Below are 230,686 nucleotides of genomic sequence, written 5' to 3' on the forward strand. Positions count from 1 at the left end.
ATGACATCGACACCGGCCCGGCGAGGCAGGGTGATCGCTGCGACCGTGCCGCGGCGGATTTCGCTGGCGATAGCGAGAATGCCGTTCTGCGCTTCCATCAGGGATTTCGAAAGAGCGATGCCGAGCCCCGTGCCGCGTTTGGTCCGCGCGAAATGATCCTCGATCATCTCAAACGGCGCCCCCAGACGGTGGAGCTGTTCCTCGGTCATCCCGATGCCGGTATCGGCCACAAGGATTGTCACGCTCGTCAGATCGACAAGGGTCGTCACCGAGATCGAGCCGCCGCGCGGCGTGAATTTCTCCGCATTCGACAGAAGATTGATGAAGACCTGCTTGATCGCGCGGGCATCGGCCCAGACGCTCGGCACGTGATCGATCATGGCGGTCAGGTTGAGGCCGGATTCCCGAAGCTGCGGCTCGATGAAGCGCAGGCCTTCTTTCAGGGACCGTTCAAGATCCGTCTGGCCAAGCTTGAGTTCGAGCTTGCCGGCCTCGATCTTGGAAAGGTCGAGAATGTCATCAATCAGAGTCAGGAGATGGCTGCCGCTCGAATTGATGTCGCGGATATATTCGTCATATTTCTCGTGGCCGAGCGGGCCGTAGAGTTCTTCGCGCATCAGCTCGGAGAAGCCGATAATGGCATTGAGCGGCGTGCGCAGCTCATGGCTCATATTGGCGAGGAATTCCGATTTGGCGCGGTTGGCATTCTCGGCACGGAGCTTTTCATTCTCATAAGACCGCATGGCCTGGCGCAGGTCCTTGCGGGAGCGCTCGAGAATATCGACTGTCATCTGCAACTCGCGCTCATTGCGCGCGCGGCGCTCTTCCTCGACCCGCATATCGGTGATGTCGTGACCGATCGAGACCCAGCCTTCACCAATCGTACGCTGACGGATGAGTTTCAGGATGCGGTCACCAGGGAAGACCATCTCTGTCTCGGGCTCGACCATGCCGTCGCTCGGCGGCGCGAAATAGTCGTAGAGAAAATGCGGTTCGATGCCGATAACGCGCGCCAATTCCCGCACCGTCATGCCCTCTGAGATGTCGTCAGGATGGGCCTCGAACATCTGAACGAAGGTATCGTTCCACGCGACGAGCCGGCCAACAGAATCCCACAGAAGAAAACATTGCGGCAGCGCTTCGAGCGTCTCGCGGAGGCGCATGACAAGCTCATCCGTCCGGCGGCTTTCCATCCCCTCATTGGAGACCGGGATCATGATCCCTTCACGGCAATCGGTCGGCGGGAAGGAAGTGATCCACACCATTTGCCAGTCGCCGTCCGCCTTCATGAAGCGAACGACACCTTCAGTCCGGGTGCCATTGCCTAAAAACAGGCCGAGGAGGGCAGAGAGATCATCGGGGTGCGTAATCTCCCGCAGCTCAGCATAATCAGCCGGTTCATCAGAACGCGGATAACCTAGTGCGGCGAGGGTTGCGGCGGGGAAGATGACGCCTTTGGCGTCCGCGAGCCAGGTGCCGCAACCGGCACGTTCCGGGCCGAGAAGGCGATCAAGCAATTGCTGGCGGTTGCCTTCGGTTTGGGCCTGAAGGCGCCGTGCGCGCGCCGCCATGGCAAGGAACAGCCCGGCGAGAGTGAGGATCGACACCGACGCCACAAGATAAGGCATCAGGGCACGGAATACATTTTTCTTGTAAGGCGACAGGCTGACGATGCGCTGGTCACCGCGCAAGGGGCGGGCAGCCGCGATCCATGTTCTGCCGCGCGTATCCTTCAGCCGCCGGGCTTCACCGGTGGCCGGCACGGCGCGCAGCATCTCGTAATCGAACGACGCATTCGGCGCAGGCGCTGGGGCGACATATGATCCCTTGGGCAGATCGAGCAGATAGGTGCCGCCATCATCGCCTGCGCCAGCGGTCAGGAGATTGCGCACAGCCTGCGGTAGGGGAGTGGAAGGTCCGAAGGCAACGGGTGTTGCAGGCGACAGACGATCCGCCGTTGTTAAGGTGCGTACGGATAAATCGAGCGCCGCCTCGCGCGTCAGACGCTGCTGATCCTCGACCGCCGCATAGCCAAGCATGCCAATGCAGGCACCGGTCAAAAGGAGGGTAAGAGATGTCAGCCGACCGAGATTCGGTGCGGTGAGCGTTTGAAAACGCCTGATCCCTGCCTTTAACGGGAGGCCGAGCTGCATCGCTATTTCCTGCGGACTGTTAACACTTTTCGAATCATAGGGGCGTTTCTGCACCTATGTCACGTCCCGGTTTCGGGCTTTTTCAGTTATCTGCCGCAGGCGGAATGGTTAACGCAAAAGGTTAACGAAGGCCGTCTTCTGACAGGAGCCCCATCGCCGAATAAAGCTGGATCAGGGAGGAGTAGAAACCGTAGCGGGCATCGATCTCCTGCGACGCTGTGGTGAAGTACTCATCACTCGCCAGAACCAGATCGGTCAGGGTCTTTGTGCCGCGCAGATATTCCTTCTGGGTCGACTCAAACTGCACGCGGGCATGCGCGCGGGCCTCGTAGAATTCCTCGCCAGCAGTCTTGCGCGATGAGGCGCGCGCCATGGCGCCGCGGATCTGATCGTCGATCGCAAGGCGCTGAAGGTCTTCTTCTGCGCGGGCGGATCTCAGCTGGGCAACGGCTTGCGCCTTGCGGGCCTTGGTGCGGCCGCCATTCCAGAGCTCCTGATTGAGAGACAGGCCGACGCGGGCGTCTTCATCCTCAGTACGAGAGATAACGTCGCCGGCGATATCGGTCTCGACTTCCTGAAAGTGCTGATAAAACGCCGTCAGGTTCAGCGTCGGCAGATTGCTGCGCGAGGCTTCGTTGGCGCGGGCGCGGGCGGCCGCGGATTGCGAGCGGGCCCGGCGGAGGCGCGGAGAATTGGACATGGCCTCTTCGACAGCCTGTTCCGGGCTGAGGGCGAGGATACGCGGCGCTTCGGGTGCAACGAAGCCGCGGATCGATTGCTCATCAAGGCATTCAAGGCCGACTGTGTCTGTCAGGACTTCGAGCCGGGTGCGGGCGATAGCTTCGGCCTCGCGAGCACTGGCAAGCTGGGCGCGGGTGCTGGCCGCGCGAGAGCGCAGCTGGCTGGCATCGGTCAGTGTGATGACCCGACGCTCAAGGCGCTTCTCAGCGGATTCAGCCTCCTGCCGGAAAGCGGCCGCCTGCTCGGTCGCCAGCTCAAGCACGCTGCTGGCACGGGCATATTCGAGATAGGCGAGGGCCACAGCTTCGGCGATGCCGTTCTGCTGTTCGTCGATGCCGTAATTGGCCGCCTGAAAGCTGTGCTGGGAAGCCTGTTTTGCGTATTTGCGCTGGCCGAAGGAGTAGAGCTCCTGACGCAGCTCAATGCCGATCTGGTCATCACGGCGCCGGTCGAGAGGCGGCGTATCGCCAAAACCGGTCTGCCCGAAGAGGGAGACTTGCGGCAGGTTCCTTGAGTAAGTCGCGATGACATCAGCACCAGCGGCATCCCGCCGGGCGCGGGCGCCATCGATCCTTGGGTCAAAGTTCAGTGCCTCTTCGACCGCTGCTGCCATGGTCAGGCAGCCATCGCCGGTGAAGATCTCTGAGGTCTCGCGCGTGTTGATCGGCGGCAATTCCCCACCGACCTCTTGCGCAATGCCCTGTGAGCCGATCGTAAGAGCCGCAAGAATCGCGGTGCCGGCTTGGTAACGATGTCTCATGTTCGGCCTTAGTTCCTGTCAGCTCATCCGCGTGCCGCGCTGCATGGTCGAACGGATCGGCTCAAAGACGTAATCGAAAAAGCTACGTTTGCTCCCCGAGGCGATAAATGTATCGACCGGCATGCCCGGAATAATCTGGATTCGGCCGTTCGGATCAAGTGAAGACGCATCGAGCTGTACGCGAGTCTCGTAGAAGAAGGCGCCAGAGACTTCGTCCTGAATAAGGTCGGCGCTCACACCCAGGACCTTACCGTCCAGCCGTTGCACCTGAAATGACTTATAGGCGGTGAACTGGGCTTCAACGTCCTGACCGGGCTGAACCGCGTCACGGTCCGTCGGGGAGAGCCTAACGATGACGATCAGGTCATCCGTGTCCGGCACGATTTCCATGACGGTCTGGCCCGGGCTGACGACCCCACCAATGGTGGTCGCCGCAAGATTGAGCACAGTGCCGCTTTGTGGTGCACGAAGGACGGTACGGGCAAGGCGGTCATCCATTGCGAGCAGCCGTTCGCGGGAGGCAAGTGACGTGGCCTGAGCTTCAAGCAGTTCCCGGCCGACACGCTCCTGAAAGCGGGCTTTGGCTTCGCGGATCTGGTTGGTGACTTCCTCACTATTCCGGATCGCCTGGTTGCGCTCGCCTTTCAGCCCCGAAAGCTGGGCCTCAAGGTTTGAAACTTCACGCTCGAGACGGCTGACATTGCCGATGGTCTCGAGTTTTTCCTCAAGCAGCTCGCGGCGCAAAGCGAGATCTTCGCGGGCGGTTGTCAGGGCCCGTTCGGTGGCGTCGATCTCACCGGCAACGTCATTGCGACGTGTACGCAACGCTGTCCGGCGGCTTTCCAGAACGGAAAGCTCCGCATTCAGGGCAGCCCATTGCTGATTGAAGAGAGACTGCTGGCGCTCAATGATATCGACACGAGTAATGTCATCGATCGGAATATCGTTCAGCGGAGCGAAATCGACCGTCTTCTCTTCGGAGCGAAGAGCGGTGAGGCGGATCATGTTCGCCGAGCTGACCGCAAATTCCTGTGCGAGTTCGTCGCGAGCGGATTCAGATTGAAGGGGCGCCAGTTCCATGAGGACATCGCCCTCTTTGACCATCTGACCTTCCTTGACGTGGACAGCGCTGATCATGCCGCCTTCAAGGTGCTGGATTTCCTTGCGGTTATCCTGAACCACAATCTGGCCGGAGGCAGTGACGCCCTCGTCGAGCTTGGCAAATGTGCCCCAGATAACGAAGCCGCCGAAGCCGATGATGATGGCGAGAACGGAGAGCCGGATCGAGCGATCCGAGAATGCGGTAGCCGTATTCATGACTTGTCCTCCGTGACGCCGCGATCAAGCGTGATCTGGCCGACCTGACCGGCCGCAGGACGCGGCTTTTGGGCCGGCTGGGCGCCGGGCTGTCCGCGCCGGAGATCAGAGACCTTGCGCAGATAATCTTCGCGGTTGGAGACAGCGATTTTGCGATCCTTGATGATCATGACCTTGTCGGCCGCATTGATCAGGCGAAGGTCGTGTGTCGCGATAATGGCCGTCAACGGACGGTCACTCTGCGGCGCTCGTGCAAGGTCACCGAAGAACTTCATCAGCTCAGCGGCAAGATTGGCATCAAGGTGAGCCGTCGGCTCATCGAGCAGGAGCAGGGCGGGTTCTGCAAACATCGCCCGGGCGAGTCCGACAATCTGGCGTTGACCTGCGGAGAGGTGGACCCCGCCTTCGCCGATTGGCGTGTCATAGCCTTTGGGCAGGGTCAGGATCATGTCATGCGCACCGATCCTACGGGCGGCCGTGAAGACTTCTTCCGGGTCCGGATCGGTAAAGCGTGAGATGTTCTCAAAGACAGTGCCGGTGAGCAGTTCCACATGCTGCGGCAGGTAGCCGACATAACGGCCCCGGTCGCGCGCATCCCAGGTCGCGATGTCGCGGCCGCCGAGGCGGGCGGAGCCGTGATGAGCTGGCCAAGCGCCTGCGCAGGATTGCAGGAAGGAGGTCTTACCTGAGCCTGACGGCCCGAGAAGGGCGACGATGGTGCCCGGCTCAAAGTCGAGGCTCATCTGCGGCAGGAGAGGTTTGTCCGCCCCCGGAACGCCGACCGAGAACTCCTCAAATTTGAGGACAGGTTCCGGCCGCGGCATGGCGGTCACGGTATCGTGCTCAAGCGGGACGGAGCCTTCTGCAGAAGAGTCGATCCACTCCTTGAGCTCTTTCCAGCTGCGACCGGCCATGATGACTTGGCGCCAGATGGCAACCGTCTGGTCGATCGGCGCAAGGCCGCGACCCATGATGATCGAGCCCGCGATGATCGTGCCCGGCGTCACCTGACCGGAAACTGCGAGTGCGGCACCGGTGCCGAGAATGCCGACCTGAAGGATCTGACGCAGCGAGCGGGTTGAGGCTGACATGTAGGTCGACTTGGCCATCGACTCGACATTGCCGTCAGCCGCATCGCGGCGAAGTTTTTGCCAGTGGCCAACCGCCCGGTCGCTCATGCCCATCGAGACGATGGCAGCACGCTGACGAACAAGGTGCGAAAGGTGGTTCTGCGCGCGTTGATCGCGCTTGCCAGCTTCCTGAACGGACTCACGGCTCATCTTGTCGGTGACAACAGCCAGCACGAGAAGCATCCCAGCGCCGATTGTACCGAAGGCGCCGAGGACAGGGTGGATCAACCAGAGAATGCCAAGGAAGAAAACAACAAAGGGAATGTCGAACAGTGGGGCGAGGGCACCTTGCATCATCAGTGTCTGAAGACGGGACAGGTTACCGACGGCGTTCACCGTCTCTGTCGAGGTCGTGCTCGCAGAGGCAAGACCGCGGCGCAGGGTCAGGCCATCAAGCGCTTGACCCATATACTGGCCAGCCCGTGTCAGGGTCCGGCGGCGGCCGCCATCGGCAGCAATGTAAATGAGGAGCAGGAAGACAGCGATAATACTGAGGACGATCAGCGTCTCATAAGAGCCTGACGACATCACGCGGTCATAGACCTGCAGCATGTACATCGGGCTGATCAGGAACAGGAGGTTCGTGATCACTGAAAAGCCAAAGACCGTCCAGAAATAGCGCCGCATCTGCTTTTCAAGCTTCCGGCTGGGCTTTTCATCACCGGGAAGAGATTCGATGCCGCGCAGGTCATCACTCTCGGCGCCATTTGTCGGCGTCACAGCCGCAGGCGTTGTATCCGTCATCATAGGACGTTCTTCACTCATGTCCGCTCACTCTCCCCACCGATCAGCATGCTAGCCGATCGGGTTCAGTCAAAAAAGAGGCGGCGTAGCAATAACTTGCCAGTCTCGCGTGTGCGAAGTGGATGCGAAGGAGCTGCATCCAGTCTGCCCCCGAAAGTCTATGGCCGCGCAATCTCCGGAACGCAAATGTCGTGCCGGTTAATGTGCAGCGAATACAACGCGCTCCTTAAACCCAAGACCCCGTTTGGCCCCGAATTCGACCGAACCGCCGCGCCGAATGAGATCAAGCGAGGCAACTGTGGTGGCTTCATACTGGGGCGACAGGATCGTTGAAAGGCCGACATAGTCGACACGTCCTTCATCCCCGTTAAGCTCGAGCGTGAAATATCCATGGTGAAGCGGATCATGGAAACGGACGTCGCGGTTCTCCTTTCTGAGAAGGAGAGAATAGTCAAAAGCCGCCGTGCCGAGATATTTCGAGCCGCCCGGCGAGGTGACCGACGTGGTGCCGAGCTCAACACCCATCCGCGTGTCATCATCAGCGTAGAGGTCATTGCCCCAGGCTTCATGCGTGTCGCCCGTCAGGACGATCAGGTCGCGGGCGCCTGCTGAGCGGGCGACATTATAGAAGCGCTCGCGAGCGGCAGGGTATCCATCCCACGCATCAAGATTATAGGGCAGGCCAAGGGTCGAGAATTCGATGAAAGCGCGGACCTGATCCCATTCTTTCTCCAGCTCGACGATTTTCTCTTCGCTGACCCGGTCTTTGAGGTTCGGGGCAAAGACCCGCGCCATAATGATCTGGTTGGCGACGACCCGCCATGTCTGGCCGGCCGCAACGGAGCGTTTGAAGACCTTCTCGAAATAATCGAGCTGCACCCGGCCCATCATTTCGCGGGAGGGATTATTGAGCACTTCGCGTTTGAAACGCTCGATGTCCTCAGGCGTTTTCAGGCCGGGGACAATTTCGGAATATTCAAGCTGCTGGCCGCGCGCAAAAAGGCGCGTCTCGATTGCGGACAGCGAGAGGAAGCCGCCCCAGTCAAAATCGCGGAACAGGGCTTCGCGGCTCTTGCCGGGCTCGGGCTCGCGGACCGGCATCCATTCATAATAGGCAATCAGCGCCGCGGTCCGGCGGTCATCCCAAGTGCCTTCACTGTCAGGCTGGTGGTTCTGGGCGCCGCCTTCCCAGGAATTGTTCGACGTCTCATGGTCATCCCAGATCGGAATGATCGGATGCATGGCATGGGCTGCGCGAGAGCCGGGGTCGGCTTTATACTGAGCATGGCGTTTGCGGTAATCGTCGAGCGTGACGATCTCATGCAGGGGGGAGTGGTCACGCCCAAGCTCGCGGCCCGTGTCGCCGCCGTAAGCATCGGAGCTATATTCATAGATATAGTCGCCCAGATGGATCATCGCATCGATGTCGTCGCGGCGGGCCATGTGGTCGTAAGCATTGAAATAGCCGAACGGGTAGTTCGAGCAGGACATGACCGCGAATTTCACCGCCTCGGCATTCTCCGGCAATGTCCGTGTGCGGCCTGTCGGGGAAGTCTCGCCGGCGGCAAGGAAGCGGTAGAAATAGGTGCGGCCGGGCTCAAGCGCGTCGGGGACGACTTTCACCGTATGGTCGCGGGCAGGGGAGGCCTCTGTCGCGATGGTCCTGATGATCTGGCCGAAGGCGGGATCGGCGGCGATCTCGACGGTGACGGGAAGCGTGCCCTGATCCTCGGTCGTCACGCGGGTCCAGAGAACGACACTCTCCCGCGCCGGATCGCCTGAGGCGACCCCATGCCGGAAGGCTGCGCTGGTCGCCGGGGCGAGCCCCGTGAACATTTTGCCGCCCGTACTGGCGCAGGCAGAGAGCCCGCCTGCCAATGTGCCCATCAGGGCCTGACGCCGTGAAATCCGCATGAAACCGTCCTCCCGAAACTGCCTTCTTTTAAGCAGCCCTTTGTGTCGGTTTGGCAACAAAAGGGGCATCGGGACAGCCCTCTATGCGGTGCGGAATGGAAATCTTTTCGGCGATCTCTTTACATGGGCTGTCGTCATCTATATCTGGCCGCTTCGCCGCGACCCGATTAACGTCCGGAGGACGCCCCTCAGGGGGACGGCGCTTTTTGTTGAATGGTGGTCAGGGTGCCCTCGCGCAGTAGCCACTGTCCAAAAGGAGGCCCCATGAGGTGGACCAATTTCATAGTTCCCAACACGTAGTTCGTGCGCTTGCGCCGTCGAACCCGGTTCTGTGTCAACGCCCCCATGCCGCCACGCGCGCGGCCCGGTGGTTCGTGGACAATTTCCCGGGCAAGACTTTCTATGCCGTAAAAGCCAACCCTGACCGGGTGATGCTGAACGCTATCCGCGCCGGCGGTGTCGAGCATTTCGACGTTGCCAGCCTCGTTGAGGTGCGTGCGGTCCGCGCGCAGTTCCCGGATGCGACGCTTGCTTTCATGAACCCGGTCAAATCGTCCGAGGCGATCCGGGAGGCTTATTTCGAGCATGGCGTGCGGATCTATTCGCTCGACTGCGAGAGTGAGCTGACCAAGATCATGGCAGCGACCGACAATGCCCGCGACCTGACTCTTTGCGTCCGGCTGGGTGTCGACAACTCTAACGCCAAAGTCTCGCTCGGCCGGAAATTCGGTGCGCGCGGTCATGCGGCGCCGGAGCTGCTGCGCCATACCCGTCTGCTCGCGCACAAGCTTGGGCTCTGCTTCCATGTGGGCAGCCAGACGCTCGATCCGACAGCTTATGTCCGGGCGCTCGATATGGTCGAGCAGGTCGTGATCCAGTCAGGCGTGCTCGTTGATGTCGTCGATGTCGGCGGCGGCTTCCCTGCGCGCTATCCGGATATGGAACCCGAAGCCATGTCGCGCTTCGTTGAAGAGATCGAAGCCCGCTTCGAGACTTTCCTTTCGACGGACACGACCGAGCTGTGGTGCGAGCCGGGCCGGGCACTGGTCGCAGAAGCGACCAGCCTGATCGTCCGTGTGGAAAGCCAGCGCGACTTTGACCTCTATATCAATGATGGGGTCTACGGCACGCTTTATGATGCCGGCCACCTTGGCTGGCGGTTCCCGGCAAAAACGCTGGGCCGCGACGGCATGGCTGCGCCTTTCCGGTTTTATGGTCCGACCTGTGATGACGCGGACCACATGCCGGGCCCGTTCTTCCTGCCGGCTGAAACCAGCCCCGGCGACTTTATCGAGATTGGCATGCTGGGCGCCTATGGGCGCACAATGGCCGGTCATTTTAACGGATACGGATCGTACATCGAAGTGACATGTACGGACGATCCTTTTGGTACCATCTTTCTGCCGGCCGATACGGAGAGCCGGGTGGAGGTCTCCCAATGAGCCAGGTTCTGCAATTCCCAACCGAAGTCGCCAATGATGAACTTGGCCAGCCGCTTGATCATTTCATCGAGCGGGACGGTAAGAAATATGCGGGCACGCATCTGACCATCGACCTCTATGGCGCCGAAGGGCTGACCGACAAGGCGCGGATGGAAAAGGCGTTCAAGCAATGCGTTGAAGAATGCGGCGCAACGCTTCTGCACATGCATCTTCACACCTTCCTGCCGTCGGGCGGGCTGTCGGGCGTGGCTGTCCTCGCGGAGAGCCACATCTCGGTCCACACCTGGCCGGAAGCCAATTACGCGGCCTTTGACGTCTTCATGTGCGGCGATGCCAAGCCTGAGCGGGCAATCGGCATTCTGCAGAATGCCTTCAAAGCCGAGAATGTCAGTGTGGGAACGCATCTGCGCGGTGACCGCATTGAAGAAATGCTCAGCGATGAGGCGGCGTCCCTGTGAGCCGCTTCATTTTCGAAATCGACGGGCAGAAATGGTTCAAGGAGCAGGTGACCGATGAGATCGGTCACTCGCTTCGTATCGACAACATCCTTTTCGAAGGGGAAGTCGATCACCAGCACCTGATCGTTTTTGAAAATGAAGTCTTCGGACGGCTTTTCGCGCTTGAGGGCTTCATTCAGGTCTCAACGCGCGATGAGTTCATCTATCACGAGATGCTCGTCCATGTGCCGCTGTTCGCCCATGGCAACGCGAAACGCGTGCTCGTCATTGGCGGCGGTGATGGCGGCGCGATCCGCGAAGTCTTCCGTCATCAGACGGTCGAGCATTGCACCATGGTCGAGATCGAAGGCTCGGTTGTCGATTTCTCCAAAGAATGGTTCCCGACGATTTCGGACGGGGCGTTCGATGATCCGCGCCTCAACCTCGTGATCGCGGACGGCGCGAAATTCGTGAAGGACACGGACCAGAAGTTCGACGTCATCCTTGTCGATTCAACCGACCCTGTTGGCCCCGGCAAAGTCCTCTTCACCGAAGAGTTCTATCGCGACTGCCGCCCCTGCCTCACAGAGGAGGGCATCATGATTACGCAATGCGGTCTGCCCTTCTTGCAGCCGAATGAGCTGCGCACCGCTTATCTGAACCAGAAGGCCAGTTTTGAGGCCCCTACATTCTACTCGATTGCGGTCCCGGCCTATTCGGGGGGAATCATGACGCTCGGTTTTGCGCGGGCCGGAGGGGAAAATCCGGACCTTGAGACCCTCAGCGAACGTGTAAAATCCGCAAACATTCATCCTTTCAGATATTACTCTGCGGCGGCCCATCAGGGGGCATTTGCCCTGCCGGCCTATATTTCTCACATTCTAGACACTGGCGAATTTGGCTGAGGGATCAGGCGGTTGCCTTGTTTCAGCCTCGACTCGTGACGATTACGGATGTAGTTGCCCAATTACAACAGCTCTTGCGCTTGAAAGAGCTATACCCTGCGACAAAGTGATATGCATCGGCAGATGATGGGGAAAAGATAATGTCACAAGACACAGGATCAGACGACGTTCCTTCAGGGAAGACAGCGTCTTCTAAAGGACAGGCATGGAGCCTGATTGGTCCAGTTACCGCTGCTTTCGCACTTGTGGTCACCGCGGCAGCTGTTGCCGCGTACCGTTTCGGTGAAGGCATCGTCTATATCGGCGATCGCACGATCAGCGAGATGAATTTCGTAGAAGTCACCGGCGGTGCCGCTCTTGGCGTGCTGGGTGCGCTGGCAAGCGTTGGTGCAGCAGGCCTTGGCGCAGTTGTCGCGCTGGTCGCCACCATTGTGGCAACGGCGATGGGCGCCCTTGGGGTTGCTCTCGGCTCGCTGCTGGTCATCGGTTTCGTCAGCGGCCCGATCCTGCTGGTCGTGGTGATCGGTATCCTGATCAAGCGGCGCTACTGGCCGGATGTGATCTAAGCTTTAGGCGCATCCAACCTGACAGGAATTACGAACCCGCCTCATCGAGGCGGGTTTTTTGTGGCAGCTTCGCAAACTGTCCGGGCTGCCCGCTCTGTTTTGCGGCGGCTGCGGTCATCAGCTCTGACGGGTTCAGCATGGAGGCATTCCACAGCCCGATATAATCGAGCGCTTCCTTCGTCTTGTGGTCGCGGGAATAGGTGATCGCCCGTTTGCAGCCATGAACGGCCATCGGGGCTTTGGTCGCGATATCCCGGGCCATGTCTTGTGCGGCGCTGATCACATCCTCGTGTGTCTCATGGACATGATTGACGAGGCCGTAGCGCAAGGCTTCCTCGGCGCCCATCTCGCGGCCCGTATAGGCAAGCTCGCGCACCAGCCCTTCGGGCAGATGGTTGAGAAGGCGCGGGAAGGTGCCGACATCGGCCGTCATGCCGATATGGATCTCATAGACAGAGAAGGCTGCATCCTTCGTGGCCAGCCGGATGTCGCAGGCCGTGATCATGTCGACCCCGGCGCCAAGGCATTTGCCGTGAATGGCAGCAATCACCGGCACGCGCGCTTCTTCGAGGACGGTGAACGTCCTCTGCATACGGCCGACTTTCTCGATGAAGTCGAGCGGGGCGGCAGCGCCCAGTTTCGAGCGGTCGCCTGCGACCCCGGCAAAGGCGGAAAGGTCGATCCCGGCACAAAAGAGCGGACCGTTGGCGGCAATCACGATGGCGCGGATGTCGCCGGACTTATCAAGCTCCTCGATCGCGGCAGGGAAATCCTCCCAGAAGGGAAGGGCGAGGGCGTTGCGCTTCTCGGCGCGGTCAAGCGTGAGCGTGGCGACCGGGCCGTCCGTCTCAATCGTGAATTGCTGCGTCATGTTCTGCTTCTGCCTCGCGGTCCCATTGTTCGATCACCGCAGGGTAATCGTTCCGGTCCGAAGCGTCGATGCGACGGATCTGTTTGACCGTCCACTCATCCCGAGAAGGCAGCTCAAACATAGTGTCACCATCGATATCGGCCTCGATCTGCGTCACATAAAGCCGCTCGGCGCGGGGGAGGGCGAGGGCGTAGATGGCAGCCCCCCCGATGACGCAGATTTCTTCCGCCGCGCCGGCGAGCAGGATTGCTTCATCGAGGCTGTTTGCGAGCAGCACGCCTTCGGGCAGGTCGGGCCTGCCGCGCGAGATCACGATATTGAGCCGACCGGGCAAAGGCCGCCCAAGGCTGTCCCAGGTCGTCCGTCCCATGATGATGGGTTTGCCGGTCGTAATTTCCTTGAACCATTTAAGATCGTCCCGCATCCGCCAGGGAAGATCGCCTTCGCGCCCGATGACACCATTGCGGGCAATTGCCACGACGAGGCTGAGGATCGGCTCTGGAGAAATGGCCGGGATCACACGGCCACCGGGGCCTTGATGGCCGGGTGCGGATCATATCCCGTGACCTTGATGTCGTCATAGGTCCAGCCGAAAATGTCGGTGATCTCCGGGTTCAGCTCGAGCTGCGGCAGTGCGCGCGGGGTGCGTGAGAGCTGCTCTTTCGCCTGCTCGATATGATTGAGATAGAGATGCGCATCCCCAAAGGAATGGACGAAATCGCCGGGCTCCAGCCCGCAGGATTGCGCCATCATATGGGTGAGAAGCGCGTAGGACGCGATATTGAACGGCACGCCGAGGAAGATATCCGCCGACCGCTGATAAAGCTGGCAAGAAAGCTTGCCGTCCGCGACATAGAACTGAAAGAGGCAGTGGCAGGGGGCGAGTGCCATCTGGTCCAGCTGTCCGGGGTTCCATGCGGAGACAACTAGCCGCCGCGAATTGGGATTGGTGCGGATTTCATTCTGCACCCACGCGATCTGATCGACCGTGCCGCCATCCGGCTTTGGCCATGACCGCCATTGCTGTCCGTAGACAGGCCCGAGATCGCCATTCTCATCCGCCCACTCATCCCAGATCGAGACCTTGTTCTCGGTGAGATAGCCGATATTCGTATCGCCCTTCAGGAACCATAAAAGTTCGTGCACGATGGATCGGATATGGCACTTCTTGGTGGTGACCAGCGGGAACCCCTCTGAGAGGTCAAAGCGCATCTGATGGCCGAAGACGCCGCGCGTCCCCGTGCCGGTGCGGTCGCCGCGTTCCACCCCGTCGTGAAGCGCGCGGGCGAGAAGATCGAGATAGGCTTGCATGCCCCCAATGTGGCGAAGGCCAGCGCGATTCGAAAGGGGGCATTGCGCCAGATTGACTTCATTCCGGCCAAGGCAGCATGATCGGCCCGAGGGGACATGGGCCATGCGCGCGATATTCGTATTTCTGCTGATCAGCGCAGGCATTGTGGCGCTTGCCTTCAATGCCCCCGTCCGCGGATTTGCGGCGGCAACGGCGCTGATCACGCTGATCCTTTCCCTGCCGATGGACCTCAAGCGCCTTCGGATCGAGCGGCCCTTTTTCTATGGCGATGACGCGTTCGAGCTGGGGGCGATGGCGGCCTGGACGCTCGCTATCGGCAGCGGGATCGCGCGGGCGCTGGCTGTTGGCGCGGCGGCGCTTTTCACCTTCCCGGCTTTCCTCAGCGAGCCGCAGCTCAAAGTCGTCGGGCTGACCGTCGCCGATCTAGAGATGGAACGGATGAGCACGCTTTACGTCTTTCTGATCGTCCTCTTTCTGGCGGTTGTCTCAGGGATGCTGGTCAACCGGTTCACCCAAGGGCTCGGCTATCGCTGGTCGATGTTCCGCTTCATCTGGCTTTATTGCCTCCTCTTTTCCGTCGGCGCCTTTGCCGCACAAGCAATCTCGCCGGTCGAGCGGCCATCCGCTTTCGCGCTCGTCGATGTCATCCGCGATGCCGATGATGTGCGGAATGACGCGGTCTGTCCTGATCTTGAAGACGAGATGGCGGCGCTGGAGGCAAAAGAGATCAAGGGGCCGATTGACTGGCTTTTCGGGACGGGCGCGGATCGCCGCAAGAAAGAGCAGGCCCTGCGCCGGAACCATTGCGGCGTGACACTGGATGCGAGTTTCTCGAACATCATCTTGGCGGTCTCGACCATGGATGATTTCGTCGACGAGCTGACCCAAAGCGTCGTGGCCGGAACAACATCGACGATTGGGGCGGGGGAAGGGCCGGGACGGCTGTTCGCCGGGATATTCCTCTCCTCAAACCTCGTTCAGGGGTTTGTCATCGCCATCTATGCGAGCCTGATCCTGATGCTGGCCGCGCCTGTGCCGGGCCGTGAGCAGGATGGGGGACACGGTCCCTGGTATTGAGGGGACTAAACGGCTCCGCTCAGGGCCGGATGACAGGCTACGCTTTATCGTATAGCAATAATTTTTTCGGCGATAGAGGATCGGGCAGATGTCAAAATGGATGATTAGTGCGGGCGGTCTCGCGCTCGTTATGGCGCTTGCGGCCTGTGCTTCAGACGAGGGAGGCGCGCGGAGTGCAGACGCCGCCCAGTCGAGCGCGGCGGCGCCTGTCCTCAATGTCTCCTATGAGAAATTCGTCCTCGATAACGGACTGCAAGTGATCCTGCATCAGGACAGCTCCGATCCTGTCGTCGCCATCAATATCGCCGCCCATGTCGGCTCCTCCCGCGAACTGCCGGGCCGCACCGGCTTTGCGCATCTGTTCGAGCACCTCCTTTTCATGGACTCCGAGAATCTCGGCTATGGCGGGCTCGATGAGATGAACACCCGCATCGGCGGGACGACGGTCAACGGTTTTACGACCTCTGACATGACCCAGTATTACCAGGATGCCCCGGCCGACGGGCTCGAGAAGATCATCTGGGCCGAGGCCGAGAAGCTCGGCTTTTTCATCAAGACTGTCAGCGCCGATGTCCTCGCCAATGAAAAGCAGGTGGTGAAGAACGAGAAGCGGCAAAGTTATGACAACCAGCCTTACGGCTATATGTATCCGCTTTTCTCCGAACTTCTCTACCCGGAGGATCACCCCTATAGTTGGCCGGTCATCGGATCGCTTGAAGACCTTGATGCCGCAGCCCTCGAAGATGTCGTTGCCTTCTATAAGCGCTGGTATGTACCGAATAATGTGACGCTGACGATTGCCGGAGATATTGATCCCGCACAGGCGAAGATCTGGGTCGAGAAATACTTCGGTGATATTCCGCGCGGGGAAGATATCGCGCCCCTGCCGCCAAGAGCCGCGGAGCTCGAAGACACCGTCTCGCTCTATCACGAGGACCAGTTCGCGCGCGCGCCCCGGCTGGCGATGGCCTGGCCGTCGGTCGAGCAGTTCCATAAGGACGCATACGCGCTCGATATCCTCACCACCTATCTTGCCGAGGGCAAGAAGGCGCCGCTCAACATGGTGCTGATCGATGAGGAGAAACTCACCTCCGGTGTCACCATGTATAATTCGACCTCGGAGATTGCAGGGGAGCTCTATCTCATCGTCACGGCGCAGGAAGGCGGCGATCTTGATGAGCTGATGCCCGCGATTGAGGAAGGCTTCCGGCGCTTTGAGGAAAACGGGATCAGCGAAGACGATCTCAAGCGGATCAAGGCCGGTATCGAGGTCGAGTTCTATGGGAACCTGCAAAGCGTCGTCGGCAAGGCGATCAGCCTCAGCCAGTATAATCTGTTCACGGGCAATCCCGGTTTCGTCAGCACGGATATCGAACGCACGCTTGCCGTGACCGCCGATGATGTGATGCGGGTCTATGAGACCTATCTTAAGGACCGCAACTATGTCGCCCTGTCCTTCGTGCCGCAGGGCCAGCTTGACCTCGTGCTTGAGGGCGCGGGCAAAGCGGACATCAAGGAAGAGGTGATCGTTGAGGGGGAAGGCGCGCCGGTCGATTTCGATCCGACGGCCCGCACTTTCGAACCGACTCCGTCCGCCTTTGACCGATCGGTGGAGCCGCCCTTCGGTGAGCCCTATGATCTACCGAAACCTGAAATCTACAAGGCCAACCTGAAAAATGGCATTGCCGTCTATGGCATCACGACGAGCGAAGTGCCGGTCGTGCAATTCAGCCTACGGATTGATGCCGGGCAGGACCGTGCCGATATCGAGAAGGTCGGGGTGCCGGCCTTAACGGCGGATCTCCTCACGCGCGGGACGGCGAACAAAACCGTCGCGGAGCTTGAAGAGGCCCTTCAATTGCTCGGGGCAGAGATCAATATTTCGGCGGGCAGCACGGCGACCTTCATCAGCGGGACGACGTTGGCGCGGAATTTTGACGAGACGGTTGCTCTGCTTGAGGAAATGCTGCTCGAGCCGCGCTGGGACGAGGAAGAGTTCGATCTTCTCAAGCGCCGGGTGGCGCAGCAATTCGTCCTTGCCAAGGCCAATCCGAATGCGCTGGCCGGCCGGGTGTCACGCGAGCTTTTCTATGGGGAGGATCACATCTTCCACTATGACAGCTACGGCACCGAGGCGCAGCTTGAGACCATCACGATGGAGGACCTCAAGGACTTCCATGCGGCGGCCTACAAGCCGGGCCGTGCGGCTCTGCGGGTCGTGGGCGATGTTAAATTGGTAGACGTCAAAGCCGCTTTCGCGCCGCTTGCCGCGGACTGGAAAGGCGAGGCGCCTGAAACGGACGCTCCGGCCCAGCCGCAAGATGTGAGCGAGGCGGCTCTATATTTCTATGATGTGCCGGGCGCGAAGCAATCGGTCATCAGGGCGCAGCGGCCCTCCCTGAGCGCGGTTGATGCGGATTATCCACTGGCGCAGGCGATCAATTATTATCTCGGCGGCACCTTCACCTCCGATCTCAATAATGAGCTGCGGGTGAACAAGGGTTACACCTATGGGGCCCGCTCTTTCTTCTCCGGCACGGAGGATCGCGGGTTCTATACCGTCTCCACCAGTGTGCGGACGAATGTAACCCTCGAGTCGCTTGAGCTGATCCGGGATCTGCTCGCCAGCTATGGCGAGAGTTTCGATGAGGACCGGCTGCAGGAAATGAAAGAAGCGCTGCTGCGTCAGCAGGCGCTTCAGACCGAAACACTGGGCGAGAAGCTCGGCGTACTCTCCGAGATCAGCACTTATGGCTATCCGGAAGATTATCAGGCGCAGAACGCAGCCCGGCTAGAGGCGGTGGATCTTGCGGAATTCCGCCGTCTTGCGACCACCTATATTCTTCCGGGCGCGATGAATTATGTCGTGGTCGGAGATGCCGAAACCCAAGCCGGGCGCCTCGGCGACCTTGGCTTCGGTGAGCCGGTGATGGTCGATCCTGTCGAGTAGGACTATTCGTCAGACGGTGGTTGGCAGGTCTCAAGTGCGGGATCGACCAGCGCTTTCTGCCAGTTTTTCGCCGAGGTCAGTTGTGCTTTGGTGAACCCACGGGCCCCGCGGAAATCAGCGCCGTGAATATTAGCTCCGTGAAAGTTTGTATCGATTAGGTCGGCGCCTCTTAGGTCCGCGCCGCTTAGGTCCGCGCCTCTTAGGTCCGCGAATCTCAGGTCGGCGTGATTCAGGTTTGCATCTATTAGATCCGTGGCCATCATATCCGCGTGATGCAGGACTGCGTTTGTTAGAACCGCGAGACTCAGGTGCGCGGTACTTAGACCCGCGTGAGGCAAGACCGCGTCTATCAGGCTTGCTTCCATCAGATTCGCGGCCCCCAGCTGCGCTCCTTTCAAGTTCGAGCGTGTCAGGTCTGCCTCGGTTAGGGACGCCCCTGTAAAGTTTGCGTGGCTAAAATTTGAATCTCTCAGATCTGCGCCGTATAAGTTTAAGGCCTCCAGATTACCATTACTAAGGTTTATTCCATCCAGTCGAGCACTACTGGTGCCAGATCGATCACCAGTCAGATAAAGGCGATCGAGAAGTTGCCGCGATGTGTAATCAACCGCGTCATCCGGTAAAGGAGAAATCGGCTCCGCATCGTTATTTTTCTGCATCAAGACGAAACTGACCAAGCTTAAGGCCTGAAGCAGGGTGCCTTCCGCATGACGTTGCCGGGTTTCCGCTGCCCGCCAAGTCTCCTTATCGCCGATTTTGACCGGCATGCCCTCCTTCACGGTGACCCTCATGGCATGGGCTAGCGCTTCGCGGAGATTGTCGAGTTCATCAACGGAACGCAGCATCATCTCACCTTCGATGAAGCCAGCGATTTCTTCTGTCAGAGCCGCGTCGCCTGTCAGCGACAACCACTCCTGAAGTTTCTGACTGGTACGGATTTTTCTGAAAGTTGAGAGTGTATTGGGGTCCTTCAGGAAACGGGTGATGCATCTTGCGGCGAGGTATTCACCAAAAGTCTTATGGCTAAACTCAAAACCCTTGTTCTGCGCGGATGAGTTCCTGAAAAAGAAGCTCAGTGCCAGTGTCGAGAAGCCCTCCGTCGAAGGCTCAAGGCTGTTCGGGCCTGCCATTTCATTGAGAAATTTTTCCCAGATCGCTTCAGCATCCTGATTCTCGATTGCGCTTAAGAAGCCGTTGTAATCAGCAGACCGTGGATCACCGCTCCGCCACGCAGCGAGGGCAATAAATTCAAGAACCTGTTCAAATTCATCTTGATTATCGAAAGCTAAAATAGGCCCCTTCTTACCTTCCCGCTCGCGCCGTTCCCAGACTTCATCAATCAAACTCTGATAGACAACATTTCGGTTCGTAATTTCCTTATCAAAGCTTTCCTTGGCGAGGCCCGTAAGGGCGAGGAGATAGCAGAGCAGTGGTTCAAATGTCAGTGTGCCGAGGCTTTGATCGCTGAGAACCGGCGGCGTTCTTGAGCGGAGTTTTTCGTTCTTGAGAGCCGTGACATATCTTGACCAGAATAGGCTGCGCTGATCGCTGTTATCAACCGGCTCTGCTGCTTCGAATTCCTCCAGGTTTTCATATCCGCAGACATGGTAAATTTGTGTGCGCGGCATTTCTCTGGCGAGGTAGTGACCTAACGCAGCCTGGATGATGGGATCGCGGCCCGAGACGATTGCCCGCGCCCGGATCTCACCTCCATCGTTCATCAATTTCATGAGTTTGTTGAGGCTGACCCAGAAAGACTCAGCGACTTCTTTCGCGCCGCCGCTTTGAGGAAATACCAGTTCATCCAAGCCGTCGAAAATCAGGACAAACGGCCTGCTAGCACTCGCATCGGCTAATGGGTGCGACTCGAAATGCCGCTTTTCATCGCAAAATCGTGTTTCTATCCTTGCTCTCAAATCGTCGGTGTCTTCAATGTGCTGAAGATCGACAAAGATCGGGCGATAATTCGCGTTCTTCGCAAGTTTGGCAGCGTACATTTTCGCGAAGGAAGATTTTCCACAACCCGGACCGCCCGAAAGCACGGCAACAGCGTGATCCTTGGAACACTGCGTCGAGAGCCACTTGTCCAAATCGTGCGCCAAGCTGACCAAGTACTCTGGTAGTGCGTCTTTCTTGTCGACCTTGGCTCGTCGGGCTCTTGTATCGATGTAGAGATCACTCAGTGTGACGCCGGTTTCCTCTTGTCCCCAAATTGGCTCTTTTTCAACCATGTCAATCAGATGTTGGCGGTAGGCGAACCAATCGTCTTCCAACTTGGCGGCCTCGAAGCCGCTGGCCGCGCGTTCGCGCAAGTCACCAAACAAATCACCACCATCAGCCGTCAGAAAGTGGAGGGCAGTCGACATGACGCCATGCAATTGTCCGTAGGCATCGGATGGAATATTCTTCTCGCCGTCAATCGCCGCGAAAAACCCATCCCGCAAGAGATTATATAGAGGGGTATCAGCTGGCTTCTCAAAAAATTTCGGTGTCAGGAAGAAATCCTGCGTGCGAAGTTCTTCGACCGCAGTTTCCATGGACGCAATCGCCGCGTCATGTTTGTTTGTGTGTTCATCGCCGGGGAACACCTGATCTACGGCGTGCGAAAAGCAGAGTCCGACCAAGTACCAAGCTCGGCTCCCCGGCGGTTCCTCCAGAACAACTGTTTTGCGAAGTGATTTGATGAACGTCGCCAGGGCGCGCGGAGATGTCGCCCCGCTCATTGCTGTGATCGCGCCGACCGCACTCGCGTCTACGGATGAGTCGAACAATGCTCCCCAGTTGATTTCGATCGATTTCTGCGGCGGTAAAATCTGGATACCGACTGACATAGACGCTCCTTCAATTGAGCATTATGCCTATTTCTCCCGGTGATATAAGTGAACCCAAATCTACACCTTTACGGCGAAATTGAATTGTCACCTCAGGCAGCCTTGTCGGTGTCCTCTTTTTCGTCCTTGGGGTCTTTGACCTCTTTGACTTCTTTTGCGTCCTTGCCGTCTTCGGCGCGGTCGACCTTTTTGGACGGCCCCCGATAATTGGTGACGCCAACAGAGAGGGCATAACAGGCAAGGGCGACAGAAAGGGGGATGTGAACGTTTTCGCCGTCCCGCTCGCCCTTTTCATAATACTGGATCATCCGCCGTTTCAGCCCGAGGGCGTCCGCGGCGTCTTTCTGCGAGTATCCAAGTGACTTTCGCCACTTTTTGAAATCGTGAGGCTCCATCCGTTTTCCCACCGGTCGAGCTCCCCGCTATCGACTGTCCATGCCCGCTATATAAGGGATTTTTGTTGCAGACTCGTAACAGACAGGCGCGCGATGTGCGTATTTTTTCGACAGTTGTCGGTGCGTTACGGGCCGCGCGCTCTTCAAACCTTCACCCTTGGACGCTATATGTGTCCGTGATGCTTCGGTATCTATGGCGATAAATGGCGCTCGTAATAAGCGGCCCGGACCCGGGGGCGGTACCCGGCGGCTCCACCAGAGGCCTCACGACGATAAGTGGTGTGAGGATTGTGGCGGGGCCGAAATAGTATCGACGGACGTGTAAAGGTTCTGCTTTCGCTCGGATGGTCTCCGTTATTGGGCCACTTAGAATAGTTGCAAATGACAACTCTTCGGAAGGTTTCGCTCTCGCTGCGTAACGCAGTGCGAGAAAACCGCATTTAAGTCCCAGACCCATCCCGGTCTGGGCGGGGTCCCGGCGAACCTGGCAACAGAATCGCCGACTTTATCCCTCTCCAAAGCTTTCTCGCTGAGCTGCACTCGTATGCGGTGAAAGCTTGCGCGTTGGCGTCTCCTTTTTAGGGTGTCACCAAGGTGGGCTCACGGGGAGGGTGTCATGAAGTCAAAAAAACGAATTTGCGCGATCTTGCTTGCCGCGACGGCGTTCGGTGTGGCGCAGGCGCAGGAGGAGCCGGTCGAACCGGTTGAGCCGTCAGAATTCCCGCCGCTTTATGAAGATCTCGAGCGCGAGGAAATCGAGCGGAATATTCCGATCCCGGAGCGGATCGAAGAAGAGGATACAGGCTCTGAGAATGCCGAGGCAATGGAGCTTGAGCTTGATCTCTCACCCGATCCAGCACTGATGTCGTTCGCCGCCCTGCTGGAGGAGGGCAAGGCGGAAATCGTCCTTGAGGGGACAAAGACGCAAAGTGAGGCGATGCTACTGGCCGCAGAATACGGCATCGCGATGAGCCAGATGCCAGAGGCGTTGCAAATCCTCGGCACGCGGGCGCTTCTTTTTCAGAAATCAACAGGCCGGGTTCTGGCCGCCATCCGGCTGCCCGATGGGGTGCGCCGGAACAAGGAGAAGGTGAATCCTGAAATCCGCATGTTCGGCCGGGAGAATGGCCAGATCGCTATCGAGTATCGCGGGTGGCATACGGATAAATATGAATTCGAAAAATGCACCATCATCTTTGAATATCAGGTGAATGTCGTTGACCGGAACCTTGCGTCAAAGAAAACCTTCGGGCGCATCCAGCGGCCTTATGAATATATCAAGGTGCTCTCCCAGCCGGTTGACGGCACGAACGGACTATATGTCCTCGTGATCCCCACGGTTGAGGTGAACAAGAAAAAGATCGGCCAGCCTTTCACCGAAACGCATCTGGCGATTACGCAAAGCCGGAAAGGCGCCAATCCCGCAAAGACGATCGACATGCCTAAGGTCGAACGGTGGCTGGTCGTGGAGCATGAGCTTGTCCATGCCGAGCAGATCTATCGCGCCTATACGCAGACCGTCCGTAAGCTGGTGAGTGATAACAAGCTCTGTAATCCAACTAAACCGATCGCGCGGCACAGGGCGATCCTGCAGAAAACCTTCACCGCCAATTGGATAAAAATGACAGCATCCGGTCATGGCGGCAGTCATGAGCAGGGCACCTATCCGAACACGCCGGCTGAAACGGAAGCCCGTGAAGTGATGTGGCGGCTATGGGATGCGCGTAACCCGTGAGCGGGGGATGATCAGCTTGCGGAGGGGCTTTTAAAGGCTGCAAGCCTCTTCTCCAGCCTTGCACGCACGCCCGGCCATTCGTGCGGCAGCATCGAGAAAAAGACGCTGTCCCGCCGCTCGCCCGTCCACGTCATAACATGGCTGCGCAGGACGCCTTCGCGGGCGAGCCCCAGCTTGGTCATCGCACGCTGGGAGCGGAAATTCTTGGCGCCTGTTTTCAATTCGATCCGGGCCGCACCCGCTTCAATCGCGCGGGTGAAAAGGAGGAGCTTTGCGGCCGGGTTGATCGCCGTGCCGCGCGCGGCGGCGGTGTAATAGGTCCAGCCGACTTCGACGCGGTCCTGGGACGGCGCGATTGCAAGAAAAGAGCTGTGGCCGACGCAATCGGACGTCGCTTTGTCAAAGACCGCATGGCCGATCAGGCTGCCCGCGGCCTGGTCGGCAAGTCGCCGGTCGAACCAGCCATCAAAATGGGGGCCGTCCCCGCGCTCTGACATCAGCGCCCAGATTTCGGGGTCATCCGACGCCGCGCGAAGAATGTCGCGATGGCTTTCGGTCAACGGCTCCAGCCGGACAAAGTCATTTTCAAGAAGCTTCGGCGTCAGCTCCATGGAAATTACTCGGCGTTAGCAGTGCCGGCAGTCTCGTCGGTCAGGGTTTTGAGATATTCGATCAGCGCCTTGCGCTTTTCAGGATCGCTCTGGCCGCGATAGGCCATGCGCCCGCCGCGAACATATTTGGCCGGGTTCTCAAGATAGGGATCGAGCGTTTCCTCGGTCCAAACGATGCCCGAATTCTGCATGGCCTTCGAATAACGGAAATCCGCGTGCCGGGCGGCAGGCGAGCCGTAAACGCCATAAAGATTGGGGCCAATCCTGTGGCCCTTCGACGGATCTACCTGATGACAGATGCCGCATTCGCCAAAAAGGACGCGGCCTTCTGCGGCCTGCGCGCTCATCGACGGGGCGCTGGCGCCTCCTGCAGACATTACATTGGCGGACGGGGCCTCTGTCTCGCCGCCGCAAGCAGCAAGGATCAGGGCAAAAAGCGGTGTCAGCAGGACAAAACGCATGTTCATGCCCAGTCATCTGCCGCAAAATCGCTTGACCGTCGAGGCCGGAAGAGGCTCTTTCAGGACTTTGCTGCAGGCGCGAAAACGCCGCAAGGAGATGACACATGGTTGATCTCAAAGCCGCCGTCAGGGCGATCCCCGATTTTCCCAAACCCGGCATCGTCTTCCGGGATGTGACCACCCTGATGGGCGATCCGCTGGCCTTCAGCGAGACCATCGATCTGCTCTGCGATGCCTATAAGGCGCATGAGATCGATCAGATTGCCGGGATCGAGGCGCGCGGGTTCGTCTTTGGCGCCGCGCTCGCCCACCGGCTCGGCATCGGGTTCGTGCCGGTCCGCAAGAAGGGCAAGCTGCCGGGCGATACCTATTCGCAAACCTATGATCTTGAATATGGTCAGGACACGCTCGAAATGCACAAGGATGCACTGTCGCAGGGCCAGCGGGTGCTGATGATTGATGATCTGCTGGCAACCGGCGGGACGGCACTGGCCGCGCTTGATCTTGTCGAGAAGGCCGGCGGCAAGGTTGTCGGCGCGGCATTCGTTGTCGACCTCCCTGAGCTTGGCGGCAGGAAAAAGCTGGAAGCGCGGGGGCTTGATGTTCTGACGCTGATCGAATTCGAAGGACACTGAGCATGTTGCATTGGCTCACTGACACGCATTTCAAGGGGGATCCCAGTGACAGGCCGGGCCCCGTCAGCCCCGAAGTGGCGGCGGCGGCCCTCCTGATCGAGGCGGCACACAGGGACAGCAATTACACCGAGATCGAACGCGACCTTGCGACCAGCGCGATCATGAAAATGTTCCGCAAGGACAATGCGGAGGCCGTGGCGCTCCGGCGCGAAGCCGAGGCGGCGCAGGCGAGTGCGCCCTATATGATGCGGTATATGACGGCGGCGCGTGATCTTGATCCGGATACGAAAGAGAAATTCATTACCCAGCTTTGGTGCGTTATTGATTCGGACCGGGAAGAAACGGTAGCCGAAAGCATGCTGGTCAGCTCCGTGATCGATGTGCTGGGCATCTCGCGGGAGCGGGCAAGGAGCCTGCGCCCCGCACTGCCAAGAGGAGAGGGCTGATATGTCCGCGCAAACCAGATCCCGCCGCGTCACCTGCGCCGATATCATGAAGCGCAAGGGCGGTGAGCCGATTGTCTCCCTGACCGCCTATGATGCGCCCATGGCATCGATCCTTGATCCGCATTGCGATTTCCTGCTGGTCGGGGATTCGGTTGGCATGGTCGTGCACGGATTGCCAACGACCGTCGGGGTCACGCTCGACATGATGATCATGCACGGGCAGGCCGTGATGCGGGGCGCCAAGACGGCGCTGGTCGTCGTTGACCTCCCCTTTGGCTCATATGAAGCGGGGCCGCAGCAGGCATTTGAAAGCGCGTCGCGCGTGATGATGGAAACCGGCTGCGGCGCGGTGAAGATCGAGGCAGGTGTCTACACCGCCGATATCGTCCGCTTCCTGACCGATCGCGGGATTCCGGTCATGGCGCATGTGGGCCTGCGCCCGCAGGCGGTCAATGTGACCGGCGGGTTCAAGGCCAAGGGCCGCTCGAATGATGAAACCGATACTGTCCTTGCCGAGGCGGAGGCCGCCGAAAAGGCAGGCGCCTTTGCTATGGTCGTCGAAGGCGTCGATGAGGCGCTGGCAGGACAGGTCACAAACACGGTCAGTATCCCAACAATCGGGATCGGGGCGTCGGCCACCTGTGACGGGCAGATCCTCGTGACGCCCGACATGCTGGGGCTGTTCGACTGGACACCGAAATTTGTGCGGCGCTTCGGCAATGCCCGCGAGCGGATCGATGAGGCGATCGAAGCCTATGCCGCGGCTGTCCGTAACCGGACCTTCCCCGGTGAAGCGGAAGTCTATCGGGTGAAGAAGGACTGAAGCGGACTTACGAGTCCTTCCGCGCAAGCTCCCGATAGGCGTTGATGATGGCGCTTGCCGCGCGTTCGACATCGCCTTTCGTCGTCGAATGATCGGCAACCGAGCAGCGCATGATGCGCTGGCCCTGCCAGTCGGCGGCCTGGACCCACGCTTCGCCACTTTGGCGGACGGCAAGGGCGACATCATCGGGGGAAGCGCCTTCGAAAGAGAAGACCGCCTGATTGAAGACAACATCATTGAGGCAGGTGATACCGTCCTCCGCTGTCAGCAGTTCAGCCATCAATTTCGTGTTGGCACAGAGTTTTTCAATGGCGTCCGCAACGCCATGCCGCCCGAGCTTTCGGATCGTCGCGTAAATCGCCGTGCCCCGTGCCCGGCGGGAGAGTTCGGGGACGAAATGCGAGGGATCGCGCGCGCCTTCCTGCTGCGGCAGGTAGGAGGCGGCAAGCGACATGGTGCCGGCATGGGCGTCCCTGTCTCTGACAATCGCAAAAGCGCCGTCATAGGGCGTGTTGAGAAGCTTGTGCGCATCGACCGACCAGCTGTCGGCGAGCTCAACGCCGTTCGTCAGATGACGAAGTGCCGGGCTTGCCTGTGCCCAGAGGCCGAAGGCGCCATCGATATGAACCCAGGCGCCATGCTCCTTGGCGAGGGCGCAAATCTCAGGGAAGGGATCAAAGGCAGAGGTGTTGATATGGCCTGCCTGTGCGCAGATCAGGATCGGCCCTTCAAGCCCCGCCAGTATCTCAGCGAGGGCATCGGCGCGGATCGCGCCATCCTCCGTCAACGGTACGATATGCCGCCGCGCGGCACCGAACCCGGCCATGCGCAGGGCAAGGAGCATTGTGGGGTGCGCATCCCCTGTGACGACATGGATTTCGGGTGCACCGAAGAGGCCCTGCGCCTCGACATCCCAGCCCTCGCGACGGAGGAGGGCGTGACGCGCAGCGCAGGCGCCGACGAAATTCCCCATGGTCGCGCCGGTGACGATGCCGACGCTGGCCTCGCGCGGCAGATCCATGAGGTCGAGCGCCCATTCACCGGCGAGCCTGTCGACGGCGCAGCCGAAAGGCGCGGCAAGCGGCGTACCCGGCGCATCGTCCCAGGCAGATGAGAGCCAGTCGGCGGCCACCCCCGCCGGGTGAATGCCGCCCATGACAAAGCCGAAGAACCGCCCGCCTGCCTGACGGGGGATGCCGCCCTTCGCCGCCGCGATCAGCTCCGCGATCACGTCTTCGTCCGGGAGCCCCGTATCCGGCAGGTCGGTGACGAGCCGCGAGCGGGCCGTCGCCTGATCGATCTCGGCATCGGCAGGGCTGTCCCGCAGCTCTTCGAGAAAGCGTAAGCTCTCCTGATGGGCAAGATTGAGCGCCGCTTTGTAATCGTTCATGCGAAGGTCCCTCCGGGCCACATGATAGCCCAAAGCGGGCTAGAAATGCACAGCGGGATTTGCCTCAGGCGCTATAGGAAAACTATTCGGAGAACAGCTCCAGCGCGGCAGCGATCATCGCCTCGGTGCCGGCCCGCAGCGTGGGTTCGGGATCGGGCGCGAACTTTGCCGAGTGAAGCCCCGGCAGCTTCGTTGCGTCCCCGCCTGCGGCTTCCCACGCATCGGCCTTGACCGCGCCGAGGCGGAAGAGGGTCGCTTCGACCTCGCGATCATAGCGGTGATATTGCGAGAAATCCTCGCCGCCCATGACGGGGGTTACTTCATACATGCCGTCTGCGCCAAAGCGTTCCGTAAAGAGAGATTTGAGCCGGCTCGTCTGTTCGGGTGTGTTGTAGAGCGCGGGGGTATATTCGTCCTTCACCTCGACCTTGGGCAGTTGCTCCTTCGCAAGACCGGCGGAGAGGGCCTGTGCATAGGCGATGCGGCGAATGCCCTTGAGCAAGTGATCGCGGGTTTCGTCCGAATAGGAACGAACGGTCAATTGCAGCTTTGCCTCATTCGGGATGATGTTGTGCTTGGCCCCGGCATGAAAGCTGCCGACCGTGACGACGGCGGCCGTCTGGGGGTTGGTCTCCCGGCTGACAAGGGTCTGGAGGGCATCGACGATGCGGGCGGCAATGACGATGGGGTCAACCGTCGTATGCGGATAGGCGCCATGCCCGCCGCTGCCATAAACGGTGATGTCGACTGAATCGACATTGGCCATGACAAAGCCTTCGCCGACACCGATCGTCCCGGCCAGCGCATTGGCGGCATCATGCAGGGCGATGGCGTGATCGGGAGTGGGGAAGCGCTCATAAAGCCCATCGGCCAGCATGGCGCGGGCGCCTTGCCCGACTTCCTCGGCGGGCTGGGCGATCATCATCAGCGTGCCGGCCCATTCATCCTTGTGCCCGGCAAGATAGCGCGCGGTGCCGACCCATGTCGTCATGTGCACGTCATGCCCGCAGGCATGCATGACGCCGGTGGTGACGCCATTGGCTAGCGTGGCGGTCTTTTTACTGGCATAGGGGAGGCCGGTTTCCTCCGTCACCGGAAGGCCGTCCATATCCGCGCGGATCAGGACGACCGGTCCCTCACCATTTTTGAGCATCCCGACAACGCCCGTGCCGCCGACGCCTTCGGTCACCTCAAAGCCCAGCTCACGCAGCTCGGCGGCCATGCGGGCTGCGGTCTCGGTCTCTTCGTTCGAGAGCTCAGGGTTCGCGTGAAGATGCTTATAAAGCTCGATCAGGTCCGGCAGGTCGGCATCGACCGCGTCGGAGACCGGATCGGCAAAGGCGGGCGTTGCGATAAGAAGAAGGCCAGCGGCAAGGCTGTGGCGGATGGACATGGCAGAAGAACCCCAATTTTGTGCTTTGGGCGGCATTGAGCCCGCCACCGGGCGCCGCCGTCAAGTAAAGGGCTCATGGAGGGCATTCCCTTTGGCCCCGCGCGCCCCTAAAGGCGGTGAGCTATGACAGACGAAAACGACACGCTGCCCAAACAGTTCGATCACCAAGAGGCCGAGGCCCGGCTTTATGCCGCCTGGGAGGATGCCGGCTGCTTTAAGCCGTCCGGGACGGGGGAGCCTTATTGCGTCGTCATCCCGCCGCCCAATGTGACGGGCAGCCTGCATATGGGCCATGCGCTCAACAATACGCTGCAGGACATCCTGATCCGCTTTAACCGGATGCGCGGCAAGAATGTCTTGTGGCAGGTCGGGACCGACCATGCGGGGATTGCGACCCAGATGGTCGTCGAGCGCCAGATGATGGAGCGCCAGGAGCCGCACCGCCGGGAGATCGGGCGCGAGAAATTCGTCGAACGGGTCTGGGAGTGGAAGGCCGAAAGCGCCGGCGCCATCCAGAACCAGCTGCGGCGCCTAGGCGCGTCCTGTGACTGGAGCCGTGAGCGCTTCACCATGGATGAGGGGCTGTCGGCGGCCGTCCGGAAAGTCTTTGTACAGCTCTATAATGAAGGGCTGATCTATCGTGACAAGCGGCTGGTCAATTGGGACCCCAAACTCCTCACCGCGATTTCCGACCTTGAGGTCGAGACGCGCGAAGTGAAAGGCCATATGTGGCACTTTGCCTATCCGTTGACGGATGGATCGGGCGAGATTGTGGTGGCGACGACACGGCCCGAGACGATGCTCGGCGATACGGGCGTTGCCGTGCACCCGGACGATGAGCGCTACAAGCACCTGATCGGGAAGACCGTGACCCTGCCGATTGTCGGACGGGAAATTCCGATTGTCGCCGATGAACATGCCGACCCCGAACAGGGGACAGGCGCGGTGAAGATCACCCCGGCGCACGACTTCAATGACTTTGAGGTCGGCAAGCGGGCGGGCCTTGAGCAGATCATCATTCTTGATTTCGAAGGCCGCATTGTGACGGACCGGGAGGATATTCCCGAGGATCTTCGCGGGCTCGACCGGTTCAAGGCGCGCGAGCGCGTCGTTGAGCTGATGGAAGCGGGCGGCCACCTCAAGGGGATTGAGGACAAGGTCATCCAGCAGCCCTTTGGCGATCGCTCGAATGTCGTCATCGAACCCATGCTGACGGATCAGTGGTATGTCGATGCCGAGACCATGGCCGAGCCGGCCCTGAAAGCCGTGCAGGAGGGGAAGACCAAATTCATCCCCGAGAACTGGACCAAGACCTATTATCAGTGGCTGGAGAATATCCAGCCCTGGTGCATCTCCCGCCAGCTCTGGTGGGGGCACCAGATCCCGGTGTGGTATGGGTTACATCTCCAACCGATTCCCGACACTAACGGAAACCTGATTGAGCATCATCCCCGATTACATTCGGAGATTCCATTTTGTGCACTGACAGTCGAGGAGATCGTTCGTGAAGCTGAAGAGTACTATGGTCGCAATGTAGTGATCATTGAAGACTACAGCGAATTTCAAAATGCATGCGAGCGGTTCGTGCTTAATTATAATGCAGATCCTGGTCCGGCGCCACTCTATCAAGATCCAGACGTTCTCGATACGTGGTTTTCGTCCGCGCTCTGGCCATTCTCGACACTGGGGTGGCCGGACGAAACGCCGGAGCTGGAGAAATTCTATCCGACCGCGACACTGTCGACGGCATTCGACATCATCTTCTTCTGGGTCGCCCGGATGATGATGATGGGGATGCACTTCATGAAAGAAGTGCCGTTCAAGGATGTTTACATCCACGCCATCGTTCGTGACGAGCACGGACAGAAAATGTCCAAATCCAAGGGCAATGTCATCGACCCGCTCATCAAGATGGATGAGTATGGGACGGACTCACTCCGCTTCACGCTGGCCGCCATGGCGGCGCCCGGCCGGGATGTGAAACTCGCCGACCAGCGGATCGAGGGCTACCGGAATTTCCGCACCAAGCTGTGGAATGCCGCGCGCTTTGCCGAGATGAATGAATGCGCTGTCGCTGAGGGTTTTGATCCGGCAAAGGTTCAAACCCCGCTCGCGCAATGGATCCTGCACGAGGCGTCAGCGGCGGAGGCGGCGATCACGACGGCACTCGACAATTACCGGTTCGATGATGCGGCGAATGCGGTTTATCAGTTCACGTGGAATATCTATTGCGACTGGTTCCTCGAATTCGCAAAGCCTGTCTTCCATGGCGAGGATGAAGCCGCGAAAGCGGAGATCCGTTCGGTCGGGGCGTATGTGCTCGACCGCATCCTTGTCCTGCTCCACCCCTTCATGCCGTTTGTGACCGAAGAATTATGGGCGCAGACGGGCAAGCGCGATGGCTTCGTGATGCTGGCGGACTGGCAGGGGCCGGGGATCGAGAACCCGCAGGCCGCGGCTGACCTCAACGCCGTCATTGAGCTGATTTCGGAAATCCGGTCGCTCAAGGCCGAGATGAATATTCCGCCTTCGGTCAAAATGCCGCTGACGGCGCTCTCTGCGGATGACGTGACCAAAGCCCGCCTGACGGGCTTTACCGATCTTATCGAACGGCTCGCCCGGATCGAGGGGATCAGCTTTGCTGAGGAACCGCCCAAAGGCGCTGCGCAGCTGGTCGTTGGCGGCGTGTCATACGCGCTCGCCATTGCCGACTTCATTGATCTTGATGCGGAGAAAGCCCGCCTCACCAAGGAAATCGGTAAGACTGAAGGCGAGATCAAGAAGATCGACGGCAAGCTGTCGAATGAGAATTTCGTCTCTCGCGCCCCCAAAGAGGTCGTTGAGGAACAGCATGCCCGCCGTGAGGCCTTCACGGCGGATCTTGAAAAGCTGAAAGCCGCACTCAGCCGGCTGGAAGCGCTTTAAGCCATCGTCACCCCGGCTGACGCGAGGCAAGGCCGAGCGGAACGCCGGGGCCCATCTCTGATCCCCTCATCCCGTCTCGATTGGTCGGGTCGGTGATGGACCCCGGGGCTTCGCCCGGGGTGACGGGAAAATTATCCCCGCTTATTTCCCCGTCAGGCAGACGCCTTCGCGGCGCGGGTCGGCACCGCATTCAACCTTGCCGTGATCGAGCCTGAATCCGTGTAGGGACGAGCTGATTTCCCGGACATTCACGGTGAGGCCATAATCCTCCATCGCGGCGACGGTCTCGGCGGGGGCTGTGTCCTCGACAAAGACAAAGCCGACGCGGGTCGTCACATGGTAATGGCTGATCGCATCCTGCCACGGCATGTCATAGCCGAGAGCGAGGAGGAGGGTTTTCGTGACATGGCCGATGATATTGGCGCCCCCGGCTGAGCCGATCGCGGCAACGGGCTTTCCGTCCTTATCCAGAACGATTGTTGGCGTCATGGAGCTGCGCGGGCGCTTGCCCGGACCAACCGCGTTGACGACGACCATGCCGTCCTGCACCGGCTCGAAGGAGAAATCCGTCAGCTCATTGTTGAGGAACATGCCCCCCGACATGAACTTGCTGCCAAAGGCCGATTCAACCGTGCCCGTCATCGAGACGATATTGCCGTACCGGTCCATGGTCGAGAAATGCGTCGTACCCGGCACTTCGTCCGATGCATCGGCCTGACGGTCCTCGTTCAGTTTGCCACCGAAAGGCTCTCCGGCGGAGACTTCTGCTGCCGAGAAGGTGCCGATGAGCGCGGAACGCTCGCGAAGATAGGCAGGCTCGATAAGGGCTTCGGCGACTTCTTCGCTCGTGATTTCCGGCGTGCCCATGGCGGTCGGGTCGCCCAGATAATCCGCGCGGTCGGCATAGGCGAGGCGGCCTGCCTCCCCATACATCATCCACAGCTCAGGCCCCGGAGTTTCAGGCAGACCCTTGGCTTCCATCATGCCGAGGGTCTGGAGCATGGCGAGCGCGGAACTTGGCGGCGCCATGGTGCAGATCTCATAGCCCTTGAAGTCGCCGCAGACGGCCTCGCGGGCGACCGGCTCATATTCGAAGATGTCATCAAGCGCGATCAGCGGCTGGCCGGCGCGGGTGGCCACGGCATCGACAATGCCTTGCGCGATATCGCCGGAATAAAAGGCCCCGGCGCCATTATCCGCAATGGTACGGACGGTTTCGGCATAGGGTGCATTCTTGAAGACGGCGCCTTCGGCAAGCGTTGATCCGTCTTCTGAGAAATAAAGCGAATGGGCCATCTCGTCGGCGGCAAGGAAGCTTGCGCTATCTTTGAGAACCTTGGCCATGCGGGGGGAGACCTCGAACCCTTCGCTAGCAAGGCGGTAGGCGTCGGCATAGAGCTCTGACCATTCAAGCCGCCCATGCTCCCTGTGCGCCATGTCCATCATCGCCACGACACCGGGCACGCCGACGGCACGGCCCGAGCCGAGCGCCACGCGGTAGCTCATCCGGCTGCCGTCATCGTTCAGGAAGAGCTCGCGGCTGGCGGTGAAGGGGGCCGTCTCCCGGCCATCATAGGCGGTCACGGCGCCGGACTGCGCGTCATAATAGAGCATGAACGCGCCGCCCCCGAGGCCGGAGGATTGCGGCTCAACAAGGCCAAGGACCGCCTGCACGGCGATCGCGGCGTCTACCGCCGTGCCGCCTTCGCGCAAGATGCGGGCGCCGGCTTCGGTTGCGAGGGGGTGGGCCGAGGACACCGCCCATTTATGTGTGGCGTCGGTTTCATTGGCTTCCGGCTGGCCTTCATCTGAGCCGATCGGGGCTGCAGCGGGCGGATCTGCTGCATCTCCTGCCTCTGGGGTTTTCTCACCACCGCCACAGGCGGCTACAGCTAAGGCAAGGCAGGCAGGCAGAATGATGTTTTTCATGGATGTTCCCCAAGGGCAGATAAACCGGACCTTACGGCCTGCCGCCACTTGCAAACAACCCAATAGCCTCTCTGGTTCCCTTTAGCGGGCCTCTATCGGCAAATTGACCTTGATCTCGCCTGCCTTCTCAAAGGTCAGGGTGATCTCGGCGGTCTCGGATTCGGCAAGCGCGGCGTCAGGATTGATGAGCATCAGGTGGTATCCGCCCGGCTTGAGCTGGACCTTGGACTGGCTGGGCAGATCGAGGTTTTCGACCTTGCGCATCTTCATCATGCCGTCATCCATCGACATTTCGTGGATCTCGACGGTGGCCAGCGGAGAGGACGCCGTCAGCAGCACATCATCCGCATCGGCGATGATATCGAGATAGGCGGCAGTCGTGAGCGAGCCGGGCTTGGGCGCTTTGACATAGCCATTCTCGATCGTGATGCCGGTTTCCGATGTCATCTCAGCATGTGTTTCGGCCGCGGGGGCGTCATCTTTGCCGCAGGCCGTGAGGGCGAAAAGCAGCGATGCAGCCGCCGCCTTGGCAATCAGGTCAGTCCGGGCCATATGCGGTCTCCTTGAAAGACATCAAAAACGTCCCGCGCCGATAGCGCCGACCCCTCCGGGCGGCAAGGCGGCAAGAGCGCGCGGGGGCGACAGGAGGCCCGATGACCCCAGCTGAAATCACAAAACTCGAACGCTATTTGCGCAGCCGCTTCCATGATGACAGCCTCGCGCTGAAAAGCGTCGAAGGCGCGCCCGCCGCCGGGGTTTATATCGGCGAGGATTTCCAGGGCATTCTGACCCGTGACGAAGACGAGGGAGAGGTTTCCTATGACTTCGTGATGCGGCTCGAAAGCGAGGAAGAAACCCTGACCGCCTGGGAAATGATGCGCCTGCAGCAGGTGCTGGCCGAGAAACTCAAGGATCCGAAGATCCTGCTCAAGACCCGCGAGAAGACGCGGGACTCAGCTGAGGTGTACACGGATGATGAGTTCCTCGGTGTGATCTTCCTCGATATCGAAGATGAGGATGGCATGGCCAGCTTCAATATGGGCATTCTCGATATCGATCTTGATGACACAGAAGGCAGTGCCTGAGACGCCGCCGCTTGAGGCGCTAAAGGCGGAACTCTCCGCCTGCCGACATTGTGAGGTTGAGGGGATCATCCCCAGCGCCAATCCGGTGTATCAGATCCCGGCGGGCGCGCGTATCGGCGTTTTCGGTCAGGCGCCGGGCAATCTTGCGCATATCGAAGGTAAGCCCTTTTTTGATCCATCCGGTGTTCGCCTTCGTGAATGGCTGGGGATGACGGAAGAAGAGTTCTACGACTCTGGCCGTCTTGCGGTTGTCCCCATGGCGTTCTGTTTTCCCGGCTATGACGGGACAGGCAAGACGGGGAAGGGTGGGGATCTGCCGCCACCCAAGGTCTGTGCGGAGATATGGCGGGAACGGATCATGAGCGCGATCATCTCCCGGCTTGATGTCGTTCTCCTGATCGGGCGCTACGCCATGAACTGGCACCTGCCGGAGGAGAAAAAGCGCGGGGTTCGCGATATCGTCGCGGATTGGGAGGCGCGCTTTGCCGAGGCGGAGGAGACGGGTCGGCTGGTCCTGCCGCTACCGCATCCAAGCTGGCGCAATACCGCCTGGCTCAAGAAAAATCCGTGGTTTGAGGAATTTGTCGTACCGCGCCTGCAGGCAGCCGTGCGGGAAGCGATGATATAAAACTTAGCGTCCCGGCGCAGACCCAGTCGGCTCTTCATCCGGCAGGATGATCGAATTGCTGTTGTCGGGGCCAGGCGTGTCTTCATCATCCGCAGGTGTCTCTGCGTCGATGTCTTCTGCCGCTTCATCCGTCATGCTGTCTTCATCGGCCGGGATGGCCTCCGGATCACCGATCGGCATCACCGAGGCTTGCGGCTCTTCTTCAGGCGCGATCTCTTCAGCGACGCTCTCGGTCGAAGTGTCCGTTTCAGAGGTCGCGCCGGACCGTTTGGACCCTGTATAGAGGTAAAGGCCGATCGACACGACGAAGATGGCAATGATCAGTCTGATGGCCCCGGTCATGGCTTTTCCCCTCTGCAGCCGCAGCTATCATAGCCGAAGGAGGGGCGGTGCGCTACTCAGCCGCTTCGGCCTCGGTAAAGCCTTCGGACTGGCGCCGCCACAATTCGGCATAAAGGCCGCCTTTTTCCAGAAGCTCCGTATGCGTGCCGGACTCGACAACGCGGCCTGCCTCGAGAACGACGATGCGGTCGGCATCGACTACCGTGGAGAGACGGTGCGCAATGGTGATCGTCGTGCGGTTCTCTTCGACCTCGCGCAGCGCGCCGATAATGCCCTGCTCGGTTGCGGAATCGAGGGCGGAGGTCGCCTCATCAAGGATCAGGATCGGTGGATCCTTCAGGACCGTGCGGGCGATGGCGACGCGCTGTTTCTCTCCACCTGAGAGTTTGAGGCCGCGCTCGCCGACCATGGTGTCATAGCCGAGCGGCAGACCGGCAATGAAGTCATGGATCTGCGCGGTGCGCGCGGCAGCCTCGATCTCTGCCTGACTGGCGCCGGGCTTGCCGTAGGCGATGTTGAAGCCGATCGTGTCGTTGAACAGCACCGTATCCTGAGGAACCATGCCGATGACACGGCGCAGGCTCTTTTGCGTCACTTCATTTATCGGCTGACCGTCGATGAGGATGTGTCCCTGATCGGTGTCATAGAAGCGGTAGAGAAGACGTGCGATCGTGGACTTACCCGCCCCCGAGGGTCCGACAACGGCCACTTTCTCTCCCGGCGCGGCCTCGAAGCTGATCCCGTGGAGGATCTGGCGTTCGGGGTCGTAGCTGAAATGCACATCCTCGAAAGTGATGGCGCCGCCGGAAATGATCAGCTCGCGTGCGTTTGTGTCGTCCTCGACCTCCGGGCCGACCTTCAGCAGGGCGAACATGCGCTCCATGTCGACCAGGGCCTGTTTGATCTCGCGATAGGCAAAGCCGAGAATGTTCAGCGGTTGGTAGAGCTGCATCATGATCAGGCTGACGCCCGTCATCTCGCCAATGCCGTACCGGCCGGAGGCCACACCGCTCGCGGTGACCCAGAGGGCTGCAACGAGGCCAAAATTGATGACCAGTGACTGTCCGAAATTAAGGAGCGCCAGCGAGGTCTGTGATTTGACGGCGGCCTTCTGATAATCGCACAGCGCCTCGTCATAGCGGGCCGCTTCATACCCCTCATTGCCGAAATATTTGACCGTCTCGTAGTTCAGCAGCGCATCCACCGAACGGGTTGTCGCGAGCTGGTCCTTTTCGTTCATGGTGCGGCGGAATTTCAGCCGCCACTCGGTCGATGACACCGTGAACCAGAAATAGATGACGACCGTCACAACGACGATGATGACGAGCGACCATTCATAACGGATGCCGAATGCGGCGGAGACCAGCGCCAGCTGGATCAGGGTCGGGCCGATATTGAAGAGGAGGAAGCGGAAGAGAAAATCGATCGCCCGCACCCCGCGTTCAATCAGCCGCGAGAGCCCGCCCGTCCGCCGTTCAAGATGGAACCGCAAGGAGAGGGAATGAAGGTGCTTGAAGACCGAGACCGCGACTTCGCGCTGGGCGGTCTGCCCGACGACCGAGAAGAAATACTCCCTGAGCTGCGGCAACCCGGCCGCCAGCAGCCGGAGAACGCCATAGCCTATGACGAACCCGGCAACCGCTGCCGTCAGGCCCAGCATCTCATCCTGCTCTGCGAGCTGGTTGATGCCGCGCGCCAGCGCGAGAGGGGCGGCGACCATGATGATCTGGCCGATCAGGATGACGGCAAAGGCCGCGATGATCCGGCGTTTGAAGTCCGGGCGGTCCTTGCGCCACATATAAGGCATCAGGAACCGGACCGAGGCGATCTGCTCGGCGAGGCTCGATTCGGCTTGCTCGCCGTCTTTGGCAGTCACACTCAAGGGAGGCATGGGGGCTATTTAGGGATTGCTGGGGGCATTGGCGAGCCGCTTGATTTGCTGTCCTGCCGCCACTTTAGGATAGGCAAGCAGGATGAAATATTTACCGCGTCCTAACTGTAATTACTGAAGTATTACGGTGTCGTGGCCCAAACAATGCGCTTCAAAACTAATCGAACCGAAAGAAATTAGCGCTAGTTCTTCTCACATGCGAGGAGTGCTAGCTTTATGAAGGGTGCCGTGTTCACCGAGCTCTTCGACTATGTCGAGGATGCCCATGGTCCTGAATTTCTTCAGGAAACGATCGATGCTGCCGACCTGCCCACAAAGGGCGTCTACGCCACGACGGGGACTTATCCGACGTCTGAAATGGTGTCTCTGGTCAGTGTTCTCTCCAACAGTTCCGGCATCGCGGTGCCAGACCTCCTCCGAGTCTTCGGCGAGCATCTCTTCGGCCGATTTACCGTTTCCTATCCGGCGCTTTTCGAGGGCTGCGATGATGCATTCTCGTTCCTCGCGTCGGTTGAGAATGTCATCCACATGGAAGTGCGTAAGCTTTATCCTGATGCTGAGCTTCCGACATTTGAAACGGCAGTACACACGGATACGCATCTCCAGCTTATCTATCGGTCGAGACGGCACATGGGAGACCTCTGCGAAGGTCTGATCAGAGGATGCCTCGCGCATTTCGAGGAAGAGGCGGTCATCACACGCACGACTCTTGAAGAGAGCCCGGATTCAGTCATCAAGTTTGACATTGAGAAGCAGCCCAAATGACAGAAAATATCGATCTTTATAAGTCTATTGCCGCTCGGGAAAAGGCGAGCCGGAAAGAGGCCGAACGGCTGCTTGAAGAAAAAAGCCGTGAGCTGTTTTCGCAGCAGGAGGCTCTGGAAGTCTCCACAGCCCATCTGAAAAAGACAGCAACGCTTCTGTCAGAAATCATGCGCGTCGCGCCGGATGGTGTTTACATGATTTCGTCCTCACTGAAGCTCCATGACTGCAATGCTGCGGCCACGGAGCAGTTGAAGATGAGCCGCGGCGAGATGTGCGGGCATGAGGCGGAGGAGTATTTCCCCGGCATCACGAGGGTGCTTGCAGACGCAGGGGACGGCTATTTCTCACTGGAACAGTTCAGGGTTCGCTCGGCTGACGGCTCATCCTTCCCGGCAGAGGTTAGGGGCTATCATGGCCCGATCGGTTCAGAGCGGATCTATCTTCTCTTCGTTCACGATATTGCAAAACGTGTAGCTTCTGAAAAGAAGCGTACACGCATTGAACAACAGCTCGACGAAGCGCGGCGCCTGGAGGCAATCGGAGCGCTTTCGGCTGGCATTGCGCATGAGATCAATACGCCGATCCAATTCATTGGCGACAATCTCGCCTTCCTTCAGGATGCGCTGAAAAAAATTCACCTATCCTGGCGGAAATATGAAGAGCTTCGCTGCGCCGTGGCAGAGGACGGGGGGTACCAGGATCAAGTCAACGTCATCGATGAGCATAGCGCAGAAGTTCGGCTGGACGTTCTGGTCAAGGATATCTTCGAATGCCTTCAGGAAAGCCAGGAAGGGATTGCGCAGGTGCGCGACATTGTCCTGCTGATGAAAGAATTTTCGCACCCGGGATCTGGCGACAGTGATAATGTCGATATCAATCGGTTGATCCGTAACTCGCTTAATATCTCCAAGAGAAATATCGATTGCGGCATCATCGTCGAGCAGGATCTGTCTGAAAACCTTCCTGAGTTGAACTGCCGGCAGAGCCAATTGCAACAGGTGATCCTCAATCTCGTCCTGAATGCGGTCGATGCGATCAAGGACAAGCGAGAAGAGGGCGGAAAAATCCGTATCTCAACGAAACCTGTGGATGGCTTTGTGCAGATCCGTATCAGCGACAATGGCGGCGGCGTGCCGCAATCGCTGCGTCAGAAGATCTTCGATCCGTTCTTCACCACCAAGCCGGTCGGCAAGGGAACCGGGCAGGGGCTGGCGCTGGCGAAAGACGTTATTGTCAAAGGGCACAGTGGCCGCCTGACACTGGTTGATGAGCCGCCATTCGATACGACCTTCCTGATCGAGTTGCCAATGGCGCATGTCATGGAAGAAATCATTTCTGCGGAGGAACATGATGTCACAGCAGCGTAGCAAAGTTCTTCTTGTTGATGACGAACCCAGATTGCTGTCCGCCCTGCGCCGGCGGCTGGCGAGTGATTTTGATATTCTGACGGCAGAAAGCGGTCCGCTGGCACTCGATATTCTTGCGACGGATGAAGAGGTCGGCATTGTCGTTGCGGACATGCAGATGCCGGAGATGAATGGCATCGAGCTTCTGACGCGATTGCGTGAAGAGTATCCGCAGATCCGGCGGATCATGCTGACCGGTAACTCCGACCAGGAAACCGCGATTGCGGCCATCAATGAAGGCGCCGTCATGCGCTTTTTGCGCAAGCCTTGTGATGCGGATGAGCTTCGGAAGATCCTCAATCAGGGATTTGAAGAACTCAAATTCATGAGCCAGGGCAGTATTGAGGGTCAGAAAGAAGACACGACCGAGGCGGATCATGCCTCCACCCGCCGGGCGTTCATCAATCTGCTGAATGCGGAGCTTTCGACGCCCGTCAGCGATCTGGTTCGGGCGGTGACCGAGTTGTCCGATGCTGATGACGCCTTTGATCCCCTATCGACGCTGACGCGCGTGCGGGATCGCGGCGAATATATGCTGATGCTGGTCGGACGCCTGATCGAATTTGCCCGCCTGCCGCATCTCTCAGAAAAAGACGATACGTCGCCGCATTGTGAGATCGTCAGCATTGTCGCTGACGAAGTCGAGCAGCTTCGCGGACTGGCGAATGAGAAGAAAGTCACGCTCTCACTCGATGCCCGCCGCCGGAAGGCGGCAGCTCTTGCCAAGGGACAGGAAGTTCGCTTGGCACTCCGTGAGCTGATCGAAAATGCGATCAAGTTCTCGCATCGCGGGGAGCATGTGAGCGTCCTGCTTCATGTTGAACAGGATGAAGTGCGGATCATGGTTGCGGATTCGGGCAGGGGGCTGACGGAGTCGGTCGCGCATGTGGCGAACTCGCCGCTTTATGTCGACAAGGATGGCCACGCCAAGCTGCATGAAGGCATGGGCTTTGGGCTGGCACTCGTCTCGACGATCGCCAAGCTCAATCACGCGAAATTCCATATTGCCCCGCGCGAGGGCGGCGGGACTTCGGCCGCCATCGGCTTCCGTCGGCCGGTCACCACGCAGGCGACAAATCTGGGCTAAGCGTTCAGACGCTCAAATCTTCGCCAAGTCGCAAGCGATCAGCAACCTGAATGATGTCCTTGAGCTCTTCTGCAAAGCGCTCAAGGTCACGGCGCGCGGCGCCCGGCTGTAAGGTCAGGGAAGGCTCGAACCTGTTCTTCCGGCAGGGGATCATGGCGAGGAATTTGCCTTCATAAAAGGCGGCCTGCATCCGGCCATCCCCCAGATCTTTGGCGAGATGGTAGAGCCGTTCCATGAAGGTTGTGGTGAGGAGCATTCGTGAGGCGATCTGATCCTCGCTGTAAACTTCGAATTCCTTTTCAAACCGAGGGTCTTCAAGGCCGACCCGTTCGAGTTTGGTGAACGCATCGCCGAACCAGTTGCCGATTGCGCCCATGTCGCGCCGGATGATCATCCGGCCACTGAAATCCTTTTTGTGTTCGAAGACGGCAAAGAGGCCATCAAAGACGGTCACATCTCTCTTGTTCTTGCCCGAACCGCGTACATCGACCAGTTTTGCTTCCATCAGGGAAAAGCGGACACCGCCCCAGACGCCGGTGATGTAATCCTCGAACCGGCGCTTGTCGTGATGCGGAATAAGACTGGAGCGGCGAAGGAATTCCATCGGAATATTGCCGCGCGCGCGATACTGGAACTCCGGCCCGAAGCTCTGAACGAAGCGATTGAAGGCTTCATTCTTGATGCTGCTTTTATAGCGCCGACCGGGTGTCTGCGCGATCGCCAGCCCGATGACCGTGATGCCGATCGCCAGCATGAGCGCTTCGCCATAGTCGAGACCGTCGAAAAAGATGGCGCCGACCAGCAGCAGCGCCAGGGCGCCGCCCCCTGCGATGCCTGCGTAAAGGCGGTACTTGTTCATCAGGCTGACAGCTTCCACGCGGCGGGTCTCAAACTCACCGCCAATGGCTGCTGCGCGCTCGGCGATCAGCTCGTCGATGGCGCGGCTGTCTTCTGTCGTCGAATTTTCCGTCAAGACGGATCGCCTTATGCCGGGTTCAGATAATCATCCGCATTGATGGGCGCGCGGCTTGCCTCTGCGGCTTCGTAATACGGCATGGAACTGACGCCTGCCATATTGGCGATGACGCTGCCGGGGAAGATTTCGACTGAATTGTTCAGATCCGTGACGGCAGAGTTGTAGAAACGGCGGGCGGCGGTGATCTGCGCTTCGACTTCGCTCATGGTTTCCATGGCTTCTTCGATCGGCCCGTCACCCTTGAGATCAGGATAGTTTTCGATCTGTACCCGGAGCTGGCCCAGTTTCGAGCTGAGCTGCTCGGCAAAATTGAGGTGCTGTTTGACCTCTTCGCCATTGCCCCGGTCATAATCCTTGGTCACTTCCGAACGCAGAACGGTGATTTCGGTCAGGAGCTTTTCCTCGTGAGAGAGAAAACGCTGCGCGGCGCGCAGGAGGTTCGGGATCAGATCAGAGCGAAGTTGCAGATGGGCGTCGATAGAGCCCAAGGCTTCCTTCACCTTGTTCCGTCGTCCGATGATGCTGACATACCAGAAATAGGCGCCGGCTGCGATGATGACCAATACGGCGGGGACGATCAGTTCCATGGTTCTCTCCCGTGGCTCACAAGGTGGAGATTTGTCCTATCCCGCGCCGTCCTAATCAACAATGTACATGCGGGGGACAGCCTGCCCGCTGTTTATGGGGGTGCAACCACGAGTGAAGGCGATTCGAATAAATAACCAGAGGTTGTGCGTCATGAAAGCTTCCTCTACGTTGGCGTTCTGTGAGGAGCGGCATGAAGCGTCTTTATTCCTATCTGAAACGAGTGGTGCGGCTCTCCGTCCGGCAGGAGAAATGCGCGGCCTGTGAAGGGACGGGCAGGAACTTGCAGCTTTCCGCCCAGCTCATGCCGAACTCGGTGTGTACCAGATGCGAAGGCGATGGATGGGTCATGACAAGACGCCCGGAATATGGGCCATTGCCGGAGCCGAAAGCCGTTCGCCCCTTCAGGTCACCATCCTGACCTCGCAAGAGCACTCTTTGGTCTCGAACAAATAGCCTGACAAAGTAATGTGCGCTGACGGTTTGCGATGAAATGCGCCTGCACCGCGTAGGGGCATTGCATCTGCAGTCATGCGATGAGATTTGAAGAGGGGTTCTGGTAGCGCGGGGCGGAATTGAACCGCCGACCTCAGGGTTATGAATCCTGCGCTCTCACCAACTGAGCTACCGCGCCAGAAGGCGCGTCGTATGCCTTTCTCGTGCCCGGCTTGTCAATCATTTTGGCGCCTTAGATCAGATACAATTCGGGACGGATGAACCCCTTCGCTGACACGTGCCCGCGACACTCGCCTCCTAAATCGTTTTCATCGGCCGGACGCCCCGGCGACACGACCAAAGGATACCCGACATGATCAATTCACTGACCCTTCTGGCAAGCCTTGCAGCCCTTGGCGCCGGTGAGCCCGGCATGGCCAATAAAGGCCCGGTGACGCTTGAGACCCGGCTAGCTCAGGCTGGCGCCCAGTTCGAGAAAATGGACACCAATGGTGATGGTTTTCTGACCGAAGCAGACAAGCCCGAACGCCCGGACCATTTCGCCTCGCTTGATGCCGATGGCTCTGGCGCGATCGAGAAGGATGAGATGCTCGATCAGGCGCTCACCCGGTTTGATGAGCGTGACACCAATGCCAATGGCACGATCGATGAGGACGAAAAGCCCGACCGCAAGCGCCGCTTTGCACGCAAAGGCGGCGGGGAGCGCGGCGCCATGACCCGTGAAAAAGTCGAGGAAATGGTGTCAAAGCAGTTCGATCATCTTGATACGGACGGAAATGGCGCTGTCACTCAGGAAGAAATGGAGGCCGCTCGTGAGGCACGCAAAGGTATGAGAGAGGGCCGCCGGGGTGGCGAGCGCCGCGGTGGTCACCCGGATCTGAGCAAGATCGACACAAACGGTGATGGCAAGGTTTCAAAAGAGGAGCATCTTGCCGCAACCGAAGCGCGCTTTAAGAAATTGGATGCCAACGGCGACGGCACACTGACCGAAGAAGAGCGCCGTGCTGCCTATAAAGGCAAACGCGACCAGTAAGCTGGCTTTGGGATTGGGAAGAATTGAGCGGCCCCTCTTTGGAGGGGCCGTTTTTTTATTCCGTAGGCGCTGCTGCGGCGTCAGCCGGGCGATAAACGGCGTTGCCAAGCGCGCGGAAGATGTCCGCGATATCTGCGCGGGCTGATTTGGGCAGGTTCACTTCCTGCGCGATCGACTCCCCGCCATTGATCGAGGCGAGCATTCGCCATTGCTCTGACGGTTTTTCCAGAATGGCGCAGACGCGATCGGCGCGGGCGGCGGCGGCTGAATTCTTGCGTGCCGCATTGCGGATGAACCCGGCCGACAGGCCGTCTTCCTCGATCAGGACCGTCACGGCCTGACGCATGGCTTCTTCGTCGCCGGCATAGGGCGTAAGCCCGGCAAGGACGACGAACTCCTTGTCCGTCATTTCGCCCGACAGAACCCCTGTGCCGCAGGCGCAGGCGGATGTCCGGTCGATCCGGTCCTCAACCGCATTTGCGCACCAGGAGGTGAAGGTCGCGGTCGCCGCGGCCATGTCATCATCGCTGACCAGCTGGACGGAAGCGGCAAGGCCGACACTTGAGATCAAGGACAGGAACATGGGCGAATCTCCCCAGACAATTTCGCCTTAGCATTGTGGCATTCCTCTCGCGGAAGGGAAAGAGCGATCCCCTGTCTGAGCAGTATCGGGAAGGCGGGAAGAAGGGATGGCGACCCCGGTAGGATTCGAACCCACGACCGTCGGATTAGAAGTCCGGTGCTCTATCCAGCTGAGCTACGGGGCCACGCGCGGGGTGGCTCATACATGAGGCCGTGCGCAGGGTCCAAGGGATGTTGGGCTGCGTTCACAGAAAATCATGACCCGGGGCGGGGCAGAGTGAGGGCATCCGATTCTGTCATGGGGGCCCTGCCAGGCTGTTGTCGGGATGCAACAAGTCTCAGTAGTGTGATGGTCTGTGAGATATCCGGCAGATTTTAAATCATTGTATTAAAAGGAGATTTCAGCATTTTGCCTTGGTGTTTGTGCTCTTTGTGCCACAGCGGCGCGAGCAGGCGAGTTGAAAATTCCTCGCAGACCAGATATTGTCCATGACACCGGTATCAAAAATGACACCGGTTACTCAATAAGTAGGCGTGTCCAGATGCGCGCCAGGGAGGATGAAGATGACTGGGCAAGGGAAATTCGTGCGCCTACTTTTAGGTGCATCCGTTCTGACTATGGCGGGGGCTCTTCCGGCCACTGCACAAGATACGACCGACACACAGGCAGACGATGACGTCGTCGTCGTGACCGGCTTCCGCCAGTCACTGGCGGCCAGCCTTGATGTGAAGAAGGAAGAGACAGGTGTCGTCGACGCAATCGTCGCAGAAGACATCGCTGACTTCCCCGATTTGAACCTCGCAGAATCGCTGCAGCGCATTCCGGGTATCGCGATTGACCGTCAGGCTGGCGAAGGCCGCCGCGTCACGGTTCGTGGTCTTGGCGGTGACTTCACGCGTGTGCGGATCAACGGCATGGAAGCCTTGAGCACCACGGGTGGCTCTGACGCATCGGGCGGTACCAACCGTTCGCGTGCCTTTGACTTCAACACGTTTGCTGCTGAGCTTTTCAACCAGCTGGTCGTGCGCAAGACGCAGTCCGCTTCTGTTGAAGAAGGCTCGCTCGGCGCCAATGTCGAGCTGAAAACTGCACAGCCTTTTGATTACAGCACCGGCTGGACCGGCGCGGCTTCCGTACAAGGTCTTTATAACGACCTGATCGAAGAAACCTCGCCGCGTATGGCTGGTCTCGTTTCCTACACCAACCCGGACAAGACCTTTGGCTGGCTCGCTTCGATCGCCTACAGCGACCGGACGATCCGCGAAGAAGGTTTCTCGACCGTCCGCTTTGACGATCTGGGCACGTTCCGTTCGGTCAATGGCGAGGATTGCTCGGGCAACCCGACCGGCGGCGCTTGTGAAGAAGTGCGTAACTCCTATTACGCCCGGATCCCGCGCTATGGCCGTCTGGATTATGAGCAAGAGCGTCTCGGCCTGACCGGGTCGGTTCAGTTCGCGCCGTCCGACCAGACGACGATCTCGATCGACGGTCTTTATTCAGTCTTCGAAGGCTCGCGCGATGAGAACTTCATGGAAGTCTTCATCCGGTCGAACACGGACAATATCGACATCACCGATTATGTCGTCGATGGCGACGGTGTCCTGTCCTACTTCACTGGCGATGTTCAGGCTGACCTCTCCAACGGCATCATTCCGGTTCGCTCCGAGCGCCGGAAAGACAAGCTGAAAACCGAGTTCAACCAGCTGACCTTTAATGTGGAGCACGAGTTCAACGATGCATGGCGCGGCAATGTCTTCGCCGGTCATTCGAAGTCGGAATTCTCCATTCCTCAGCAGGCGACTGTTTTCTTCGATGCGGCAAGCCCGGTCGAAGGGTATATGCTCGACTTCCGCAACAACCTCGAAACGCCGCTGGTTGATTTCGGCAACTTCGATGTGACGTCACCGTCAAGCTATCTCTTCACCCAGTTCCGGAACCGTCCGCAGGGTGTCGATAACACCTTCGATACGTTCCAGGGCAATCTGTCATGGGATTACAGCGACAACGTCACGCTGCAAGCTGGTGTTTCCTGGAAGAAGTTCGAGTTCGCAACCGAAGAAGTTCGGGCTGAAGGCAGTGTCACGGATGTACCGGGCGTCTCTGCATTCATTCCGGTGACGGCTGATCTTGCTGATCAGATTTCCGGCTTCGGCAGCGGGCTTGATCTGCCTTCTGGTGTCGATACGTCCTGGCTGACGCCGGACTTTGATGCGGCTGCGGATCTTGTTGACCTCTTCAGCTTTGGCGGTGCGGTCCGTGAACAGGATACGCGCAGCGTCGAGGAAGAAGATACGGGTGCGTATGTTCAGGCTGTCTTCAACGGCATGTGGGGCGAAATGCCTGTCCGTGGTGACATCGGTGTTCGCTATGTCGAAACCGAGACGGCGGCAACCGGCTTCCTCAGCGGTGACCAAGTGACGGTCTCCCGGAAATATGATGACTGGCTGCCGGCTGTGAACCTCGTGTTCGAGCCGAAAGACGATTTCCTCATCCGTGGCGGTATCGCCAAGGTGATGGCACGTCCGTCGCTTGGCAACCTGACGCCGGGTGGTTCGATCGATACGTTCAACGGTCCGCCCTTTGGCATCAGCCAAGGCAACCCGGGTCTCGATCCGTTCCGGGCGACGACTTATGACGTGTCCTTCGAATATTACTTCGCTGAAGAATCCCTCTTCGCTGTGGGCCTCTTCTATAAGGACATCGACTCCTTCTTCACCAATGCTGATACGATCACGACGACTTTCAGCCAAACGGGTCTCCCGGATTCCGTGGCCGGTGCAACGTCACCGCTGGGTGAGCTGCTCGCCATGGGTCAGGACCCGGCCGTTGAGATCGATCAGGTCGTAAATGGTGACAGCGCGTCAGTGCAGGGGATGGAGATTGTCTATCAGCAACCCTTCACCTTCCTGCCTGTCGAAGGCTTCGGTTTTGTCGGGAACTACACCTTTGTGGACTCCGACGACATCATCGGCTTCTCGGAGAACTCATGGAACGCAACTCTCTATTATGAGAATGCACAGTTCCAGGCTCGCCTGACGGGTGCGTATCGGGATGAGTACCAGACGCGCCGGCCAAATGGCAGTGGACGGACTGAAGGACGGGAAGAGCGCGGTGTGGCTGACACATTCAACCTCGACTTTGCCAGCTCCTATGCGGTCAATGAATCGCTTGAGCTGACCTTCGAGGCGATCAACCTCACCGATGAGTTTGAGCACCAGACATTTGATACTCTGATGCTGCCGACACTTTACCACCACACGGGCCGGAACTTTATCTTCGGTGCACGTTACTCCTTCTAAGGAGTGAAACGCTTCCCTGTGCTTTTGGCCGGTCACCTCGGGATCGGCCAGGGCTAACCTGACGCGGCGCAGTTAAGTCTGTGCCGCGTCTTTTTTTATGTGAGCGAGATGATGCGGACACGGCGGGATTCCCTGAAGTTACTTGGTGCAACTCCTTTGGTGCTGGGAGGGTGCGCATCCTCCTTGCCAGAAGTCCTCGCGAACAAAGCGCGAGCGCCGATAAATGAAGGTCCCGATTGGGGGCAGACATTCGAAGGACAACGCCAGGCGGACAGGGGAGACGGAACATTCCTCAACCCGATCCTTGCAGGCGATCATCCAGATCCGTCGATCATCCGTGTGGGGGAGACTTATTATCTCACCTTTTCCAGCTTTGATGCCTATCCGGGATTGCTGATCTGGCAGTCAAAGGATCTCGTGAACTGGTCACCGCTTGGGCCTGCGCTGAAAGACTATATCGGATCGGTCTGGGCACCGGACCTCATCCATCATGACGGGCGTTTTTATATCTACATTCCGGCAAGAACGGCCGACTACAAATCAATTTATGTCATCACGGCTGATGATATAAACGGGCCGTGGTCCGAGCCTGTCGATCTTCATCTGCCGGATCACATCGATCCGGGACATATCGTCGGCGAGGACGGCAATCGCTATCTCTTTCTCTCCAATGGCGATCTCGTCCAGCTGGCCGATGATGGGCTTTCTACGGTTGGTGAAGTCAAGCATGTCTACGATCCTTGGCGGTACCCGGAGGATTGGGACGTCGAATGTTTCTGCCCTGAAGGGCCGAAAATGCTGCGGCGGGGTGAGTGGTTCTACATGCTGACAGCCGTTGGCGGCACGGCAGGCCCACCGACCGGGCATATGGTCATTGCTGCGCGGTCAAAATCCGTTTTCGGGCCGTGGGCGCATGCGCCGAATAATCCGCAGGTGCGCACAGCCTCGCGGGCGGAAGCCTGGTGGTCGCGGGGGCACGCAACCCTGATCGAAGGGCCGCAGGCAGATGATTGGTGGCTCATTTATCACGGCTATGAACGCGAATTCTGGACACTCGGGCGGCAATGCCTGCTCGAACCTGTCAAATGGCGGGACGATGGATGGTTTGAAGCATTGGGCGCTGATCTCTCAAAGCCGCTGCCCATGCCGAAAGGCGGAGAGGCGATCCAGCATGGCCTGCCGCTATCGGATGATTTCTCCGCGCCTGACCTTAAACCTCAATGGGCGTTTTATAATCCGGGGGCCGCTGAATATGACCGCTTGCAGATCGGCAGCGGGGAGTTGTCCCTTGCCGCAAAAGGGGCTGAGCCCCGTGACAGCTCGCCGCTCTGTTTTGTCACAGGCGATCGGCATTACTCCGTAGAAGTCGAGATCGAGCGTGACCCGTCCGCACGTGGCGGCCTGCTTCTTTTCTATAATGACGGGCTATATTGCGGGCTTGGATTTGATGAAGCGGGGCTCGTCATGCATCGCTATGGGCAGGAGCGTCGCCGGCAGGATATCGCGCCGGGCACAACGCGGCTTTTCCTGAAAGTGACGAACCGGGAGCATATCGTCACTTTCCATTTCAGTCTGGATGGCGAGACGTGGACGAAGTTCGATGTCCAGATGGAAGTCTCAGGCTATCATCATAATGTCGGTTATGACTTCCTCAGCCTGCGACCTGCCATCTATGCCGCCAAAGAGGGCGCCGTGCGGTTCCGCAATCTCGTTTATCGCGGGCAGTACGACCTCGTGTGAGGAGGGAGCGTTAGTGCTCCCATTCCTCTTCGAGGAATTCAGCCGCTTCACCATCCCACAGGACTTCGCGCTTGCCGCCATCGGCATCGAAGAATTCATAGACGATGCGGCCATCCGTCTGCGTGCTTTCAATCGTGCGCGTGACGGCAAAATCAGGCGCCATCTCTTTTAGCGCGGCGAGGACCGGTGCGGGCGCAGTCTTCGCATCGATGTCCCGCTGGATCTCGACAACTTCCCAGCCGTCATCGGTCTGCATGATGTCGAGTTCCCATTCATGACCGGCAGAATCTTCGCCTTCGAGGTCATAATAGACGACGCCATTGCGCGTTTCGCGCTCAGCTTCTGTGAAGGTGACATCGGGCCGGACGGATTTCGCCACGTCGATCACCGCTTCGGGGACGTCGCTCATCTCAACATCGGCCTTGTCCGGGTTGAGGGCGAAAAGGGAGAGGCTGGCAAGAAGGATAGACATGAGAATCACTCCGCTGCGTGCTGATGAATGCCGTTATCTTCGAAGGCGCATCGAATCGAAACGCCGGTCACAAAGCGGATCTCGGCATGTTGACCCGCATGAACCTGATGAACGCCTGTGACGGCGCCGGTGGAAATGAGCATGCCTTTCTTCAGCGGACGGCCACGAGCCGCCGCATTCGAAAGGGCATAGCGCAAGGATTCGATTGGGCCGCCCGGCATGCCGGCGGCGTTGGCTGCGCCAATCTTCTCGCCATCGACATAGGTTTCGCATTCCCAGTAATCGGGCGGCATATCGAGCAGTGTCCGGATTTCCGGCCCTTTGATGAGGCCGTAATTGTTCCCAAAATCCGTGATCGTCACGAGCGGCCCGTGATCATTGATCGCGGGGAAGGGGCTTGAGGCGATCTCGATGCCTGCACACACCCGCGCGGCTATGTCGCGGGCCTCGCTGAGGCTCCATTCTGTTTTGTCCGCAGGCGCGTCTTCGGCGATCTCGAGGATGAATTCGCCTTCGACGGCTGCAAATCCAGCGCCGTAAATGCCTGCCTGGACGACATCATCCGTACCCGGCTTGATCAGCTGCGAGAAGATCGGGCCGATAAGACGGTCCGCACCCAACTGGCCAGCAAATGGCTCGGGAATACGGCCAACTTTCCAGCCGGCGATCTCGTCGGGCCATTGATTGATCGCGGCATCCTGCGCGGCATAGGCGTCGGTCAGATCCGGCGGGAACGGGCCAGGATAGGTCGGCAGCGTTCCCGAAGATGCGCGCGCTTCAATAAATGCCTCGGCTGTCGCTTTGGGAGAGAATTCCTCCGGGGCCTTTGTCATTACGTTCTCCTTGCGCGGCTCTCCGCCGTGGACAGTAGCGGAAACCGGTGTCATTATCCAGTCAAACATGACAACACCGCAGGGATTTCCCAAGCGGTAAATGGGAGTGAAATCTAATGAAACTGCCTTTCGGCCGGTCTATTTCCTCATTTTTTCTGGCAAGTTCGATGCTCTTTCTGCCTGCGTGCAGCGAAGGTCACAGCACTCAGGCGGCTGACGCGGTTGAACTGGCTTTCCCCGGGGCGATGGGCTGGGCGGCTGACACTGTCGGGGGCCGTGGCGGTGAGATTCTCAAGGTCACCAATCTGAATTCAGACGGTCCGGGCTCGCTTCGCGCAGCGCTGTCGGCGGAAGGGCCGCGCATCGTTGTTTTTGAGGTTGGCGGCGTGATCGACCTTGAAGGCGATAATATCCGGATCAACCAGCCCAACCTGACGATTGCCGGTCAGACCGCGCCGTCACCTGGGATCACGATCATCAAGGGTGGGCTGATCATCTCAACCAATGATGTCATTGTCCGCCATCTGCGAATCCGGCCCGGCGATCTGGGTGAAGCGCCGCGCAGCGGACGCGATATCGACGCGATCACGACATCGAGCGCCTATAATGTCATCGTCGATCATAACTCCCTGACCTGGGCGACCGATGAAAACCTCTCCGCTTCCGGTCCGCGCTTTACAGGTGAGACCCCGGATGAATGGCGCGATGGCGCCTCCCACAGGATCAGTTTCACCAATAATATCATCGCCGAAGGCTTGGCGAACTCAACTCATGCGAAGGGGGAGCACTCCAAAGGCTCTCTTATTCATGACAATACGTCCGACATTCTGATCGCGCGTAATCTTTATGCGCATAATTATGAGCGCAGCCCGCTCTTCAAAGGCGGCGTTCGCGGCGCCATCGTCAACAATTTCATCTTCAACCCTGGCCAGCGGGCGATTCATTATAATCTGCAGGCGCTGGAATGGGGCGATGCGGAATATCAGACAGGCGAGATGGATGTTGTCGGCAACGTCCTTCGCGGGGGGCATGACACAATGCCCGGCCTTCCTCTCGTCATGATTGGCGGCAATGGATCGGCCAAACTCTATGCGGCGAAGAATATCGCGGTCGATCTTTACGGAAATCCGCTGCCGAAACTCGGTCGTTACACGACGGATAGCTCGGGGTTGATCGAGATCGCATCCCCCAATGGCGGCATTCCAAATCTTGAAGGGCTCGAGCCTGAAGAAGTTGAGCGTCATGTCTTGAGCCATGCTGGGGCCCGGCCATGGGACCGTGATGGCCACGATGTGCGGGTGCTCGCCGATGCTGCCGAAGGACGCGGCAAGATCATTGACAGTCAGGAAGAGGTCGGCGGTTATCCGGAAGTCGAGATGACGCGCAAACCCTTCGATCCGGCATTGTGGGATCTCAATACGATGGAGCCGCTCGATCCGGCGACGCTCGACGATGGGGAGTCGGCACGAGGTACTTGAACCATCGCAGGAATTTGGTGAGGAAGATCCGCTATGCGTAATGATGCGGCCATCACCGGATGTGCGGGGGCTTGATGCCAAATGGAACAGAAAAACCGGGTCTGACCCGCAGCGTAGAGGGCAAAGTCACGATTAATGACATTGCCCGTCTCGCCAATGTTTCAAAGAAGACGGTCTCTCGCGTCATCAACAATTCCCCGCTGGTGCGTGAAGATACTCGCCGGCGGGTTCAGGCTGTCATCAAACGGTCCGGCTTTACGCCCGATCCACGTGCGCGGGCACTTGCCTTTCGGCGATCATTCCTCGTCGGGATGATCTACGATAACCCCAGCCCCCAATATGTCGTGAACATGCAGCGCGGCATTCTCGATGCGCTTGAGGACACAGGGCATTTGCTGGTGCTGCAGCCTTGTGACCGTTCAAATCCTGATCTTCTCGATCAGATCCGGGCATTCGTCCGTGAGCAGAAACCCAAAGGCGTCATCCTGACCCCCTCCATCTCCGAAGATGAGGAAGTGGCAGAAATCCTGCGGCAGGAAGACTGCCCTTATGTGCGGATCGCGTCTGTTGCGGTCGATGACAGCGATAAGCTGGTGCGTACCCATGACCATGATGGCGGACGCGAAGCCGCACGCCATCTTGCAAGCCTTGGCCATACGCGGATCGCCCATGTTCATGGTCCTGAACTTTTCCGGTCGGCGCATGAGCGGCGCCGGGGTTTTGAAGAGGGGCTGGCGGAATTCGGGCTGACGCTTTTGCCCGAGCTGACGCGGGAAGGGGCCTACACCTTCGATACAGGTGTCGAATGCGCAAGGGAGCTTTTGTCGCTCGATAATCCGCCAACGGCCATTTTCCTCGGCAATGATGAAATGGCGGTAGGGGCCTATCACGCGGCAAGGGCGCAGGGCCTTCGTATTCCGGAAGATATTTCTGTCGTCGGCTATGATGATACGCCGATGGCTTCGCGTGTCTGGCCCTTGATGACGACAGTGAGGATTGCGATCCGCGATCTTGGCGGGGAGGCGACGCGCCTTCTACTTGGCGGGCGCGAATATGCCGATGCCAAGGGGGAGGTCGACTTCTCCCCGGAGCTTATCGTGCGCGCGTCAACGCGGTCTCTCAATGGGGCTGCTTAAAAGCAGCAAACTTCCCCGCCTTGTAAGTTTTGCTCTGTTGAAGCGCAGGGTCGGGGGTGTTATGACACCGGTTACCAAGCTGGTTCAAAACCACCACAAGAATGCCAACCAGGCTGCGGAACTCACGCAATAGACAGGAATATCCCATGAAGGTCGCGCTCATCATTGAAAACAGTCAGGCTGCCAAAAGCAGCATCGTTCACGAGGCGCTGACCTCTGTGGTGGAGCCGCTCGGCCACTCCGTCTTCCATTACGGCATGTATGGCCCGGAAGATGATGCGTCGCTGACCTATATCATGAACGGTCTTCTCGCGGGCATCCTGATCAATTCAAAAGCGGCCGATTTCGTCGTGACGGGATGCGGTACGGGCATGGGCTCCATGCTCGCCTGCAACACCATGCCGAATGTTGTTTGCGGCCTTGTGATTGACCCCACCGATGCTTTCCTCTTTGGGCAGATCAATGACGGCAATGCGATCTCCATGCCTTACGCCAAGGGGTTTGGTTGGGCTGCGGAGCTTAATCTGCAGGACTGCTACCGCAAGCTCTTCGAGGTCGAGCGCGGCGTCGGTTACCCCAAGGAGCGGGCTGCGATCATGGCCAAGAACCGCGGTATTTTCAGTGAAATGAAGGCTGCCGCGACGAAAGACATGCTGACGGTGTTGCAGTCTGTTGATCAGGATATCCTCAAAGCCGCCATCGCTGGCGAGCGGTTCGAGGAGTACTTCTTCTCCAATGCCAAGGATGAAGCGATCATGGACTATGTCAAAGGCGTGCTCTCAGCCTGATCAAGGCCTGACCTAAAACGACCGATAAAATAAATACCGGAGGAACCATCAGATGAGTTTCAATCCCTTCAACCTTGAGGGCAAGATTGCCGTCGTGACCGGTGCGAATACGGGGATCGGTCAGGGGCTCGCGGTCGGACTGGCAGAAGCCGGGGCCGATATCGTCGCCGTCGGACGATCGGCGCCGACCGAGACACAAAAGCTCGTCGAAGAGGCGGGGCGCCGGTTTGCTTTTGTAGAAGCTGATCTGGGGCAGGCGGACAAGGCGGGCAGTGTTGCTGAGGCGGCATCTGCGCCCTTCGGTACACCGTCCGTGCTCGTCAATAATGCCGGTACGATCATGCGCAATGATGCGCTCGATTTTACCGAAGAGGAATGGGACACGGTCATGGACGTGAACCTCAAAAGCCTCTTCTTCCTTTGTCAGGCCTTCGCCCGCAAATGGGTGGAGGCAGGCACCGGCGGCAAGATCATCAATATTGCCTCCATGCTGTCCTATCAGGGCGGTATCCGCGTTGCATCGTATACGGCGAGTAAAAGCGGCGTGATGGGTCTGACCCGTCTTCTCGCCAATGAATGGGCAACAAAAGGCATCAATGTGAATGCCATTGCGCCCGGCTATATTGCGACCAACAACACCGCGGCGCTTCGTGCGGATGAAAAGCGCAATTCGGAAATTCTCGGGCGCATTCCGGCGGGCCGCTGGGGGGCACCCAGCGATCTGGCCGGGGCGGCGGTTTTCCTCTCGTCGAGCGCATCTGACTATGTGCACGGAACAACTGTGCCCGTTGATGGCGGCTGGCTGGCCCGCTGATGACAAACGCAAAAGGGCAATCACGCCGTGATGTGATGGTCGGGGCCGGGGCAGTTTCTCTTCTCGGGCTTTCGGGTGGTTTGGCGCAAGCCGCAAGTCAGGATCCCGTGCTGCGCACGGCTCATGGTCCCGTCCGGGGGCTGAAGGATGGGCCGATCCATGTCTTCAAGGGCGTGCGCTATGGCGCGGACACAGGCCCGCGCCGGTTCCAGAAACCGGTGGCACCAGCTTCATGGAAAGAGGTGAGGGACGCCACGTCCTATGGCGCCGCTTCTCCTCAACGCGGGGATCGGCAGTGGGATGAGGACTGTCTATTCCTCAATGTCTGGACACCCGGTATCCGCGATGGCGCCAAGCGGCCCATCATGGTCTATTTTCATGGCGGCGCTTATAATTCCGGGTCCGGATCAGCTGAGCTTTATGACGGACGGCGCCTTGCGGAGACGCATGATGTCATCGTCATCACGGTCAATCACCGCCTCAATGCGTTCGGCTATCTCTATCTACCTTTCCTGACGGGCGGGCAGTTTGCCGATTCCGGCAATGCCGGCATGTGGGATCTCATCCTTGCGCTCAAATGGGTGAAGGCGAATGCCGCCGCCATGGGCGGGGATGCCTCGCGCGTCATGGTCTTTGGCCAGTCGGGCGGCGGCGCGAAAATCGCCACCCTGATGGCGGCGCCGGATGCAAAGGGACTGTTTCATTCAGGCGCGACGATGAGCGGCCAGCAGGTCACGGCCTCGGGTCCGCTCAACGCAACAGAACGGGCGCGGGCATTTCTGGCCGAAGCCGGGCTTGATCCGTCGGATACGGAAGGGTTGCTCAACGCCCCCGCCGAACGTCTCGTTGAGGCGCTGTCGGTTTCAGACCCCATCAATCCGGCACTGGGTCTTTACATGGGCCCGGTCCTCGATGGGCGGATGCTGACCCGCCACCCCTTCTGGCCGGATGCGCCGGCCCAGTCGGCTAATATCCCGATGATCCTTGGTAACACGAAAGATGAGACGCGAAATCTCATCGGCCGCCGGGAGCCGGACAGTTTCTCTCTGTCCTGGGAAGATGTCCCGGTGCGGCTTGCCCGGCATATGCGGGTCGATATCAATCCCGAGACGGTGGTTGCGACCTATCGGGAGGCTTACCCCGATTATTCGCCCTCAGACGTCTTTTTTGCGGCGACGACTGCGGGGCGGTCATGGCGCGGACAAGTTGACGAAGCGGATGTGCGCGGCTCGGCCGAGCATCCGACATGGGTCTACCAGATGGATTTGCCGTCACCCGATGATGGCGGCAAATGGGGCGCACCGCACACGATCGATATCGCCCATGCCTTTGGCAATCTTGATGCGCCGGGATCGATCACCGGCACGGGGCCTGCGGCTCGCCGGGTGTCAGATGAGCTGAGCACGGCGTTCGTCAATCTGGCGCGTAATGGCAATCCGAACCATGACGGTCTGCCCCAATGGGGCCAGTACCGGTTGTCCGAACGGGCGACCATGGTCTTCGGAGAGACGACGCGCCTCGTTGATGACCCGCGAAAGGTCGAGCGGGAGCTCTTTGCCCGCGTGCCGTTCATTCAGTGGGGCACCTGACCCGAAATTCTGGCTTCATAGGTGTAAGGCGGCAGAGCGGTGGAATCATCTTGCACATTTGATGACACCGGTTACCATACGGGAAATACTAAGAAAAACGGGCGTTCGGCCCGATGTTCAGGAGAGGAAAAGATGCCGGGGCATCATGGCGTCGCCCGAGGAGGCGGCATTTCGATCAATGCTGGCACAGCGTCATGACGGGCGGTTTCACGCTTGATCGCCGGATGCTGATGGTCGGTGGCGGTGCGGCATTGCTCGCCGCCTGCGAGGCGCGGCCGACAAATATTCTGCGCTCAAATGATACGCACCCATACGGTTATCCCACAGTCGAGGCGGTTGAAGAGTTGGGGCGCCAGCTTTCGCGCCTGACAGACGGACGCTTGAGTGTGAAGGTCTATGCGGGCGGTCAGCTCGGATCGGAGCGGGACACGCTTGAGATCACGACCTTTGGCGGTCTCGACATGAACCGCGTCAATCTCGCGCCGCTCAATTCCATCGAGAAGATGACCATCGTGCCGTCTTTGCCCTTCCTGTTCCGGTCGCAGGAACACCTACGGCAAGCGATGGACGGCGCGCCCGGCGAGGTGATCCTTAACTCCCTTGAACCGCACGGGCTGATCGGGCTTTGTTTTTATGACTCAGGGGCCCGGTCATTCTACAACACCAAACAGCCCATCAATTCGCCCGATGACATGAAGGGCATGAAGATACGGGTACAGAATTCCGATCTTTATGTGTCGATGATCCGGGCACTCGGCGCGGATGCCACGCCAATGTCACTTGGTGAGGTGTACCAATCATTGGTTCAGGGCGTCATCGATGGCGCAGAGAATAACTGGCCGTCCTATGACAGTGGCCGCCATTATGAGGCGGCGCCATATTACAGCCTGACGGGGCACGTCATGGCCCCGGAAATCCTTGTGATGTCGGTTGCGCGCTGGGAAGCGCTAAAGCCTTCAGACCGCGAAGCGGTACGGGAAGCGGCGCGGCTGTCGGTCCCCTATATGCGCGAGCGCTGGGACAAAAGGGTGTCAGCTTCGCGGGTGAAACTCCTCGCAGAAGGCGTTCAGGCCAATGAAATCCCGGATCTTGCGCCCTTCGTTGAGGCCATGCGCCCGGTCTGGAACCAGTTCCTGACGACCGAGGATCAGCGCCAGCTTGTCACGCAGATCGAGGAGATGGCCCCATGACGGACCGTAGCCTGATTGAAAGCCTGAGCGTGGTGACACGCCGCGGCGCGGATCTTCTGCTCGCCATCGGGGCGGCCGGGCTGATCCTGATGACAGCGATTGTCGGTTGGCAGGTCTTTGGCCGCTATGTGCTCAATTCGAGCCCTTCATGGTCGGAGCAGGCGGCCCTCACTTTGATGATCTGGTATGTCTCTTTTGGGGCTGCCGCCGGTGTGCGCGAGGGCTTTCACATCCGTATCGTCGCCTTTGAGGCCGCGCTCGGGCCGGTCCGTGCTCGCTATATGCGGATTTTCTCCGACACGGTCGTCGGTGTCTGCGGCCTTTGTATGCTGATCGGCGGGTCCATTCTGGTCTCAAAGACCTGGAGCCATGTCATCCCCTCGCTCGGCATCCCGCGCGGGCTTGCCTATCTCGGCCTGCCGATCGCCGGTGCCCTGATCATTTTATTCGCCCTTGAACGTGTTCTCGAGACCCTGGCCAAACGCCATCTCGAAGATGAGGAGGATCCAAGATGGAGCTGACCCTTCTGGTCCTCAGCCTGCTGGTCTTACTGGCCGCAGGCGTGCCTGTCGCCTTTTCGCTGCTTAGTGCCGCGCTCCTCACTTTCTGGGCGCTCGGCATCCCGATGGTCGCTGTGTTCCAGCGGGTCGCTGCGGGGATGAGCGTCTTTACACTGATGGCAATTCCTTTCTTCATCTTTGCCGGTGATCTCATGTACCGCTCGGGCATTGCGGGGCGCCTTGTGCAGCTTGCCGAAGCCACGCTTGGCCGCCCGCGCGGCGGGCTGGGGCTCGTGAACGTTGGCGCGTCGACCATGTTCGGCGCGGTCTCCGGGTCTGCCATCGCCAGTGCCTCGGCCATGGGCTCAACGCTCATGCCCCTGATGAAAGAGAAGGGCTATGACGGCGACTATGCCGTCAACGTCACCGTGACGGCGGCGGTTGTCGGCCTGCTGATCCCGCCATCGCACAACATGATCATCTATGCGGCCTCGACCGGAACGGGCGTCTCCATCGGCTCACTCTTCCTTGCCGGGATCGTTCCCGGCCTGATCACCGCGCTCATGCTGATGGTTGTGGCCTATCTGGTCGCGGTCAAGCGCGGCTATCCCAAAGGGCATTTCCCGGGATGGCGCGCCTTTGCAAGGGCAACTGTCTATGCCGTGCCCGGCCTTTTGTCGGCCGTCATCATCATGGGCGGGATTTTGAGCGGCATCTTCACGGCCACGGAATCATCCGCCATCGCCGTTATCTATACGATGCTGATTGCGGCCTTCGTTTACCGAAGCCTCGGGTTCAAGGGGATCTACCAGTCCGCGCTGCAATCGGTGAAGATCACGGCCATGGTTCTCCTCATCATCGGGGCGGCGACGGCGTTCGGCTATGCGCTCGCGATCCTCGAAGGCCCGCAAAAGCTCGCGGCCCTCATTACCTCGATCAGTAATGAGCCGATTATCATTTTCCTGATCGTCAATATTATCCTGTTGGTGCTGGGCACCTTCATGGACATGTCGCCCCTGATCGTGATCACAACGCCCATCCTTCTGCCCGTCGTGGCGGAGGCAGGGATGGACCCAGTTCATTTTGGGATCGTCATGATGCTGAATTTAGGCATCGGGCTCGTCACCCCGCCTGTGGGGTCGGTCCTGTTCGTCGGCTCGGCCGTGGGCAAGATCGCCGTCGAGCAGGCGGTGAAATCGATCTGGCCTTTCTATCTTGCGCTGATCTGTGCGCTCATCATCATCACCTATTTCCCGGCAGTGTCGTTGAGCCTGCCCAATGCCTTTGCGAATTAAGAGAGAGGCGGCAGAAAGATGGATCGTCGAGAGCTGCTGAAATCAGGTTTGCTGGGCGTGCCGGCACTGGGCGCGCTGACGGCTTGCGGGGGCAGCCAGCCTTCTTCTTCTTCTGATGATACGTCCCTCATCGTTGATGTTGATCGGCAGCCGGATGAAACGGTTGCCTTGTGGCCGGATGTCCCGCCGGGCGGTGTGCCCGCTGGGCTCGAAGAGCATTATGTTGAGCGGGAGAACAAGTTCGGTCTGCCGGACCGCGCAGCCCATGACGTCACCCGGCCTGCCTTGAGCATTTTCAAACCGGAAAACCCGACGGGCGAAGCGCTGCTCCTCATTCCCGGTGGCGGCTACCGCTATGTCGTTGTCGAGAAGGAAGGCTGGGAAGGCGCTAGATATTTCAACCGCCGGGGGATCACCTGTTACGTGATGACCTATCGGTTGCCGCATCAAGGTTGGGCCGCAGGTTCTGACGCGCCGCTGCAGGATGCCCAGCGCGCCATGCGGGTCATTCGTGCTCGTGCGCAGACGGACAATATCGATCCTGCCCGCGTGGCGGCGATGGGCTTTTCGGCGGGCGGGCATGTTGCGGGCTCGCTCGGCCTCAAATTCGATGCTGATGTTTATCAGCCAGTCGACGACGCGGATCGCTTGTCCGCACGGCCTGACCGGCTTGCCATGATCTATCCTGTGGTGACGATGCGGGCACCCGCCGCGCATGAAGGATCACGCATTCATCTGATTGGCGAGGCGCCGGCGGAGGAGCTCTATCGCGCTTACTCGCTTGATGAGCAGGCGAGGGGAGATGCGCCGCCAACTTTCTTCCTGCACAGCTCGGATGATCTTTCCGTGCCGGTCGCCAATTCGGTCGGGCTATATTCTGCGCTCAACGCGGCGGGTGTGCCCGCAGCGATGCATGTCTTCACCCACGGGGGGCATGGCTTTGGGGTGCGCGGGCTCGAGAACACACCGCAGGCCGTCTGGCCGCAGCTTGTCCTCGACTGGTGGCGAAAGGCGTGAGCCTGCTCAGTGCGTCCAGGGCAGACGGCGGCGATAGGCGAAATTGTCGGAATAGGCCTTGAGCACGCGCGGCGCTTCTTCGCGGTCCATCACCTGATAGGGAATCTTGTGTTCCTTGGCGTAGGCGATCGCTTCTTCTTTGGTGTCAAAGCGCATGCGGACTTCGCTGGCGAGCATGTCCGAGGAAGACGTCCAGCCCATCAGCGGGTCTGTCGTTCGGGGCGCGGCCCCTTCGAATTCGAGCGTCCACTGGGTGGTCTTTGCCTTGCCTGACTGCATGGCCGTCTTCGATGGACGGTAGATCCGGGCGAGCATATTCGACCTTTCTTCCTTCAATCTGACCGGCGGCATGGTCGGGGCGGCAGGATTCGAACCTGCGACCCTCTGTTCCCAAAACAGATGCGCTACCAGGCTGCGCTACGCCCCGACGGCACGTCCAGTCAGTTTTCCCGGCAAGCGCCGGGCCCTCCCACTATCGCCGTTGAGCTGAGGCGTCAAAAGGTATTCGTCTTATTCCTTGCCCCAGCCCGCAAAAAAGGCCGCTCCCCGGGGACAGCGGCCTTCATCAATGCATCAGGAGATGCGCGTCACCTTGGCGAGATCAATCGAGACTGAAGTCATAGGTGAAGCGAACGCCAATCGTCCGGGGTGCCGCGACATGCGTGGCAAAGGTGCGGACATTGGCGCCGGCGATCGTCTGGTTATAGAGCGAGTTGCCGATGACGCCGGTCTCGGCATATTCGTCGAACAGGTTGTTCACGAACAATGAGCCCTTCCAGCTGCCCGCGTCATAGACGACCGAGCCATTGGCGATGCCGTAGCTGTCGAGCGTCAAGCTGCCGCCCCTGCCGCCGGTTGTTGTCAGGATATCGTCCTGCCACGCATAGCCGAAATTGTAGGTCAGCGTGTTGTCGAGGAAGGGCTGCTCATAGCTTGCAAAGAAGGAGAACTGGTTCTCCGGCGAGCCTGGCAGTCTGTCGCCTTTCTCACCGTCAAAGAAGGCCGTGCCAAAACCCGGAGGCGTGATCGAGCGGACAAGATCCGGCACCGGCGCGGTCAGTTCGGTTTCCACATGGCTGAAGGAGCCACGCAGATTGAGGGCCGGGATCGGCCGCCATGCCGCGGAAATCTCCGCGCCACGAGACTCAGCGCCATCGGCATTGACCGTGATCGGAAGAGAGGCGTTGACCGTCGCCGAGGACACCTGTGGATCGGTCCATTCGATGTAATAGACCGCGCCGTTCAGGGTCAGCGTATTGTCGAGAAGCTGGGATTTGACGCCAATCTCATAGTTCGTGGTCTGGTCGGGGCCGAATTGAGTTTCATCCCGGTCAGAGATGTCATTCGCACCCGGACCAAAAGCCTGACCCGGTAGTAGGGCGCAGGCGCCCTGCATGACAGGGGCCATCGGGTCGAAATCGTCACAAGTGGCGATCCCGTTCGACGCGCCGATCCGGTAGCCTTCACTGACGGTCGCATAGACCAGCAGATCGCTGTTCACCTCGTAAGAAGCATTGAACTTGAACAAGGTGCCGTCATCAGACTGGTTCGGAGACGTATCAATATTCTTGATCTGATCAACTGTCAGCGCAACGAAGCCGGGGTCAAAGAGCGGGAAGTCGACCGCATCATAGGTCTCCAGCTCATAATCATAGGTCCGTCCGCCTGCGGTCAGTGTCAGCCGCTCGAAAAGCTCAAGCGAGACCTCGCCGAAGAACGCGGTTTCTTCGAGATAGGAGTGGAACTGCGAGAAATATTCGAGATCATCCGGGCGGTCGAACCCGGCGAAATCCGCATAGCCCGGCGTATATTCCGCAGAGAAATTAGCCGTTTCAAGCTCGTTATAGAACCCGCCGATGATCCAGCTGAACGGCCCATCATGCTTTGAAACAAGACGGACTTCCTGGTTGATCCGTTCTTCGAGGCCTTTCTCCCGCGTGAAGGCGGTGAAGGTCGGGAAGCTCTCATAGGAATATTCAAGCGTGATCAGAAGGTCCGTCTGGTCGCGCTGGCCGTCATCCTCAAATCGGCTGTAGCCGGTCGCAGAGGTCAGCTCGGCAAACCCAAGATCGGCGATCACTTCAAGAGCGATCAGCTCGTTCTGGATCTGGTTCGGTTCCTCGACGCGTTTTGCGGATTCATATTTCCCGGCCGGGACGGTCGAACGGGCGCTGGAGATCTGGCGGCCGCCAATATCCGTCCGCTGGAAATAGTAAGTGAGCGTCGCATCGATCGCGTCAATCGGCTGCCAGCGCGCAGCGATACGGCCCGAATAGGTCTCTTCGCTGTTCACGTCTTCCTGAGGCGAAAGGTTGGCCGCGACATCGGCCGGGTCAGAGAAATCCGGGTCCGGGTTGGAGACACCGGGTTCAAGCACGACAAACGGATAATCGATGAAGCCTGAATCATTGCGGAAGTCGAAAGAGCCCCGGATGGCAAAATTGTCTGCAACGACGGTGTTGAAGGTAAAACCAACATCCGTACTCAGATCGTCAGCTTCTTCATACTGATAAAGCTCCGACCGGACAGAGAGGGTGCTCGCCTCGAAATCGGGCTTTTTCGGAATGTAGCGGATCGCGCCGCCGAGTGTACCGGCACCGTAAAGCGTGCCCTGCGGCCCGAGCAAGACTTCGACACGCTCAAGGTCATTGAGTTTGAGGTCGATATAGACCGGGATTTCGCCAAGATAGGTCGCAACCGTGCCGCCACCATCATTATTGCCATCACCGGAGCCCAGCGCGTCGGCGTTCAGGCCGCGAACGATGATCGGGTTGCCCTGACGGCCGCCGCGATCGACGACATTGATGCCCGGCACATAGGCGAGGACGTCAGAGAGCTCGTCGAAACCCTGTTCTTCAATCTGCGCGCCGCCGATCGCGGCAATGTTGATCGGGACATCCTGCACAGTTTCCGCCCGACGGGTCGCCGTCACGACGATGACGTCATCATCGCCATCAGTCTGCGCATATGCCGTTGGTGCCGCCATGGCGACGGCGATGGCGCCAGCACTGACTGATTTCAGAAATAGGTTGGTCTTCATGTTCTGCCTCATCTTTTTGGACATAAATAACGACAGGACGGTCTTTGCTGTGCCCAAAAACTCTAATACCTGCTGCAACGCACAATAGCAGGACGGCTACACAAAGCTGTCACATTAGTGACACAGCTGGACGCTTCCTCCTCAATTGGCTGGGATAAGCGGATGATGACCGTAGACAATTTACATCAGCGCCAACTCGAGGAGGCCGCTCGCCTGCTTGAGGCGAAGGATTACCAGGCCGCGCATGCGGTCTGCATCGAGGTGCTGACAGCAGATCCTGCCAATAGTGAGGCCTATCACCTGCTCGGGATCCTGACGGCCGAGCATGGAAATCATCAAAAAGCCTGCGAGATATTCGACCGGGCGCTGGCAGAGGATTCGGCCAGAGCAGACACGCTGGCGCACAAGGCTCGCAGCCTGATCGCCCTTAATCACAAGGAAGAGGCGGTTCGGCATGCTGAGCTGGCCGCCGCCGCCGCGCCGGAAGACGCGCTGACGCTCGATACGATCGGGGTCGTCTTCAGCCGGGCGGGGCTGCACGACCGGGCTGTCAGCTTTTATGAGCGGGCTGTCTCATTGAGCGCGGACACGCCGAACCTTCATTATAATCTTGGCGCGGCGCTCCAGTTCATTGGCCGGATGGACGAGGCCAGAGCCGCCTATCGGCAGGCCGTCGCTCTTGATCCTGATGATGCGCGGGCGTTGACGGCAGCAGTACAGATCACCCGTCAGTCGAAGGAGGCAAATGACCTCGCGGCGCTTGAGGCGGCTTTTGCGCGGCTGAAAGAGGATGCCGACGCGGCGCTGCATCTGGGACACGCTCTTGCCAAAGCCCATGAGGATATGGGGGAGCCGGAGAAAGCGCTTCAGTGGCTGACACGCGGCAAGGCCCGCAAGAAACAATCGCTGGACTATGATCCGGCCACGGATCAGAAGTTGTTCGATGCGGCCTGCCGGACGGCTGGGTTCGCTTCAGTCCAAGGAGAGGAGAGCGCCGAGCCGATATTCATCACAGGTATGCCGCGGACTGGCACGACGCTGGTCGAACGCATTCTGTCGAGCCATTCTGAAGTTCAGTCGGCAGGGGAGCTGACCGATTTTGCTCTTTGCCTGAAACGGATGACGGGGACCCCATCGCCTTATGTACTTGATCCTGAAACGCTGAGCGCGGCCGAAGGCATTGATGCGGATGCATTGGGTGCGGCCTATATGCAAAGCGTTCAGTCGACGCAAAAGATCGGCGGGCGGTTCATCGACAAGATGCCGCTCAATATCTTCTTTGCCCCCCTAATCCTGAGGGCCTTGCCCAATGCCCGCGTTATCTGCCTGCGGCGTCATCCGGCGGATACGGTCCTCAGCAATTACCGGCAGCTTTTTGCGACCGGGTTTTCATATTACAATTACGCCTATGATCTGACGCATACGGCGCAATATTATGCAGGCTTTGATCGGATGGTCCGGCATTTTGCAGAGAACCTGCCTACGGACCGGTTCTGCGAAGTGCATTATGAGCAGGTTGTTGAGGATATCGATAGTGAGGCGCGGCGCTTGCTCGATTTCTGCGGCCTCGATTTTGAACCGGGCTGCATCGATTTTCACAAGAACGCCTCGCCTGTCGCGACGGCGAGTTCCGCGCAGGTTCGCCAGCCGCTTTACAGGACATCGCTCGACCGGTGGCGGCGCTACCTGCCCGGCATTGATGAGGCACTTAAAGTGCTGATCGATGAAGGCTGTCTGCCCGCCGACGCTCTGGAATAGCCAGAACATCGGCTCGCAAGATCACTCTTCTTCGTAATCGCCGGAGGCGCGGCGGATCGTCTGGCTGAAGAAGATCGAGTTCATCACCAGCTTCTGGCTCCCCAAGAAGGTCGCCCGGAAACTCGGATTGTCGGCAATCAGGATGACAGCGCCGCGGCCCTTGCGCTCGGCAATGACAGCGGGTGTGTCAGCGATTTCCTTGATGCGGCGCTCTGAGGTGTAGCCGGACAACAGCAGATCATCTTCGCCTTCATAGGCGGCGACAACCGCATAAGGATCATCTTCCGGCCATTCGAGCGTCAGCGTCGTGTTGCGCAGCACCGGCAGGTGACGATCTTCATAGCCATAGCCGATGGGGTGGCTCGGATCGATATCGGTCAGGAAGATGGCGCCGCCGATGATGTGCTCGGCTTCCTTCTCATCCATCTCACTATAGTTGAGGCGGAGAGGGGTCTCCTCTTCATCCTCGTCCTTCGCGTCATCATCTTCGGCTTCGACACCCAGAATATTCTCCTGTGCCCAGACGGCGGACTGACGCATGGCGATCAGTGTACCGCCTTCTTCGGAAACCCACTGCGAGACACGCTTCTCAGCCGAATCCGAGAGGCCGACATTGCCGCCGCCGACCATCAGAAGATGCGTATAGCGGGACCAGTCGAGCCCGCGCAGCTCACCCTTTCGGCGGATCGTCACGGGCATCTTCATGGTGTGATCAAGCAGATGCCAGATCTCGCCGGCATCATAAGGCGCGAGCCCGTCATCAACGAGGAGGAGGACAGACGGTTTTTCAATCGCCGAGAAGCTCCGTCCCCCAACGGCATCGGTTGCGACATCCGCCGCGCCGGAAGTGGCGGCGGTCACCGTGATGCCGTCCTCCCGGGCGATCTCTTCCATGATGGCATGGATTTCTTCGTCCGATTTTTCCTGACGGATCAACGGGACAAAGACGGCCCCGCGCTCGAACGCGACATCGCCTTCGGCGGTGCGAATATCAAAAGGCTCGGACGCAATGCGAACGAGGACGTCTTCGGAAAGTAGCCGATAGAGCGCACGCGGCGCGTAATATTCCGACCAGTCAAACACATAGCCATAGCGTGCCGGGGCAGGGGCTTTAACTTGTGGCACATCGGTAACGCTGGTGACTTCCTCTCCCAGCATCCCGGCATCAAACTCATCTTCATCGACAGGTCTTGAGACGAGGTCATAGGCATCAGTCAGCGTCCATCCGGACACGTCATAGAAAATGTTCTCTTCGAACTCTGTGACCCGGTCGAAAATGCCGAGAACCATCCGGTATTGGCGCTGGTCAAGCGGGACGATGTAGGCATCCCCTTCGCCCTGAGGTTTGCTCTCGTCCAGTTCGGCCGTGTCCGACAGATGGTGGACCGTAACGTCGTGCTGGCGGAGGACATCAAGGAAACGGTTCGTTTTGCCCAGATCACTGCCGGAGAAAAAGACATACGCTTTGGTGTCGTCGTTGGCAGCTTCTTCGAGAGCGGTTTCAAAGAAATCGTCCTGGAACGCCTTGATCTCGTCTTCCTGCTCGAGCGACCCCTTGATGGTTGAGAGCGTCGTGCGGAAATGGGTGCGGATATTGTCCGCATAGGTCCGTTCGCCGTTAGCGGTTTCGATTTTGCCGCCGCGTGCCGCACCGGCTTCGAAGAGGATGCCGAGCCCGCCATTGACCTGCGGATAGGTCGAGCCCTTGCCGATGTAGAAATTATCAAAGCCCTGTTCGGTGAAATAGAGGCGCTGCTCGCTATCCATGAAATCACGATGCCGGTCGGCAATGCGTTTCGTCAGGACACGTGCCTGATCTGGGATCAGCGGGTTCAGGCGCTTGGGCTCGCCGGGGTGGAAATAATAGGAGGCTTCTGACCCCATCTCGTGGAAGTCAGCAGACACATGCGGCTTCCATTCATGCCATTTGGAGACCCATGCACGGGATTCAGGCTGCGTCTGCAAGAGCCATTGGCGGTTGAGGTCGAACCAGTAATGGTTGGTCCGCGCTTCCGTCCACATATTATGCTGGATATGCGCAGGGTCGGTGACCGGCACGTCACCGGCATAGGTCTCAACATAATTGGCGCGGCGGGAATGCCCGTCAGGGTTCAGGATGCCAACGACCAGCAGGACGGACCGCTCAAGCGTTTCCTGGGTTTCGGCATCGCGGGCGGCAGCGAAATGATAAAGCGACGGGATCACGGCATCCATGCCGGAGGATTCTGCGCCGTGTACACCGTAATTGAGCCAGATCATCATCGGTGTATCACTGTCGGCGTCTTCATCCCCCCGCACACGGGCAAGATGCGCCTCACGGATGTCATCCAGATTTTCGTGATTTTCAGGGGAGGTGACCGTGAAGAACAGGATCGGCCGGCCTTCATGGGTGTAGCCGATGGTCTCAACGGCGATCCGGTCGGAGGCCTCGGCAAGCTCGCTCAGATATCCGACAAGCTGGTCATGCCGCACCGGCTTATCGCCCATCCCATGGCGCAGATAATCATCCGGCACGGGAATCGCCTCATCATAGCGCACGCCATCGGGCATGAACCATGAAATCGGTTCGGCGCTGGCGGTGGTGAAGAGGGTCAGGAGGGCGGAGGCGGTGAGCAGGATTTGACGCATAACATTCCCCAGTAAACGAGAAAGGTTATGACTTTGCGGAAGAGGCGGGTCAAACCCCCGTCAATCTTCCGTATACCCTAATAGGTTGTAAATCTAGCGCGTTGACACTGCTTGATAGATCGGGCGCTCCCCTGCGGAAAGAGCATCCCGGCTGGGGGCTGGCTCACCGAAGCGGTCTCGATAGACCCACATATTGGTGATGACGGTTTCGACAAAATGCCGCGCCTGCTGGTTCGGCACGCTCTCGATCATCAGGAGCGGGTCTTCGATGCCGGTGCGGGACTGCCAGCGGTTATAGCTGCCGGGTCCCCAATTATAGCTGAGCGCCATCTCGAAGAGGTCGCCTTCGCCGTTATTGTACCGGGTCAGGAGCTGTTCGACATAGGACTGGCCGAGCTGCATATTGTACTCAGGCTCATAGAGCTTGGACGATGAGTGCCCGGTCGCAAGCCCCGTATTATTCGACACATAGGACGCGGTGCGCGGCATCAGCTGCATCAGGCCGCGTGCGCCGACGCTGGAGGTCGCCTCTGTCATGAATTTCGATTCCTGACGGATCAGGCCGAAGAGGATCGCCCGGTCGATCGTGAAACCGCCTGTCGGTTCGTAATCAGGAACAGGGAACAGGCCCGAACGAAGATGCGCGAAATCTTCACGGTCGCCTTGGCCCTGAAGGGCAATCAGAAGCTCCGCACTCGGCAGGTCCGCCGCGCGGGCAAAGGCCAGAAGGCTTGCATCTTCCTCAGCGGACAGCTCGCCTTGCGCCCATTGCAGCTCATGCTCTGCGGCCGTTTTCTGGCCGACCTGCGCAAGGGCAAGGGCGCGGGTCAGGCGAGGGGTCTTCTCCGAAATACGTTCCAGATCCTCATCCGTCGGCGGATAGATCCGCCATTCTATATCAGGATCAAGGCCGAGCTGGCCAAGCGCAAGCTGGCCATACATGGTGAAAGGATAGCTTGAGGCGAGCCCGAGATATTCGGTCACATCCGCCGTGCGGCCTGTCGCAAGCGCAGCACGGGCAGCCCAGAAGGCCGCGCCTGCCCGCATCGTATCTTCCTGATAAGGAACATCAGCCTGCTTGGAGAAATGCGTATAGGCGGTTTCGTAATCGTCACGGCGCCACGCAATCAGGCCCTCGATCCAATGCGAGAGGACGGCGACTTCCGATGAGCGCTTCGTCGCGGCCTCGGCGATTTCCTGCGCCTTGCTCAGCTCGCCTTCATAATAATAGGCGGCGGCAACCCAGCCGCGTGCGCGGTCGGTCTGGGCGGCGGTCAGTTTATTGAACTGCTGCGGCGCCATCAGATAGTTGAGCGCCTGCGTCGCGCGGCCCTCGCGCGTCAGATAGCGAAGGCGGCTTTCGATCCGGCGGACGTCGCTGGGGAAATTCGAGGTGGCGTAATCCTCTTCAAGCTGCGGATGCAGGGGAAGAGGGGGCGGGGAGCGCCAAGGGCGGCCTGATGGGCGACGCGGGGCGGCCCCGGACTGGCGCTTGCGGGCGAGCCTGTAGACAGGCGCTGCATTGGGGTGATCGGCATAGGCTGCCAGCCAGCGGCGAAGCTCCGGATAAGAAGAGCGGTAGGCCGTCGGATGCATATAGCGCTGCTCAAGGACGTAACCGAGCAGCACCTTGTTCTCGAGTTTCGCGATCAGGGCATCGGCTGATTGCCAATCGCCTTTTTCCTGTGCCGTGAAGATCTTGCGATACCGGGTCTCGTCGGCATCGCTGAGCGGCTCCCAAGGCGAGGCCTTGGCCACGGAAATGCTGGCCAGCAGCAGAGCAAAAACTGATAGAACGCGTCGCATGGGGCGGGCTCCGAAACTCTCTCCAAGGCTCATATCAACACCCAGACGGTGAATGAACCGTTCAGGTGGCGCAAAGCCGATCTCTTATCTGCAAAAGGTCTGCCCATGCGAGCCGTTTTTGTGCCGGGCTCCTTAATAGATAGGCAGGGTGGAAGATCGGCATGACCGGCACTGTCCCGCCCTGAGCCAGCGGCCATTCCCGCCATGTCCCGCGGGAGCGCGTGATTCCGGGCGCCCCGGGGAAGAGCGACTGGGTCGAGACATTGCCGGTGAGGACGATCACCTTTGGCGCTGACAGCTCAATGAATTTTCGCAGGAAGGGCAGGCAGGTTGCCTTTTCGGCCTCGGTCGGGGCCCGGTTGCCCGGCGGGCGCCAGTAAACCGAATTGGTGATGCAGGTATCGCCGAGCTCATCCCCGCTGCTTCTGGAGTGCCCGATCGAGGCGAGCATCCGGTCCAGAAGCTGGCCGGCGCGGCCGACAAAGGGTTTGCCGATCCGGTCTTCCTCGCGGCCCGGCGCTTCGCCGATGATCAGGAGCGGGGCCTTGATAATCCCATCATAAACGACCGTGTTGCGGGCGCCGGCTTTAAGGGGGCAGCCCTCGAAGGCGGCGATGGCAGCGGCGAGGCCCTCAATGCTGTTCGCGCCATCGGCCGCTTCCTGCGCAAGGCCAACGGCTTCATCCGTAGACGGTGTATCCGCGATCGGCACCGGCTTCGGCGCTTCCTTTTCAGGGATAGGTCGCGCAGGAGCGGCGGCCTTGGGCCGGTCGAGACGGAACGGCGTCTTCGGCCATTCGGTGAAATCCGTCGGGGTGCTTGCTTCCGCTGTGTCGATGCCGCTCGCTTTATACCAGTCGAGCAGGGCACGGGCCTGGGCTTCGTTCATTTGGGTGGTCATGCATGCGCCTTAGCAGCAGGCGTCAGCGAGTCGCTGCCATAACGCATGGCGACATCACAGCGGCAATAGGCGCTGCCGAAAAGCGATTTCACGTCCGTCGAGTGAACGAAACCGAGCTTCTCATAGAGATGGATCGCGGCCTCACATTTTGAATTGGTGAGGAGGACGAGGTCGGTTGCACCGAGCTCCCTCGCGCGGGCGATTAGTGCCGCCAGCAGGGCTTCACCCGCCTTGTGGCCGCGCGCCTCTGCCGTCACGCCCATTTTGGTCAGCTCAAAGATGCCTTGGCTAAGCGGCCGTAATGCGCCCGCGCCTACAATCCGGTTGTCCGGCAGGGCGGCGAAAAGAATGTCGCCGCCGGGATTGATGAGTTTCCCCTCAGGATCATTCAGGACTTCGCGGTCGACATCCTCGAGCGTGAACATCTCCTCGATCCATTCAGCATTGATGCGCGCAAAATCGGACGCTCGTTCAGGCGCGTAAGGCAGGATCTCAAGAGCGGGCGGGGCCGCGGTCAGGGTGTCACTCATGATGTGAGTTTAGCCCTATCGGCGGTCGGCAATCCACTCAGCAATTCTGTCCATGACCTCAGGGGACATTGTCTCTTCGATCTCCCCATATTCGGTCATCGCGCCGGTCTCAGCGGATTGGAAGAGATGGTTCTTGCCCTCAAAGACAATGACCTCCGCGCCTTTTCTTTTCCTGAAAATCTCTTCGGCGATCGGGGCATGGACGTCTGCGAGAACCTGCACATCTTTTGAACCGAAAAGCGCGAGGACCGGCCCTTTATAGGCCCGGTAGTGCGGGGCTGGATCGGATCGAAGCAGGGACCAGAAATAGGGCGTGCAGAGCTGCATGATCTGGTCACGTTGTGCCGCTGGCACGCTAGCCGAATAAAGCTGGATGAGGGGGCAGGCCGCTTCCGGCGTTTCGGCATTTACGACCGCATCAACGAAGAGCTTTTGCTGGGCCATGGCTGCCTTGGCCGCGGCTTCGCTTCCACCTGTGGCAAGTGTGATGCTCTCTGCCTGTTCAATCAGGACATCGCCGATATTCGTGAAGGGGCCGGCCAGCGTCACGACGAATTTCGGTTTTGCGCCGTACTCACCGATGGCCAGCCCAGCGGAGACGCCGCCCTCGGAATGACCCAGATATCCGGCCTTGCGGACTTCGGGCCGCTTCTCGATGAGAGCGAGGGCTGCTGCAGCATCCCCGGCAAACTGATTGACGGTTGATGAGGCAAAGCTGCCTTCGCTCGATCCCATGCCGCGATCATCGTACCGGAAGCTGGCAATCCCGGCTTTGGCCAGATGATCGGCGAGCACAAGGAACGGTTTGTGATCGAAGGGCGGGAGGTATTCGTCCCGGTCCTGAGGACCTGACCCGTTGAGCAGCACGACCGTAAGGAATGGCCCTTTACCTTCGGGGATGACGAAGGTGCCCGACAGAAGAGGCCCGCCCTCGGACGAAAAGGTGATCTCTTCCTCCTGATAAGGACGATCATCCCCCGGTTCCTGCGGCCTGGGGATCCGCGCAGTTGGTTCTGCGTCCTTCACGAGGGTGAGGTCGAAACTGGCGCCATTCTGGACGAAACTGCCCGTCATCGCGGTGCCATCCTCGGATAGGTGGGCCGTATAAACCGCGCCGATGTCACCAAAGGTGAGTTTGATGGTGCCATCTTCTTCAAGGGCGATGTCGCTTGCCGTCATGCCAAAGGCGCCCTGATTGGGGCTGTCGAGAGACGCGGCATATTCGCCCGCCGCCTCGGTCACGTGAAGGACCAGCGGCAGGGAGACACCCGGTGCGACCTCGAGATTCCCGGCCCAGTCACCGATATAATCGTCCAGTCCTCGTGCCCATGCGCTGCTGAAAAACCCACTGAGAACAACAAGGAAGAAGAGTGCTCGGCGCATGATATCCCCACCATCATTTAGATATTTATCTAAATATAGGACATCACCACAATTCTGCCAAGGGGGCGTGCGGACATAGCACATTGTGCTTGCGCGCGAGGACGCATAATCCTCGCAGGATTTCAAAGCAAAGATATCGGGAGAACCGCCCATGTATGATGATATGCCCGTCGACCGTGAGAGCATGGAATTCGATGTGGTCATCGTCGGGGCCGGGCCGGCAGGGCTGTCGGCGGCGATCCGGCTGAAGCAGCTTGAGGCCGAAACGGGCCGCGAGATTTCGGTCGTTGTCGTTGAAAAAGGCTCGGAGGTCGGTGCACATATTCTTTCAGGCGCCGTGCTCGACCCGAAAGCGCTCGATGAATTGCTGCCCGATTGGCGCGAAGACGCTGACTGCCCGATCGATACGCCCGTCATCAAAGAGAAGTTCATGTATATGGGCCCGGCAGGCTCCATGCCGCTGCCGGTCTGCGCGATGCCCGACATGCTCAAAAACCATGGCTGTTATGCCGTCAGTATGGGGAATGTCTGCCGCTGGCTCGCCGAAAAGGCAGAGGCGATGGGCGTTGAGGTCTATCCGATGATGGCGGCCTCGCGGCTCATCCGGAATGACGATAATTCCGTCGCTGGCGTGATCGTTGGCGAAGCCGGCATTGGCCGGGATGGCGAGCACAAGGCATCCTATGAACCCGGTATGGAGCTGCGCGGACGCTATACCCTTCTGGCCGAAGGGGTGCGCGGCTCTCTATCCAAACAGGTAATTTCCGAATTCAGTCTTGATGAAGGCAAGGAGCCGCAGAAATACGGCATCGGGCTCAAGGAACTCTGGGTCGTGCCGGATGAGAAATTCCAGAAGGGCCTTGTCCAACATACATTCGGCTGGCCGCTGAATAACTCAACGGGCGGCGGCTCATGGATGTATCATTTCGGCGAGAATTTCGTCTCGGTCGGTTTCGTCGTCCACCTCAATTACAAGAACCCGTATCTTTCTCCGTATCAGGAGTTCCAGCGCTTCAAGACGCATCCTGAGATCGCGCCGATCCTCGAAGGCGGGGAGCGGGTGGCCTATGGCGCGCGGGCAATTACCGAGGGTGGGTTCCAGTCTGTGCCCGATCTGACATTCCCGGGCGGCGCGCTGATCGGCTGCTCTGCAGGCTTTGTGAATGTGCCGCGCATCAAGGGCAATCATAACGCGATGAAGACCGGCATGATGGCGGCGGAAGCTGCCTTTGCTGCCGTTGGTGAAGGGCGGCAGGCCGACAAGCTTGTCGAATATCAGCGGGCCTATGATCACTCATGGGTGCGTGCCGAGCTGCACAAGGTGCGGAACGCCAAGCCGCTCTGGTCCAAATACGGCACGATCTTCGGGGCGCTCGCTCTGACCGGACTCGATCTGTCGATCAGTACACGGCTCGGCGGGTTCTCTCTTTTCGGTACGCTCAAGCACGGCAAGACCGATGCGGAGAGCCTCGAGAAAGCGGCCAAGCACAAACCCATTCACTACCCGAAGCCGGATGGCGTCCTGACATTCGACAAACTGACCAATGTGTCTTTCTCCGCGACCAACCACGAAGAAGACCAGCCCATTCACCTGAAGCTCAAAGACCCCTCGATGATGACGCGGGTGCAGTTGCCGCAATATGCGGGGCCATCCCAGCGCTACTGCCCGGCCGGGGTCTACGAATATATTGAGGAAGGCGGGGAGACGAAGTTCCAGATCAACTCGCAGAACTGCGTCCACTGCAAGACTTGCGATATCAAGGATCCCGAACAGAATATCGTCTGGACCGTGCCTGAGGGCGGCGGCGGCCCGAACTATCCGAATATGTGACCTCCTTCCCAGAAGTCACCAAAACTTTAGTCGCCGTCTGAATCCCCTCTGGCTACAAGTGTGGTCAGAATAAAGGGGGAGAGCATGACTCTTGCGAACATTATACTCTGTGGCCTGCTTGCGGTGACATCCGTTCAGGCTGCCGAGGAGCCGCGCTGGACGCCAGAGCAGCAGGAAATCATTGATCTGGCCTCACGAGGCCCATTTGCCCTCAATGATGACTTCGATGCCTGGGCGGAGGGCTATCATCCGGACTGGAGCTATTGGCGGCTGGGCGCAGAGACAATCCGTCCGCGCGATGAGCATATGCAGGCCGTAGCTGACTATATGGCGACAGGGGTCAGGATTGTCGACTTTGAATTCACGCCGATCGATGTGGTGGTCCGAGGCGATACGGCCCTTCTGCGATACAACGCGATCGAGAGTATCGAAAATCCTGACGGGACGCGCCGGGATGTGCATTTTTCGGCCGCCGGTTTTTATGCGCGGGAGGAAGGCGAGTGGAAAGTCCTCGCCTCGAACCTCTATTATGTGCCTGACGGTGAAGCTGAGTAACCGCACTCACCTGTGATCCCCGTCACAGCTAACAGGGTTAGCCTGCGGTAACCCTGTCATCACCGGCGCGAGTGAGAGGCGCGCTGCCCGATGCTCCAAGGGGGTCTGACATGACCAATTTTTTTACGACGATATTCATCACCTGCTTTTTGTTTGCGCTGGCAACGCTGGCGCCCGCCGTATCCGAAGCGACATCGACGCTTGGCAAGGAAGTTGAGAGCCAGCTCTCCGCCGGGGTCATCTGTATGTCGAATGCTGGCAAAGGCGCCGGCTGCTGAGCCGTTGAGAACCAATTCCCGCATCATGCGTTCAACCAGAGACAGCTGGCGGCGTATGGTGTGGAGTTTTTATCATGGTACAGATTTTATTCAGTTATGCGTTCGTCATTCTGGTCGCGGTGATGATTGCGGTTCTGCCGTCCCTTGCTGAGGCGACAATGCAGCTGGCTGCGAACATTTTCGGCGTTTTAGCCTGACCCCCGGATTCCTGAGCCCATTGGCCAAATTAGCTTTTTTGCCCTAGTGGGCTCCGATGATCGTCATCGGACCGCATATCCTTACAAACCCGGTGCTGCTTGCGCCCATGTCGGGGATTTCCGACCTGCCGTTCCGGCGCGCGGTCGCGAAAGCCGGGGCGGGGATGGTTGTATCTGAAATGGTGGCCTCTGAGGATCTGGTCCGCTCGCGCGCGGATGTTGTCCTGCGCGCTGCAACCGATGAAGCGATCACGCCGAATGTCATTCAGCTTGCCGGTCGTGAGGCGCAATGGATGGAAGAGGGCGCGCGCATTGCCGAGGCGAATGGTGCCGACATTGTCGATATCAATATGGGGTGTCCGGCTCGAAAGGTGACGGGGCATCTCTCCGGCTCGGCGCTGATGCGAGATCTCGATCACGCCCTCACGCTGATCGAAGCTGTCATCCGGGGGACGACAAAGCCTGTGACCCTGAAGATGCGGCTGGGCTGGGACCATGACAGCCTCAATGCAGCAGAGTTGGGCGCGCGGGCCGAGGCGGCAGGCGTGAAGATGCTGACCGTTCATGGAAGGACCCGCCAGCAATTCTACAAGGGGACTGCAGACTGGGCCGCCGTGCGCGTGGTCAAAGAAGCGGTTTCGATCCCTGTGATCGTCAATGGTGATATCTGTGATGCCTCAACGGCCCGCGAAGCGCTCCGGCTCTCAGGTGCCGATGGCGTGATGGTCGGGCGCGCTGCCGAAGGGCGGCCCTGGTTGCCGGGGGCGCTGGCAAAAGCGCTCGATGAAGGCGGAGAGATGTCGATCCCGGATCTGGCATCTCAGGCCCGGCAGGTGCTGGACCTATATAAAGACACACTCACCCATTATGCCGAGGGCCATGGCCGGGGCGAAGAGGCCGGGGTGCGGCTGGCCGTGCGGACGGCCCGCAAGCATCTTTCGGGCTTTATCACTCATGCGCCTGCCGCGTGGGAAGCGGAAGAGCGATCGTCCCTGCGGAGCCAGCTTTGCCGTAGCGAAAACCCGGACGAGGTCATCGACATCCTGTCCCGCCTTGCCAGCGAAAATCAGGGCGATATTTCCACAAAAGCTGCGTGACACGTCCTGCGGGAGGATGTACTGTTGCGCTTTGGCAACGCTGTGGCGCGGGTGACACGCTCGTCATGGTGACATTCGGATCGGTCTGAAGAGGCAGGGTGAGCAAGAAAGCTCATACGGACGGCACGAAAGCACAGATTGGCGACCGCACCATGAAGAGCGGGACGCTCTTTTTGGCATTGGCCGCACTTGGCGCCGTCATCTTCGGGATCACAGCCTATGCGATGGTTCACTTCGTCGAGGGCGTGCCGCGTTCGATCACGGCTGTCTTCGCGCTGGTGGTCATGTTCTCGGTCGCGCTGTCGGTCGTGGTTGTCGCGAACCTCATCGATGTCTTCAAAGGGTCGAGGGCGGGCTTGCGCGGCGCAAAGCTGCACAAGCGGTTCGTCACCCTGCTGATCGTTGTCGGCGTTCTGCCGGCGATCATCGCCTTTGCGCTGACGGGGACCGTCCTCAAAGCGTTCTCGGATGAGTATTTCGTTGACCGGGTGACCGAGGCAAACCTCGTCGCGCGGGACTTCGCCAATGGCTATTTCACCTCCGAGTCCCGAAAGCTCGGGCCGGAAGTCGTCCAGATGGCGACCGATTTATCCTTACAGGCACAAACCGGCCTGACGCCGGAAGCGCAGCCCGTGGGCTTTCGCAAATATCTTCTCGGTCAGGCCATTTTGAGAAATCTCTCCGGCATCACCATTCTTGATCGCGACTATAATGTCGTCATGGAGGTGAGCCGCCTGCCGGGCGGGCACTACCGCCTGCCGCCTAAAGCCTATTTCGATGATGTCAGCACGCCGGGCGCCATTCCCTACAAGTTCGACGCCAATGACCGGAACACCTTCGATGCGTGGTATGCGCTCTATTATACCCCGCAGGGCTATTTCATCGTCGCCTATAAGGCTGAGAACCCGGCCATCGCAGAGCAGCTGCTTCAGGTCCGGCAATTCCGTGACCAGACGAACGAAGTTGAGACAAGGCTTGCCGAACTCAGCCGGACCTTCGCCATAGGCTATGGGCTGGTCATGGTTCTCCTGTTGCTCGGCGCGATGTGGATCGGGATCATTGTCGCCAATGCGATCATCGGGCCGGTGCGGCGTCTGGCGACGGCAGCAGGCGCGGTTTCCGAAGGCGATCTCACCAGCCGGGTGGAAATCCGCAAAGGCGATGGCGAGCTTGGGGAGTTGGGCGAAGCGTTTAATGAGATGACCCGCCAGCTGGCCGGGCAGCGCGATGATCTGATCGCGGCGCATGAGCAGTCAGATGCAAGGCGGCGTTTCATTGAGACGGTGATTTCCGGTGTGCCCGCGGGCGTCCTTAATGTCCGCAATGACGGTCGTGTGGCTCTTGCCAATCCGTCAGCGGAGCGCCTGCTTGGGGCCGCACCGGGCCGGGTCAATGGTGCAGATATCTCAGACGTCCTGCCCGAGCTTGATGGACTGATGGAGCAGGCAAAGGCGCTGACCGGTCAGGATGTGCGCGACCAGATCGAGTTATCAAGGGGCGGCACATCACGGATCATCAATGTGCGGATCAGTCCAGATGATCCTGAACAGCCTTCCGGCTTCCTGATCACCCTTGATGATATTACCGAGCTGATCTCGGCCCAACGGAACGCGGCATGGGGTGATGTGGCGCGCCGGATCGCCCATGAGATCAAGAACCCGCTGACACCCATCCAGCTCTCGGCAGAGCGCCTGAAGCGCCGTTACGGCAAGCAGCTTGGCGAGGACAGAGAGGTCTTCGATCTCTGTACGGAGACAATTATCCGGCATGTCGGCGATATCGGCCGCATGGTGAATGAGTTCTCCTCCTTTGCCCGGATGCCGGAACCTATTCTTGCGAATGTCGACCTGCGGGAAATCGCGCGGTCCTCGGCATTTTCTTTCTCTGTCGCGAACCCCAATATCGAATTCAAATTCGAGATCCCTGATGAGCCGGTTGTGGCCGTGTGCGATGGCCGGCTGGTGGGGCAGGCGGTCGTCAATCTTGTGAAGAACGCGGTCGAGGCGATCATTGAAGGCGATATCGGAGAGCCGGGCCAGATCATCATCGCGCTGGAGACGGACGGTACCGAAGTCCGCCTCGATGTCATCGATAATGGCAGGGGACTGCCCGAGAAAGACCGCTCCCGCCTGACCGAGCCCTATATGACCACAAGGGCGAAAGGGACGGGGCTTGGCCTCGCCATTGTCCGCAAGGCGGTTGAGGAACATGGCGGCAGCTTTGCGCTGATCGACCGGGCGAGTGACGGAAATCGCGGCGCCATTGCGAGAATCATTCTTCCCGCGCCTGCTGCTGAAGAGAGCAGCAAGGACGTAACTGAGACGCAGGCGGATGAAGCGCCTGTAAGTGAACAATCAGCTCAAATGGAGAGAGAAGCCTGATGGTTTCATCAGTTGATATTCTGGTCGTCGATGACGAACGTGATATCCGCGAAATGGTCGCGGGGATTCTCGAGGATGAGGGGTATAATCCGCGTACCGCTGCGGATAGTGACGCTGTCTTTGCGGCCGTCCGTGACCGGATCCCTTCTCTGGTCATTCTTGATATCTGGTTGCAGGGCTCAAAGCTTGATGGTCTCGCCATCCTCGATGAGCTTAAAGCCATGCATCCTGATTTGTCGGTCATCGTCATTTCAGGACACGGCACGATAGAGACGGCCATCGCAGCGATCCGTAAGGGCGCCTACGACTTCATCGAAAAGCCGTTCAATGCCGACAAGCTGATGATCACGGTCGCGCGCGCGCTGGAGCTTGCGCAGCTCCGCCGTGAGAATACCGACCTCCGGGAACGGTCAAGCGAGCTGACGTTGATCGGTGACAGTAATCTGATGTCGGGTCTTCGTGCGACGATCGACAAGGTCGCGGATGCTCGCTCTCGTGTGCTGATCGAAGGTCCAGTTGGCTCCGGCAAGGAAATGGTGGCGCGCGAGCTTCATAAACAGTCCTCGCGCGCGGAGCGGCCTTTCGTGGTCGTCAGTGCCGCGACGATCGAGCCTGACCGGATGGAAGAAGCCCTGTTCGGCATCGAGGGCGAAGATGGACGGCCACATGTCATCGGACTTCTCGAGAAGGCGCATGGCGGCACACTTCTTTTTGACGAAGTTGGCGACATGCCGCTTGAGACTCAGACCAAGATCCTCCGCGTTCTCGTCGATCAGCGTTTCATGCGGGTGAGCGGCGTTGCGCCTGTTGCCGTTGATGTGCGGATTGTGTCTTCGACGTCCCGTGATCTTCTGGCTGCTGCAGAAACAGGCGCGTTCCGTACGGATCTTTATCATCGTCTCGCCGTCGTCAAAATGACGACGCCATCACTGGCGGAGCGTCGTGAAGATATCGGCCTTCTGGCAGAGCATTTCCTGCGCCAGATCGCAGACACATCAGGTTTCTGCCGCCGGCAGCTGACAGAAGAGGCGCGGGCCGCTCTCCAGACCTATGCCTGGCCCGGCAATGTCCGGCAGCTCAGAAACGTGCTCGAGCGGACCCTGATCCTGTCGGGCCGCGATGAGCGCAAGGCCATCGCACTCGAGGAACTGCCCGAGGAAGTCGTCCGCTCAGGACCTGTCTTCCCCGTTGGAGATGGCCTCGAGCAGATCATCTCTCTTCCCTTGCGCGAGGCGCGGGAGCGGTTCGAGCGTGAATATCTGATGGCGCAGATCGCACGTTTTGCCGGGAACATCTCCCGCACGGCGGCCTTTATCGGCATGGAACGCTCGGCCCTTCACCGGAAGCTGAAAGCCCTCAAGGTCAATAGCGGCGGCAAGGAAGAATAGGGGAGGCGCAAAAGCCTCGGTTGCCCCGGACGGCTGCGCACCGCATATTAACGCTGGCGGGGCAAAAGGCAGCGACCATCGCCACTTCCTCTGGGGAAGCTGCTCAACGGATAATGAGTGCCCATGTCAGCGCCTGCACCGAAAATTCACAAGCCGGGATTTTTCGCGTCCGTCCGCAACAGCTTCCTGACGGGGGTCGTGATCGCGGCGCCGCTGCTGATCACCTTCGCAGTGATCTATTGGCTGATCACCGGGCCGCTCGCCCGGCTCGATGTTTTCGTTCAGAACAAGATCCCCCAGCGTTGGCTGCCGCCCTTCCTTGAGGAAGTCTCGATTGTCCCGGGCTTCGGGGTGCTCGTTGCCGTTATCTTCCTGATTTTGCTGGGGATCGTGGCCAAGAACTTCATCGGCCAGTTCTTCATCAATTTCGGTGAGCGCGTGCTCGACAGCGTGCCGGTCGTCCGCAACCTCTACGGCTTTTTCAAAAATGTCTTTGAAATGGCGCTGCAGCAGTCAGAGCAATCCTTCAAGGAAGTGGCGCTGATCGAATATCCGCGCCCCGGCTTGTGGACGATCTGTTTCGTTGTGACCTCGACCAAGGGGGAAGTCCGTCACGGGCTGAAAGACATCGGCGATGACATGACGAATGTCTTCGTGCCGACCACACCCAATCCCACTTCGGGATTTCTGCTCTTCGTGCCGCGCTCAAAACTGCGGCCATTGGAGATGAGCGTTGAGGATGGAGCGAAAATGATCTTCTCGGCCGGCCTTGTGGCGCCCCAATATGATCCAGATGCGCCGACGCCGTTGCCGTCCGACACCACAAACGGGCATTCGGGCAAGGGATTTCGCTTTCTGGGGCGTAAAAACTCGAACGGGAACCGGGAAGCCTGACCGCAACATGCCCGTCAGGCGGGTAAGTCACGCATTTAACTATAAAAATCCGGGGATTAACCAAAGAAAAGCGGCCCTTAACCGGGCATTCATCTTGCACATCAGGGGTTGCGTACGGTAACTTTCTGTAAACCTCTTGTGCGAGTAGAGACATGAAACGCGTTTTGAGTATCCTTATTGCCGCTGGCATGGCGCTGTTTGCGACGGCCCAAGCAGGCACTGTGTATAATTACACGATCACCGATTCCAATCAGAAGGCCGATGTCGGCCAGCTGGAATATCTCTCTGTGTCTTACGACACGGACGAGAAAATTTCCTTCAAGGCCAAGCTTGGCAAATCGCCTGCCGGCGTTGCGGCCAATGGCGGCTGGTTTGTGCTGAGCCCGGGTGCGAACCCGAAGGGCATCGGTAACGAACTCGCGATCTTCTACATGGATTTCGAAGGCGGCGACCTTTACGTCTACAAATATGACGGCCGTTCAGGCAGCAGCTCTTTCGGTCCGAACTCTTTCAAGCGCTATGGCTCCTACATCACCACTTACTATGACGTCCTGAACGTCACCGGTGATGCGGATGGCCTGACAATCGAAATCAACAACCTTTCGATTACTGAACTGGCGCCTGGCACCTTCGGCCCGAACTGGACCGGCGCTTCCTTTGGCGAGAAATTCGGCGCCTGGATCCACTTCACGGCTCTTGATGAGTTCCGCACACGTCGCGGCAAGATCAAGGCTTACGATCCGGGTCTGCAAAGCTGGTACGACATTGCCAATCGCAACACGACCGAAGTTTCCGAACCGATCGGTTTCGCAGCGGCTGGTCTTCTGCTCGCAGGTGGCCTCGTCGGGTGGCGCCGTCGCCAGCAGCGTGTTGCTGCCGCATAAAGATTATCCGGCTCTGAGACGTTTCACCGCGTCATCCTGGCCGTAGAGATAAAGGAGCAGCCGTCGCGCTGCTCCTTTTTTTGTTTCCAGATCCGGGTCTTCTTCGATGATCGTGCGAGCTGTTGCTGCCGCTTTCTCAAGGAGACGGCCGTCACGGCCCAGATCGGCGATGGTGAAATCAGGCAGGCCGGACTGAGCCGTCCCCAGCGCATCGCCGGGGCCGCGCAGCAGAAGATCCTCCTCCGCGATCCGGAACCCGTCTTCTGTCTCTCGCAGAATGTTGAGCCGCGCTTTCGCCGTCTCACCGAGCACGCCGCTCTCGCCTGTCGAATAGAGGAGGAGGCAGCTTGAGGGCTTCTCGCCCCGGCCAACCCGGCCGCGTAGCTGGTGGAGCTGGGCAAGCCCGAAACGCTCGGCATGCTCGATCACCATGACGGTGGCGTTCGGCGTATTGACCCCGACTTCGATGACAGTGGTCGCGACCAGCACGGCAATCTCGCCCCGCGAGAAGGCTTCGATGACGGCGTCTTTTTCCTCCGCCTTCATCTGTCCGTGTACCATGCCGACCCGATCCCCGAAGCGGTCGGTGAGCGCGGCAGTTCGCGACTCGACGGATGTCAGATCGAGCATTTCGGTATCGGCGACCAGCGGGCAGACCCAATAGACCTGATCGCCTTTCTCAAGTGCACGCCCGATGGCGGAGATGACGTCCTCTATACGCTCAAGGGGCAGGGCGCGGGTCGTCACGGGTTTCCGGCCCGGCGGCTTCTCCCGGATCTGGCTGACTTCCATATCGCCATAGGTCGTGAGGGCCAGCGTGCGCGGGATCGGCGTTGCCGTCATGACAAGGACATCGGCCCGGCGCCCCTTGTCCTGCAGCGACAGACGCTGGCTGACCCCGAAACGGTGCTGCTCATCAACGACGACAAGTCCGAGGTCGGAGAATTCGACATCCGAGGAGAAGAGGGCATGCGTACCGATGACCATCTGCACATAACCCTTGGCGATACCCGAACGGGTTGCGGCGCGGGCCGGTCCCTTGTCCCGGCCAAGCACGAGGGCCGTCGTCAAGCCAAGCTTGTCGCAATAGGGCGCAATCGTCTCGTAATGCTGCTGGGCCAGAATCTCTGTCGGGGCCATCAGGGCCGCCTGCGCGCCGGCTTCGACAGCCCGCAGCATGGCAAGGAGCGCGACCATGGTTTTGCCGGACCCGACATCGCCCTGAACGAGCCGCACCATCCGCGAGGGGGCGGACATGTCTTCTTCGATCTCGGTTAGGACTTTTTCCTGATCACCGGTCAGGGCAAAGGGCAGAGCCTTTCTGGCAGGCTTTGTCAGGGAGCCGTCTCCCATCAGGGACCGGCCCGCCATTTTCTGGCGGCGATGACGGATCAGACCGAGCGCCAGCTGGTTCGAGAGAAGCTCATCATAGGCCAGCCGCTGGCGGTGCGTGGCTTCATGGCTAAGCTCAAGAGAAGATATAGGATTATGCAGTGTCCGGATTGCCTCTTTCCATGCGGGCAACAGCGCGGCTTCTTCTTCAGAGAGCCATTCAGGCAGGTCCGGGACGCGGGTCAGGGCGTCGCCGATGGCTTTCCGGTAGACGGCTGCCGTCAGCCCGGCGGTCAGTGGATAAACGGCTTCGCCCGGCGGGATGCCGCCCTCATCAGCACTCGCGACATAATCCGGATGAGTGATCTGGCGTTCACTGTCATAGAGGTCGATTTTGCCGCTGATGAGACGTGTGCTGCCTTCCGGCAATGACCGCACAAGCCAGTCAGCCCGCGCATGGAAATAGACAAGCGTCAGGAAGCCTGTCTCATCCGAACAGATGATCTTGTAGGGCAGGGATTTCCGGTTGCCCGGCGGCGCCTGATGCTTGTCGATCCTGACTTCAACGGTCGCTACACGGCCCGGTTCGGCGTCTGCCAGTTTGGGGCGATAGGAGCGGTCGATAAACCCGACGGGCGGCTGGAGCAGCAGATCGATGATCCGCGGCCCGGCCAGTTTGGACATCAGCGCAGCAATTTTTGGCCCCACCCCGCGTAAGGAGGAGACATCAGCAAAAAGCGGATTGAGGATCGAGGGCCGCATGGAAGCGCTTTTAGCGCCGTCCGGGCCGCTTCGTCACCTCTATTGGCCCAGCCGCGCTGCGGCGCGCTGACGGGCGACAGCGGAATCTGAATCCTCAAGATAGATGAGGCCGATCAGTCGGCGGATGATCATTTCCTCATAAGGGGCCTTCTCTGCATCGGAGAGGGCGATGACCCACATGTCCTCGATCAGCTTCATCTTGCCGTCGCGGTCGAGATCCTGTTTCACGACCCGGCTGAAGCCATACATGTCGTTCGCGGCGGCCTGCGCCTCCTCGGCGCTGGTCCGCAGGGCGAGAGCTTCTTCCGGCGAGAGGGAAAACTGGGCTTTCAGCATCTCATCAATGAGGGAGCGCTCTTCATCCGTATACTCTTCGTCGGCGCGCGCGGCCTCAACGAGGAGCGCGGCGACGGCGCTTTTGAGATTGGCGTTCTCGTCTTCCACGACATCTTCAGAAGGGCGAAAACGGGCAAAGAGTTTATCCAGCATGAAAGTCCTTTGTTCTGTTGGGGGCGTCTTTTGCGACAGAATTTCACTGTGATCGATATAAAGCTTCTGCGCTTCTGCGGCAGGCCCGCGCCGTTCAGCAAGCCCGGTAATCTCCAGTATCCGGATGGATTTTTCTTTCGTGAAAGTGACCGTGTCGCCCGGACGGACAGAAAAGCCCGGCTTGCCGGTACGATCCGTCCTGCCATTGCGGGTAATGCGGACGCCCTTGCCTGAGATGACCTTGGCTGCGAGTGCCCGCGTCTTGAAAATGCGGGCACACCACAGCCATTTGTCGAGCCGCTGCGTGTCTTCCGGCATCGCCGTCACGCGGGCCATTCCTCAGAGCGAGACAGTGAACTCATCATTGCTGCGGGTCGTCCGCGTCCTCGCTGTCACTCTCGATCTTGGTGAGGTCTTCGATCACTTCAGCCGCACGGCTGCGCGCCTTGTTCACGGCCTGCTCCGTTTCATCCTGCGCCGCTTCGAGCCGCGTCGTTGCTGTCTGGGGATCATCATCATTGATCATCGCGTCGGACGAGGCGGTGACTTTGGTGGCGCTGGCCGGGACCGCTTTGGCTTCTTTGGCAGGCCCGGCGTCAACGGCGGCTTTCGCTTCCGCATCCGTTGCCATCAGATCATCGAATTGCGTGCCGGTCATGCGGTCGCCATCGATAAAGCGCCATGACCATGTGCCGTTATATTCGGCCAGCGGGTCGGCAGCGATGACCTCATCGCGGGAGAGGCCCTTCATCATCTCGGCACGGACGAGCGCGCGGGTCGCCTGAAGCATGGTGATCGTTGCCGCAACGTCATCGCGGCTGGAAAGGGGCCCATGTCCGGGGACGATGCGGGTGTCCTTGTCGGCCAGATCATGAATCGCCTCCAGCGCTGAAATGGCGCCGCCAACCGAGCCGCCTGAGCCGAGATCAACGTAAGGATAGCGCCCAGCAAACATCAGATCACCTGTATGGATGACATTGGACTTGGGCAGATAAAGGAAGGCATCTCCGTCCGTATGCGCATCTGCTGCATGCATCACGCGGAACTCATCACTGTTCCAGTAAAATGTCGTGTTCTCCGAGAAGGTGATGACCGGGAATGTGTCCGTGTCGATGGCGCGGGCTTCGGGCGTGTTGGCAAGCCGGCTGCGGACATTCTCATGCGCGATGATGGTCGCACCTTCTGAATAGAACGCCTTGTTGCCGCCCGTGTGGTCGCCGTGAAAATGAGTGTTCAGAACAAAGACGATGGGCCCGTCCGAAACTTCCTTAATGAGCTCAAGGTTCTGCTCGGCCACATTGGCGAATTGGCTGTCGACAACAAAAGTGCCGTCATCCCCGGTCGAGAACAGGATATTCCCGCCATTGCCGGTCAGCATATAGAGCCCACCGCCAAGATCGGCGCGCTCAGTTTCAGCCTGCTGCAGGCTCGCTGTGATGCTCGTGGGAGCAGGGTGGAGCATGAGCGTGGAGAGGCTGGCGGCAATGGCCGTGCAAATCGGGGACATGGGGACTCCTCATCCTGGACACTGTTATCGAGGTGGTCTCCTTATAAGAGATAGAAAGCGGACTGGCTCCCCCACCGGGCAGTGACAAAGATGTTAGTCTTCCTCGAAAATCTCTTCGATGGAGAGGCCGAAGAGCCGCGAGATCTTGAAGGCGAGCGGCAGGCTAGGGTCGTATTTTTCTTTCTCGATGGCGTTCACGGTCTGCCGGGAAACGCCCAGTTCTTCGGCCAGCACGGCCTGGCTCCAGCCCCGTTCGGCGCGCAGTTCCTTGATCCGGCTCTTCATCTGTAAGCGATGGCGAGCACGAAGCGCACGGCGCCGTAAACTCCGGCAGTGAACGGGGCGATGAAAATGAGCGGCAGATCGGGAAGCGGGGTGAGGAAGCTTGCCACGCCCCAAAGCGTGAGAAACCACATGGTGATCCCGCAACTGATCGCAAGAGACTGAACTTCAAGCGCGCGCATCAGCTCATCAAGCCGCCGCAAAATGATGACGTAAGATCCAAACCACGCTGTCAGAATAAGAGCCATCACGAGCAAGAAGGCAGCGATGACGGGGGCAGGCGTGGTTGGTTCAAGGAAACGATCCGCTCCCAGAATGCCTGACACGAACAGGAATGCAAAGACGCCTTCGATCAGTGATCGTTTCATCGGAGGAATGGGGGCGGGCTCGTTTTCGGCGGGCTGAGGCATGAGGTTTTCCGGCATATCTGGAGCTGCGGACATGCAATCCGTCGACAAAAATGTCAAGTGTGCTTGACAATCGGGTGATGGGGTGTTTTGTCAAGGAGACTTGACAATCAAAGCCCGGAGTTCTCATGCCCCGTCATTTCATCTTGATACTATTGTTGCTGGCATTTCTCATGTCGGCCTGTACCGCTTCGCAAAACTACAAGGACGCAGATCTTTATTCCGGCTTCACCCGGCTCGATCCAGACCGGCAGAAGCGAGTTGAGGACGCCTGGCTCATCGTCCGGGATGGGACGATTGTCGAAATGGGGCAGGGCACTCCTCCTCAAGGTGACTTTGCCGAGCGCTACGACATGAGCGGCCTATACGGCCTGCCGGGCCTGATCGATGGTCATGCGCACATCACGGCGGGGCCGCATAAGCTTGAGGTTGTCGATGGTGCGCCGCGCGTGACCATTGAGAGCGTTGATGCCATCACCGAGTTTCATGCAAAAATTGCGATCGGCTTTGGCGTGACGACGGTGCGCAATCCCGGCGGGGATCCTGTGGCAAATGCTGCTTATGACGAAAAGGTCGCCAGCGGTGAGTGGATCGGGCCACAGGCCCTTCATGCCGGCGCGGTCATTCAGCCGCCGCCCTTTACCGGCGCAGCCTTCGCTTATCCCAAGTCCCCGGAGGAATGGGATCGGGAAGCCGCCCGCCAGGCCGATCTCGGCATGACCTATTTCAAGCTTTATACATCGCTTACGGAGGAAGAGCTTGGCGAGGGAGTGCGTGCCGCGAAAGCTCATGGCCTGATCCCCATCGCTCATCTCGATGCTGTCAGCTGGACCAAGGCGGCTGATCTTGGTGTTGAGATAATGGAGCACGCTCTGCCGACCAGTCCGGATCTTATCGAACCAGACCAACGAGAAGCCTATCTTAAAGACGCCTCCTATGGGCTCAGCTCGAAACCCGCGTACGTCTGGTTTGAGATGGTGGATTATGACGGCCCGTTATTCACCGAGATGGTCCGTGCACTTAAAGATCACGGCGTTGCGCTTAATCTTACCCTCTCGGTGAATGAGCTCATCTACAATACGGACGATCTGTCCGGGGTGCTGCTGGAAGAGGATGCGAAATTCACTCACCCGGAATCGCTGACCGCAATGAAGCAATTCCTTGCAGGCGCAGCCTATGGCTGGACGCCGGAGGATTACGAGCGAGCCCGTACTGTCTGGCCGCGCGTTCATGAGTTCGTGCAGCGTCTTGAGACGGCTGGCATCCCGATGATGATCGGCACGGACAGTAATTCGGGCGGCGTCTACATGGCCCATGAAATGGCCCTGCATATCGATGCCGGGCTGGATGCCTGGACAGTTCTCGACATGGCGACCGGTGGCGCAGCCGATATCATGGGGCTGGGGGACAGCACCGGCAGGCTCGCGCCGGGATATGAAGCGGATATCGTTTTTCTCTCCGCGGACCCGCTCACTGACATGTCCGCCATTCGCAAAGTCGTCCACGTCGTGACGGATGGAATGTCGCATGATGCGGCGGCCGTGCGGGAAAGTGCCCTCAGCAGCCTTAACTAACCAATCAGAACTCTTGGATTGTGATCGACCGCGAGGGAATGTAGCGTCTTCGCTCGCGGAAGAAATACGGCAAGTCATGACCTGGAGCCCTGATAGCTGGCGCGCAAAGCCGGCAAAACATATCCCGGAGGATTATCCTGACCCGGAGGCCCTTGCGGCCGTTGAGACCGAGCTAGTCCGCTATCCGCCACTCGTTTTTGCGGGGGAGGCGCGCAGCCTCAAATCGCGGCTCGCGGATGTGGCGATGGGCAAGGCGTTCCTGCTTCAGGGCGGGGACTGCGCGGAGAGCTTCAAGGAATTCCATCCCGACAATATCCGCGACACGTTCCGCGTGCTGCTGCAAATGGCGGTGGCGCTGACCTATGGCGCAGCGATGCCGGTCGTGAAGGTTGGCCGTATCGCCGGGCAATTCGCCAAGCCGCGTTCGGCGCCGACCGAAACGCAGGACGGGGTGACCCTGCCGAGCTATCGCGGGGACAACATCAACGGCATGGCGTTCGAAGCGGATGCCCGCGCGCCGGACCCCCAGCGCCTGCTTCAGGCCTATGGCCAGTCCGCCGCAACGCTCAACCTGATCCGTGCGCTGGCAAAGGGCGGCTATGCCGACCTGCGCAATGTGCATCGCTGGACCCTCGAATTTGTCGAGGGCGCGTCGCAAGGCGAGCGCTATCGTCAGCTTGCGGACAAGATTTCTGATGCCATGGCCTTCATGGATGCCTGCGGGATTACCTCTGCAGGGGCCCGCGCCATGACGGAGGTTGAGTTCTTCACCAGCCACGAGGCGCTGCTGCTTGGCTATGAACAGGCGATGACGCGGAAGGATTCAACGACCGGCGACTGGTATGATACCTCCGCGCATCTGGTCTGGATCGGGGACCGCACGCGCCAGCCGGATGGCGCGCATATCGAATTCTGCAAGGGGATCAAAAACCCCATCGGCCTCAAATGCGGGCCGTCGCTTGATCCCGATGAACTGATAGAGCTGATCGATATTCTGAACCCGGAAAATGAGCCGGGCCGCATGGTGCTTATCTCCCGCTTTGGCGCGGGCAAGGTCGGCGACGGCCTGCCCAAACTCGTCCGCAAGGTGAAGGAAGAGGGGCGCCATGTCGTCTGGTCGTCCGATCCCATGCACGGCAATACGGTCAAGGCCTCGACCGGCTACAAGACGCGCGCCTTTGACGATATCGGCTCTGAGATCGCTCAGTTCTTTGACATCTGCCGTGCCGAGGGCGCCTATCCCGGCGGCGTGCATTTCGAGATGACGGGGCAGGACGTGACCGAATGCATCGGTGGCGGGCAGGACATTTCCGAAGAGGATCTCTCCGACCGCTATCACACGCATTGCGATCCCCGGCTCAACGCCAGCCAGGCGCTCGAACTTGCTTTCATCCTCGCCGAGAAACTGCGCGAGGACCGGTCGAATGGCGGCTAAGTTTCGATCGGGGAGTGATGTGAAAAAGCAGATCATCGTTGCCGGACTGATCGCGCTGTCGCTCGTTGGCTGTGCCACGCGAAAAGACAGTGAAGTCGGCAAGGGCGCAGAAGTCGCTGTCAAGGAAAGTCGCGACGGGCTCGGCGATGCCGTTCTGGCGCCTGCGGAGGATCTCAATATCCGCCGGGAGGAAATCCCGCAGATCCTGATCGACCTCACTGCCGTTTATGGTCCTATAAGTGCGGAGGGCTGTGAGCTGATCATCGAGGAAGTGACGGCTCTTTCCGCCGTGCTCGGACCGGATGAAGATGTGCTCAAGGCAAAGGCATCAAGATCTGAGAAGTTGGGAAAAGGGACGGCAGATATGGCACTCAACGCTGTTGAGGATGCCTCGACCGGTTTCATCCCCTTCCGCAGCCTTGTCCGCCGGGCGACTGGCGCCACCGCCTATGAGAAAAAGGTACGGGCTGCCTATCAGCGCGGGCTGTTGCGCCGGACATATCTCAAAGGTGTCGGCGCCGAGCGGGGATGCCCGCCGCCGGGGTCACCCATTCCCACACCGCCTGAGGAACCTACCAAGTAACGCGCGGTAACATGGCTTGATGTGCACTGCAGCACGGCTGGTTTAGAAGCGTATTCATGAGTACGAATTTGCGGGCCGGGGTCGCTGGGGCAGGCGTCTTTGGCGGCTATCATGCCAATAAATATGCCGAAGCGGCGGGGGCTGACCTTGCTGCCATCTATGATGTCGACCTGACGCGCGCTCAGGAAGGCGCATCGAAGCATGGTGCCGTCGGCACAGATGATTTCGATGAGTTTCTCAGCCTGATCGACGTTGTGACCATCGCAACGCCGGCCAGCACACATGGGGCGCTGGCCGAGAAGGCGCTGATGGCGGGCAAACATGTGCTTGTCGAAAAGCCGATTTCTCTCGACCTGGATGTCGCGGACCGGCTGATCGCCCTTTCACAGGAAAAGGGCTGCGTTCTTCAGGTCGGGCATCAGGAGCGCTACGTCGCGGATGCGTTCGGGCTTTTTGACCGCGGGGCGCCGACGGAAATCCGCTCGCGGCGTCTCAACAAATTTTCCGGGCGGGCCATGGATGTCTCGGTCGTCTTTGATCTGATGATCCATGACCTCGATCTCCTCGCGCTTCTCGCCGATACCGACACAGCCGAGATCACGCATCTTGATGTTCGGGCGGAGCATGGTGATCTTGCTGATTATGTCGATGTCGCTCTTCTGACGTCATCCGGGATCAGGGCGCAGTTGACGGCATCGCGCCTTGAAGAAAACCCAAATCGTGATCTGGGTCTTGTTTTTGGTGAGGGGGAGATCGTCCTCGATTTCCTCAAGCGCGAGACGACGAACACGACCTCAACCCCTTTGCCGGTTGATTTTGGCAGCGACGACAAGCCTAGGGCGCTGGCCGATCCGTTGGCGCATGGCACCGAGACTTTCCTCGAAGCCGTCCGTACCGGGAGCGAGCCGACAGTTGGGGGCCGGGCCGGGCGCCGGGCGCTTTCTCTTGCACTGATGATTGAAAATGCCGCAATGGCGGCTCTCAAGGACCAATAAGATGAACGCTGTCAACAATCTCGCGCTGGAACGTGAATCTCGTGTGGGAAACATCGCCTTTATCGACCTGAAGGCGCAGCAAAAGGTCATTCGCGACCGGGTGGAGAAGCGCCTGATCGCGGTGCTGGATCATGGCCGCTACATCGCCGGTCCTGAAATCGACGAGCTTGAGCAGACGCTCGCCCAGAAAACCGGCGCCAAACATTGTATCGCCTGCAGCTCCGGAACGGATGCCCTGATCATCCCGATGATGGGCATGCAGATGACACGGGCCGATGCGGTCTTTATTCCGGCCTTCACCTATAACGCGACGGCCAATGCCGTGCTGGTGGCGGGCGCAACGCCGGTCTTTGTCGATATCGATCCTTATACACTCAATATGTGTCCGAAGGATCTTGAGCGCCGGGTTGATGAAGCAAAGGCCGCAGGCCTCACGCCGCGCATGGTCCTTGCGGTTGATCTCTTCGGTGTGCCAGCGGATTACCCGGCCCTCGGCGCGATTGCCTCGGCACACAATATGCGCGTGATGGGCGATGGCGCACAGAGCTTTGGCGGCAAGCAATCTGGCAACTGGGTTGGCAACATCACGCCGATCACCGGTGTCAGCTTCTTCCCCGGCAAATCGCTCGGCGCCTATGGCGATGGCGGCGCGACCTTCACCAATGATGATGAGGTGGCGGAATGGTGCACCTCGATCCGCTGGCACGGCACCGATGAAGCACGCGCCAATTCCGTCCGGGTCGGTATCAATGGCCGTATGGCGACATTCCAGGCCGCCGTTCTGCTTGAGAAGAATGCGATCTTCTGGGACGAGCTTGAGGTTCGCAAGAAAGTGGCCCGCACCTATGACGCGCGGCTCGGCAATATCGCCGAGCTGCAGTCCATCCCGGACGGTACGGAGAGCGGCTACGGCTATTACACTCTTCAGATCGATGAACGCGATACTGTCCGTGAAAAGATGAACGAGATCGGTGTGCCGACGGCGATTTATTACAAGACCCCATTGCATCAGATGGAAGCGTTCACGGAATTTGCCCCCGAAAGCGGCCTGCCCAATGCGGAGAAGGCAACCTCACGGGTTCTCTCCCTGCCAATGCATCCCTATCTGACCGAAGAGCAGACGGATTTCGTCTGCGAAGCCCTGCTCGCGTCATATAAAGCAGCTTAGGAGACGCCGTGACTGACCGGCTCTGCATCGTCCTCGCACAGCTCAATCCGTCCGTTGGCGGCATTGATGAGAACATGGAGCGGATCCGGGCGGCGCGGGCCGAGGCAGCGGATGCGGATCTCATTGTCTTCCCGGAGCTGGTGATCTCCGGCTATCCGCCCGAGGATATGGTGCTGCGGCCGAGTTACGCGGCGGCCTGCCGTGCGGCCGTCTCGGAGCTTGCCAAAGAGACGGCATCAGGCCCTGCCATCATTATCGGCAGCCCGTGGCCCGATGCTCAAAGCCACGACAAGCGGCCCTTCAATGCGACCGTGCTCTGCGCAGACGGTAAGATCATCGCTGCGGCCCGCAAACGTGAGCTGCCCAATTACGGGGTCTTTGACGAGCCGCGCACTTTTCAGTCAGCGGAGAGTGTGACACCGCCGATCGACTTCAAGGGCGTTAAGATTGGCCTCATGACCTGCGAGGATATGTGGTATCCGGACACGGCCGATGAGTTAAAAGAACAGGGGGCGGAGCTTCTGATTGCCCCCCATGGCTCCCCGTTCCGGCGGACATGCCATGGCGAGCGCCTGTTTCAGGCAGAAGCGCGAGTTCGGGAAACCGGCCTGCCGCTGATTTTCGTCAATCAGGTCGGCGGTCAGGATGAACTCGTCTTCGATGGCGGAGCCTTCGTCATGCAGACAGATGAGACGACGCGCTGTGCGCCCCTGTTTGAGGAAGGCCTCTATCCGACCTTGTGGGAGAAGGAAGTAGGGGGCCTTGTCTGCATCGACGGGCCGTCTGCCGAATGGCCTGAAGAAGAGGCCCTGACCTATCCCGCGCTCGTCCTTGGGACGCGCGATTATATTCGCAAAAGCGGTTTTGAGCGGGTGGTGATCGGCCTGTCGGGCGGTATCGACTCGGCTCTGGTCGCTGCCATTGCGACCGATGCTTTGGGGCCGGAGAATGTCCGCTGCGTGATGATGCCCTCGCGCTATACAAGCGATCATTCGCTTGAAGATGCGAAGGCCTGCGCCGAAGCGCTCGGTGTGAGGTATAATATCGTGCCCATCGAAGAGGCCGTGACCGCGCTCACCTCCATGCTCGATCCGCTCTTCGGCGATCTGCCGCCCGATGAGACCGAGGAAAACCTTCAGTCGCGGATCAGGGGGACGACCCTGATGGCGATCACCAATAAGTTTGGCTCGCTGATGCTCTCAACGGGCAACAAGTCCGAAATGGCCGTCGGCTATGCAACCCTCTATGGCGACATGAACGGCGCCTATAATCCGATCAAGGATGTCTATAAAACGAAGGTCTTCTCGCTTGCGCGCTGGCGGAATGAGAACCTCGTTGCGCAAGGTCTGGGGCCTGCCGGCATGGTGATCCCTGAACGGATCATCACGAAACCGCCCTCCGCTGAGCTGCGCGAGGACCAGAAAGACGAGGATTCGCTGCCGCCTTATGAGGTGCTTGACGACATCCTTCATGGGTTGATCGAGGAAGAGCTTTCCTTTCCGCAGATCATCTCGCGCGGGCATGATGCTGCGACTGTCCAGCGGGTGCAGGGGCTGCTTTACCGCGCGGAGTTCAAACGGCGTCAGGCGCCGCCGGGGCCAAAGGTCACGTCGAAGAATTTCGGGCGGGACAGGCGCTATCCCATTCTCAATCGCTGGCGTGACCCGATTGAGTGAAACCCTTGAAGCGGATGGGCCGAATAGGGGAGTATAGTTCCCGAAAGGATTTCCCATGACCCGCCTTGCTTTTCTGGCCGCCATTTTCAGCTTTGCCCTCGCAGGCCCCGCTTTTGCAGCAAAGCCGCCCGTCTACACCGTTCCCGGCAGCGATCTTGCTGCAGGCGGCTATGACGTCGTCAGTTTCTTTGAAGGCGAGGCGATGCGCGGGTCAGCGGAATATACGACCCGCTATAATGGCGCTGTCTGGCAGTTTAATTCGGCTGAAAATCTCAAACGCTTCGAGAAAGACCCGGCTGCCTATGCGCCCCAATATGGCGGCTATTGCGCCTGGGCCGTCGCGCAGGGCTACCTTGCCAAAGGCGATCCGCGCTTTGCGACGGTCGTGGCCGGCAAGCTCTATTTCAATTTCAACGGCAATATTCAGGCAAAGTGGAGCAGAGATATTCCGGGCCAGATTGCAAACGCAAACGCCAATTGGCCCGGCATCCTAGACCGCTGATCAGGGTGAGACGCCGAACTGGCGCGGCACATAAAGCTCAGTGAGCGCTTGGCCAACCGTCACATTCTCCGCACCCGGACGTTGGCAGCCGGGGATCCCGACAGACGCCAGCGTCTGGTTGGGAGACACGGTGCCTTCCGCGACGAGCTTCTGAAGCGGGAAGATGCAGTCATCGAGAATGTTGACCAGCCCTTCAGGCTCGGTTTTGACCTCGCGCGGAGCTGCGCCCCGACCAGGTTGTGCGGCACTGGCAGTGCTCACGCCAAGCAGCCCAATTACGCAAGCAGCAGCAATCGCTTGCGAAAGACGATTCCGGATTACCATCTGATTTCTCTCCTGTGGCCCTACAGAACGAATGCGCCAACAGCGTCAATTGTTCCGCAGAAGGCCCCCCATACCCATTGGTTAACATAAAGTTGTAACAGTTCCTTGTCATTGCTGCAGTGCAGTTTCCAGCAAGCGCTTAATATCATGACGGAATTGTCATGTGAGGCGCACGGTATTGGAGAAATGAAGGGAGTTGAAACCCGTGGTCGGAGTGGCCGGATTCGAACCGACGACCCCTTCACCCCCAGTAAAGTGCGCTACCAGGCTGCGCTACACTCCGGACACACGGGATTTCGCAGGTGACGACAGGCGCCTTTCTGCGAGGCGCCGCGCTTAGCACCAGCGGGGCAGCGGGGGCAACTGGAACTGCGTGCTTAATTCGGGGTGGGGTGAAAAAGCGTCTCGCGCAATTGATGCAGGCTGGTCTTGAGGGAATGAGCCCGGGCGAGCAGCTCTTCGAGCTGTTGGCGGTCGACTTCCACAGGCACGCTTTTTTGTTGCTCCACCTCACCGGCAAGGGCGGTTCGCCCAAGCTCAGAAACATAAGAAGGCCCACGTTCCGAGAAGATTTTCTGGACGCCCTTGGTGGTGAAACCCTGCTCGTGGAGGAGGACTTTGACGCCGTTCAGAAGCTCAATGTCTTGCAGGCGGTAATAGCGTCGCCCGCCAGCGCGCCGCATTGGCCGGATCGCACCGAAGCTATCTTCCCAATGGCGAAGGACATGTTGAGGCAGGCAAAGTTCTTCCGCAGCCTCCGAGATCGTTCGAAAGGCGTCGCGGGCCTTTTTCATCCATTCGTGCCGGCGCTGCCGCGCAGACCCTCATTGATCTGGTCTTTGAGAACATGGGAGGCACGGAAGGTCAGGACACGGCGCGGCGTGATCGCAACTTCTTCGCCTGTCTTGGGATTGCGTCCGATTCGCTCATTTTTGGAGCGTACCTGGAAAGTGCCGAATGAGCTCAGCTTGACGGCTTCGCCGGTTTCGAGCCGGGCCGCGATCGTGTCGAGCACGCTTTCAACCAGTTCCCCGGATTCCTGACGTGACAGACCGACGGCACGATAGACTGCCTCAGTCAGATCAGCTCGCGTATGCGTTTTTCCCATGTGATCGCACCCCTGAGGAATCTTATCATAAGTTATGACGCCATTTCGACGATCCTGCAATCGCAACACCTGACAGCGATTTGTCCACCCCCTTATGGGGAGGGCAGAGCCAATTCCACTCACTTTTCCGACTTTTAGCAGTGATTGAGCGAAAAAGTTCACTTAGAGCTGGATGACGGCTGCGCCCCAGGTCAGGCCGCCGCCCATGCCCTCGATAATCACAAGATCACCGTCTTTTATGCGGCCATCTGCTTTTGCAACGCTCCATGCGAGAGGGATCGACGCTGCGGAGGTGTTGCCGTGTCGGGCGATCGTCGAGACGACTTTGCTCTCATCCAGACCGAGCTTTTTGACGACCCCGCCGATGATCCGCTGGTTGGCTTGGTGCGGCACGAACCAGTCAACTTCATCCATGGTGATGCTGGCGGCTTCGGCAGCTTCGACCATGGCATCGGAGATACGCCCGACGGCTTCCCGAAAGACCTTGTTCCCTTGCATCCGCAGATGACCGACCGTGCCGGTCATGGAAGGGCCACCATCGACGAAAAGCAGATCAGTCAGCGACCCGTCACAACGAAGGTGGCTGGCCAGAATGCCTTTGCCGCCCGCATCCTCGGTCGGAACAGCTTCGAGCACGAAGGCGCCGGCACCATCACCAAAGAGAACGCATGTCGTGCGGTCTTCCCAATCAAGGATGCGCGAGAAAGTCTCTGCACCGATGACCAGCGCGCGTTTGTGCTGACCGGAGGCAAGGAACTTCTCCGCCGTGGCCATCGCATAGACAAAGCCCGTGCAGACAGCCTGCAGATCGAAGGCGGCACCTGCACCTGCACCCAGCTTGCGCTGGATGATCGATGCGGTTGCGGGGAAGGTCATGTCCGGTGTCGCTGTCGCAACGATGATCAGGTCGATGTCTTCGGCCTTCATCCCGGCATCGGCGAGAGCGGCCTTGGCCGCCTCGGTGCCCAGATCTGACGTATACTGCCCTTCGGCGGCGATATGGCGTTGGCGAATGCCTGTGCGCTCAGTGATCCATTCGTCGGACGTATCGACGAACTTGGCCATATCCGCATTGGTTACGACCCGATCGGGAAGGGCGCCACCGCACCCCCGGACTATGGCTCTGAAGGGCAGTGTGTACTGTGTCATTCGGCTGCGGCCTCTGCGGGTTCTTCAAGCGGCAGGTGTTTCGCAACGGCGCGCGCTTCAACCTTGGCAACGGTTCGTCTGATTTCGTCCTGGAAAGGATGATTGGCGAGTGTCTCGGCCGTCTTGATCGCAGCCGCAACCCCTTCAGCATCAGAGCCGCCATGGCTCTTGATGACAAGGCCGTTCAAGCCAAGCAGCGGGGCGCCATTCGAATTGGACGGGTTCATTTTTGCCCGCATCTCTTCAAGAGAGGGTTTGACCAGCAGCGCGCCCATTTTGGAGACAATGTTCGATGTCAGTGCTTCTTTCAGCCAGCTGCCGATCAGCCGTGCTGTACCTTCTGCCGTCTTAAGAGAGACGTTGCCCGTAAAGCCGTCCGTGACCACCACATCTGCTTCGCCAAGGGAAATACCGTTCCCCTCAACAAAGCCCGTAAAGTTCATTTCGTGATCAGCTTCTTTCAGGATCGTCGCGGCCGTGCGGATCAGGTCATGCCCTTTGAGATCTTCTGAGCCGACATTCAGAAGGCTGACAGAAGGCTTCTCCTTTTCCGTCAGAGCACGGAAATAGGCCTCCCCCATAATGGCGAACTGGACGAGCTGCTTGGCCGTCGCTTCGACATTGGCGCCGACATCCAGAACGACGCAGCGACCGCGAAGGGTTGGCCAGATACAGCTGATGGCTGGGCGGTCGATGCCCTCGATCTTGCGAAGCTGAAGAACTCCCATCGCCATCAAGGCGCCGGTATTACCCGACGAGACAGCAGCATGGGCGTCGCCCGATTTCACGGACGCCATCGCTGACCACATGGAAGATTTCTTGCCGCGACGTAGAGCCTCAGTCGGCTTGTCATTCATCGTGATGACGTCGTCCGCGTGAGCGATGCTGATCGGCTTATCCGAAAGCCCCAGCCCGTTCAGCGTCGATGAGATTTCATCCTCACGGCCATGAAGGCTGATCTTTGCCTTGAGGCCAGAGGCATAGGCCCGGCCAACACCGTCGAGGACTTCCCCGACGCCTTTGTCAGCGCCCATGACGTCCAGGGCGATCCGGATATCCTGCCCGCTCGCTGTGTGTTCAGTCATAAACTCTTGTTTTCCTTCGCCCTGCCCGGGGCGGGCCGACCTCGTAAGCAAAGGGGCCGGTCATTCCCTCCTGTGGCGGAAGCGCGAGGCTCCCGTCAAGTTGGCAGGATTGGATCCTCGATCATCTTGGCGGAACGAAGCCAGAATTCCTCGTCAAATCCCGGAATTTCGAGATTGCCGATAAATTGCCGCGCGGCCGCGTCCCATGAGAATTTGAGGGCCCATTGCCGGCAGGCTTCAGGGTCCCGGTTCTCGAGGGCGGTCATGCACGCCTTTTTGAGGTCTTCATCCATGCAGCCGACGCTGAGGGGCGCGCCATCAAGGATCTCAAGGGGCCCACGGACAGGATAGGCCGCGACGGGCACGCCGCAGGCGAGGGCCTCGACGTTTACAAGGCCGAACGTGTCCGTCCGGGACGGGAAGACGAAGACATCCGAGGCTGTGTAGTATTTGGCCAGATCCTCGCCGAATTGTTTTCCCGCCCAGTGGACGTTCGGATATTTCTTGCGGAGTTCTTCTTCTTGCGGCCCGGCGCCGACCATGCATTTCGTACCGGGGAGGTCGAGATCGAGAAAATCCTCGAGCGTCTTTTCAACCGCGAAGCGCCCGACATAGGTGAAGATCGGCCGCGGCAGATCCTTCATCACATCGCTTTCGATGGGGTGGAACTGATCGGTATCCACGCCGCGTTCCCACAGGCGCATATTCTTGAAACCGCGCTCGCCGAGTTCCTCCATGAGGCCGGGAGTAGCGACCATCATCGCTTCGCCGTGATTGTGAAAATCCTTGAGCAGCGCATAGCCCCAGTCAATCGGCAGCTTGAAACGCTCATTGGTGTATTCAGCAAAACGCGTGTGGAATGAGGTGGTGTACGGATATTTCCGGCGGCGGCAGAACCGGCGGGCGGCACGGCCGATCGGTCCTTCGGTCGCAATGTGGATCGCGTCCGGTTTGAACTTGTTGATCATCGCCGCGACCTTGCGGTTCGGGAACAGGGAAAGCCGGATCTCCGGGTAAGTCGGCATGGGAAGGGAGTGGAAGTCCTGCGGCGTGATATAAAGGACTTCATTTCCGAATTTGGTCAGGATGCGGCCGAGCGTATCGAGCGTCGTCACCACCCCGTTCAGCTGAGGCTTCCAGGCATCCGTGGCGATGACGATTTTTAGCCCCTGTTCGGGGTTCGGCATCGGGAATTTCTGCTTGGCTTTGGTCAGATTGCGGACTTGGCCGCCAATCCGGCGAATGCCTCGGGAACGTTCGGGGGTGGGGGATTGTTCTTCGCTCATCAGCGACACATATGAGAGAGCAGAGAAGCGGGCAATCACGAAGGCCTGCTCGGCGGAGAAATGGACAGTTTTTACGTTTCCGCCCTAATTTATTTTGCAGCGCAATAAATGGCGCGCGATAATGGCGCCACAATCTCGCTCACCTGAGAAGATTCTGTTAAATCAAGGGAATTTGATAGCTAAAAAATCTCAAGGTGCTTCGCGCCTGCAAAAAAATGCTTGCACCATCTGTTTTCGTTGCCTATTGTTTGAGGGCAGCTTCGGCTGCGATGCCCTTTCTGGGCGTTTCCTCCCTATAACTTGGCCGCGGCCTCTGCCGCGGCCATTTTTTTTTACTCGGCCGCGATGTCGAGGGGGAGGGCAGCGTCGGAAATGACGCTCGCGATGGCACTGCCAAGGCGTTCTTTTAAAAGGCGGAATCGCGCGCCAATCCGCATCGTGCGGGCTTCATCCAGATAAAGTCCGCGATTGATCTCGATCTGAAGGACGTGAACGCCCTTGGCCGGCTTGCCGTAAGTCGAGGTGACGTAGCCGCCTGCATAGGGCGAGTTGCGCCGGACCGTCAGGCCAGCGCCATCAAGGGCTGCTTCCCAGGATGTGCACACCGCCCGGTCGCAAGAAGCGCCATAGCGATTCCCAAGGACCGCATCGGCCAGTTTCTGCCCTGACGCCCCCACCGAAGGCATGGAATGCCAGTCGATGACGATGGCCGTGCCGAAAAGATCGACACATTCATCGATCAGCCCCCTGAGGGCGGCGTGATAGGGCTCATAGCACATGCTCAGGCGGGATGAGCCTTCCTGTCCAGAGAGCCGGCGCGAATAGATCGCGCGCCCGGCCGCGGCATATTTGGGAATGACCCCGAAACCGGCAGCGACCCGGTTGGACCGGCTTTCCGCGCTGATCTTCGGCGGTGTCGTGAACATTGTCGTATCGATTTCATTCGCCGACCGGTTCACGTCCACGAAAGCGCGCGGGAAACGGGCCGTCAGGATCGGCACCCCGATTTCATCGGGGCTTGGCAGCAACGTATCGACATATGCGTCCTCCGACCGCCGCAGCTCCGTCAGATCCAGAATCGAGCTTGAAAGAAAACGCGAAGGGTAATGCCGGCCGGAATGCGGGGACGCAAAGATATAAGGCGCCTGCCAGACACTGGGACGTGTCAGCAGATGTCCCGGGAAGGACGCCTTGACGATTTTTGCAACCATTCTCGATTCCTTCCCCGAGGATTGAGCCGATTTAGCATGTTGTGCCGATGAGGTGAAATTGAACTGAACGGGCCCGAATGTCGCTGTAAGTTGGCCCGAAGATCGATTAAGGTGGCCTTAAGGCTGATCGGGGTAGACCTCCCGGGCAGTTTAATAGGGACTATGGGCATGGCGGCGATCTTGCTGGCTGAAGATGACGACAGCATGCGGGGCTTTCTCAAGAAGGCACTGGAGAAGGCAGGCCATGCCGTTGTGGACGCTTCACAAGGCGATGATGCCCTCAATGAGCTTCAGCTCCGCGAATTCGACCTTCTGCTGACGGATATCGTGATGCCGGTCATGGACGGGATCGAGCTGGCGCGCCGCGCGGCCGATATCGATCCTGAAATGAAGATCATGTTCATCACCGGTTTTGCCGCTGTTGCGCTCAACCCGGCGAACAAGGCGCCTAAAGAGGCGAAGGTTCTCTCCAAGCCGTTCCACCTGCGTGACCTTGTCGATGAAGTCGACCGGATGCTCGCCGCGGCGTAATAAATTCCGTTTGGAAACTAAAAATCTCCAGGCGCGACCTGCGCGCAGACGATCCCGTGCCGCCGCCACATGGCAACAACCTTGTTCCGGTCATCGAAAACTAGGTCGGGCAGCGCCGGCTCTTCGAGCAGCCAGCTTTCCTTCAGGACATCGTCAGGGGTGCTGTCGCCATCTGCCCGCATTTTCAGTGTCACGTCGGGCAGGCCTGCGGCGGCGAGCCAGATTTCTGTCTCATGGCGCACCTCATCTGACCGCCCGGACCAGATTTCGATGCGGTGCCCTGCGGCATAGAGCGCCTTGACCGTCTCGATCACGGGCACAATCGGTGAATCCTCCGTGCAGGCACGAAAGAAGGCGGACCAGTTCTTTGGCCGCGTCGTGACGTGATGACGGCGGTGCTCGATATCAGCCAGAGTGCCGTCGAGGTCGCAGATGATGAACATGGGGCTACCCGTTAATCGACCCGGACAAGATCGAGGTCGTGGAAGTCATAGGAGAAATCCGTGATGTCAGAGACGGCTTCCATCGCCATGCGGGTGATCTTGCCGTCTTCTTCCGTGAACGTCACGAAGGCATCGGCTTTCAGCGAACGATCCGGCCAGAAAGCGACAAACCGATCGCCATCATAATGGCTGAGCGAACCATCGAGAATTTCAGACCGGCTCATATCGATGAAGAGCTTGCCGTCCTTCATGCTGATCGTGACATCTCCATACCAGGCGTCCCGATAGACCCCCGTATAAGCCGCAAGGGGCAGGCTTGGGGCCGCCGCATCTGTCGGCGGGGAGACAGCGCCAGCAAGGGCAGCCTGCGCTTCGGCAATCGATTTGGCGAACCGCTCACCTGAGGCGGCGATATAGTCATACTGCCGGCCGCCCAGGAGATCATCCGCTATCTGAGTGGTGAAGGTTGAGGCTGTCCCCCGGTAATCATTCGATGACGCGAAGATGCCGATATTCTTCTCAGGCAGGAGGATGAAATTGCTGGTCACGCCGGGCGCCCCGCCGGAATGCGAGACCATCAGCGTGCCTTCGAAATCGGTGATATTCCAGCCAAGGGCATAAAGCTGCATATGCGATGCCCCGGCATTGAAACTTCCGCCGCTGCGTTTCGGCGTCACGCCAGTCCAGAGTTCCCGCGCCTGTTTCTCGCTGATGATCCGTTCACCGTCTTTGGTCTCCGCGCCATCAAGCCAGAACTGGGCCCAGATCATCATGTCACTCGCCGGACAGACGAGACCTGCGGCGGCAGCATGTTCTGGCTTGAAGAGCGTGCGTTCATCAACGGGCACGCCTTCTTCCTCGCCGGGCGCGCGTTCGTGTCCCGTCATCAGGGTCTGTTCATCACGCATCCGGGTATAGTCCGTTGCGCATTCTTCAAGCCCGACAGGCTCGAAAATTTCTGCCCGGACGAAATCCGCCCAGCTCTCACCAGAGGCGCGGGCGACGATCTCACCAGCGACGATATAAAGGAGGTTGTCATAGGCATAGGCGGCCCGGAACTCTGTGCTCGGACGCAAATGCGGCAGGGCGGCGATGATATCGCCGGCGGTGGAATAGGAATCCGGCCAGAAGAGCAGGTCCCCGGCACCGAGCGGCAGGCCCGACCGGTGGGTCAGCGCATCGCGCACGGTGAAGTGCTCACTGACCCAGGGGTCATACATCGCAAATTCTGGGATATAAGTCCGGACCGGCGCATCCCATTCAACCAGCCCTCTGTCGACGAGGATGGCCAGCGCGGTCGTCGTGAAGGCTTTCGAAATCGACGCGACGGGCAGGAGCATATCCTCCGTAAGCGGTGCGTCCGTGCCTTCATCGGCTTTACCGTAGGCCGCTTGAAAGACGACCTCGCCATCGACGGTGATGGCCGCCGCCATGCCGGTGGCATCGAAAGCTTCCATGGCCCGCAGGGCTTCGCCCTCAAAATCGGGCAGGGCGTTTTCCGGTTCTCCTGACGGCGTGGCACAGGCGGCAAGGCCCAATGCGAGGGAGGAGGCGATGGCCAGCTTTTTCATCTTCTCTGCCTTTGAAAAATTCGTGATGTCCTAGCTCCCGCAGGACGGCAGAAATGTCCAGACAGGCGATCTTGAATGGCATGAGGTTTCGCTTGCCCGTCTCGTTCCTCTCGGCTATCCCCTCGCGCTCCGGGCGTATAGCTCAGTGGTAGAGCACTGCCTTCACACGGCAGGGGTCCGTGGTTCGAACCCACGTACGCCCACCATTTTCCCGGCCTATCGCTTCGCTACTTGAGGCTGCGTCGTAGTCGCCTCGCGACGAAGGCGGGCATCATTCCTCCAGCACCCTGATCTCGATATTACGGAACTCTGTCGGATGGGTTTCGGCCTGAAGGGCAAAATATCCGCGCGCGACAGGCGTGCCTTCGCCCTCGACGGGCATTGCATCACCAATCTGGGGGGACTGGTAACGCATCACTTCCTCGCCATTGATGAAATGGATGATCTCCTCGCCGCCGCGGACATGAATTTCCGCCTTCACCCAATCGTCGCCGTGATATGTGGGAGAGGCCGAATTGATGCAATGCTCGGTACGCAACACGCCATCCATCACGACATGGTATCGGGCGTGCACAGATTACCTGTCGGACGCTCATCCGCCCCATTGCCGCCAAGAAGCTGGACTTCGATGGAACGGGGGAAGTCCTTGTCCAGCGGCATGGTCGCGGGGTCTTCGGTGTGGACCATCAGACCATTATTGCGCCACGCCCAGTCCGGCCCACCACTGATCTGCTCACCGAGAAAACGGTATTCGAAACGGATGTCATAAGAAGAGTAGGGCGTCTCGTAAAAGAGATGGCCGAACTCTCCCTGAAAGACGTCATACTGATCATAATGGATCTGCAGGACGCCGTCCTCTACACGGAATGTCTCGAACGGATCCTCGCCAAGGGGATAGCCGCTCAGTTTCGGTGTCCAGCCGGTGAGGTCCTTGCCATTGAAGATCGGCACCCATTCAGCGGTCGCCTGCACTCTTTCACCGCCGCAGGCCGCAAGGGTGAGAGCCAGAAGTAGGGCAGCGCGTCTCATTCGGGACGATCGGTGCTGAGATCCGCGAGCACCGCCCCCGCATTGCCGCAGGCAATATCGAATTCGGTGACAGCGCCCGAAACACCGACGCCGCCAACGCCGACACCATCACTTGTGAAAAGCGGCAGGCCGCCGCCAAAGGTCGCCATGTCCGGCGCGGCGGGCCCGTTCCAGTTTGCCGTCTCACTGCTCGCAAACTCATAGGTCGCAGCCGATTTACCCTTCCATTTGGCAACCTCCGCGGCGGCGGTCGAGGCGCCGTCCATCTTGGCGTAGGTGACGAGGCGCCCGGCATGATCGAAGATCGCAACAGCAATCTCCTCGCCATTCTTCCGGGCATGATCGAGGCAGCCGTCACGGATGGTCTCGGCGGTGGCAAGGTCCATGACCGGCCGCATCGTCTGGGCCTGTACGCTGGCGGTTGAGATAGCGAGTGCCATGATGGCGAATACGGATTTTTTCATTCTTATAGCCTCCCTGATGAGAATTGGGACGGGGGGTTATTCCGCCGCCGTCACCCACTTAACGCCGCCCAGCACATGTTGCTGGAAGATATCCTCCGTATAGGTTTCTGCTGTGTGGCCCATGGAGGTGTAGAACACCCGGCCGCCGTTGAATTCATGTTGCCAGGAAATCGGGTTGGGGTTCGCATCCGCCTCACCAATCGAGGCCGGATCGAGTGTGACGAGCAGGGTCACCGCCGGGTTATAATCCTTGATATAATACCATTCATCGACGCGGGAGAAATTCGTCGGGAGGCCCTCCGTACTCGTCTGGCTGGCATTGATGACGGAGAGTTCGCCGCGCGGTGTGCCAGGAGGGTGGCTTTCAAAATAGCCGCCGATTAATTTTCCGTACCAGGTCCAATTATAATGGGAATCCGACGCGCCGTGAATGCCGATGACGCCGCCGCCATTCTGGACGAAAGCCTGAAAGGCCATGCGCCGGTCACCGACCCACCATTCGCCGCCTGGCTCGCGGGAATTTGATGTCGTGTTGATGAGCATCAGGGCATCGATATCGGCGAGGCCTTCGGTCGAGAAAATCTCGGGGTCCTCGCTCGCCGTGACGCGATAGCCTTCGGCCTCCAGCATCGCCGTCATGGCAGCGACGCCGGGCTCGATCGATTTGTGCCGCCAGCCCGTCGAATGGGAGAAAATGAGGATGTGCGGCTTGTCCGCCGCCGCAGGGGTTTCCTGTGCTGAGGGCCCACCGCATGCCGCAAGAAGCATGAGGATCGGGAGCAGGAAGAGCGGCGTCCTTTTCCCCAGCATTTTCGTGTCAGACCTTAATCCCATGGCGCATTTCTCCCTTATTGACTGTTTATGCTACTCGACGATGTTGGCGCTAACAGTCATAGTGGCGGAAATCGCACGGGATGACACATTCTTCTGCACCTCCCGGCATAAGAAAATAAGGCGTGGGAGGCGTCCGCATGGCAGACAGGGGTGAAAGCCCGGACCGGCGCGAAGTGCTGCGCCGCGCCGCCTGGTTGGCGGGTGGGGCCGCGATAAGCCAGCTTCCGGCATGTTCAAAGAGCGTTGAACCGTCCGCTACCGCTGCGCCGGCAACGGAATTCTTTTCCGCCGATGAGATGCGGCTCATCACCCGGATTGCCGATCTAATCATTCCCGAGACCGACACACCCGGCGCATCGGGCGCAGGCGTGCCGCAAAAGCTCGACGAGATGATGGCCCATTGGGCGTCTGAGGAGACGCAAAGCCGCTGGCGCGGTGTTCTCATGCGCATTGATAGGGCTGCGGAGGAAACCTACGGCAAATCATTCCTTTCCCTTACCCCGGCACGGCAACATGTCTTGCTACGGATGTTCGATCGCGATGCGATGCATACGGGCGGGGACGATTATCACGATGTGAAGGAGTTGATCGTCTCCGCTTATTATCAGTCCGAGGTCGGCGCGACGCAGGAATTGCGCTTCGAGCTTATCCCCGGCGCCTATCGGGGCTGCGTGCCTCTTGCGGAGATTGGCCGCGCCTGGGCGTGAGCGGCAAGGGCTTGTGAGGAGGGCGTCGGTGGAACCGGAATTTGATGCAATCGTCGTCGGCTCCGGCATGAGCGGGGGCTGGGCGGCAAAGGAGCTCACCGAGCGGGGGCTCAAAACCCTCGTCATCGAGCGCGGGCGCCATATTGAACATGGCGCTGATTATACCGATTTCGATGCGCCCTGGGAGCTGCCCTATCTCAACCGCATCCCGGAAGACGAACAATCGCTTTATCCCTTTGCCAGTCAGGCGACGAAACATTTCCGGATGAAGGCCGGGGACCATCCTTATTCAGTGCCGGAGGACCGGCCATTCCGCTGGTTCAGGGGATATCATCTGGGTGGCCGCTCGCTGATGTGGGCGCGGCAATCATACCGCATGAGCGATATCGATTTTGAGGCCAATAAAAAGGACGGGTACGGCGTCGACTGGCCCATCCGCTATCAAGATATCGCGCCGTGGTATGATCATGTCGAACGGTTCGCAGGGATTTCAGGGCAGGCCGAAGGCCTTGAGCAATTGCCTGATGGCGTCTTCCAGCCGGCGATGGAGCTCAACTGCCTCGAGGAAGAGATGAAAAAGCGCCTTGAGGTCGCATACCCGACGCGCAAGCTTACCATTGGCCGCTGCGCGCATATCACTGAGGCCACAGAGGAGCAGCTGGACCTCGGACGGGGGAATTGTCAGTATAGGAGCTATTGCTCGCGGGGCTGCAGCTTCGGCAGCTATTTCTCATCCCTCAGCGCGACATTGCCCGCAGCGCGGCTCACCGAAAACCTCACCATCGTCACCGATGCTATCGGCCACAGCGTCATCTATGACCCCGAAACGAACAGGGCGACCGGGGTGCGGATCATTGATTCGAATACGAAGGAAGGCCGCATTTACACCGGACGCGTCGTTTTTCTGTGTGCCTCGGCCATCGGCTCTGCGCAGATCATGCTCAATTCCATGTCAGATGCATTCCCCACCGGCATCGCCAATTCTAGCGATATGGTGGGCCGGAACCTGATGGATCATGTCAGCGGCATGGGCGCAGGCGGCAGCTTCGACGGCTTTGAGGACATGTATTATTCGGGCCGCCGGCCGAACGGGTTCTACATTCCGCGCTACCGCAATGTGACGGAAGATGCGCCCGATTTCGTGCGCGGCTACGGGTTTCAGGGCGGCTGCCAGCGCGGCAGTTGGGAACGGGGCCGCGGCATGGCGGGCATCGGTGCTGACTTCAAACATGCCCTGCGGACCCCCAGCGGCTGGAGCGTCTGGCTGTCAGGCTTTGGCGAGATGCTGCCCAATCCCGATAACCGGGTGACGCTACATCCGACGAAGACGGATCAATGGGGCATGGCCCAGGTCCATATCGACTGCACGCTGGGTGAGAACGACAAGAAACTCGCCAGACAGGCTAATCTGGATGCGGTGGCGATGCTGGAAGCGGCGGGCTTCAAGAATGTCTCCGCGCGTGGGGAGGAACCTTTTGCGCCGGGTTCGGCCATCCATGAAATGGGGACGGTGCGGATGGGGCATGACCCCAAAACATCCGTGCTCAACAAATATAATCAGGCACATGACGTGCCGAACCTCTTTGTGACGGATGGCGCCTGTATGACGTCCACGGCATGTCAAAACCCGTCACTCACCTATATGGCGATGTCCGCGCGCGCTGCGCATCATGCCGCCGAATTCCTCAAGGCAGGGACGATCTAGAATGCGGGTACTCCACGATCATATCTGTACGAACAGCCATAGTGCTGGAAAGCCGAAGGAGGCTGGCGATGAAACGCGCTGAAAACAAGTCGCCGGAAGCGCCGATCGACCGGCGGGAGCTGATGCGCCGAGCCGTCTATATGGTCGGCGGCGCGGCGGCGTTGGCCGGGCTTGAGGGATGCTCGGGCGCAGAAGGAAATGTCCAGCCGCAGACGAGAGGCAGCGCAGGCCGATATTTCTCAGCTATCCGGATGGACCAGCTTCGCGCCGTTATCGATGTCATGATCCCCGCGACAGATACACCCGGTGCTATCGCTGCCGGGGTGCCAGAATTCATGGATGACATGATGCGCGACTGGGCGTCCGCCGAGACGCGCTCTCAAATGAAAGCCGTCCTTGATCAGATTGATGAGCGGGCCATCCGTGTCGGCGGCCGGTCTTTCCGGCGGCTAGCGCCTGAGCACCAGCTCGCCGTGCTCGAAGGTTATGACGCCCATTCCTTCGAAGTGTGGAATGCTGACTATCAGCGTTTCAAGGACCTTGTGCTGCTTGGCTATTATCATTCTGAAATCGGGGCAACGCAGGAACTCCGTTTCGAACTCATCCCCGGGCGGTGGGATGCTTGCGTGCCCTTGGGCGATATGCGGACTTGGGCTGACTGAGCGTCACTGAATAAGAAAGAGCTTTCATGGATTTTGATGCAATCGTCGTCGGCTCCGGGATCAGCGGGGGCTGGGCCGCCAAGGAACTCTGCGAGCAGGGCTTCAAGACACTCGTGATTGAGCGGGGCCAGCACGTTCAGCATGGGGCGGATTATCAGGATTTCCGAAACCTTTGGGAGCTCGATAACCGGGGGCGCATGCCGGAAGATGTTCTGGACGAGGATTATGAAATCCAGCGCCAATGTTATGCCTTTAACACGGCGAACCAGCACCTTTTCGTGAAGGATTCTGACCACCCCTACGAGACACCGGAAGGGCGGCCCTTTAACTGGTTACGCGGTTATCATCTGGGCGGGCGCTCACTCCTCTGGGCACGACACTCTTATCGCTGGAGTGAGATGGATTTTGAGGCCAATCTTCGGGATGGCCACGGGATCGACTGGCCGATCCGATATGCCGATATTGCGCCGTGGTATGATTATGTCGAACGGTTTGCCGGAATCTCAGGCTCCTATGAAGGCCTCGATCATGTGCCGGATGGACAATTCCTGCCCGCCATGGACCTCAATTGCGTGGAATCGGCTGTCAAAGAAAAGATCGAGGAGGCCTATCCCGGGCGTAAACTCCTCATGGGACGGATTGCTCATCTGACGGAACCTACCGAGGAGCAAAAGGAGCTGGGGCGCGGGCAGTGCCAGTTCCGCAATCTCTGCTATCGCGGTTGTTCCTATGGCGCCTATTTTTCCAGCCTCAGTGCGACCCTTCCGGCTGCCGAGCGGACGGGGAACCTCACCATTGTTACGGATGCCATCGGGCATAGCGTCATCTATGATCCGGCGACCGGCCGGGCCTCCGGCGTGCGGGTCGTTGATTACAATACTAAGGAGGGCCGTACCTATACGGCCAAGGTCGTCTTCCTTTGCGCGTCGGCAATTGGCTCCACCCATATGATGCTCAATTCGATATCGGAGCAATTTCCGAACGGCATCGCGAACAGCTCGGGCGCCCTCGGACGATATCTGATGGATCATGTCAGCGGCTTTGGGGTTTCGGGCACCATGCCGGGTTTTGCTGACAAATATTATGCGGGCAAACGGCCGGGCGGCATCTATGTGCCACGATTCCGAAACCTGCCCGGGCAGACGCCGGAGACGGATTTTGTGCGCGGCTACGGCTTTCAGGGAGGCGGCGCACGGGCGGACTGGCGGCGCGGCACCTATCAGGCGGGCGTCGGGGCCGAGCTCAAAGAACGCTTGCGGACGCCAGGTCCCTGGAGTTTCGGTTTCTCGATTTTCGGGGAGATGCTGCCGCGTGCTGAAAACCGCATCACATTATCGAGGAATACGGATAAATGGGGCATCCCGCTGCCGCATATCGACTGCACGCTGGGCGATAATGACCTGAAGCTAGCGGCGCGCGCGCTTGAGGACGCAACGGAAATGCTCGAGACGGCAGGTGTCGTCCAGCTGCGGACGAGAGCCGAGCCTGCACCGCCCGGTCATGGTATCCATGAAATGGGCAGCGCCCGGATGGGCCGGAACCCAAGGGAGTCCGTCCTCAACCGTTGGAACCAGGCGCATGATGTGCCGAACCTGTTTGTCACCGACGGGGCGTGCATGACATCATCGGCGTGCCAGAATCCGTCATTGACCTATATGGCGCTGACGGCGCGCGCGGCCCGGCATGCGGGGGAATTGATGAAAGAGGGCATCGTATGATGAGGGATAAAATGGAACGGGAAATCGATATGAACCGCCGCAGATTATTGGGGACAGGCGTTGCCGCTCTCTCGATGATGGCATTGCCGGGGTGTGCTGAGTTTCAGGCACTCGACCGGGTCGGTCTTGCCCGCAAGCGGCCGGGGATTCAACTTTATACCGTCCGTGCCGCGATGGAGCAGGATGTCCCCGGAACGCTCAAAGCCATTGCTGGCATGGGCTATGGAGAGGTCGAATTCGCCGGATATTTTGATGCAGGCCCTGCGGAGTGCCGCCGCATCGTCGCCGATCTTGGCATGACGGCACCGAGCGGTCATGTGCAAGCCCGCGATGTTCGCGATGCTCCGCAAAAGGTGGTCGATGTCGCAGCGGAGGCCGGTCATGATTATGTGACTATTGGCTGGCTGCACCCGGATGACCGGCAAACAATCAGTCAGTATCAGGAATGGGCGACGGCCTGTAACCGTATCGGCGAGCTCTGCAAGAAAGCAGGTATGCGCTTTGCCTATCACAATCACGATTTCGAATTCGTGCCGATTGGCGGCAATGTGCCTTATGATGTGTTGATGTTGGAGACGGATCCGGAGCTGGTCGATTTCGAACTCGATTTCTACTGGGTTCAGCGGGCCGGAAAATCGATCGAATCCGTGCTTGCATTTGCACCGGAGCGTTTCCCGATGGCTCATATCAAGGATATGGACACCGCCGGGAATATGACTGATGTCGGTACAGGGACGATCGATTTTGCGAGCATCCTTGGAAACAAGGAAATTTCGCGGATCAAGCATCTCTTTGCGGAACGCGATGACGCGCCTGACCCTTTCAAGTCAGCCGCGATCAGCCATGCGGGCCTTCAGGACATTATCGACCGGGCCTATCCGCGAAACCTATTCGGTTGAGGTCTCGTCTGAGGTTTCAGTCATGGTACGGTAATAGGCGGCAAGGATGTCAAAGGCCTCCTTCCGTTCACCGGTCTCCGAGATGAGCCCCTTGCGGTTCCAGCCCTGCTGATAAATCGGGTGCTGACGGCGGGGCGAGCGGAAATCCTTCAGGATCCAGGGCGACATGCCGCGCAGGAACGGCACGCGGTCCGCCATAGCGAGTGTCTGGCGGTAATATTCCGCCTGATATTCCTCAGTGAATTTGCGCGGGTTTTTTACTTCATGAAAACCAGCCTGTGCGCCTGCGCCATATTCGGAGAAAATCATCGGTTTTCCGTGGTCGGACAACCATGAAATCTCATGAACCTCGGCGAGGGGCACATTCCCGTACCAGCCATTATAGGTGTTGACCGCCATGACATCGAGCGAGGTGACGAGCGGATCATCGACTCGGGCGACTTCGCCATCCCCCTGATCGCTTTGGGAGGTGAGGAGGGCAGCGGTCACCAGCCGTGTGTCATCGAGTTCCCGGACGTCATCGATCAGCGTATTGAGGAAAATGTTTCGAGCCTCACTGACGGGTGTCTCATTGGCGACGCTCCAGAGGATGACGGACGCGCGATTACGGTCGCGCAGGATATTCTCGGCCAGCATGGCGCGGGCGGCGTCAAGCGTCCCTTCGTCTTCCCAATCGATGCGCCAATAGACGGGGATTTCACTCCAGACGAGCAGGCCCATCTCATCGGCCAGCCGCACGGTAGATTCAGAATGCGGATAATGGGCAAGGCGGACGAAATTGCCATTGAGGCCGTCCTTGATTTCGGTGAGCAGCGCGCGGGCGGCAGCCTCCGTCATCACACGTGACGGATCGCGGCCCAACTCCTCTTCATGCATGCTGATGCCGCGTAAATATACCGGTTTTCCGTTGAGGAGGATGTCCTCTCCCTCAACTGAAATCGTTCGAAAGCCGATCCGTTCGGCAAGATCATCTTCCCCTGCAGTGATCGTCACATCATAAAGCTTCGGGTTTTCCGGTGACCAGCGGACGAGCCTCTCGGGGGCGGGGAAGACGGCGGTCCATATCCCGTCCGCATTCGTCTCTTCTCGCAGGTCAATGCCGAGTTCCTCAATCGACAGTTGGATGGGCTGGCTTGCGGCTTTCGGGCCGTCGAGCCTCACGGTCACTCTTATGTGGCGGTTATCCGGATCAAGCCGGACCCATGCGTCATCGATGAATGTCTCTGGCGTGGTGATGAATTGGACGGGCCGAGTGATGCCGCCATAGGTCTCCCAATCAGTGACGGGCGGCGGCACGCTTTTGTCTGTTCGCTGAGAATCAACACCGATCGTAACATTGTTCTCGCCGCTTTTGACGAGATCCGTCACTTCAAAGGTGAAGGGCGTGAAGCCGCCCTCATGCGTGCCGGCAAGTTCGCCATTGAGATAGACGCGAGCCGTGTAGTTTGCGGCCCCGACGCGGATAAAACTCCGTTCCCCTCTCTTTTTCTTCGCCTCGAATGTGCGGGAGTACCAGACGAGCCCCTCATAATGACGCATTTCGGGGGCGTGATTGGTCCAGGAGGAGGGGAGGGTCACGCGCGGCGAACGCGCCATGTCATATTCAAATAGCGCGGAAGGTGCACGCCGCGTGGCGATATCGACATCCTGTGGGGCGAAGCGCTGATGCCCATATCCCGAGGGGCTGCCGTGAAATCCGTATAAGCCGTCACGGTAGGGATCGATCGAATAACTCCAGGAGCCTGAGAGGTCTTGCCCGTCGCGTGATGCTGCGTTGGCGACAACGAATTCCGGGCGGGTTGGCGTTATTTCGACTTGAGCTAGCGAAACTCCTCCGTAGACGAAAATGCAAGTTGCAATAAGGCCGAGTTTCTTCAGCATCGTTCCCTCCAGCTCATTCTTGATCCGGATATTCGTCTGGAAAATTGCAGTCCGAACATCGCGAAATCTCCTGAAATAGGCTAGCTTTCTTTGATGGTGAATGCCACCGAATGAGGGAGGAATGGATGAGAATTTCCACAAGTTTTTGGGCGCTGACACTGGCCTTGGGGGCGGGCGCCTGCGGTGGCCGTGAAGAGGCACCAGCCGAAGAAACGAAGGTCGTTGAAGAGAGTGACCAAGCACCCGTGAGCCTCGGTCTCTTTGATGAGATGAGTGATATTGGCGATGTGGCCACGCCCGGCAGTGCGAGTTTCGATCCCGGCACGGGGGTCTATGAGATCACGGCCAGCGGTGAGAATATGTGGGCGGACAAGGACGCCTTCACCTATGTCTGGACGAAAATGTCCGGAGACGTCTTTGTCTCGGCGGATATCGAATGGCTGGGTGAAGGGGTTCATGAGCATCGCAAGGCAGGCGTGGTCATCCGGGAAAGCCTTGAGCCGGATGCGCGCTATGCCGATATCGTCATTCATGGCGATGGGCTGACCTCCCTTCAGTACCGCGATGAAACAGGCGGCGAGACCCGCCAGATCGTCTCGGCTGTGCAGGACGCTTCCCGCGTACGGCTCGAAAAAGAAGGCGATTATGTCTTCATGTCGGTTGCACTCGAGGATGGTGGATGGCAGCGCGGCGGCGGCAATTACCGCATTCCGTTCGGGGATGAATTCTATGTCGGCCTTGCCGTTTGCTCGCACGACAACAGTGTGACGGAGACGGCGCGGTTCTCAAATGTCGAGATCACACCGCTTGATCTCGAACCAGTGACGGAGACGGGGTATCCCGCTGGCGTAGACAGCTCGCTAGAAATCTTGGATGTCGCAACCGGTAATCGGGAAGTCATTTATACGAGTGATGACAAATTCGAAGCGCCGAACTGGTCACGAGACGGCGAATATCTTCTTTTCAATGGCGGCGGGTATATCTGGAAAATTCCGGCAGAGGGTGGTGATCCGGTAAAGGTGAATACGGGGCCGTATATCCGGAACAATAATGATCACGGTATTTCCCCGGACGGCACGCAACTGATCATCTCCGATCAGTCGCAGCCGGATGATATCTCCCGCATCTATTTGCTGCCGATTGAGGGCGCGGATGAGCCGCGTGAAGTTGTTAGCCATCCGACGGCACGGTCTTACTGGCATGCCTGGTCACCGGACGGGGAAGTCATTGCCTACACGGCGCAGCGTCCTGAAATCTCGGACTCCTATAATATCTGGGCGAAGCGCCTCGATGGCGGTGAAGAATGGCGCGTGACGGACTCGGACGGTCTTGACGATGGCGCGGATTTTTCACCGGACGGGGAGTGGCTCTATTTCAACTCGACCCGGACCGGCGCCATGCAGATCTGGAAAGTTCGGCCCGATGGGACAGAACCCACGCAAGTTACATTTGATGAGAGCTACCGCGACTGGTTCCCGCATCCGTCCCCGGACGGAAAGTGGATCATCATGGTGTCCTTCGGGCTTGATGTGGATCTCGCCGATCACCCGCCGAACCGGGATGTCTTTATCCGGATGATGCCGGCCGATGGCAGCGAGCCGCCGCATATCGTTACCAAGCTGCATGGCGGTCAGGGGACGATCAATGTGCCGTCATGGTCCCCTGACTCAACCAGAGTGGCGATGGTCAGCTACCGGCTCGACCGGCCTGACCGTCCGTAAGGGTCAGTCATTGCCGCCGAGCTTCTTCTTGCGTTCGATGAACCAGACGGCGCCGAAGATGACGAACAGGATCACCGGGATGATCGCGATGGTTCGGAAGGATGTCTCCGCCGCATAGGCGAGGACATCCTGCAACTGCTCCGACCCCGGTTGAAGGGCTGCAAAAGCGTCCTGTCCACCGGCGCGTTCTAGCTTGGCTGTGTCATAGATGGCCCCAAGCTTTGGCAGGACAAGCTGGATCGCCATGGCGCCGGCAAAACCGACAAGCCCGATCGTCCACGGGCCACCGTGCGGATAGCGCTGGGCCACCGCGGCAAGCATGGTCGGCCACATGAAGCAGACGCCAACTGCCCAGATCGTTGCCGCAAAAAGCGCCGTGACCGGAGAATTGGCAACCGCGAGGAGATAAAGCCCCAACGCCGCCGGGATGGTCGTCATCCATAAGAGGCCCATATCAGAGACCCGGTGGGCGAGGGCGCCCGCGAAATGGCGCATCACGAACATGATGGCCGAGACATAGATCAGCACAATGATGCCCGGCATCTTCACGGTCTCGGTGAGGGCCACATCGACCCACGATCCGGGCGCCAGTTCCGCCGAGGCCGTCAGGAACATGATCACAAAAAAGATCCAGAAACTGGGCCGCTTGAACGGGACCATGATCATGTCGGTGAAGCTCATGTCAGGATCTTCGATCTGGGTCTTGGGAAAGGTTTCTTTCATCGCCCAGGCACCAAAGGCCGCACCCGGAATGATGATCATGGCGATCGCGACCTGCCAGCTCAAATTCATCGCCTGAAAGAGGACGAGGCTCAACAGCCCGCCTGCGACGATCCCCGCCGGCCACCATGCATGAAGGACATTGAGGCGGTGCGTCTTGTCATCAGGATATAGGACTGCGGTGACAGGGTTGATCGAGGCTTCGGTGGCGCCCCAGCCGAGCCCGCAAAGGATCATGCCGAACTTCACCATGAAGATGATCATGCCGCCTGCGCCCATCATCGGGGCAAGGATGATAAGTATGGGCCCCGCGATAAAACAGGCAGAGGCAAAGAGGAGGACGCGCTTTGCTCCGAACCGGTCGAGAAACGGGCTGATGACGAGGAGGGAGAGTGCAAATCCCAGAAAGGATGCGCCCAGAGCCTCGCCGATCAGGCGGCCGGAATTGGCCGCATCAATTGGGTTGAAGACGCCCGCCTGAATGGCGCCCGATGCGCCCGTCCGCAGGGAGAAGGACACAGCGGCGGTGAAAAGCGCCAATACGCTGATCCAGAAGAGTGCACGCTTATTATACTCCGTCTTCGGAGTCTGTTGTTCTGACATGTCGTTCCTCCCTCAAGGAAAGCCCTTTTCGGGCCATGTTTTCTTTGTCTTTAGTTCAGTCCGAGGATCCGGCGGTTCCGGTCCATGTCGGGCGCGGCGCCCGCAAAGTCGTCAAAGGCTTTCTCGGTCACCCTGATCATGTGATCGGCGATAAAGGGCGCGCCCTCGGCGGCTCCCTGTTCGGGATGTTTGAGGCAGCATTCCCATTCGAGCACCGCCCAGCCGTCATATCCGTACTGGGTCAGTTTCGAGAAGATGGCGCGGAAATCAATCTGTCCGTCACCGAGCGAACGGAACCGGCCCGGACGGTCCTGCCAGCCAAGATAGCCGCCATAAACGCCGGCTTTGCCGGTCGGGTTAAACTCCGCGTCCTTCACATGGAAGGCCTTGATCCGCTCATGGTAGAAATCAATGAATTGCAGATAGTCGAGCTGCTGCAGGATGAAGTGGCTCGGGTCGTAAAGAATATTCGCCCGCGGATGGTCATCGACTTCCTCAAGGAACCGCTCGAATGTCGCGCCGTCATGAAGGTCTTCGCCGGGGTGAAGCTCATAGCACGCATCAACGCCATTCTCTTCGAAGACATCGAGCAGCGGCTTCCATCGGCGGCCGAGCTCGGCAAAGCCTTCCTCGACAAGGCCCGCCGGGCGTTGCGGCCAGGGATACATCGTATGCCAGAGGAGGGCGCCGGAGAACGTGGCGTGTGAGGAACAGCCGAAGTGCCGGCTGGCTTTGGCCGCCAGTTTCACCTGCTCGGCGGCCCATTCGGCCTTGCCTGCCTCATTGCCGCGGAGCTGTTCGGGTGCGAAGGCATCGAACATTTCTCCGTAGGCGGGATGAACGGCGACGAGCTGGCCCTGAAGGTGGGTTGAAAGCTCTGTGACCTCAAGCCCCGCATCGGCGCAGATGCCCGCGACCTCGTCGCAGTAATCCTTACTCTCGGCAGCCTTTTCGAGATCAAAGAGGCGGCTCTCCCATGTTGGGATCTGCACGCCCTTATAGCCGAGCGAGCCCGCCCATTGGGTGATCGACTTAAGATCGTTGAATGGCGCGCTATCGTCCGCAAACTGCGCAAGAAAAATGGCGGGGCCTTTCATGCTCGTCTCCTTATTCGTGGGTCAGCTCTGGTTTTCGATACCGGCAAGCGGTGTCCAGGCTGAATTGTTCTTGCTGCTGATATTGGCGGCCCGGATGAAGCGCATAGCCGACATGCCGTCTTCGATCGTGGCGTAACCGGGCGGGGTGCCCGGCCGCTTGCCGCCATCCCGGACGTCGCCTGCAAAGGCCGCATAAAGATTGGCGAAGGCTTCGATATAGCCTTCAGGATGACCGCCCGGCGTGCGGCAGACGGCGAGGGCAGCGTCCGAGAGATAGGGCGTGCCGGCGCCAGAGCGCAGGACCATTTCGGGTTCGCCCCGACGTTTGAGGGAGAGAGTGTTCGGCTCTTCCTGAAACCAGTGAAGGCTCGCTTTGCTGCCATAAATCTCGATACGGAGGGCATTGATGGCGCCAGAGCAGACCTGGCTGGCCGAAATGAGGCCAGCCGCGCCGCCATCGAGCCGGAACATCGCCATGCCGTCATCATCAATCGCCCGGCCGGGCAGGACGGCGCGCAATTCGGCGGCAACATCAGTGACACGCTCGCCAGTCATGAACTCGACCATATTGTAGGCATGCGTGCCGATATCGGCAAAGGCACCGGACTCACCGGAGCGCGCAGGGTCACTGCGCCAGCTTGCCTGTTTGCTGCCCTTGGTGTCGTCCTCGCGGGAAAGCCAGTCCTGAAGATAGCTGACGGCCACCCGGCGGATCTCGCCAAGCTCGCCCGCTGCAATGCGCTCGCGCGCCTCGATCGCCATGGGATAGCCCGTATAGGTCTGGGTGAGGGCAAAGAGACGGCCGGTTTCTTTGACGGCTTCCTCAATGCGCAGCGCGTCTTCAAGAACGCCGGCCAGCGGCTTGTCGCAGATGACATCAAAGCCGGCCTTCATGGCAGAGCAGGCAATATCGGCATGCGAATCATTCGGTGTGACGATGGACACGCATTGCATCCGGATATCTTCAGGCAGAGCTAATTCTGCGCCGAACATCTCCGTATAGGATGCATAGCTGCGTTCTGGCGAGAGGCCGAGTTCCGCGCCGAAAGCGCGCGAGGCGTCGCCATCCCGGCTGAAGGCGCCGGCGACAAGGGCGATCTCTCCCGTGATCCCTGCCGCGAGCCGATGAATAGCCCCGATGAATGCTCCCTGGCCGCCCCCGACCATGCCCATGCGCACCTTTTTCGGCACATTCCCTCCATTATGTTACCGCTAACGGTTTTTCATTGGCGTAACAGCTCTCACGATAACTGGAAATCGCCAATAACAGAAAAAGCCAATTAGATTGTGCGCTGCACAATTCGAAGATGTCTGCGCGCATGGCTGGTCAAGACTGTCCGGCTCATGCATCTTGCGCTCCGAATCAATGAGGGAAAGGGCCTTCCAATGCGTGTGACAACTATTCTGGGCGCTAGCCTGCTCGCTCTGTCATTGGGGACGGCCTCCGCCGGGGATGACGAGACGGATTTTGTCTCTCTCTTCGATGGCGAGAGCCTTTCTGGGTGGAAATCGACCACGGAAAATCCAGACTCCTTCAGCGTCAAAGACGGCATCCTCATTGTCAAAGGAGGGCGTGCGCATCTCTTTTATGATGGTCCTGTCAATGACGGCGATTTCAAAAATTTCGAGCTGCAGGCAAAGGTTCGCACAACGCCGGGGTCGAATTCCGGCATTTATTTCCATACGTCCTATCAAGCCGAAGGCTGGCCGGATATCGGTCATGAGGCGCAGGTGAACTCGACCAACGGCGATCCGCGCAAGACGGGCAGCCTCTATGCGATTGCCGATGTCTATGCACCGGGCGACAGTGAAGAGCCTTTCGTTGTGCGCTTTGAGGGGCAGGATATTCAGGCTTGGGCGCCGTCCGCCCCGTCCACCGATGGCGAATGGTTCGACTACACCGTGATTGTCATCGACAATACGGTCGAGCTGAAAGTCGATGGCAAGACGACCATCAAATGGACGGAGCCGGAGGATTGGCCTGATCAGGGCCGTCAGATTGATCACGGAACGTTCGCCCTTCAGGCGCATGATCCTGACAGTGAGATCCATTACAAGGACATCCGCGTTCGCGTCCTCGACTGAGCCGCCGATACGACTACAGACAAAAAAGAGAAAAGAGACGAGATGCAGGCTGAACCGGAACACGACGTTGTCGTCATCGGGTCGGGCGCAGGCGGCGGCATGGCTGCCTATGTGCTGACGAAAGCGGGCGTGAAAGTCCTGATGCTGGAGGCGGGGCGCAATTATGATCCGCTGACGGAAACGCCGATGCTGCACACTAATCATCAGGCACCGCTTCGCGGCGCGGGCACCAAGGACAAGGTGTTCGGCTATTACGATGCGACGGTCGATGGCGGGTGGGAAGTCCCCGGTGAGCCATACTCAAGAGGCGAGGGCTCTGAGTTCTACTGGTACCGCTCGCGTATGCTGGGGGGGCGGACCAATCACTGGGCCCGCAATTCCTTCCGTATGGGGCCATATGATTTCAAACCCCGGAGCCGGGACGGGCTCGGCGTCGACTGGCCGGTGACTTACGAGGATATCGCGCCCTATTACGATAAGACTGAAGCGCTGGTCGGTGTTTATGGCCGCAATGATGGGCTTGAGAACCATCCCAATTCAGGGCCAGGTGTTCTGCATGACCCGCCCAAGGCCCGCATCCCGGAGCTGCTGATCCAGGCGGCGGCAACGGATATGGGCATCCCTTGCGTGCCGGCCCGCCGTGCAGTGATGACCCGCGACCTCGATCAGCGGAAGGCCTGTTACTATGCGTCCGCCTGCGGACGGGGCTGCGCCATAGGCGCCGCTTTCCAAACGACAACGTCCTTCCTGCCATGGGCGCGCGCGACAGGGAACCTTACCATCACGACCGATGCCATGGTGCATGAGATCGAGATGGGGGAGGACGGCAAGGCCAAGGGCGTCTGGTATATCGAAAAGAAATCGGGTGAGCACAAATTCGTTCCTGCAAGGATTGTTATTCTTGCGGCCAGTGCGGGCGAGACCGCCCGCATCATGCTCAATTCGAAAAACGCGCAAGCACCGGATGGGGTGGGGAACTCCTCCGGTCAGGTCGGCCGGAACCTGATGGATACGGTCGGTGCCTCCATGGGTGCACGCATCCCGGCCTTTGAGAACAGGCCCCGCTATAATGAAGACGGCGCCATGGGCATCCACATGTATATCCCGTTCTGGCTGTACCCGGAGCAGGCGGCGGGTAAGCTCGATTTTCCGCGTGGATATCATTATGAAATGGGCGGCGGGTTCAGCCAGCCCGATATGGGCGTTGGTGGTTATGGAGACATGGCCGGCGGCTATGGCGCGAAGCTGAAGGAAGAGGCGCGGCGCTATTATGGCAGCTATGTCTGGTTCGCCCAGCGCGGGGAGATGATCCCTAATGAGCATTGCTATGCCGAGATCGATCCTGAGCTCAAAGATAATTACGGCATTCCTGTTCTCAAATTCCACTACAAACACACCGAACACGAATTAAATCAGGTGGCGCATTTCCAGAAGACGACGCTGGAGCTGATCGACCGCATGGGCGGGGAGGTGCCGACAAATGTCCCCTCACCAAAGGACGCCATCGCGCCGGGCGGCTGGATCATTCACGAGGTCGGGACAGCCCGGATGGGTGATGATCCCGGCAGCTCGGTGACCAATGAATTTGGTCAATCCTGGGATGTCGATAATCTCTTCCTGATGGACGGGGCTATATTCGCGTCCAAGGCACACAAGAACCCGACCCTCACCATCATGGCACTTGCCTGGCGGAATACAGATTATCTTGTCGAACAGATGCAGCAGGGAGCACTTTGATCATGGTCCTGCACAAGAAAATTGACCGCCGTACGACGATCAAATGGGTGATGTCCGGTGTCGCGGCCTCCGCGATGACAGCCTGCGGCGACAGGAAAGAGACAAAGGCTGCGCTGGATGACGGGATCATCCCCGCGCGCCCCATCAGCAAACATCGGGCAAGCCTTGGGCAGGCGGCCGACATCTCGGGTACGCCTTACGGCACCGACCCCGATCTTATGCAGCCAGCCAACACATGGTCGCGGACGATGACCGAGAAGCAGCTCGCGGTAACGGCGGCGCTCGCGGATATGTTTGTTCCGGAGGATGAGCATTCCCCATCGGCGAGCGCGGTCGGTGTGCCGGACTTCCTCGATGAGTGGATCAGTGCCCCTTATGAAGGGCAACAGCGCGACCGCGCGATCATCCTGCCGGGGCTCACCTGGATCGAGCAGGTCTCAATTGGCCGGTTCGGGAAGGGCTTTGCTACGATCAGCGAGGCGGAGAGGGCGTCGATCCTCGATGACGTTGCCGTCTATGGTCAGGAGAAAGAAGAGCTGAAAGAGGGCGCCGCGTTCATCCGGCGCTTCCGGTCGCTCACCATGGGGGCGTTCTTCTCAACGCCTGAGGGGATGGCTGATATCGGCTATCGCGGGAACCAGCCGACAGCCGGTCCTTATCCCGGCCCCTCTCAGGAAGCGCTCGATCACCTTGAAGCTCACCTTCGATCGATCGGCCTCAAAATGCCGTCACTCGGCTGATTTCTCTTGAATAAAGGCGATTGCCACCCTGTCCCGTTTTGGGACAGGGCCTGCCTGTTTGTGGTGCAAATGCATCGGTCCTCGCAAGGCTCTGCCGCGGTAGCAATTTTATAGGCATATTTCCGGCAATAAGGGGTTCTGTTTTAGTTGAATATGTTATATGGCCAAAACAGATTTAGAGAGAACCGGAATGAGCCAGTCGCTCAACATCATTGTATTCCCGGGCCTGCGCGTTGTGCGGGGCGTCTCGCTTGTACTTCTTCTTATTAGCAACAGCCTGAGGGAGCGGCGCTGAGACGGGCTACGGCCAACGGTTCTCGCAAGGCTCCCGAAGGGGAGCTTTTTTTATGCGCCGATGATGACATGAAACGCAGCGATGCGATCACTAAAGGGCCTCAGAAAGCCGCCGCCCGAGCCATGCTCCGGGGGACGGGGCTGACCGATGCCGATTTCGAAAAGCCGATGGTCGCGGTCGTCAGCACTTATTCCTCAGTCATGCCCTGCAACATGCATTTACGGACCTTGGCCGGTCCCCTTTGTGACGGCATTCGCGAAAGCGGTGCGGTGCCCTTTGAATTCGGCGCACCGGTTGTCACGGACGGGATCTCCATGGGGCACGACGGCATGCGCGCGTCGCTCATCAGTCGGGAGGTTATCGCCGACTCGATTGAGCTCTGTGTGCGCGGGCATGCCCTCGATGCCGCCGTCATTCTGGTTGGCTGTGACAAGACCATTCCAGCCGCCGCCATGGCGCTGGCGCGTCTCGATATTCCGGGGGCGGTGCTTTACGGCGGGACAATCGGCAAAGGCCGTCTGGGCGATCGCGACCTTTCCATTCAGGATGTCTTCGAGGCCGTCGGTCAGCACGCCAAGGGCGATATCGATGATGCTGGCCTGAAAGCTGTTGAGGAAAAAGCCTGTCCGGGCGCAGGCGCCTGTGGCGGCCAGTTCACGGCCAACACAATGGCGATGGCACTGGCCTTCCTCGGGGTCGCGCCGATGGGCGCAGGGGATGTACCCGCTGTCCATCCTGACAAGCCGGGCGTTGCCCATGCAGTTGGGCTGCTTGCCGGTCAGCAGGCGCTTGGCACATCGATCCGTTCCCTGATCACGCCGGCAAGCCTGCGCAATGCTGTCTCGGCTGTTGTTGCCTCCGGCGGGTCAACCAACGCGGTGCTGCATCTGGCGGCCATTGCGGCAGAAGCCGGTGTCGATTTTGACATTGATATTTTCGATGAGCTGTCTCGCGAAGTCCCGGTGATCACGGATCTCAAGCCCGGCGGACGGTATCTGGCGCAGGACATGTCCGAGGCTGGCGGCTGTCGGCTCTTCGGCGCGCGCCTCAAAGAAGCAGGGCTGCTCGAAGACACGATGACCGTCACGGGGCGGACATTGTTCGAAGAGCTTGCAGAAGCAGAAGAAACACCGGGTCAGGACGTCATCTGGACCGTCGATAAGCCGGTGAAAGAAACCGGCGGCATCCGCATTCTTTACGGCGATGTAGCGCCGGAGGGCGCGGTGCTGAAGACGTCCGGCTACGCGGATCGCGCCTTCTCCGGTCCGGCGCGGGTCTTTGATTGTGAAGAGGACTGCTTTGCCGAAGTGCAGGCAGGCGGCATCAAATCCGGTGATGTCGTGGTCATCCGCTATGAGGGACCAAAAGGCGGCCCCGGCATGCGCGAGATGCTGGCCGTCACGGCAGCCTTGGCCGGGCAGGGGCTCGCGGGCGATGTTGCGCTGATCACGGATGGGCGTTTCTCGGGTGCAAGTCACGGCTATGTCATCGGTCATGCAAGCCCTGAAGCCGCCGCAGGCGGCCCGCTCGCTTACCTTAAAGATGGCGACAAGATTTCAATCGATCCGGCATCCCGCCGTATCGATGCAGATATTCCGTGGGAGGAGCGCCGGGCCGAGATGTCCGTGCGCCCGCAAAAATCCTACGGCGGTGTTTTCGATAAATTTGCCAAACTCGTCGGCTCTGCATCGCGTGGTGCCGTCACCCTTCAGGAGAAAAAAGGATGAGCGAAGAGCTTCGCGTTTTCACCAAAGACGATGTCAAACCCGGCACGCTGACGGACAAGACGATTGCGATTGTCGGCTATGGCAGCCAGGGCCGTGCCCATGCCCAGAACCTGCGTGAAAGCGGGTTCGACGTCATCATCGGCGCACGTAAGGGTGGCAAAAGCCATCAGCTGGCAGAAGAAGACGGCTTCCGCGTGCTCGACATTGCGAGTGCCGCGAAAGAAGCCGATTTCATCGCCCTGACCGCACCGGATATGGCGCATAAGGAGATCTTTGAGAATCACGTCGCCCCCAATCTGTCGGCGGGCAAAACGCTGATGTTCGCGCATGGTTTCTCGGTGATCTATGGTCAGGTTCGCCCGCCCAAAGACGTCGATGTCATCATGGTGGCGCCCAAAGGGCCGGGCGATCTGGTCCGCCGTGAATATCAGCGCGGGCGCGGCGTGCCCTGCCTTTTCGCGGTCGAGCAGGATGCGTCAGGCGAAGCCACGCAGCGCGCTCTTTCCTATGCGGATGGCCTTGGCGGCACGGCTGCAGCGATCTTTGAGACGACCTTCCGTGATGAGACCGAAACCGATCTCTTTGGCGAGCAGGCCGTTCTTTGCGGCGGCGTCACCGAGTTGATCATTGCCGGTTACGAAACTCTCGTTGAAGCGGGCTATCCTTCCGAGCTTGCCTATTATGAGTGCTTCCACGAGCTCAAACTCATCGTCGACCTCCTTCACGAAGGCGGCATGAAGAAGATGTATGAGTTCATCTCCGAGACGGCGACCTTTGGCGATCTGCGCTCTGGCCCGCGTGTCGTGAATGCGGACGCCAAGGCGAAGATGAAAGATGTCCTCGACGAGATCCGCAGTGGTACTTTTGCCAATGACTGGATTCTGGAGAACCAGGCCGGGAAAGCGCGCTACAGCTCCATGCTTCGTCAGAAAACGGAGCACGACATGGAAAAAGTCGGCGACCGGATGCGTTCCATGATGACATGGCTCGGCGGCGACAAAAACAATTCCGGTGACTGAAGACTAACCCTTAACCCCTGAAGAGATCCGACAGGAGCGATCATAATGAACACGGCAACCGCCCAGGCCCCGACCCCGGCACCCGAAATATTGCGCGGCGCCGATCTGGTCGTACGTGCACTGGAAGCACAAGGGGTAACCACCGTTTTCGGTTACCCGGGCGGTGCGATCATGCCGGTTTATGACGCCCTGCCGGGCTCTTCACTCAAGCACATTCTCTGTCGGCATGAGCAGGGGGCGGCATTTGCGGCTGCCGGTTGGTCACGCATGACGGGGAAAGCTGGCGTCTGCTTTGCCACAAGTGGTCCGGGGGCGACCAATCTCGTCACCGGGATCGCGGATGCCTTCATGGATTCGGTGCCGATGGTCGCCATTACGGGGCAGGTCGCCGAGGCCGTGATGGGCACAGACGCCTTCCAGGAGATCGACACATTCGGCGTCACCATGCCGGTCGTGAAGCACTCCTATATCGTCCGTAATGCCGCAGAATTGCCGGAGATTATCGCTGAAGCCTTCCGGATCGCCGAAGAAGGGCGTCCGGGCCCGGTCCTGGTCGATATTCCCAAAGACATCCAGCTGGCGACGGCAGATGTGTCGATCACCCCGCCAATGAAGCGCGAAGAACTGCCCACGGATGTTTCCGTTCTTGACGCCGCGCGCGAAGCGGTGCGGTCTGCCAAGCGGCCACTCTTTTATCTCGGCGGCGGCATCGTCCGTAGTGGCGCAACTGAGGATGTCCGCCGGGTCGTTGAGGAAACCGGCATTCCGGCTGTGGCAACCTTGCAGGCGCAGGGCGTCCTGCCCACCGGTCACGAGCAGTTCCTCGGCATGCTCGGCATGCATGGCTCGCGGGCAGCCAATCTTGCCGTTCAGTCCACGGACCTCCTGATCGTTGTCGGCGCTCGTTTTGATGACCGCGCAACGGGCCGCCTCAACGGCTTTGCGCCTGAGGCTCGGGTCATCCATTTTGACCGCGACATCTCAGAGATCAGCAAATTGCGGGACGCGAATATCGCCGTGCCCGGAGAGCTGAAGGACAGTGTCACGGGCTTCAATCCCGGGCCATGCGATGTCGCTGAGTGGTGCTCCACCTGTTACGCCGAACGGGAAGCGTCCGCGCCGCGCTATGATGCGCCGGGCGAGGGGATTTTCGCGCCCGCCTTCCTCAAGCAATTATCCGAGGCCGCCGGAGATGATTTCGTCGGGGTCGCCGATGTCGGCCAGCACCAGATGTGGATTGCCCAGCATTGCCGTTTCTCCCGGCCGCAGGCGCATCTGACGAGCGGGGGCCTCGGCTCCATGGGCTTCTCGCTGCCCACCGCCATGGGTGCGAAAATGTCTGAGCCCTCCGCAACCGTTGTTTCGATCTCGGGCGATGGCGGCTTCATGATGAATGTGCAGGAGCTCGCCACCATTCGCCGCTACCAGATCCCGGTCAAGATCGTGGTCATCAACAATTCCCGTCTCGGCATGGTTCGTCAGTGGCAGGAGCTGTTCTTTGAAGAGAACTATTCCGAAGTCGATCTATCCGATAATCCTGACTTTGCCGTTGTGGCGCAGGCCTTCGGCATCGAAGGATTCACGATCACGAAACGCGATGAAGTGCCCGGCGCGATTGACCGCCTCCTGAAAGCTGATGGCCCGATCCTCTGCCATGTCGTGATCGACCCTGCCGATAATGTCTGGCCGCTCGTCCCGCCCGGGGCCACCAATGCTGAAATGCTGGAGACATCCAAATGAGCATCGAGACGCTGAATATCGAGACCGACAATGTGAACGGCACGCTTCGCCGTATCTGGACCGTCATCGAACAGCGCGGCTGGTTTGTCCGTTGCCTGCTGGTCGAGGAATCCGGCGATGGGGCAAAGACCTGGGTGCAGGTTTCACCTTATGGTGAGCGGAAGATCGAAACGCTCCGCCGTCAGATCGAACGGCTGGTGAATGTGCGTTCTGTCAAGCTGGAGCAGCGCAGCCGCGTGCGGCCCAGCATGTTCAAGGAAATCCCGCATACAGAGGTCGTCTTATGAGTGTGACGGCGCCAGAATGTGAGGGCGACGTATCGCCTTTCGGCATCTCTGAACGGGAAGTCGAAGCCATCTCGAGCCGGGCGGATCCCGCCTGGAACGAGATTTCGGTGACGCCCTGCCTTCACGCGCCAAAACTCTCTGCCCTGACGGGGACGGAGCTCTATCTTAAATTCGAGAACCAGCAATATACGAACAGTTTCAAGGAACGCGGCGCGCTCGCCAAGCTCCTGTCTCTCTCTGAAGAGGAACGCGCGCGCGGGGTGATCGCGGCCTCCGCCGGTAATCACGCGCAAGGTCTTGCCCGCCATGCAGCACTGCTCGGGGTGAAGGCATGCATCTTCATGCCGCGCCGGACGCCTTCCGTGAAGGTCGAGGAAACGCGTGCGCTCGGCGCGGATATCGTTCTTGAGGGGGACAATTACGATGCCGCCAGCAAAGCCGCAGCCGCTCGCGCAGGCGAGACTGGCGAGATCATGGTTCATCCCTTCGACGATCCGCATGTCGCATGCGGTCAGGGAACGGTCATCTCAGAAATGCTGGCCGCGGTGCCGGATCTCGATGTCGTGGTGGTTCCCATCGGCGGCGGGGGCCTTGCGGCGGGCACGGCTGTTATCGGCAAACGGATCAAGCCTGACCTCAAGGTCGTCGGGGTGCAGGCGGCCTTGTACCCAAGCATGCTGAATGCCCTCCGCAAGACGGATCGGCCCTGCGGCGGCAGCACGCTGGCGGAAGGCATCGCGGTTTCCGAGCCCGGGCAACTGACCCGGCGGATCATCGCCGAATATGTCGATGAGATCGTGACGGTCGAAGAAGCCCAGCTTGAAACGGCGCTTTGCCTCCTTCTCAACACCCAGAAAACGCTCGCCGAAGGGGCGGGGGCTGCGGGTCTTGCCGCCGTCATGGCGCATCGCGGCCTCTTCCGCGGCAAGAAGGTTGGCAGCATCATCTGTGGCGGGAATATCGATACAAGGCTCGTCTCCGGTGTGCTGATGCGCGATCTTGCGCGGCATCGGCGGCTCGCCCGGCTCAGGATCGAGCTGATCGACGTACCCGGACAGCTTTCCATTGTGTCCGATGCGATCACGCGCGCGGACGGCAACATTATCGATGTCGCCTATCACAAGATCTTCAATGATCTGCCCGCCAAACAGACCTATCTCGACATCTCCGTGGAGGCCACGGATGCCGATCATATGGACAGGATTATCGCCGAGCTTCGCTCTGTCGGTCTGAATGTCGATTTTGCGAATTATTAAAGGGAGGACGTCCCCATGAGTGCAACAGGATCCGGTCACGTACGAATTTTCGACACGACCCTTCGGGATGGAGAGCAAAGCCCTGGCTTCTCCATGACCATGAAGGGGAAGCTCCGTATGGCGAAGGCTCTATCCGCGCTCAATGTCGATGTCATCGAGGCAGGCTTCGCGGCGGCATCTCCGGGGGATTTCGAATCCGTCAAGGCCATCGCCGAGGTCGTGAACGGCCCTCGCGTCTGTTCACTGGCGCGGGTCACCAAAAGCGATATTGATGCGGCGATCGAGGCGCTGGAGCCGGCCTCTCACAAGCGGGCGCATGTCTTCATCGGTACGTCGCCCATCCACCGTAAGCACAAGCTCAATCTGCGCAAAGGTGAGATCCTCGACAAGATCGAGGAAGGCGTTGCCTATGCGGCGAAATATTTCGACGACGTCGAGTTTTCCGCCGAAGATGCGCTGCGTACAGAGAAAACATTCCTCGCCGAAGCCATGCGGACGGCGCTTGATGCGGGGGCGAAGACCCTCAACGTCCCGGACACGGTCGGCTATACGACGCCGGAAGAGATCTATGACACCTTCCGCTACCTGATCGATGCGGTCGAACCGCCTGAAGATGTCGTTTTCTCCTCGCATTGCCATAATGATCTGGGGCTTGCGGTGGCCAATTCTCTTGCGGCTGTCCGCGCTGGCGTTCGCCAGATCGAATGCACGATCAACGGCATCGGTGAGCGGGCCGGGAATGCGGCGATGGAAGAAGTCGTCATGGCACTGAAAACCCGCCGCAGCTATTTCGGTCTTGATACCCAGATCCGCACGGAGGAATTCCACAATGCGTCCCGCTCGCTGGAAGAAGTGACGGGTGAGAAGGTGCAGCGGAACAAGGCGATTGTTGGCCGGAACGCCTTCGCGCATGAAGCGGGCATTCACCAGCACGGCATGCTGCAGAACCGCGAGACCTATGAGATCATGAAGCCCGAAGATGTCGGCGCACCAAAATCCTCCCTTGTCCTCGGCAAGCATTCCGGCAAGCACGCGCTTTTCGCGCGGCTTGAGGAGCTCGGCCATGAGGTCGATCCAGATTATACGGATGCGATTTTTGCGGCCTTCAAGAAACTCGCCGATGAGCGCCACGAAGTGACAGACGAGGATCTGCGGACGCTGGTGTCTGGCGCCTCCAACCGTGTGGTCGTGGCGGAGGCTGTCTCCTGATGGCTAAGACACTGTTTGACAAGATCTGGGAGCGGAATCTTGTCACGCCTGAAACGGAAGATCGCCCGGCGATCCTGCATATCGGCTTGCACCTGATCCATGAAGTGACAAGCCCGCAGGCCTTCACGGTACTGAAGGAACGGGGTCTAAATGTTCGCCGCCCTGACCTGACGCTCGGCACAATCGATCACTCGGTGCCGACCTTGCCTGCACGCGCGGATGGGCGGTTGCCTTACGTGACGGCGCAGGCCGAGATGCAGGTCGAGACGCTTCGCAAGAACTGTCAGGAGCAGGGCATTCCCTTGCTGGATCTCGATGATGAACGTCGCGGCATCGTCCATGTTGTCGGGCCAGAACTTGGCCGTACACGGCCGGGAATCGTCATCGTCTGCGGCGATAGTCATACCTCAACCCATGGCGCGTTCGGCGCGCTCGCCTTTGGTATCGGCACAACCGAGGTCGGCCATGTGCTGGCAACGCAAAGCCTGTTGCAGCGCCGCCCCCGGACGATGCGAGTGACGTTTGAGGGCGAATTGCCGGACGGTGTTGGTGGCAAGGATATGGCCCTCGCCATGATCGCAAAGCTCGGCACGCAGGGCGGTACGGGCTATGTCATCGAATATCAGGGCAAGGCCGTCCGTCAACTGACGATGGAAGGGCGAATGACCCTTTGCAATATGTCCATCGAAGGCGGCGCACGGGCCGGCATGGTGGCGCCCGATGAAGTGACTTGGGCCTATCTTGAGAAAGCCGCTGGCATCTCCCTCGACAGGGACGAGGACCTCGTGAGCGATGAAGGTGCGGTGTTCGACAAGGAAATCGTGATCGACGCGGCCAGCCTGACCCCTATGGTGACTTACGGAACGTCTCCTGATGCGGCGTCGGCTGCGAACGGGAATGTACCCGATGCGGAGGAAGGGCTCGATTATATGGGCTTTGTGGCAGGGCATCCGCTTGCGGAATATCCCGTCAACAAGGTCTTTGTTGGCTCCTGCACAAATGGTCGGATCGAAGATATGCGCGCCACAGCGCGCGTCCTCACCGGACGCAAAGTTGCCGAGGGTGTCCTCATGCTGATCGTTCCCGGTTCCGAAGCGGTCAAGCGGCAGGCAGAAGAAGAGGGGCTCGATCAGGTCTTTGCTGCGGCGGGCGCCGAATGGCGGGAGCCGGGCTGCTCGATGTGTATCGCCATGAATGGCGATAAGGGTGAGCCGGGTGAACTTGTCGTCTCAACCTCGAACAGGAATTTCAAGGGCCGGCAGGGCGAGGGTGTACGAACTGTCCTTGCCTCTCCGCTGACCGCTGCCGCCTCGGCAGTGGCAGGACGGATTGCTGATCCGCGGGAGTATCTCTGACATGGACGCATTCGGAAAACTCACGAGCAAGACATTCGTCCTGCCGGATGAGAATATCGACACGGACCAGATCATCCCGGCGCGTTTCCTGACGACAACGTCGCGGGATGGTCTTGCCGATGGCTGCTTTCACGACTGGCGGTTCGATGGGTCAGGCAAGCTGACGGCTCATCCTCTCAACGATGTCGATACATCCAGCTATCAGGTGCTGATCGCGGGCGATAATTTCGGCTGCGGCTCCTCGCGAGAACATGCGCCTTGGGCGCTTCTGGCCTTCGGGTTCCGTGTGGTGATCAGTACCGAGATCGCGGATATTTTCCGCTCGAATTCCCTCAAAAACGGCCTCTTGCCTGTAACAGTCAGTGAGGAGCTTCATCAGCAATTGATGGAACATGCAGGCGAAGAGGTCACTGTCGACCTTGAGGAAATGACGATCCGTCACGGCAATCACGTCTCCTCATTTGAGATTGAACCTTTCGCCCGGCAATGCCTGCTGGCAGGGAAGGATTCGCTCGACGTCCTGATCGACGCCATTCCGCAGATTGAAGAATATGAGGCACAGCGCGCATGACCCTCAACCTTGTTGTCCTGCCCGGTGACGGGATCGGCCCGGAAGTCACGAAAGCCGCAGAGGACGTCCTCAGCGCGGTCTGCAAGGGCGCGGGGCTGGAGCTGAAAATGTCTCATCATCTGATCGGCGGCATTGCGATTGATGAGACGGGCAATCCGTTGCCGGAGGAAACACTCGCTGCCTGCGCGGATGCGCAAGGCGTTCTGTTAGGCGCGGTCGGCGGGCCGAAATGGGATGGCGGATCGGTCCGGCCTGAACAGGGGCTCTTGCGGATACGTGAGGCGCTCGGCCTCTTCACAAATATCCGTCCCGTGCGCGTCTTCGAGGGGCTCGAGCATCTCTCGCCGATCAAGAACGCAGCCGGCCTCGATATAGTGATCGTCCGGGAGCTGACGGGCGGGATCTATTTCGGTGAACGGCAGGAAGGCGATGAGGTCGCCAGCGATCTCTGCACCTATTCTGCGGAGGAAGTCCGCCGGGTGGTGGCGCCTGCTTTCGAAATCGCAAAAGCGCGGAACGGCAAGCTCACCTCGGTCGACAAGGCGAATGTGCTGGCATCTTCGCGGCTCTGGCGTCGCACGGCGGAAGCTGTGGCGAAGGACTACCCGGAGGTGACGCTCAGCCATGCGCTGGTCGATGCCATGGCGATGCATCTTGTGACCCATCCGAATGATTTCGATGTTCTGGTCACGGAGAATATGTTCGGCGATATCCTTTCCGATGAGGCCGCCGCCGTTTCGGGGTCTATCGGTCTGGCAGCGTCTGCGTCGCTTGGCGCGCCGGGAACGCCAGGGCTTTATGAGCCGATCCATGGCTCGGCGCCCGACATTGCAGGGCAGGGCGTTGCCAATCCATCCGGTGCGATCCTGTCGGCGGCCATGTTCCTTCGGTTCGGCGCGGCACGTGAGGATCTCGCGAGCCAGATTGAGGCGGCGGTTGAAAGTGCGCTGAAAGCCGGTGTCCTGACACGTGATCTGGGCGGAGACGCGAATACGGAAGAAATAACTTCGGCCATTCTGGAACGGCTTTAAGCCTGCCGGTCATGCACTCGCATCTGCGGGCGTGCCTTGCGGGATACCCTCGGTAATGCGTGTGGCGGGCTCGAATTTCAGGACACCATCTTCCACCTGCCCGAACTGATAGGCGCTCAGATCCGCAAGGTAGTTCTGGTGAACGCGCCATGGGGCTTTCACGCCCTGTTTGGGCAGGACATTGGCGGCCCGCTCGATATAGCCGGAGTTGAAATGGATCAGCGGCACGGTCTCGCGCGGTTCGGGCGGTGTATCCGGGCGGCAGACGCCATAGCCTTTCTTCCGTATACGGTTAAGAATGCGGCAGACATGCCGCGCCGACAGATCCGCCTTCAATGTCCATGAGGCATTGGTGTAGCCAAAACAGAAGGCAAAATTCGGCGCACCCTCGATCATCATCCCTTTATAGATCAGGCGATCGGCAAAGTTCAGCTTCTCGCCATCCACGGTCAGGGCAATGCCGCCGAACAGTTTGATCTTCAGGCCCGTCGCGGTGACCACCGCATCCGCGACGAGATGGGTGCCGTCGGCAAGCAGGACGCCCGTCTCGTCCAACTTCTCAATCTGATTGGTGACGATGGAGGCGCGGCCTTCCTTCAGGGAACGGAAAAAGACGGAATCTGGGTCAAGGCAGACCCGCTGGTCCCAGACATTATATCGGGGAGAGAAGGCGATCTCGGCATCGACATTCGGCCCGGCCTCTTCCTGCGCGATCTTCTTGATCGATTTGCGCGCAAAGTCCGGCTTCCAGCGGGCAAAGCCATACTGAACGATACTCAACAAAATGCTCCGCCACCGGATGAGACTGCCGGCAAATTTCTTTGCGGGCAGCCGGCCGACAGTTCGCGCAAAGCCGTCCTCGGCGATGCGGGGCACGACATCGCTGGGGGAGCGCTGGAGCATGGTGACGTGCTCTGCATGTTCGGCAAGAGCGGGAACAACGGTTATCGCGGTGGCGCCGCTGCCGATGACGATAATCTTCTTGCCCTCGGCAGAGAAATCTTCCGGCCAGAATTGTGGATGCAGGATTTGCCCGCCAAAGGCATCCTTACCCGGAAAGTCCGGCGCATGGCCTTCGGCATAGTCGTAATAACCAGCGCAGGCGAGGAGGAAGCGGCAAGTGATCTGTCCGTCCTGCCCATTCTCTCGATAGCTCACCGTCCAGAGTTGGCGATCGGATGACCAAGATGCGCCAGTCACTTCGCGGCCATAGCGGATCAGGCCATCAACGCCGTATTCGGCAGCCGTCTCGTTGATATAATCCCGGATGATGTCGCCATCGGCAATCGGTTGGCTATCCGGCCACGGACGGAAGGGATAGCCCAGTGTATACATATCAGAATCAGAGCGCACACCGGGATAGCGGAAGAGATCCCATGTCCCGCCCATTCGCTCACGCGCTTCGAAAATCTCGAAGCGTTCCTCAGGACAGTGCATTTTTAGCCGACAGGCAGCGCCGATGCCGGACAGGCCGGCCCCGATGATGAGAACATCAAGGGTTTCTTGCTGGTTGAGTGTTGCCATGACCTGCCTTTTCGAACACCGCGCACACGGTGCGAATATTGGCCCGGTCTGGCAAGTCCGATCTGTCGTTGCCTAGAGCACGAAGAACAGGATCGCGAAGAGGGCGAGTGCGGCCAGCAGCGTCGAAATGGCGAGAATGTACCTCACGCCATCGCCTGTATGGCCCTGCCGGACGGCCTCGGTCGTCGTATCCATGGGATAGGGCGTGCCGGGCAGGTCGACGGGCTCAAGGTTTTCCTGCTCTTCCTCCGGCTCAGAGAGGGCCGAGTCCGGCTCTTCTTTTCTATCTGTCGCAATCGTCATGACAATCCTCCGTCTCGTTCACGGCGGTCTGGGAGCAGCGCTGTGAAGCGTTGACGCCCTGTCAGGGCCAATCGCCAGACCCGCCTCTACGGAGAAACAACGGCTCGAGGCCCTTGCGGTTGCGTGATTTTCTCAAGCGGGACGTTTCATCGCAGGGGGAGAGCGTGACACGGGCTCTTGCACGGGGGCGGCGTCTCGCGCCATGTGGGGCAAAAATACCCAAAATCTGCGGAGGATACCGACATGGCTGACGTGCATCATTTCATCAATGGAGAGCGCCGCGAGGGCCGCTCCGGCCGGTTCAGCGACATTTTCGACCCCAATACGGGCCAGGTTCAGCGCCGCGCCGCGCTCGCCTCGACGGCGGAAGTCGGGGAGGCCATTGCTTCTGCCAAGGCCGCTCTGCCGGTCTGGTCGGCGATGAACCCCCAGCGCCGGGCGCGTGTGATGTTCGCCTTCAAGCGCCTCGTCGAAGAGAATATGGATGAGCTTGCCGAAATGCTCTCGTCTGAGCATGGCAAGGTGATCGCCGATTCAAAAGGCGATGTGCAGCGCGGTCTTGACGTTGTCGAATTTGCCTGCGGCATCCCGCATCTCCTCAAAGGGGAGTACACGGAAGGAGCCGGCCCCGGCATCGATGTTTACTCTATGCGCCAACCGCTCGGTGTGACGGCGGGGATTACGCCTTTCAATTTCCCAGCCATGATCCCGTGCTGGATGTTCGCGGTGTCGATCGCCTGCGGAAATACATTTGTGCTGAAGCCTTCTGAGAAGGATCCGTCCGTCCCCTTGCGGCTTTGCGAGCTGATGATGGAAGCAGGGGCGCCTGCCGGTGTCCTCAACATGGTCAATGGCGACAAAGAAGCGGTCGATGCGATCCTGACCCATCCGGATATCAAGGCCGTCAGTTTCGTCGGCTCGTCGGATATCGCCCATTATGTCTACAAGACGGGTACGGAGCATGGCAAACGCATCCAGGCCATGGGCGGCGCCAAGAACCACGGCATCATCCTGCCTGATGCCGATATGGATCAGGTGGTGAAGGATTATCTGGGCTCCGCCTTCGGCTCGGCTGGCGAACGCTGCATGGCGCTGCCGGTGGCTGTCCCCGTGGGTACGGACACCGCGGATGAGTTTGTCGCTAGGATGGTCGATGAGGCGCAGAAGCTCCGTGTGGGGGTCTCAACCGACATGGATGCGCATTACGGCCCGGTCGTCACCTCCGCGCATCGCGAGAAGATCGCAAGCTACATCCAGATGGGTGTTGATGAGGGCGCCGAGCTCAAGCTCGATGGCCGGGACTTCTCGCTTCAGGGGCATGAGGAAGGCTTCTTCATCGGCCCGACCATCTTTGATCACGTGAAGCCGAATATGCGGTCCTATCAGGAAGAAATCTTCGGGCCGGTCCTTCAGGTCGTCCGTGCCGAGACATTGGAAGAGGCGGCGGCCCTGCCGTCCGATCACCAGTACGGCAATGGCGTTGCGCTCTTCACCCGCAATGGCCGGGCGGCGCGGGAATTTGCCCAACAGGTCAATGTCGGCATGGTCGGCATCAATGTGCCGATCCCGGTGCCGGTCAGCTATCACACCTTTGGCGGCTGGAAACGCTCTGCCTTCGGCGATGTGAACCAGCATGGCCCTGAAGGCGTACGCTTCTGGACCAAGATCAAAACGGTCACCCAGCGCTGGCCGGAAGGCGAGATCGACGATCAGGCTTTTGTCATTCCAACCATGGGGTAAACGGATGAAACTCTTCGTCCTTGCAGCTTTGTTCGTGTTTTCCGGTTCCGCCGCATTGGCGGGGCCGGATGACTTCACCGATGGCCCGGTCATCACGGGCTATGGCAAAGTGACGAATGTCGAGGCCGCCACTCAACTTGATGCGGCCCAGACTTTCCGTGTGGCGTTCGATACATCGAAAAGCGGCGAGGCGGAGGTTAATCGCACGATCAACAGTGCGGCACGCTTTCTCAACATGCAGGCGCGGGCGGGGGTGGCCCCGGAGAATATCGAGCTTGCCGTCGTGCTTCACGGCAAGGCGGTCTACGATGTGACAAGGGCAGGGCCTGAGGCGGCGGACGGTAATCCGAGTACGGAACTGATATCGCTCCTGCAGGCGCAGGGTGTCCGCTTTATCGTCTGCGGCCAGTCGGCGGGCTATTACGATGTAACGGCCCAGGATCTGCTGCCCGGTGTCGAAATGGCAGTCTCGGCGATGACCGCCCATGCCCTTCTCCAGCAGGATGGATTCACCCTCAATCCGTTCTAAGCCCACCGATTTGCGCGGGCGACCGGCAGCGACTATCTCGCTGCGATGACTTACGCCCCGCACCGTTTCTGCGTAGCGCCGATGATTGATTGGACGGACCGCTATTGCCGGTTTGTCCATCGTCAGCTCAGCAAACACGCCCGGCTCTATACCGAGATGATCGTCGATGAAGCGATCCTGCGCGGAGACCGCTCGCATCTGCTCGACTTCGATACCGAAGAGCACCCCCTCGCGCTGCAGCTCGGCGGCAGTGATTCGACCAAAATGGCGGCGGCTGCGAAGATCGGGGCCGAGTGGGGCTATGACGAGATCAACATGAATATCGGCTGCCCGTCAGATCGGGTCCAGTCGGGCCGGTTTGGCGCCTGTCTGATGACCTCACCGGATCTCGTCGCCGACTGCCTCAAGGCGATGCAGGACGCTGTTGATATTCCCGTCACGGCGAAATGCCGGATCGGGGTTGATGATCAGGAGCCAGCCGAGATCCTGCCGCGCTTTATCGACCGGCTGGCGGAGGCTGGCGTGACGGTCTTTATCGTCCATGCCCGCAAAGCATGGCTGGATGGCCTGTCACCGAAAGAGAACCGCACGGTGCCGCCGCTCGACTATCTGCTGGTGGAGGAAGTGGCGCGGGCCCGTCCGCATCTGACCTTCGTGCTCAATGGCGGGATTGAGGATCTTGATCAGGCTGCGTCCCATCTTGAGACATTTGACGGGGTCATGCTCGGCCGCGCGGCCTATGAGCGGCCCTTCATCCTGTCCCGGATTGATACACGCTTCTTTGACAGCCCCTGCGAGGCACCCGACCGCCTCACCGTCATCAAGGCGGTGGCAGCGAAGGCCGCGGTGATGGACGTGCCGATCTGGAAGTTTGCCCGGCACATGCTCGGTCTCTTCCATGGCGAGGCAGGCGCCCGTGACTGGCGCCGCCGGATCAGCGAAGAGGGAAGAGATCGGGGCGCGACCCCAGACTGGTTCATCCGGTTGGGAACGGAAATCACAGCCCGGTCGAGGGCGGCTGCATGACACTCACGGCTATTCTTGTCCTTGTGCTGACAGGGCTCGGCGCCGGCTTTGCGGGCGGTCTTTTCGGGATTGGCGGCGGCGTCGTCATCGTGCCGGCGCTCTATGCTGCCTTCACGGGTATGGGGATGGCGGAGGATGAGGCGATCAAGACCGCGATCGCGACCTCCATGGCGACCATCATCGTCACCTCCATCCGCTCGGTGATGCGTCATCACCGGCATGATAATGTCGACTGGCCTGTCCTGAAGGCCTGGATGCCGGGCCTCGCGGTCGGTGCCATCCTCGGTTCAGTCATTGCGCGTTACATTGATGGACAGGTGCTGACGGGTATTTTCGGCGCCGGGCTGATCCTGCTCGCCACCCAGCGGCTGATGAGCACGCGGGGGAACAAACAGACGACTGAGGGCACCATGCCCAGCCAGCCTGCTCAGCACGGGATTGCAGGCGCGGTCGGCGCATTTTCCAGCCTTTTGGGCATTGGCGGGGGCGTCATCGGCGTGCTGCTCCTCACCCAGTTCGGGCGCAGCGTTCATCGCGCGGTCGGCACGGCGGCCGGCTTCGGGCTCGCCATCGCGATCCCCGGCACGTTCGGCTACCTCTGGCCCGCTGCGACGGACACGGAGGTCATGCCCTGGCGCATCGGCCTTGTCTCAATTGTTGGGTTTCTGGCGATCGCCTCAGGCACCTTTTTCGGGGCACCGATCGGGGCGTCGACGGCGGCAAAGCTCGATGCAAAGCTCCTGACCCGGATCTTTGCGAGCTATGCCGCCCTGACCGGCATCCTCATGCTCAAGGAAGCCGTCTTCGGTTGAGCTTAGATGACCTTGTAGTCCGAGCCGCCACCGAATTTCGGCAGGGCAGGTTCGGGCGCAAAGTAATCCCGGCGAGCCGGCAGGCGCGTGCGCGTGACCCGCGGTTCGGGCTCAGGCGTCACGACCGGCGGCACCACTTCGGCATAGCTTTCAGCGGTGGCTTTCGGCAGGCACGGATTGGTCGGCGCGAACGGGTTCAGTGCCGTGCCTGGTCCCTGATAGGGCGTGCCGTCAGCTTTAAGACACGGATCAAACTCGCCCCCCGGCGTGTTCGCGGTGTAGAAATCGCCATCATCCTTCTTCGCAATCAGCCTCGGATTGGCGGAGAAGAATTTCCCGTCATCTTTTTTGTCCGTGCGCTGCTGGTTGGTGGTGAAGAAGGCGCCATCGTCCTTCTTGTCGGCGCGGCGCGGATTGGTCGTGAAGAATTTGCCGTCATCAGGCTTGTCGGCCTTCACCGCATTCGGTGTCATCGCCGGCTTTTCTTCGTCCTGACGCTCCGGCAGCCCGCGGATCTGGCGGCCGCCATTTGTCTCATCATCGGCATGAAAGGCCGCAAAATAGAGATCGTCGGCGTCACTGGCCTTGGCGATACGGTCGGCGCGCTGGCCGTCTGCAAAAACGAGCGGCCCCATCCCTGCGGGGACACCATTTTCAATATCCCCGGCGAGATTTGCCGTCACCCATGTGTCCGTCGGGGCTGTCGGTGCCGATTTGGCACTGAACATGCGCTTGCCCGGCAGTGTATCGCCGTCAATCGCTGAATACCCAGCATAAAGGGCGAGCCCCCCAAGAGCTGCGAGACCGGTCATCCGGATGGCTTTCTGCAGCATGTCATGCACTCCAAAACACAAACGACGGGCGCGAGCGTCCCGATTGGGTAAATATTCTGCTAATATTATGCCAACAATTGTGAGGTGTCATTGTCACGCTTTGGCAGGGTTAATCCCGGTTCTCGCGATCAGGGGGTCTCACGACCTGTTCAATCCGAAAGCTGCGTGGTAAGGATTTGAGGAAGAACCATGCCATGGCGGGTCTGCCGCGCGGGGGGCATGGGGTGCTGGTGGGTTGTATCGTATGAAGACTGGGGATACCGGCCTCAATCTGATCAAGGCGTATGAAGGCCTCAGGCTTTCGGCGCAGTCCGAGCCGTTGCCGGGCGCGCAGGCTGGTGATCGGGATGCGGTTAGCTGGAGCGTGGGCTACGGCCACAAGGCGACGGCTGGCGCAGGGATGACCGTGACAGAGCGCGAGGCATCGCGCCTTCTCCAGGAAGATATCTCTCCGATTGAGAACCTTATCCGCACGACTGTGCGCGCACCGCTCAACCAGAATGAACATGACGCGCTGGTGTCACTGATTTTCAACATTGGCGAGGAAAATTTCCGCCGGTCGACGGTTCTGCAAAAACTCAATGATGGCGACAAGCTCGGGGCCGCCGAGGCGTTCGAGCGCTGGAGCCGGGCCCGTGTCGACGGCAAACTCGTCAAACTGGACGGCCTTGTGCGCCGCCGGGCCGCCGAGAAGTCGCTATTCCTGATGCCGACCGATGCCGAACTCGTCGTGCCGACTTCTGAGGTCATGCCGGCTGATGAATGTGACGGCGCGATCCGCTCGGAAGCCGCGATCAACAACGCGCCGCTGTTCGATCTCAAAGAGTTCCGGCGTGACCGGAACCGGCAATTGACGCCCGAAGAGACCGAACAACGGCTGACGGCACTTTATCATGCGCAGCAGGCACTGACTGGTGATCCGGCCAAGATGATCATTTCCAAGGCCGAAGAACGCGAAGATATTGGTGTCACGGTCGGTGCGGCGATGGCCGGGCTGATGGCGCTGGCCACGACCCTGCTCGGGGGCTTGCTGGTTCTGTCGGAATATCTGCCGGGGACACTCGCAACAGTCGGGATCGGCGGCGATATCATCGCATTGATCGAAGCCAATCTGCCGCGTTGGCTCCTCGTCGGCGGCGGGGTCGCGCTTTATTTCATTGCTTATGTCCTCGTGAAACGGGCCAACCGTCACGGCATCAAGCGGCGGCGCGCCATGGAAGTTGCCAGGGTTCAGCACGCCGATTGACCATCCACATCGCGAAATTATCAGTAGGGAGTACGGGGATTGAGAGCCTCGGGCGCTGGCAGGCGAGCCTTATTGAGCGGCGCGGCGTCAAATATCCCTATCATGTCACCCGGATGTTCCCCCGCAGGGGCGAGGAAGTCCTTGATGGCGGCTCGATTTACTGGGTGATCCAGGGCTATTTCACTGCCCGCCAGCAGATTGTCGGGCTCGAACCCGTTACGGCGGAGGACGGCACCTCGAAATGCCGCATCGATCTTGATCCCAAGCTCATTCCGGTCAGTCCCATCGCTAAACGCCCGTTTCAGGGCTGGCGATATTTAAAGCCTGAAGATGCACCTGCAGATGTGACCGGGGGCGCCAAGGGTGATAGTCTGGAGCTGACGCGCAGGCTATCCGAGCTGGGATTGCTGTAATCGCGCGAGTGAAGGGGCGGGATGAAGGTGAATACGCTGACATCGGGGACGACCGTCGCGGCCGTGGCGGCACTGGCTGTTGTGGCATCGCTGACCAATCAGGGGCTGAAATCACCCGCTGATGAAACGCCGCCGCAGACGCTGAAAGGCGAAATCATCGAGGAGGGCGCGCCGGTCCTGACCGAAGCGCGCACGGCCCTGCGGCCTGATTTCTCCGTGTCCCTCCTTTCTGAAACATCCGGGGCCATCCATGAGGAGGGCGGTGACATAGAATTCTGTGTGCCGCTGGTTTTCCCGGAGGCAACGTGCCTGCCTCGCGACCGGATCCTGAAGCTCGATGGACGGCCCATCGATCGGCTGACGCCGGATGGAGCGCCGCGTTTCGACAAACTCCTGATGGTGCATCCGACCGACTTCCGTGAGCCTGAACGTGAGGTGCGCACCTGCGAAGTCTTTGCCCGTCTCAAATCAGAAGAGTGGGGCGCGATGACGACCGCCGGCATGGCGGCCGAAGCCCGCTTTGAGCGCTATTGCGGCCTGATGGCGCTGGCGCGGGTCGCCCAGCCAGCACGAACTAGCCGCTTGTCTGATAAGGGACTGACGGAAGCGGAAATCGAAAGCGTGCCCGGTGAAGCTTGGCCGCATTTCGGTGAGCGCTTCAGCGACAGCCCGATCTTCTCGCGCGACGAAAAGGATGAACGGCGTTGGAACGGCAATACCGAGACCCTGCTGATGACGGTGCAGGATATTGCTGTCGCCGATTTTGACGATGACGGTTTTGCCGAGCGCCTTCTGGTGGTTGCGGGCAGGGCGCGGGGCGGCAGTGCCGGGTTCTCCAGCTTCATGCTGTTCGAGCATGACGATCAGGGTGTCGGATTACGTCAGGTCGTCTGGGAATAAGACGACCCTCATCACCAGCTTTCCCACCCCAATAAAAAAGCGCGCCCCGAAAGGCGCGCTCTTCTTTCCCAGGAAAAAATCTTGGTGCTTAGCGAAGCGTCGATGTCGCCGGGCGCTTGAGAAGCGGGCGATCGGCGACCGGGTCATTCCGGGTCGGCATCAGCTCACGAGCGCGAGGTGCCTCAAGACGGGCAACCGGACGGCGCGGGGCTTCTTCTTCGACGACTTCTTCTGCGAAGTCCTGCTGCGTGGTTTCTTCTTCAACCGCAGCGGAAACAGGCGGTGTCACCGTCTTGCGCGGGGTGACGAGTTTGGCACCTGAGCCGCTGAGCGGATCGTCGGAATGCTCGCTCGAGCCGTCGAAACGGGCGCCGCTCTCAATGGTCAGGGATTTGTGCGTGATGTCGCCTTTGACGAAGGCGGTGGAGGCCAGTTCGACCTCAACAGCGCGGATCGAGCCTTCGACACTGCCGGAGACGCGGACTTTTTCCGCCATGACTTCGCCATCGACACGGGCGCCGTCACCGATGACCAGACCTTTGGCCTTGATGTCACCGTCGATCTCGCCATCGAACTGGACTTCGCCAGCGGATTCGATCGATCCCTTGATGACGACGTCACTGGAAATGATGGAAGGCACACCGGCGGGGCGGGAGGAACTCCGGCCACGGCCACGGCCATTATTCTTTTTGGTAGAGTCCTCAGCGTCAGCCATCACTTGCTGTGCTTCGATGACTTCCTGCTGGTTGTTCGACTTAGCTTTCGAAAACATAACGCCCTGCCTCAATGAACTTCAGTGGGTCGATCTGGCGTCCACGATAATGAATCTCATAGTGAACGTGATAACCCGTACTCCGGCCTGTACTGCCCAATAGGCCAACTTGATCATGCAGATTCACCGTCTGGCCCGCTCGAACGGTGATCCTGTTCATATGTGCAAAACGTGTTTTGAAGCCATTCCCATGGTCGATTTCGACCGTATTCCCAAACCCACCACGTCTGCCAGCAAACGTTACCCTCCCTGGGGCGGTCGCGACAAGCGGTGAATTGCGTGGAGCGGCAAAATCGAGCCCTTTATGTGCAGCGCGAACGTTCTTTTTGACAGGATCCCACCGCATCCCGAAGCGGGAGGTCATGCGATGGCGGACTTTGATGGGGGTAGAGAGCGGCACGGACTCAAGTGCGGAGTTCAAGGTGAGAAGCTCTTCGTAAATTCCCTCAATGCGGGCAGCGCTTTTGAAATAGGCATTTCCGCCCGCAACGCCCTGCACCGGAATGAGGGGGCCGCCCTGACCGGTCAGCTCGTCCTCGCCTGTCGCGGCGCTTGAATCCGCAAGCGCGGAGAGGCGGTGACGCTCGACCAGCGTATCAACATCGATGCCCGTGTGATTGAGGATCTGCGACATCTCCCGAATGGAGTAGCGCATGTCTTCTTCGAGGCTTGCCATCAGGACGACCTGCTTGGCGGAGAGCTCTGCCGTTTCACGCCGCATGGTCGAGAGGACATCGTCATCAATGCCTTCGGCGACCCGCTGGTTCATGATGCCCTGAAGGGCTTCGTCACGGAGAGAAGAGGTACGCGACTGGCGCGGGGTGGGCTCACGGCCCACCGGATCGATCATCAGGCGGTTGGTGGAGCCCGGCTCCTTGCCGCCCGGCGCGCCGACTTCGGAAAGCGTCTTGGCGAGGGCATCATAGCGGCGGTCGGCGGCGGACTTGTTCTCAACGAGGGCGCGGAGCGTCTCGTGCTGGCGATTGAGGCCGGAGATCGTCGCCTCGAATTCGCGGGAATAAATATAGTTGAGCGCGTTCACCTGATCATAGGCGGTTTCCGCGGTCTGCAGGCGGCGGCGATAGGCGGCTTCCTGGTCGCGGCGCTCCTGATCTTTGGAGACGATGATCTGCTCTTTGAAGACCACGTTGACCGATGCGTAAGCGACCCAGAGAAGGGCGACGCCAAGCACGGTTGCCATGAGAATTTGCGTGCGCGCAGAAAGCTTTACGAAGCGGACAATGCCCTCAGAGCGGTGATAAATCTGGCGTTCACGGAACAATTTGCCGAAGGCTCGTTCCATGCGACCATTATCGCGACCCATCGTAATCAGCCCTCAGCCGTTGCCCGAACAGGGGATTGCAGATCTTGGCATCGAGCCGAAAATCGTAACCTGTACCCACCTGTTACAATAACACACACAATGTGCTCCTGATGCAAGACTTGGCACACAGCCAAATCCAAGAATTATCTATTTGACATGAAAACACGGGCGTTCGGTTAATGTCGGTGGAAAACTTGCGCGGGCCTGCCGATTTAAGATTTGGCGAGGGCTTCATACCATTGGCGCTCAAATCCCGCTTCCTCTCTGGCTTCATCATTGAAAGGACGCTTCAGGCCGCCCGGAAAATGCTGCTCTACCAGTGATTTGAAGATTTCCGCAGGACTTTGTTCATCCCCAGAACAGCAATGCCGGAACCATCTGATTCCAGTCGCGACATGGCCGATTTCCTCGGTGTAAATCACGGTGAGAACCTCGGCGCTCGAATCGTCTCCAGCCCGGCGCAGGCGCTCGATCATGCCGGGCGTCACGTCGAGCCCTCGTGCTTCAAGAACGAGCGGCGCAATCGCCAGCCGGGCTTTGATATCGAACGATGTCCGGGCGGCGGCATCGAAGAGGCCTTCATGCGCGGGCAGGGCACCATAGCGGGTGTCCATCTGCTCCAGACGGTCAGCCACCATCAGGAAATGGCGTGCCTCATCGGACATGACCGATAGCCAGTCAGCCACGAATGAATCCCGCTCCGGCAGGGGAATCACATGCGCGAATCGACCAGCCATATCGGCGGCGAGATCAATGGCATTGAGCTCGATATGCGCGATGGCATGCATGAGCGCCTGCCGCCCTGCTAGCGAGCCGAGCCCGCGTTTCGGCATCTCATTCGGGGGCCGCAAGGGCGGTTCATCGCGCCGAACGGGTCTCGGCCAGTCGGACAGCGGCGAATCGGGAATGCCCGAAACGCCTTCATTTGCGAGCTTGAGGGCGAGTGCGGCCTTCTCTCTGGGATCGACGGCTTTGAGAATCTCACCCAGCGGGAGCCGTGGATCAGCCATGCGCTTTGACGGCATCGAGAACCTTCTCGACATGCCCGGGCACGCGGACTTTCCGCCAGACTTCCAGGATCTTGCCGTCCGGGCCGATCAGGAAGGTCGACCGCTCGATCCCCATGTATTTCTTCCCATACATGTTCTTCTCGACCCAGGAGCCATAAGCCTCGATCACCTTGCCGTCCTCGTCGGAGGCAAGGGGAACGGTCAGCTCATGCTTGGCGCGAAATTTGGCGTGTTTCTCCGGGGTATCCTTGGAGACACCGAGCACATTAGCGCCCGCTTTCTTGAATGCCCCCAGCATTTCGGAGAAGCCAATGGCCTCTTTCGTGCATCCAGATGTGTCATCCTTGGGGTAGAAATAGAGCACCAGCATCTGCCCCATGAAATCCTTGAGAGAAACCTTCCCGCCATCTTCGGTAGGCAGAGAAAAATTGGGGGCCTTCTTGCCGGCTTCGGTCATCCTTACGCTCCATTTGAGGCAAATCGCAGCTGATTTGCGGGACTGGCTTTTCAGTTCGGGCGCTCTATCAGGGACAATCCGTTTTGTAATCGGGACGATGCTGCGTCACTCTGGCCAATCAGGAACAGCTTCGTTACGATATCACGTCTCCATGGGCAGGGGGCAAGGGTAATCGCGGGCAATATGGACGAACCGGCCAAGCCGACACAGACAGGAAAGACGCGTGCCGTCCGCCGGGTGGCCCGTTTCGGCCTGCACGGTTTCGCACTACTCTTTGCGCTGAATGCCTACTTCATCGCGGGGCTGTTCTTCATGGTCAGCGGGGAGGGGATTGTCTTCAATTCCCTGCATGAGCCCGTCGAGAAAGCCCTGACCGAGAAAGCTGGTGCGCAAGCGGTTGAGATCGGCGAGGTGCGCCTGATCCGTGATGCGCGCGGGCGTCATCCTCTCAAGCTGACGGTCACTGAATTTCGCATGGATCAGGGAGGTGGCCGTATTGTGGAGTTACCGAAAATCTCCATGCGGATTGATGGCCCCTCCATGCTGCGCGGGCGGGTCCTGCCGAAATTCGTCGAGATTGATGGCGCGACGGTCGAGATCGTCCGGCGCGAAGATGATCTCGATGTTGGCGGCAGTCTCGATGTCGAGGAGCTGATCCGTCTGGCGAGCCTCATTTCCGATGTCTCGGGCGGTTTCGAAGGCGCCGTCCTCAACGAATTCACTTTTGCCTATGCCGATATCGAGGCGGGCACGAGGTTCCGGGCCGAAGGCGGGACCGCTTCGCTCCGTGTTGAGAATGATGATTATGACTTCACCATGGTCGTCCCCTTCGAGGAGGCGGACGGCACAAAAGGATCGCTCAGCCTCAATGCCGCGACCCGGCCAAGCCATGGCAGCTTCACGGCGGAGCTTCTCTTCAACAGGGCGCCGATGGCGGAGCTGCTTGAAATCTTCTTTGCTGATAATGAGCAATTGTCTTTCGACGTGCCGGTTTCAGGCAATATCCGCGCTGCGGGCAGCGTCATTCAGGGGCTGTCGCGCCTCAATATCGATCTCAGCGTGGGTGAGGGGACCGTTAAACTCCGTGATGCGGAACTGCCAGTGGCCGCGCTTGATCTCAAAGCCAGCCATAATGTCCTGTCGCGGACATTGACGATAGATAGCCTTGGTTTTGACGCGGCGGGCGCCGCTGGCAATCTTGCCGGCACGGTCACTTATGAGACCGCGACGAGCGGCATGTCCGGGATCGATTTCGACCTTCTGGCAGATCAGGTGACGGTGACCCAGGAGGGCATGTTTGATGGCCCCGTGCCGCTCGAAAACGTCACGCTCGTCGGCGGCTATGATGTCGCAAGCCATGAGATCCGTCTTGAAAATCTTGAGGCGGATTATTTCGATGCGAGGCTGAAAGCGGAAGCGAGCCTGCGCCGCGAGGACGGGGCAGGCATTCCTGCGATCAAGGCGCAGGCCAGCATTGATGGGCACCTGACGGTTGAGCAGGTCTTGCGCGGCTGGCCGATCCCGGCAGCGGACGGCGCGCGCCAGTGGGTCGTCTCTGGCATGCCGAAAGCGGACGTCTCAGGCGTCACTTTCGTCATGGATGTACCGGCAAACGGCTTCACGCCGGAAGGTCTCTCAGAAGACGCGCTCGTCGATCTGAACTTCCGGGCGGAGGATGCAACGGTCATCTACACGCCCGGCATGACGCCGGTGACGGGGCTCAATGCAACGGGCCGCATTCTTGGCAACAGCTTCTCCGTGACAGCTGATCGTGGCCGGATCGGTAAAGTCCGGATCACCGGCGGCGGTGTTGAGATGCCTTATCTTGTCCCCAAAGGCGGCCCCGGTATCTTCACGGTCAAATTCGATGGTCAGGTCTCGGACATTCTCGGGATCGTCGATGAAGAACCGCTCGGCTATATTTCCGAGGCGGGGTTTGAGCCGTCATCTTTCGAAGGCATGGGCGAGTTTACCCTGACCCTTGTCAGGCCACTCCTCTCCTATGTTCCGATTGAGGATTATGAATTCAACGGCAAGGGCAGCTTTACGGGCGTGACGTTCGAGCCTTTCGGCGCGACCCTGCCGCTGGTCGATGGCAGCGGCACGGTTTCTCTCACTGAAAAAGGGATGACGATCACCGGGCTTGCCGATGCGGCGGGCATTCCCGCAAGCTTTGAATGGAGCCGTCCGTTCGGGGACCGGATCACCCAGACGCTGGTGGCGGAAGCGAAGATCAGTCCACGGACGGCGGATGCTTTTGGCCTGCCGTTGCGGCGATTCCTGCGGGGCGAGGTCAATACGCGCATCTCGGCAGAGGGCAATAAATCCGGCTTCCAGAAAGCAGCGTTTGAAGCGGACCTGACGCCGGCGGCCCTGTTCCTTGAGAATGGCCGCATCCTGAAACCCGAAGGCCAGCCCGGCCACGCGGCGGTCAATGTCGCGCTGCCCGGTCAGGTGCCGGTCATTCAGGTCGAACGACTGGCCTTCACCATGCCCGGCGCGAATTTCGAAGGGAATGCCCGGTTTACCCCGCAAGGTGGTCTGATCGACATGGACCTGCCGCGCATCTGGATGGATGGGGTCGCGGATATGAGTGTCCGGTTGACCCGGGATGACAGGCGGGTCAAACTCTCCGTGTCCGGAGATTATGCCGATGCCTCGGGGCTGATCGACAATGTCCTGTCTGCCAGACCGTCAAAGAACGGCGGCAATCTTCCGGGCGGGGTCGATCTTGACGTCTCGCTCGCGCGGGTGGGCCTGAAGGGGTATACGGAGCTGTTAGACGTTGAGGTGTCCGGCCACCATGATGGCGCGGAGATGGCCCGCCTGACGGCAAAAGGCGTCTTTGAAGGGGGCGGCCAGCTTGATGTCGTCCTTGGCGAGAACCCGGCAGGGCTCGGTGAGGATGTGACGATCACGACGGACCGGTTCGGCCGTCTTCTCAATGGTGTCTTTGGCATAACCTCCGTTCTTGGCGGCGAAGTGAAGATGACCGCGACCTTCATCGATGAAGGGCCGATGGCGGGCCAGTTCGAGGCCACCAACCTGACGCTGCGCAATGCGCCGACCGTTGCGAGACTTCTCTCAATTGGCTCACTCGATGGGCTCGCCAATGTTCTCAATGGCGAGGGGCTCGAATTCGATCATCTCAAGGGCGACCTTCAGCTCAAAGACGGGGAGCTGAAACTCGTCGATGCGCAATTGACCGGCTCGGCGCTCGGCCTTTCCGCAAACGGCGCCGTCAATCTCGAAAGTGAGAGCTTCAACCTGCATGGCGCGGTCGCGCCGGCCTATCGCGTCAACTCGATGTTCGGCTCCCTGCCGGGTCTCGGCGATCTCTTCGTCTCTCGGGATGGCGAAGGCATTTTCGCGCTCGCCTACCGCGTCGAAGGGCCAATGGCGGATGCAACGGTGCAGGTGAACACGCTCGCGGCCCTTACGCCGGGCATCTTCCGGCGGGTCTTTGAGCCGGTCGGCGATGAAGAACCGACGACAGCCGAATTGCTCAAAGCGGCGGAAGAAGCGGCAGGGGATCTGGCAGCGCGAGATTTCCTATCGACGCCGGAGCTCCTCAGGGAGTATGAGCGCGAACAGACAGTGCGGGATGACCTGCCTTCGCCATAATCCGACATGACCGGGTCGATGCCGCAGCCTGCGGCACGCCTTCGGGCAATGTAGAGTGACTGATGCCCCTGGGGTTTTGATGCTATCCTTATTCAAGAAAATCGGCCGTTTCCTGAACAATATGGATGCCAAGGCGATCACGTCGCTGGCCGTGACCGTGGCCTTGCTTGGGTTCGTCGTGATCATGCTGGTCTATGGGACGGACTGGCTCGGTATCAATCAGTCGGCCGTCAACAACATCATGAATAATGTGGCGAACAGCCCGTTTGCGCTGTTCGGAGTGATCGCGGTTTTCTGTGCGCTGGCGCTGACCGGTTTCCCGCAGACACTCCTGTTTGCCGGGACAGTGGCTGTCTTTGGCGCGACCACCGGCGCGTGGTTTTCCTGGATTGCGACTCTCTGCTCGGCGACCCTGACCTTTTATCTGGGCCATCTTTTCGGCGCGCGGTTTGTCCGCAAGCTGAGCGCCGGCAAGGCAAAATCCATGATCGAAGTCGCCCAGAACCATGGGATACTGGCAGCGATGATCATCCGCTGGATTCCGTCAGCGCCCTTCATCGTCATCAATTCGATCTTTGGTGTCGCCTCCGTGCCGTGGTGGAAATTCATTGCGGGCACGGCGGTCGGGATCATTCCGAAGATCCTTGTCGTTTCTTTCTTCACCGATCAGGTCGATGAGTTCCTCGGCTTCTTTCAAAGCCGGGATCCGAAGGATCTTGGGGTCATCGCGCTCGTGGTCGTGCTCTGGCTTGTCTTCCTGCTCTTTGTACGCTGGCTCTACATGCGGCTGCGGCGAACGACTTTATCGGGCCTCGATGGCGAATAAATAAGCTCCCCGCCTTATTTTGCCGTGCTATTTACGGTTAATAAGTCTGTCTGTGCGTATTCTGCCTGCTGCTAGGGGTGCTAACCGCCGCCTGACTGCCGGGCGGCACCACACTGAAGGAATGTACGCGCCATGTTGTCTTCATTTTTTGGCATGTTGTCCGCCGACATGGCCATCGACCTCGGGACGGCGAATACGCTGGTCTATGTGAAGGGCCGGGGGATTGTCCTGAACGAGCCCTCCGTGGTTGCCATCGAGACGCGAAATGGCCGCAAGATCGTCCGTGCCGTTGGTAATGAGGCGAAAGAGATGCTGGGCCGCACGCCCGGCGCCATCGAAGCCATCCGCCCGATGCGGGACGGTGTCATCGCCGACTTCGAAGTCGCTGAAGCGATGATCAGCCACTTTATTCGCAAAGTTCACAACCGCCGCTCATTCGCGAGCCCGCGGATCGTCATCTGCGTGCCCTCAGGCGCTACCGCCGTTGAGCGCCGCGCCATCATGGAATCAGCGCTCTCTGCCGGGGCCCGCCGGGTCGACCTCATCGAAGAGCCGATGGCGGCAGCCTACGGCGCCAATCTACCGGTCTCAGAGCCGACAGGCTCGATGGTTGTCGATATTGGCGGCGGCACGACGGAAGTCGCGGTCCTCTCGCTCGACGGCATCGTCTATTCGCGCTCCGTCCGCGTGGGCGGCGACACGATGGATGACGCCATCGTCAGCTATATCCGCCGCGAGTTTAACCTGCTGATCGGCGAGGCTTCGGCCGAACGGATCAAAAAGGAAGTCGGCTCGGCGAAAATCGACGGCGACAACAAGGAACGCGCGATCCAGATCAAGGGCCGCGACCTGATGCACGGCGTACCGAAAGAGGTTCGCCTGACGGCCGCGCAGGTCTGTGAAGCCCTTCGCGAGCCGGTCGCCCAGATCATTGAAGCCGTGAAGGTCGCGCTTGAAGCGACCCCGCCGGAACTCGCTGCCGACATCGTCGATACGGGCATCATGCTCACCGGCGGCGGCGCGCTTCTGAAAAATCTCGACCAGGTTCTGCGCGATGAGACGGGCCTGCCGGTCTCGATCGCAGAAGACGCGCTCTCCTGCGTGGCCCTCGGCACCGGTGCGGTTCTAGAAAACAGCCGGATGCGGGCCAATCTTGCATCGACCGGCTGACCGGACATTATCTTGAATACTTGCCGGAAACACGCCTAACAGAAGGCATTCCGGCAATTCACAGGGGATCTGGGCAGGGCTCCTTGCCGTAGTATGAGCAGTCGATGGCAATTTTTGACGAACTCAAAGGGTCGCTGACGCCGAAACGCCATCCCCGCCGGACGGGGATCGTCTTTTTCCTGTCGCTCTCACTCTCGATGACTGGGCTCAGTTTCTACGGCGCGCAGGCAAGCGTTTTCGAAAAGGCGCGTGAGACGGTGCTCGATGTCTTCGAGCCTGTTCTGACGGCCTTTGGCGCGCCCGCACGCTGGATCGGTAACCGGGTCGGCAATGTCGAGGATTATTTCCGTATCTATGCGGAGAATAAGCGCCTTCGCGAAGAGAATGCCGAGCTGCGCGTCTGGATGCAGGACGCGCTGAGCCTGCGCCGCCAGATCTATTATTACGAGCAGTTGCTCGAGACCAAACAGCCCGAACCGGCAACCTTCATTGATGCGAGCGTCATCGGCGAGAATAACGGCCCCTATGACCATGCGCTGATCCTCAGCGCGGGCCGCACCGATGGCGTGAAGCCCGGGCAGGCGGTCGTCGACGATGGCGGGCTTCTCGGCCATGTCATCACATCGGGGAGTTCCGCCGCACGCATTCTTCTGGTCACGGATTATGAGAGCCAGGTTCCGGTCTTTATCGAGGATCTTGAGGTCGAAGCGCTGCTAGCAGGTAGGTCGAGCGGTATGCCGGTGCTGGAGATTTTCTCTGAACGCCGGGCCGTGCCGATCAAGCCGGGCGGGCGGATCGTGACGTCAGGCGCGGACGGTCTGTTGCCGCGCGGCCTGCCGGTCGGGGAGGTGGCGCGCGTCGTAGACGGGGTCGTCTATGTCGATCTCTTTGCCAACACCCGCACGCCTGATCTCGTCCGAATCGTCGATTACGCATTCCCCTCAGATGTTGAGGATCCCGCTCCAGAACAGAGTTCCTCCTTGGGTGGGGCAGAGGGGCCGGCGAGTGCCGATGGTTGATCAGTACGCGGTCAGGCGCGCCATCCGTGCGGCAGGCCCGTCGATCGCGCTTTTTCTTGCCGTCATCCTGCTCGTAACCCCGTTACGGCTCTTTCAGGGTTATGTGCCGACGCCCTGGCTGCCGATGATCATCATCTTTCTCTATGCAGTTTATGAGCCTGAAGCCTTGCCGCCAGTCGTTGTCTTTGCGGCAGGGGTGATGCATGATCTGCTTTACGGCGCGGGGATCGGGGTCTGGGCGAGCGTCTATCTGGGCCTGCAATATATGGTCTATTCGCAGCACGAATATCTCGATGGCCGTTTGCCGCGGGTCGTCTGGGCTGCTTTCGCAGTGGCCGCGACGGTCGCGGCACTCGCGCTTTATCTGCTGCGGTCGTTTCTGGCGGGTGGTTTTCTGCCCATGGCACCGCTCTTCTACCAATTATTCATCACCGTAGCCGTTTACCGGCTCGCAACCATGCTGTTTTTCTATTTGAGGGCCCGGGCCAAACGGGCTGAGGAAGAAGCCGTATGAAAGTCGAGCCGTTTGATACCCAGCGCCAGACCGCGTTTTCGCGGCGCTCCGCGCTGTTGTCCGGCGGGATGCTCGTGCTTTTTGGCGGGGTCGTCTATCGACTCTTCGACCTTCAGGTCCGCCGCTATGACGAATTCGCCGCCAAGGCAGATGATAACCGCTTCAAGCAGCGTGTGGTCGTCCCCCGTCGCGGCGACATGCTCGACCGCTATGGCAATGTGATTGCGACCAGTCGGCAGAACTTCCGTATTCTGCTGATCCCCGAAGATACCGACAATATCCCAGAATCGATTGCGCGGCTTGAAGAGATTGTACCCCTTAGTGCCCGGCAGGAAGAACGCCTCCTGCGCGATATCACGGCCAAGAAGAACCAGTCCTTCGTGCCGGTTGAGGTGATGGATAATCTCAGCTGGGATGAATTCTCCGCTGTCAATTTCCGCCTGCCGCGTCTGCCCGGCATTTCAACCGAGGTCGGTGAGACCCGGTTTTATCCGGATGGTGAGCACATCTCTGCTATTGTCGGGCATGTCGGGGCGGCGGACAGCCGCGATCTGGCGAATGCGGAAGATCAGGCTAAACGACTTCTTTATCTCCAGCCCGGCTTCAAGCTCGGCAAGCTGGGGCTCGAGAAGAAATATGATACAGAATTGCGCGGGCAGGCGGGCACACAGACCGTTGAGATCACGGCGGCTGGCCGCGTCATCGATGAGAATGACCACAGAGGCAATGAAGCTCTGCCGGGCACCACGCTTTCGCTGACCATCGACACGGACATCCAGGCGAAAGCCTATGAAGTGCTGTCTACGGATTATGGCGAATATCCTGAAGGGACCGAAGGGCCGGGGGCGATCAGCGGCGCGGCGGTCGTCATGGATGTCGTTAATGGCGATGTCATCGCGCTTGTTTCGACGCCCGGCTTTAACCCGAATGACTTTGCCAAGACGGTTGGATCTTCGAAGCTACGCGAGCTTGAAACCTCTCCGCTTCACCCGATGCTCTGTAAGCCGATTGCCGGGGCTTATGCGCCCGGCTCGACCTTCAAGATGCTGTCGGCGATCACAGCACAAGAGGCAGGTATCTCGCCGTCGACCCGTTTCGGCTGCTCAGGAAAATTCTGGTATGGCGGGCATGAGCATAACTGCTGGAAGCAGGGCGGACATGGCGCGGTCGACATGGTCAACTCGCTCAAACATTCCTGCGACGTCTATTATTATAACGTGGCAACGCGGGTTGATATCGATCACATCGCCGAAGTCGCCAAACGCTTCGGGCTAGGACAGAAATTCGACCTTGGGCTTTCCGGACAGGTTTCAGGCATCGTGCCGAGCCGGGAATGGAAGCGGAATTTCTACCGGACGAATCCGGACAATCAGACCTGGTTCCCGGGTGAGACCCTCTCGGTCGTGATCGGGCAGGGCGCTGTGACGTCGACACCGTTGCAGCTGGCCGTCATGTCGGCGCGGATCGCAACCGGCAAGGTCGTCACGCCACGGATTGTCAGAGGCATCGGTGATAGTTTCGTGGAGGATCCTGTCTTTGAGACGCTCGCGGGGGATCCGGAGCATCTCGACATCGCCCGTCAGGGCATGGATGCTGTGGTCAACCAGTGGGGGACGGCGGCCCGCTCATCTTTGATGCCGGATTTCCGCATGGCCGGGAAGACAGGCACGAGCCAGGTCCGCTCACTGCAGATCAATCCCGCGACCGGCCGTCCTTTCCAGAACCATGAGCTTCCTTGGCGCCAGCGCGACAACGCATTGTTCGTGGCCTTCGCGCCTTACGATAATCCGCGTTATGCCTGCGCTGTAGTCGTTGAGCATGGCGGTTCAGGCTCCAAGGCTGCAGGCCCTCGTGCGCGCGACCTCATGCGGGCGGTCCTTGAGAAGGATCCCTCTAACCCCGCAAAGAACCCGCTCTATTATCCGTCCGGCACCGGAGCGAACCGCATTGCCGCGCTGGAAGGACAGGGCTGATGGCAAAGGAAGCCTTGCGCGTTCCGACCGCTGAGCTTGACCTTCAGGAACGCATCCTGAGGCTCCATTGGCCCTTGCTGCTCGTTCTCTGCGGTATTGCCGGGATCGGAGTCATGACGCTTTACTCGGTGCCGCAGGGGCACTGGTCGCCCTATGCGGCGCAGCACCTGATCCGGTTTTTGGTCTGTCTTGTGGGCTTGGCGGTGGTTGCGGTCATCCCGCTCCGCTTCTGGCTGTCAGCGTCCTATCCGATTTATTTCGGTGTGCTGGTCCTCCTTCTCCTCGTGCCGTTTATCGGGGAGATGAATAATGGCGCACGACGCTGGATCGACCTTGGCGGGTTTCAGCTCCAGCCTTCCGAGATGATGAAGGTTGCCGTCGTCATGGCACTGGCACGTTATTATCACGGGCTCGAATTCAAGAAGGTGTCGACTATCCTCGGGATGATCCCGCCGCTCGCCATGGTTGGGGTGCCGGTCGGGCTTGTCTTCATCCAGCCGGATCTGGGGACATCGCTGCTGATCGGTTTCTCCGGCCTTTTTGTGATCCTGCTGGCGGGGATCAGCTGGCGGGTCGTTATTGTCGGGATTTTTACCGCGCTTGCCGGGATTGTTGTCGCCATCCAGACTGGGCTCCTGAAGGAATATCAGATCGAGCGGGTGACGGCCTTCCTCAACCCGGATCATGATCCTCTGGGGGCGAACTTCCACCCTAATCAGTCGAAGATTGCGATTGGCTCAGGCGGAGTCGAAGGGAAGGGGCTTCTTGAGGGCACCCAGAGCCAGCTCGGCTTCCTGCCCGAGAAGCACACGGACTTTATCTTCACTATCTATGGAGAAGAATTCGGCCTGATCGGCACGACCATTCTGCTTGGGCTTTATATACTAGCATTCCTTCTGACCGCGCGGATCGCAGGCGCCGCCCGAAGTCACTTCGGCCGGCTGATGAGCCTCGGGATCGGGCTGACCTTTGTTTCTTATGTGCTGGTCAATACAGGGATGGTCATGGGACTGGCGCCCGTTGTCGGGGTGCCGCTGCCGCTCGTCTCATATGGGGGGACGGTCATGCTCGCCATGATGGGCGGCTTTGGCCTTGTCATGTGCACCTGGGTGAACCGTCATCAAGATACACTGCGGACACAAGGATGGCGGCGCTAAGAACCCGCCGCCTTCATTCATTCAGTCATTTTAAAAATGCGGTGACCTCAACCGTAGCGGTTGAGGATCTCTTCGATGGCCGCGCGTGTGTCGGCGATATCGCTGAGGAAGCGGGCGATGCCGTCGCGGGCACGCTCAAGCTCACCTTCCTTGGCAGCAAGTTCTATCTCTTTAGCACGATCTGCCATCAGCGCGGCGCCGATATTGGCCGAAGATCCTTTGAGCGTATGGCCAATCCGGATCAGGCCCGGCTTGTCATCAGCAGCAAGGGCCGCGTTCAGCTGTTCGCAGAGCTCGTCGGTCGAGGTCCAGAAAGCGTCTAGAATCATCTTCACGCCTTCAATGCCCGCCGCTTCGGCTAGGCCGCCGATCTGGCTTTCATCGATAACCGATGCGGTTACAACAGACATCATTCTCGCCTCATTCTTCCCCAACCGCGTGGAATATCTCGCAGATCGCCCCACGGATCGATTGAACCCGGGCCAATCATTGCTAAGACGGGTAAAGTAACGGCTAACCGCGGCATGAAAATTGATGTTTCGCGGCATAAAAAGGGCTGAGGGGCATAAAATGGCAGTATCGGGCAGCGCGAATCCGCAAGAACACTGGTCGGGACGCGCAGCGTTCATCCTGGCGGCAGTGGGCTCCGCAGTGGGCTTGGGCAACCTTGTCAGGTTTCCCTATGTCGCTGGTGAGACGGGCGGGGGGGCATTTGTGCTCTTCTATCTCGTCTGCATCCTCTTTATCGGCCTGCCGGTGCTGTGCGCCGAGCTGATGATCGGCCGCCGAGGCGGCGGGTCTGCCGTTGCAGCCATCGCCCGTCTTTCAAAATCAGAAGGCAAGTCAGGTATCTGGACCATCGTCGGATGGCTCGGGATGATCTCGACCTTCCTGATCCTGACCTTCTATTCGGTGCTGGCCGGTTGGGTGCTGCATTTCGTTCTGCTGTCGATCGGTGATCTGGCGGGCGCGATTGGAGAGAATGGCCTTGGCGCCATCTCCAGCCCGGCTTTCGAGGCCATGTCGAAAGACGACATCTCCTCCCAGCTTGGTGAGCTTCTCACTCAGCCTGTTCGCATGATTATCATGCACGGCATCTTCATCATCGTGACGATTGCGATCGTCATGCGCGGTATCAAGGGCGGGATCGAAGTCGCGGCCAAAGTGCTGATGCCGATCTTCTTCATTCTGCTTCTGGCGCTGACTGTTTCCTCGCTGATCAATGGCGATGCAGGCGCAGGCTTTGCCTTCCTCTTCCAGCCGGACTTTGAGAAATTCGGCGCGGCATTGTCGGATGGATCGATCCTTCTTGACGCTATCGGGCAGGCTTTCTTCTCGCTCAGCCTCGGCTCCGCGATGATGATCACTTACGGTCTCTATCTGTCGCGGGAAGATCAAATTCCGGGGGCGGCACGGGCTGTTGCATTTGCTGACACAAGCGTCGCGCTGATTGCCGGTCTGGCGATTTTCCCGATCGTCTTTGCGGCGGGCCTCAACGAAGCTGCTGGCTTCTCGCTGCTCTTTAACTCGCTTCCGCTGGCATTCCACCAGCTGCCATTCGGCGGTATTTTCGCCATCGCCTTCTTCATCATGACGCTCTTTGCGGCGCTCACCTCATCGATCGCGCTTCTCGAAGTGACGGTGGCGATTGCGGATGGTGACGTTGATGTTGATCCAGCCAAGCGGGACCGTCGCCGGGTGCAGGGCGCCATCGTCATTGGCCTGATTGCCTTTGGGATTGGTGTCGCGAATGCGCTCAGCCAAGTGTCTGGTGTCGAGACCTTCTTCAACACCTGGCACCCGCTTGATTTCATCCCGCTCTTTGAGGGGCTGGTGCTGCTCGATCTTATTGATCAGCTGACGGCGAATATCCTGCTGCCGCTTGGCGGCTTCTTGACTGCGATCTTCGCGGGCTGGGTCGTCTCCGGCTCAGCAGCGCGCGAAGAACTCAACTTCAACAGCGAGCGGACCTTCAAGATCTGGCGGTTCCTTTGCCGCTGGGTCTGCCCGCTCTTTGTCGGGCTGGTGCTGGTTTACGCTGCGATCATCGCCCCGATGCTTGGCTGATCCTCAGCGAAGATCTGAAAATCTGTCTGTGGCAGCGACGAGCTCGGCAACGATGCCGGGCTCGCTTGCTGCGTGACCGGCGTCCGTCACGATTCGCAGATCCGATCCCGGCCAGGCTTCATGAAGCTCAAGCGCTGTCTTCATCGGGGTGACGACGTCATAGCGGCCCTGCACGATGACGCCGGGGATGTTCTCAAGCGAGGAAGCCTCATCGAGAATCCAGCCATCGCGCTCGAAAAACCCACCATGCACAAAATAGTGCGCTTCGATCCGGGCAAAGGCGAGGGCGAAATGCTCACCGGCAAAACTCGACATCCGCTGCAATGAAGGTTGCAGAGAAACGGTCGACCCTTCCCACACGGACCAGGCTCGGGCGGCCCTGAGCCGCTCTTCCGCATCGTCGCCCGTCAGCCGACGGTAGTAGGCGGCCATCATATCATCGCGCTCTTCTTCGGGGATGACATTGAGAAAATCCCGCCAGCTATCGGGGTAAATCCAGTTTGCGCCTTCCTGATAGAACCACAGGAGCTCTTCGCGCCGGAGCGTGAAAATCCCCCGCAGGACGAGCTCGGTCACCCGGTCCCGGTGGGTAAGGGCGTAAGCCAGCGCCAGCGTCGAGCCCCATGAGCCGCCGAAGACCTGCCACGCCCTGATTCCCAGATGCGTCCGCAGCTTTTCCATGTCGGCGACGAGATCCCAGGTCGTGTTCTCCCGCAGATCGGCATGGGGCGTCGATCGCCCACAACCCCGTTGATCAAAAAGGATGATTCGATATTTCGACGGATCGAAGTAGCGCCGCATGGAAGGGGTTGAGCCGCCCCCCGGGCCGCCATGGCAGACAACAACGGGTTTTCCGGCCGGATGTCCGCAGACTTCATAGTAAATCTCGTGGATGGCCGAGACCTTCAGGCGTCCGCGTTCGATCGGATCGATGGCCGGGTACAATTTTCTTCCTGTCATCTTGCGCGTTTGCCCTTTGCTTCGGCATTCTTTGTGTTAGGGTTTCGAAGGGTTGAACAAGATACGAATGCTCACCGCCCGATTGAGGGTTCGGTAATAGCATCCGGAGTAGGGGCGTCTACCGGAGTGGTGGGAGCTCACTTGGGTAACTGGGCAGGTATAATGACGTTACGGGCATACGTTTCACGTTGGTTCACCTTTCTCGTTCTCGGCTTCGCAGCCACCGGCTGTGCATCCGTTAAAGTCTCGATCCCCGGCATGGGTGATAAGGCTGAAATCGCCGACACAGGTTACTCCGAGCGCGTCGCGCTGATTGATGCGGCAGATGACCTTTCCCTTCATCCCTGGGGCGATACCCCTGACAATGGCTTCGTGAACGTCCTGTTCGGGACGGTGTCGGATAATCCGCAGGAACGGGCCGTCAAAGATTATATCGCAACGATTGAACGCCGGGGCGAAGATCCCGTGGCTGGCGTTTTCGCCGATGCTGACCTCTCGCTTGCCCATGCCCGCCGCGTCGTCGAAGCCGGTCGTCAGGCCATGGGCGCAATCACGCCCGTGCCGTCCGATATCGCAACGCTCGAACGGGCGATCAGCGATACCCGCGAATGCCGGACCATGTATGTTGCCGCGCTCGAGACGCTCGAACGCCGTGACTGGGACGTCAGCCGCACCGATATCCTTGTCATCCGGGACGCCTTCACTCAGACCATTGATGATATGGGCGTGACGGCTGACCTCGTGGCAGAGCGTGTGGCAGCTGTTCAGGGCCGGGATCGTTTTGCCGAGCACCGCCCCGGCAGCGATACGGGCGGCGAATAAGCCCTCAGCCTTTATTCCAGGGTTCACCGCTTTCCAGCGCCCGAACGATCGCGCGGGCGACCAGCTCAATCTGAGCGGCAATATCTTTTTCCGTGGCTAAAAGCCCCTGAGGGCCGACTGAGATCGTCACGATCCCGTGAATGGCTGCCCATGTCGCGCGGGCGGCCAGCTCCTTCTCCGCAGGGGAGGCAGGACCCGGCACATCGGTAAGGACCGCCGCTGCTGTGCCGAGGAGCGACCGCTCTTTCTCACGATACCATTTGGGTACGGAAGGTTTGTTGCGCCGGTTGAAGGCCAGCACGCCTGACCACAGACCCTGATTGGCCGTCACGAATCTCAGATAGGCGCGGCAAAGCGCCAGAACGCGGTCGATGGGTTCGGCCTTGTCGCCGGTCTTGGCGATGGCTTCCTCGATGACCGCCAACAGCTCGTCATAGACATCCGCATTGACGAGGAAGAGCAGCTCATCAAGCTGCCCGAAGAGATTATAGATCGAGCCGACAGAGATCCCGAGCCGGACCGCAAGGACGCGGGCCTTGACCTGTTCGGGGCCGCCCTCGGCGAGAAGCTGCCTTGCTTCTTCTTTCGTCCGTTGGCGGAGTTCATCTGTCGTGGGTTTCTGTGATTGTGACATGAACCCATTTTGGCACCGCCCGCAGGTCTGAACAAGGTTCAATGTTTGGCCTTGAAGCGCCGGGCCAGCTCAGGCAATGGCGCGGCTCCCGAGACAAGGAATCCCGACCCGTGGACCGCCCGCATTTCAATGCCGATGTCCTGCGCAAGCCCGTATCGCCGCGGCTTGCCTTCTCGGGCTATTATATCGGGCAGTTCCTCTTTCTTGGCGTCCAGCTTCCTTTTTACGCTGGCTATCTAGATGCGAGAGGGCTCTCGCCTGCGACCATCGGCAAGCTGGTCGCCATCGCGCTGGTCCTGCGGCTGATCTTCGCGCCGATCATTGCTTTTCAGTCCGAAAAGCTGACCCATCCGCGCAACGCAATGATCTATGCCAGCGCAGGGCTCACGCTCTCTTGCGCGCTGGCGCTCGTTGCGCCGGGCGCGGCGGTGCTCTCCATCGCAACCATCGGGCTTCTTTTCTCCTTCGGCCTGATCATGCCGCTGACGGATGCGGCCGTCTTGCGGGCCGACAGGCGGGGGGAGCTCTCTTATGGTCCTGTACGGAGTATCGGATCGGCAAGCTTCATTGCCGCGAACCTGATCGGCGGCGCGGTTATCTCTGTTACCGACGACCGCATGGCGATCATCTGGATGACGGTCGCGGCCTTCATCGCCTTGCTGCTTGCTTTCAAACTGCCCAAGGACGGCGCGAATGACGCGCCCCGGCCCAAGCCGGATTTTAAAAAGGCGCTCATTCTCTTCCGCTCCCGGAGCTTTCTTTATCTCCTGTTCGCCGCGGCCTTCGTGCAGGGCTCGCATGCGGTTTATTACGCTTTCTCGGAGCTGTCCTTTTCTGCGGCGGGCTATCCGTCATGGATCATCGGCTGGATGTGGACCATCGGCGTGCTGGCCGAGATCGTCTTTCTGGCGAAGGGCAAGAAGCTGATGATGCGGCTCGGGCCGACCGGGCTCCTTTTAATCGGGGCAGCAGGTGCGATCCTGCGCTGGCCGTTATTGGGGCTGAATCCGCCACTCCTGATCTTGTTTCCCGTCCAGATCCTGCACCTGGCGACCTATGCCGCGACCTATATGGCGACCGTCGAATTTGTCGGCGAGGCGGTGCCCGAAGAATACCGGGCAACGGCGATGACGATCATCGCATCGCTCGGGATCGGCGCTGTGACGGGCGTTGCGACCATGCTGTCAGGCTATATCTTTGATCCGGTATCCCCGTTCAAAGCTTACGCGGTGATGGGCATGATGGGCGGTGCGGGCCTCATCCTCGCCCTGATGCTGCGGGCACGCTGGGATGGCGGCACGCTCCACGCCGTCAAAGATGCCTAAAGCGTGATGGTCTCAACCAGCGTGGACTGATCATCCTCATCCATGCCGCGTGCCTTTGCGAGACGGGCTTCGAAGAGATCGACATAGACATCCGGCACACCGGGAATGGCGCGCAGGCGCTGGAGTTGCAGGGTCGCTTTCGCCAGATCGCCCGTGCGCCAGTTCATCACCAGCTCGCGCTGAATGTCTGCCAGCTGACGGAAACTTTTTGAGGCTTTGAGGAACGGATTGCCGACAAGGCCATAGACCGTGCGCGGCTGTTCTTCCGTCGACAGACGCAACACATCGAGATCAAGGAACGCATAATGATGCCGCAGGGCATCAAAGATCACGTCATCCGTGATGATCGTCGGGCCATATTGCGTCGCCCGGCGGCGCAGCGAGGAGGCAAGGCCGACCGCATCTCCGATCACGGCATAGCGGTTACGGTTGCCGCGGCCGACCGGTCCCGCAAAACAGGTCGAGGAGGCAAGCCCGATCTCGATGCTCGTATCGGCAAAGCCTTCGTCGAGCCCGCGATTGCGGACAGGGGCGAGGGCAGCCGTCTGCAGGTCTTCTGACAGTGAATTGATGTCATCGATCATGCGCAGCGCGCAGGCGCACGCCTTTTCGACCGGATGGTCGATCGCTTCGGGCACGTTCCAATAGGCAAGGAGACGTCCATCTTCGCCGAAATCGACCGTGCCCTGATGGGCAAGGATCGTCCGGCGGAGAGCATCATTCGCAGCTGCCGTGAAGCGGATGAAATCATCCGGGCGCGATTTGAATTTCTCTGCGGTTTCCTCGGGAATGCGCAGCCTGCTTGAGAGGACGACGACCTCGCGGCGCACACCGTTAAGGAGGCGCCCGCCTGCGCGGGTCTGCAGCTTGGCCATGGTTTGCGGCGGCAGGGCACCGTGAAAGGCCCCGCGCAAGGCGTCATCGCGCATCAGGATATTGCCGATCACGACGCCGAGAATGGTCAACGGCGCACCGATGGCGGCGGCAGCAATCGGGGTCGGATCGAGTAACATGCCGGTCCGGCCAAAGAGGGCAAAAAAGCCAGCGGCGGTGAGAAGCGAAATCGCAATGCTCGTCAGGACCACCATGCCGGGCTTGAGATACATGGCGGCCCCGATCGCCGCGAGACCGGCAAGAATCGCAAGGAAGGCCTCTGCCATGCCGCTCCAGCCGGGGCGCAGCGGGGCAACGCCCGCAGCCAGCTGTTCGGTCAGGTGGGCATGGACCTGCGCAATCGTCATCTCCCCGCGAGAGGTCATCACGCGAGAGCGCGGCGAGACGCTTTCCCCGATAAAGACAACCCGGCCATTGAGCGGCGTCGTCCAGGTGCCGCCTTCAAAGACGCGCCAGGCCTGCACGGTCGGCAGATCGAGCTCGCGTGGCAGCCAGAGGCGGACACCGGCCCGCTGATCAAGGCGCAGAAGCTTGTCGGTGCCATAGGTCATCTCGACCGGCGGGGCGCCGTCCTGCCGCAACTGGCGGGAGGCAATGCCGAGGTGAAGCGTGCCGTCGCCCATCACGAAGGGCGCAAACCCCGCTGCCGGGACCGGGCGCTGGTCGAGTGTCCAAAGAATCGGGGTGCGCCGGACAATGCCATCAGGGTCCTGCGGCAGGCTGGTGACCGAAATCATGCCCGTCTCGGCAAATCCGGGATCGACAACGGAGAAGACGGGCGCAGCGGGCAGGGCGACATATTCGGTCGTCCGGTTCGGGCCAGCCGTCAGCCAGTCGGTGGTGCCGACATCGCTGCGGTCCCAACCGGTGGTGGCAGCGGGCGAAGGCCCCGCGCCATAGGCGGTTGGCAAAGCGCGCCCGGCATCGGCAAGGGCGGCATTGGTCGTCGGCAGGCGGGACAGAGCCTCAAGAGCAGGGCCAGTCGTCTCGTCGGGCGGGAAGAACCCGGCAATCGCATCGGGAGAGAGGGGATCGGTCCCTTCAACAGGCACCGCAATGATCACCCCGCGCGCGCCCGCGCTGGCGGCTGAATCAACAAGCCGTGCCAAGGCGCTTCTCGGCCAGGGCCATGGGCCACGGGCGGCAAGGCTTTCCTCATCGATATCGACGATCGCAACGCCTGGATTATCTGCCGCAGGGCGGGCCGCCGTCCGCATGAACAGGTCAAATACGGCCTCGCGCGGCTGTGCGCCGGGGGCCCGAGCGAACATCACGGTCGAAAGCGCGATCAGCAAAACCAGAATTGCTGGCGGAATAAGAATAAGTCGCGGGCGCTGTTGCAGCCTTTGTTCGAGCATCGCTGTCCCTTCAGCACCCCAATCCATACCCCAGGGTCACCTAGCTGAAAGCCGAGGGCGATTCGACATAGAATCGCAAGTCTTTATCGACCGTTCAACAATCCGTGGCATGGTGAACCGGTAAAAAGAGTCTTACATCCCGCGGGGGTGCGTGCGGTATGGCGTCAGCCGGGTATGAAATTGCTGAAGAGAATGGCGCTCTCAAGCTATTGCTGCGGGGTGACTGGACCTTGCGTGACGGGCTTGTCCGCATTGATGACCAGTTGCGGAAACTCGTTGCCGAGCAGGGAAATCGCCTGAAATCCATTGATCTTGGCGGGCTCGATGAACTCGATACCGCCGGGGCGATGATCCTCCTGCGGATGCGCGAGAATTGCACGGCGGAGGGCGAAAGCCAGCCGTCTCCGGTTTTCGAAAACGCCTCACCCATTCACGATCAGCTCATCGAACAGATGAAGCCGCATCTGGAGCAATGCGCGAATGATCCTGCGGAGCGTAAATCCTTCGTCTTGATGCTCGACCGGATCGGGCGAGGGACGGAACGCTTCGGGACCGAAGGCTTGAGCATCCTCAGCTTTGTCGGCGCGGTCATTGCCCGTATCGGCGGCAGTATCAAAAAACCGACCCGGTTCCGCATGACCCCGCTTGTCCATCACATGGAAGAGGCGGGGATGGATGCGACCCTGATCGTCGGGCTCATGTCCTTCCTGATCGGCGCGGTCGTCGCTTTTATGGGCGCGCGGGTGCTGGCCGAATTCGGGGCGTCGGTCTTCACGGTCGAACTCGTCGGCATAACCGTCTTGCGCGAATTCGGGGTGCTCCTCACCGCGATCCTGCTGGCCGGGCGCTCAGGCAGTGCGTTCACCGCCGCGATTGGCTCCATGAAACTCCGCGAGGAAATCGACGCCATGCGGGTGCTCGGCGTCAATCCGCTTGATGCGCTTGTCATTCCCCGGACAATTGCGCTGATGCTGACCCTGCCGGTGCTGGCCTTCCTAGCGGCCTTCCTGGGTATTCTGGGGGGCGGCATTGTCGGCTGGCTGGCGCTTGATATCCCGCCACAGCTTTTCATGGCGCGGACGCAGGAAATCGTCGTCGTCGACAATCTGATGGTCGGCCTTGTGAAGGCGCCGTTCTTTGCCTTCGTGATTGCGGTCGTTGGCTGTTATCACGGTATGAATGTCGAGCATTCAGCAGAAGAACTTGGCCGCCGGACGACCATGGCGGTTGTCCAGTCCCTGTTCCTCGTCATCCTCATCGATGCTCTCTTTGCGATGTTGTTCCTGGAGCTTGGCATATGAGTGCGCCAACGCCAGACGAGAATGTCGTCATCAGGGTCCGTGACCTGACGAACAAGTTCGGCAGCTTCGTCGTCCATGATGAACTCGATCTTGACGTCTATCGCGGTGAGATCCTTGGCGTCGTCGGTGGCTCCGGGACGGGCAAATCTGTCCTTATGCGGGCGATTGTGGGCCTGCGGCCACCAGATGGCGGGACCGTCTGGATGCTGGGCGAGCAAACAGAAAATCTCAGTGAAGATGAGCGTTCTGCCGTCAATCGCAAGGTGGGTCTCCTCTTTCAGGATGGGGCGCTTTTCTCCTCGATGACCGTGGCGCAGAATGTCATGGCGCCGTTACGAGAGACGTTGAAGATTTCAGACCAGCTGGCCCGAGAAATCGCCAGTACAAAGATCTCCCTTGCCGGGCTCCAGCCGGAGGCGGCGGAGAAATACCCCTCCGAGCTTTCAGGCGGGATGAGGAAGCGCGCAGCCCTTGCCCGCGCGCTCGTGCTTGACCCGGAAATCCTGTTTCTTGACGAGCCGACAGCAGGGCTTGATCCCATCGGCGCAGCAAAATTCGATGAGCTGATCATCAGCCTGCGCGATGCGCTCGGGCTGACGGTTTTCATGATTACCCATGATCTCGACAGTCTGAACCGGGATTGTGACCGCATTGCCGTTCTTGCCGAGAAAAAGGTGATTGCGGACGGTCCTGTCGATGAGGTTCGCCAGAACCCGCATCCATGGATCCAGGAATATTTCAGTGGCCCACGCGGCCGTGCAGCTCAGGCTGCGAATACGTTTGACGTGCCGGCGCCCGAACGGGGCCGGGCATAAAGAAGGAGGGGCGGGAGTCATGGAAACCAGAGCCCACTATGTGCTGATCGGAGCATTCATGCTGGGGGGGATTGTGCTCACGATCCTCTTCACTCTTTGGCTGGGGTCGAACCGGTCAGAATATGATGAATATCAGATCGTCTTTACCCAGAAAATTTCCGGCCTGCAGGAGGGGGCAAACGTCCTCTTCAACGGTATCCCGGTCGGGCAGGTTGAAACGCTGGAGCTTGACCAAAACAACCCCAACCGGTCGCTTGCGCTGGTCAGGGTCGATAAGGGGACGCCGGTCAAAACCGACACCAATGTCGAGCTTGAGCTGACAGGGGTGACCGGCCTTGCCGTCGTTCAGTTCACGGGCGGCTCACCCAATGCGCCGCTCCTTCAGGATGTCAGCCGGGAGCGTGTACCCGTCATTGAGGCGGAATTGGGCGGTATCGCGGCGGTGCTTGAATCATCAGGTGAGCTGGCGCTCAGCCTGCAGCAGCTCATTAATCAGGAAAATGCAGAATCGGTGAGCCGAATTATCGAAGATATTGAGACGATCACGGATGTCTTCGCTGACAAGGAAAATGAGCTGTCCCTGATCATCGACAATGCGGCCGTCGTCAGCACTGACCTGCGCCTTGCCGCACGGAATATCTCTGACGCGACGACCAGCCTCAACAAAACGATGAAGACCATTGATGATGTCGTCAGCACGGATGCGCGCGCAGCGATCCAGCAGCTGAACGAGACGGCGGAGAACCTCAATCAACTGGTCCTCGATGTGAATGCCATTGTCGATGACAATGCCGAACCGATCAGCGAATTCACGCGGAACGGGCTCGGCGCGACCATCATGATGATCCACAAGGCTTCGCGGCTTGTCGATACGACCGAAGCCATCTTACTTGAGTTCGACCGCAATCCGGCGGCATTCCTGGTCGGCGAAGGCCGTCCGACAGCAGATTAAAGGCGGCAGGAAGATGTTGAAGAAACTCATTTGTGCGGTTCCGCTGTTGGCCCTCGGGGCCTGTGTTTCGGTCCTGCCGGATTCGGGGCGCCAGCCGCCGCGCTTCCGGCTGGACCCGGACAGGGCAATGTCTGTCGCCGTCACGCCGGTTGATACCAGCCTGATCATCAGTGATCCGACGGCGGAGGCGGTCTACAATACCTTCAATGTTGCGATTGCGACGGGTCCCTACAGATATGAATATGTCGATGGGGCGGAATGGGCCGACCGTGTGCCGGTCCTCTTCCGTATCTATCTGGAGAGACGGTTCGAGAATGCCGATATCGTCGCAGCCGTCGGTGATCGGACAGAAATGCCGGTCAGCCGGTCTTATGTCCTTTATTCGGATATCCGGGCATTCAATATCGACCGGACAGGAGCGGGCGAAGTGGCGCGTGTCTCTTTCGGTGCACGCTTGACCAATCCGCGCGGACACACGCTGGCATCGAGTGTCTTCACACAGGAAATCCCGACAGGGGGCCGGGGCGCTGAGTTCTATGCTGATGCGCTCAATGAAGCTGCCGCTATGACGACCGAGGAAGCGGTGCGCTGGACATCCGGCCTGATTGAAGAGAATGAGCGCCGGGAGGCTGCTCAGTCGAAGTGACCGGCGGCTGAACCCGTCAGCATATATAGCCGGCCGAGCGGTGAGGTCAGATAGGTCTGGATCGCATCCGCCCCGCCGGCTTCAGCTGACAGCGGCTCAAGGATCGTATCGAAGTCCCGCAGGAATTCATTGGTCCGTTCCCTGAAGACAGCATTCTGGTTCAGCTCTGCCTGAATGCGCGCGCGTAGCGTATCCTGATCGCGTGCGATCAGGGCCTTGGCGAAGATCTGGCGTTCGCCAGCCTCAAACCGGTCGAGATCCTCATGTGAGGGGCCGCCGAAAAGCTGGGTCTGAAGGACAAGTGAGTAATTCTGGATACGAACGACCAGCCGGTCGAGGACATCCATATTGGGGGCAGGGGATGCCTCCATGGACGGCTTTTCAGGTGCGGGCTTTGGTGCAGGAGCAGGCTCAGCCGGACGAACGGGCGCTGACGGCGCGGGGGCCGGATCAATTTTAGGCGTCACCAGACCTTGTGTCGCCCTCATGATCGGCTCGCGCGGGAACGCGGTCGGCTTGGGCGCAGGCGGTGTCGGCGGGATCGGAATGTCTTCCTCGGCCTGCTTGATAGGTTTGACCAGCGGTGCGGGATTGGCTTCCTCGACCTTGGCGAGGATGTCTTTCCAACGATGCTTTTCTTTTGGCCGGTCTTTGAGCGCCATGGGTTCCGGTTCGACCGGCGCGGGCGGCGGCGTGGGCGTCGGTGCTGCGGCTTGCGGTGAAGGCGGCGTCACCGGTTTCTGACGCGGAGCGACGACACGGCTTGCCTGTTCGGTGACGACCTGCGCGAGCCTGTCGGCACGGCGACGCTGGTCGCGCATCAGGGTTTCGAGTTTGGCGGACTGGTTGGCCAGTTCTTCCTGAGCAGCGTGAATGCGCGCGGCATTCTCCTCAAGCCGGTTGGTCAGCGAGGTCTGGTGCTCTGTCGCTTCCTCGCTCGCATTCCGCAGGGCGGCGCTGCGCTCTTCCATGGCACGGGCAAGCTCTTCGAACCGGTCGAGCGATTGCGCAGAGACAGATTCAAACCGGTTGATCTGACTGTCGAACTCACGCCCGCGATCGGCCAGACGATCCTCCAGCCCGGCATGCTCATCGGCAGCAGCCTGTGAGCGTTCGGCGATCTTCTCGGCAAAGCGGTCCGCTTCGCGGTTCATTTCTTCGGTGAGCGCGATCAGCGCATTGCGCTCCTGCTCAAGCCGGGCGGCACTGCGCGCTGTACCTGCGCCCAAGGCTTCACCAGCATTGCCGATGGCCCGGACCTGCTGGCGGATTAGGCTTTCTGCCTCCGCAAGACGCGACAGGGCCTGATCAATCTCATCATTAAGCGCGGATACAGAGCCCGGCGTCAGATCGGCAAAGGACCGGCCGGAATGCCCGGAGACGAGCTGTTGCGCCGACGCTTCGAGCCGAAGGGCGAGCGACAGCACATAGCCGATAAGGCGGATGCAGATCCCGGCCGTTGCCGCCCACAGGACAACATCCAGCGAATAGCCGAATTTCAGCGCCCAGACGCCGGTCACCTGCTCATTGGCGAGCATCGACCCGATCGGCCATGCGATCATCCAGCAGACGGGGATCGTGAAGGCGAGCATCTGCGAGATGCGCTGCACTTTGCGCGCCCGCCTTGGCCAGGGCAGGGGATCATTGTCGTCTTCGAGAAAAGCGCGCCGCGCCGTGTCGCTCTCCGCCCCGCGAGGATCATCGCCATGCCGGGCCGAAATCGGCACGACGACAGAGCGGTCATCATCGGCGTCCTGCGCCGAATGGGGGTGGGTCGGGTCTTCCGCGACCATGGGCATTTATCTCTCCGATCAGCCAGAAGGACGGTCGGACCGCCCCCGGGCTGCTTAACCCTGAGCCCTCGGGTTTGGAGGGTGCGCTGTCAAGGTGCAATGCTGGGTCTGTAACTGATCGTAAGTCCCGGTTAATCCTGCGTTAAGGGTGAATTGGTGAGGCTCCATTTCGGGCATGGAACAGGATTACAAGGCAAAAGACGTGGCGCAGCTGCCACAGACCCCGCTTGCGAGAGCAAGGGCGAGGCTGGTCGAACTGGTCGAAGCGCCCTGGTTCTCGAACGCGGTAATGGCGCTCATCTGCCTCAATGCGATCACGCTGGGGCTTGAGACTTTTGACCGTTTCGATCCGTGGCGGCCCTGGCTGCATCTTTTTGATCTGTTGTTTGTCACGGTCTTCGTCATCGAGATGGTCTTGCGGATTGCCGCCTATGGCCCGTCATTCTTCCGGTCGGGCTGGAATATCGCGGATTTTGTGATTGTCGCGGGCGCAGCGCTTGCCGCCTCGAACCTCTTTGCCGCGCTCCGGGCGTTCAGGGTGCTGCGGCTCCTCCGGGTCGTCACCGTCGTGCCGAGAATGCGCACCGTGGTGAGAGCGCTGGTCGATTCGGTGCCCGGCATCATCTCCGTTGCGATCATTGCCGTCCTGATCGTCTATGTGTTCGCGGTCATCGCAGGCTCACTCTACGGTGAGACGCATCCGAACTATTTCGGCAATGTCTTCACCTCTATGTACACGCTGTTCCAGATCATCACGCTGGAGGGCTGGCGCGATATTGCGGATGATGTGCAGGCGGATCACCCGATGTCATGGATCTTCTTCCTGACCTTCGTGCTGGTCGGCACCTTCACCATGCTCAACCTCTTCATCGCGATTGTCGTGCGGGTGGTGGAGGAAGAGGCGGATGAAACCGAAGAATTCATCCATGAGGAAACGGACCACGTCCTGCAGGAGCTCAAAGTCCTGTCAGCGAAGATCGATGAGCTGAAAGCAAGACTTCCCGATCAGGAACGGCCTTAGCGTTTCCAGTCAGGATCACGCTTTTCTATATAGGCGGCGAGCCCTTCACGCGCCTCATTCGTCTTCCGAATCCGGGCACTGATCTTTGCGGCGCCTTCGATCAGGCCCGTATTGAACGGCTCATGCGCATAGGCGTTGAGCAGCATTTTCATTTCCTTCTGAGCGAGCGGCCCGCCCATCAGAAGATCATCGATAAACCGGGCGACTGTCGCATCAAGCTGCGCACCAAGGCAGGTCGCATGAATGAAGCCGACCCGTCGCGCCTCATCGGCGGAGAAGGTCTCGCCCGTCAAGACGTAGCGCCTGAGGACAAATGGGCTGACAGCATCAAGCATGAATGGCGCCAGGACCGCCGGCAGGGTGCCGAGCCTGACGGCAGGCAGTGAGAACTGCGCCTCGTCATCGCTGACAGAAATATCGCAGGCAACGGCCAGCGCGAGCCCGGCGCCGATGGCAGCGCCATTGACGCGCGCAATGGTCGGTTTGGGACAGCAACGCACCTGCCAGAGAAGATTGCCCAGCCGTCTTGCATCGACAGAGGGCTGGTCGGTCGCCATTTCCTCCATCCATGAAATGTCCGTGCCCGCGCTAAAGGCATCTTCAGAGCCGGTGATGACAATCAGGCGGACATCCTGTGACCGGCTATAGGTGACGACATGCTCGGTCAGCTCCCGCATCAGCTCCTCATCGAGGGCATTGCGGACATCCGGGCGGTTCAGCGTCAGGGTGGCGACCCCTCGCTCATCCACATGTGTCAGTAAACAGTGATCCGTCACGTTCGGCCTCTCAGGCATAAATCCTAGGCGGCACTATAACGCCTTTTCTGGGCAAGTGCTGTCTGTTGCACGAGCCGCCTTGTGAGCGGTTTGGACACCATACGGGCACTCGCAAGACCCATCAGGACTGCCGCTGCGGCGAGCGCCATCGGCTGATCAGTCAGGGGCGCATTCGATGCAGTGAAGATCAGAAGCATCAGGGCGCTGCCGACCCCGGGCGCGCCATTATACCAGATCAGGAATGTCTGATCGGCCACCGGCAAATGGCTCGGCACAAGGGCAAGATAGCGGGCGAGCGCCCGGACCATCCCGACGCCGACCAGCGCCATGAACCAGATCAGGAAGTCGAGCGTGACGGCGTGCGGTGCGATGATCAGGCCGAAGAGGGCGAGCGCAATCGGCGACAGCGTCGCCTCGCCCGTCCGCCAATAGCGGGTGCGGATCGCAGCCGAGAGGCGGGCTTCCTCCGAATAGGCAACGCCAGCGCCTGCGAGTGTCATCACCGGGTCGAGCCCGATGAGGATCGCGAGGACATACATCGCAGCGGCAAAAAAGAGCGGTGATTTGGGCAAGGCCGCTTGGGGGATGGGGAGGAAGCGCCCTGCGGCAAGGCCCGCAATGCCGCCAATCGCAAAGCCGCCGAGTGAACGGATAGCGGGCAGGTCGATAATAGCGGTGCCCGGCGTGACGGGTTCAGCGCCGCTGTTCAGCAGCATCGCAATCGGCACGCCGAGGACGAGCACGGTGGCTGTTTCAACCCGCGCGGCGGTCCGTGTTTCTTCGGCAATCGGCGCCGTCAGGAGCGGCGAGGAGACCGCGGGCGCCCCGCCCAACATCAGGGCGGCGCCAACGAGCAGTGGCGGGAAGAGGCCCATGCCGGGCACCAGAATATACGCCGTCATCGCAAAGCCGAACATCATGACGAGCGTGCCGCCGGTCGCGAGGCGGAAGGCATCAGGAGATATCCGCAAGAGCCGCGAGAGGCGGCATTCCATGGCTGCGACAAAAACCAGCGCGCCGAGCAGAGACTGTGCCGCTGCCCCGATCAGCTTGTCAGGGAAATAGGGCAGGTTGAGCATCAGCCAGATCAGCCCAATCCCAATGCTCACCCCCGTGACGATCAGCGGTTTCCTCGTCAGCTCAAGCAGGATGCCGCGCGTCAGGCCTACATAAACGAGGCCAGCAAGTACGAGCGGGGTGAGAAGAGAGGTGAGCAGCATTGTTCGGACTTGTTGAGAGACTCGGAACCTTGGGCCCGTTCGGCAGCCTCGAAAAGGTCTCGAGGCGTGAATTAATCCCCATGCGCCCAGTCCGGTTTATTCTCCTCAATATTGGCAGAGGAGTGCCTTATGACGATCTCAGAAAATCCTCCCCTCCGCGAACGGCTAGCGCGGGCGGTCGGGCAATTTGCGCCAACCCTTGCAGGCGCGCTCGGTGGCCCGCTGGCGGGTGCAGCGGTCGCGGCGGTCTCAAAAGCAGTGACGGGAGAGGAGGCCGCACCTGACGGCGTGATCCTCGAAGCGGTGGTTGGCCGCGATCCCAAAGCGCTCGCCGCGCTGAAGGAAGCGGAGCTTGATTTCCGCAAGGCCATGCTGACGGCACAGAATGAGTCGCGCCGAATTGCGGCCTCAGACCGGGCGGATGCGCGGGCGCGTCAGCGGGCGATCAAGGACATCACCCCGGCGGTGCTGGGGCTCGGCGTGATTGGCGGGTTCTTCTTCGTGATGGCGACCATGCTGTGGCGGGAATTGCCATCCGAGGCCGGAACGGAATTCTCGATCATGCTCGGCGCGCTGGCGACTATGACAGCAGCGGTCGTGAACTATTATTTCGGCTCGTCGGCGGACTCCGTTGAGAAGACGCGCGTGATGAGCGGCTTGCACTGATCCTCGAGAAGTCGGTAACCGCTCTTTCCTATGGCGGTGCAGCATATTCTCATCATCGGGGACGGGGTGATCGGCCTTTCGGCGGCGTGGAAGCTTGCCCGGGCCGGGCACCGCGTGACCTGCATCGGGGACGATGGCCCACGCTCGACCGATGCCGCGGCTGGCATGTTGGCTCCGAGTTTCGAGCGCCATCATCCGCGCGCTGCAGGCAGTCTAGGCGCACTGCTCGAAGAGGGGCTCACTTTCTGGCCAGATTTTGCCCGTGAGCTGATGAATGAGACGGGTCAGACTTTCGGTTATGATCAGAACGGCATCATCGGCATCAGCTTTCCCTCCGCGCCGTCTTCCTCCGCGATTGAGACCGAGCCGCCGGCGGGTTTCCCGGCGAGCCGCGCCTGGCTCGTCCCTGAAGAAGGGCAGGCCGATCCCCGTTTACTGCGGTCAGTCCTGCTCAATGCCTTCTGGAAGGCAGGCGGCACGCATATCCAGCTCAAGGCGGATGCGATTGAGTGCAGGCCCGAGGGCATTTCAGTCAGGGCAGGAACGGAGCGGTTCATGACCGACCGCATTGTGCTGGCGGGCGGTGTCAGGTCGGCTGAGCTCCTCCCCGGTGCCTTCGAGATGGAAGGGGTTCGGGGCCGGGCGTTCCTTCATCATGCGCCGGAGTTGAAGCTCACCCATGTCGTCAGGACACAGACCGTTTATTTCTGCCCCAAGTCAGACGGTCTTCTCTATATCGGCGCAACCGAAGAGATCGAAGCCGGCGAGCCGGCCATGTTCGATGGGCTGTGGTGGGAGGCTGTCTCGGTCTGTCCTCCCTTGCAGGGGACGGAACGGTTGAAGGTCTTTGACGGGGTGCGACCAGCCTTGAAAAGCGGATTACCGAAGATCGGCCATTGGGCCGAAGACGAGCGGGTGTACCTCGCGCTCGGCCATGACCGGAACGGGGTTCTCCTCGCGCCGCTCACTGCGGACCGGATCGTCCTCGCGCACAGTCTCTAGCTCTTCCAGGCGCTCTTCGCGAGCAGCCATCCGCTCGCGATGCCAGCGCCGCCAGGAGCGGGGCCAGAAATGCGTGATCCGGTATTTCTTCTGCAGAAGATGCAGCCACAGCGGCGGCTCGTCGGGGACATATTCACGCTCCGCAAAGAGCGTGCTGTCTGTGATCAGCTCAGGCTTGTCAGCGGGATCATCCGCCGTATCTGTCGGCAGGACAGGCAGATCATTGACGACCTCATCCAGCGTATCCGCCGGGTCCGTACATTCCGCCTTCAGCGTATCTGTGATCTTGGTTTCACGGATATCCGCAGGCAACTCGCGCAGGAGCGCCTCGACGGAGGATTCGTTCTCAACCGGTGCGGAAGCTGCTTCAGCGAGCGAGGTGATTTCCGCGCTGACTTTTTCTTCGTCCGCCTCTTCGGGCAGGGCCGCATCTTTCGGGAAATGCTGCTCAAGCCGGGACTGCAGCGAGCGGGCTGTTGCAATGGCGTCGGGCGTTGCGTCTCCGCTGTCCTCAGCCGGAGTTGAGACAGCTTTCAGGCGTCGCATGGCAACCCGTTTTGCCGCAGCAATCCGGGCACGGCGGGTATGGCTGTCCGCCCGGCGCTGGTCTTCTTCGCTCGACAGATCGAGCGGCGGTTCAGCCGATGCAGAGGGCGCTTTCTCGACGGGTGCGGTCACAGCTTCGGTCTTAGTGCCGGCGGGCAGGGACGCCGCGCGGCCAAGCGCATTGCCTTGCCCGAGGTCAAAGCCAAGCGAATCGAGCGCGGTGGCCGCTTCGTGGTCTTCGACCCCGACAGCGGTGATCTCGACATTCCGCTCTTTGGCAAAGCTCAAAAGCTCCGAGAGCGTATTAAGGCCCGGCCCGCCACGGCTTGAACGCACCTGACGCAGGACAGCTGGACCGCCGGTCTTGATCTCTGTGAAGGGGAAGGGATCAAGGCCCTTCATCGCATCGCTTGCGCGGCCGCGCACTTCGAGTGCCAACGGACAGCCTGTTTCAGCCAGCCGCTGATAGGCTTTGGCCTGCACATCAATCGGCGTGTCGGGCGAGAAAAGCGGGCATTCAAGCGTCAGCCGCTTGGCTGGCCACTCATAGGTTTTCAGCATCTTGGTGACGGTTTTGGGCAGTGTCGGATCATTAAGATCCGCGACCGACAGATTGATCGACACCCCGACACCATCGGGCAGCTCTGCCGTGACGGCGCTCGCCAGCGTATTGCCGAGCACATAGCGGGTCAGCTCACCGATTCGGCCCTGGCTTTCGAAAAAGGAGAGAAAGGCGCCCGGCGGCAGGGGCCCAAGGCCCGGATGATCCCAGCGCACAAAGGCTTCGTAACGCCGCAACTGACGGCCCGAAAAGGCGACAATCGGCTGGAATGCGATCTCGAGATGCGCATTCTGCAGGGCGTTATCGATATCGATCCCGGTTAGCCGGACCGCTTGAGCGCTCATGGAGGTCCTGTCTCGCAAATATGCAAAAGGAACCTTACGGCAATCTTCGTTAACGCTGTCTTACCAGCCATTTGGGGGCGGGACCGGTCGCCGCAGGGGCTTTCGGACGCATGGCAAACCGGCCTGCAAACGGATTGAGTGATCCCCTGAAGGGGAGAGGTCGTCATGCACACTGGTCTCATCTGGGCGGCAGCGGGATTATCGGCGCTGACTTTTGCCGTGCACACATTCGTTGGCGGCAAGTTCGTGGCGCGGCCCCTTCTTGCGGATCAGTCGCTGCCGGCCGCATCCAAATGGCTCAATTATTACTGCTGGCACATCACGACGCTTCTGCTGGTCGCGATGACGGTCGGCTACATTCATGCTGCGCGAACCGGCGCGGGTGTCGAGCTCGTCATTTTCATGGGCGTGTGTTCTGCCGCGTTCAGTGTCTTGAGCGGTGCCGTCGCGATCAAAGGCGGCATCAACCCGTTCAGGTTTCCCTCAACGAGCCTTTTTGCGTCTGTCGCCCTGACGACAGGGCTTGCCTTTATTTTTTGATCAGTATTCGAACTGCTCTTCGAGGATTCGTTCCTCAAGCCCGGCACCGGCATCAAACAGCAGGCACATTTCAATATCCCGCGCGATTGAGCCGTGGACGGTTTTGACGTCCCGGACTTCGTAATTGTCAGCGGTCGCCAGCACGGTACGGAATTCGGGATCCTGCACCTCAAAATCGACTTCCGCGTCATAAGAGAGCAGCGCCCCGCGCCAGCGGCGTGGCCGGAACGGGCTGATCGGTGTCAGCGCCAGAAGGTTCGAGCTGATCGGCAGGATCGGGCCGTGCGCGGAGAGATTATAGGCGGTCGAGCCGGCAGGGGTGGATAAAAGGACCCCATCACAGATCAGGGTCTCCATCCGTGTCTGGCCATGCACTTTGATGGTGATGCGTGCGGTCTGGCGGGTCTCCCGCAGAAGGGCGATTTCGTTGATCGCCATCGCCTCATGCCTCTTGCCGCGTCCGTCGGTCGCGATCATCCGCAAGGGGTTGATGACGACGCGGTCCGCTTTGGCGATCCGTTCTGGGAGGGCGGCCGGGTTATACTCGTTCATCAGGAAGCCGACCGTGCCGCAATTCATGCCGTAAACGGGGATGTCGTGATGCATATGGGCGCGCAGGACATCGAGCAGGGTGCCATCACCCCCCAATGCGACGATGACTTCGGCGTCATCGGGGTCACAATTACCGTACATTTTTACGAGTTCTTTGAGCGCAGCCTGACCTCTCGGCCGGTCACTGGCGACGAAGGCGATCCGCTGACCCTTATTTCTGCCTGCCATCTATGTCCTTCCCCCGGAGGCGGATATGCTAACTGCATCCGCCAGTTGCTGTGTGCCATAGGGCTTGTGCATCTGGATATAGCAAATTGAGGTCCATTCCGCGACCGGGAGGTAAGAATGAGTGATACGCCCATCGATATGGTGCCCCAAGAAATCCCGCCCGCCGATCTGCCATCCCTAAAAGGAGAGGTGTCGGAGGAGGAATGGCGCATCCGTTGCGAGCTGGCTGCGACCTATCGACTGGTCCAGCTTTTTGGCTGGGATGATCTCGTATTCACCCATATCTCCGCGCGCCTGCCGGATGAGGATGGCCAGCCCCGTTTCCTGATCAATCCCTTCGGCATCTTCTTCGAAGAGATGACGGCGTCTTCGCTGCTCAAGATTGATGTTGAGGGCAAGAAGCTCAATGACAGTCCGTATACGGCTAATGCGGCGGGCTTCACGATCCATTCTGCCGTTCACGAAGTCCGCCATGATGCGGGCTGCGTCCTTCATCTTCACAGCCCATACGGCATTGCCGTCTCCGCGCTAGAAGAAGGGCTCAGCCGGCTCAGCCAGCATGCAATGCAGATCCATGATGATGTGGCTTATCACGCCTATGAGGGGATTGCCTTCAATCTTGAGGAACGCGCGCGCCTGCAGGCTGATCTCGGTGATCATTCCTGCATGATCCTGCGGAACCACGGTACACTGACGACCGGGGCCAATTGCGCGATCGCCTTTGCGCGGATGTATTATCTTGAGCGGGCCTGCGAGATCCAGATCCTCGCGCAATCCGCGGGCAAGGTGATCGAAGAGAGCGAAGAAATGTCGCGCCTCGTCTATCAACAATCCTCACCGCTCTGGATCAAGGGGATCGGCGACAAGCTGATCTGGCCGGGGCTGGTCCGCCGCCTCGCCCGTGAAAATCCGGGCTGGGACGTTTAAGCGCCCGGATGCTGCTGACGGGGCACAAGGCGCTGGTCACGGGCGCGAGCCGAGGGATAGGTCTCGAGCTTGCGCGCGGCCTGCTCAAGCGCGGCGCGCAGGTGCTGGCGCTCAGCCGCAGCGGGGCACCCGTCAAAGAGCTTGAAGATGCTTATCCCGGCCGCGTTGAATTCCTCCCCGCCGATCTATCCCGGCGCGATCACGTCAATGCGTTGATCGGCACGCTCCAGTCCGAACAGCCGGACCTGTCGATCCTGATCAACAATGCCGGTGTCCAGTATGAGCTTGATCTTTTTGGCAAGGAGCAGGCGCGGATGATCGAGCAGGCGCGTGATGAGATCGAGGTCAATCTGACCTCCATCATTGAGCTAACGACCGGGCTTCTGCCTGTTCTGAAAGCGCAGCCCGCTGCGGCGATTGTGAACATCACCTCATCGCTGGCACTGGCGCCGAAAAAGTCCGCCCCCGTCTATTGTGCGACCAAGGCGGGCTTGCGGAGTTTTACGAAGACCCTGCGCTATCAATGCGAAGAGAAGGCGCCGCATGTCCTCGTCGTCGACGCCATGATGGGGCTGGTTGAAACCGACATGACGGCGGGACGCGGCAAGAAAATGATCACCCCTGAGCGAGCGGCCAGGGAAGTGCTCGACGGCCTGCAGAAAGAAAAGACCGAGATCGCCATCGCGCAGGCTGCGCTGGTGAAGGTCATTGCCCGGATCGCGCCCAGCATTGCAGAACGCATCCTGAAGAACGCCTGATCGGCGTATACGGACGGCTTAGCTGACGACGATCTGAGAACGCCGGGTTTCAAGATAGGATCTGACGCCGCTGTCTGAGCAGAGTTCCATGGCCCTGGTATAGGCCGCGAAGGCTTCCTCTTTTTGCCCCAGTTCTGCGAGCGCCGCCGCGAGCGTTGCCCAATAGGGCTGGTGGCTGCTGGCCTCGTCAGAGACCTGCCGCAATGTCCTGACGGCCTCGGTATGCCGGCCCGCGCCCACCAATGCGGCCGCGTGGCCGATAATGGCGCCAAGATTAGGAGTAGCTTGCCGAAGAGCCGTATAAAGACCAATAATCGACGTCCACCGGTCCTCGCCAGTTCGCAGCATGTGGATATGGGCCGACTGAATGGCCGCCTCCAGCTGAAACCGTCCCGGCTGTTTTGACAGGGCTGCCATATGTAGCACCTGCTCGGCGCGATTGATGAGGCCCTGATTCCAGTTATCAGGGCTCTGATTTTCGAATGGGATGAAGACGCCTTTATTGTCCCTGTCGGCGCCGAAACGGGAAAACCGATAGAGGCAGAGGGCATGTAGGCCTCTTGCCTCAGGCACTTTCGGGAAGGCGCCGCAACAGAGTTCAGACAAATAGCAGGCTTCCCGCGCGAGTTCTTCGTCCCTCACATCAAGCCCGGCGGAGAAAGCGCCATATATGGCATCAAGCACTGGCGGCAGAAGTGACGGCCAATCCTGCGGCGCAGGGATATGAAAGCCGGGTACCGCATCGGCGAGGGTAGATTTTGCCCGTGAGAGTTGTTGTCCCATAGCAGCGGGACTTGAAAGAAAAAGCGGTGCGATCCGCGCGGCCGTCAGCCCCAGGACGGTTTGCAGCATGAGGGGCGACCGGACAGATGGCGGGATGGCGTCATGGGCGCAGGCAAACAGCAATCTCAGCCGCGGATCGGGGAGAGGCCATTGAGAGGCATCTTCTGCGGCGGCTTCCCGCTCAGCCTGCCGGAGCAGAACTTCCGTCTCAGAAGCCCCCTTGGTCATTGCCCGTCGAGCCTGATCTGTCAGGCGGTTGCGGGAAACCGTGATCAGCCATGCTTCTGGCCGCTCCGGGACGCCCTTGTCGGGCCATACTTCCAATGCCCGGGCGAGTGCATCGCCTAAAGCATCCTCTGCCAGCTGAAGATTGCCGGCATGCCGGATTAATCGCCCCAAGAGGCGGCCATAGGCGGTACGCGCAAGCCGCTCGACTTCCCGGTGAGCAGCCTGCGCGGTCATTTTCTCTATTCAGCCCAGCCGGGAATGGGGCGAACTTCGACGACCCCGGTTTTGGCGCCGGGGCATTCGGCTGCCCAGTTGAGGGCTTCTTCCATGGAGCCAGCTTCAATAATGTAGAACCCGCCCAGCTGTTCTTTTGAATCCGTATAGGGTCCATCCTGAACAGTGCGTCCGCCGTCTCTCACGCGGACCGATTTTGCGGTGTGGCTCAGCTCCAGCGGTGCACCGCTCGACATCGCGCCGGCTTCCTGCAATTTCTGGGTATAGGCTGCCCAAGGCGCCATATAGGCTTCAAAAGCAGGGCCTCCTGACGGCATTGGGTTCGCGGCTTCGTCTTCAGCAATCAACAGCATATATTTCATGTCATTTCTCTCTTTCTGGGCGGGAATGTTGCCGCCTGAATAGATGACGTGTGTGTGAGCTGCATTTCGACATGGCAGCTGAAATTATTCTGGTTGGCGTAAGAGCCCCGGCAGGCCGTCAACGCTCTCAGCGTTGCTCGTCAGGCGTTTTTCCTGCCAGGCACTTTCTTCCATGTGATTGATGGCGCGTGAAAGCTGGTCACGCTCGCCCTTGAACTCATAAAAGGGGACGCCCCAGCCGCAGCTATCCTGAATGCGCGTGATATCCGCATAGATGATATTCCGTGCCCGCTCGATATTCGGGAACAGTTTCATCCCTTCCTCAAACCCCGGCTCGTTGAACTGAACGACGCGGCCGGTGCCGTAGAGCCGCAGGATATTGGCCGGGCCGTCAAAGGCGCAGAACATGAAGGTGATGCGGCCATTCTCGCGCAAATGCGCGACCGTCTCGATGCCTGAGCCGCCAAGATCGGCATAGGCGACCTGATGGTCATCGATCACGGCGAAACTGTCATAGCCTTTGGGGGAGACATTGATGTGACCGCTATCGCCGCGCGGGGCGCTCGCCACGAAGAACATTTTCTGCTGCGCGATAAAGTCGCGGATGCGATCATCAATGCGATCATAGGTTTTGGCCATGTCGTCTCTCCTTGTCGGTCATCCCTTAGCATCGCCGTTCCTTGCTGCCAGTCCTTGAACGATTGGGTTCACTCTGATTGAGCTACATCATCCTCTTGCGAAGCGGGGGGGAGGGCGCAACAAGCGCCTGAAAAATCAGGAGGTGACATGGCTGGCAAGGTTTACAAAGACGCCGCCGCGGCGCTCGACGGGCTCACTCATGACGGCATGACCGTGATGGCGGGCGGCTTCGGTCTCTGCGGCATTCCCGAAACGCTGATCATCGCGCTCAGGGATTCGGGCGCCAAGGATCTGACCGTCATTTCGAACAATGCCGGGGTCGATGACTGGGGTCTCGGGCTTCTTTTGCAGACACGGCAGATCAAGAAAATGGTCAGCTCCTATGTCGGTGAGAACAAGACGTTCGAGGAGCAGTTCCTGTCCGGTGAGCTGGAGCTTGAATTCAACCCGCAAGGCACGCTGGCCGAGCGCATCTGCGCGGGCGGCAAGGGCATTCCGGCCTTCTTCACCAAGACAGGCGTCGGCACGCTGATCGCCGAGGGCAAGGAAGAGCGCACTTTCGATGGTGAGCGCTATATCATGGAGACGGGCCTGAAAGCGGATCTCTCAATCGTCCGTGCATGGAAGGGCGATACCGAGGGCAACCTCATTTATCGCAAGACCGCCCGCAACTTTAACCCGATGATGGCCACCGCCGGGAAGACCTGCGTTGCCGAGGTCGAGCACCTCGTCAAACCGGGTGAGCTTGATCCTGACCAGATCCACACGCCGGGGATCTTCATTGACCGGATCATCGAGGCGGAACAGGAAAAACGGATCGAGCAACGCACCGTCCGTCAGCGGGAGGAGGCGTAATCATGCCCTGGACACGTGACGAAATGGCCGCTGAGGCGGCAACCGAACTCGCAGACGGCTACTACGTCAATCTCGGCATCGGTATTCCGACGCTGGTCGCGAACCACATCCCCGACGGGATGAATGTGACCCTGCAATCGGAAAACGGTATGCTCGGCATGGGACCTTTTCCGTATGATGACGATGTCGATGCCGACCTCATCAATGCGGGCAAGCAGACTATTACGGAGTTGGACAAGACGTCCTATTTCTCCTCGGCTGACAGCTTCGGGATGATCCGTGGGGGGCATATCGACCTCTCGATCCTGGGCGCAATGGAAGTCTCCGAAGGCGGCAATCTCGCCAACTGGATGATCCCCGGCAAGATGGTGAAGGGTATGGGCGGCGCGATGGACCTCGTCGCGGGCGTCAAGCGCGTCATCGTGCTGATGGATCACTCCTCGAAATCAGGCGCGCCGAAACTGCTCAAGGAATGCTCGCTGCCGCTGACCGGCGTTGCGTGCGTGGACCGGATCATCACCGGGCTCGGCGTCTTCGATGTCGATAAGGAGAAAAAGGTTCTGCGCGTTGTGAAACTCGCGCCGGGCGTCACGATGGATGAGGTCCGGGCACAGACCGAGGCCGTGATCGAAGAGTAAGCTCTTCAGGATATCCGACATCACGAAAGGCGGCTCTGACGGGGCCGCCTTTTTCATGGGCGGGGGGCCGTACGGCCTCAATATTGTTAGCGCAAACATTTCTGGTTAGGGTCTTCCAAAATGACCGGGTCCACGCTCGGCAGGGAGGAATATCATGGCGTTTCGGCACTTCGCGGCACCGGCTGCAGGCTTCATTCTTGTGACCGCTTGCGGCGGCAAAGAAGAGGTCGCTCAACCAGACCCGGTCGAAACCGAAATGGCCGAGACGGTGGCGCCTGCTGAAACGAACGCACCGCTTGCCGATGATATCCTGACCGAGGCGGGCTATTTCTCCGAACCCGGACTGGATGTGCTGGTCTTCTCCAACTGGTATGACAGCCTCTTCAGCGATGCCAAGATTTCCGGTGTTGAGATCATCCATCACGGGGTCCGGGTCGTCACCAATGGCGATGTGCGTTTGAGCCCCACGCCGGGGCAGTGGGAGCCGATCGGCAGTTTCGCCGAGCGCGATGTCGATCGCGAGGGGGGCGTGATCACCGCCGAGCTGAGCTATCAGGATTTTGGGTTCGATTACCGCATCACCGGGCGGCGCGACGGGGAGGGCTATCTCATCCGTGTCGAGAGCGATGAGCCTTTGCCCGCAGAACTCGATGGGGTGGCCGGATTCAATCTTGAATTCATTCCGTCCGTCTATGGCGGGGCCGGGATGCTGGTCGACGGCAAGGCCGAGCTGCTGCCTGTCTATCCGACAAGTGAGATGGAGTTGCGTGAGGACGGCCCCCGGCCGGATGGCGCCGCCGCCGAACCGCTGCCGCTCGCCGAAGGCCGGGAGATCGTGATGGCGGCTGGTGACGAGCGCGCGCAAGTGACAGTCCGATCCACCGGCACGCCGATTGCTGTCTATGACGGACGGAACCAGGCGCAGAATGGCTGGTTCGTCCTTCGCTCGCTCCTTCCGGCGGACAAGACAGGGACACTGGTCGAATGGCGGATCAGTGCGCCGGTTGATCAGAGCTGGATGCGGGAGCCGGTCGTCAGCTATAATCAGCTTGGCTATCGTCCGAGCCGGGACAAAGTCGCGATTATCGAGCTTGATGCCCGGTCCGATGGGGCCGGAGAGATGAAACTCATCCGGCTCGGCGCGGATGGCGAGACAGTCGTCAAATCCGGCACGCCCGAGGCATGGGGCCATTTCCTCCGCTATCAATATGCAAGTTTTGACTTCTCGGAGGTGACCGAGCCGGGGCTTTATACTCTTGAATATGAGGGGCGCCGGGAAGGGCCGTTCCGGATCGGGGAGGATGCCTATGACCGGGCGTGGCAATCGACGCTCGATATTTTCTTCCCCGTGCAGATGGATCATATGTTCGTCAACGAAGGCTATCGCGTCTGGCATGGCGCGCCGCATCTCGATGACGCCCTGCAGGCGCCGGTCGATCATGAGCATCACGACCTTTACCGGCAGGGGGCGACGACCGACACGGCCTTCGCGCCGCTCGAGCATATTCCCGGCCTGAATGTCGGTGGCTGGTTTGACGCAGGCGATTATGACATCCGTACCCAGAGCCAGTATGGCACGGTGCGCTATCTCGTCATGGCATGGGATGATTTCCGCCTGACGCGCGATCAGACAAAAGTGGATTGGGCGCGGCGACGCACAGATATCCATGTGCCTGACGGCGAAGCGGACCTTCAGCAGCAGATCGCTCATGGCACGAAACAGCTTTTCGCGCAGTTCGATGCCGTCGGCTTTGCCATTCACGGTATCGTCGAGCCCGACCTTGATCAGTACACCCATCTGGGGGACGCGCTGACCAAGACAGACAATCTTATCCATGATGCCCGGCTCGGCCCGGATGATAAAAGCGGCGGCTATTCGGGAAAGCTCGATGATCGCTGGGCGTTCACCAGCCGCGCAAGTGCCTTGCAATATGGTTCGGCGGCGGGCCTTGCGGCGGCGGCACGCGCACTTAAAACTTATGACGAGGCATTGGCGGAGAAGGCGCTGGCCACCGCGATCCGCGTTTTCGATGATGAAGAGAGCCGCGAGCCTGACCTCTTCCAGCATGGCAATACGACAGGAGGGCCGTTGCCGCTTGAACGGTTCCGCGCGGCCGCCGAACTTCTTCTGACAACGGAGGATCCGAAATATGCGGGCGCCGTTTTTGAGGCGTGGGAGGAGGCGCAGCCCTTCTTTGGCGCCATCGCGCCGCTGGCCATCGATATCCGCCCCCTGATGTCGGAAGGTTACGACGCGCAATTGAGGGAGGCTGCCGAGGCTTACATTGCGGAACGCGCCGAGGCGCGGGCCGAAAGCCCGTTCAATGTGGAGATCACCAAACGCGGCTGGGCTGGGGCAGGGGCTGTCGTGGGGCAGGCCGTGGCAGATTATAAGCTGCACACGGCTTTTCCTGATCTCGTGCCTGCGCAGCAGGTTTTTGACGGGTTTGATTATGTGTTGGGACGCCACCCCGGGCATAATCTCTCACTGGTCTCTGGCATTGGGGCGAAATCGAAAAAAGTCGCCTACGGTACGAACCGGGCGGATCATTCCTATATTGCGGGCGGGGTCGTTCCCGGCATGCTGATCCTGAAACCGGACTACCCTGAGAACCGGGAGGACTGGCCGTTCTTCTGGGGACAGAATGAATATGTCATCCCGCTGGCGGCCCAGTATATCTATCTTGCCAATGCGGCGGCCCGGCTGGGGCGGGAGGAGTAACCCGTCCCTTATCCCCGCTTCGTCGTCATCGCCCAGATAATGGCAATGATGGGTGCGGCGAGCGTCAGCCAGGAAAGTGCGTCATAAACGCCATTCCCGACGAGTGCTGCAATCAGGCCAATCAGGGAGAAAACAGCCAATAGGGCGGGCACGGCAAAAATGACCGTAAGGGGCAGCTTTGCGCGAGGGGGACGGCGCGACTTCACGGGGCTTCCTCCTCGCTGAGGATCGCTTCCACCGGATCGTTCCGAGTGCTGCTGCCCTGTCGCTTTGACAGCCAGAGATAAAGCCCAGTGCCGAGGACGATGATGGTGGCAAGGTCGAGCAGAGCCCAGAGGAGTTTGAGCGGCAATCCGCCATAATCCCCGAAATGAAGTGGCTGGGAGAGTGACAGCATCTTGTTGTACCACGGCATCTCCCGCAGATTGACAAGCACACCTGTCTCAGCGTCGATCAGCGCCGGGGTGACAATATGCTCCGTCAACGGTGTGTTGCCATGCAGGAAGACAGCATAGTGATGGTCGGTTGAGTAGTCACCGCCCGGGAAAGCCACAAATTGCAGTGTCATGTCGGGCGCGGCCTCGACAGCTTTCGCAATCGCTTCATCAAGGGAGCTCAGCGTTTCGGGGCGCCCGGTTCCTTCAAATGGCTCAATCAGGTCAGCGAGCTGATTATTCTTCCATGCATCGAGGATTGGTGTTGCAAGTGTGTTGATGATTCCGGTGAAACCGACGACCAGAACCCATGCCACCGTCACGATGCCGAGAAGATTGTGGTAGTCGAGCCATTTGGTGCGCGGCGATTTTGTGACCCTCAGCGTGCCAAATTCATGTTTGCGCATGAAGGGCGCATAGAGAACCACCCCGGAGATAATGGCGAGCACAAAGAAGATCCCCATCGCCCCGAGGAACAGCATCCCCGGCAGTCCCAGAAACATGTCCGTATGCAGCTGGAGCAGGAATTCCATCACCCCGCCATCACCCGTCTTGGGCGGCACGAGATTTCCGCTCGTATGGTCGTAAGACGCGAAGTGCATTTTCACCCCGGGGGCGTCGGGTGTCGGCCCGGTTGTCACATTGACGACGGGGCGGTCGATGTCGAAGCTCATGAAGATCGGCACTTCACCCGGACGGTTCGCAAGCGCGGTCGACAGGATCTCATCATAGCTGAGAAGGGCGCCTTGCGGATGGGCGGGTTCCCAGACTTCCGTATTCAGCGCGTCTTCGATTTCATCATGAAAGACAAGCGGCAGGCCCGTGATGCACAGCATTAGGAGGAAAAGCGTGCAGACAAGGCTCGTCCATTTGTGAATGGCGCTCCAGGCTCTGATTGTCTTTGGGGTCATGGACGGCCGAGGACCGGGGCATTGCTGCCCCGGCCTGATTGTTAAAGGTCAGCTGAAAGTGACAGGATGAAAGTACGCGGCGAACCCTGAACAAGGTAGTTCGCCCCCGGAAAACCGCCCGTTGAGGCCCAATAGGCTTCATCGGTCACATTCTGGATTCGCGCCCGGAGGGTGAGGTCCTGCGACTGGGTGGGCAGCTTGTAGGACGCCCCCATATCAAGGCGGGTCCAGCTGTCGAGGGTCGTCGTATTTGCGGCATCAACATATTGCTCGCCAGTGAAGACGATGCGGCCATCAATGCTGAGGCCTGTGACAGCAGCTACATCATAGGTCGCGTTAACATTGGCCTGGAATTCCGGCACGCCGATCGGCTGGTTACCTTCATTGACGCCGCCTTGAGTGCGCGAAAGTTCCGCATCAAGCCAGGTCATGCCGCCAAGGAGGCGGAAGCCTTCGGCCGGTTTACCGAACACCGTGAGTTCAAGCCCGGTCGTCTCCTGCTCACCAGAATCGGTGAAGACCTGGTCGACGACGATCGCATTGGGCTGCGAGAGATTAAAGACGCTCAGCACCCCACCGAAACTGCCTGCATCATATTTGATGCCGGCTTCGATCTGCTCACCGCGATAGGGTTCCAGTACCTCACCCGCATTGTTGATCGGTGTGCCGCCGCTGGTTGCCGGGGCAATCGCGCCCGGTTGCAGGCTTTCCGCATAATTGGCGTAGATCGAGATCGACGCTTGCGGTTTATAGACAACACCAAAGACGGGCGTGACTGCGCTGTCGGAATAACGCGAAAGCTCATCACCCGTATTATAATCAAAGGATGCCGTTTCGATATCCTGATGGCGAAGGCCAACCGTGGCCAGCAATTTGCCGTCAAGGAATGACATCATGTCGGCAATCGCGATGCTTGAATTCTCGACTTCTTCTGTCTTGCCCGGGTCACCAAGATCACCGCCGACAAAGAAATCAGCTGCGGGAGGCGTCACGGCCATGGGCTCGTAGAGGTCACCTGCAAAACCGGCAAAGCTGGAGAACGCATAGGCGTTACGGGATTCAAGATTGATCGCCGAGGCCGACACCGTCAGACGGTGCCCGATGCTGCCTGTTGCGAATTCCGCACGGAAGCCTGTGTCAGCGGAGAGGATTTCATCCTCACGCGTATTGTCGAAGCGGTAAGCGCTGGTCGTCCCATCGGCGGCGGCACTCGGATTGGCAAGGACGTTGGCTTCCTCGCCGTAACGGCCGCCGACAGCGACCCAGGCCGTAATCAGGTCCGTGACATCAAATTCGCCGCGGATAACGCCAAAGACCTGCTCTTCATCCGTATAGGTCCAAGGCTGGGCATAATTGTCAGAAGAGTCCGGCACAGAAGGCACATCACCGAGGGGCGTGACCTGCGGGCGTGGCGCGTCAATCCGGTGATCCTGATAGCCAAGATCGGCGGAGAAACGCAGCCGGTCACCCCGGTAATCCGTGCCGATGGACAGGACCGTCAGTTCACGTTCCTGATCTTCGATAGAAGTTTCACCGTCACGGCGCACCGCATTAAAGCGTACGCCAAAATCATTTCCGTCGCCGAACCGGCGGGCAATGTCTGCGGCGCCATAGAACTGGCCGGCATTCTCATAGCCGAGTGTCAGCCGGGTCAGCGGTTCGGCAGTTGCCCGTTTGGGGACAAGGTTGAAGGCCCCGCCGACGGCACTGCCGCCTGGCGCCGCGCCATTGAGGAATGAGTTGGCGCCGCGGAAGACCTCAACACGTTCAACCAGTTCAGCGGCAACAAACTGGCGCGGCAGAATGCCGTATACGCCATTATAGGTCATGTCGTCGGAATAAACCGGGAAACCGCGCACGACGTAGAGTTCCTGGAAATTCCCGAAGCCTTTGGCGACGCGCACACCCGGATCATTCTGAAGCACGTCGCCGACGCTGGTGGACTGCTGCTCGCGGATCAATTGCTCCGTATAGGCAAGGCCTGAAAAGGGGGCATCCATGTAATCGAGATTGCCAAGCAGACCCGCGCGGCCGCCACGAGCAACCTGCTCGCCGTCAAAGGCGGGGCTGAGATCGACCTGCGAGCCGCCTTTGACGACGATGACATCGTCCGTTTCGGCGGTTTCCTGAGCGGTGGCGGGGAGGGCGGTTGCGAGAGCGATGACCGCGCTGGCAGAGAACAGAGACTTAAACACTGGCAGGCAAACCTTCATTTCGAATGAGAATGCGAGCTATTCGCAGAAAAGCGATTCAGAAACAAGTGCGCCAGTGTGACACGCCCATGGAAATGTCAGATTGGCATCAAATCATTGATTACATTAGGGATCAGGGGAGGTCGCTGGCTACCCGTTCGTTGAACCAGCGCCGTTCGCCCAAACGCTCAAGATAAGCATCGAGTGCGGGGAAATCGGGTTTGTCGATCGGGGTGCGCTGCCAGCGAAGAACGCTGAGCCCGATCGGGATATCCGCCAGCGTGAAAGTGGGCCCGGCGATGAAGGCACCGGTTTTCTCAAGCTGCGCCCCGGCGATCTGCATCTTCTGCGTCCAGCGCAGGCGGGAGTCCTCGATCTGGCCCTCATCGGTGAAGCCCGGGAATTTCCGTACCAGTGCGCCGAAAGCATATCGGAACGCCGGGTTGAGATCCGCCGCCTGCCAGTCAATCCACTGGTCGATCATGGCGCGGGATGCCGGGGCGGAGGGGTAGAGATCGCTTGCCTGCCGATTGGCCAGATAGCGAATGATCGAGTTTGATTCCCACAGGACGAACCCGTCATCATCGATGACGGGGACGGTCGCGTTCGGGTTCAGCGCCAGATATTCAGCCGCCTTGGGATCGCGATAGGGCATGCCCCAATCCACACGCTCGAACTCGATGCCCATTTCGTCACAGGCCCACAGGACCTTGGCGACATTGATCGACTCGGCCTTGCCGAGAATCTTCAGCATGTCTCTATCCCGATCTCAGCTGTTATTCCGCCTTCTGACGGGCGACCCACGCATCAATCTGACCTTCGAGCACCGAAAGGGGCAGGGGGCCAGCGGCGAGGACCGTGTCGTGGAAACCGCGAATGTCGAAATCATCGCCGAGTTCGGCCTTTGCGGCTTCGCGCAGTTCGAGAATGCGCAGCATACCGATCTTGTAGGCTGTTGCCTGACCTGGATAGACGATATAACGCTCAATCGCTTTTACCGTATCGCCATCAGGGTTCGGTGTGTTCTCCTGCAGATAGTCAATTGCTTCCTGCATCTCCCAGCCTTTGGCGTGAAGACCTGTGTCAACGACAAGGCGCGCGGCGCGCCACAGCTCCATCGCCAATCGGCCGAAATCCGAATAGGGATCTTCGTAAAAGCCGATCTCTTTGGGCAGGAGTTCTGAGTAGAGGCCCCAGCCTTCCGTATAGGCTGTATAGCCGCCAAAGCGGCGGAAAAGCGGTAGGCCATCCTGCTCGATCTGCAGCGCGCGCTGCATGTGGTGGCCGGGGATCGCCTCATGATAGACCAGCGCTTCGAGCTGGTAGGTCGGCATGTCCTCCATCTTCGCAAGGTTTGCGTAGAAGATGCCGGGACGTGAGCCATCAGGGGCAGGTTGGTTATAAAAAGCCTTGCCGGCGGCGCGTTCGCGATAAGGCTCGACGCGGCGGACCTCGACCGGGGCTGCCGGTATCAGACCGAACTGCTCGGGCAATTTCACTTTCATGCCGACAATATAGTCGCGCGCGAGTTCGAGATAGGCTTCACGCCCTTCATCCGTATTCGGCAGATAAAACTGCTCGTCTTCGCGCATGAAGTCGAAGAATTCCTGAAGCGTCCCTTCAAAGCCGACCTGCGCCATGATCGCGCGCATCTCATCCTGAATGCGGGCAACCTCGGCGAGCCCAAGCTGGTGGATTTCCTCCGCCGTCAGATCTGTCGTCGTGTAATTGGACAACAGTGCATTGTAATAAGCCTCGCCGTCCTGGAACCGGCCGACCCCGTAATTGCCGTCAACGACATCGGCATCCCCCATCGTCTCAACGCGGGTCGAAAAATCTTCATAGGCCGCCGCGAATGGCCCTTCGATCAGTTCAAGCAGATCGAGTTCGAGCTGGTCTTTCTCAGCAACAGGGGCGTCCAGCGCCTCCATTTTTTTCGAGAAATCCTCAAGGATGGCCTCACCGTCGGCAATCGACCGCGCTGTCTCGGCGATCAGTGGATAAGAGAATTCTGGGAGCGGAAAGTCTCCGGCAATCCGGTCTTCCATCTGGGTTGCGGCCTGATCGAGCACTTCCGGCACGCCCCGGACGCGCGCGACATAGGCGACCGCATCCTCGAACGTGTCGACCTTGTGGTAGTTGGCGAGGAAGACCGGAATATTGCTGTGAATGCCGCGGAACTGGGTTAGTGAGAAACGCTGTAGGCGGAAATTGTCGAGCGCCAGCGAGTTCTCCGTGTCGTAGGTGAAAAGATCGTAATTGAGCTGGCCTTCGGGGGAGAGGGCGTCGCGGTCAAAGCTGTCCTGCATCTCTGACAGCTGGGCTTCGAGAAGCTCGCGCTGACGTTCGTCGGATTCATCCGTTCGTTCGTCCCATTTGTCGGTATTGGTCTTGCGCCCCAGATAGGTCTGGAATTCCGGGCTGAGGGCCAGTTGCTCTTCGAATTTCGCATCAAGGAAAGTCGCGAGCCGCGCGTCTTCTTCGGCCATAGCGGCCATATCTTCAGCGCTTGGCGCTTGGGTCGAGGAGGTCTCGGCGGGCACCGGGGCCGCAGGTTTGTCCTCGGCCTCTTTATCTCCCGAACAGGCAACGAGAAGGGCCGCAGCAGCGGCAGAAAGAAGAAGTCGTGTCATCAGGGCCTCCGGGCAAATCTGCCCGGAAGGTGCCAAGCCTCACCGCGCCTGTCCAGTCAGGCCGGACAGTCCTGCCTTAATCGACAATGCCTTTGTTGCGGACATTATAGACTGCATCGCGATAGAGTTTGTGAACTTCGCCATTGAACGGAATGCTCTGGACAAAGAACACCGCGGTCAGGTCATTCTCAGGATCGACCCAGAACATGGTGCTGGCATAGCCATCCCAGAAATACTCGCCGACAAAGCCGTAATTCTCATTCTCATCGACCGGCGGGGCGGTGCGTACGGCAAAATCGATGCCGAAGCCGACTTGTCCCTTGCTCGGCAGCCACAGGCGCTCGGTGATCTCCTCATCAAGATAGTTCGTGCGCATCAGCTTGACGGTCTCGGGCTCCAGAATTTTGACGTCGCCGAACGCGCCGTCATTCAGCAGCATCCGGGTGAACTTGGCATAATCATCAAGCGTGGAGGTCAGGCCGAACGTACCGGGGCGGAGGGGCCATTTGTTGTAGTTGAACGCATAGGCCTGCTCATCAGGCTGGCGGGTGAGGGAGCCATCTTCCTCGGTGATATACATGGCCGCCATGCGGTCACGGCGCTCTTCGGGCACGTAATAGGCCGTCTCCGTCATGCCGAGCGGATCAAGTACCGTCTGCTGAATATAATTCTCGAACGCCATGCCAGAGAGACGCTCGACCATCAGGGCCTGAATATCGACGGCCAGTGAATACTCCCATTGCTCACCGGGGTGATAGAGAAGGGGGAGCTTGCCCAGCGCCTCGGCCTCATCGGCCAGCGTGCCTTCCCAGTTGAGCGGATTGGCTGCCGCATAGGCCTGGCCGAGCGGCGTTTCGTTGGCGTCTCCGATGAAGCCTGCCGTATGCCGAAGAAAATCCATCACGATCGGCTGGCGGCGGGCAGGCTCGGTGAGGAGGTTTCCTTCCTCATCGACGCCCGAATAGACGGCCATGTCGCTCAGTTCGGGGACATATTTTGTAATCGGATCATCGAGCGCGAATTTGCCTTCCTCATAGAGCGTCATGAGGGCGACCCCGGCAACTGGCTTGGTCATCGAGAAGATCTGCACGACCGTATCGCGTGCCATCGGCTTTTCGGCTTCACGGTCCGCCATGCCATGCGCGCCGAAAAAGACTTCCTCGCCATCCTCGAAGATGAGGGCTGCTACACCGGCGACGCGGCCATCGGCCACCATGTCGGCTAGCGCCGCATCAACAACATCCGGTTGGACGATGCCGTCAGAGGCCATTTCCGTCGCGGGATCGGCCGTCCCTGCGGGCTCATCCCCGCCCGAACAGGCGGTCAGCATAAGGGCGGCGGCAAGGCCAAAGCGGGTGATCATGTGAGCGCTCCCATTTTTCTTTGAGCCTGCCAAGCCTCGTCGCATTAGTCCAGCCGGGCCTATTGGGCGGCGAGGTCGGCTTCTTCGTCATCCATTTCGGCTGGAATGCTCTCAAACAGCGGGGTCGACATATACCGCTCAGCTGTGTCGGGCAGCATGCAGAGGATGACGGTGCCCTTCTCGGCCTTCTCGGCGATCTGCCGGGCCACAGCAAAGGTCGAGCCGCCCGAAATGCCGGTCATGATGCCTTCCTTGGCAGCAAGCTCCCGTGCCCATTTGATGCCTTCGGGCCCAGCAACGGGCAGAATTTCATCATAATATTGATTGTCGATGGATTCCTGAATGACGAGCGGGATGAAATCCGGGCTCCAGCCTTGAATGGGGTGGGGCTCCCATGCGGGGTGACTGGATGCTGCTGCGCCATCTTCGCGCCGCTCCTGCGGGGTGCCGCTGGAGACCATCGCGGCATTGGCGGGCTCACTCAGGATGATTTTCGTGTCGGGCCGTTCACGGCGCAGGACACGGGCAACCCCGGTGACCGTGCCGCCAGTGCCAAAGCCAGTGACCCAGTAATCAAGCTTCTGTCCGGCAAAGTCTGCGATAATCTCCGGACCCGTCGTTTTCTCGTGAATATCAGCATTGGCCTCGGTTTCGAACTGCCGAGCGAGGAACCAGCCATTCTTTTCGGCCAGCTCGCGAGCCTTTCTCACCATGCCTGTGCCCTTTTCTTCCTTGGGCGTCAGGACAACCTTGGCCCCCAGATAGCGCATCAGCTTGCGGCGCTCGACGGAGAAGCTTTCGGCCATGGTGCAGACAAAGGGATACCCTTTCGCGGCGCAGACCATGGCAAGGCCGATCCCTGTGTTCCCGGATGTTGCCTCAACAACAGTCTGGCCGGGTTTCAGCTCGCCTGATTTCTCGGCATCCTCGATGATGCTCATCGCCAGCCGGTCTTTCACGCTGGCGCCCGGATTGAAAAATTCCGCCTTGACGTAGATCGTCACACCATCGGGAGCCAATTGGTTGATCCGTATACAGGGCGTGTTGCCGATCGTGCTGATAATATCGGGATGCAGATAAGCGTCGGTGGCGGACATGAGATAACCCTCCGTAACAGATGAGGCCGTCATTTGGGCATAGTGGGGAGGCAAATCCAGCATGCGTCGCAGCAGGATTGGCCTACTTTTGCTAAGGGCTTGGTCTTGCACCTGCTTCGCGCCTCAATTATCGTTAGCCGATAAAGGTTTGCACACCGGAATTGGGGTTTTTGATGTTTGATTTCCGTTCTCCCGCCTTGCGCGGGGTTTCACTGCTCGCGATCGCAGCGGCTGCGCTGGCAGCCTGTGAAACCACGTCTTCGGGCGACACTGCCGCGACCGCAGAGGTCGATGTCGCACCCGACAGTGTCGGGGATGGAGGGGCGTCTGAATCTTTCTATCCGCTGACGCTGGGTGAGGCAGGCGTCTTTGCCGCCTTTGAACCTGCGCCAAACGGCCGGACGACCAATATCGATTATGAGGTGATCAGCGAGGCGCTGGAAATCATCGTCTTTGATACAGGTCCCTCAACCCGTATCCGGGCGCGTGACCGTCAGGGGACACGGGCCGGCTCGCGGATCGTCAAAGGACACAATTCGCCATATCGGCTGGAAGGCAACAAGATCTTCCTGTCGCAATTCGATGATGAAAGCGGCAACTCGTTCCGTGAGTATGCGGAGAACCTCGTCGATATCGGTAACAAGATCGATATCACGACGCTGCCGCGCAATGAGCAGCTCGCCTACTGGTTCAACCTGCACAATATGTGGGTCATCGCCATTCTGGCTGATGAATATCCGGTCCGGTACCCGGAGCGGATCAAGATCGATGGGGCGCTCTTCCACGACGCCAAGATCATGAACATCAGCGGTGTAGATCTGTCGCTTTCCGACATCCGCACCAACATCGTCTATCGTTACTGGGATGATCCGCGCGTCATGTACGGCTTCTTCCATGGCGATCTGGGCAGCCCAAGCATCGATGACGAGGCCTATACGTCAGAGAATATCAACCGCATCCTTGACCGGAATGCGCGGGAATTTGTGAATGCGCTTCGCGGGGTCCAGCGGGGCCGGAGCAAGGTCTATATCTCCAAGCTCTATTATGAAGCGCGGGCCGGGCTCTTCCCGAACTGGCCAGTTGATCTGCTCGCCCATCTTGAGAACTTCGCTGATGAAGAGGTCAGCATGATCCTTCTGGAGAATGGCGCGAATTTCGAGGCCATGAAGTATCCGAACCGGACGGCTGACATGGTCGGCGGTGATCCGAGCCCGGACATCAATGCGGGTCCGTCGGGCAGCTCTACGCCACCGCAGCTCGTCGAAATGGTCCAGGAAGTCCGTGAGAAATATGTCGAGCTGCGCCGTCAAGGCCGCATCGGCGGCGCGCGCGTCATCATCATTGACGAGCCGACCGAAGATCAGGGCCCGCCGCCGGATGAGACTATCGACTGATCCGCAACAGGATCATCCAATGCGAAAAGGGCCGCTCATCGAGCGGCCCTTTTTTATTCCGTAATCGGCAAGAAGCTTACTCCGCTGCGACGCGTTTGGGATCGCCGTGACAGTGCTTGTATTTCTTGCCCGAACCGCAGGGGCAGGGCGCGTTGCGGCTGACGCGGGACCAGGTCGAGGGATCATCAGCGCTGACCTCGCGAGCCATCCGGCGGGCACGCATGCTCGAATGGCCGACTGCCTGACCGTAGGAGCGGTAGGGCGCTTCCGGGCCGCCATGACCGGCGTCATTCTCGCCGGTCGTTGCATCGATATGGCTTTCGCGCATCTGGGCCGGATCAAGCTTGCCTTGTGCCTTGAGTGCTTCGAGGAGGCGCTTGGCCTCATCGACATTGATCTGGTTCGGCGTGCCGACCTGTCCAGTCTGTTCTTCGGGCTGGCGCAGGCGGACATGGAACAGGCTGCGGGTCACATCGCGGCGCAGGCCATTGAGAAGCTCGGAGAAGAGCGCAAAGGCTTCGGTCTTGAACTCGTGCAGCGGGTCGCGCTGACCCATGCCGCGAAGGCCGACGACCGAGCGGAGGTGATCGAGCATCTGAAGGTGCTCGCGCCAGTTGGTGTCGATCGTCCGCAGGAGGAGCTCTTTTTCGATCTGCTTGGCTATATCGTCGCCAAAGTCATGGGCTTTGGCCTGCCACGCCTTGTCGGTGATTTCTATGATGCGCTCTTCGATCTCACTATCAGCGACACCTTCCTCGGCGGCCCATTCGGGGATTTTGAGGTCGAGGCCGAAGACTTCGATAATTTCCTGACGCAGGCCTTCCGCATCCCATTGCTCGGCATAGGATTTGGGCGGGATATAGGTCACGACGAGATCTTCGATCAGGGTGCGGCGCATATCAGCGACGATCTCGCTGACATCTTCTGCGCTCATGAATTCGATCCGCTGCTCGAAGATGGCTTTGCGCTGATCGTTCATGACGTCGTCATATTTGAGGACGTTTTTCCGCATGTCAAAGTTGCGCTGCTCGATCTTCTTCTGCGCGTTCTCGACGGCCTTGGTGAACCAGGGGTGCTCGATCGATTCATCTTCGCGGATGCCAAAGCGCTTGAGCATTTTTTCCATGCCCGAGCCGAAGATCCGCATCAGGTCGTCTTCGAGCGAAAGGAAGAATTTCGTCGTGCCCGGATCGCCCTGACGGCCTGACCGGCCTCGCAGCTGGTTGTCGATCCGGCGGCTTTCGTGACGCTCTGTCGCCAGAACATAAAGCCCGCCGGCGGCAAGCGCTGTTGCTTTCTGGTCAGCGACTTTGATTTCGATTTCCCGGCGTTTGCTGGCGATCGTATCGGCGTCATCCTCTTCGGAAAGCTGCGTCATGATCTCCATATCGACGGAGCCGCCGAGCTGGATGTCGGTACCGCGGCCAGCCATGTTGGTCGCAATCGTCACAGCGCCGGGGACACCGGCCTGCGCGACGATCTCGGCTTCCTGTTCGTGGAAGCGGGCGTTCAGCACGTTGTGCGGCACCGGGATTGGTTTGCGCGACATCGCCTCAAGATCGCTGGCCTGCTTTTGCAGATGAGCGATCTCGTCGTCATTCTTGCCTTCCTTCAATTCTTTGGCGCGTGCACGGAGGATTTCCGCCGTCTCGCGCCAGAATTTCTTGTCGGTCAGCAGGTTTGAGAGATATTCCGATTTCTCGATCGACACTGTGCCGACGAGCACCGGCTGGCCGCGCATGTGGCAATCGGCGATCTGGGCGGCGATGGCGCGGTATTTCTCCTTCGCCGTCATGTAGAGCTCGTCATCGAGGTCTTCGCGGGCGATCGGCTTGTTGGTCGGCACCTCAAAGACGGATAGCTCGTAGATGTCCTGGAATTCGCCTTCTTCGGTCAAGGCCGTCCCGGTCATGCCGGAGAGTTTATCGTAAAGGCGGAAATAGTTTTGGAAGGTGATCGAGGCGAGGGTCACGTTTTCCGGCTGGATACGGACATTTTCCTTCGCTTCGACGGCCTGGTGCAGGCCATCTGACCAGCGACGGCCATCCATCATCCGGCCAGTGAATTCATCGATGATGACGACCTTGCCGTCCTTGACGATGTAGTCCTTGTCCCGCTGGAACATCTTGTGCGCGCGCAGCGCATTCTGGATGTGGTGAACGACAGAGACGTTGGCCGCTTCGTAAAGCTGCTCGCCTTCGAGCATGTCCCGTTCACGGAGCATATCCTCGAGGGCTTCGTTGCCCTCTTCGGTCAGATCGACGCGGCGCTGCTTCTCGTCGATCTCGTAATGCTCTTCGGTGAGCTGGGGGATCAGCTCGTTGATCGTGTTGTAAAGCTCAGATTTGTCTTCGGTCGGTCCGGAGATAATCAGTGGGGTCCGGGCTTCGTCGATCAGGATCGAGTCGACCTCATCAACGATCGCAAAGTGGTGGCCGCGCTGGACCATCTCTTCGATCCGCTGCTTCATGTTGTCACGAAGATAGTCGAAACCCAGCTCGTTGTTCGTCGCGTAAGTGATGTCGCAGGCATAGGCTTCGCGCCGCTCATCATCATTCAGCCCATGGACGATCGCGCCGACCGTCATGCCAAGCGCATTGTAGACCTTCGCCATCCATTCGGAGTCCCGCTTGGCGAGATAGTCGTTGACGGTAACGACATGGACGCCCTTGCCGGTCAGCGCGTTCAGATAGGCGGGGAGGGTCGCAACGAGTGTTTTACCTTCACCGGTCTTCATCTCAGCGATGTCGCCGCCGTGAATGACCATGCCGCCGGCGAACTGAACATCATAAGGGCGCAGGCCGAGCGCACGGGTCGCAGCCTCACGAACGAGAGCAAAGGCTTCGGGCAGGAGGTGGTCGAGCGATTCACCATTCTGGTAGCGGGTCTTGAATTCCTCGGTCTTGGCCTTGATTCCGTCATCGGAAAGGGCCGCCATTTCCTCAGCCAGATCACCAATTCCTTCCGCTTTTTTCATCAGCGGCTTCATCCGCCTTTCATTGGCGGAACCGAATAGGCGGGCGGCGAGGGACTTTTTGGCCATTGGCGAGGTGCTCACGAGGTTTGTTTTTGCGGTTTTTCCGCGGGGCGCACAGAGAGGCGAGACGCGGCGGCATGCCTGAACTTGTCTGATGCGGCAAATAAGAAAGCGCCGGTTGAGTGTCAAATCGCGCCGTTACCTTAACAAGTCTCGCCATTGACTCTTGGGCCCGAAACTCAAAATCGTGTCCCGATGAAAAAGCGACCGTCAATCTGGACCCGGTCGGGTGTTGGCCCGGTTCTAGGCTATTGTGGCCTCATCACCCATAGAGCTGTGGGCTCTGTGGGCCTGCGCGACCTTGTTCTGGGCGCAGGGGCCATGGCGCTCGTCCTGACGGCAGCAGAGAAGGCCGTTGATGGTCCTCTAGCTGCGCCGGCCCCGAATCCGGTGCTTGAGGCGCGAGATCCGGTCCTGATCGCGGTGGGGACGACCCCGATTCGGCTTTCGGATGCGCGGGCGCAGGCGGTCATCTCACAAGTTTCCGATGCTGAAGAGCTGCCGGCGCCGGATCTTTTCCAGACAGGTCTTGTCGGCGAAGCGGCCGATCAGGTGGCCCTCGCCAAGCTCGCCGAGGCGAGAGGGCTTGAGGATGCGCTAGAGGTCCGGGCTCAGCTCGCGCTTGCGCGCCGTCGTATCCTGTCTAGCGCGCTGCTTGATCTCGCGGTCAATCGTGAGGTCACCGAAGATCAGGTTCGCGCCGTCTATGACGCCGAAGTGGCTGCTGCCGCCGCTGATCAGACCCTGATCCTTCGCCGGATACAGGTCTCCAGCATGACCGAGGCCGAAGACATTCTCACCCGCCTTGGGAACGGGGCGAGCTTCTCTGAAATGGCCCGCCGCCGCTCGCTCGATATGTCGACCCGCAATCAGGGCGGTGATCTGGGCAAGGTGCGCCTCAGCGACCTGCCGCCCTCCATTGCTGACGTTCTTTATGACCTGCCGGTCGGGGATGTCTCGATCCCGGTCGAGGGGCAGGAGGGCTGGTATCTCCTGACGGTCGATGCCCGTTCAGAGGTGCGCCTGCCACCATTCGAGGATGTTCAGGAAAACATTGAACGGCGTCTGCGCGATGAGGTCGTCACCAAGACCATCGCCGAAGCTCGCGCCGCTGTACCGATCCGCATGGCGGGCAACGGCCTAGATGCCGGCCCATTGCCGCTGATGTCGCTCCAGTCCGCTGGGCGCACCTGGTAAAAGGGTGGCAAAAATTCCACCGACGCTTTTAGAAGCGTATTCATCATTCTTCGCTATTCCGAGGTCCCTGAAATGGGTGAGTGCGTGATCGTTTCTGCCGTGGGGCTCATCGATCGCGATGGAAGGGTGCTTCTGACGACGCGCCCGGAAGGCAAGGATTATGCGGGGTTCTGGGAATTTCCTGGCGGCAAGATCGAGGACGGTGAACGCGCCGAAAGCGCGCTTGTCCGCGAATTGCGCGAAGAACTCGGCATCCGAACTGAAGAAAGCTGCCTTGCGCCTTTCAGCTTTGGTACCGACAGTGACACCGGTCTCCTCCTGCTCCTTTTTCTCTGCCGTAAATGGGATGGCGCAGCCCAAGGACTTGAAGGACAGGAGCTCAAATGGGTCGCTCCTTCTGAACTCCTCGCGCATGACATGCCGCCCATCGACCGGCCGCTCGCCGCGCAACTCAGGGATTTTCTCTCTGGCCTTTAGCGGCCATCTGAAGTGGGGCCGGGCATGATGTCTTCGTTCAAAAAGACCGGCATCCGTTTTCTCAATGACGAAACCGGCGCGACGGCCATCGAATATGGCCTCATCGTCGCGCTGATTTCACTTGGGCTTTTGCTGCTCGTGAATGGCGTCACGGCGGACAATATCAGCGCGACGTTCAACAAGGCCGCTGATGGGATCCGCGACGGCAAGTTCGACGACGGCAATACGTCTTCCTGACGCCGCGCCGGCGATTTTATCTCTCTGGATTGAATGGCTTCGCCTCGCTTTACGCGGGCTGGAAATCAGCATACCCAACTATTGGTTGTATTTTATCTGCTGCGGCAACCAGGAAAGGTATCCGGCAAGATGAGATTTCACGCATTTCTAGGACCGCTTATGTCGCTCTGTCTCATCACCGGGATCGCCGCGGCGCAGGAAGTTGGCACAGTCGAGGCTGTTCATGGCGGTGAAGGCGAAGTCTTCGTCATGCGAGGATCGAGCTCACACATTCTCGGCAAGGGTGATGAGATCCAGCTTCACGATCGGCTTGTCATCAAAGGATCGGGCAGGGTGACGGTGAAGGCCTATGGCTGCAGCAGGACGCTGCCTGCAGGCGCCATGCTTACCGTTGATGCCTCATTCTGTACGGCAACGCCGGTCAGTCTTTCAGGCGCGGCGGTCACGACCACGACACCAGCGCTCGCTGTGCCAATCCTCGGCGGCATCACGGCGGGCAAGGTCGTTGCCGCCGGGACCATTCTCTCAACGCCTTCCATTATCAGCACGGCGGCGAGTGATGAGAATAAGGGTGAACCCGTCAGTCCATAAGGACGCGCCTTACGCTGGATCTTCAGTGCGCTCTGTCGAGGTCATGATGGCATCCCGCAATGATGCCTTGGCGCTGCCCGGCTTTAACGGCTTGGGTTGGCTCTGATGGGGCTTCCAGCCCGTCAGTGTGATGAGGTCCACTGTCGCGCGGATGCCGCCCGCCTCAGCTGGGTAGAGCTCGAGATATTTCTCAATTGTCTTGGTCAGGACATCCCGGCGGATGGCGCCTTTCGGGCCTGCGAGGAGCGCGCTGGTCTCACCTGCGCCGCGTAAGTCCTGAAAGAGCTTCGCTGGATACTCATATTCCACCGTCAGCCGCGCCACATCCGCGACAGGCAAAGCAAAGCCCGCTGCTTGCAGGAGCGCGCCGCCATCTTTCACCGCCATCATCGGCGCGACGCGGGGAGCAACGCGGCCAAGGAGTTCTGCTTCGGCGGCCTGTAATGCGATCCTCAGCTCAAAGAGGGAGCGCTCCCCCGGTAGGACCGCCACAAAGAGCCCGTCAGGCTTGAGCACCCGCCGCGTTTCAAGCAGCGCCGGCATGGGATCGTTAAGGGCATGCATCGCCATTGCCGAGACGACGAGGTCGAGGCTCTCATCTTCAAAGGGGAGATTGTCTGCCGCCGCCAATAGGTCGGCGCCGGGCAGGTCATCCGCCGTCACGGCCTCACCGATATCGGCTTTCTCGGTCAGCGCTTGGCGGACATGTTCTGCGCCCGGCCCGTAGAACAGCGCCGTCTCGAACCGCTTGAGCACGGTCTCGAGGCGGTCAACGACATCTTCGGCGGCGCGCAAATGGACAAAATCATGCGAAGGGAAATTCTTCGCAGCCCGCAGACGCTTGGCTCTACGGGCGCCATTGTGGAAAATAGCCGGTGGGGAGGGCGGCATGAAGCCTCCGGTCTGGATCGAAAATATGCGGGTTCGTGTGACGTCGCCCCTCCTCTATATGGGGAGGGCGGGTTTGGCGAGAATGACCGACCTGCTCTTTCCCCCGCAATGCCCGATCAGTGGCGCGCCGCTGCTGCGGCAAGGAACGCTATCGCCTGAGGCATGGGCACGGTTTCATCACCTCACAGCGCCATGGTGCGAGGGGTGCGGCAGTCCATTTGATGATCCTTCAAAAGGACCGCTTTGTGCGTCCTGCGCGGCGCCGAAGGGTTTTGCCGGGCGTCTGACGGGCTCGCGGAAGCTCGATAAATTGAGATCATCACTTGTCTATGACGAGAGCTGCGGCCCGCCCATCCTCGCGCTCAAATATGGCGACCGGCATGACGGCGTCGCAGCTTTCGGCGCGATGATGGGAAAGACGGCCCGCGAGCTATTGCCGGAGGTGGGGCAAGCGCTGCTCGTCCCGGTGCCGCTTCATTCCTCCCGCTTGCGCAAAAGGCGGTATAATCAGGCGGGGCTGCTGGCCGATGCCGTCGGGCGCGAGCTTGGCCTTGAAGTTGATCATCTCAGCCTTCGGCGCATCCGGCCAACGCCCAGCCAGAAAGGCGCGAGTGCTGGCCAGCGAGCGCGAAATGTCGCAGGCGCCTTTCGCGTGGCGGATGGTCCCCGGATCAGGAATACCCATATCATCCTCGTCGATGACGTGCTGACCACCGGCGCGACGCTGATCGCCTGCGCGCGGAGCCTTCGCAAGGCCGGCGCGTTATCGGTAAGTGGCTTGACCCTGGCCCGCGTGATGCGGGAAGCCTGATGAGATAAAAGAGATACGAGAGCTGATGAAACCCGTCACCATTTATACGACCATGATGTGCCCTTACTGCACGAGAGCGAAGAAGCTGCTCGAAGAGAAAGGCGCGGAATATGAAGAAATACGGGCAGGGCTGAATACCGACCTAAAGGCAGAGATGATCCAGCGTTCGGGCGGCGCCCGGACCTTCCCGCAAGTGTTCATCGGTGACACCCATGTGGGGGGCTCTGATGAACTCGCAGCCCTAGAACGAGAGGGCAAGCTCGACGCCCTTCTGGCGGATTGATGCTGCGCGCCGCCGCCATCCAGATGCGCTCGGGCGTTTCGCGCTCAGGCAATGTCGCGGCGGCGGAACGCCTGATCCGTGAAGCGGCAGGCGCGGGCGCGACCCTCATCGTTACCCCGGAAATGACCAATGTCCTTGACCGCGACAAGGAGCGCCTGTTCGGCGACCTGCCGCAGGAGGATGGCCTTTCAGAGATCACGACGTTTGCGGAGTTTTCAAAAGAGCTTGGCATGTATCTTGTTATCGGCTCTCTCGCGGTCGCGCTGCCGGACGAGGACGGCCAGCGCAAAATGGCGAACCGCTGCATGATGTTCGGGCCGAATGGCGAGATCGCCCGCTATGACAAGATCCATCTTTTTGATGTCGATCTGCCAACAGGCGAGAGCTGGCGCGAAAGCCGGATGATGAAACGCGGTGAGGAGGCCGTCCTTGCCCGGACGGATGCCGCAAGCGTCGGGCTGTCGATCTGCTATGATGTTCGCTTCCCCCATCTCTACCGGGCGCTGGCGAAAGCCGGTGCTGAGATCCTCACCATACCGGCGGCCTTCACCGTCCCGACGGGCGAGGCCCATTGGGAAGTCCTCCTCCGGGCACGAGCGATCGAGACAGGCAGTTTCGTGATCGCCGCGGCGCAGGGCGGGGCGCATGAAGACGGCCGCAGGACCTATGGTCATTCGATGATCATCGACCCCTGGGGACGCATACTGACGGAAAAATCAGATGATGAGCCCGGCGTCATTATGGCCGATCTTGATCTTGATCTCGTCCGCGATGCCCGCACCCGCATCCCCAGCCTCGCACTTGATCGCGACACGAATGTGCGCACATTAGAGGCATGATCAAATACGCTCTCAAATGCGATGACGGCCACCATTTCGAAGGCTGGTTCTCGAACAGCGCCGATTTCGATGCGCAAAAAGAGGCGGGCCAGCTTGAATGCCCGGCCTGCGGGACCTCGCATGTCTCAAAGGCGCTAATGGCCCCGGCGGTCTCAACCTCGCGCAAGGCGGAGGCGCGCAAAGAGGCCGTGATCCGCGATGCGGCGATCAGCACCTTCAACGAGGCGGCCCGGCGCGCGAAGGACTATGTCGAGAAGAATTTCGACCATGTCGGCAAGAACTTCCCCGAGGAAGCGCGCAAGATCCACTATGGCGAGGCGAAGGAACGCCCCATCTATGGCGAGGCTACACCGAAAGAGGCCAAAGAGCTGAAGGACGAAGGCGTCGAGATTGCGCCGATCCCCCAACCCGTGCCCGAACCGTCCGAGGTCAAACGAAAGCTGAACTAAAGCTGCCTCACCATGAACGCCGCCGTGTCGTCATAGCTGCGCAGCTTGGGCGTCAACGCCTCGATCACGACTTCGCCAAAACCCTGCGCGGCCCAGAAGGGGTTTGAGCCCCCAACCGCGACGAGAGAGATGTTGTCAAAGCCTTCCGAGCGGGCATGGGCTACGATTTTATCCGTGATCACCGCACCGGCACCAAGACCGCGCCCTCGTTCGAGGATCGCCAGATCATGGATATAATATGTATCCGGAGCAGATGGGATCTCGCCGAGAAGGCAATTGAGCTCCGGCGGCTTAGCATAAGCCCATGGGTGGGAGAGGATATAGCCGCAAGGCTCACCACCGGCGCTCAGCAGGTAACATCCTTGCGGATAGAGCGCCAGCCGTTCGGCGAAGATAGCGTCATCCTCAGGGTAATCCTCATGCACATTCTCTGCGAGGTTGATCATGGTCGGCAGGTCATGAGGCTGCATGGGCTGCCACGACCAGTCCTGACGCTGAGCACTCATGCCGGCCTCAGAAGCCCTGTCTGGGCGCGGTGCCGCAGCGCGTGATCGGCCAGCACCAGCGCCATCATCGCGCGGGCAACGGGCACGCCCCTGATGCCGACACACGGGTCATGACGGCCCTTGGTGACAACTTCGGTTTCTTCGCCGTCGCGCGTCACGGATTTGCGCGGGGTCAGGATCGAGGAGGTGGGTTTGATCGCCAGCCGGACAACGATGTCCTGACCGGAGGTAATGCCTCCCAAGATACCGCCATTGGTATTCTCCGGCCCCTGAGGATCAAACATCACGCCGCCATTGCCATCGGGCTTCATGCCGTCGGCATTCTCTGTCCCCGACAGTCTGGAGGCGCCAAAGCCTGCGCCGATCTCAACGCCTTTAGAGGCATTGATGGTCATCATTGCGGCGGCAAGGTCTGAATCCATCTTGCCGTAGATCGGCGCGCCGAGCCCGGCAGGCACACCGCTTGCGCGCACTTCGATGAGGGCGCCGAGCGAATTGCCGTCCTTGCGGGCCTCTTCCAGCCGGAGCGCCCAGTGCTGGGCGGCCTCGGGGTCGGGGCACCAGAAGGGATTGTCTCCGACCGTCGACCAGTCGGCGCGGGCCGGATCAATCGTGTGCGGGCCCATGCCGATCATGGCCGCCTCGATTTTCACCGTATCCTGATAAAGTTCTTCAAGAACGCGCTCGGCCACGGCGCCGGCGGCGACCCGCATCGCGGTCTCCCGTGCGCTTGAGCGTCCCCCGCCGCGATAATCGCGAAATCCGTATTTGGCGTCATAGGTGTAATCGGCGTGACCCGGACGGTATTTGTCGCGGATGTCCGAATAGTCTTTCGAGCGCTGGTCGACATTCTCGATCATTAGCGAGATCGGCGTGCCGGTCGTGCGCGGGCCGTCCGTGCGGTCGTCCTCGAAGACGCCCGACAGGATCTTCACCTGGTCAGGTTCCTGCCGCTGGGTCACGAATTTCGACGTGCCTGGGCGCCGCTGATCAAGGCGCGCCTGAATATAGCTTTCCTCAAGCCGGATACCGGGCGGGCAGCCATCGACGACGCAGCCAATGGCGGGCCCGTGGCTTTCGCCCCAGGTCGTGACACGGAAGAGATGGCCGAAAGAGTTATGAGACATAAGTTCCTCTTATTCCCACATCCTTTAATTTCCGCTAGACCCCATCGGCTTATGGATACGAGTGATTTGATCCCCCCGTCGCCCAGTGAAGACGATTACGAGCAGGAGCGGCGTGCTCAGGAGGCCTTTTCGGTCGATGAAGATCAGGGAAAGGTCTTCACCTCCGATGACCCGCTGGAGCTTTTTGCCCAATGGCTGGAGCTGGCGAAGAAGCATGAGGTTAACGACGCGCACGCCATGTCGGTGGCGACGGTCGATGGTGCGGGTTTTCCGAATGTCCGCGTTGTGCTGCTCAAGGACCTCGACGAAGGCTTTGTTTTTTATACTAATTCCATGTCGGCGAAGGGTGATGAGCTAGCCGAGAACCCGCTTGCGGCGCTGTGCTTTCACTGGAAGTCGATCCGCCGTCAGGTAAGGATCCGGGGCCTCGTCGAGCCTGTCTCCGAGGCCGAGAACGACCAGTATTTCGCCTCACGCGCCCGCAGCGCCCAGATCGGCGCCTGGGCATCGCAACAATCCCGCCCGATGACGGAAGAAGGTATCCTCCAGAAACGGGTCGAGGATTATGAGGCGATCTATGAGGGCCGCGATGTCCGTCGGCCCGATTGGTGGCGCGGCTATCGCGTCACCCCGTCGCAGATGGAATTCTGGGTGAACCGGCCCTTCCGCCTGCATGACCGGCTGCAATTCGACTATGACGGCGAAGGCTGGAACAAGACCCGGCTTTATCCATGATCCATCCCTGAGGAGGGGAGCCCCATGTCAGATCAACAGCCCTCAATCGGTCATGTCGTCTGGACGGATCTGACCGTTCCGGATGCGGATGGCCTGAAAGATTTCTACGCCGAGGTCGTTGGTTTGAAATGCGAGCCGCTCGATATGGGCGGGTATGCGGATTACATGATGCAGGCGAGCGGCGAAGGCCCGGCGGCCCCGGGTGGGGTCGGCATCTGTCATGCGCGAGGCTCGAATGCGCATCTGCCGCCGCAATGGATGATCTATTTCGGGGTGGCTGATCTTGATGCGTCGCTTGAGGCCGTCGATCGGCTCGGCGGCAAGCGCATCGGGGATGTCCGCACGATGGGGAATGACCGCTATTGCGCGATCCAGGATCCGGCAGGGGCTGTCTGCTCCCTCTATCAGAAACAGACAGCCTGACGCGGGATTATTTCTTGCCGCCCAGTTTCGCGAGCGTACCGAAGATCATCAGTACAACGCCTACGAGCCCAGGAATGGCGGCAACGCCTTTCATGATTTCGAAGACGTTTTCGCCGGGTTCGACCTTGTCGATCTGATAACCCATGATGACTAGGCCGGCAGAGACGGCAACGCAGATTGCACCGCCAAGGATCATGCCGCCTTTTTCGTCGTCTTCCTTGATGTCTTTAAGCATGTCCGGATCGATCGACTGACCGTTCCGAAGCGCTTCGCGGATCAGATCATTCCGCGATTTCTGTTTCATATAGCCGAAGAAAGATCCGATCAGGACGACCGCGATGATGAAGCCCCAAAGGCCAACGCCGCCACTCCAGCCATACCATTCATGCCAATCCATATTGCCCTCCGATTGCCCTCATGGATTTATAATACAAACCTGACGCTAGCCCATTCCCGGTCTTGCCGTCCAGCAGGGCCGGGGATAGCGCGCATCACCTGAGAACTCCGGCGGCGGCCATGCGGCGGCTGTAGAGGAGCAGGAAAAGCGAGATGATGAGAACGGCGGCGTTGAAGATTTGCTGCCAGAGCACCATTTCGGGTCGGCCCTCGGCGATGAAGAGCATCCAGGCAAAGCAGATGACTGTCGTTGCGAATGAGACGAGCAGCAGCGGTACCGCAAGTTTTCTTTTCAGCAGTATGAGGATGCAGCCGATGAGGCCACCCCAGACGCCAATCGCGTAACAGGCCATGAACCAGCCTGGATAGCTGAGAAAGAAGGCGCGCTGATCTTCGGGGATCTGCGAGAAATACGCCTCATTCTCGGTGGCCGTCATGACATAGTCAAAGCAGCCCATGCCGACCCACAGGACGCCGAAAATCCCGACGACCCAGATATGCCATGGTGTTTTCACTTTGTTCCCTCCCACACCATTCGGTGCTTGTTTTTATGGGAACAGTCTACGTCCTGAAACGCCGCTTTCGCAAATCCCTTCAGCTGCGCAGATGCTTGCCGATATCGGCCCGGAAAAAGCCTTCGGGCCAGTCAATCGCGTCAACAGCCGCATAGGCACGGTCAAGCGCTTCGCCGGTCGTCGCCCCGGTTGCCGTGATATTCAGCACACGGCCCCCATGAGCGAGGAGCTTGCCGCCATCCGCCTTTGTACCGGCATGAAAGACGACAACGCCCTCCATCTCATTGGCCGCATCGACACCCTTGATCTCCGAGCCCTTGTCATATCCGTCCGGATACCCCTTTGTGGCCATGACGATATTGGCGGCGGCGTCATCCATCCAGTCGAGCCCGACCCCGCCGAGGCGGCCAGTGGCGGCAGCCCATAGCGATTGGACAATATCGCTCCGCAGGCGGCGCATCAGGATCTGGCATTCAGGATCGCCAAAACGGCAATTATATTCGATCAGCTTCGGCCCTTCGGCGGTGATCATCAGGCCCGCATAAAGCACCCCGCGATAGGTGATGCCTTTGGCATTGAGCGCCTTGAGCGTCGGCTCAATGATCTCATCATAGGCGCGGGCGAGGATCTCCGGTGTATCGAGCGGGGAGGGGGAGAAGCCGCCCATGCCGCCCGTATTGGGGCCCTCATCATTCTCAAAAGCGCGCTTGTGGTCCTGCGCTGCACCGAAATGCAGCAGGCTCTCGCCATCCGTTACGGCGAAGACGGAGAGTTCGGTCCCTTTGAGGAATTCCTCGATCAGGACGGTCTTTCCGGCGGCGCCGAATTGCCCGCCCAGCATGCCGGCGATTGCGGTCTCCGCGACGTCACGGGTCTGGGCAATGATCACGCCTTTGCCTGCGGCGAGGCCATCTGCCTTGATGACGTATGGTGCCTCAAGTGTGTCGAGAAAGGCTTTTGCGGGCGCAGCTTCCGTGAAAGTGCCGTATCGCGCGGTCGGAATGCCTGCCTCGGTGCAGAGGTCTTTGAGGAATGCCTTTGAGCTTTCGAGCCGCGCGCCATCCGCTTTCGGTCCGAAACAGGGGATGCCTGCCTCTTCGAGCTGATCAGCAAGCCCATCAGCAAGCGGTGCTTCGGGGCCGACAACGACGAGATCGACACCTTCGGCCTTTGCCCATTGGGGCAGCTCGCCGAGCGGCATATCGAGATTGTCGCCGAGTGATTCGGTCCCCGGATTACCCGGCACGATGGTGAACCGCTTGAGCAGCGGGCTTTTCGCGATTTTCCAGGCGAGTGAATGTTCACGACCGCCGCTGCCGACCAGCAGAATATGCATGCGCTTAAACTTCTCCAACATTTCAGTGGACGCGCGTTAGCGCGCCGCCAAGGTACGGGGCAATGGCGTGGAGGTTCGAGGTGCAGATCGACAGGACGCTGCGCCTGTGGCGATGGCGCGCAAGGCGCATATCAAGGCGCTTCGGAACAAAAAGGCCAGCCGGGCTGAACCGCTCCGCGCTGACCCTTTCCATTATCTTCCACCTCGCCGTTGCCGGTCTTCTCTTGAGTTTTGCGCCGATCTGGGAGCCTCGTGGGCTGCCCGATGCCCCCGATCACGCGATCAACGTCTATATCATTCCCCCGCCGCCCGAGCCGGGAGCAGCCTCCGCGCCTGAGATTGCGCAGATCGAGGAGGCTGAAGCCCCAGAAGCCGAAGAGGTCGCCGAGACCATACCGGAGGAAAGCCCGGAGGCAGTTGCGGAGGTGACGACCGCCCCCCCATCCGCTGCGCCGCGCATAAGGGCGCCATCAAGCGTCAGAGTGCCGGAGGTCGATCTGGGTGAGGGGGCGCCCGACGGTATTGTCGGGCTTGAATGCTATCGGGAATTTGATGATCCGCGGCTTGCCGCAGAATGCGCGGGCGCGCCCATCACGAGCGACTGGCGCCAACGGCTGGAGGGGAGCCGAGATGCCCAATGGGCGAAGGCGGAGGAACGCCTGCGCACCGGGCGCTATCGCGGACCATTCGCCGTGGGCCCCGACCAGTATGGTGATCTGGGGGAGAATGAGCAGCTCTATCAGCCCCGTGATCCGCGCTTTAATGTCGGCCCCGGCCCCTCAACCGGCGGCAGCGGCGCGAATTATGCCGCTGCGTTCGAGAGCGAGGAGGAATACCGCAAATATCTCGCCCTCAATGACAGCCGCATGTATCGCGGGGACAATGATCACTTGAACGATACTTACTCGCGAAGCTGGGGGCAGCCCCTCACAGGCTGGCGGCCAAGCTGGCAGTTGCGAGAAGATCCGGCTATTGACGGCAAGGCCCTTGAGCAGTTTCTCAAGGAAGTCGAAGATCAATAATCCGTCAACGGAGATACTGCACGATGACATCGCTTGAAACCGAAGGCTGGCGTTCGCTTCTGTTTGTGCCGGGCTCGCGGCCGGACAGGTTCGACAAGGCGCTCGCGGCCGGGGCGGATGTCGTCTGTATCGATCTCGAGGATGCTGTGGCCCCTGACGGCAAGGATGACGCACGGGAGCAGACCTTCGGCTATCTGGCGCAACCCCGCGACGGCGGTCCTGCGCTCGGCCTGCGGATCAATGGCGTCGACACGGAGGCTGGTGCGCGCGATTTGAATGCTATTGGCGGGCTCAACGGGGCTGATTTCCTGATGCTGCCCAAGGTCGCCGACCTTGCCGATATCGAGGCGGTGATCGCGGCGGGATGTGACCTGCCGATCATTGTCGTTCTGGAATCCGCGAATGGTGTGCTGGAGGCCCGTGCCATTGCCCAGCATGGGGCCGTCATTGCCGCCATTTACGGCGCGATTGATCTGAGTGCGGATATTGGCTGTTCGCTTGACTGGGAGGCGCATCTTTACGGGCGCTCGCATTGTGCGCTGTGTTTCGGAGCCGAGCAGAAAGTACTGTTTGATTCGCCTTATCTTGATGTGAAGGATCTGGACGGTCTCAAAGAAATGACGAGCCGGGCGGCACGGCTGGGCATTCATGCCCGTTCAGCCATCCACCCCGCGCAGCTCGCACCGATCCATGAGGCGCTTAACCCGTCTGCGGAGGAAGTGGCCGAGGCGCGTCGCATCTTAGAGGCCTTTGACGCGGCGAAGGGCGGGGTCGCGCTGCTCGATGGCAAGATGATCGAGCTGCCGGTGATCAAATCCGCCCGCCGGGTGCTCGCCCGTGCAGGCGACTAGCGCGCTCTAGAGTTTCATCGTCAGCCCGTCGGCGAGGGACCGCCGATAGGCCTGCGTCGCCGGGACAATCCCAAGCAGGGTCGCAAGACCGATCACCCCGGCAAGGATCGCGACGTCAAATCCGTTGATCCCCAAGGTGGCCAGCGGGATGCCATATTGGGTCGAGAGAAGCGGGCCGAGCACCTCCATGCCCCCAAAAACAATCCCCGCACCGATCAGTGTGCCGAAGGTCGCAATCAGCGCCGTCTCCAGAATGACCAGCGAGAAGATATGTGAGGGACCGGCGCCCGCAGCGCGCAGAACGGCAAGCTCCCGTGCGCGAGCATTGAGGCTCGCTAGGATCGCGATGAGGAGGGAGAGGAGCCCGGTGACGACGACAAATCCGGCCGTGGCGGTCAGTGCGGTTTGCGCTGTGCCGACGACACTCCAGAGCTGGGTGAGGGCGATACCGGGGATCACAGCCGTGAGTGGCTCGGGCTCATAGGTGTTCACCATGCGCTGGAAGACGAGCACGGCGGAACGGTTTTCGAGACCAACGAGGAAGGCGGAAATTGCTTCAGGCTCATGCTCTTCATGGCCTTCGTGATCTTCCGCCCCCGTCTCATGAACGGCGTCGAGTCCGGCCAGCGAGACATGGATCGTCCGGTCAACCGGCGTGCCGGTACGGGCAAGGATGCCGGATACCCTGAACATGTGACCCTTATGCTCAGAGAACCCCGCCGAGATCAGGCCATGAGAAATCGGGAATTCATCTCCGAGTTCATAGCCAAGATCGGCGGCAACTGCCGCGCCAAGGACGGCATCATGTTCGTCTTCGAACCATTTTCCGCGCTCAACCGTCAGGGGCCGGGCATCGCCATAGCGGTAATGGTCGAGATAGGATCTCGTTGTGCCAACGACGCGGAAATTCTCGTGACTGTCGCCCATCGACAGGGGGATCGTCCATTTGACCCCGCGCCGGGAGCTGAGATCCTCATAGCTCTCCCATGAGATGCTGGTTGTCGGATCACCAATGCGGAAAACGGAATAAAGCAGGAGGTTCACCGGCCCTGACCGCGCGCCGACAATCAGGTCCGTGCCCGTGATTGTGCTCTCAAATCCGGCATTGGCGCCGCGCCGGATCTTGTCGACCCCTAAAAAGAGCGTGACGGAGAGGGCAACGGCAAAGACCGACAGAAGGACGGCAGCCTTCCGGCTCATCAGGCTACGGAGCGCCAGCGGAATGAGAGAGAAGCCGCTCATGCCGATTCTCCTTCAAGCGCGGGCAGTTCGCCAAACGCCATCTCGCGATCGAACATGGTCGCGAGTTCCCGCTGGTGCGAGACAAAGACGAGGGCGGCACCTGAGCGTTCGACTTCCGTCAGGAGAAGTTCGAGAAATGCGCTTTGCGTATCTGAATCGAGTGCGGATGTCGGCTCGTCGGCAAGGATCAGTCCCGGTCGGCCGATCAGGGCGCGGGCGGCGGCCACACGCTGCTGCTGGCCCACGCTCAATTCCGAGACCTTCCGGCTGCGGATCGTCATGTCTTCAAGCCCCAGCCGGGAGAGAAGCCCGCCCGCGACCGCCTTCATCCCGCCATCTTCCTCGACGCGGGCACGCCGCGCGGTAGAGAACCGGCAGGGAAGGAGGACATTATCGAGGACCGAAAGATAAGGGATCAGATTGAAGAGCTGGAAGATGATGCCGAGGCCATCTGCCCGTACCTTGTCGCGGGCCGCCGATGACAGCGCATGAAAATCATGCCCCAGCACGGTGATGTCGCCCTTATCAGGATTGAGGGTGCCTGCCGCGAGACCGAGAAGGGTCGATTTGCCGGCACCACTCGGCCCGTAGAGAAAGACCTTTTCACCGGGAGCGATCTCGAAATGGCCGATGCTGACCGCGCCACGGCCGGGGCCATAGCTGAATTCGACGCCGTTCATGAGGAGGGCGGGTGTCACTGAAGAGGAATGTCCCTGGCTGGAAAGTGTGAATGAGCGTTAACCATGCCCAAGAAGGCAGGGGCTTGTGAAGTCCCCAAAAGCGCACATTGCAGAATGGGATGCAATTTCTGGGGTGATGGCCAAAGCGCTCGCCTGCTGAGCACACTCATGACGTGTTTCCACTTCTGCTCTCAGGTCTAAGTTTTCCAGTTGATGCCGCTGGCAGGCGCCGCTGTTTTCGCGTCTCGTCGTTCAGCTCCGAAAATTGAAAAGCGTCTTTTATCTCATGGATTTGTATTGATGATAGGTCAGGTCAGTAAATCCGTGCACGTCTCAATTGGCGATTATTTCGACGAGAATCAAAGGGCGTAAGGCGCCCCAATCTCATTGATTGCGATAAATCAAACTTGCAACCTTGAGTATTGGGCGTCTAATCTCGTGCCGACGGGATGGGCCTGACGACCCCGTTGACTCATTCCGTCACTGTCCTTTCGCGCACTGTCCATGTGGCGGGTCGTGAGGGACAAATCTGGTGGAACTCCGAACCTGTCGGGGCCGCCTGCGCCCCGGCCTGCCAGATGAAACGCCCTCGTGGATATCCCGCCACGAGGGCGTTGTTCCACCTTACGAAATGTGGATTTCTGCTGTTGAAAAGGCTACCCTCTCCATTGCGACAGAACGGACGTGGGAACCTGATGTCAGAACCTCTTCGCCGGATTGTTATCCTTGGTGGCGGGTCCGCCGGCTGGATGACAGCGGCCGCACTCGGCAACGCCATTCACAAGGATTGCGAGGTCACGCTCGTCGAATCTGAGGCCATCGGCACAGTCGGCGTGGGCGAGGCGACGATCCCGCCGATCCGCCGATTTAACCGCTCGATTGGAGTCAATGAGAAGGAGTTCGTGCAGGCGACGGGTGCGACCTTCAAGCTGGGTATTCAATTCATTGACTGGTCCCGGCTGGGCCACAGCTATTTCCACCCCTTCGGCACCTTTGGCTCGGATTTCGATTCGATCCCGCTTTATCAGTATTGGCTTGAAGCCCGGCGGGAGGGGATAGCTGGGCCATTGGATGAATATTGCATGGCGTGGGGCGCCGCCTCGCGGCTGAAATTCACGCCGCCTGTTTCCGACCGCCGGAATATTCAGTCTACCTTCGATTATGCCTATCATTTTGATGCCGGGCTTTATGCGGGCTTTCTTCGCCGCTTTGCCGAAGCCAAAGGGATCAAACGGCGCGAAGGGCAGATTACCAAGCTCGATGTCGATGGGTCGACAGGGCGGTTGACTGCCGTTCATCTCGACAATGGTGATCGTCTTGAGGCGGACTTTTTTGTTGATTGCACGGGCTTCCGGTCACTGGCGCTCGGCCAGACGCTCGGGGTCGGGTATCAGGACTGGACCCACTGGCTGCCCTGCAACCGGGCCGTTGCCGTTCCTTGTGCTCATGGAGGGGAATTTACGCCTTATACCCGCTCGATTGCGAGGGGGGCGGGCTGGCAGTGGCGCATCCCGCTGCAACACCGGATCGGCAATGGACATGTCTATTCAAGTGCACACCTAACCGATGACGAAGCGCATGAAATCCTGCTAGCCAATCTGGACGGCGAAGCGCAGGGCGAGCCGCGCCTGCTCCGGTTCACGACCGGGCGGCGGCATTATTTCTGGCACAAGAATGTTGTCGCCATCGGCCTTGCCGCAGGGTTCATGGAGCCGCTTGAATCGACCAGCCTTCATCTGATCCAGTCAGGTATCCAGCGTCTTCTGGCCCTGTTCCCGGACCGGCATATGGATCCGCTGCTAGCGGAGGAATATAACCGGATCACATCGCTCGAATATGAACGTATACGGGATTTCCTGATCCTGCATTATCATGCGACCAGCCGCGATGATACGCCCTTCTGGCGTTATTGCTCTAATATGACGATCCCGGACAGTCTCAGCTACAAGCTCGCGCATTTCCGCAGGGATGGGCGCATTGTGGCGGACCAATATGATCTCTTCGTCAATGCAAGCTGGCTGTCTGTTTATGTCGGTCAGGATGAGTTCCCGGATCGCCCTGATCCGATGATGCAGCTTCGGAACCGTCCCGAAGCTTTCCGCAATCTTGAATCCGTTCACAAAGCAATCAAGGACGCAGCCGAAGCCATGCCGCGCCATGATGAATTCATTGCACGGAACTGCCCGGCGGATACTGGGTTGGTTGCGGCGGAATAAGGCGCTCAGCCTGCATCGCAGAATTTCTTGATGAAGTCCTCATGGCTCGGCAGGGGCGTCACCGCATTGTCGATGATCGCTCTGACGTTCCGCAGGAATTCGTCCAGCTGTGCATCGGTAATGTTGTCCGCCATCGGATGATAATCTTGCGGCTCGATCCCCTGTCCGAGCATGACCTGCATCCAGCTGGTATCTCGGAAGAGATCATCGACATCCCGACCGATCCGGCCAGATGCGCGGAACAGGGCCATTTTCTCATTCAGGGGCTCTGGCACTTCCATGTTTCGGCAATGCTGCCAGAAGGGCGAGTCCTCCCGCTCGGTCTGATGGTAATGGAGGATCAGGAAGTCGCGGACCTGCTCGAATTCGGCGGCGGTCCGCCGGTTATATTCATCGATATCCGCCGAGTGTAGACCGTCGCGGGGAAAGAGGCTGATCAGTCGGCTGACATTTGACTGGATAAGGTGGATGCTGGTTGATTCAAGCGGCTCAAGGAACCCGCTCGAAAGGCCGATGGCGACACAGTTCTTCTCCCAGAATGTTTCGCGACGCCCAGTCGTGAATTTCAGTGTGCGAGGATCGCTGAGCGCCTCACCCTCAAGGCCATCGAGCAGGATGGCTGTTGCCTCATCCTCACTCATGAATTCATTCGAGAAGACATGGCCATTACCCGTGCGGTGCTGCAGCGGGATGCGCCATTGCCAGCCCGCCGACTTCGCGGTCGCGCGGGTAAAGGGAGGCAGGGGGGAGAGTTTCTCCGACGGCACAGCAATCGCGCGATTACAGGGTAGCCAATGGGTCCAGTCCTGATAATCCGTCTTCAGCTCCTGCCCGATCAGAAAGGCGCGAAAGCCCGTGCAGTCGATGAAGAAATCGCCTTCGATCCGTGTGCCGTCTTCCAGCTTCAGAGCTGCGATGCCGCCATCCTCTGTTGTGCGCTCGACGGATGCGATGATCCCTTCAGTGCGGCGCACGCCCTGAGCTTCGGCATATTCGCGCAAGTATGCCGCATAAAGTGCCGCATCGAAATGGAAAGCATAGGCGAGCCCGCCCATGGGGGAGGAGCCGACCCGATCCATCCGGGCAAATTTGTTATCATCCGCCGCCTGCTGATGAAGGGAGTAATCCCACAGCGAATTCTCACCGCCTGCCTGCCGGTAACGCAACCAGTACTGATGAAAATGCAGATTGGCGAGGTTAATGCCGGTATCGCCGAAAGTGTGCAGATAGCGGCTGCCCAGGCGGCCCCAGTCAACAAATTCGATGCCCAGCTTGAACGTACCATAAGTGCGGCGCAGGAACTCATTCTCATCAAGCCCCAGCATATGGTTGAGGCGGATGATCTGAGGAATGGTCGCTTCGCCAACCCCGACAATGCCGATCTCTTCTGATTCAACGAGATGAATGTCGAGCGATTTGCCAAGCAGGCGGGAGAAGGCCGCGGCGGTAATCCAACCTGCGGTGCCGCCCCCGGCGATGACGAGTTTCTTGATGCGTTTCTGTCCCATGCGGACGACCCTACATTCTTCCTTACCGGTACGGCCAATAAAAAACCCCGCCGGGGAGACTCCGGCGGGGTTCATTGTGGTCAGGCGGGCGGGAGGAGCCCAGCCCGATTACATGCGCCAGTTGATACCGAGCAGGTAGGTGGCACCATAGGTCTCGAAGTTTCTTGGCAGACCGCTGGCATCATCAATCGTCACGAATTCCTCATCCGTGATGTTCTGACCCTGCAGCAGGATCGAGACGCCATCGAGGCGAGTGCCGGTGTCTTCGAAAGTATAGCCGATCTGGGCATCGACAACTTTTTCGGACCCGACATTCCGGGTCTCAAGTCCGGCACCGAAGCCCGTGACTTCGCCAAGGAATTCCGAGCGGTACCGTTGCGAGATCCGGGCCTGGAAGCCGTTCTTCTCGTAATAGACGGTGACGTTCGCCACTTCCTCGGACAGGCCGGGGATGGGTGTCGGTGAATTAGTCAACGGATTTTCGATCTCGGAGTCCGTGATCGAATAGCTTGCGAAGACACCAAAGCCGTCGAGCGGCGATGGCAGGAACATCTCACCCGGAATGTTCGTGGCAAGTTCGATACCCTGCATACTGCCGCCTTCGATATTCGTCGGCGTGCTTGTCGTCCCCACGGCGATGCCCGGGTTCATGGTAACAAAGTCAGTCCCGAAGATCGCGTTGGCTTCTGTCGTGAAATCATAGGCCCGCGAGAAATTCGGGAACACGAAATCAGAAAGCTCCTTATAGAAAGCAGCAATCGACACATAACCGGTACGGTCGGCGAAATAATGCTCGAAGGACAGATCATAAGAGTCAGCAAGGTAAGGCCGCAGCGTCGGATCACCGCCTGATGTGCTCAGGCAGGAATCATTGGCATTGGTTGCATTCTCCGGCGTGTAGAAGGGGGTCACCCCGTCCATTTCAAAGCCGCAGATCATGTTGTTGAAGTTGACAGCAAGGCTGCCGCGCATGTCATCCATTCGTGCGCGGGCCTGCGTCCGAGCATAGGCCGTGCGGAGATACGTATCCGGTGCCAGCTCGAAGCTGAAGTTGAAGCTCGGTAGAAGCTCTGAATACTCATCACCTGCCGTGAAAGGCACCGCAATATTTGTATCCGTTGACGGATCATAACCGATGGACTGGCCAGAGGATGACTGGTCGGTCTCGACATATTGAACACCAAAGTTACCACGAACAGGGATCTGGCCCCATTGGGTGTTGATGTTCACCTGAGCAAACCAGGTCGTCACATCCTCTTCGACTTGCCATGCCTTGGTCACAACGTCAGCATTTGCGAGGACTTCTGTATTGTAGAAGCCGCTTTCGTAAAGTCCAAGCGAGTCGAAGCTAAGGATCGGGCCGATGCCGATCCATCCGAAGTCAGACGAATCGCTCAGCAGATACTGAGAGGGGACCGGCACAGCCGTATCGGTGGTGCCAGCAAAGCTGCGAAGGAATTCTTCGTTGCTGACCTTGTTCTTCTCACGGGTCGTGAAATTGACGCCGACCTCAACCGAGTCGATCCACGTGTCGTCAAAGCTGCGAGTCGCGGAAAGGCGGATCGCTTCAAGTTCGTCTTCTGTTTCCGGACGCTTGATAAAGCCGACCTGGCCCCAGCCCTGCGGGTCTGTCAGCAGGAAGAGCGACGGGTCAGAATAGTCAAGGCTGCCGGAGAAGATCGGCACGCCGTCACTATTGAGCATGAAGGAAAGGTCGTCCGATGCACCATTCCCGCCGCCATTGCCGGTACCGGCATAGGTTTCAAGGTCTGTATCCAGACGATCTACGCTCGAATGGCTGAGGTCAGCCTCGAGCTGCCAATGGTCATTGACGTCCCATTTGCCGTTCCAGCCGACTGAGAAGAGCTCTGCGGAGCGGAAGCGGTTGTCATTACGCAGAACACCCTGAACGCCCTCGAAGGTGCCAGAAGTGATGACGCCGTCTTCGACGACCGGATTGGTCGGTGCGCCTGACGAGCCCCAGAAGAGGGGAAGCTCGACGCCGCGAAGAACGCCTGTGTCTTCGAATTCCGAGTAGAAGACATCGAGCGTCGTGTTGAACGTATCGTTCGGTTCCCATTCGAGCGTGCCGATGAAGGCGTCACGCTCAAGATCGCGGGTCTCGGAGTAAGGCTTCACACCGCCGATGACAAAGGCCTGCTCGCCCATGACGTCGGTCGTCGGGAAGCCCCATGATTCGTAACGCTGAGACTGGGTAGGGGTCGACTGCGTCGCGAAGCCGAGAACGATACCGACAGTACCATCTGCAAACTGATCAACGTAGGAGGCTGTGAAACGGTAGCCATCATTCTCTGTCCCGGCGTTCAGCGCATCCTGCTCGTTCCACTCATACCGAGCGCCAACAGCAACAGCGCGAGAGCCAAAGGCGAGCGGACGGATCGTCCGTAGATCGGCTGTGCCGGCAAGGCCGGCCGCAACGAGGGAGGCTTCCGGTGTTTTATAGACAAGCACGCTGGAAAGGAGTTCCGCAGGGAACTGATCGAATTCAACGCCGCGGTTGTCACCTGCGGTGACCTGCTCGCGGCCATTCAGCGTGGCGGTCGTGAAGTCCGGGCCGAGACCGCGGACGGAGATCACCTGAGCACGGCCGCGCAGGCGCTGTGCGGCAAGGCCGGGCAGGCGGGCCAGCGATTCTGCGATCGAGACATCCGGCAGTTTGCCGATATCTTCGGCGGAAACGGCTTCGACGATCGAGGTGCTCTCTGCCTTGGTCGCGATCGATTGCTGGATCGCGCTCTTCAGGCCACGGACGACAACAACGTCCCCGTCATCTTCTTCGTCATCCTGTGCCATGGCCGGTGCGGCTGCCATGAACATGGCGAGCCCGGTCGCCGCTGTGCCCATGAGCCACCGGCGATCTAGTGAATCTTTGCGAGACATTTCTGTCCTCCCCTGAGGTGTTTGTGTGCCGGCACGCCTTGGCATGGCCACCCGGTCATTCGCCGAAAAAGAATGCAAAATGATGCAGTCCAGGGCGGCAATCAGCCTGAAAACCCTTCAAAGATCAAGGGCAGCAAAACAGTGCATTCTTTATTGCAGCGCAATAAACCGCATTGTTCCGTACCAATTTTATTGAGTTTCAATATGCTCGAAGGGTAATGCAAAAAATTGCAAAAAAAATCTCGAAAGTTGCAGCAATTTTGCCACATGAAAGCGGCTTAGGCGCCGCAGCTTTCGCGGATGATCAGGCTCGTCTGTACGCGTTCAGACACCGGGCGGTGGCCTTGCGAATCAAGCAGCTTGGAAACGAGAATCCGCCCGGCAAGTGTCGCGTCCTGATCAATAGTCGACAGGGGAGGCGTGACGAGGCGGCTGGCTGGGATGTTATCATATCCCACGACGGAGACGTCTTTGGGCACATTGCGGCCAGCGCGGTGCAACGCCCGGATCGCCCCGATCGCGATCAGATCACTGGCGGCAATAACGCCATCAAAATCGATACCGCGGTCGATCATGCCGGCAGTCGTCGCTTCGGCGGACTGCACGTCGAAATGAGCGGGCGCGAAGAGCTCCTCGTCGATCTCGATCCCTTCATCGGCCAGCGCGCCGCGATAGCCGCGCCAGCGCTGCTCGGCTTCGGGGGCTTCGGTGTCGCCAAGGAAGAGGATGCGCCGACGTCCAAGCCGTACAAGGTGGGATGTTGCCCGCCGGCCGCCCAGCTCATTGTCACTGCCGATTGAGCAATAGGCGGTGTCGGGAAATTCAGCGCCCCAGACGACAAACCGGGAATCCCGGCCTGCCAGATTATTGAACGCATGGTGCAGCGAGCTTTGCCCGATGAAGATCACGCCACTGGCGCGGCTGGTGCTCAGCGCATAGTCGAGATCGTCATCGGCTCGTGGGCTCAGATGGCTGACCAGCAGGTCTGCCCGCCGCTCTCGCGCGGCATCGCCGATCCCGGCTAGCAGCTCGAAGAAGAAAGGGTCGGCGATCCGTGTACTGCGCCCTTGCGGGGCGGGCACGACGACGGCGATGGTCGCCTCTGCGCCGATCGGCCCGGCGGGCATGTGGCTGCGAAAGGCATAGTCATATTCCCGGGCAATCTTCCAGACGAGCTGTTTGGTCCGCCGGTTGACGGCTGGGCTGTCATTCAGGGCCCGTGAGACCGTTGAGATGGAGACGCCGGCTCGGCGGGCGATGTCTTCAAGGCGCGCGCCTTTGGTGGATGATCCGGATTCTGACATATCGCTCAGCTATGGGCCTCCAGGACGGCCCAGTAGCCAGATTTTGGCGGCAGGGCGGTGGGTAAGGGGGCGTCTTCTGCCAGATTCTCAGGCGTTGCGATAATGCGGGCGGTCCCGGGCAGCATGTCGGGTTGCCAGTCGACAGTATCCGTTCCGAGATTATAGGCACACAGCATCCGCGCGCCGTTCGTCTCCCGAATAAAAGCGACGATGTCGTCAGGCGTGTCCAGCAGCTCCAGCGAGCCAGTAATCAGCGCGGGCAGCGTCTTGCGCAATGCCAGAAGCGCCCTTGTGAAATTCAGCTGGGATTTCGGATCCGTCTGCTGAACATCAACAGCGAGCTTGGCATGAGCCGGATCGGGCTTCAGCCATGCGGCGCTGTCCGAGAACCCGGCAAAAGGCAATTTGCTCATCCAGGGGAAGGGTGTGCGAGCGCCATCCCGGCCGAGCGTATGCGGCCAGTTCGTGATGGCCTCTGGATCCTGCAGATCCTCAAAGGCAACTTCGCCCTGCGGCAGGCCAAGCTCTTCCCCCTGATAGATGAAGGCGTTCCCGCGCAGGCTGGTCAGCAGCATGGCGAGAAGACGGCTTATCGCCTCGCGCGTATCGGGCCCGGTCCAGCGGGAGACGGCGCGTGGCGCGTCATGGTTGGAGAAGGCCCAGCTTGGCCAGCCTTCGCCTTGCTGGGCGGGCCATTGCTCAAGGCACTGGCGCACGAGCTTGGCGTCGAGCTTGTCCGCGTAAAGAAAGTCGAAATTGTAAGCGGAGTTGAGGCGGCCACTCCCCTCGGTAAAGGCCTTCATCTCGGCCAGCGGGGCGGGGCCGCCAACTTCCGCGACAGTGAATTTGTCAGGGTAATCGTCAAAGACGGCCCTGATCCGCTCGAGGAATTTGGGGATGTCAGGGTGCGACTGGCTATGGACATGGATCTGCATGTCAAAGGGGCGGGTAACCTTTAGCATGTCCCGGCCCGACGGCGGATTATCCCGGAACTGAGGGTCATGCATCGCGAAATTGAGGGCATCGAGGCGGAAGCCATCCACCCCACGGTCAAGCCAGAACCGCGCGACATCAAGAAGCGCGTCCTGAACTTCTGCGTTATGGACGTTGAGGTCCGGCTGGCTGACGAGGAAATTATGCAGGTAATATTGCTTGCGCGGGCCATCCCATTGCCATGACGATCCGCCGAATACGGATTGCCAGTTCGAAGGCGGGGAGCCGTCCGGTTTGGGGTCGGCCCAGACATACCAGTCCGCTTTCGGATTGGTTCGGTCCTGCCGGCTCTCCTGAAACCAGGCATGCTCATCGGAAGTATGCGAATAAACCTGATCGATGATGATCTTAAGGCCTAGCCCATGGGCTTTCTCGATGATCCGGTCGAAATCCGCGAACGTGCCGAAGCTCGGATCAATGCCGCGGTAATCGGCAACATCATAGCCGAAATCCTTCATCGGCGAGGTGAAGAAAGGCGAGATCCAGACCGCATCGACGCCGAGTGAGGCGATGTGATCGAGCCCCTCGACGATGCCTTTGAGGTCGCCGATGCCGTCGCCGCTCGTATCGCGAAAGCTGCGCGGATAGATCTGATAGATGACTGCGCCGCGCCACCAGGGGGCGTCATGCGTCGCCAGATTCACGGGGTGGGATGCCTGATTCACGCTCACTGGGTCTGGAACTCCGTCTTGCAGATGACAAAGCCAGTCGCGGGAAGCGTGACTTCATACATGCCCGGGGCCGGGCTTTCATTGAGGCAATCGCCATGTAGGGCTTGCCATGCGCCGGCGCGGCCGTCGACGGGAAAGCGGATTGTCCGCACCTCGTTCTCTGCATTAAAGGCACCAATGAGCTCACCGCTGCCTTCGGGGTGCATCCGTGACAGGACGAACACGCCGCCTTCAAGGTCCGAATGACGGACCATCTGTGCGCCGCGCCGCAGAGCGGGTTCGGACTGACGTATGGCTGCGAGCTCGGAGATGGCGGTATAGATGGGATGGCTGCGGTCGAAATTTTCTTCCGCGACGGTGGCGTCAGTCCCGGCAAGGTCATTGTCGGTATAGACATCAGTGACGCTTGGGAACAGCGTCTCGCGGGCATCCTGATCATGGCCGTCCGACACAAAGCCCTGCTCATCGCCATAATAGATCGTCGGCACACCGCGCGAAACCATCAGGATCGCATGGCCGAGAATGATCCGGGCCGTCAGTTCTTCGTCGGAAATCTCAGGGTTTGCCTCCCGGATAAAGCCGGAGAACCGGCCCATATCGTGATTGCCGAGGAAAGTGGGGAGCTGTTTTGCTGTCTCAAACCCTTTTGCATAGACAGCATCGGTCGTGAACAGACGATCAAGATCGCGCGCGGGCTTGCCTTCGGCGACCATGCCACGGACACGGCCCTGAAAGGCAAAATCTAGGATTGCCGGGAAGCCGTCTTCGGTTGTGAATTTGGCAAGCTGGCCGGGCTCGAACTCATAGACCTCGCCGAACATATGGAAATTCGGAATGCCTTCTGCGGCAGCGTGATCCAGGATGGCGGGTGCGAAGACCTGCCAGAATTCAGGGTTCACATGCCGGGCCGTATCGATACGGTAGCCATCGACCCGGAAATCCGTGATCCATTGTTTATAGATATCGATCATGCCCTGAACAACGAAGGGGTCTTCCGTCATCAGATCATCAAGGCCGACAAAATCGCCCATGCGCGAATTCTCGCCCTCGAACCGCGTATTGCCGCGATTATGATAATAGCGGACATCATTGAGCCAGGCGGGGTTTTTCACCCGGCGCTCAGCACGCGGCACAAAAGGCGTATAGGCGTAATTCGGATTGGTGAGTTTTGAGAAATTCTCTGTCGTAAGATGGGCAGGATCATCTCCAAGGTAGCCCTGATTGACTGGCTTGCCGTCCGGGCCGCCAATCGTCGTATAGGGATAATCGCCTTTCGAGCGGTAGGGGCATTCGCCGCTTTCTTTCAGCTCGGGCAGGGCATTCTTGCCATGGCATTCCTGATACTGAATGACATCCGCCGTGTGATTGGTGATGATGTCCATATAGACCTTCATGCCGCGCGCATGGGCGGCATCGACAAGGACCTTGAATTCCTCACGCGTGCCTAAATGCGGATCGACATTCAGGAAATCCGTGATCCAGTAGCCGTGATAGCCGGCGGAGACATATTTCCCGCGGCCTTGCACTGGCTTGTTCTCGAAGATAGGCGAGAGCCAGATGGCGGTCGCGCCAAGCGACTGGATATAATCTAGCCGGGCTGTCAGCCCCGCCAGATCCCCGCCCTGGTAAAATCCCTTATGCGTCGGATCGAAGCCGTGCTTCAGCCGGTCGCCGCGAATGCCGCCCCGGTCATTGTCCGTGTCCCCATTTTCGAACCGGTCGGGCAGGACGAAATAAATGATCTCGTCCTCGGGCGGACGGTCGGTGACGGCGGCTGGAGTGGTGTCCATTTGCGCTGAGCTGCCAGCCAGCATGGCGGCGGCAAAGGGTGCGGCAAGGAGTGCCGAAAATCCGATCATGCTGTACCTTCCCCGTGAAATTGCCACTGTATCGCGGCTTTTTTCCAATTTTTTGTGCAGTGCGGAACAGATGTCTTCCTCTTTTTGGAAAGTTCGTCATCTCCCCTGAATTACAGCAGTTTTGTGTCTCTTATGCCGCCTGGTCAAGTGTAACGCAGCCAGCATATGCGCAAATTACATGAAAGATCTTGCAGGAAATTGCAATTGCGCCAAGGTGGGGTGTCAGCGGCCGGAAGTGCCGCGGCCAAGGGAGATAAGTGATGTCCGTTCGCCTGTTGCCGGGGCTCGTCGCCCTGATGTCGTCCACCACCATCGCCGCGGCGCTCGCCGAAGAGGTGAGTGTCAGCTCGCCTGACGGGCGGACTGAAATCACCGTGACGGATGAGGGCGGCATCCCGCGATATCAGGTTGCGCGGGATGGGGATATCATCATTTCCGCCTCGCGGCTTGGCATGCGTTTCAAGGCTGGCGGCAATCTCGACGAAGGTTTTGAGATCACGAGCTCTGCTCGCGACAGCGCCGATGAGACATGGGAGCAGCCATGGGGTGAAAGCCGTCTGGTCACGGACCGTCACGAGGAACTGCTCGTTTCATTCGAAGACGAAGACGGCGCGAATTTTGACGTTCGCTTCCGGGCTTTCGATGAAGGTCTTGGCTTTCGCTATGAAGTTCCGGGCAAGGGGACACGTGTCCTGATCGATGAGCTGACCGAGTTCCGCGTTGAGCCCGATGCGATGACATGGTGGACCCCGGCGGGGGCCTTCAACCGTTACGAATATATCTACCGTACTACGCCGCTGCGCCAGATGGAGCGGGCGCATACCCCCCTGACCCTGCGGCTTGCAGACGGCACGCACCTTGCCATTCACGAGGCGGCGCTTGTCAATTATGGCGGAGCCTGGCTCGATCAGCGCCGGGATGGTGTCCTCGAGATAGAGGTCGCGCCTCGTTATGACGGCACGAAAGTCGTCACTGAGGGCGATTTTGTCACCCCGTGGCGGACCGTTCAGATTGCGGATAATGCTGCTGGTCTCGTCAATGGCGCGGTCATGACGCTCAACCTCAATGAGCCGAATGCGCTGGGCGATGTCTCATACGTCACGCCTATGAAATATATCGGCATCTGGTGGGGCATGCATATCGGCACCCAGACATGGGGCTCTGGCGAAAAGCATGGGGCGACCACGGAGAATACCAAAGCCTATATGGATTTTGCCGCCACGCATGGTTTTGGCGGTGTGTTGGTCGAGGGCTGGAATATCGGCTGGGATGGTGACTGGTTCAATAATGGCGATCTCTTCCGCTTTGCTGAATCCTATCCCGATTTCGATATCGAGGAAGTCACCGCCTACGGAAAGAAGCTGGGCGTCCAGCTGATCGGCCACAACGAAACCTCGGCCAACATCACTAATTATGAGAACCAGATCAATGAGGCCTTTGCGCTTTATGAGCGCCTCGGCATGCATGCGATCAAGACAGGCTATGTCGCGGATGCGAGCGACCTCAAATATATTGGGCCGGACGGCGAGCCGCGCTATACGTGGCATGACAGCCAGGAAAGCGTAGATCACCATATCCGTGTCCTGAAAAAGGCGCATGAGCACAAGCTGATGATCAATGCGCATGAGCCGGTGAAGGACACAGGACTTCGCCGCACCTATCCCAATGCGGTCAGCCGCGAGGGCGCGCGGGGGATGGAGTTCAATGCCTGGGGCACGCCTCCCAATCCGCCCGAGCATGAGGCCATTCTTCCCTATACGCGGCTTCTGGCCGGGCCGATGGATTTCACGCCGGGCGTCTTCGACCTGATGCCGAACGGGGAGGGCGCGGAGAACCGGATCAACACGACGCTTGCCAAGCAATTGGCGCTTTATGTCGTGATCCACAGCCCGGTGCAGATGGCCGCTGACCTGCCGGAGAATTACGCGCCGCATATGGATGCGTTCCGGTTCATCGAGGATGTGCCCGCCGATTGGGAGCAATCGATTGCGCTCGATGGTGAAGTCGGTGACTTTATCGTCATGGCGCGGCAGGGCCGGGGCACGGACAATTGGTATGTTGGGGTGCTGACGGATGAAGATGCGCGTACCGTGAAAGTGCCGCTCAGCTTCCTTGAAGACGGCGTCATGTACCGCGCGAAAATCTACAAGGATGGCCGCCGCGCCAATTACCTGAGCCGACCGTATGATATCTCCATCTCAGAAGAAGAAGTGACAGCTAGCGACACGCTGACCTTCCGGTTGGGCAAGAGCGGCGGGGCCGCGATCAGCCTTGAGCCGGTCGAGACGGGCACTGAGGAATGACCATGCGCAAGCCTGCGATGAATTTCGCCCAGATCTGGAACATGAGTTTCGGATTCTTAGGCATCCAGATCGGCTTTGACCTCCAGAACGGTAATGTCAGCCGGATCTTCCAGACGCTCGGCGCGGATGTGAATTCGCTCGCCATTCTCTGGATCGCGGCGCCGATGACGGGCCTCCTCGTCCAGCCGATCATCGGGCATTTCTCTGACAAGACATGGGGGCCGCTCGGCCGCCGTCGGCCCTATTTCCTCGTCGGCGCGCTGCTGGCAAGCCTTGCCCTCTTCATCATGCCCAATTCGCCGAGCCTGTGGATGGCGGCGGGCATGCTCTGGATCATGGATGCTTCGCTAAATATCACGATGGAGCCGTTCCGCGCCTTTGTCGGAGACAATCTGCCGAACCGTCAGCGCACGATGGGCTATGCGATGCAGAGCTTCTTCATCGGGCTTGGGGCGGTGATCGCAGGGGTACTGCCCATCTTTTTTACGAAGATCGTGGGGCTGAGCAATACAGCGCCGCCCGGTGAAATCCCGATCACGGTGCAGCTTGCTTTCTATGTCGGTGGCGCAGCGCTGCTCGCGGCCGTTTTCTGGACGGTAGTGACGAGCAAGGAATACAGCCCCGATGATCTTGCCCGGTTCGCGGCGGCACGGCGCAAGGCGCTCGGTCTCGATGGCGACGCGCCGGTCACAAAGCAACGCGCTGCAGGCGCCTTTTTCAGTGGTGGTCTGATCTGGCTTGTGGTCGGGCTCGCCTTCGGCGCTTTCGTGCATTTCGCACGTGCAGAGCCGCGCCCGGAATTCCTCTCTTTCCTCGGCACGCTCGATATCGCCAAGGATCTTTATGTCCTTGCCGGGTTGATCGCTGTTTTCGGGATTATCCAACTAATCGCGGGGGTGATGCGGCAGGGCGGTTCGAAAGAGAATGGCTATCTGGAGGTCGTCAACGATCTCTTCGACATGCCGACAACCATGCGCCAGCTTGCTGTAGTCCAGTTCTTTGCTTGGTTCGCCATGTTCGCGATGTGGATCTATGGCACCCCGGCGGTCGCGGAATATCATTATGCCGCCACCGACCCCACGACAGTGGAATATCAGGATGCCGCCGACTGGTGGGCGCTGCTCGGCTCCATCCGGAACGGGATGGCCGCCGCAGCCGCGCTCGGCTTCATCTGGCTTGCGACCAAGATGGACCGGCGGCGCCTTCACGCCATGAATCTCCTGATTGGCGCGGTCGGCTTTGTTTCGATGATGCTCATCCGGGATGGCAGTATGCTCTGGGTCTCGATGATCGGTGTCGGGATCGCCTGGGCGTCGATTGTCTCGCTGCCTTATGCGATCCTTGCCGGTTCCGTGCCGCCCGCGAAAATGGGTGTCTATATGGGCATCTTCAACATCTTCATCGTTGTACCCCAGCTTGTAGCCGCGACGCTGCTCGGCTTTCTCCTCACCACCTTCTTTGACGGTAAGCCGATCTGGGCCCTGATGATCTCCGCCGGGTCATTCACGCTGGCCGCGATTGCGACCCTGTTCGTGAAAGATGTCATCGACGATGTCGCCGATGCCGAACCCGCCCCTGAACACCGTCCGCAAGGAGCTGCGCCATGATGAAATCCCTTCTCGGCGGCATCGCCGCCGTGTCACTTGTCGCAGCGCCCGCCATGGCCGAGCCCTATGATCCTGTACCTTATGTAAAGTTTGAGCACGCGGACTGGGCAAAGGACGCGGTTCTCTACCAGATCAATACCCGTCAGTTTACGAAGGAAGGCACGTTCGATGCGGCGCGTGAGCATCTGCCGCGCCTAGCCGAGATGGGCGTTGATATCCTCTGGCTGATGCCTATCCACCCAATCGGAGAGAAGAACCGCAAGGGCGGGCTTGGCTCTCCTTATTCGGTGATGGATTATCGCGGCGTGAACCCTGAATTCGGGACGGTCGAGGACCTCAAGGAATTCGTAGATGCCGCGCATGAGCTTGGGATGCATGTCATCCTCGACTGGGTTGCGAACCATTCCTCATGGGACAATCATCTCGTGACGGAGCATCCAGACTGGTATTACCATACACCCGAGGGCGAGTTCTCCTCGACGCCGGGCACGGATTGGTCGGACATTATCGATTTTGATTACAGCCAGCCGGGCCTTCGCGAATATATGACCGAAAGCCTTGTTTACTGGGTGCGCGATGTTGGTATTGATGGCTACCGCGCCGATGTCGCGGGCTTTGTGCCGCTCGATTTTTGGGAGAATGCGCGGGCTGAACTCGAAGAAGTGAAGCCTGTGTTCATGCTTGCCGAATGGGAGCAGCGCGACATGCACCAACGCGCCTTTGATGCAACCTATGCCTGGTCGTGGAAAGAGGCGATGCAGAAAATTGCCGAAGAAGGCGGTACGGGGCCGCTTAACTCATTCTATTACGAGGACACCAATAGCTGGCCAGACGATGCCTATCGTATGGTGTACACGTCCAATCATGACCAGAATTCATGGGATGGCGTGGCGTCGGAAATTTACGGCGATGCCTATGAAGCTGCCATCGTCATGAGTTTTGTCGGTGAGGGCCTGCCGCTCATCTATAATGGACAGGAAGCCGACCTTGGTCATCAGCTCGAATTCTTCGAGAAGGACGAAATCATCTGGGACAAGGGGCAGTATGCTGATCTCTTCCGCAAACTGATCAGCCTTAAACATGAGACGAAAGCGCTCTGGAATGGCGGGGCAGGTGCGCCGATCCTTCGTGTGCCGAATGACCATCCCGACACGGTGTTCAGTTTCATGAGAGCAGGCGATGAAGACAAGATCTTCGCCGTCTTTAACCTGTCGGATGAGACGGCGAGTGTCAGCTTCTCGAAGGCCCGTCATCACGGCAATTACCGGGACGCTTTCAGCGGCCGAAAGGTCAGGATCGGTGAGGCGACGAGTTTCGAGCTGGGTCCCTGGAGCTACCGGGTCTTCCGCGCGGAGAATTGAACTGTCCGGTGGAAGGCGGGTCATGCGGCCTGCTGACTCCTATCACGAGAATCATCGCACGCATTCCGTGCGCCAGCGTATTCTTTAGTAATCCCGTCCTTCGTTGGATTCAGCCCACTGAGTGTGCCAAAAACTCTAGTAAAATCAGTCTTCTGCCCTCTGATTTTGCGGGGGCGCCGAATATGCCCTAGAATCCGAATCGGGCGGATGAGATGGGCGAGAAAACTTCTTCTCCATAGGAGTCAGCCAGAAGGCAAAACCCCCGGGATTTTGCGTTCTCAACGCGGCGCGCATTGCGCTGAATCGGGGCGCTGATCGACCGGGGCGAAGGGAGTTCGGGGGCACTATGTCGATCATGAATACAAGCGAGCCGCGGCGCCTGCCCGGTGTCCGAAAGTATTTGCTAGCTTCTTCTGCGTCCTTGTCTCTCGTTTGCGGTATGGGGTATGCGCAGGCCATCAATCAGCAGGGTGCGGATATTCTGATGGTCCCCAATCCGGGCCATGCCGCACCGCCAGTCCAGCAGAATGCCGTCAAAGCCAAGAAGGCGCCGCCCGCTGTCGCGCCGGATCGCGTCGTCACCAATCTTCAGACGCCCGTCACGCCGCCTTCGACCTCGAATATTCAGGCCGTCTCGGGATCAGACACGACGGTCAGCGAAATGGTTTCAGGCGAGTTCGTCATTACAACGACGGAGCTGAATGCCGCAGGGACAACCGCCTTCAACCGGTTCACCGATTTCACCCTCGCCAGTGGGGACAGTGCGGATCTTTACCTGCCCGGCAATGCGACGACGCTTCTCAATATCGTCCGGGACAGCCGCGTTTTCATCGACGGTACGCTGACCAGTATTTTGTCTGATGGGACAGGGAACCTCGGCGGTCACCTGATCTTTGCCAGCCCCGATGGGGTTATTGTCGGGGCCAATGGGGTGCTCAATGTCGGGGCACTGACGCTCGTCACGCCGACAACGGATTATCTCGATACCAATTTCACAGCAGGCGCCAT

The 230,686-nt window shown here is 59.5% G+C and carries 204 protein-coding genes, 5 tRNA genes, 1 other RNA gene and 1 pseudogene (2 of these 211 cut by a window edge); 115 read left to right on the forward strand and 96 right to left on the reverse strand.

Annotation, left to right across the window (positions count from 1 at the left end; translation table 11 throughout):
* The 5 genes from DX908_RS12120 to DX908_RS12140 all read right to left on the reverse strand — a co-directional run.
* On the reverse strand, nt 1–2,153 hold the 5' portion of the coding sequence (locus DX908_RS12120) for a sensor histidine kinase (RefSeq protein ID WP_116392577.1). It extends 112 nt beyond the left edge of the window; the window shows 2,153 of its 2,265 coding nt (coding positions 1–2,153); its start codon is at nt 2,151–2,153; its stop codon lies off the left edge, out of view.
* A 121-nt stretch (nt 2,154–2,274) separates the two neighbouring features.
* The gene (locus DX908_RS12125) at nt 2,275–3,654 is read right to left on the reverse strand and encodes a TolC family protein (protein WP_116392578.1); all 1,380 of its coding nucleotides are present in this window, start codon (nt 3,652–3,654) and stop codon (nt 2,275–2,277) included.
* A gap of 18 nt (nt 3,655–3,672) precedes the next feature.
* On the reverse strand, nt 3,673–4,971 hold the full coding sequence (locus DX908_RS12130; RefSeq protein WP_116392579.1) for an HlyD family type I secretion periplasmic adaptor subunit: 1,299 nt from the start codon (nt 4,969–4,971) through the stop codon (nt 3,673–3,675).
* Nucleotides 4,968–6,866, reverse strand: coding sequence for a type I secretion system permease/ATPase (locus DX908_RS12135; protein ID WP_116392580.1), 1,899 nt, complete (start codon nt 6,864–6,866; stop codon nt 4,968–4,970). The genes DX908_RS12130 and DX908_RS12135 overlap by 4 nt, the downstream gene beginning before the upstream one ends.
* Before the next feature lie 177 nt (nt 6,867–7,043).
* The gene (locus DX908_RS12140) at nt 7,044–8,759 is read right to left on the reverse strand and encodes an alkaline phosphatase D family protein (RefSeq protein WP_158548736.1); all 1,716 of its coding nucleotides are present in this window, start codon (nt 8,757–8,759) and stop codon (nt 7,044–7,046) included.
* Between the two features lie 374 nt (nt 8,760–9,133).
* Between DX908_RS12140 and DX908_RS12145 the strand changes: the two genes are divergently transcribed.
* From DX908_RS12145 to DX908_RS12160, 4 genes are all read left to right on the forward strand, one after another.
* On the forward strand, nt 9,134–10,201 hold the full coding sequence (locus DX908_RS12145; protein ID WP_233508688.1) for a type III PLP-dependent enzyme domain-containing protein: 1,068 nt from the start codon (nt 9,134–9,136) through the stop codon (nt 10,199–10,201).
* A complete protein-coding gene (gene speD, locus DX908_RS12150; protein WP_116392583.1) occupies nt 10,198–10,659 on the forward strand; it encodes an adenosylmethionine decarboxylase in 462 nt (153 codons plus the stop codon). The genes DX908_RS12145 and speD overlap by 4 nt, the downstream gene beginning before the upstream one ends.
* Entirely contained in the window at nt 10,656–11,543 is an 888-nt protein-coding gene (gene speE, locus DX908_RS12155; protein WP_116392584.1) for a polyamine aminopropyltransferase, read from the forward strand. Before speD ends, speE begins: the two co-directional genes overlap by 4 nt.
* Nucleotides 11,544–11,683: 140 nt before the next feature.
* Nucleotides 11,684–12,109 carry a hypothetical protein gene (locus DX908_RS12160; protein WP_147303792.1) on the forward strand — a complete coding sequence of 142 codons (426 nt, stop codon included), beginning with the start codon at nt 11,684–11,686 and terminating at the stop codon, nt 12,107–12,109.
* 28 nt (nt 12,110–12,137) lie between these two features.
* On the opposite strand, the gene DX908_RS12165 is transcribed toward DX908_RS12160, so the two are convergent.
* The 3 genes from DX908_RS12165 to DX908_RS12175 are packed head-to-tail and all read right to left on the reverse strand — an operon-like array spanning nt 12,138 to nt 14,291.
* Nucleotides 12,138–12,980, reverse strand: coding sequence for an enoyl-CoA hydratase-related protein (locus tag DX908_RS12165; RefSeq protein WP_116392586.1), 843 nt, complete (start codon nt 12,978–12,980; stop codon nt 12,138–12,140).
* Complete coding sequence (locus DX908_RS12170) at nt 12,958–13,500, reverse strand: dihydrofolate reductase (protein WP_233508689.1); 543 nt, start codon at nt 13,498–13,500, stop codon at nt 12,958–12,960. The genes DX908_RS12165 and DX908_RS12170 overlap by 23 nt, the downstream gene beginning before the upstream one ends.
* Entirely contained in the window at nt 13,497–14,291 is a 795-nt protein-coding gene (locus DX908_RS12175; protein ID WP_116393097.1) for a thymidylate synthase, read from the reverse strand. The genes DX908_RS12170 and DX908_RS12175 overlap by 4 nt, the downstream gene beginning before the upstream one ends.
* A 103-nt stretch (nt 14,292–14,394) precedes the next feature.
* On the opposite strand from DX908_RS12175, the gene DX908_RS12180 reads away from it, so the two are divergent.
* Both DX908_RS12180 and DX908_RS12185 read left to right on the forward strand, forming a co-directional pair.
* Complete coding sequence (locus tag DX908_RS12180) at nt 14,395–15,369, forward strand: hypothetical protein (protein ID WP_116392587.1); 975 nt, start codon at nt 14,395–14,397, stop codon at nt 15,367–15,369.
* Nucleotides 15,370–15,457: 88 nt separating this feature from the next.
* The gene (locus DX908_RS12185) at nt 15,458–18,319 is read left to right on the forward strand and encodes a M16 family metallopeptidase (RefSeq protein WP_199564700.1); all 2,862 of its coding nucleotides are present in this window, start codon (nt 15,458–15,460) and stop codon (nt 18,317–18,319) included.
* A gap of 2 nt (nt 18,320–18,321) precedes the next feature.
* Here the strand turns inward: DX908_RS12185 and DX908_RS12190 are convergent, their stop codons facing one another.
* Nucleotides 18,322–21,150 (reverse strand): pentapeptide repeat-containing protein, encoded by a 2,829-nt coding sequence (locus tag DX908_RS12190; RefSeq protein ID WP_116392588.1) that lies wholly within the window; start codon nt 21,148–21,150, stop codon nt 18,322–18,324.
* A 92-nt stretch (nt 21,151–21,242) separates the two neighbouring features.
* Nucleotides 21,243–21,545: a helix-turn-helix domain-containing protein gene (locus DX908_RS12195; RefSeq protein WP_116392589.1), complete on the reverse strand. Its 303-nt coding sequence runs from the start codon at nt 21,543–21,545 to the stop codon at nt 21,243–21,245.
* A 138-nt stretch (nt 21,546–21,683) separates the two neighbouring features.
* Here DX908_RS12195 and ssrA point away from each other — a divergent pair.
* Nucleotides 21,684–22,050, forward strand: a transfer-messenger RNA (tmRNA) gene (gene ssrA / locus DX908_RS12200).
* A 111-nt stretch (nt 22,051–22,161) separates the two neighbouring features.
* Nucleotides 22,162–23,280, forward strand: coding sequence for a hypothetical protein (locus DX908_RS12205; RefSeq protein ID WP_116392590.1), 1,119 nt, complete (start codon nt 22,162–22,164; stop codon nt 23,278–23,280).
* Nucleotides 23,281–23,291: 11 nt separating this feature from the next.
* Here the strand turns inward: DX908_RS12205 and DX908_RS12210 are convergent, their stop codons facing one another.
* The gene (locus DX908_RS12210; protein WP_116392591.1) at nt 23,292–23,891 is read right to left on the reverse strand and encodes a GNAT family N-acetyltransferase; all 600 of its coding nucleotides are present in this window, start codon (nt 23,889–23,891) and stop codon (nt 23,292–23,294) included.
* A gap of 5 nt (nt 23,892–23,896) precedes the next feature.
* Nucleotides 23,897–24,358, reverse strand: coding sequence for a c-type cytochrome (locus DX908_RS12215; RefSeq protein WP_116392592.1), 462 nt, complete (start codon nt 24,356–24,358; stop codon nt 23,897–23,899).
* Between the two features lie 98 nt (nt 24,359–24,456).
* Here DX908_RS12215 and DX908_RS12220 point away from each other — a divergent pair, with 98 nt between their 5' ends.
* From DX908_RS12220 to panB, 3 genes are read left to right on the forward strand one after another with little or no spacing between them, the layout of a single operon-like run.
* Complete coding sequence (locus tag DX908_RS12220) at nt 24,457–24,987, forward strand: adenine phosphoribosyltransferase (protein WP_116392593.1); 531 nt, start codon at nt 24,457–24,459, stop codon at nt 24,985–24,987.
* Nucleotides 24,988–24,989: 2 nt separating this feature from the next.
* Nucleotides 24,990–25,433 (forward strand): TerB family tellurite resistance protein, encoded by a 444-nt coding sequence (locus DX908_RS12225; protein WP_116392594.1) that lies wholly within the window; start codon nt 24,990–24,992, stop codon nt 25,431–25,433.
* Nucleotide 25,434: 1 nt separating this feature from the next.
* The gene (gene panB / locus DX908_RS12230; protein ID WP_116392595.1) at nt 25,435–26,256 is read left to right on the forward strand and encodes a 3-methyl-2-oxobutanoate hydroxymethyltransferase; all 822 of its coding nucleotides are present in this window, start codon (nt 25,435–25,437) and stop codon (nt 26,254–26,256) included.
* A 7-nt stretch (nt 26,257–26,263) separates the two neighbouring features.
* Here the strand turns inward: panB and DX908_RS12235 are convergent, their stop codons facing one another.
* Both DX908_RS12235 and DX908_RS12240 read right to left on the reverse strand, forming a co-directional pair.
* The gene (locus tag DX908_RS12235) at nt 26,264–27,646 is read right to left on the reverse strand and encodes a pyridoxal phosphate-dependent decarboxylase family protein (RefSeq protein ID WP_116392596.1); all 1,383 of its coding nucleotides are present in this window, start codon (nt 27,644–27,646) and stop codon (nt 26,264–26,266) included.
* Nucleotides 27,647–27,728: 82 nt separating this feature from the next.
* On the reverse strand, nt 27,729–29,039 hold the full coding sequence (locus DX908_RS12240) for an amidohydrolase (protein ID WP_116392597.1): 1,311 nt from the start codon (nt 29,037–29,039) through the stop codon (nt 27,729–27,731).
* A gap of 123 nt (nt 29,040–29,162) precedes the next feature.
* On the opposite strand from DX908_RS12240, the gene DX908_RS12245 reads away from it, so the two are divergent.
* Nucleotides 29,163–31,964: a valine--tRNA ligase gene (locus DX908_RS12245; RefSeq protein WP_116392598.1), complete on the forward strand. Its 2,802-nt coding sequence runs from the start codon at nt 29,163–29,165 to the stop codon at nt 31,962–31,964.
* A gap of 141 nt (nt 31,965–32,105) precedes the next feature.
* On the opposite strand, the gene DX908_RS12250 is transcribed toward DX908_RS12245, so the two are convergent.
* Both DX908_RS12250 and DX908_RS12255 read right to left on the reverse strand, forming a co-directional pair.
* The gene (locus tag DX908_RS12250; protein ID WP_116392599.1) at nt 32,106–33,893 is read right to left on the reverse strand and encodes a gamma-glutamyltransferase family protein; all 1,788 of its coding nucleotides are present in this window, start codon (nt 33,891–33,893) and stop codon (nt 32,106–32,108) included.
* An 81-nt stretch (nt 33,894–33,974) separates the two neighbouring features.
* On the reverse strand, nt 33,975–34,445 hold the full coding sequence (locus DX908_RS12255) for a copper chaperone PCu(A)C (protein WP_116392600.1): 471 nt from the start codon (nt 34,443–34,445) through the stop codon (nt 33,975–33,977).
* A 101-nt stretch (nt 34,446–34,546) separates the two neighbouring features.
* Between DX908_RS12255 and DX908_RS16470 the strand changes: the two genes are divergently transcribed.
* Nucleotides 34,547–34,978, forward strand: coding sequence for a DUF3126 family protein (locus DX908_RS16470; protein ID WP_199564701.1), 432 nt, complete (start codon nt 34,547–34,549; stop codon nt 34,976–34,978).
* The gene (locus DX908_RS12270; protein WP_116392601.1) at nt 34,956–35,606 is read left to right on the forward strand and encodes a uracil-DNA glycosylase family protein; all 651 of its coding nucleotides are present in this window, start codon (nt 34,956–34,958) and stop codon (nt 35,604–35,606) included. Before DX908_RS16470 ends, DX908_RS12270 begins: the two co-directional genes overlap by 23 nt.
* 3 nt (nt 35,607–35,609) lie before the next feature.
* Here the strand turns inward: DX908_RS12270 and DX908_RS12275 are convergent, their stop codons facing one another.
* The gene (locus tag DX908_RS12275; protein ID WP_116392602.1) at nt 35,610–35,948 is read right to left on the reverse strand and encodes a hypothetical protein; all 339 of its coding nucleotides are present in this window, start codon (nt 35,946–35,948) and stop codon (nt 35,610–35,612) included.
* Between the two features lie 52 nt (nt 35,949–36,000).
* On the reverse strand, nt 36,001–37,839 hold the full coding sequence (locus DX908_RS12280) for an ABCB family ABC transporter ATP-binding protein/permease (protein WP_116392603.1): 1,839 nt from the start codon (nt 37,837–37,839) through the stop codon (nt 36,001–36,003).
* A 216-nt stretch (nt 37,840–38,055) separates the two neighbouring features.
* Here DX908_RS12280 and DX908_RS12285 point away from each other — a divergent pair, with 216 nt between their 5' ends.
* Genes DX908_RS12285 through DX908_RS12295 form a run of 3 tightly spaced genes read left to right on the forward strand, consistent with a single transcriptional unit; the run spans nt 38,056 to nt 41,097 of the window.
* The gene (locus DX908_RS12285; RefSeq protein ID WP_116392604.1) at nt 38,056–38,604 is read left to right on the forward strand and encodes a heme NO-binding domain-containing protein; all 549 of its coding nucleotides are present in this window, start codon (nt 38,056–38,058) and stop codon (nt 38,602–38,604) included.
* Nucleotides 38,601–39,971, forward strand: coding sequence for a PAS domain-containing sensor histidine kinase (locus tag DX908_RS12290; RefSeq protein WP_116392605.1), 1,371 nt, complete (start codon nt 38,601–38,603; stop codon nt 39,969–39,971). Before DX908_RS12285 ends, DX908_RS12290 begins: the two co-directional genes overlap by 4 nt.
* Complete coding sequence (locus DX908_RS12295) at nt 39,955–41,097, forward strand: hybrid sensor histidine kinase/response regulator (RefSeq protein WP_158548738.1); 1,143 nt, start codon at nt 39,955–39,957, stop codon at nt 41,095–41,097. Before DX908_RS12290 ends, DX908_RS12295 begins: the two co-directional genes overlap by 17 nt.
* A gap of 4 nt (nt 41,098–41,101) precedes the next feature.
* Here DX908_RS12295 and DX908_RS12300 read toward each other — a convergent pair whose 3' ends face one another.
* The gene (locus DX908_RS12300) at nt 41,102–42,070 is read right to left on the reverse strand and encodes a DUF3137 domain-containing protein (protein WP_116392607.1); all 969 of its coding nucleotides are present in this window, start codon (nt 42,068–42,070) and stop codon (nt 41,102–41,104) included.
* A gap of 11 nt (nt 42,071–42,081) precedes the next feature.
* Nucleotides 42,082–42,660 carry a LemA family protein gene (locus tag DX908_RS12305; protein ID WP_116392608.1) on the reverse strand — a complete coding sequence of 193 codons (579 nt, stop codon included), beginning with the start codon at nt 42,658–42,660 and terminating at the stop codon, nt 42,082–42,084.
* Nucleotides 42,661–42,851: 191 nt separating this feature from the next.
* Between DX908_RS12305 and DX908_RS16185 the strand changes: the two genes are divergently transcribed.
* Nucleotides 42,852–43,079 (forward strand): hypothetical protein, encoded by a 228-nt coding sequence (locus tag DX908_RS16185; protein WP_147303793.1) that lies wholly within the window; start codon nt 42,852–42,854, stop codon nt 43,077–43,079.
* A 136-nt stretch (nt 43,080–43,215) separates the two neighbouring features.
* Here the strand turns inward: DX908_RS16185 and DX908_RS12310 are convergent.
* Nucleotides 43,216–43,292 (reverse strand) — tRNA-Met (locus tag DX908_RS12310).
* A 174-nt stretch (nt 43,293–43,466) separates the two neighbouring features.
* Between DX908_RS12310 and DX908_RS12315 the strand changes: the two genes are divergently transcribed.
* Nucleotides 43,467–44,147: an EF-hand domain-containing protein gene (locus tag DX908_RS12315; RefSeq protein WP_116392609.1), complete on the forward strand. Its 681-nt coding sequence runs from the start codon at nt 43,467–43,469 to the stop codon at nt 44,145–44,147.
* 55 nt (nt 44,148–44,202) lie between these two features.
* Here the strand turns inward: DX908_RS12315 and DX908_RS12320 are convergent, their stop codons facing one another.
* Nucleotides 44,203–44,730 carry a hypothetical protein gene (locus DX908_RS12320; RefSeq protein WP_116392610.1) on the reverse strand — a complete coding sequence of 176 codons (528 nt, stop codon included), beginning with the start codon at nt 44,728–44,730 and terminating at the stop codon, nt 44,203–44,205.
* 107 nt (nt 44,731–44,837) lie between these two features.
* Nucleotides 44,838–44,914, reverse strand: a tRNA-Arg gene (locus DX908_RS12325).
* Between the two features lie 379 nt (nt 44,915–45,293).
* On the opposite strand from DX908_RS12325, the gene DX908_RS12330 reads away from it, so the two are divergent.
* Both DX908_RS12330 and DX908_RS12335 read left to right on the forward strand, forming a co-directional pair.
* Entirely contained in the window at nt 45,294–48,029 is a 2,736-nt protein-coding gene (locus tag DX908_RS12330) for a TonB-dependent receptor (RefSeq protein WP_116392611.1), read from the forward strand.
* Between the two features lie 111 nt (nt 48,030–48,140).
* Nucleotides 48,141–49,769 carry a family 43 glycosylhydrolase gene (locus DX908_RS12335; RefSeq protein WP_116392612.1) on the forward strand — a complete coding sequence of 543 codons (1,629 nt, stop codon included), beginning with the start codon at nt 48,141–48,143 and terminating at the stop codon, nt 49,767–49,769.
* 10 nt (nt 49,770–49,779) lie between these two features.
* Here the strand turns inward: DX908_RS12335 and DX908_RS12340 are convergent, their stop codons facing one another.
* Together DX908_RS12340 and DX908_RS12345 are read right to left on the reverse strand one after the other, a co-directional pair.
* A complete protein-coding gene (locus tag DX908_RS12340; protein ID WP_116392613.1) occupies nt 49,780–50,241 on the reverse strand; it encodes a hypothetical protein in 462 nt (153 codons plus the stop codon).
* Between the two features lie 5 nt (nt 50,242–50,246).
* Complete coding sequence (locus DX908_RS12345) at nt 50,247–51,074, reverse strand: 2-keto-4-pentenoate hydratase (protein ID WP_116392614.1); 828 nt, start codon at nt 51,072–51,074, stop codon at nt 50,247–50,249.
* 116 nt (nt 51,075–51,190) lie between these two features.
* Between DX908_RS12345 and DX908_RS12350 the strand changes: the two genes are divergently transcribed.
* The 9 genes from DX908_RS12350 to DX908_RS12390 all read left to right on the forward strand — a co-directional run bounded on the left by DX908_RS12350 (nt 51,191) and on the right by DX908_RS12390 (nt 60,881).
* A complete protein-coding gene (locus tag DX908_RS12350) occupies nt 51,191–52,552 on the forward strand; it encodes a pectate lyase family protein (RefSeq protein WP_116392615.1) in 1,362 nt (453 codons plus the stop codon).
* 74 nt (nt 52,553–52,626) lie between these two features.
* Complete coding sequence (locus DX908_RS12355) at nt 52,627–53,688, forward strand: LacI family DNA-binding transcriptional regulator (protein ID WP_116393100.1); 1,062 nt, start codon at nt 52,627–52,629, stop codon at nt 53,686–53,688.
* A 146-nt stretch (nt 53,689–53,834) separates the two neighbouring features.
* Complete coding sequence (locus tag DX908_RS12360) at nt 53,835–54,476, forward strand: RpiB/LacA/LacB family sugar-phosphate isomerase (RefSeq protein ID WP_116392616.1); 642 nt, start codon at nt 53,835–53,837, stop codon at nt 54,474–54,476.
* Nucleotides 54,477–54,528: 52 nt separating this feature from the next.
* Nucleotides 54,529–55,290 carry a 2-dehydro-3-deoxy-D-gluconate 5-dehydrogenase KduD gene (kduD, locus tag DX908_RS12365; protein ID WP_116392617.1) on the forward strand — a complete coding sequence of 254 codons (762 nt, stop codon included), beginning with the start codon at nt 54,529–54,531 and terminating at the stop codon, nt 55,288–55,290.
* Nucleotides 55,290–56,879 (forward strand): carboxylesterase/lipase family protein, encoded by a 1,590-nt coding sequence (locus DX908_RS12370; RefSeq protein WP_116392618.1) that lies wholly within the window; start codon nt 55,290–55,292, stop codon nt 56,877–56,879. Before kduD ends, DX908_RS12370 begins: the two co-directional genes overlap by 1 nt.
* Nucleotides 56,880–57,073: 194 nt before the next feature.
* A complete protein-coding gene (locus DX908_RS12375) occupies nt 57,074–58,069 on the forward strand; it encodes a TRAP transporter substrate-binding protein (RefSeq protein WP_116392619.1) in 996 nt (331 codons plus the stop codon).
* A complete protein-coding gene (locus tag DX908_RS12380) occupies nt 58,066–58,590 on the forward strand; it encodes a TRAP transporter small permease (RefSeq protein WP_116392620.1) in 525 nt (174 codons plus the stop codon). Before DX908_RS12375 ends, DX908_RS12380 begins: the two co-directional genes overlap by 4 nt.
* Nucleotides 58,581–59,864 (forward strand): TRAP transporter large permease, encoded by a 1,284-nt coding sequence (locus tag DX908_RS12385; protein ID WP_116392621.1) that lies wholly within the window; start codon nt 58,581–58,583, stop codon nt 59,862–59,864. The genes DX908_RS12380 and DX908_RS12385 overlap by 10 nt, the downstream gene beginning before the upstream one ends.
* An 18-nt stretch (nt 59,865–59,882) precedes the next feature.
* Nucleotides 59,883–60,881 (forward strand): alpha/beta hydrolase, encoded by a 999-nt coding sequence (locus tag DX908_RS12390; RefSeq protein WP_116392622.1) that lies wholly within the window; start codon nt 59,883–59,885, stop codon nt 60,879–60,881.
* Nucleotides 60,882–60,887: 6 nt separating this feature from the next.
* Here the strand turns inward: DX908_RS12390 and DX908_RS12395 are convergent, their stop codons facing one another.
* The 3 genes from DX908_RS12395 to DX908_RS12405 form a co-directional block, all read right to left on the reverse strand.
* Nucleotides 60,888–61,196 (reverse strand): ETC complex I subunit, encoded by a 309-nt coding sequence (locus DX908_RS12395; RefSeq protein WP_158548739.1) that lies wholly within the window; start codon nt 61,194–61,196, stop codon nt 60,888–60,890.
* 35 nt (nt 61,197–61,231) lie between these two features.
* A tRNA-Pro gene (locus DX908_RS12400) sits at nt 61,232–61,308 on the reverse strand.
* A 174-nt stretch (nt 61,309–61,482) separates the two neighbouring features.
* Nucleotides 61,483–63,921 carry a TonB-dependent receptor gene (locus tag DX908_RS12405; RefSeq protein WP_199564703.1) on the reverse strand — a complete coding sequence of 813 codons (2,439 nt, stop codon included), beginning with the start codon at nt 63,919–63,921 and terminating at the stop codon, nt 61,483–61,485.
* Between the two features lie 162 nt (nt 63,922–64,083).
* On the opposite strand from DX908_RS12405, the gene DX908_RS12410 reads away from it, so the two are divergent.
* Nucleotides 64,084–65,679: a tetratricopeptide repeat-containing sulfotransferase family protein gene (locus DX908_RS12410; protein ID WP_147303794.1), complete on the forward strand. Its 1,596-nt coding sequence runs from the start codon at nt 64,084–64,086 to the stop codon at nt 65,677–65,679.
* Nucleotides 65,680–65,700: 21 nt separating this feature from the next.
* Here the strand turns inward: DX908_RS12410 and DX908_RS12415 are convergent, their stop codons facing one another.
* From DX908_RS12415 to DX908_RS12435, 5 genes are all read right to left on the reverse strand, one after another.
* Nucleotides 65,701–68,307, reverse strand: a complete 2,607-nt coding sequence (locus DX908_RS12415) for a M14 family zinc carboxypeptidase (protein ID WP_116392626.1) — start codon at nt 68,305–68,307, stop codon at nt 65,701–65,703.
* Nucleotides 68,308–68,400: 93 nt separating this feature from the next.
* Nucleotides 68,401–70,113: a lytic transglycosylase domain-containing protein gene (locus DX908_RS12420; RefSeq protein WP_158548741.1), complete on the reverse strand. Its 1,713-nt coding sequence runs from the start codon at nt 70,111–70,113 to the stop codon at nt 68,401–68,403.
* A 61-nt stretch (nt 70,114–70,174) separates the two neighbouring features.
* Nucleotides 70,175–71,014, reverse strand: coding sequence for a uracil-DNA glycosylase (locus DX908_RS12425; RefSeq protein WP_199564704.1), 840 nt, complete (start codon nt 71,012–71,014; stop codon nt 70,175–70,177).
* Nucleotides 71,011–71,544, reverse strand: coding sequence for a GNAT family N-acetyltransferase (locus DX908_RS12430; protein ID WP_116392629.1), 534 nt, complete (start codon nt 71,542–71,544; stop codon nt 71,011–71,013). The genes DX908_RS12425 and DX908_RS12430 overlap by 4 nt, the downstream gene beginning before the upstream one ends.
* Nucleotides 71,545–71,559: 15 nt before the next feature.
* Complete coding sequence (locus tag DX908_RS12435; protein WP_158548743.1) at nt 71,560–72,927, reverse strand: alpha/beta hydrolase family protein; 1,368 nt, start codon at nt 72,925–72,927, stop codon at nt 71,560–71,562.
* A gap of 151 nt (nt 72,928–73,078) precedes the next feature.
* Here DX908_RS12435 and DX908_RS12440 point away from each other — a divergent pair, with 151 nt between their 5' ends.
* From DX908_RS12440 to DX908_RS12470, 9 genes are all read left to right on the forward strand, one after another.
* Nucleotides 73,079–74,758, forward strand: a complete 1,680-nt coding sequence (locus tag DX908_RS12440; RefSeq protein ID WP_116392631.1) for an electron transfer flavoprotein-ubiquinone oxidoreductase — start codon at nt 73,079–73,081, stop codon at nt 74,756–74,758.
* 84 nt (nt 74,759–74,842) lie between these two features.
* Entirely contained in the window at nt 74,843–75,313 is a 471-nt protein-coding gene (locus tag DX908_RS12445) for a YybH family protein (protein ID WP_116392632.1), read from the forward strand.
* A gap of 110 nt (nt 75,314–75,423) precedes the next feature.
* On the forward strand, nt 75,424–75,591 hold the full coding sequence (locus DX908_RS16345; RefSeq protein WP_158548745.1) for a hypothetical protein: 168 nt from the start codon (nt 75,424–75,426) through the stop codon (nt 75,589–75,591).
* A 74-nt stretch (nt 75,592–75,665) separates the two neighbouring features.
* Nucleotides 75,666–75,788, forward strand: coding sequence for a hypothetical protein (locus tag DX908_RS16675; protein WP_267895863.1), 123 nt, complete (start codon nt 75,666–75,668; stop codon nt 75,786–75,788).
* A 56-nt stretch (nt 75,789–75,844) separates the two neighbouring features.
* Entirely contained in the window at nt 75,845–76,885 is a 1,041-nt protein-coding gene (gene dusB / locus DX908_RS12450; protein WP_116392633.1) for a tRNA dihydrouridine synthase DusB, read from the forward strand.
* Between the two features lie 98 nt (nt 76,886–76,983).
* Complete coding sequence (locus DX908_RS12455; protein ID WP_116392634.1) at nt 76,984–79,266, forward strand: sensor histidine kinase; 2,283 nt, start codon at nt 76,984–76,986, stop codon at nt 79,264–79,266.
* The gene (ntrX, locus tag DX908_RS12460) at nt 79,266–80,654 is read left to right on the forward strand and encodes a nitrogen assimilation response regulator NtrX (protein WP_116392635.1); all 1,389 of its coding nucleotides are present in this window, start codon (nt 79,266–79,268) and stop codon (nt 80,652–80,654) included. The genes DX908_RS12455 and ntrX overlap by 1 nt, the downstream gene beginning before the upstream one ends.
* A gap of 123 nt (nt 80,655–80,777) precedes the next feature.
* Nucleotides 80,778–81,548 carry a DUF502 domain-containing protein gene (locus DX908_RS12465; RefSeq protein ID WP_116392636.1) on the forward strand — a complete coding sequence of 257 codons (771 nt, stop codon included), beginning with the start codon at nt 80,778–80,780 and terminating at the stop codon, nt 81,546–81,548.
* 152 nt (nt 81,549–81,700) lie between these two features.
* Nucleotides 81,701–82,432 (forward strand): hypothetical protein, encoded by a 732-nt coding sequence (locus tag DX908_RS12470; RefSeq protein ID WP_116392637.1) that lies wholly within the window; start codon nt 81,701–81,703, stop codon nt 82,430–82,432.
* A gap of 3 nt (nt 82,433–82,435) precedes the next feature.
* Here the strand turns inward: DX908_RS12470 and recG are convergent, their stop codons facing one another.
* From recG to DX908_RS12495, 5 genes are all read right to left on the reverse strand, one after another.
* Entirely contained in the window at nt 82,436–84,526 is a 2,091-nt protein-coding gene (gene recG / locus DX908_RS12475) for an ATP-dependent DNA helicase RecG (RefSeq protein WP_116392638.1), read from the reverse strand.
* Between the two features lie 39 nt (nt 84,527–84,565).
* Nucleotides 84,566–85,333, reverse strand: coding sequence for a TerB family tellurite resistance protein (locus tag DX908_RS12480; RefSeq protein WP_233508723.1), 768 nt, complete (start codon nt 85,331–85,333; stop codon nt 84,566–84,568).
* Nucleotides 85,334–85,376: 43 nt separating this feature from the next.
* The gene (locus DX908_RS12485) at nt 85,377–86,522 is read right to left on the reverse strand and encodes an MBL fold metallo-hydrolase (protein WP_116392640.1); all 1,146 of its coding nucleotides are present in this window, start codon (nt 86,520–86,522) and stop codon (nt 85,377–85,379) included.
* 93 nt (nt 86,523–86,615) lie between these two features.
* Nucleotides 86,616–86,807 (reverse strand): helix-turn-helix transcriptional regulator, encoded by a 192-nt coding sequence (locus tag DX908_RS12490; RefSeq protein ID WP_116392641.1) that lies wholly within the window; start codon nt 86,805–86,807, stop codon nt 86,616–86,618.
* The gene (locus tag DX908_RS12495; protein WP_158548747.1) at nt 86,804–87,172 is read right to left on the reverse strand and encodes a hypothetical protein; all 369 of its coding nucleotides are present in this window, start codon (nt 87,170–87,172) and stop codon (nt 86,804–86,806) included. Before DX908_RS12495 ends, DX908_RS12490 begins: the two co-directional genes overlap by 4 nt.
* Nucleotides 87,173–87,384: 212 nt before the next feature.
* Here DX908_RS12495 and DX908_RS12500 point away from each other — a divergent pair, with 212 nt between their 5' ends.
* The 7 genes from DX908_RS12500 (at nt 87,385) to DX908_RS12530 (ending at nt 95,144) form a co-directional block, all read left to right on the forward strand.
* Entirely contained in the window at nt 87,385–88,785 is a 1,401-nt protein-coding gene (locus tag DX908_RS12500) for an amidohydrolase family protein (protein WP_158548749.1), read from the forward strand.
* 76 nt (nt 88,786–88,861) lie between these two features.
* Nucleotides 88,862–90,220 carry a class II 3-deoxy-7-phosphoheptulonate synthase gene (locus DX908_RS12505; RefSeq protein WP_116392644.1) on the forward strand — a complete coding sequence of 453 codons (1,359 nt, stop codon included), beginning with the start codon at nt 88,862–88,864 and terminating at the stop codon, nt 90,218–90,220.
* Nucleotides 90,210–90,803, forward strand: a complete 594-nt coding sequence (locus DX908_RS12510; RefSeq protein WP_147303797.1) for a hypothetical protein — start codon at nt 90,210–90,212, stop codon at nt 90,801–90,803. Before DX908_RS12505 ends, DX908_RS12510 begins: the two co-directional genes overlap by 11 nt.
* Before the next feature lie 56 nt (nt 90,804–90,859).
* Nucleotides 90,860–91,798 (forward strand): Gfo/Idh/MocA family protein, encoded by a 939-nt coding sequence (locus DX908_RS12515; protein ID WP_116392646.1) that lies wholly within the window; start codon nt 90,860–90,862, stop codon nt 91,796–91,798.
* A 1-nt stretch (nt 91,799) separates the two neighbouring features.
* On the forward strand, nt 91,800–92,966 hold the full coding sequence (locus tag DX908_RS12520) for a DegT/DnrJ/EryC1/StrS family aminotransferase (RefSeq protein ID WP_116392647.1): 1,167 nt from the start codon (nt 91,800–91,802) through the stop codon (nt 92,964–92,966).
* An 8-nt stretch (nt 92,967–92,974) separates the two neighbouring features.
* The gene (locus tag DX908_RS12525; protein ID WP_116392648.1) at nt 92,975–94,642 is read left to right on the forward strand and encodes an NAD+ synthase; all 1,668 of its coding nucleotides are present in this window, start codon (nt 92,975–92,977) and stop codon (nt 94,640–94,642) included.
* Nucleotides 94,643–94,697: 55 nt separating this feature from the next.
* On the forward strand, nt 94,698–95,144 hold the full coding sequence (locus DX908_RS12530) for a YHS domain-containing (seleno)protein (RefSeq protein WP_116392649.1): 447 nt from the start codon (nt 94,698–94,700) through the stop codon (nt 95,142–95,144).
* On the opposite strand, the gene DX908_RS12535 is transcribed toward DX908_RS12530, so the two are convergent.
* From DX908_RS12535 to DX908_RS12570, 8 genes are all read right to left on the reverse strand, one after another.
* Complete coding sequence (locus DX908_RS12535; RefSeq protein WP_116392650.1) at nt 95,145–95,468, reverse strand: hypothetical protein; 324 nt, start codon at nt 95,466–95,468, stop codon at nt 95,145–95,147.
* Between the two features lie 206 nt (nt 95,469–95,674).
* Nucleotides 95,675–95,751 (reverse strand) — tRNA-Pro (locus tag DX908_RS12540).
* A gap of 94 nt (nt 95,752–95,845) precedes the next feature.
* Nucleotides 95,846–96,262: a MerR family transcriptional regulator gene (locus DX908_RS12545; RefSeq protein WP_116392651.1), complete on the reverse strand. Its 417-nt coding sequence runs from the start codon at nt 96,260–96,262 to the stop codon at nt 95,846–95,848.
* Nucleotides 96,259–96,576: an integration host factor subunit alpha gene (locus DX908_RS12550; RefSeq protein WP_116392652.1), complete on the reverse strand. Its 318-nt coding sequence runs from the start codon at nt 96,574–96,576 to the stop codon at nt 96,259–96,261. Before DX908_RS12550 ends, DX908_RS12545 begins: the two co-directional genes overlap by 4 nt.
* A gap of 162 nt (nt 96,577–96,738) precedes the next feature.
* Complete coding sequence (locus DX908_RS12555) at nt 96,739–97,725, reverse strand: beta-ketoacyl-ACP synthase III (protein WP_116392653.1); 987 nt, start codon at nt 97,723–97,725, stop codon at nt 96,739–96,741.
* Nucleotides 97,722–98,810, reverse strand: coding sequence for a phosphate acyltransferase PlsX (gene plsX / locus DX908_RS12560; RefSeq protein ID WP_116392654.1), 1,089 nt, complete (start codon nt 98,808–98,810; stop codon nt 97,722–97,724). The genes DX908_RS12555 and plsX overlap by 4 nt, the downstream gene beginning before the upstream one ends.
* 95 nt (nt 98,811–98,905) lie before the next feature.
* Nucleotides 98,906–100,096, reverse strand: a complete 1,191-nt coding sequence (locus tag DX908_RS12565; protein WP_116393101.1) for a glycosyltransferase family 4 protein — start codon at nt 100,094–100,096, stop codon at nt 98,906–98,908.
* Between the two features lie 332 nt (nt 100,097–100,428).
* Nucleotides 100,429–101,307: an N-formylglutamate amidohydrolase gene (locus DX908_RS12570; RefSeq protein WP_116392655.1), complete on the reverse strand. Its 879-nt coding sequence runs from the start codon at nt 101,305–101,307 to the stop codon at nt 100,429–100,431.
* A 168-nt stretch (nt 101,308–101,475) separates the two neighbouring features.
* Between DX908_RS12570 and cpdR the strand changes: the two genes are divergently transcribed.
* Nucleotides 101,476–101,838, forward strand: a complete 363-nt coding sequence (gene cpdR, locus DX908_RS12575) for a cell cycle two-component system response regulator CpdR (protein ID WP_116392656.1) — start codon at nt 101,476–101,478, stop codon at nt 101,836–101,838.
* Nucleotides 101,839–101,855: 17 nt separating this feature from the next.
* On the opposite strand, the gene DX908_RS12580 is transcribed toward cpdR, so the two are convergent.
* Nucleotides 101,856–102,281, reverse strand: coding sequence for a phosphatase domain-containing protein (locus DX908_RS12580; RefSeq protein WP_116392657.1), 426 nt, complete (start codon nt 102,279–102,281; stop codon nt 101,856–101,858).
* 11 nt (nt 102,282–102,292) lie between these two features.
* The gene (locus DX908_RS12585) at nt 102,293–103,852 is read right to left on the reverse strand and encodes a serine hydrolase (RefSeq protein ID WP_116392658.1); all 1,560 of its coding nucleotides are present in this window, start codon (nt 103,850–103,852) and stop codon (nt 102,293–102,295) included.
* 131 nt (nt 103,853–103,983) lie between these two features.
* Here DX908_RS12585 and DX908_RS12590 point away from each other — a divergent pair.
* Nucleotides 103,984–104,058: transfer RNA gene (locus tag DX908_RS12590), tRNA-Val, on the forward strand.
* Nucleotides 104,059–104,123: 65 nt separating this feature from the next.
* On the opposite strand, the gene DX908_RS16680 is transcribed toward DX908_RS12590, so the two are convergent.
* The 4 genes from DX908_RS16680 to DX908_RS12605 are packed head-to-tail and all read right to left on the reverse strand — an operon-like array spanning nt 104,124 to nt 106,179.
* On the reverse strand, nt 104,124–104,402 hold the full coding sequence (locus DX908_RS16680) for a 3-keto-disaccharide hydrolase (RefSeq protein WP_199564705.1): 279 nt from the start codon (nt 104,400–104,402) through the stop codon (nt 104,124–104,126).
* Nucleotides 104,402–104,881, reverse strand: a complete 480-nt coding sequence (locus tag DX908_RS16685) for a 3-keto-disaccharide hydrolase (RefSeq protein WP_199564706.1) — start codon at nt 104,879–104,881, stop codon at nt 104,402–104,404. The genes DX908_RS16680 and DX908_RS16685 overlap by 1 nt, the downstream gene beginning before the upstream one ends.
* The gene (locus tag DX908_RS12600) at nt 104,878–105,345 is read right to left on the reverse strand and encodes a heme-binding protein (RefSeq protein ID WP_116392659.1); all 468 of its coding nucleotides are present in this window, start codon (nt 105,343–105,345) and stop codon (nt 104,878–104,880) included. Before DX908_RS12600 ends, DX908_RS16685 begins: the two co-directional genes overlap by 4 nt.
* Nucleotides 105,346–105,381: 36 nt before the next feature.
* Nucleotides 105,382–106,179 (reverse strand): ThuA domain-containing protein, encoded by a 798-nt coding sequence (locus DX908_RS12605; protein ID WP_116392660.1) that lies wholly within the window; start codon nt 106,177–106,179, stop codon nt 105,382–105,384.
* Nucleotides 106,180–106,316: 137 nt separating this feature from the next.
* Between DX908_RS12605 and DX908_RS12610 the strand changes: the two genes are divergently transcribed.
* From DX908_RS12610 to DX908_RS12630, 5 genes are all read left to right on the forward strand, one after another.
* On the forward strand, nt 106,317–106,886 hold the full coding sequence (locus tag DX908_RS12610; protein WP_116392661.1) for a gluconate 2-dehydrogenase subunit 3 family protein: 570 nt from the start codon (nt 106,317–106,319) through the stop codon (nt 106,884–106,886).
* Between the two features lie 28 nt (nt 106,887–106,914).
* The gene (locus DX908_RS12615; protein WP_199564707.1) at nt 106,915–108,591 is read left to right on the forward strand and encodes a GMC family oxidoreductase; all 1,677 of its coding nucleotides are present in this window, start codon (nt 106,915–106,917) and stop codon (nt 108,589–108,591) included.
* 68 nt (nt 108,592–108,659) lie between these two features.
* Nucleotides 108,660–109,253 carry a gluconate 2-dehydrogenase subunit 3 family protein gene (locus DX908_RS12620; RefSeq protein WP_158548751.1) on the forward strand — a complete coding sequence of 198 codons (594 nt, stop codon included), beginning with the start codon at nt 108,660–108,662 and terminating at the stop codon, nt 109,251–109,253.
* A 26-nt stretch (nt 109,254–109,279) separates the two neighbouring features.
* Entirely contained in the window at nt 109,280–110,971 is a 1,692-nt protein-coding gene (locus DX908_RS12625) for a GMC oxidoreductase (protein ID WP_116392663.1), read from the forward strand.
* Nucleotides 110,968–111,870 (forward strand): sugar phosphate isomerase/epimerase family protein, encoded by a 903-nt coding sequence (locus tag DX908_RS12630; RefSeq protein ID WP_116392664.1) that lies wholly within the window; start codon nt 110,968–110,970, stop codon nt 111,868–111,870. The genes DX908_RS12625 and DX908_RS12630 overlap by 4 nt, the downstream gene beginning before the upstream one ends.
* Here DX908_RS12630 and DX908_RS12635 read toward each other — a convergent pair.
* Nucleotides 111,859–113,751: a glycoside hydrolase family 2 protein gene (locus DX908_RS12635; protein WP_116392665.1), complete on the reverse strand. Its 1,893-nt coding sequence runs from the start codon at nt 113,749–113,751 to the stop codon at nt 111,859–111,861. The two genes, DX908_RS12630 and DX908_RS12635, sit on opposite strands and share 12 nt — an antisense overlap.
* Nucleotides 113,752–113,876: 125 nt before the next feature.
* Between DX908_RS12635 and DX908_RS12640 the strand changes: the two genes are divergently transcribed.
* Complete coding sequence (locus tag DX908_RS12640; RefSeq protein WP_158548753.1) at nt 113,877–115,472, forward strand: TolB family protein; 1,596 nt, start codon at nt 113,877–113,879, stop codon at nt 115,470–115,472.
* Between the two features lie 3 nt (nt 115,473–115,475).
* Here DX908_RS12640 and DX908_RS12645 read toward each other — a convergent pair whose 3' ends face one another.
* From DX908_RS12645 to DX908_RS12655, 3 genes are read right to left on the reverse strand one after another with little or no spacing between them, the layout of a single operon-like run.
* Nucleotides 115,476–116,795: an MFS transporter gene (locus DX908_RS12645; RefSeq protein WP_116392667.1), complete on the reverse strand. Its 1,320-nt coding sequence runs from the start codon at nt 116,793–116,795 to the stop codon at nt 115,476–115,478.
* Nucleotides 116,796–116,845: 50 nt separating this feature from the next.
* Entirely contained in the window at nt 116,846–117,892 is a 1,047-nt protein-coding gene (locus tag DX908_RS12650) for a sugar phosphate isomerase/epimerase family protein (protein ID WP_116392668.1), read from the reverse strand.
* A 21-nt stretch (nt 117,893–117,913) separates the two neighbouring features.
* Nucleotides 117,914–119,083, reverse strand: coding sequence for a Gfo/Idh/MocA family protein (locus DX908_RS12655; RefSeq protein WP_199564708.1), 1,170 nt, complete (start codon nt 119,081–119,083; stop codon nt 117,914–117,916).
* 195 nt (nt 119,084–119,278) lie between these two features.
* Between DX908_RS12655 and DX908_RS12660 the strand changes: the two genes are divergently transcribed.
* The 12 genes from DX908_RS12660 (at nt 119,279) to leuB (ending at nt 132,944) form a co-directional block, all read left to right on the forward strand.
* A complete protein-coding gene (locus DX908_RS12660; protein WP_116393103.1) occupies nt 119,279–119,977 on the forward strand; it encodes a 3-keto-disaccharide hydrolase in 699 nt (232 codons plus the stop codon).
* 42 nt (nt 119,978–120,019) lie between these two features.
* Nucleotides 120,020–121,714 (forward strand): GMC family oxidoreductase, encoded by a 1,695-nt coding sequence (locus DX908_RS12665; protein WP_116392670.1) that lies wholly within the window; start codon nt 120,020–120,022, stop codon nt 121,712–121,714.
* Between the two features lie 2 nt (nt 121,715–121,716).
* Entirely contained in the window at nt 121,717–122,454 is a 738-nt protein-coding gene (locus DX908_RS12670; protein ID WP_116392671.1) for a gluconate 2-dehydrogenase subunit 3 family protein, read from the forward strand.
* A gap of 363 nt (nt 122,455–122,817) precedes the next feature.
* A complete protein-coding gene (gene ilvD, locus DX908_RS12675) occupies nt 122,818–124,476 on the forward strand; it encodes a dihydroxy-acid dehydratase (protein WP_116392672.1) in 1,659 nt (552 codons plus the stop codon).
* Entirely contained in the window at nt 124,473–125,495 is a 1,023-nt protein-coding gene (gene ilvC, locus DX908_RS12680; RefSeq protein ID WP_116392673.1) for a ketol-acid reductoisomerase, read from the forward strand. The genes ilvD and ilvC overlap by 4 nt, the downstream gene beginning before the upstream one ends.
* A gap of 45 nt (nt 125,496–125,540) precedes the next feature.
* Complete coding sequence (gene ilvG, locus DX908_RS12685) at nt 125,541–127,235, forward strand: acetolactate synthase 2 catalytic subunit (RefSeq protein ID WP_116392674.1); 1,695 nt, start codon at nt 125,541–125,543, stop codon at nt 127,233–127,235.
* Complete coding sequence (locus tag DX908_RS12690) at nt 127,232–127,522, forward strand: ACT domain-containing protein (RefSeq protein WP_116392675.1); 291 nt, start codon at nt 127,232–127,234, stop codon at nt 127,520–127,522. The genes ilvG and DX908_RS12690 overlap by 4 nt, the downstream gene beginning before the upstream one ends.
* Entirely contained in the window at nt 127,519–128,778 is a 1,260-nt protein-coding gene (locus DX908_RS12695) for a threonine ammonia-lyase (protein ID WP_116392676.1), read from the forward strand. The genes DX908_RS12690 and DX908_RS12695 overlap by 4 nt, the downstream gene beginning before the upstream one ends.
* 15 nt (nt 128,779–128,793) lie before the next feature.
* On the forward strand, nt 128,794–129,987 hold the full coding sequence (locus DX908_RS12700) for a 2-isopropylmalate synthase (RefSeq protein WP_116392677.1): 1,194 nt from the start codon (nt 128,794–128,796) through the stop codon (nt 129,985–129,987).
* Complete coding sequence (gene leuC / locus DX908_RS12705) at nt 129,987–131,342, forward strand: 3-isopropylmalate dehydratase large subunit (RefSeq protein WP_199564709.1); 1,356 nt, start codon at nt 129,987–129,989, stop codon at nt 131,340–131,342. Before DX908_RS12700 ends, leuC begins: the two co-directional genes overlap by 1 nt.
* Before the next feature lies 1 nt (nt 131,343).
* Nucleotides 131,344–131,913, forward strand: a complete 570-nt coding sequence (gene leuD, locus DX908_RS12710; RefSeq protein ID WP_116392679.1) for a 3-isopropylmalate dehydratase small subunit — start codon at nt 131,344–131,346, stop codon at nt 131,911–131,913.
* On the forward strand, nt 131,910–132,944 hold the full coding sequence (leuB, locus tag DX908_RS12715; RefSeq protein ID WP_116392680.1) for a 3-isopropylmalate dehydrogenase: 1,035 nt from the start codon (nt 131,910–131,912) through the stop codon (nt 132,942–132,944). Before leuD ends, leuB begins: the two co-directional genes overlap by 4 nt.
* A 9-nt stretch (nt 132,945–132,953) precedes the next feature.
* Here leuB and DX908_RS12720 read toward each other — a convergent pair whose 3' ends face one another.
* Together DX908_RS12720 and DX908_RS12725 are read right to left on the reverse strand one after the other, a co-directional pair.
* The gene (locus tag DX908_RS12720; RefSeq protein WP_116392681.1) at nt 132,954–134,468 is read right to left on the reverse strand and encodes a flavin-containing monooxygenase; all 1,515 of its coding nucleotides are present in this window, start codon (nt 134,466–134,468) and stop codon (nt 132,954–132,956) included.
* A gap of 72 nt (nt 134,469–134,540) precedes the next feature.
* Nucleotides 134,541–134,771, reverse strand: a complete 231-nt coding sequence (locus DX908_RS12725; RefSeq protein ID WP_116392682.1) for a hypothetical protein — start codon at nt 134,769–134,771, stop codon at nt 134,541–134,543.
* Between the two features lie 243 nt (nt 134,772–135,014).
* Between DX908_RS12725 and DX908_RS12730 the strand changes: the two genes are divergently transcribed.
* Genes DX908_RS12730 through DX908_RS12745 form a run of 4 tightly spaced genes read left to right on the forward strand, consistent with a single transcriptional unit; the run spans nt 135,015 to nt 138,878 of the window.
* Complete coding sequence (locus tag DX908_RS12730; protein ID WP_116392683.1) at nt 135,015–136,511, forward strand: CoA-acylating methylmalonate-semialdehyde dehydrogenase; 1,497 nt, start codon at nt 135,015–135,017, stop codon at nt 136,509–136,511.
* 4 nt (nt 136,512–136,515) lie between these two features.
* Entirely contained in the window at nt 136,516–137,040 is a 525-nt protein-coding gene (locus DX908_RS12735) for a DsrE family protein (RefSeq protein ID WP_116392684.1), read from the forward strand.
* A gap of 45 nt (nt 137,041–137,085) precedes the next feature.
* Nucleotides 137,086–138,066, forward strand: coding sequence for a tRNA dihydrouridine(20/20a) synthase DusA (gene dusA, locus DX908_RS12740; RefSeq protein ID WP_116392685.1), 981 nt, complete (start codon nt 137,086–137,088; stop codon nt 138,064–138,066).
* Nucleotides 138,063–138,878 (forward strand): sulfite exporter TauE/SafE family protein, encoded by an 816-nt coding sequence (locus tag DX908_RS12745; protein WP_116392686.1) that lies wholly within the window; start codon nt 138,063–138,065, stop codon nt 138,876–138,878. The genes dusA and DX908_RS12745 overlap by 4 nt, the downstream gene beginning before the upstream one ends.
* 2 nt (nt 138,879–138,880) lie before the next feature.
* On the opposite strand, the gene DX908_RS12750 is transcribed toward DX908_RS12745, so the two are convergent.
* Nucleotides 138,881–139,711, reverse strand: a complete 831-nt coding sequence (locus tag DX908_RS12750; protein WP_116392687.1) for a hypothetical protein — start codon at nt 139,709–139,711, stop codon at nt 138,881–138,883.
* 244 nt (nt 139,712–139,955) lie between these two features.
* Here DX908_RS12750 and DX908_RS12755 point away from each other — a divergent pair, with 244 nt between their 5' ends.
* The 3 genes from DX908_RS12755 to DX908_RS12765 are packed head-to-tail and all read left to right on the forward strand — an operon-like array spanning nt 139,956 to nt 142,270.
* Entirely contained in the window at nt 139,956–140,957 is a 1,002-nt protein-coding gene (locus DX908_RS12755) for a lysozyme (RefSeq protein WP_116392688.1), read from the forward strand.
* Nucleotides 140,954–141,370 carry a DUF1489 family protein gene (locus DX908_RS12760; RefSeq protein WP_116392689.1) on the forward strand — a complete coding sequence of 139 codons (417 nt, stop codon included), beginning with the start codon at nt 140,954–140,956 and terminating at the stop codon, nt 141,368–141,370. Before DX908_RS12755 ends, DX908_RS12760 begins: the two co-directional genes overlap by 4 nt.
* A 21-nt stretch (nt 141,371–141,391) precedes the next feature.
* Entirely contained in the window at nt 141,392–142,270 is an 879-nt protein-coding gene (locus tag DX908_RS12765) for a hypothetical protein (RefSeq protein WP_116392690.1), read from the forward strand.
* Between the two features lie 88 nt (nt 142,271–142,358).
* Here the strand turns inward: DX908_RS12765 and DX908_RS12770 are convergent, their stop codons facing one another.
* From DX908_RS12770 to bcp, 4 genes are all read right to left on the reverse strand, one after another.
* Nucleotides 142,359–143,042 (reverse strand): bactofilin family protein, encoded by a 684-nt coding sequence (locus DX908_RS12770; protein ID WP_116392691.1) that lies wholly within the window; start codon nt 143,040–143,042, stop codon nt 142,359–142,361.
* Nucleotides 143,026–144,345, reverse strand: a complete 1,320-nt coding sequence (locus DX908_RS12775) for a peptidoglycan DD-metalloendopeptidase family protein (RefSeq protein ID WP_158548755.1) — start codon at nt 144,343–144,345, stop codon at nt 143,026–143,028. Before DX908_RS12775 ends, DX908_RS12770 begins: the two co-directional genes overlap by 17 nt.
* A 233-nt stretch (nt 144,346–144,578) precedes the next feature.
* Nucleotides 144,579–145,376, reverse strand: coding sequence for a ferritin-like domain-containing protein (locus DX908_RS12780; RefSeq protein WP_233508691.1), 798 nt, complete (start codon nt 145,374–145,376; stop codon nt 144,579–144,581).
* Nucleotides 145,369–145,833: a thioredoxin-dependent thiol peroxidase gene (gene bcp, locus DX908_RS12785; protein WP_116392694.1), complete on the reverse strand. Its 465-nt coding sequence runs from the start codon at nt 145,831–145,833 to the stop codon at nt 145,369–145,371. Before bcp ends, DX908_RS12780 begins: the two co-directional genes overlap by 8 nt.
* A 183-nt stretch (nt 145,834–146,016) precedes the next feature.
* Between bcp and DX908_RS12790 the strand changes: the two genes are divergently transcribed.
* From DX908_RS12790 to rodA, 7 genes are all read left to right on the forward strand, one after another.
* Nucleotides 146,017–149,457 carry a DUF3971 domain-containing protein gene (locus DX908_RS12790; protein ID WP_116392695.1) on the forward strand — a complete coding sequence of 1,147 codons (3,441 nt, stop codon included), beginning with the start codon at nt 146,017–146,019 and terminating at the stop codon, nt 149,455–149,457.
* 79 nt (nt 149,458–149,536) lie between these two features.
* The gene (locus tag DX908_RS12795; protein WP_116392696.1) at nt 149,537–150,283 is read left to right on the forward strand and encodes a TVP38/TMEM64 family protein; all 747 of its coding nucleotides are present in this window, start codon (nt 149,537–149,539) and stop codon (nt 150,281–150,283) included.
* A gap of 132 nt (nt 150,284–150,415) precedes the next feature.
* Nucleotides 150,416–151,453, forward strand: coding sequence for a rod shape-determining protein (locus DX908_RS12800; RefSeq protein ID WP_116392697.1), 1,038 nt, complete (start codon nt 150,416–150,418; stop codon nt 151,451–151,453).
* 104 nt (nt 151,454–151,557) lie between these two features.
* Nucleotides 151,558–152,472 carry a rod shape-determining protein MreC gene (gene mreC, locus DX908_RS12805; protein WP_116392698.1) on the forward strand — a complete coding sequence of 305 codons (915 nt, stop codon included), beginning with the start codon at nt 151,558–151,560 and terminating at the stop codon, nt 152,470–152,472.
* On the forward strand, nt 152,465–152,986 hold the full coding sequence (locus DX908_RS12810; RefSeq protein WP_116392699.1) for a rod shape-determining protein MreD: 522 nt from the start codon (nt 152,465–152,467) through the stop codon (nt 152,984–152,986). Before mreC ends, DX908_RS12810 begins: the two co-directional genes overlap by 8 nt.
* Nucleotides 152,983–154,959: a penicillin-binding protein 2 gene (gene mrdA, locus DX908_RS12815; protein ID WP_116392700.1), complete on the forward strand. Its 1,977-nt coding sequence runs from the start codon at nt 152,983–152,985 to the stop codon at nt 154,957–154,959. Before DX908_RS12810 ends, mrdA begins: the two co-directional genes overlap by 4 nt.
* Nucleotides 154,959–156,116, forward strand: a complete 1,158-nt coding sequence (gene rodA / locus DX908_RS12820) for a rod shape-determining protein RodA (protein ID WP_116392701.1) — start codon at nt 154,959–154,961, stop codon at nt 156,114–156,116. Before mrdA ends, rodA begins: the two co-directional genes overlap by 1 nt.
* A gap of 47 nt (nt 156,117–156,163) precedes the next feature.
* Here the strand turns inward: rodA and DX908_RS16350 are convergent, their stop codons facing one another.
* A complete protein-coding gene (locus tag DX908_RS16350) occupies nt 156,164–156,529 on the reverse strand; it encodes an Hpt domain-containing protein (protein WP_158548757.1) in 366 nt (121 codons plus the stop codon).
* Nucleotides 156,530–156,686: 157 nt separating this feature from the next.
* On the opposite strand from DX908_RS16350, the gene DX908_RS12830 reads away from it, so the two are divergent.
* Nucleotides 156,687–158,183: a sodium-dependent transporter gene (locus DX908_RS12830; RefSeq protein WP_158548759.1), complete on the forward strand. Its 1,497-nt coding sequence runs from the start codon at nt 156,687–156,689 to the stop codon at nt 158,181–158,183.
* 3 nt (nt 158,184–158,186) lie between these two features.
* On the opposite strand, the gene pip is transcribed toward DX908_RS12830, so the two are convergent.
* A complete protein-coding gene (gene pip / locus DX908_RS12835) occupies nt 158,187–159,143 on the reverse strand; it encodes a prolyl aminopeptidase (protein ID WP_116392703.1) in 957 nt (318 codons plus the stop codon).
* A 162-nt stretch (nt 159,144–159,305) separates the two neighbouring features.
* Here pip and DX908_RS12840 point away from each other — a divergent pair, with 162 nt between their 5' ends.
* A complete protein-coding gene (locus DX908_RS12840; RefSeq protein ID WP_116392704.1) occupies nt 159,306–159,965 on the forward strand; it encodes a hypothetical protein in 660 nt (219 codons plus the stop codon).
* Between the two features lie 4 nt (nt 159,966–159,969).
* On the opposite strand, the gene DX908_RS12845 is transcribed toward DX908_RS12840, so the two are convergent.
* The gene (locus DX908_RS12845; RefSeq protein ID WP_116392705.1) at nt 159,970–160,599 is read right to left on the reverse strand and encodes a TetR/AcrR family transcriptional regulator; all 630 of its coding nucleotides are present in this window, start codon (nt 160,597–160,599) and stop codon (nt 159,970–159,972) included.
* A gap of 110 nt (nt 160,600–160,709) precedes the next feature.
* Here DX908_RS12845 and DX908_RS12850 point away from each other — a divergent pair, with 110 nt between their 5' ends.
* A complete protein-coding gene (locus tag DX908_RS12850; protein WP_158548760.1) occupies nt 160,710–161,924 on the forward strand; it encodes an MFS transporter in 1,215 nt (404 codons plus the stop codon).
* On the opposite strand, the gene DX908_RS12855 is transcribed toward DX908_RS12850, so the two are convergent.
* The gene (locus DX908_RS12855; RefSeq protein ID WP_116392707.1) at nt 161,921–164,203 is read right to left on the reverse strand and encodes an adenylate/guanylate cyclase domain-containing protein; all 2,283 of its coding nucleotides are present in this window, start codon (nt 164,201–164,203) and stop codon (nt 161,921–161,923) included. The genes DX908_RS12850 and DX908_RS12855 overlap by 4 nt on opposite strands.
* 131 nt (nt 164,204–164,334) lie before the next feature.
* Between DX908_RS12855 and DX908_RS12860 the strand changes: the two genes are divergently transcribed.
* The 4 genes from DX908_RS12860 to DX908_RS12875 are packed head-to-tail and all read left to right on the forward strand — an operon-like array spanning nt 164,335 to nt 167,890.
* The gene (locus DX908_RS12860; RefSeq protein ID WP_116392708.1) at nt 164,335–165,477 is read left to right on the forward strand and encodes an ABC transporter permease; all 1,143 of its coding nucleotides are present in this window, start codon (nt 164,335–164,337) and stop codon (nt 165,475–165,477) included.
* Nucleotides 165,474–166,292 carry an ABC transporter ATP-binding protein gene (locus tag DX908_RS12865; protein WP_116392709.1) on the forward strand — a complete coding sequence of 273 codons (819 nt, stop codon included), beginning with the start codon at nt 165,474–165,476 and terminating at the stop codon, nt 166,290–166,292. The genes DX908_RS12860 and DX908_RS12865 overlap by 4 nt, the downstream gene beginning before the upstream one ends.
* Nucleotides 166,293–166,311: 19 nt before the next feature.
* Entirely contained in the window at nt 166,312–167,244 is a 933-nt protein-coding gene (locus DX908_RS12870; protein ID WP_158548764.1) for an MlaD family protein, read from the forward strand.
* A 13-nt stretch (nt 167,245–167,257) separates the two neighbouring features.
* Nucleotides 167,258–167,890, forward strand: coding sequence for an ABC-type transport auxiliary lipoprotein family protein (locus DX908_RS12875; RefSeq protein WP_116392711.1), 633 nt, complete (start codon nt 167,258–167,260; stop codon nt 167,888–167,890).
* Here the strand turns inward: DX908_RS12875 and DX908_RS12880 are convergent.
* Nucleotides 167,878–169,689: a hypothetical protein gene (locus tag DX908_RS12880; RefSeq protein ID WP_147303799.1), complete on the reverse strand. Its 1,812-nt coding sequence runs from the start codon at nt 169,687–169,689 to the stop codon at nt 167,878–167,880. The two genes, DX908_RS12875 and DX908_RS12880, sit on opposite strands and share 13 nt — an antisense overlap.
* A 169-nt stretch (nt 169,690–169,858) precedes the next feature.
* Here DX908_RS12880 and DX908_RS12885 point away from each other — a divergent pair, with 169 nt between their 5' ends.
* Entirely contained in the window at nt 169,859–170,704 is an 846-nt protein-coding gene (locus DX908_RS12885; RefSeq protein WP_116392713.1) for an ion transporter, read from the forward strand.
* Here DX908_RS12885 and DX908_RS12890 read toward each other — a convergent pair.
* Nucleotides 170,701–171,480 (reverse strand): enoyl-CoA hydratase-related protein, encoded by a 780-nt coding sequence (locus tag DX908_RS12890; protein WP_158548766.1) that lies wholly within the window; start codon nt 171,478–171,480, stop codon nt 170,701–170,703. The two genes, DX908_RS12885 and DX908_RS12890, sit on opposite strands and share 4 nt — an antisense overlap.
* Nucleotides 171,481–171,503: 23 nt before the next feature.
* The gene (locus DX908_RS12895) at nt 171,504–172,700 is read right to left on the reverse strand and encodes a cation:proton antiporter domain-containing protein (protein WP_116392715.1); all 1,197 of its coding nucleotides are present in this window, start codon (nt 172,698–172,700) and stop codon (nt 171,504–171,506) included.
* Nucleotides 172,701–172,829: 129 nt separating this feature from the next.
* On the opposite strand from DX908_RS12895, the gene DX908_RS12900 reads away from it, so the two are divergent.
* Both DX908_RS12900 and DX908_RS16605 read left to right on the forward strand, forming a co-directional pair.
* On the forward strand, nt 172,830–173,366 hold the full coding sequence (locus DX908_RS12900; protein WP_116392716.1) for a hypothetical protein: 537 nt from the start codon (nt 172,830–172,832) through the stop codon (nt 173,364–173,366).
* A gap of 36 nt (nt 173,367–173,402) precedes the next feature.
* Nucleotides 173,403–174,368 carry an FAD-dependent oxidoreductase gene (locus DX908_RS16605; RefSeq protein ID WP_158548768.1) on the forward strand — a complete coding sequence of 322 codons (966 nt, stop codon included), beginning with the start codon at nt 173,403–173,405 and terminating at the stop codon, nt 174,366–174,368.
* A gap of 726 nt (nt 174,369–175,094) precedes the next feature.
* On the opposite strand, the pseudogene DX908_RS16610 reads toward DX908_RS16605, so the two are convergent.
* Nucleotides 175,095–175,820, reverse strand: a pseudogene (locus DX908_RS16610) (EAL domain-containing protein); the annotation flags it as partial.
* A 165-nt stretch (nt 175,821–175,985) separates the two neighbouring features.
* On the opposite strand from DX908_RS16610, the gene DX908_RS12915 reads away from it, so the two are divergent.
* The gene (locus DX908_RS12915; protein WP_116392719.1) at nt 175,986–176,360 is read left to right on the forward strand and encodes a hypothetical protein; all 375 of its coding nucleotides are present in this window, start codon (nt 175,986–175,988) and stop codon (nt 176,358–176,360) included.
* On the opposite strand, the gene DX908_RS12920 is transcribed toward DX908_RS12915, so the two are convergent.
* Complete coding sequence (locus tag DX908_RS12920; protein ID WP_116392720.1) at nt 176,361–177,140, reverse strand: NAD kinase; 780 nt, start codon at nt 177,138–177,140, stop codon at nt 176,361–176,363.
* 117 nt (nt 177,141–177,257) lie between these two features.
* Between DX908_RS12920 and DX908_RS12925 the strand changes: the two genes are divergently transcribed.
* Together DX908_RS12925 and DX908_RS12930 are read left to right on the forward strand one after the other, a co-directional pair.
* Nucleotides 177,258–178,067: a class II aldolase/adducin family protein gene (locus DX908_RS12925; RefSeq protein WP_116392721.1), complete on the forward strand. Its 810-nt coding sequence runs from the start codon at nt 177,258–177,260 to the stop codon at nt 178,065–178,067.
* 8 nt (nt 178,068–178,075) lie between these two features.
* Complete coding sequence (locus tag DX908_RS12930; protein WP_116392722.1) at nt 178,076–178,825, forward strand: SDR family oxidoreductase; 750 nt, start codon at nt 178,076–178,078, stop codon at nt 178,823–178,825.
* 18 nt (nt 178,826–178,843) lie between these two features.
* On the opposite strand, the gene DX908_RS12935 is transcribed toward DX908_RS12930, so the two are convergent.
* The 3 genes from DX908_RS12935 to DX908_RS12945 form a co-directional block, all read right to left on the reverse strand.
* Nucleotides 178,844–180,070, reverse strand: coding sequence for an RNA polymerase sigma factor (locus tag DX908_RS12935; RefSeq protein ID WP_116392723.1), 1,227 nt, complete (start codon nt 180,068–180,070; stop codon nt 178,844–178,846).
* A 5-nt stretch (nt 180,071–180,075) separates the two neighbouring features.
* Entirely contained in the window at nt 180,076–180,432 is a 357-nt protein-coding gene (locus DX908_RS12940; RefSeq protein ID WP_116392724.1) for a YciI family protein, read from the reverse strand.
* A gap of 84 nt (nt 180,433–180,516) precedes the next feature.
* Nucleotides 180,517–181,071 carry a pyridoxamine 5'-phosphate oxidase family protein gene (locus tag DX908_RS12945; protein ID WP_116392725.1) on the reverse strand — a complete coding sequence of 185 codons (555 nt, stop codon included), beginning with the start codon at nt 181,069–181,071 and terminating at the stop codon, nt 180,517–180,519.
* Between the two features lie 147 nt (nt 181,072–181,218).
* Between DX908_RS12945 and DX908_RS12950 the strand changes: the two genes are divergently transcribed.
* The 3 genes from DX908_RS12950 to DX908_RS12960 all read left to right on the forward strand — a co-directional run bounded on the left by DX908_RS12950 (nt 181,219) and on the right by DX908_RS12960 (nt 185,286).
* A complete protein-coding gene (locus DX908_RS12950; RefSeq protein ID WP_116392726.1) occupies nt 181,219–181,926 on the forward strand; it encodes a CoA transferase subunit A in 708 nt (235 codons plus the stop codon).
* Nucleotides 181,927–181,928: 2 nt separating this feature from the next.
* Nucleotides 181,929–182,564 carry a CoA transferase subunit B gene (locus tag DX908_RS12955; protein WP_116392727.1) on the forward strand — a complete coding sequence of 212 codons (636 nt, stop codon included), beginning with the start codon at nt 181,929–181,931 and terminating at the stop codon, nt 182,562–182,564.
* Between the two features lie 154 nt (nt 182,565–182,718).
* Nucleotides 182,719–185,286, forward strand: a complete 2,568-nt coding sequence (locus DX908_RS12960; protein ID WP_199564710.1) for a glycoside hydrolase family 9 protein — start codon at nt 182,719–182,721, stop codon at nt 185,284–185,286.
* Between the two features lie 8 nt (nt 185,287–185,294).
* Here the strand turns inward: DX908_RS12960 and DX908_RS12965 are convergent, their stop codons facing one another.
* The 7 genes from DX908_RS12965 to cysK all read right to left on the reverse strand — a co-directional run bounded on the left by DX908_RS12965 (nt 185,295) and on the right by cysK (nt 193,916).
* Nucleotides 185,295–185,492, reverse strand: a complete 198-nt coding sequence (locus DX908_RS12965) for a hypothetical protein (RefSeq protein WP_116392728.1) — start codon at nt 185,490–185,492, stop codon at nt 185,295–185,297.
* Entirely contained in the window at nt 185,489–186,631 is a 1,143-nt protein-coding gene (locus DX908_RS12970; protein WP_116392729.1) for a PepSY-associated TM helix domain-containing protein, read from the reverse strand. The genes DX908_RS12965 and DX908_RS12970 overlap by 4 nt, the downstream gene beginning before the upstream one ends.
* 41 nt (nt 186,632–186,672) lie before the next feature.
* Nucleotides 186,673–188,844, reverse strand: a complete 2,172-nt coding sequence (locus DX908_RS12975) for a TonB-dependent receptor (protein ID WP_116392730.1) — start codon at nt 188,842–188,844, stop codon at nt 186,673–186,675.
* A gap of 112 nt (nt 188,845–188,956) precedes the next feature.
* Nucleotides 188,957–189,577: a glutathione S-transferase family protein gene (locus tag DX908_RS12980; RefSeq protein ID WP_116392731.1), complete on the reverse strand. Its 621-nt coding sequence runs from the start codon at nt 189,575–189,577 to the stop codon at nt 188,957–188,959.
* Between the two features lie 22 nt (nt 189,578–189,599).
* Nucleotides 189,600–191,456, reverse strand: coding sequence for a DUF885 domain-containing protein (locus DX908_RS12985; protein WP_116392732.1), 1,857 nt, complete (start codon nt 191,454–191,456; stop codon nt 189,600–189,602).
* 76 nt (nt 191,457–191,532) lie between these two features.
* Nucleotides 191,533–192,819, reverse strand: coding sequence for a serine hydrolase domain-containing protein (locus DX908_RS12990; RefSeq protein ID WP_158548770.1), 1,287 nt, complete (start codon nt 192,817–192,819; stop codon nt 191,533–191,535).
* Between the two features lie 59 nt (nt 192,820–192,878).
* Nucleotides 192,879–193,916, reverse strand: coding sequence for a cysteine synthase A (gene cysK, locus DX908_RS12995; protein WP_116392734.1), 1,038 nt, complete (start codon nt 193,914–193,916; stop codon nt 192,879–192,881).
* 173 nt (nt 193,917–194,089) lie between these two features.
* Between cysK and DX908_RS13000 the strand changes: the two genes are divergently transcribed.
* Complete coding sequence (locus DX908_RS13000) at nt 194,090–195,310, forward strand: DUF547 domain-containing protein (protein WP_116392735.1); 1,221 nt, start codon at nt 194,090–194,092, stop codon at nt 195,308–195,310.
* Nucleotides 195,311–195,386: 76 nt separating this feature from the next.
* Here the strand turns inward: DX908_RS13000 and secA are convergent, their stop codons facing one another.
* Nucleotides 195,387–198,353 (reverse strand): preprotein translocase subunit SecA, encoded by a 2,967-nt coding sequence (secA, locus tag DX908_RS13005; RefSeq protein ID WP_116392736.1) that lies wholly within the window; start codon nt 198,351–198,353, stop codon nt 195,387–195,389.
* Between the two features lie 189 nt (nt 198,354–198,542).
* Here secA and DX908_RS13010 point away from each other — a divergent pair, with 189 nt between their 5' ends.
* The 4 genes from DX908_RS13010 to DX908_RS13025 all read left to right on the forward strand — a co-directional run bounded on the left by DX908_RS13010 (nt 198,543) and on the right by DX908_RS13025 (nt 200,849).
* Nucleotides 198,543–199,544, forward strand: coding sequence for a peptidylprolyl isomerase (locus DX908_RS13010; RefSeq protein WP_116392737.1), 1,002 nt, complete (start codon nt 198,543–198,545; stop codon nt 199,542–199,544).
* A 72-nt stretch (nt 199,545–199,616) separates the two neighbouring features.
* Complete coding sequence (locus tag DX908_RS13015; RefSeq protein WP_116392738.1) at nt 199,617–200,021, forward strand: (deoxy)nucleoside triphosphate pyrophosphohydrolase; 405 nt, start codon at nt 199,617–199,619, stop codon at nt 200,019–200,021.
* A 24-nt stretch (nt 200,022–200,045) separates the two neighbouring features.
* Nucleotides 200,046–200,258, forward strand: coding sequence for a Flp family type IVb pilin (locus DX908_RS13020; protein ID WP_233508694.1), 213 nt, complete (start codon nt 200,046–200,048; stop codon nt 200,256–200,258).
* A gap of 159 nt (nt 200,259–200,417) precedes the next feature.
* Nucleotides 200,418–200,849 (forward strand): hypothetical protein, encoded by a 432-nt coding sequence (locus tag DX908_RS13025; protein ID WP_116392739.1) that lies wholly within the window; start codon nt 200,418–200,420, stop codon nt 200,847–200,849.
* Between the two features lie 9 nt (nt 200,850–200,858).
* On the opposite strand, the gene DX908_RS13030 is transcribed toward DX908_RS13025, so the two are convergent.
* The gene (locus DX908_RS13030) at nt 200,859–201,740 is read right to left on the reverse strand and encodes a methyltransferase domain-containing protein (RefSeq protein WP_116392740.1); all 882 of its coding nucleotides are present in this window, start codon (nt 201,738–201,740) and stop codon (nt 200,859–200,861) included.
* 82 nt (nt 201,741–201,822) lie between these two features.
* On the opposite strand from DX908_RS13030, the gene DX908_RS13035 reads away from it, so the two are divergent.
* From DX908_RS13035 to DX908_RS13050, 4 genes are read left to right on the forward strand one after another with little or no spacing between them, the layout of a single operon-like run.
* The gene (locus DX908_RS13035) at nt 201,823–202,551 is read left to right on the forward strand and encodes a ComF family protein (RefSeq protein ID WP_158548772.1); all 729 of its coding nucleotides are present in this window, start codon (nt 201,823–201,825) and stop codon (nt 202,549–202,551) included.
* A gap of 25 nt (nt 202,552–202,576) precedes the next feature.
* Complete coding sequence (gene grxC, locus DX908_RS13040) at nt 202,577–202,834, forward strand: glutaredoxin 3 (protein WP_116392742.1); 258 nt, start codon at nt 202,577–202,579, stop codon at nt 202,832–202,834.
* Nucleotides 202,834–203,673: a carbon-nitrogen hydrolase family protein gene (locus tag DX908_RS13045; RefSeq protein WP_116392743.1), complete on the forward strand. Its 840-nt coding sequence runs from the start codon at nt 202,834–202,836 to the stop codon at nt 203,671–203,673. Before grxC ends, DX908_RS13045 begins: the two co-directional genes overlap by 1 nt.
* Nucleotides 203,670–204,122 carry a DUF1178 family protein gene (locus DX908_RS13050; protein ID WP_116392744.1) on the forward strand — a complete coding sequence of 151 codons (453 nt, stop codon included), beginning with the start codon at nt 203,670–203,672 and terminating at the stop codon, nt 204,120–204,122. The genes DX908_RS13045 and DX908_RS13050 overlap by 4 nt, the downstream gene beginning before the upstream one ends.
* Here DX908_RS13050 and DX908_RS13055 read toward each other — a convergent pair.
* A complete protein-coding gene (locus DX908_RS13055) occupies nt 204,119–204,628 on the reverse strand; it encodes a GNAT family N-acetyltransferase (protein WP_199564712.1) in 510 nt (169 codons plus the stop codon). The two genes, DX908_RS13050 and DX908_RS13055, sit on opposite strands and share 4 nt — an antisense overlap.
* Nucleotides 204,625–205,755, reverse strand: a complete 1,131-nt coding sequence (aroC, locus tag DX908_RS13060) for a chorismate synthase (RefSeq protein WP_116392746.1) — start codon at nt 205,753–205,755, stop codon at nt 204,625–204,627. Before aroC ends, DX908_RS13055 begins: the two co-directional genes overlap by 4 nt.
* A 51-nt stretch (nt 205,756–205,806) precedes the next feature.
* Here aroC and pdxH point away from each other — a divergent pair, with 51 nt between their 5' ends.
* Complete coding sequence (gene pdxH, locus DX908_RS13065) at nt 205,807–206,490, forward strand: pyridoxamine 5'-phosphate oxidase (protein WP_116392747.1); 684 nt, start codon at nt 205,807–205,809, stop codon at nt 206,488–206,490.
* 24 nt (nt 206,491–206,514) lie between these two features.
* On the forward strand, nt 206,515–206,913 hold the full coding sequence (locus DX908_RS13070; protein WP_116392748.1) for a VOC family protein: 399 nt from the start codon (nt 206,515–206,517) through the stop codon (nt 206,911–206,913).
* A gap of 7 nt (nt 206,914–206,920) precedes the next feature.
* Here the strand turns inward: DX908_RS13070 and DX908_RS13075 are convergent, their stop codons facing one another.
* The 3 genes from DX908_RS13075 to purD form a co-directional block, all read right to left on the reverse strand.
* Entirely contained in the window at nt 206,921–207,310 is a 390-nt protein-coding gene (locus DX908_RS13075) for a DUF6249 domain-containing protein (protein WP_116392749.1), read from the reverse strand.
* A gap of 94 nt (nt 207,311–207,404) precedes the next feature.
* Nucleotides 207,405–207,824, reverse strand: a complete 420-nt coding sequence (locus tag DX908_RS13080; protein WP_116392750.1) for a hypothetical protein — start codon at nt 207,822–207,824, stop codon at nt 207,405–207,407.
* A 79-nt stretch (nt 207,825–207,903) separates the two neighbouring features.
* Nucleotides 207,904–209,160, reverse strand: coding sequence for a phosphoribosylamine--glycine ligase (gene purD, locus DX908_RS13085; RefSeq protein WP_116392751.1), 1,257 nt, complete (start codon nt 209,158–209,160; stop codon nt 207,904–207,906).
* Nucleotides 209,161–209,222: 62 nt separating this feature from the next.
* On the opposite strand from purD, the gene DX908_RS13090 reads away from it, so the two are divergent.
* Nucleotides 209,223–210,182, forward strand: a complete 960-nt coding sequence (locus DX908_RS13090) for a hypothetical protein (RefSeq protein ID WP_147303800.1) — start codon at nt 209,223–209,225, stop codon at nt 210,180–210,182.
* 23 nt (nt 210,183–210,205) lie between these two features.
* Nucleotides 210,206–211,033 carry an HpcH/HpaI aldolase/citrate lyase family protein gene (locus DX908_RS13095; protein WP_116392753.1) on the forward strand — a complete coding sequence of 276 codons (828 nt, stop codon included), beginning with the start codon at nt 210,206–210,208 and terminating at the stop codon, nt 211,031–211,033.
* Nucleotides 211,034–211,039: 6 nt separating this feature from the next.
* Here the strand turns inward: DX908_RS13095 and DX908_RS13100 are convergent, their stop codons facing one another.
* Nucleotides 211,040–212,275 (reverse strand): ABC transporter permease, encoded by a 1,236-nt coding sequence (locus DX908_RS13100; protein ID WP_116392754.1) that lies wholly within the window; start codon nt 212,273–212,275, stop codon nt 211,040–211,042.
* On the reverse strand, nt 212,272–212,973 hold the full coding sequence (locus tag DX908_RS13105; RefSeq protein ID WP_233508695.1) for an ABC transporter ATP-binding protein: 702 nt from the start codon (nt 212,971–212,973) through the stop codon (nt 212,272–212,274). The genes DX908_RS13100 and DX908_RS13105 overlap by 4 nt, the downstream gene beginning before the upstream one ends.
* Before the next feature lie 677 nt (nt 212,974–213,650).
* Between DX908_RS13105 and DX908_RS13110 the strand changes: the two genes are divergently transcribed.
* A complete protein-coding gene (locus DX908_RS13110) occupies nt 213,651–215,171 on the forward strand; it encodes a tryptophan halogenase family protein (protein WP_116392756.1) in 1,521 nt (506 codons plus the stop codon).
* 5 nt (nt 215,172–215,176) lie between these two features.
* Here DX908_RS13110 and DX908_RS13115 read toward each other — a convergent pair whose 3' ends face one another.
* The 5 genes from DX908_RS13115 to DX908_RS13135 form a co-directional block, all read right to left on the reverse strand.
* Complete coding sequence (locus tag DX908_RS13115) at nt 215,177–216,679, reverse strand: tryptophan halogenase family protein (protein ID WP_116392757.1); 1,503 nt, start codon at nt 216,677–216,679, stop codon at nt 215,177–215,179.
* Nucleotides 216,680–216,787: 108 nt separating this feature from the next.
* Entirely contained in the window at nt 216,788–219,580 is a 2,793-nt protein-coding gene (locus tag DX908_RS13120) for a TonB-dependent receptor (protein WP_116392758.1), read from the reverse strand.
* 278 nt (nt 219,581–219,858) lie between these two features.
* A complete protein-coding gene (locus DX908_RS13125) occupies nt 219,859–220,884 on the reverse strand; it encodes a LacI family DNA-binding transcriptional regulator (RefSeq protein ID WP_116392759.1) in 1,026 nt (341 codons plus the stop codon).
* A 5-nt stretch (nt 220,885–220,889) separates the two neighbouring features.
* The gene (locus DX908_RS13130; RefSeq protein ID WP_233508696.1) at nt 220,890–222,548 is read right to left on the reverse strand and encodes an alpha-glucosidase; all 1,659 of its coding nucleotides are present in this window, start codon (nt 222,546–222,548) and stop codon (nt 220,890–220,892) included.
* A complete protein-coding gene (locus DX908_RS13135; protein ID WP_116392760.1) occupies nt 222,545–224,407 on the reverse strand; it encodes an alpha-amylase family glycosyl hydrolase in 1,863 nt (620 codons plus the stop codon). Before DX908_RS13135 ends, DX908_RS13130 begins: the two co-directional genes overlap by 4 nt.
* 260 nt (nt 224,408–224,667) lie before the next feature.
* Between DX908_RS13135 and DX908_RS13140 the strand changes: the two genes are divergently transcribed.
* The 4 genes from DX908_RS13140 to DX908_RS13155 form a co-directional block, all read left to right on the forward strand.
* Nucleotides 224,668–226,710, forward strand: a complete 2,043-nt coding sequence (locus DX908_RS13140; protein WP_116392761.1) for a glycoside hydrolase family 97 protein — start codon at nt 224,668–224,670, stop codon at nt 226,708–226,710.
* A 2-nt stretch (nt 226,711–226,712) separates the two neighbouring features.
* Nucleotides 226,713–228,317 (forward strand): MFS transporter, encoded by a 1,605-nt coding sequence (locus DX908_RS13145; protein ID WP_116392762.1) that lies wholly within the window; start codon nt 226,713–226,715, stop codon nt 228,315–228,317.
* Entirely contained in the window at nt 228,314–229,678 is a 1,365-nt protein-coding gene (locus DX908_RS13150) for an alpha-amylase family glycosyl hydrolase (RefSeq protein WP_116392763.1), read from the forward strand. Before DX908_RS13145 ends, DX908_RS13150 begins: the two co-directional genes overlap by 4 nt.
* 421 nt (nt 229,679–230,099) lie before the next feature.
* A protein-coding gene (locus DX908_RS13155) for a leukotoxin LktA family filamentous adhesin (protein WP_158548774.1) crosses the window boundary here: on the forward strand, nt 230,100–230,686 show its 5' end (the start). Its footprint extends 15,457 nt past the window's final position; the window shows 587 of its 16,044 coding nt (coding positions 1–587); it begins with the start codon at nt 230,100–230,102; the stop codon falls past the right edge of the window.

Source organism: Parvularcula marina (assembly GCF_003399445.1).
Classification (GTDB): domain Bacteria; phylum Pseudomonadota; class Alphaproteobacteria; order Caulobacterales; family Parvularculaceae; genus Parvularcula; species Parvularcula marina.

Bases quoted from the DNA above. Each gene is read 5' to 3' on its own strand.
- DX908_RS12125 (WP_116392578.1), bottom strand. From the start codon at position 3,654: ATGAGACATCGTTACCAAGCCGGCACCGCGATTCTTGCGGCTCTTACG.
- DX908_RS12130 (WP_116392579.1), bottom strand. From the start codon at position 4,971: ATGAATACGGCTACCGCATTCTCGGATCGCTCGATCCGGCTCTCCGTT.
- DX908_RS12135 (WP_116392580.1), bottom strand. From the start codon at position 6,866: ATGAGTGAAGAACGTCCTATGATGACGGATACAACGCCTGCGGCTGTG.
- DX908_RS12140 (WP_158548736.1), bottom strand. From the start codon at position 8,759: ATGCGGATTTCACGGCGTCAGGCCCTGATGGGCACATTGGCAGGCGGG.
- speD (WP_116392583.1), top strand. From the start codon at position 10,198: ATGAGCCAGGTTCTGCAATTCCCAACCGAAGTCGCCAATGATGAACTT.
- DX908_RS12160 (WP_147303792.1), top strand. From the start codon at position 11,684: ATGTCACAAGACACAGGATCAGACGACGTTCCTTCAGGGAAGACAGCG.
- DX908_RS12165 (WP_116392586.1), bottom strand. From the start codon at position 12,980: ATGACGCAGCAATTCACGATTGAGACGGACGGCCCGGTCGCCACGCTC.
- DX908_RS12175 (WP_116393097.1), bottom strand. From the start codon at position 14,291: ATGCAAGCCTATCTCGATCTTCTCGCCCGCGCGCTTCACGACGGGGTG.
- DX908_RS12180 (WP_116392587.1), top strand. From the start codon at position 14,395: ATGCGCGCGATATTCGTATTTCTGCTGATCAGCGCAGGCATTGTGGCG.
- DX908_RS12185 (WP_199564700.1), top strand. From the start codon at position 15,458: ATGTCAAAATGGATGATTAGTGCGGGCGGTCTCGCGCTCGTTATGGCG.
- DX908_RS12190 (WP_116392588.1), bottom strand. From the start codon at position 21,150: ATGTCAGTCGGTATCCAGATTTTACCGCCGCAGAAATCGATCGAAATC.
- DX908_RS12195 (WP_116392589.1), bottom strand. From the start codon at position 21,545: ATGGAGCCTCACGATTTCAAAAAGTGGCGAAAGTCACTTGGATACTCG.
- DX908_RS12205 (WP_116392590.1), top strand. From the start codon at position 22,162: ATGAAGTCAAAAAAACGAATTTGCGCGATCTTGCTTGCCGCGACGGCG.
- DX908_RS12210 (WP_116392591.1), bottom strand. From the start codon at position 23,891: ATGGAGCTGACGCCGAAGCTTCTTGAAAATGACTTTGTCCGGCTGGAG.
- DX908_RS12215 (WP_116392592.1), bottom strand. From the start codon at position 24,358: ATGAACATGCGTTTTGTCCTGCTGACACCGCTTTTTGCCCTGATCCTT.
- DX908_RS12220 (WP_116392593.1), top strand. From the start codon at position 24,457: ATGGTTGATCTCAAAGCCGCCGTCAGGGCGATCCCCGATTTTCCCAAA.
- DX908_RS12225 (WP_116392594.1), top strand. From the start codon at position 24,990: ATGTTGCATTGGCTCACTGACACGCATTTCAAGGGGGATCCCAGTGAC.
- panB (WP_116392595.1), top strand. From the start codon at position 25,435: ATGTCCGCGCAAACCAGATCCCGCCGCGTCACCTGCGCCGATATCATG.
- DX908_RS12235 (WP_116392596.1), bottom strand. From the start codon at position 27,646: ATGAACGATTACAAAGCGGCGCTCAATCTTGCCCATCAGGAGAGCTTA.
- DX908_RS12240 (WP_116392597.1), bottom strand. From the start codon at position 29,039: ATGTCCATCCGCCACAGCCTTGCCGCTGGCCTTCTTCTTATCGCAACG.
- DX908_RS12245 (WP_116392598.1), top strand. From the start codon at position 29,163: ATGACAGACGAAAACGACACGCTGCCCAAACAGTTCGATCACCAAGAG.
- DX908_RS12250 (WP_116392599.1), bottom strand. From the start codon at position 33,893: ATGAAAAACATCATTCTGCCTGCCTGCCTTGCCTTAGCTGTAGCCGCC.
- DX908_RS12255 (WP_116392600.1), bottom strand. From the start codon at position 34,445: ATGGCCCGGACTGACCTGATTGCCAAGGCGGCGGCTGCATCGCTGCTT.
- DX908_RS16470 (WP_199564701.1), top strand. From the start codon at position 34,547: ATGACCCCAGCTGAAATCACAAAACTCGAACGCTATTTGCGCAGCCGC.
- DX908_RS12270 (WP_116392601.1), top strand. From the start codon at position 34,956: ATGACACAGAAGGCAGTGCCTGAGACGCCGCCGCTTGAGGCGCTAAAG.
- DX908_RS12275 (WP_116392602.1), bottom strand. From the start codon at position 35,948: ATGACCGGGGCCATCAGACTGATCATTGCCATCTTCGTCGTGTCGATC.
- DX908_RS12280 (WP_116392603.1), bottom strand. From the start codon at position 37,839: ATGCCTCCCTTGAGTGTGACTGCCAAAGACGGCGAGCAAGCCGAATCG.
- DX908_RS12285 (WP_116392604.1), top strand. From the start codon at position 38,056: ATGAAGGGTGCCGTGTTCACCGAGCTCTTCGACTATGTCGAGGATGCC.
- DX908_RS12290 (WP_116392605.1), top strand. From the start codon at position 38,601: ATGACAGAAAATATCGATCTTTATAAGTCTATTGCCGCTCGGGAAAAG.
- DX908_RS12295 (WP_158548738.1), top strand. From the start codon at position 39,955: ATGTCACAGCAGCGTAGCAAAGTTCTTCTTGTTGATGACGAACCCAGA.
- DX908_RS12305 (WP_116392608.1), bottom strand. From the start codon at position 42,660: ATGGAACTGATCGTCCCCGCCGTATTGGTCATCATCGCAGCCGGCGCC.
- DX908_RS16185 (WP_147303793.1), top strand. From the start codon at position 42,852: ATGAAGCGTCTTTATTCCTATCTGAAACGAGTGGTGCGGCTCTCCGTC.
- DX908_RS12315 (WP_116392609.1), top strand. From the start codon at position 43,467: ATGATCAATTCACTGACCCTTCTGGCAAGCCTTGCAGCCCTTGGCGCC.
- DX908_RS12320 (WP_116392610.1), bottom strand. From the start codon at position 44,730: ATGTTCCTGTCCTTGATCTCAAGTGTCGGCCTTGCCGCTTCCGTCCAG.
- DX908_RS12330 (WP_116392611.1), top strand. From the start codon at position 45,294: ATGACTGGGCAAGGGAAATTCGTGCGCCTACTTTTAGGTGCATCCGTT.
- DX908_RS12335 (WP_116392612.1), top strand. From the start codon at position 48,141: ATGCGGACACGGCGGGATTCCCTGAAGTTACTTGGTGCAACTCCTTTG.
- DX908_RS12340 (WP_116392613.1), bottom strand. From the start codon at position 50,241: ATGTCTATCCTTCTTGCCAGCCTCTCCCTTTTCGCCCTCAACCCGGAC.
- DX908_RS12345 (WP_116392614.1), bottom strand. From the start codon at position 51,074: ATGACAAAGGCCCCGGAGGAATTCTCTCCCAAAGCGACAGCCGAGGCA.
- DX908_RS12350 (WP_116392615.1), top strand. From the start codon at position 51,191: ATGAAACTGCCTTTCGGCCGGTCTATTTCCTCATTTTTTCTGGCAAGT.
- DX908_RS12355 (WP_116393100.1), top strand. From the start codon at position 52,627: ATGCCAAATGGAACAGAAAAACCGGGTCTGACCCGCAGCGTAGAGGGC.
- DX908_RS12360 (WP_116392616.1), top strand. From the start codon at position 53,835: ATGAAGGTCGCGCTCATCATTGAAAACAGTCAGGCTGCCAAAAGCAGC.
- kduD (WP_116392617.1), top strand. From the start codon at position 54,529: ATGAGTTTCAATCCCTTCAACCTTGAGGGCAAGATTGCCGTCGTGACC.
- DX908_RS12370 (WP_116392618.1), top strand. From the start codon at position 55,290: ATGACAAACGCAAAAGGGCAATCACGCCGTGATGTGATGGTCGGGGCC.
- DX908_RS12375 (WP_116392619.1), top strand. From the start codon at position 57,074: ATGACGGGCGGTTTCACGCTTGATCGCCGGATGCTGATGGTCGGTGGC.
- DX908_RS12380 (WP_116392620.1), top strand. From the start codon at position 58,066: ATGACGGACCGTAGCCTGATTGAAAGCCTGAGCGTGGTGACACGCCGC.
- DX908_RS12385 (WP_116392621.1), top strand. From the start codon at position 58,581: ATGGAGCTGACCCTTCTGGTCCTCAGCCTGCTGGTCTTACTGGCCGCA.
- DX908_RS12390 (WP_116392622.1), top strand. From the start codon at position 59,883: ATGGATCGTCGAGAGCTGCTGAAATCAGGTTTGCTGGGCGTGCCGGCA.
- DX908_RS12395 (WP_158548739.1), bottom strand. From the start codon at position 61,196: ATGCTCGCCCGGATCTACCGTCCATCGAAGACGGCCATGCAGTCAGGC.
- DX908_RS12405 (WP_199564703.1), bottom strand. From the start codon at position 63,921: ATGAAGACCAACCTATTTCTGAAATCAGTCAGTGCTGGCGCCATCGCC.
- DX908_RS12410 (WP_147303794.1), top strand. From the start codon at position 64,084: ATGATGACCGTAGACAATTTACATCAGCGCCAACTCGAGGAGGCCGCT.
- DX908_RS12415 (WP_116392626.1), bottom strand. From the start codon at position 68,307: ATGCGTCAAATCCTGCTCACCGCCTCCGCCCTCCTGACCCTCTTCACC.
- DX908_RS12420 (WP_158548741.1), bottom strand. From the start codon at position 70,113: ATGCGACGCGTTCTATCAGTTTTTGCTCTGCTGCTGGCCAGCATTTCC.
- DX908_RS12425 (WP_199564704.1), bottom strand. From the start codon at position 71,014: ATGACCACCCAAATGAACGAAGCCCAGGCCCGTGCCCTGCTCGACTGG.
- DX908_RS12430 (WP_116392629.1), bottom strand. From the start codon at position 71,544: ATGAGTGACACCCTGACCGCGGCCCCGCCCGCTCTTGAGATCCTGCCT.
- DX908_RS12435 (WP_158548743.1), bottom strand. From the start codon at position 72,927: ATGCGCCGAGCACTCTTCTTCCTTGTTGTTCTCAGTGGGTTTTTCAGC.
- DX908_RS12440 (WP_116392631.1), top strand. From the start codon at position 73,079: ATGTATGATGATATGCCCGTCGACCGTGAGAGCATGGAATTCGATGTG.
- DX908_RS12445 (WP_116392632.1), top strand. From the start codon at position 74,843: ATGACTCTTGCGAACATTATACTCTGTGGCCTGCTTGCGGTGACATCC.
- DX908_RS16345 (WP_158548745.1), top strand. From the start codon at position 75,424: ATGACCAATTTTTTTACGACGATATTCATCACCTGCTTTTTGTTTGCG.
- DX908_RS16675 (WP_267895863.1), top strand. From the start codon at position 75,666: ATGGTACAGATTTTATTCAGTTATGCGTTCGTCATTCTGGTCGCGGTG.
- dusB (WP_116392633.1), top strand. From the start codon at position 75,845: ATGATCGTCATCGGACCGCATATCCTTACAAACCCGGTGCTGCTTGCG.
- ntrX (WP_116392635.1), top strand. From the start codon at position 79,266: ATGGTTTCATCAGTTGATATTCTGGTCGTCGATGACGAACGTGATATC.
- DX908_RS12465 (WP_116392636.1), top strand. From the start codon at position 80,778: ATGTCAGCGCCTGCACCGAAAATTCACAAGCCGGGATTTTTCGCGTCC.
- DX908_RS12470 (WP_116392637.1), top strand. From the start codon at position 81,701: ATGAAACGCGTTTTGAGTATCCTTATTGCCGCTGGCATGGCGCTGTTT.
- recG (WP_116392638.1), bottom strand. From the start codon at position 84,526: ATGCGGCCCTCGATCCTCAATCCGCTTTTTGCTGATGTCTCCTCCTTA.
- DX908_RS12480 (WP_233508723.1), bottom strand. From the start codon at position 85,333: ATGCCGGAAGACACGCAGCGGCTCGACAAATGGCTGTGGTGTGCCCGC.
- DX908_RS12485 (WP_116392640.1), bottom strand. From the start codon at position 86,522: ATGTCCCCGATTTGCACGGCCATTGCCGCCAGCCTCTCCACGCTCATG.
- DX908_RS12490 (WP_116392641.1), bottom strand. From the start codon at position 86,807: ATGAAGAGCCGGATCAAGGAACTGCGCGCCGAACGGGGCTGGAGCCAG.
- DX908_RS12495 (WP_158548747.1), bottom strand. From the start codon at position 87,172: ATGAAACGATCACTGATCGAAGGCGTCTTTGCATTCCTGTTCGTGTCA.
- DX908_RS12500 (WP_158548749.1), top strand. From the start codon at position 87,385: ATGTCGGCCTGTACCGCTTCGCAAAACTACAAGGACGCAGATCTTTAT.
- DX908_RS12505 (WP_116392644.1), top strand. From the start codon at position 88,862: ATGACCTGGAGCCCTGATAGCTGGCGCGCAAAGCCGGCAAAACATATC.
- DX908_RS12510 (WP_147303797.1), top strand. From the start codon at position 90,210: ATGGCGGCTAAGTTTCGATCGGGGAGTGATGTGAAAAAGCAGATCATC.
- DX908_RS12515 (WP_116392646.1), top strand. From the start codon at position 90,860: ATGAGTACGAATTTGCGGGCCGGGGTCGCTGGGGCAGGCGTCTTTGGC.
- DX908_RS12520 (WP_116392647.1), top strand. From the start codon at position 91,800: ATGAACGCTGTCAACAATCTCGCGCTGGAACGTGAATCTCGTGTGGGA.
- DX908_RS12530 (WP_116392649.1), top strand. From the start codon at position 94,698: ATGACCCGCCTTGCTTTTCTGGCCGCCATTTTCAGCTTTGCCCTCGCA.
- DX908_RS12535 (WP_116392650.1), bottom strand. From the start codon at position 95,468: ATGGTAATCCGGAATCGTCTTTCGCAAGCGATTGCTGCTGCTTGCGTA.
- DX908_RS12545 (WP_116392651.1), bottom strand. From the start codon at position 96,262: ATGAAAAAGGCCCGCGACGCCTTTCGAACGATCTCGGAGGCTGCGGAA.
- DX908_RS12550 (WP_116392652.1), bottom strand. From the start codon at position 96,576: ATGGGAAAAACGCATACGCGAGCTGATCTGACTGAGGCAGTCTATCGT.
- DX908_RS12555 (WP_116392653.1), bottom strand. From the start codon at position 97,725: ATGACACAGTACACACTGCCCTTCAGAGCCATAGTCCGGGGGTGCGGT.
- plsX (WP_116392654.1), bottom strand. From the start codon at position 98,810: ATGACTGAACACACAGCGAGCGGGCAGGATATCCGGATCGCCCTGGAC.
- DX908_RS12565 (WP_116393101.1), bottom strand. From the start codon at position 100,096: ATGAGCGAAGAACAATCCCCCACCCCCGAACGTTCCCGAGGCATTCGC.
- DX908_RS12570 (WP_116392655.1), bottom strand. From the start codon at position 101,307: ATGGTTGCAAAAATCGTCAAGGCGTCCTTCCCGGGACATCTGCTGACA.
- cpdR (WP_116392656.1), top strand. From the start codon at position 101,476: ATGGCGGCGATCTTGCTGGCTGAAGATGACGACAGCATGCGGGGCTTT.
- DX908_RS12580 (WP_116392657.1), bottom strand. From the start codon at position 102,281: ATGTTCATCATCTGCGACCTCGACGGCACTCTGGCTGATATCGAGCAC.
- DX908_RS12585 (WP_116392658.1), bottom strand. From the start codon at position 103,852: ATGAAAAAGCTGGCCATCGCCTCCTCCCTCGCATTGGGCCTTGCCGCC.
- DX908_RS16680 (WP_199564705.1), bottom strand. From the start codon at position 104,402: ATGGATGGCGTGTTGCGTACCGAGCATTGCATCAATTCGGCCTCTCCC.
- DX908_RS16685 (WP_199564706.1), bottom strand. From the start codon at position 104,881: ATGAGACGCGCTGCCCTACTTCTGGCTCTCACCCTTGCGGCCTGCGGC.
- DX908_RS12600 (WP_116392659.1), bottom strand. From the start codon at position 105,345: ATGAAAAAATCCGTATTCGCCATCATGGCACTCGCTATCTCAACCGCC.
- DX908_RS12605 (WP_116392660.1), bottom strand. From the start codon at position 106,179: ATGGGATTAAGGTCTGACACGAAAATGCTGGGGAAAAGGACGCCGCTC.
- DX908_RS12610 (WP_116392661.1), top strand. From the start codon at position 106,317: ATGGCAGACAGGGGTGAAAGCCCGGACCGGCGCGAAGTGCTGCGCCGC.
- DX908_RS12620 (WP_158548751.1), top strand. From the start codon at position 108,660: ATGAAACGCGCTGAAAACAAGTCGCCGGAAGCGCCGATCGACCGGCGG.
- DX908_RS12625 (WP_116392663.1), top strand. From the start codon at position 109,280: ATGGATTTTGATGCAATCGTCGTCGGCTCCGGGATCAGCGGGGGCTGG.
- DX908_RS12630 (WP_116392664.1), top strand. From the start codon at position 110,968: ATGATGAGGGATAAAATGGAACGGGAAATCGATATGAACCGCCGCAGA.
- DX908_RS12635 (WP_116392665.1), bottom strand. From the start codon at position 113,751: ATGCTGAAGAAACTCGGCCTTATTGCAACTTGCATTTTCGTCTACGGA.
- DX908_RS12640 (WP_158548753.1), top strand. From the start codon at position 113,877: ATGAGAATTTCCACAAGTTTTTGGGCGCTGACACTGGCCTTGGGGGCG.
- DX908_RS12645 (WP_116392667.1), bottom strand. From the start codon at position 116,795: ATGTCAGAACAACAGACTCCGAAGACGGAGTATAATAAGCGTGCACTC.
- DX908_RS12650 (WP_116392668.1), bottom strand. From the start codon at position 117,892: ATGAAAGGCCCCGCCATTTTTCTTGCGCAGTTTGCGGACGATAGCGCG.
- DX908_RS12660 (WP_116393103.1), top strand. From the start codon at position 119,279: ATGCGTGTGACAACTATTCTGGGCGCTAGCCTGCTCGCTCTGTCATTG.
- DX908_RS12665 (WP_116392670.1), top strand. From the start codon at position 120,020: ATGCAGGCTGAACCGGAACACGACGTTGTCGTCATCGGGTCGGGCGCA.
- DX908_RS12670 (WP_116392671.1), top strand. From the start codon at position 121,717: ATGGTCCTGCACAAGAAAATTGACCGCCGTACGACGATCAAATGGGTG.
- ilvD (WP_116392672.1), top strand. From the start codon at position 122,818: ATGAAACGCAGCGATGCGATCACTAAAGGGCCTCAGAAAGCCGCCGCC.
- ilvC (WP_116392673.1), top strand. From the start codon at position 124,473: ATGAGCGAAGAGCTTCGCGTTTTCACCAAAGACGATGTCAAACCCGGC.
- ilvG (WP_116392674.1), top strand. From the start codon at position 125,541: ATGAACACGGCAACCGCCCAGGCCCCGACCCCGGCACCCGAAATATTG.
- DX908_RS12690 (WP_116392675.1), top strand. From the start codon at position 127,232: ATGAGCATCGAGACGCTGAATATCGAGACCGACAATGTGAACGGCACG.
- DX908_RS12695 (WP_116392676.1), top strand. From the start codon at position 127,519: ATGAGTGTGACGGCGCCAGAATGTGAGGGCGACGTATCGCCTTTCGGC.
- DX908_RS12700 (WP_116392677.1), top strand. From the start codon at position 128,794: ATGAGTGCAACAGGATCCGGTCACGTACGAATTTTCGACACGACCCTT.
- leuC (WP_199564709.1), top strand. From the start codon at position 129,987: ATGGCTAAGACACTGTTTGACAAGATCTGGGAGCGGAATCTTGTCACG.
- leuD (WP_116392679.1), top strand. From the start codon at position 131,344: ATGGACGCATTCGGAAAACTCACGAGCAAGACATTCGTCCTGCCGGAT.
- leuB (WP_116392680.1), top strand. From the start codon at position 131,910: ATGACCCTCAACCTTGTTGTCCTGCCCGGTGACGGGATCGGCCCGGAA.
- DX908_RS12720 (WP_116392681.1), bottom strand. From the start codon at position 134,468: ATGGCAACACTCAACCAGCAAGAAACCCTTGATGTTCTCATCATCGGG.
- DX908_RS12725 (WP_116392682.1), bottom strand. From the start codon at position 134,771: ATGACGATTGCGACAGATAGAAAAGAAGAGCCGGACTCGGCCCTCTCT.
- DX908_RS12730 (WP_116392683.1), top strand. From the start codon at position 135,015: ATGGCTGACGTGCATCATTTCATCAATGGAGAGCGCCGCGAGGGCCGC.
- DX908_RS12735 (WP_116392684.1), top strand. From the start codon at position 136,516: ATGAAACTCTTCGTCCTTGCAGCTTTGTTCGTGTTTTCCGGTTCCGCC.
- dusA (WP_116392685.1), top strand. From the start codon at position 137,086: ATGACTTACGCCCCGCACCGTTTCTGCGTAGCGCCGATGATTGATTGG.
- DX908_RS12745 (WP_116392686.1), top strand. From the start codon at position 138,063: ATGACACTCACGGCTATTCTTGTCCTTGTGCTGACAGGGCTCGGCGCC.
- DX908_RS12750 (WP_116392687.1), bottom strand. From the start codon at position 139,711: ATGCTGCAGAAAGCCATCCGGATGACCGGTCTCGCAGCTCTTGGGGGG.
- DX908_RS12755 (WP_116392688.1), top strand. From the start codon at position 139,956: ATGAAGACTGGGGATACCGGCCTCAATCTGATCAAGGCGTATGAAGGC.
- DX908_RS12765 (WP_116392690.1), top strand. From the start codon at position 141,392: ATGAAGGTGAATACGCTGACATCGGGGACGACCGTCGCGGCCGTGGCG.
- DX908_RS12770 (WP_116392691.1), bottom strand. From the start codon at position 143,042: ATGTTTTCGAAAGCTAAGTCGAACAACCAGCAGGAAGTCATCGAAGCA.
- DX908_RS12775 (WP_158548755.1), bottom strand. From the start codon at position 144,345: ATGGAACGAGCCTTCGGCAAATTGTTCCGTGAACGCCAGATTTATCAC.
- DX908_RS12780 (WP_233508691.1), bottom strand. From the start codon at position 145,376: ATGGCTGATCCACGGCTCCCGCTGGGTGAGATTCTCAAAGCCGTCGAT.
- bcp (WP_116392694.1), bottom strand. From the start codon at position 145,833: ATGACCGAAGCCGGCAAGAAGGCCCCCAATTTTTCTCTGCCTACCGAA.
- DX908_RS12790 (WP_116392695.1), top strand. From the start codon at position 146,017: ATGGACGAACCGGCCAAGCCGACACAGACAGGAAAGACGCGTGCCGTC.
- DX908_RS12795 (WP_116392696.1), top strand. From the start codon at position 149,537: ATGCTATCCTTATTCAAGAAAATCGGCCGTTTCCTGAACAATATGGAT.
- DX908_RS12800 (WP_116392697.1), top strand. From the start codon at position 150,416: ATGTTGTCTTCATTTTTTGGCATGTTGTCCGCCGACATGGCCATCGAC.
- mreC (WP_116392698.1), top strand. From the start codon at position 151,558: ATGGCAATTTTTGACGAACTCAAAGGGTCGCTGACGCCGAAACGCCAT.
- DX908_RS12810 (WP_116392699.1), top strand. From the start codon at position 152,465: ATGGTTGATCAGTACGCGGTCAGGCGCGCCATCCGTGCGGCAGGCCCG.
- mrdA (WP_116392700.1), top strand. From the start codon at position 152,983: ATGAAAGTCGAGCCGTTTGATACCCAGCGCCAGACCGCGTTTTCGCGG.
- rodA (WP_116392701.1), top strand. From the start codon at position 154,959: ATGGCAAAGGAAGCCTTGCGCGTTCCGACCGCTGAGCTTGACCTTCAG.
- DX908_RS16350 (WP_158548757.1), bottom strand. From the start codon at position 156,529: ATGATGTCTGTTGTAACCGCATCGGTTATCGATGAAAGCCAGATCGGC.
- DX908_RS12830 (WP_158548759.1), top strand. From the start codon at position 156,687: ATGGCAGTATCGGGCAGCGCGAATCCGCAAGAACACTGGTCGGGACGC.
- pip (WP_116392703.1), bottom strand. From the start codon at position 159,143: ATGACAGGAAGAAAATTGTACCCGGCCATCGATCCGATCGAACGCGGA.
- DX908_RS12840 (WP_116392704.1), top strand. From the start codon at position 159,306: ATGACGTTACGGGCATACGTTTCACGTTGGTTCACCTTTCTCGTTCTC.
- DX908_RS12845 (WP_116392705.1), bottom strand. From the start codon at position 160,599: ATGTCACAATCACAGAAACCCACGACAGATGAACTCCGCCAACGGACG.
- DX908_RS12855 (WP_116392707.1), bottom strand. From the start codon at position 164,203: ATGGATTGGGGTGCTGAAGGGACAGCGATGCTCGAACAAAGGCTGCAA.
- DX908_RS12860 (WP_116392708.1), top strand. From the start codon at position 164,335: ATGGCGTCAGCCGGGTATGAAATTGCTGAAGAGAATGGCGCTCTCAAG.
- DX908_RS12865 (WP_116392709.1), top strand. From the start codon at position 165,474: ATGAGTGCGCCAACGCCAGACGAGAATGTCGTCATCAGGGTCCGTGAC.
- DX908_RS12870 (WP_158548764.1), top strand. From the start codon at position 166,312: ATGGAAACCAGAGCCCACTATGTGCTGATCGGAGCATTCATGCTGGGG.
- DX908_RS12875 (WP_116392711.1), top strand. From the start codon at position 167,258: ATGTTGAAGAAACTCATTTGTGCGGTTCCGCTGTTGGCCCTCGGGGCC.
- DX908_RS12880 (WP_147303799.1), bottom strand. From the start codon at position 169,689: ATGCCCATGGTCGCGGAAGACCCGACCCACCCCCATTCGGCGCAGGAC.
- DX908_RS12885 (WP_116392713.1), top strand. From the start codon at position 169,859: ATGGAACAGGATTACAAGGCAAAAGACGTGGCGCAGCTGCCACAGACC.
- DX908_RS12895 (WP_116392715.1), bottom strand. From the start codon at position 172,700: ATGCTGCTCACCTCTCTTCTCACCCCGCTCGTACTTGCTGGCCTCGTT.
- DX908_RS12900 (WP_116392716.1), top strand. From the start codon at position 172,830: ATGACGATCTCAGAAAATCCTCCCCTCCGCGAACGGCTAGCGCGGGCG.
- DX908_RS12915 (WP_116392719.1), top strand. From the start codon at position 175,986: ATGCACACTGGTCTCATCTGGGCGGCAGCGGGATTATCGGCGCTGACT.
- DX908_RS12920 (WP_116392720.1), bottom strand. From the start codon at position 177,140: ATGGCAGGCAGAAATAAGGGTCAGCGGATCGCCTTCGTCGCCAGTGAC.
- DX908_RS12925 (WP_116392721.1), top strand. From the start codon at position 177,258: ATGAGTGATACGCCCATCGATATGGTGCCCCAAGAAATCCCGCCCGCC.
- DX908_RS12930 (WP_116392722.1), top strand. From the start codon at position 178,076: ATGCTGCTGACGGGGCACAAGGCGCTGGTCACGGGCGCGAGCCGAGGG.
- DX908_RS12935 (WP_116392723.1), bottom strand. From the start codon at position 180,070: ATGACCGCGCAGGCTGCTCACCGGGAAGTCGAGCGGCTTGCGCGTACC.
- DX908_RS12940 (WP_116392724.1), bottom strand. From the start codon at position 180,432: ATGAAATATATGCTGTTGATTGCTGAAGACGAAGCCGCGAACCCAATG.
- DX908_RS12945 (WP_116392725.1), bottom strand. From the start codon at position 181,071: ATGGCCAAAACCTATGATCGCATTGATGATCGCATCCGCGACTTTATC.
- DX908_RS12950 (WP_116392726.1), top strand. From the start codon at position 181,219: ATGGCTGGCAAGGTTTACAAAGACGCCGCCGCGGCGCTCGACGGGCTC.
- DX908_RS12955 (WP_116392727.1), top strand. From the start codon at position 181,929: ATGCCCTGGACACGTGACGAAATGGCCGCTGAGGCGGCAACCGAACTC.
- DX908_RS12960 (WP_199564710.1), top strand. From the start codon at position 182,719: ATGGCGTTTCGGCACTTCGCGGCACCGGCTGCAGGCTTCATTCTTGTG.
- DX908_RS12970 (WP_116392729.1), bottom strand. From the start codon at position 186,631: ATGACCCCAAAGACAATCAGAGCCTGGAGCGCCATTCACAAATGGACG.
- DX908_RS12975 (WP_116392730.1), bottom strand. From the start codon at position 188,844: ATGAAGGTTTGCCTGCCAGTGTTTAAGTCTCTGTTCTCTGCCAGCGCG.
- DX908_RS12980 (WP_116392731.1), bottom strand. From the start codon at position 189,577: ATGCTGAAGATTCTCGGCAAGGCCGAGTCGATCAATGTCGCCAAGGTC.
- DX908_RS12985 (WP_116392732.1), bottom strand. From the start codon at position 191,456: ATGACACGACTTCTTCTTTCTGCCGCTGCTGCGGCCCTTCTCGTTGCC.
- DX908_RS12990 (WP_158548770.1), bottom strand. From the start codon at position 192,819: ATGATCACCCGCTTTGGCCTTGCCGCCGCCCTTATGCTGACCGCCTGT.
- cysK (WP_116392734.1), bottom strand. From the start codon at position 193,916: ATGTCCGCCACCGACGCTTATCTGCATCCCGATATTATCAGCACGATC.
- DX908_RS13000 (WP_116392735.1), top strand. From the start codon at position 194,090: ATGTTTGATTTCCGTTCTCCCGCCTTGCGCGGGGTTTCACTGCTCGCG.
- secA (WP_116392736.1), bottom strand. From the start codon at position 198,353: ATGGCCAAAAAGTCCCTCGCCGCCCGCCTATTCGGTTCCGCCAATGAA.
- DX908_RS13010 (WP_116392737.1), top strand. From the start codon at position 198,543: ATGAAAAAGCGACCGTCAATCTGGACCCGGTCGGGTGTTGGCCCGGTT.
- DX908_RS13015 (WP_116392738.1), top strand. From the start codon at position 199,617: ATGGGTGAGTGCGTGATCGTTTCTGCCGTGGGGCTCATCGATCGCGAT.
- DX908_RS13020 (WP_233508694.1), top strand. From the start codon at position 200,046: ATGATGTCTTCGTTCAAAAAGACCGGCATCCGTTTTCTCAATGACGAA.
- DX908_RS13025 (WP_116392739.1), top strand. From the start codon at position 200,418: ATGTCGCTCTGTCTCATCACCGGGATCGCCGCGGCGCAGGAAGTTGGC.
- DX908_RS13030 (WP_116392740.1), bottom strand. From the start codon at position 201,740: ATGCCGCCCTCCCCACCGGCTATTTTCCACAATGGCGCCCGTAGAGCC.
- DX908_RS13035 (WP_158548772.1), top strand. From the start codon at position 201,823: ATGACCGACCTGCTCTTTCCCCCGCAATGCCCGATCAGTGGCGCGCCG.
- grxC (WP_116392742.1), top strand. From the start codon at position 202,577: ATGAAACCCGTCACCATTTATACGACCATGATGTGCCCTTACTGCACG.
- DX908_RS13045 (WP_116392743.1), top strand. From the start codon at position 202,834: ATGCTGCGCGCCGCCGCCATCCAGATGCGCTCGGGCGTTTCGCGCTCA.
- DX908_RS13050 (WP_116392744.1), top strand. From the start codon at position 203,670: ATGATCAAATACGCTCTCAAATGCGATGACGGCCACCATTTCGAAGGC.
- DX908_RS13055 (WP_199564712.1), bottom strand. From the start codon at position 204,628: ATGAGTGCTCAGCGTCAGGACTGGTCGTGGCAGCCCATGCAGCCTCAT.
- aroC (WP_116392746.1), bottom strand. From the start codon at position 205,755: ATGTCTCATAACTCTTTCGGCCATCTCTTCCGTGTCACGACCTGGGGC.
- pdxH (WP_116392747.1), top strand. From the start codon at position 205,807: ATGGATACGAGTGATTTGATCCCCCCGTCGCCCAGTGAAGACGATTAC.
- DX908_RS13070 (WP_116392748.1), top strand. From the start codon at position 206,515: ATGTCAGATCAACAGCCCTCAATCGGTCATGTCGTCTGGACGGATCTG.
- DX908_RS13075 (WP_116392749.1), bottom strand. From the start codon at position 207,310: ATGGATTGGCATGAATGGTATGGCTGGAGTGGCGGCGTTGGCCTTTGG.
- purD (WP_116392751.1), bottom strand. From the start codon at position 209,160: ATGCATATTCTGCTGGTCGGCAGCGGCGGTCGTGAACATTCACTCGCC.
- DX908_RS13090 (WP_147303800.1), top strand. From the start codon at position 209,223: ATGGCGTGGAGGTTCGAGGTGCAGATCGACAGGACGCTGCGCCTGTGG.
- DX908_RS13095 (WP_116392753.1), top strand. From the start codon at position 210,206: ATGACATCGCTTGAAACCGAAGGCTGGCGTTCGCTTCTGTTTGTGCCG.
- DX908_RS13100 (WP_116392754.1), bottom strand. From the start codon at position 212,275: ATGAGCGGCTTCTCTCTCATTCCGCTGGCGCTCCGTAGCCTGATGAGC.
- DX908_RS13110 (WP_116392756.1), top strand. From the start codon at position 213,651: ATGTCAGAACCTCTTCGCCGGATTGTTATCCTTGGTGGCGGGTCCGCC.
- DX908_RS13115 (WP_116392757.1), bottom strand. From the start codon at position 216,679: ATGGGACAGAAACGCATCAAGAAACTCGTCATCGCCGGGGGCGGCACC.
- DX908_RS13120 (WP_116392758.1), bottom strand. From the start codon at position 219,580: ATGTCTCGCAAAGATTCACTAGATCGCCGGTGGCTCATGGGCACAGCG.
- DX908_RS13125 (WP_116392759.1), bottom strand. From the start codon at position 220,884: ATGTCAGAATCCGGATCATCCACCAAAGGCGCGCGCCTTGAAGACATC.
- DX908_RS13135 (WP_116392760.1), bottom strand. From the start codon at position 224,407: ATGATCGGATTTTCGGCACTCCTTGCCGCACCCTTTGCCGCCGCCATG.
- DX908_RS13140 (WP_116392761.1), top strand. From the start codon at position 224,668: ATGTCCGTTCGCCTGTTGCCGGGGCTCGTCGCCCTGATGTCGTCCACC.
- DX908_RS13145 (WP_116392762.1), top strand. From the start codon at position 226,713: ATGCGCAAGCCTGCGATGAATTTCGCCCAGATCTGGAACATGAGTTTC.
- DX908_RS13150 (WP_116392763.1), top strand. From the start codon at position 228,314: ATGATGAAATCCCTTCTCGGCGGCATCGCCGCCGTGTCACTTGTCGCA.